145 protein-coding genes, 1 tRNA gene, 2 pseudogenes and 1 riboswitch (1 of these 149 only partly in view) are annotated in these 164,081 nt (G+C 62.9%); of the genes and pseudogenes, 69 read left to right on the top strand and 79 right to left on the bottom strand.

Translation table 11 applies throughout. The annotated features are described in order from the left end of the window. The coding region (locus S4A8_RS12870; RefSeq protein ID WP_353220452.1) for a transposase at positions 1–555 on the top strand (555 nt) is incomplete at its 5' end. Between the two features lie 444 nt (positions 556–999). On the opposite strand, the gene S4A8_RS12865 is transcribed toward S4A8_RS12870, so the two are convergent. Then, positions 1,000–1,212: a hypothetical protein gene (locus S4A8_RS12865; protein ID WP_353180989.1), complete on the bottom strand. Its 213-nt coding sequence runs from the start codon at positions 1,210–1,212 to the stop codon at positions 1,000–1,002. 163 nt (positions 1,213–1,375) lie between these two features. On the opposite strand from S4A8_RS12865, the gene S4A8_RS12860 reads away from it, so the two are divergent. Then, positions 1,376–2,695, top strand: coding sequence for a lipase family protein (locus S4A8_RS12860; RefSeq protein WP_353220451.1), 1,320 nt, complete (start codon positions 1,376–1,378; stop codon positions 2,693–2,695). A gap of 18 nt (positions 2,696–2,713) precedes the next feature. Here S4A8_RS12860 and S4A8_RS12855 read toward each other — a convergent pair whose 3' ends face one another. After that, positions 2,714–3,571: an arylamine N-acetyltransferase family protein gene (locus S4A8_RS12855; protein WP_353220450.1), complete on the bottom strand. Its 858-nt coding sequence runs from the start codon at positions 3,569–3,571 to the stop codon at positions 2,714–2,716. A 320-nt stretch (positions 3,572–3,891) separates the two neighbouring features. Between S4A8_RS12855 and soxR the strand changes: the two genes are divergently transcribed. Continuing rightward, a complete protein-coding gene (soxR, locus tag S4A8_RS12850; RefSeq protein WP_353220449.1) occupies positions 3,892–4,380 on the top strand; it encodes a redox-sensitive transcriptional activator SoxR in 489 nt (162 codons plus the stop codon). Between the two features lie 19 nt (positions 4,381–4,399). Here the strand turns inward: soxR and S4A8_RS12845 are convergent, their stop codons facing one another. Further along, positions 4,400–5,164, bottom strand: coding sequence for a metallophosphoesterase (locus tag S4A8_RS12845; RefSeq protein WP_353220448.1), 765 nt, complete (start codon positions 5,162–5,164; stop codon positions 4,400–4,402). A 459-nt stretch (positions 5,165–5,623) separates the two neighbouring features. Here S4A8_RS12845 and S4A8_RS12840 point away from each other — a divergent pair, with 459 nt between their 5' ends. Continuing rightward, positions 5,624–5,884: a DUF7218 family protein gene (locus S4A8_RS12840; RefSeq protein ID WP_353220447.1), complete on the top strand. Its 261-nt coding sequence runs from the start codon at positions 5,624–5,626 to the stop codon at positions 5,882–5,884. Positions 5,885–6,445: 561 nt separating this feature from the next. Here S4A8_RS12840 and S4A8_RS12835 read toward each other — a convergent pair. The 5 genes from S4A8_RS12835 to S4A8_RS12815 form a co-directional block, all read right to left on the bottom strand. Then, positions 6,446–7,339 carry an IS110 family RNA-guided transposase gene (locus S4A8_RS12835; protein ID WP_353220446.1) on the bottom strand — a complete coding sequence of 298 codons (894 nt, stop codon included), beginning with the start codon at positions 7,337–7,339 and terminating at the stop codon, positions 6,446–6,448. A gap of 486 nt (positions 7,340–7,825) precedes the next feature. Then, complete coding sequence (locus S4A8_RS12830) at positions 7,826–8,239, bottom strand: DoxX family protein (RefSeq protein WP_353220445.1); 414 nt, start codon at positions 8,237–8,239, stop codon at positions 7,826–7,828. A 107-nt stretch (positions 8,240–8,346) separates the two neighbouring features. After that, on the bottom strand, positions 8,347–9,774 hold the full coding sequence (locus S4A8_RS12825; RefSeq protein ID WP_353220444.1) for an MATE family efflux transporter: 1,428 nt from the start codon (positions 9,772–9,774) through the stop codon (positions 8,347–8,349). 55 nt (positions 9,775–9,829) lie between these two features. Next, positions 9,830–10,372, bottom strand: coding sequence for an asparaginase domain-containing protein (locus tag S4A8_RS12820; RefSeq protein WP_353176627.1), 543 nt, complete (start codon positions 10,370–10,372; stop codon positions 9,830–9,832). 25 nt (positions 10,373–10,397) lie between these two features. After that, positions 10,398–11,402: a zinc-dependent alcohol dehydrogenase family protein gene (locus tag S4A8_RS12815; RefSeq protein WP_353220443.1), complete on the bottom strand. Its 1,005-nt coding sequence runs from the start codon at positions 11,400–11,402 to the stop codon at positions 10,398–10,400. 275 nt (positions 11,403–11,677) lie between these two features. Between S4A8_RS12815 and S4A8_RS12810 the strand changes: the two genes are divergently transcribed. After that, positions 11,678–12,799: a hypothetical protein gene (locus tag S4A8_RS12810; RefSeq protein WP_353220442.1), complete on the top strand. Its 1,122-nt coding sequence runs from the start codon at positions 11,678–11,680 to the stop codon at positions 12,797–12,799. A 45-nt stretch (positions 12,800–12,844) separates the two neighbouring features. Further along, on the top strand, positions 12,845–13,318 hold the full coding sequence (locus tag S4A8_RS12805) for a MarR family winged helix-turn-helix transcriptional regulator (RefSeq protein ID WP_353176622.1): 474 nt from the start codon (positions 12,845–12,847) through the stop codon (positions 13,316–13,318). Here S4A8_RS12805 and S4A8_RS12800 read toward each other — a convergent pair. Further along, positions 13,315–14,172, bottom strand: coding sequence for an EamA family transporter (locus S4A8_RS12800; RefSeq protein WP_353220441.1), 858 nt, complete (start codon positions 14,170–14,172; stop codon positions 13,315–13,317). The genes S4A8_RS12805 and S4A8_RS12800 overlap by 4 nt on opposite strands. Between S4A8_RS12800 and S4A8_RS12795 the strand changes: the two genes are divergently transcribed. The 5 genes from S4A8_RS12795 to S4A8_RS12775 all read left to right on the top strand — a co-directional run bounded on the left by S4A8_RS12795 (position 14,171) and on the right by S4A8_RS12775 (position 18,646). Then, the gene (locus S4A8_RS12795) at positions 14,171–14,656 is read left to right on the top strand and encodes a DUF6314 family protein (protein ID WP_353220440.1); all 486 of its coding nucleotides are present in this window, start codon (positions 14,171–14,173) and stop codon (positions 14,654–14,656) included. The genes S4A8_RS12800 and S4A8_RS12795 overlap by 2 nt on opposite strands. Before the next feature lie 96 nt (positions 14,657–14,752). Then, entirely contained in the window at positions 14,753–15,280 is a 528-nt protein-coding gene (locus S4A8_RS12790; protein WP_353176617.1) for a PaaI family thioesterase, read from the top strand. Then, positions 15,277–16,008 (top strand): SDR family oxidoreductase, encoded by a 732-nt coding sequence (locus S4A8_RS12785; RefSeq protein WP_353220439.1) that lies wholly within the window; start codon positions 15,277–15,279, stop codon positions 16,006–16,008. Before S4A8_RS12790 ends, S4A8_RS12785 begins: the two co-directional genes overlap by 4 nt. A gap of 15 nt (positions 16,009–16,023) precedes the next feature. Next, the gene (locus S4A8_RS12780; protein ID WP_353176613.1) at positions 16,024–16,635 is read left to right on the top strand and encodes a 2-hydroxychromene-2-carboxylate isomerase; all 612 of its coding nucleotides are present in this window, start codon (positions 16,024–16,026) and stop codon (positions 16,633–16,635) included. Positions 16,636–16,720: 85 nt separating this feature from the next. Beyond that, complete coding sequence (locus S4A8_RS12775; RefSeq protein ID WP_353220438.1) at positions 16,721–18,646, top strand: sigma-54-dependent Fis family transcriptional regulator; 1,926 nt, start codon at positions 16,721–16,723, stop codon at positions 18,644–18,646. Between the two features lie 84 nt (positions 18,647–18,730). On the opposite strand, the gene S4A8_RS12770 is transcribed toward S4A8_RS12775, so the two are convergent. From S4A8_RS12770 to S4A8_RS12760, 3 genes are all read right to left on the bottom strand, one after another. Continuing rightward, positions 18,731–20,887 carry a PQQ-dependent dehydrogenase, methanol/ethanol family gene (locus S4A8_RS12770; RefSeq protein WP_502950737.1) on the bottom strand — a complete coding sequence of 719 codons (2,157 nt, stop codon included), beginning with the start codon at positions 20,885–20,887 and terminating at the stop codon, positions 18,731–18,733. Positions 20,888–20,909: 22 nt separating this feature from the next. Then, on the bottom strand, positions 20,910–22,355 hold the full coding sequence (aldA, locus tag S4A8_RS12765; RefSeq protein ID WP_353220437.1) for an aldehyde dehydrogenase: 1,446 nt from the start codon (positions 22,353–22,355) through the stop codon (positions 20,910–20,912). A 399-nt stretch (positions 22,356–22,754) separates the two neighbouring features. Beyond that, entirely contained in the window at positions 22,755–24,386 is a 1,632-nt protein-coding gene (locus S4A8_RS12760; RefSeq protein ID WP_353220436.1) for a dihydroxyacetone kinase subunit DhaK, read from the bottom strand. Positions 24,387–24,557: 171 nt separating this feature from the next. Here S4A8_RS12760 and S4A8_RS12755 point away from each other — a divergent pair, with 171 nt between their 5' ends. From S4A8_RS12755 to S4A8_RS12720, 8 genes are all read left to right on the top strand, one after another. Beyond that, complete coding sequence (locus S4A8_RS12755; protein WP_353220435.1) at positions 24,558–24,977, top strand: DUF427 domain-containing protein; 420 nt, start codon at positions 24,558–24,560, stop codon at positions 24,975–24,977. 96 nt (positions 24,978–25,073) lie between these two features. Beyond that, the gene (locus S4A8_RS12750; protein ID WP_353220434.1) at positions 25,074–26,402 is read left to right on the top strand and encodes an MFS transporter; all 1,329 of its coding nucleotides are present in this window, start codon (positions 25,074–25,076) and stop codon (positions 26,400–26,402) included. Between the two features lie 220 nt (positions 26,403–26,622). Next, on the top strand, positions 26,623–28,332 hold the full coding sequence (locus S4A8_RS12745; RefSeq protein WP_353220433.1) for a PilZ domain-containing protein: 1,710 nt from the start codon (positions 26,623–26,625) through the stop codon (positions 28,330–28,332). Positions 28,333–28,604: 272 nt separating this feature from the next. After that, positions 28,605–29,207 (top strand): rhomboid family intramembrane serine protease, encoded by a 603-nt coding sequence (locus tag S4A8_RS12740; protein ID WP_353176602.1) that lies wholly within the window; start codon positions 28,605–28,607, stop codon positions 29,205–29,207. Continuing rightward, positions 29,204–29,416: a hypothetical protein gene (locus S4A8_RS12735; RefSeq protein ID WP_353176600.1), complete on the top strand. Its 213-nt coding sequence runs from the start codon at positions 29,204–29,206 to the stop codon at positions 29,414–29,416. Before S4A8_RS12740 ends, S4A8_RS12735 begins: the two co-directional genes overlap by 4 nt. Before the next feature lie 109 nt (positions 29,417–29,525). Further along, a tRNA-Glu gene (locus S4A8_RS12730) sits at positions 29,526–29,601 on the top strand. A gap of 218 nt (positions 29,602–29,819) precedes the next feature. Further along, on the top strand, positions 29,820–31,277 hold the full coding sequence (locus S4A8_RS12725; RefSeq protein WP_353220432.1) for an NAD-dependent succinate-semialdehyde dehydrogenase: 1,458 nt from the start codon (positions 29,820–29,822) through the stop codon (positions 31,275–31,277). Positions 31,278–31,473: 196 nt separating this feature from the next. Then, complete coding sequence (locus tag S4A8_RS12720; protein WP_353176596.1) at positions 31,474–31,740, top strand: YrhK family protein; 267 nt, start codon at positions 31,474–31,476, stop codon at positions 31,738–31,740. 378 nt (positions 31,741–32,118) lie between these two features. Here the strand turns inward: S4A8_RS12720 and yccS are convergent, their stop codons facing one another. Beyond that, on the bottom strand, positions 32,119–34,260 hold the full coding sequence (gene yccS / locus S4A8_RS12715) for a YccS family putative transporter (RefSeq protein ID WP_353220431.1): 2,142 nt from the start codon (positions 34,258–34,260) through the stop codon (positions 32,119–32,121). On the opposite strand from yccS, the gene S4A8_RS12710 reads away from it, so the two are divergent. The 14 genes from S4A8_RS12710 (at position 34,260) to S4A8_RS12645 (ending at position 50,881) form a co-directional block, all read left to right on the top strand. Next, a complete protein-coding gene (locus S4A8_RS12710; RefSeq protein ID WP_353220430.1) occupies positions 34,260–34,463 on the top strand; it encodes a hypothetical protein in 204 nt (67 codons plus the stop codon). The two genes, yccS and S4A8_RS12710, sit on opposite strands and share 1 nt — an antisense overlap. Positions 34,464–34,733: 270 nt before the next feature. Beyond that, positions 34,734–35,462 carry a sulfite exporter TauE/SafE family protein gene (locus S4A8_RS12705; protein WP_353220429.1) on the top strand — a complete coding sequence of 243 codons (729 nt, stop codon included), beginning with the start codon at positions 34,734–34,736 and terminating at the stop codon, positions 35,460–35,462. A gap of 357 nt (positions 35,463–35,819) precedes the next feature. Beyond that, entirely contained in the window at positions 35,820–37,919 is a 2,100-nt protein-coding gene (locus S4A8_RS12700) for a carboxy terminal-processing peptidase (protein WP_353220428.1), read from the top strand. Positions 37,920–38,197: 278 nt separating this feature from the next. Beyond that, positions 38,198–38,488, top strand: coding sequence for a DUF6384 family protein (locus S4A8_RS12695; RefSeq protein ID WP_353220427.1), 291 nt, complete (start codon positions 38,198–38,200; stop codon positions 38,486–38,488). 10 nt (positions 38,489–38,498) lie between these two features. Continuing rightward, on the top strand, positions 38,499–39,395 hold the full coding sequence (locus tag S4A8_RS12690; protein WP_353220426.1) for a hypothetical protein: 897 nt from the start codon (positions 38,499–38,501) through the stop codon (positions 39,393–39,395). 67 nt (positions 39,396–39,462) lie between these two features. Further along, complete coding sequence (locus S4A8_RS12685) at positions 39,463–40,293, top strand: HAD family hydrolase (protein ID WP_353220425.1); 831 nt, start codon at positions 39,463–39,465, stop codon at positions 40,291–40,293. Between the two features lie 178 nt (positions 40,294–40,471). Further along, positions 40,472–40,597, top strand: a riboswitch (guanidine-I (ykkC/yxkD leader). Between the two features lie 60 nt (positions 40,598–40,657). Beyond that, positions 40,658–41,707: a putative urea ABC transporter substrate-binding protein gene (locus S4A8_RS12680; protein WP_353220424.1), complete on the top strand. Its 1,050-nt coding sequence runs from the start codon at positions 40,658–40,660 to the stop codon at positions 41,705–41,707. Between the two features lie 69 nt (positions 41,708–41,776). Beyond that, complete coding sequence (locus tag S4A8_RS12675; protein WP_353220423.1) at positions 41,777–42,601, top strand: ABC transporter permease; 825 nt, start codon at positions 41,777–41,779, stop codon at positions 42,599–42,601. Beyond that, positions 42,601–43,374: an ABC transporter ATP-binding protein gene (locus S4A8_RS12670; protein WP_353220422.1), complete on the top strand. Its 774-nt coding sequence runs from the start codon at positions 42,601–42,603 to the stop codon at positions 43,372–43,374. Before S4A8_RS12675 ends, S4A8_RS12670 begins: the two co-directional genes overlap by 1 nt. Next, a complete protein-coding gene (locus tag S4A8_RS12665) occupies positions 43,371–44,093 on the top strand; it encodes an urea amidolyase associated protein UAAP1 (RefSeq protein WP_353220421.1) in 723 nt (240 codons plus the stop codon). The genes S4A8_RS12670 and S4A8_RS12665 overlap by 4 nt, the downstream gene beginning before the upstream one ends. 231 nt (positions 44,094–44,324) lie before the next feature. Beyond that, positions 44,325–44,963, top strand: coding sequence for an urea amidolyase associated protein UAAP2 (locus S4A8_RS12660; RefSeq protein ID WP_353220420.1), 639 nt, complete (start codon positions 44,325–44,327; stop codon positions 44,961–44,963). A 322-nt stretch (positions 44,964–45,285) separates the two neighbouring features. Then, positions 45,286–48,894, top strand: coding sequence for an urea carboxylase (gene uca, locus S4A8_RS12655; protein ID WP_353220419.1), 3,609 nt, complete (start codon positions 45,286–45,288; stop codon positions 48,892–48,894). 269 nt (positions 48,895–49,163) lie between these two features. Continuing rightward, the gene (locus tag S4A8_RS12650; RefSeq protein ID WP_353220418.1) at positions 49,164–50,219 is read left to right on the top strand and encodes an isopenicillin N synthase family dioxygenase; all 1,056 of its coding nucleotides are present in this window, start codon (positions 49,164–49,166) and stop codon (positions 50,217–50,219) included. Next, the gene (locus S4A8_RS12645; protein WP_353220417.1) at positions 50,216–50,881 is read left to right on the top strand and encodes a hypothetical protein; all 666 of its coding nucleotides are present in this window, start codon (positions 50,216–50,218) and stop codon (positions 50,879–50,881) included. Before S4A8_RS12650 ends, S4A8_RS12645 begins: the two co-directional genes overlap by 4 nt. Before the next feature lie 52 nt (positions 50,882–50,933). Here the strand turns inward: S4A8_RS12645 and S4A8_RS12640 are convergent, their stop codons facing one another. From S4A8_RS12640 to S4A8_RS12630, 3 genes are all read right to left on the bottom strand, one after another. Then, positions 50,934–51,830 (bottom strand): glycine betaine ABC transporter substrate-binding protein, encoded by an 897-nt coding sequence (locus S4A8_RS12640; RefSeq protein ID WP_353220416.1) that lies wholly within the window; start codon positions 51,828–51,830, stop codon positions 50,934–50,936. Between the two features lie 125 nt (positions 51,831–51,955). Next, positions 51,956–53,341, bottom strand: coding sequence for an oxygen-independent coproporphyrinogen III oxidase (gene hemN / locus S4A8_RS12635; RefSeq protein WP_353220415.1), 1,386 nt, complete (start codon positions 53,339–53,341; stop codon positions 51,956–51,958). A gap of 110 nt (positions 53,342–53,451) precedes the next feature. Continuing rightward, positions 53,452–54,711: a diguanylate cyclase gene (locus tag S4A8_RS12630; protein ID WP_353220414.1), complete on the bottom strand. Its 1,260-nt coding sequence runs from the start codon at positions 54,709–54,711 to the stop codon at positions 53,452–53,454. Positions 54,712–54,923: 212 nt separating this feature from the next. On the opposite strand from S4A8_RS12630, the gene S4A8_RS12625 reads away from it, so the two are divergent. Continuing rightward, entirely contained in the window at positions 54,924–55,679 is a 756-nt protein-coding gene (locus tag S4A8_RS12625; RefSeq protein WP_353220413.1) for a DUF3750 domain-containing protein, read from the top strand. A gap of 68 nt (positions 55,680–55,747) precedes the next feature. On the opposite strand, the gene S4A8_RS12620 is transcribed toward S4A8_RS12625, so the two are convergent. Then, entirely contained in the window at positions 55,748–56,359 is a 612-nt protein-coding gene (locus S4A8_RS12620) for a TetR/AcrR family transcriptional regulator (protein ID WP_353220412.1), read from the bottom strand. A 74-nt stretch (positions 56,360–56,433) separates the two neighbouring features. On the opposite strand from S4A8_RS12620, the gene S4A8_RS12615 reads away from it, so the two are divergent. After that, positions 56,434–57,672 (top strand): oxygenase MpaB family protein, encoded by a 1,239-nt coding sequence (locus S4A8_RS12615; protein WP_353220411.1) that lies wholly within the window; start codon positions 56,434–56,436, stop codon positions 57,670–57,672. Positions 57,673–58,057: 385 nt separating this feature from the next. Here the strand turns inward: S4A8_RS12615 and S4A8_RS12610 are convergent, their stop codons facing one another. The 12 genes from S4A8_RS12610 to S4A8_RS12555 all read right to left on the bottom strand — a co-directional run bounded on the left by S4A8_RS12610 (position 58,058) and on the right by S4A8_RS12555 (position 69,158). Further along, positions 58,058–59,833, bottom strand: a complete 1,776-nt coding sequence (locus S4A8_RS12610) for a DUF7380 domain-containing protein (RefSeq protein ID WP_353220410.1) — start codon at positions 59,831–59,833, stop codon at positions 58,058–58,060. Positions 59,834–59,913: 80 nt separating this feature from the next. Beyond that, positions 59,914–60,579 (bottom strand): hypothetical protein, encoded by a 666-nt coding sequence (locus S4A8_RS12605; protein ID WP_353220409.1) that lies wholly within the window; start codon positions 60,577–60,579, stop codon positions 59,914–59,916. Between the two features lie 140 nt (positions 60,580–60,719). Then, a complete protein-coding gene (locus tag S4A8_RS12600) occupies positions 60,720–61,142 on the bottom strand; it encodes a hypothetical protein (RefSeq protein WP_353220408.1) in 423 nt (140 codons plus the stop codon). Positions 61,143–61,223: 81 nt separating this feature from the next. Beyond that, positions 61,224–62,048 (bottom strand): abortive infection family protein, encoded by an 825-nt coding sequence (locus S4A8_RS12595; RefSeq protein WP_353220407.1) that lies wholly within the window; start codon positions 62,046–62,048, stop codon positions 61,224–61,226. A gap of 540 nt (positions 62,049–62,588) precedes the next feature. Further along, positions 62,589–63,371 carry an N-acyl homoserine lactonase family protein gene (locus S4A8_RS12590; RefSeq protein WP_353220406.1) on the bottom strand — a complete coding sequence of 261 codons (783 nt, stop codon included), beginning with the start codon at positions 63,369–63,371 and terminating at the stop codon, positions 62,589–62,591. An 81-nt stretch (positions 63,372–63,452) separates the two neighbouring features. Further along, positions 63,453–64,754, bottom strand: coding sequence for an MSMEG_0569 family flavin-dependent oxidoreductase (locus S4A8_RS12585; RefSeq protein ID WP_353220405.1), 1,302 nt, complete (start codon positions 64,752–64,754; stop codon positions 63,453–63,455). Then, complete coding sequence (locus tag S4A8_RS12580; RefSeq protein WP_353176539.1) at positions 64,751–65,032, bottom strand: MSMEG_0570 family nitrogen starvation response protein; 282 nt, start codon at positions 65,030–65,032, stop codon at positions 64,751–64,753. Before S4A8_RS12580 ends, S4A8_RS12585 begins: the two co-directional genes overlap by 4 nt. Continuing rightward, positions 65,025–66,026, bottom strand: coding sequence for a sll0787 family AIR synthase-like protein (locus tag S4A8_RS12575; protein ID WP_353220404.1), 1,002 nt, complete (start codon positions 66,024–66,026; stop codon positions 65,025–65,027). Before S4A8_RS12575 ends, S4A8_RS12580 begins: the two co-directional genes overlap by 8 nt. After that, the gene (locus tag S4A8_RS12570; protein WP_353220453.1) at positions 66,023–66,577 is read right to left on the bottom strand and encodes an MSMEG_0567/Sll0786 family nitrogen starvation N-acetyltransferase; all 555 of its coding nucleotides are present in this window, start codon (positions 66,575–66,577) and stop codon (positions 66,023–66,025) included. The genes S4A8_RS12575 and S4A8_RS12570 overlap by 4 nt, the downstream gene beginning before the upstream one ends. Then, on the bottom strand, positions 66,577–67,683 hold the full coding sequence (locus tag S4A8_RS12565) for an MSMEG_0568 family radical SAM protein (protein WP_353220403.1): 1,107 nt from the start codon (positions 67,681–67,683) through the stop codon (positions 66,577–66,579). The genes S4A8_RS12570 and S4A8_RS12565 overlap by 1 nt, the downstream gene beginning before the upstream one ends. After that, positions 67,622–68,662, bottom strand: coding sequence for a Nit6803 family nitrilase (locus S4A8_RS12560; protein ID WP_353220402.1), 1,041 nt, complete (start codon positions 68,660–68,662; stop codon positions 67,622–67,624). The genes S4A8_RS12565 and S4A8_RS12560 overlap by 62 nt, the downstream gene beginning before the upstream one ends. A gap of 13 nt (positions 68,663–68,675) precedes the next feature. Beyond that, positions 68,676–69,158, bottom strand: coding sequence for an MSMEG_0572/Sll0783 family nitrogen starvation response protein (locus tag S4A8_RS12555; RefSeq protein ID WP_353176532.1), 483 nt, complete (start codon positions 69,156–69,158; stop codon positions 68,676–68,678). 256 nt (positions 69,159–69,414) lie between these two features. Here S4A8_RS12555 and S4A8_RS12550 point away from each other — a divergent pair, with 256 nt between their 5' ends. After that, positions 69,415–70,839, top strand: a complete 1,425-nt coding sequence (locus tag S4A8_RS12550; protein WP_353220401.1) for an aminotransferase-like domain-containing protein — start codon at positions 69,415–69,417, stop codon at positions 70,837–70,839. 43 nt (positions 70,840–70,882) lie between these two features. On the opposite strand, the gene S4A8_RS12545 is transcribed toward S4A8_RS12550, so the two are convergent. The 3 genes from S4A8_RS12545 to cynS form a co-directional block, all read right to left on the bottom strand. Next, positions 70,883–72,616 (bottom strand): bifunctional protein-serine/threonine kinase/phosphatase, encoded by a 1,734-nt coding sequence (locus S4A8_RS12545; protein ID WP_353220400.1) that lies wholly within the window; start codon positions 72,614–72,616, stop codon positions 70,883–70,885. Between the two features lie 112 nt (positions 72,617–72,728). Beyond that, positions 72,729–73,541, bottom strand: coding sequence for a formate/nitrite transporter family protein (locus tag S4A8_RS12540; RefSeq protein WP_353176527.1), 813 nt, complete (start codon positions 73,539–73,541; stop codon positions 72,729–72,731). A gap of 57 nt (positions 73,542–73,598) precedes the next feature. Further along, positions 73,599–74,045: a cyanase gene (cynS, locus tag S4A8_RS12535; RefSeq protein ID WP_353176525.1), complete on the bottom strand. Its 447-nt coding sequence runs from the start codon at positions 74,043–74,045 to the stop codon at positions 73,599–73,601. A 501-nt stretch (positions 74,046–74,546) separates the two neighbouring features. Between cynS and S4A8_RS12530 the strand changes: the two genes are divergently transcribed. Then, complete coding sequence (locus S4A8_RS12530; RefSeq protein ID WP_353220399.1) at positions 74,547–75,818, top strand: mechanosensitive ion channel family protein; 1,272 nt, start codon at positions 74,547–74,549, stop codon at positions 75,816–75,818. Between the two features lie 25 nt (positions 75,819–75,843). Here S4A8_RS12530 and S4A8_RS12525 read toward each other — a convergent pair whose 3' ends face one another. Together S4A8_RS12525 and S4A8_RS12520 are read right to left on the bottom strand one after the other, a co-directional pair. Next, positions 75,844–76,122 (bottom strand): DUF3253 domain-containing protein, encoded by a 279-nt coding sequence (locus S4A8_RS12525; RefSeq protein ID WP_353176521.1) that lies wholly within the window; start codon positions 76,120–76,122, stop codon positions 75,844–75,846. Positions 76,123–76,785: 663 nt separating this feature from the next. Next, a complete protein-coding gene (locus tag S4A8_RS12520; RefSeq protein WP_353220398.1) occupies positions 76,786–77,811 on the bottom strand; it encodes an alkaline phosphatase family protein in 1,026 nt (341 codons plus the stop codon). 271 nt (positions 77,812–78,082) lie between these two features. Here S4A8_RS12520 and S4A8_RS12515 point away from each other — a divergent pair, with 271 nt between their 5' ends. Next, a complete protein-coding gene (locus tag S4A8_RS12515) occupies positions 78,083–79,174 on the top strand; it encodes a mechanosensitive ion channel family protein (RefSeq protein ID WP_353220397.1) in 1,092 nt (363 codons plus the stop codon). Between the two features lies 1 nt (position 79,175). Here the strand turns inward: S4A8_RS12515 and S4A8_RS12510 are convergent, their stop codons facing one another. From S4A8_RS12510 to S4A8_RS12485, 6 genes are all read right to left on the bottom strand, one after another. Further along, positions 79,176–79,832: a DsbA family oxidoreductase gene (locus tag S4A8_RS12510; protein ID WP_353220396.1), complete on the bottom strand. Its 657-nt coding sequence runs from the start codon at positions 79,830–79,832 to the stop codon at positions 79,176–79,178. 52 nt (positions 79,833–79,884) lie between these two features. Beyond that, complete coding sequence (locus S4A8_RS12505) at positions 79,885–80,532, bottom strand: helix-turn-helix domain-containing protein (protein ID WP_353176513.1); 648 nt, start codon at positions 80,530–80,532, stop codon at positions 79,885–79,887. A gap of 790 nt (positions 80,533–81,322) precedes the next feature. Continuing rightward, on the bottom strand, positions 81,323–82,792 hold the full coding sequence (locus S4A8_RS12500; RefSeq protein WP_353220395.1) for a UdgX family uracil-DNA binding protein: 1,470 nt from the start codon (positions 82,790–82,792) through the stop codon (positions 81,323–81,325). Positions 82,793–82,802: 10 nt separating this feature from the next. Next, positions 82,803–84,080 carry a putative DNA modification/repair radical SAM protein gene (locus S4A8_RS12495; RefSeq protein ID WP_353220394.1) on the bottom strand — a complete coding sequence of 426 codons (1,278 nt, stop codon included), beginning with the start codon at positions 84,078–84,080 and terminating at the stop codon, positions 82,803–82,805. Positions 84,081–84,172: 92 nt separating this feature from the next. Then, the gene (locus S4A8_RS12490; RefSeq protein ID WP_353220393.1) at positions 84,173–85,687 is read right to left on the bottom strand and encodes a chemotaxis protein CheW; all 1,515 of its coding nucleotides are present in this window, start codon (positions 85,685–85,687) and stop codon (positions 84,173–84,175) included. After that, the gene (locus tag S4A8_RS12485; RefSeq protein WP_353220392.1) at positions 85,687–87,819 is read right to left on the bottom strand and encodes a methyl-accepting chemotaxis protein; all 2,133 of its coding nucleotides are present in this window, start codon (positions 87,817–87,819) and stop codon (positions 85,687–85,689) included. The genes S4A8_RS12490 and S4A8_RS12485 overlap by 1 nt, the downstream gene beginning before the upstream one ends. Before the next feature lie 424 nt (positions 87,820–88,243). Here S4A8_RS12485 and S4A8_RS12480 point away from each other — a divergent pair, with 424 nt between their 5' ends. Next, the gene (locus S4A8_RS12480; RefSeq protein ID WP_353220391.1) at positions 88,244–89,152 is read left to right on the top strand and encodes a mechanosensitive ion channel family protein; all 909 of its coding nucleotides are present in this window, start codon (positions 88,244–88,246) and stop codon (positions 89,150–89,152) included. On the opposite strand, the gene S4A8_RS12475 is transcribed toward S4A8_RS12480, so the two are convergent. Together S4A8_RS12475 and S4A8_RS12470 are read right to left on the bottom strand one after the other, a co-directional pair. Continuing rightward, positions 89,149–89,757 (bottom strand): nitroreductase family protein, encoded by a 609-nt coding sequence (locus tag S4A8_RS12475; RefSeq protein ID WP_353220390.1) that lies wholly within the window; start codon positions 89,755–89,757, stop codon positions 89,149–89,151. The genes S4A8_RS12480 and S4A8_RS12475 overlap by 4 nt on opposite strands. Positions 89,758–89,807: 50 nt before the next feature. Continuing rightward, positions 89,808–90,641 carry an alpha/beta fold hydrolase gene (locus S4A8_RS12470; RefSeq protein ID WP_353176501.1) on the bottom strand — a complete coding sequence of 278 codons (834 nt, stop codon included), beginning with the start codon at positions 90,639–90,641 and terminating at the stop codon, positions 89,808–89,810. 150 nt (positions 90,642–90,791) lie between these two features. Here S4A8_RS12470 and S4A8_RS12465 point away from each other — a divergent pair, with 150 nt between their 5' ends. The 4 genes from S4A8_RS12465 to S4A8_RS12450 all read left to right on the top strand — a co-directional run bounded on the left by S4A8_RS12465 (position 90,792) and on the right by S4A8_RS12450 (position 95,035). Beyond that, positions 90,792–91,586, top strand: coding sequence for a formate/nitrite transporter family protein (locus tag S4A8_RS12465; protein WP_353220389.1), 795 nt, complete (start codon positions 90,792–90,794; stop codon positions 91,584–91,586). 9 nt (positions 91,587–91,595) lie between these two features. After that, positions 91,596–92,018 (top strand): alternative ribosome rescue aminoacyl-tRNA hydrolase ArfB, encoded by a 423-nt coding sequence (gene arfB / locus S4A8_RS12460; protein WP_353176497.1) that lies wholly within the window; start codon positions 91,596–91,598, stop codon positions 92,016–92,018. Between the two features lie 164 nt (positions 92,019–92,182). Continuing rightward, on the top strand, positions 92,183–93,727 hold the full coding sequence (locus tag S4A8_RS12455; protein WP_353220388.1) for a BCCT family transporter: 1,545 nt from the start codon (positions 92,183–92,185) through the stop codon (positions 93,725–93,727). Positions 93,728–93,802: 75 nt separating this feature from the next. Continuing rightward, on the top strand, positions 93,803–95,035 hold the full coding sequence (locus S4A8_RS12450) for a GGDEF domain-containing protein (protein WP_353220387.1): 1,233 nt from the start codon (positions 93,803–93,805) through the stop codon (positions 95,033–95,035). A 98-nt stretch (positions 95,036–95,133) separates the two neighbouring features. Here S4A8_RS12450 and S4A8_RS12445 read toward each other — a convergent pair whose 3' ends face one another. Beyond that, complete coding sequence (locus S4A8_RS12445) at positions 95,134–97,707, bottom strand: sensor domain-containing protein (protein ID WP_353220386.1); 2,574 nt, start codon at positions 97,705–97,707, stop codon at positions 95,134–95,136. Between the two features lie 376 nt (positions 97,708–98,083). On the opposite strand from S4A8_RS12445, the gene S4A8_RS12440 reads away from it, so the two are divergent. Both S4A8_RS12440 and S4A8_RS12435 read left to right on the top strand, forming a co-directional pair. After that, positions 98,084–98,434 (top strand): DUF4186 domain-containing protein, encoded by a 351-nt coding sequence (locus S4A8_RS12440; RefSeq protein ID WP_353220385.1) that lies wholly within the window; start codon positions 98,084–98,086, stop codon positions 98,432–98,434. 117 nt (positions 98,435–98,551) lie between these two features. Next, entirely contained in the window at positions 98,552–99,079 is a 528-nt protein-coding gene (locus S4A8_RS12435) for a hypothetical protein (protein ID WP_353220384.1), read from the top strand. Positions 99,080–99,179: 100 nt separating this feature from the next. Here the strand turns inward: S4A8_RS12435 and S4A8_RS12430 are convergent, their stop codons facing one another. Then, entirely contained in the window at positions 99,180–100,778 is a 1,599-nt protein-coding gene (locus S4A8_RS12430; protein ID WP_353220383.1) for an isocitrate lyase, read from the bottom strand. Positions 100,779–101,197: 419 nt separating this feature from the next. Here S4A8_RS12430 and S4A8_RS12425 point away from each other — a divergent pair, with 419 nt between their 5' ends. Next, complete coding sequence (locus S4A8_RS12425) at positions 101,198–103,093, top strand: putative bifunctional diguanylate cyclase/phosphodiesterase (RefSeq protein ID WP_353176484.1); 1,896 nt, start codon at positions 101,198–101,200, stop codon at positions 103,091–103,093. Here the strand turns inward: S4A8_RS12425 and S4A8_RS12420 are convergent. Both S4A8_RS12420 and S4A8_RS12415 read right to left on the bottom strand, forming a co-directional pair. Next, positions 103,056–103,532 (bottom strand): DUF6918 family protein, encoded by a 477-nt coding sequence (locus tag S4A8_RS12420; protein WP_353176482.1) that lies wholly within the window; start codon positions 103,530–103,532, stop codon positions 103,056–103,058. The two genes, S4A8_RS12425 and S4A8_RS12420, sit on opposite strands and share 38 nt — an antisense overlap. A gap of 382 nt (positions 103,533–103,914) precedes the next feature. After that, on the bottom strand, positions 103,915–104,853 hold the full coding sequence (locus tag S4A8_RS12415; protein WP_353220382.1) for a ring-cleaving dioxygenase: 939 nt from the start codon (positions 104,851–104,853) through the stop codon (positions 103,915–103,917). Positions 104,854–104,914: 61 nt separating this feature from the next. Between S4A8_RS12415 and S4A8_RS12410 the strand changes: the two genes are divergently transcribed. Further along, complete coding sequence (locus S4A8_RS12410; RefSeq protein WP_353220381.1) at positions 104,915–105,082, top strand: hypothetical protein; 168 nt, start codon at positions 104,915–104,917, stop codon at positions 105,080–105,082. Between the two features lie 194 nt (positions 105,083–105,276). Beyond that, complete coding sequence (locus S4A8_RS12405) at positions 105,277–105,879, top strand: DUF2452 domain-containing protein (RefSeq protein ID WP_353220380.1); 603 nt, start codon at positions 105,277–105,279, stop codon at positions 105,877–105,879. 26 nt (positions 105,880–105,905) lie between these two features. On the opposite strand, the gene S4A8_RS12400 is transcribed toward S4A8_RS12405, so the two are convergent. Next, positions 105,906–106,922, bottom strand: a complete 1,017-nt coding sequence (locus S4A8_RS12400; RefSeq protein ID WP_353220379.1) for a GGDEF domain-containing protein — start codon at positions 106,920–106,922, stop codon at positions 105,906–105,908. Between the two features lie 336 nt (positions 106,923–107,258). On the opposite strand from S4A8_RS12400, the gene S4A8_RS12395 reads away from it, so the two are divergent. Continuing rightward, positions 107,259–107,567, top strand: a complete 309-nt coding sequence (locus S4A8_RS12395; protein WP_353220378.1) for a YMGG-like glycine zipper-containing protein — start codon at positions 107,259–107,261, stop codon at positions 107,565–107,567. A 107-nt stretch (positions 107,568–107,674) separates the two neighbouring features. Here the strand turns inward: S4A8_RS12395 and S4A8_RS12390 are convergent, their stop codons facing one another. The 3 genes from S4A8_RS12390 to S4A8_RS12380 form a co-directional block, all read right to left on the bottom strand. Continuing rightward, positions 107,675–109,630, bottom strand: a complete 1,956-nt coding sequence (locus tag S4A8_RS12390; protein ID WP_353220377.1) for a sensor domain-containing diguanylate cyclase — start codon at positions 109,628–109,630, stop codon at positions 107,675–107,677. Continuing rightward, the gene (locus S4A8_RS12385) at positions 109,627–110,244 is read right to left on the bottom strand and encodes a biliverdin-producing heme oxygenase (protein ID WP_353220376.1); all 618 of its coding nucleotides are present in this window, start codon (positions 110,242–110,244) and stop codon (positions 109,627–109,629) included. The genes S4A8_RS12390 and S4A8_RS12385 overlap by 4 nt, the downstream gene beginning before the upstream one ends. Positions 110,245–110,563: 319 nt before the next feature. After that, positions 110,564–110,887 (bottom strand): hypothetical protein, encoded by a 324-nt coding sequence (locus tag S4A8_RS12380; RefSeq protein ID WP_353220375.1) that lies wholly within the window; start codon positions 110,885–110,887, stop codon positions 110,564–110,566. Positions 110,888–111,031: 144 nt separating this feature from the next. On the opposite strand from S4A8_RS12380, the gene S4A8_RS12375 reads away from it, so the two are divergent. Next, complete coding sequence (locus S4A8_RS12375) at positions 111,032–111,304, top strand: DUF4235 domain-containing protein (protein ID WP_353176466.1); 273 nt, start codon at positions 111,032–111,034, stop codon at positions 111,302–111,304. Between the two features lie 6 nt (positions 111,305–111,310). Here S4A8_RS12375 and S4A8_RS12370 read toward each other — a convergent pair whose 3' ends face one another. From S4A8_RS12370 to S4A8_RS12355, 4 genes are all read right to left on the bottom strand, one after another. After that, positions 111,311–112,003, bottom strand: coding sequence for a uracil-DNA glycosylase family protein (locus S4A8_RS12370; RefSeq protein ID WP_353176464.1), 693 nt, complete (start codon positions 112,001–112,003; stop codon positions 111,311–111,313). 77 nt (positions 112,004–112,080) lie between these two features. After that, complete coding sequence (locus tag S4A8_RS12365; protein ID WP_353176462.1) at positions 112,081–112,800, bottom strand: SURF1 family protein; 720 nt, start codon at positions 112,798–112,800, stop codon at positions 112,081–112,083. Positions 112,801–113,200: 400 nt separating this feature from the next. Beyond that, a complete protein-coding gene (locus tag S4A8_RS12360) occupies positions 113,201–114,256 on the bottom strand; it encodes a 3-deoxy-7-phosphoheptulonate synthase (RefSeq protein ID WP_353220374.1) in 1,056 nt (351 codons plus the stop codon). Next, complete coding sequence (locus S4A8_RS12355) at positions 114,231–114,365, bottom strand: hypothetical protein (RefSeq protein WP_353176458.1); 135 nt, start codon at positions 114,363–114,365, stop codon at positions 114,231–114,233. Before S4A8_RS12355 ends, S4A8_RS12360 begins: the two co-directional genes overlap by 26 nt. Positions 114,366–114,784: 419 nt before the next feature. On the opposite strand from S4A8_RS12355, the gene S4A8_RS12350 reads away from it, so the two are divergent. Further along, positions 114,785–115,126, top strand: a complete 342-nt coding sequence (locus tag S4A8_RS12350; RefSeq protein ID WP_353220373.1) for an MliC family protein — start codon at positions 114,785–114,787, stop codon at positions 115,124–115,126. Between the two features lie 126 nt (positions 115,127–115,252). Beyond that, a complete protein-coding gene (locus S4A8_RS12345) occupies positions 115,253–116,530 on the top strand; it encodes an O-acetylhomoserine aminocarboxypropyltransferase/cysteine synthase family protein (protein ID WP_353176454.1) in 1,278 nt (425 codons plus the stop codon). Between the two features lie 409 nt (positions 116,531–116,939). Here the strand turns inward: S4A8_RS12345 and S4A8_RS12340 are convergent. Next, a pseudogene (locus S4A8_RS12340) lies at positions 116,940–118,364 on the bottom strand (GGDEF domain-containing protein); the annotation flags it as partial. A 396-nt stretch (positions 118,365–118,760) separates the two neighbouring features. Here S4A8_RS12340 and S4A8_RS12335 point away from each other — a divergent pair. The 3 genes from S4A8_RS12335 to S4A8_RS12325 all read left to right on the top strand — a co-directional run bounded on the left by S4A8_RS12335 (position 118,761) and on the right by S4A8_RS12325 (position 121,804). Continuing rightward, positions 118,761–119,513 (top strand): Bax inhibitor-1/YccA family protein, encoded by a 753-nt coding sequence (locus S4A8_RS12335; protein WP_353176450.1) that lies wholly within the window; start codon positions 118,761–118,763, stop codon positions 119,511–119,513. Between the two features lie 49 nt (positions 119,514–119,562). Beyond that, positions 119,563–120,033 (top strand): hypothetical protein, encoded by a 471-nt coding sequence (locus S4A8_RS12330; protein ID WP_353220372.1) that lies wholly within the window; start codon positions 119,563–119,565, stop codon positions 120,031–120,033. Positions 120,034–120,148: 115 nt separating this feature from the next. Further along, positions 120,149–121,804 (top strand): rhomboid family intramembrane serine protease, encoded by a 1,656-nt coding sequence (locus S4A8_RS12325; protein ID WP_353220371.1) that lies wholly within the window; start codon positions 120,149–120,151, stop codon positions 121,802–121,804. 40 nt (positions 121,805–121,844) lie between these two features. On the opposite strand, the gene S4A8_RS12320 is transcribed toward S4A8_RS12325, so the two are convergent. The 8 genes from S4A8_RS12320 to S4A8_RS12285 form a co-directional block, all read right to left on the bottom strand. After that, the gene (locus S4A8_RS12320; RefSeq protein ID WP_353220370.1) at positions 121,845–122,978 is read right to left on the bottom strand and encodes a glutathione S-transferase N-terminal domain-containing protein; all 1,134 of its coding nucleotides are present in this window, start codon (positions 122,976–122,978) and stop codon (positions 121,845–121,847) included. Positions 122,979–123,078: 100 nt separating this feature from the next. Continuing rightward, positions 123,079–123,507 (bottom strand): DUF2267 domain-containing protein, encoded by a 429-nt coding sequence (locus tag S4A8_RS12315; protein WP_353220369.1) that lies wholly within the window; start codon positions 123,505–123,507, stop codon positions 123,079–123,081. Positions 123,508–123,663: 156 nt separating this feature from the next. Beyond that, on the bottom strand, positions 123,664–123,966 hold the full coding sequence (locus tag S4A8_RS12310; RefSeq protein WP_353220368.1) for an ACT domain-containing protein: 303 nt from the start codon (positions 123,964–123,966) through the stop codon (positions 123,664–123,666). Positions 123,967–123,970: 4 nt separating this feature from the next. Further along, the gene (ilvG, locus tag S4A8_RS12305) at positions 123,971–125,695 is read right to left on the bottom strand and encodes an acetolactate synthase 2 catalytic subunit (RefSeq protein ID WP_353220367.1); all 1,725 of its coding nucleotides are present in this window, start codon (positions 125,693–125,695) and stop codon (positions 123,971–123,973) included. 264 nt (positions 125,696–125,959) lie between these two features. Next, complete coding sequence (locus S4A8_RS12300) at positions 125,960–126,763, bottom strand: restriction endonuclease (RefSeq protein ID WP_353220366.1); 804 nt, start codon at positions 126,761–126,763, stop codon at positions 125,960–125,962. A gap of 146 nt (positions 126,764–126,909) precedes the next feature. Next, entirely contained in the window at positions 126,910–127,416 is a 507-nt protein-coding gene (locus S4A8_RS12295; protein ID WP_353220365.1) for a lipocalin family protein, read from the bottom strand. A gap of 173 nt (positions 127,417–127,589) precedes the next feature. Beyond that, complete coding sequence (locus S4A8_RS12290) at positions 127,590–128,762, bottom strand: hypothetical protein (RefSeq protein WP_353220364.1); 1,173 nt, start codon at positions 128,760–128,762, stop codon at positions 127,590–127,592. 143 nt (positions 128,763–128,905) lie between these two features. Next, positions 128,906–129,502, bottom strand: coding sequence for a DUF2585 family protein (locus S4A8_RS12285; protein ID WP_353176431.1), 597 nt, complete (start codon positions 129,500–129,502; stop codon positions 128,906–128,908). A 358-nt stretch (positions 129,503–129,860) separates the two neighbouring features. Between S4A8_RS12285 and S4A8_RS12280 the strand changes: the two genes are divergently transcribed. Then, entirely contained in the window at positions 129,861–130,055 is a 195-nt protein-coding gene (locus S4A8_RS12280; protein ID WP_353176429.1) for a DUF2795 domain-containing protein, read from the top strand. A gap of 76 nt (positions 130,056–130,131) precedes the next feature. Next, entirely contained in the window at positions 130,132–130,887 is a 756-nt protein-coding gene (locus S4A8_RS12275) for a glutathione S-transferase family protein (RefSeq protein WP_353220363.1), read from the top strand. 32 nt (positions 130,888–130,919) lie between these two features. On the opposite strand, the gene S4A8_RS12270 is transcribed toward S4A8_RS12275, so the two are convergent. Further along, positions 130,920–131,939, bottom strand: coding sequence for a cyclase family protein (locus S4A8_RS12270; RefSeq protein ID WP_353220362.1), 1,020 nt, complete (start codon positions 131,937–131,939; stop codon positions 130,920–130,922). Between the two features lie 191 nt (positions 131,940–132,130). Here S4A8_RS12270 and S4A8_RS12265 point away from each other — a divergent pair, with 191 nt between their 5' ends. The 3 genes from S4A8_RS12265 to catC are packed head-to-tail and all read left to right on the top strand — an operon-like array spanning position 132,131 to position 134,126. Continuing rightward, positions 132,131–133,468, top strand: a complete 1,338-nt coding sequence (locus tag S4A8_RS12265; protein ID WP_353220361.1) for a short-chain fatty acid transporter — start codon at positions 132,131–132,133, stop codon at positions 133,466–133,468. A 13-nt stretch (positions 133,469–133,481) separates the two neighbouring features. Then, positions 133,482–133,778 (top strand): YciI family protein, encoded by a 297-nt coding sequence (locus S4A8_RS12260; protein WP_353176421.1) that lies wholly within the window; start codon positions 133,482–133,484, stop codon positions 133,776–133,778. Positions 133,779–133,835: 57 nt separating this feature from the next. After that, positions 133,836–134,126 (top strand): muconolactone Delta-isomerase, encoded by a 291-nt coding sequence (catC, locus tag S4A8_RS12255; RefSeq protein WP_353220360.1) that lies wholly within the window; start codon positions 133,836–133,838, stop codon positions 134,124–134,126. 24 nt (positions 134,127–134,150) lie between these two features. On the opposite strand, the gene S4A8_RS12250 is transcribed toward catC, so the two are convergent. Beyond that, complete coding sequence (locus S4A8_RS12250) at positions 134,151–134,471, bottom strand: hypothetical protein (protein ID WP_353220359.1); 321 nt, start codon at positions 134,469–134,471, stop codon at positions 134,151–134,153. Between the two features lie 281 nt (positions 134,472–134,752). Between S4A8_RS12250 and dbpA the strand changes: the two genes are divergently transcribed. Then, on the top strand, positions 134,753–136,141 hold the full coding sequence (gene dbpA, locus S4A8_RS12245) for an ATP-dependent RNA helicase DbpA (protein WP_353220358.1): 1,389 nt from the start codon (positions 134,753–134,755) through the stop codon (positions 136,139–136,141). Positions 136,142–136,688: 547 nt separating this feature from the next. Next, on the top strand, positions 136,689–137,627 hold the full coding sequence (locus tag S4A8_RS12240) for an exopolyphosphatase (protein ID WP_353220357.1): 939 nt from the start codon (positions 136,689–136,691) through the stop codon (positions 137,625–137,627). Positions 137,628–138,314: 687 nt separating this feature from the next. On the opposite strand, the gene S4A8_RS12235 is transcribed toward S4A8_RS12240, so the two are convergent. The 8 genes and pseudogenes from S4A8_RS12235 to S4A8_RS12200 form a co-directional block, all read right to left on the bottom strand. Then, positions 138,315–140,396, bottom strand: coding sequence for a bifunctional 2',3'-cyclic-nucleotide 2'-phosphodiesterase/3'-nucleotidase (locus S4A8_RS12235; protein ID WP_353220356.1), 2,082 nt, complete (start codon positions 140,394–140,396; stop codon positions 138,315–138,317). 40 nt (positions 140,397–140,436) lie between these two features. Further along, on the bottom strand, positions 140,437–142,353 hold the full coding sequence (locus S4A8_RS12230; protein WP_353220355.1) for a hypothetical protein: 1,917 nt from the start codon (positions 142,351–142,353) through the stop codon (positions 140,437–140,439). A 105-nt stretch (positions 142,354–142,458) separates the two neighbouring features. Next, on the bottom strand, positions 142,459–143,820 hold the full coding sequence (locus S4A8_RS12225; protein ID WP_353220354.1) for a flavin monoamine oxidase family protein: 1,362 nt from the start codon (positions 143,818–143,820) through the stop codon (positions 142,459–142,461). 118 nt (positions 143,821–143,938) lie between these two features. Continuing rightward, complete coding sequence (locus S4A8_RS12220) at positions 143,939–145,531, bottom strand: PGAP1-like alpha/beta domain-containing protein (protein ID WP_353220353.1); 1,593 nt, start codon at positions 145,529–145,531, stop codon at positions 143,939–143,941. A gap of 483 nt (positions 145,532–146,014) precedes the next feature. Continuing rightward, positions 146,015–146,173: pseudogene (locus S4A8_RS12215) on the bottom strand (aldehyde dehydrogenase family protein); the annotation flags it as partial. Positions 146,174–146,358: 185 nt separating this feature from the next. Next, the gene (locus tag S4A8_RS12210) at positions 146,359–146,898 is read right to left on the bottom strand and encodes a DUF421 domain-containing protein (protein WP_353176403.1); all 540 of its coding nucleotides are present in this window, start codon (positions 146,896–146,898) and stop codon (positions 146,359–146,361) included. Positions 146,899–147,024: 126 nt separating this feature from the next. Continuing rightward, complete coding sequence (locus S4A8_RS12205) at positions 147,025–148,446, bottom strand: NAD-dependent succinate-semialdehyde dehydrogenase (RefSeq protein ID WP_353220352.1); 1,422 nt, start codon at positions 148,444–148,446, stop codon at positions 147,025–147,027. Positions 148,447–148,527: 81 nt separating this feature from the next. Further along, positions 148,528–150,153, bottom strand: coding sequence for an aspartate:alanine exchanger family transporter (locus S4A8_RS12200; protein WP_353220351.1), 1,626 nt, complete (start codon positions 150,151–150,153; stop codon positions 148,528–148,530). Between the two features lie 318 nt (positions 150,154–150,471). Here S4A8_RS12200 and S4A8_RS12195 point away from each other — a divergent pair, with 318 nt between their 5' ends. Both S4A8_RS12195 and S4A8_RS12190 read left to right on the top strand, forming a co-directional pair. Next, positions 150,472–150,717 (top strand): hypothetical protein, encoded by a 246-nt coding sequence (locus S4A8_RS12195; RefSeq protein WP_353220350.1) that lies wholly within the window; start codon positions 150,472–150,474, stop codon positions 150,715–150,717. 1 nt (position 150,718) lies between these two features. Further along, positions 150,719–151,249, top strand: a complete 531-nt coding sequence (locus S4A8_RS12190; RefSeq protein WP_353220349.1) for a hypothetical protein — start codon at positions 150,719–150,721, stop codon at positions 151,247–151,249. Positions 151,250–151,393: 144 nt separating this feature from the next. Here S4A8_RS12190 and S4A8_RS12185 read toward each other — a convergent pair whose 3' ends face one another. Continuing rightward, positions 151,394–152,947 (bottom strand): MmgE/PrpD family protein, encoded by a 1,554-nt coding sequence (locus S4A8_RS12185; protein ID WP_353220348.1) that lies wholly within the window; start codon positions 152,945–152,947, stop codon positions 151,394–151,396. Between the two features lie 391 nt (positions 152,948–153,338). Between S4A8_RS12185 and S4A8_RS12180 the strand changes: the two genes are divergently transcribed. Continuing rightward, complete coding sequence (locus S4A8_RS12180) at positions 153,339–155,777, top strand: membrane-bound PQQ-dependent dehydrogenase, glucose/quinate/shikimate family (RefSeq protein ID WP_353220347.1); 2,439 nt, start codon at positions 153,339–153,341, stop codon at positions 155,775–155,777. Positions 155,778–155,898: 121 nt separating this feature from the next. On the opposite strand, the gene S4A8_RS12175 is transcribed toward S4A8_RS12180, so the two are convergent. Genes S4A8_RS12175 through S4A8_RS12160 form a run of 4 tightly spaced genes read right to left on the bottom strand, consistent with a single transcriptional unit; the run spans position 155,899 to position 158,486 of the window. Further along, positions 155,899–156,792, bottom strand: coding sequence for a LysR family transcriptional regulator (locus tag S4A8_RS12175; RefSeq protein ID WP_353176394.1), 894 nt, complete (start codon positions 156,790–156,792; stop codon positions 155,899–155,901). Between the two features lie 38 nt (positions 156,793–156,830). Beyond that, positions 156,831–157,667 carry an alpha/beta fold hydrolase gene (locus tag S4A8_RS12170; RefSeq protein ID WP_353220346.1) on the bottom strand — a complete coding sequence of 279 codons (837 nt, stop codon included), beginning with the start codon at positions 157,665–157,667 and terminating at the stop codon, positions 156,831–156,833. Beyond that, on the bottom strand, positions 157,664–158,050 hold the full coding sequence (locus S4A8_RS12165; protein ID WP_353176392.1) for a hypothetical protein: 387 nt from the start codon (positions 158,048–158,050) through the stop codon (positions 157,664–157,666). Before S4A8_RS12165 ends, S4A8_RS12170 begins: the two co-directional genes overlap by 4 nt. A gap of 1 nt (position 158,051) precedes the next feature. Next, entirely contained in the window at positions 158,052–158,486 is a 435-nt protein-coding gene (locus tag S4A8_RS12160; protein WP_353220345.1) for an enolase C-terminal domain-like protein, read from the bottom strand. A 77-nt stretch (positions 158,487–158,563) separates the two neighbouring features. Here S4A8_RS12160 and S4A8_RS12155 point away from each other — a divergent pair, with 77 nt between their 5' ends. From S4A8_RS12155 to S4A8_RS12140, 4 genes are all read left to right on the top strand, one after another. Then, positions 158,564–158,875 (top strand): EthD family reductase, encoded by a 312-nt coding sequence (locus tag S4A8_RS12155; protein ID WP_353220344.1) that lies wholly within the window; start codon positions 158,564–158,566, stop codon positions 158,873–158,875. Beyond that, positions 158,872–159,387, top strand: a complete 516-nt coding sequence (locus S4A8_RS12150; RefSeq protein ID WP_353220343.1) for a flavin reductase family protein — start codon at positions 158,872–158,874, stop codon at positions 159,385–159,387. Before S4A8_RS12155 ends, S4A8_RS12150 begins: the two co-directional genes overlap by 4 nt. A gap of 183 nt (positions 159,388–159,570) precedes the next feature. Further along, the gene (locus S4A8_RS12145; protein WP_353220342.1) at positions 159,571–161,256 is read left to right on the top strand and encodes an alpha-keto acid decarboxylase family protein; all 1,686 of its coding nucleotides are present in this window, start codon (positions 159,571–159,573) and stop codon (positions 161,254–161,256) included. A gap of 292 nt (positions 161,257–161,548) precedes the next feature. Then, complete coding sequence (locus S4A8_RS12140) at positions 161,549–162,370, top strand: sulfurtransferase (protein WP_353220341.1); 822 nt, start codon at positions 161,549–161,551, stop codon at positions 162,368–162,370. 236 nt (positions 162,371–162,606) lie between these two features. On the opposite strand, the gene ahpF is transcribed toward S4A8_RS12140, so the two are convergent. Beyond that, positions 162,607–164,081 carry the 3' portion of an alkyl hydroperoxide reductase subunit F gene (gene ahpF / locus S4A8_RS12135; protein WP_353220340.1) on the bottom strand. The gene runs 118 nt beyond the window's last position, so the window shows 1,475 of its 1,593 coding nt (coding positions 119–1,593); its start codon lies beyond the right edge, outside the window; the stop codon is at positions 162,607–162,609.

Raw genomic sequence — 164,081 nt, 5'->3', positions numbered from 1 at the left:
CTCCTGCAGGAATTCGCTCGGCTCGAATTATCAGGCAAATTGGCGGGGTTTTTCAGCAGCCCCTTAGGGGCGGCCTATGAAGCGAAAGAGACGTTTCATTGCCTATACGAGCATGATTCTCGCCGGGAAGCTGAAAGAGCGGCCCAGGCGTGGTTAAACGGTATACCTGGGTTGGTGGCGCCTCAGTTCAAAGAGACTGCTACCGCCCTTCGCAATTGGTGGGAACCGGTATTCAATTACTACGAGCATCCCATCTCGAATGGCTATACTGAGTCCATCAACCGCCTCGCGAAGGATATGAATCGAATGGGCCGAGGGTATAGCTTCGATGTGATACGGGCGCGGTTGGTGTACGACGATAAGGCACGCCGGCCGAATCGTAAGACCCTACGACAACGCATCCGGTCGACTTCTGCGCCATCGGATGCCGCTGCGACCGATTACCTGACATTCACCCGGGCTGCTGCTTCGACGACGACTGAAAGCCGGACAATCAACTATGGTCCCCATATTCCTAGGCTCTGTGGGCTTCTGGAAGCGGGTCACTTCGAATAGGCGTTCTGAGAACCCACATCCTGTGAATCTGCCGTGACTTGGCATAAACCACGAAAATCCACATGCGTGAGAAGGAACGAGTTCCAGCGCTGCTTACCCCGTCCACAGTAGATTCCGGATACCCGTTTTTATTTACTTTTCGCCAGACGGATCTTGTACGCGCCGACCCAGACTATTGGCTTGTACAGCATCCGGCAACTCCCCCGCACCGCTTTCGCGTCCGCCTGCTGAAAAACGGGAGTTCTTCCCGGCCACCCCGCTCAAGCGCGCGTGCGGGACCATGATGGGTAATCCCAAAAAGAAGAAAAACCCCGGTAGCGATTAGGTTACGCACAGGGTATTGATGTCGCAATGCAGCAGCCGCGGCGGGAGAAACCGCGCGGGCACCGGCGGCAACGACAATACCTGGCAGTTACGCCCGGGCGCAGGCAGCCCCACCGGATACTATTTTTCAAACAACTGAACTGAAACGATTTTTCTCTCATCCTTACGACCACCCGGCGTCCCAGGATGTTCATGCGGATCCGCTACGCTGCGCCCGACGCCGCCCAATGCGCCGGTTATGCGAAAGCACAACGCTGTCATACTGCGTCGGTGCGGACGCGCCTGATTGAGACTTTTTCCATCGAAATCCGGGCGATTGGCTTTAAAACGCATTTTTTAAAATCGCATTTCGTTCCCCTGGCTCGATGCGTCACGCATTCAGCGGCCCAGCTGCACGTCGGGGCCGCGCTTTTTGTGGGCTGCAGGTATCGGCGCGGAGAGCGCGGTCGCTGTACGGCATAACGCGCCGTCACGACTGACCGGTTATCGTTACCGCATGATCCGTACACGCAACGTCTACTCGCGCGCCGCAACCTGCCTGGCGATCGTGATGCTGGCCAGCGCCTGCGCCTGGCAGCCGCCGACAAGCGATCTCGCCGTACCGTCCCGCCCAGCAGCAGACAGCGCTGCCCGTTTTGCGAGCCCGCGTGCACCATTCGCCGCGCCCGACGACGACCCCTTTCATGCGCAGGCCACGCCAGCCGAGCTGGCCGCCACCGCGCCCGGCACGGTGTTGCGGTATCGGCGCATCGCCGCGCAGGCGTATTACTTTTTCGATGTCAACGCACGGGCCTGGCAAATTGCCTATCGAACGGCCGACGGCGACGGCACGCCGCAGGTGAACGTGGCGACCATTCTGGTACCAGACCATCCCCGGCCACGGCTGCTGTCGTACCAGGTCGCCTACGATGCACTCACCCGTCGCTGTGCGCCGTCCTACGAAGTGCTGAGCGGTTCGATGGTCGAGCACATGCTCATGAACAAGGCACTGCAGCGCGGATGGATCGTGGTGGTCCCCGACTATGAAGGCCCGGAAACGCAGTTTCTGGCCGGACGCAATTCTGCCCACGGCGTGCTCGACGCGATTCGTGCAACCCGGGCGTTCCTGCCGGATGCGTGGGTGAATACGGATACGCCGGTCGCGCTGTGGGGTTATTCCGGCGGGGCCTTCGCCAGTCTCTGGGCCGCTGAAATCGCGGCCAATTATGCGCCCGAGATCCCGCTGGTGGGGGTAGCTGCCGGTGGCCCGCCGGCCGATCTGGCCGGCTCGGCCGAGGCGGTCGATGGCGGTTTGTTTGCGGGTATGTATTTCGCCGCGGTGGTCGGGTTGTCGCGTGCCTACGACGCCATCGACACCGATCGCCTGCTCAATGAGGCCGGTCGTAAAATGTTCGCCGACGTGGGCGACAGCTGTATCGGTCAGGAACTGGCCTGGGTGAAAGATCCGGTGCTTTCGGGCTATGCCTTCGACGATATGCAGGACTACACCACCGTCGATAATCTACTCGCGGTGCCAGCGGTCAAGAAAGTGATTGCCGACAATCAGCTCGGCCAGCAAGGCTTCGCCGCACCGCTGTTTTACTATCATGCGTTCTTCGATCAGGTCACGCCGCGCGACGACGCCAAAACGCTGGCCGGCACCTACTGTGCGGCCGGGGTACCGGCGGTACGTTTTGATTATGCGTTGGGCGAACATATCAGCGCCGCCCTCACCCAGGCCTCGAGCGCGGTCGATTATCTGGCTGACCGATTTGATGGCCAACCGCCGCCCAACGACTGCGAGGCGCTTTTGCCGTACGCGGACCCGGCGCCTTAGTTCGGAAAGCCCGGGCGATTAGTCGCCTGCGGCGAGACGCTCGATCATCGGGTGCCAGTCGGGCGTAACCGCCAGTCCGAAGGTATCTTCGAGTGTACGGGCCAGGGCCTGGGCATCCAGGTCGCACGCTTGTTCGCGACCGTCGACAAAACGGGTCTTGAAGCGGTTGTCGGCCAGGGTGTGGCGGGCGTGGTTGTGGGTACGCGCAATCATGAGCTGTTGCTTGAACAACGATTGCGGGTGCGTGGCGACATAGTGATTGGCAATATCGAAATCGACCGGTTGCCAGTGGAAATCCAGGATTTCGTACATCGGCGCCCAGGCGTCGTCATGCCAGGATTCGAGCATATAGCCGTCGCGGGTTTCGGTCAGCCGGAACGTGCCGTAGGGCTTGTGCTGCGCTTCGTCGGGTTTCCATGCCAAGGGCTCATTGGGCATAAAACCGCCGAAACCGACATCCACCAGCCATAACCGGCCATCGGCTTCGACCTTGAGCGAGGCATGATTGGCTGGCGGTGCGGGCCCGTCCAGCGGGTCGAAAATCCATACCCGCGCCAGATGCTGTTCCAGCGAAAAGCCGATGGCGTGCAGCGCGCGGCGCAGCAGACTGGCGTGCTCGAAGCAATAACCGCCACGCCGATTGTCGAGCATCTTGCGATCGATGATCGCCGGGTCGAGATCGACGCCATGGCCCAGCATGACATCGATGGCCTCGAACGGAATCGAGGCCATATGACAACGCACCAGCGCGTGCAGAACATCGGCCGTGGGTTCGAGCCTGCCGGTGTAGCCGATACGCGCCAGATAGGCCGGCAAGTCGATCGCCTCGGTGGCCGAGCCGGCCTGTTCCGTATCGGCGTATGAAGTCACTAGCATCGCAAATCTCCACTAATTGGAGTCGGCGCTGTATCGAAAGCGCCAGACCGCTGCCCACGGCCATGGCAATCACCGTAGGTAGCATCGAACCGTAGCGCCAGCTTGCAACCTAAAGTAAGGTTAAGGTCAATAACCCAGTCGTGTTTTTTAATAACGACATGGGTCTGCCCAGCTTGAGCAACAGGCCATAGGCCCGGCACAACACACCCGGAATGGGCGGGTTCTACCTCTGATGGGCGTATGCAAAACGTCTTCACGCCACGGCCAACGGCCATGATCGCGACCGTTTCGGCGGTCGCAATTTTCGGACCATCGCTTACATGAAACCATCCACGAGCCCGAGCCTGCGCAAGGAACTATCCGTCGGCGAGGTCGCTCGGCGTAGCGGCGTGGCCGTTTCGGCGCTGCATTTCTACGAAACGAAAGGGCTGATCAGCAGCCGCCGCAATGCCGGTAACCAGCGCCGTTACAGGCGTGAGGTGCTGCGCGTGGTCGCGCTGATCAAGGTGGCCCAGCGTATCGGTATTCCGCTCGCAGAAATCGCTGACGCCCTGGCCACCCTGCCGCAACGCCGTGCGCCCACGGCCGAGGACTGGCGCCGGTTGTCCGATGGCTGGAAACAGCGGCTGGAAGAACGCATCGACCATCTCACCAAGCTGCGCGACCAGCTCGATGGTTGTATTGGTTGCGGCTGCCTGTCGCTGGAGGCCTGCCCGCTACGCAATCCCGACGATATTGCCGCCACGGCGGGTCCGGGACCGCGCCTGTTCGACCCGGGCGCGGCCGCGCAGGACCAAGCGCGGGGCTGAGTCGCGCTTGCTACGCGCCTCAGACCTGTCGCCAGCCCTGACGGTAATCATCGAGATCGGCCGGCAACGACCAGACGTCGCCGTGCACACCCAGTTCGGCCACCGACAATCGCCAGCCCATGAAAGCGCCGGTATCCAGCCACCGTGTGTTCGCACGGGCGATCGCATCGCGCATCGGCGTATGGCCGAAGTAGACGACGTCGATTTCATCGACTGCGACGCTACTCGTAGGCTGCGTGGCAGACACGTCTTCTACTGCACTGGCTCGGTCGCGGTTCCAGAGCAGCTGCGAAAACTCACGGGTATCGGCCACGTCGTGTTCGAGCAACGCGCGGGTTTTCGCCCAGCTATCGTCTATTACATTGGCATGAACCAGCCCTGCACGCTGGCCGTCGCCCAGCGCGATCTCGGCGGCCAGTGGCAGACCACGAACACGCCGGGTCAGCGCCTCGGCCGCCGGTACGTCGAGCGCGTCGAACCAATCGCCACCGTTGACATACCACAACGCACGCGCCTGCCCGCCCTCATCCACGGCATCGAGCAGCATCTGCTCGTGATTACCGCGAATGGCATGAAACCATGGTGCATCGATGAATTCGCCCGCGCGCTCGCTGTTCGGGCCGCGGTCGATCAGATCCCCCACCGAAAACAACCGATCGCGTGCCGTATCGAAGCCCAGACGTTCGAGCAGGACATCGAGCATGTAGAAACAGCCATGGATATCGCCCACGACGAAATCCCGTCCGGCGGTATTGGCGTCGAAATATTGAATCCGTGGGCCCATGGTCATCGCTCTTGCGCCTGCGCTTAATTATTCCAGGTGTTTGCCAAAGACCGCACCATGCCAGACGCCCGGCCCTACCTCCCAGCCCACCCTCGGCCGTTGGGGGATTCGCAAAGCCTAATCCAACATCGGACACGGACTACGGGCGTCGAACGGCCACAGCGCTTCACGCCGGTCACAAGGCCCTTGCGTGTTGGCTTACGGCCTGCGGCCTAAGCCAACCTACGCGGCCCCGGTGAAGCCTCGAGGCCCGTAGGTGGATTGGCCAAGCGTAATCCGGCATGGAACGCGGCCCAGCGCGCCAACCCGGCCAGGCGCTTCGCACCGCCCACGGCGCAGGTTCGGACTCGGTGATTCACGACGGATCGTGCCACAGCCAAGCGGATGGGTCGTTCTACGGATTGGCCTGATTCGCCGCCCTGCCAGAATTGCAGGCGTCATTCATGAGCGGATATCACCATGGCCGAAAACGACAGTGATCGCAGCAGCATCAAGGACCCGGAACAATACGAAGCGCTACGCGATGAAGGCATGAGCAAGGAAAAGGCCGCGCGTATCGCCAATACCTCGCGCAAAAAGGCGGCCAAGAAAGGCGGCAATCATCCGCAATACGAAGACTGGACGCGCGAACAGCTCTATGAAAAGGCCCAGCAGATCGGTATTGAAGGCCGCTCCGATATGGACAAGGACGACCTGATCCAGGCGTTGCGTTCGCACTGAGCTGCCTCGACCGGCGCAACACTCTGCTTGCGCCCCCGCCTCAAGACGGTTCCTGTCGGCTTACGGCCTTCGGCTTTAGCCAGCCTACGCGGCTTTGGCGAAACCGCGAGGCCCGTCAGTCGGATTAGCGCAGCGTAATCCGACAGGGAACGTGGCGCTCGCGTCGATTCAGGCCCCATCGCGTTCGGAACGGCCACGGTGCACGTTCTTGTTGGCTTACGGCCTGCGGCCTAAGCCATATATGGATCCGCTCCGGTAAGCAACCACGATCATCAACAGAGCAGGCGGCGTCCGTATATTCGGCCTCGGTGTGGGCACATCCTTGGGTGCCGGGCCTTGATGAGTATTCGTACGCCCGAGCGCACAATCGACCTAGCGGCCTCACAGGCCTGTGGCTTAGTCGGCGTGTCAAGGGCGTCGGTTTGCCCTGTTGTTCATCAGTCGCGATTGCCGACACGTGGCGGTGACCGATTCAGAGCACCGCGTGATCGGTTGTCAGTGCATACCCAGACCTTGGCTATTGCTGTGTGTGGCTTTGATGTTCGTCTGCACACGCATGGCTCAGGCCGCGCGATAGCGGTCGCCGCTGTACATCAGCGCCCAGAGAATGCGGGCGTTCTTGTTCGCCAGCGCCACGGCCGCCTTGTTGCGCCCGTTGCGGGCCACGCGTTGACGTAACCAGTCGCCACGTCGACCTGGCAAATGCTCAACCCGGGTCAACAGCGCACGGGCGCCGTGAACCAGCAGCGTGCGCAGATAGCGCGACCCTCGTTTGGTAATCGAGCCCAGCCATTGGCGATCGCCGCTGGCATGCTGTTTGGGCACCAGCCCCACCCACGCCGAGACCTGCCGGCCGTTGTCGAACAACGCCGCATCGCCGACCGTAGCGTAAAAGGCGGTCGCAGTCTGGGCTCCGATACCGCCGACTGCCATCGCCCGGCGACAGAAGTCGATCTGATTCGCCAGCGCCTTGATGTCCCGATCGTATTGCTGCATGCGCGCTTCGAGCGCATGAAAATGATCGTACAGATCGGCCACCAGCGCGCGCAGGCGATCGGTCAGGCCGTTGTCGGACTCTTCCAGCAGTTCCGGCACGCCGCGGCGGAAACCGGAGACGCCCACGGGCAGCACCTGGGCATACTCGGCCAGCAGGCCGCGGGCCTGGTTGATGACTTCGGTGCGCTGTTTCTTGACCTGCTCGCGCACCCGATGCAGCGCTTGAATATCCTGTTGCTCGAAGCTTTTGATCGCCACCGGGCGAATCTTGGCCTGGGTGCCGGCCACGGCGATGGCCAATGCGTCGTTGGCATCGTTCTTGTTGCCGGTGTTGAACGGCTTGACCTGATGCGGGGCCAGCAACGTCACCGACCGGTTCTCGCGCTGCAGCTGGCGCGCCCAGTGGTGGCTGCTGCCGCAGGCTTCGATATAGATGCGCTTGGCGTCGAGATTAAGCACCGTGGCTAGAAACTAACGGCGGCGCACCCGTTTGCGGTATACGACCTCATGCGCGGCGTTGAGACCGCACAGCTCGAAGACGTTCTTTGCGATGTCGATACCCAGTTCCGTAATCTGTTGCATGGATCCGCTCCTTTTCGACTGTTTTCTGAATCATCAGTCTGGCGCATTGACGCCGATTAGGAGGAGCGGATCCATCTCATCCACCTACGCGGCTGAGCTGCCTCGACCGGCGCAACACTCTGCTTGCGCCCCCGCCTCGAGACGGTTCTTGTCGGCTTACGGCTTTTAGCCGGCGTACGCGGCTTTGACGAAACCGCGAGGCCCGTAGGTCGGATTAGCGCAGCGTAATCCGACAGGAACGTGACGCTCGCGTCGATTCGGCCATCGCGTCCGGGACGGCCACGGGGCACGTTTTTGTTGGCTTACGGCCTTCGGCCTAAGCCAACCTACGCGGTCGAGCACCCTCGGCGCGCGGCTTTACGGTCAGTAGAAATCGCCGTAGCCGCTACGCGCGCGGCGCATCGCATAGGCGATCCACAGCAGGATGAGCAGCTGGAGCGGCAGGCGTGCATAAAGCAGCCACGGGGCGAAATCGCTGAACTGTTCCGGGTTCTGGGCCATGTAGATATTGGCCGGGAACACGGCCAGCGTGAGCAGCAGCAGGCCGAAACCGGCCAGCCGGCGCGTACGCCGCATGAGAATGCCGATCGCGCCCAGCAGTTCGCCCAGGCCGCTGATGGCGACCATGAGTGCCGGCATGGGGATATAGTCCGGCACGATGGCGAGAAAGAAATCGGGAAAGAGGAAATGCCCGATCCCGCTGGCGAGAAAGAACGCGGCGATCCCCAGCAGCGCCAGCAGGTGGGTTCTGGAATGCGTCGACAGGGCGTGACTCATGAAGGCTCTCGTGGGATCGCGAAAAACTCGGCTTGTTGACTGCATAGCCTACGCGCTGTGGGGCGCTTTGCCATGCCGATATGTACGGTGATCGCCTCGCGCCGGGGCTAGCGCAGGGTGGTGTTGGTCACGCTGCCCGGCCGATAGCGCGATACGTCGTCGGGCGCGCCGGGCTCGTCGACGACATTGCGATGTTTCCAGCTGCCACGCGCAAACCAGATCACCACGATTACGGCCGTCAGAACATTCTGAATAGGGTAGGCAATCCAGATGCCGGTCGCGCCCAGCCCGCTGCGCTCGGCCAGAAGCCAGGCCAGCGGAAACTGCAGCATCCATTGCGATACCAGCGCGATCGCCATGGCGATGAGGGTATTGCCCGAGCCGCGAAACGCACCGGTCAGCACGATCTGGGCGCCCACCACGCCATAGGCCAGCGCCGTGATCCGGACGAACAGGCTGCCGGTTTCGATCACCGCGGGCGATTCGGGCACGAACAACGTGACGATCGAACGCGCGAACACGAAAACCACCACGCCCACCAGCGACAACAGCACAAAGCCGATGCCCGCGCTCAGCCAGGCCGTGTGCTCGGCCCGGTCGATACGCCGGGCACCGATATTCTGGCCGATCAGCGCCGAGCTGGCCTGCGACAGCCCCAGCGCGGGGATGATCACGAAACTGAGCATGCGCGTACCGATGCCGTAGGCCGCTAGTGTGACGGTGCCAAAGCCGGCCACCAGCACGGTCATGAGCATCAGCCCGAGCGCGCGCGTGGATTGCTCCACGGCCGCGGGCAGGCCGAGCTTGAGCAAACGCCAGATCAGGGCGAAATCGGGCACCAGATGCGCGCGTACCAGACGAATCCCATACAACCCGGAAAACAGCATGGCCAGGCCCACCACCGCGGCCAGGCCCTGGGTGATGACGGTGGCCAGGGCTGCACCGCTCACGCCCATGGCAGGCACCGGCCCCCAGCCCAGAATGAACAACGGGTCGAGCACGAAATTCAGCGCCACCGTGCCGGTGACGATGGCCAGCGGCGTACGCGCATCGCCCACACCGCGCATGAGCGACTGGAAGATGACATAGGCAAACAGAAACGGCAGGCCCACGAACGACACCCGCAGATAGCGGGTGGCCAGGGGCAGGACATCGTCGGCCGCGCCGAGAAACGCCACCACCGCATGCGCGCCGAGCACACCGAGCACCGCCAACACCAGCGAGATGGCCACCACCCCGATCAGTGCCTGGGCCGACACATGGTTGACCATCGCGGTATCACCACGCCCCTGGTACTGGGCCACCAGAATGGTGCCGGCAACAGCCAGCCCGAGGCCGAGCGAGAGCAGAAAGAAAATTACCGGAAAACTCAGCGATACCGCGGCCACCGCACTCGCGCCGAGCCGGCCGACCCAGAAGGTATCGATAAGCTGATAGGCCGTCTGCAACAGGTTGGCGAACACGATCGGCACCGCCAACGAAAACAGCGCACGGACGATCGAGCCCTCGGTGAGCGCCGGTGCTACGCGGGGCATGACAGCGGAACCGGTTCCGGTTGGCGGGCCGGGCGGTTGCGAAACAACGCGCGCACTAGCTGCGAGTGGTCAGCGTCAGGCGTTCGTAGTCCTTGACCACGCGCTCGCCCGCGATCACGCGCCCGTGCATGACGGCATGCACACCGGGAGCGAGCAGCCGCGCCGCCATCAAGGCCTGGGCAACATTCTGGGCACCGTCGCTGTCGGCCACACGGTAGGGCCGCATGGCGCCGGTCAGTACCACCGGTAACGTAGGCGTTGCGAGTGCGGCGTGCAGGGCCGCGGCCGTTTCCGCGAGTGTGTCCGTGCCGTGGGTGATGACCAGCGCATCGGCCGTGCCGCGTTCGCTGATCGCCGTCACCGCCGCAACGATCGCCTCGCGGTCGGCATCGGTCATGTCCAGCGAATCCTTGGCCATCAGGCGTTCGACCACCACCGAGACATCCGGCATGTCCAGGCGTTCGAGCAGGCTTTCGATGACCGGCTGATCGAGCGACAGCTGCCCGGAGCGCGCATCGTAGGTTTTTTCAATGGTGCCGCCGGTTGCCAGCAAAACCACATTGAATGGCGAGCGGTCGGTTGATGACGTTGGGTTCATTCGGATGTGCTCGTTGGGCGACGGCTCAGATCGTAACGCCGATCTTGCCGAAATGCTGGCCGCTTTCCTGATAACGGAAGGCATCCGCGAGTTCGTCCAGTGCAAAGCAGCGGTCGATGACCGGCTCGATACCGCTTGCCTCGATCGCCCGCACCATATCCTGTTGCTGGGCACGGCTGCCGACCGTGATGCCGGTCATGTTGAGGTTGGAATAGAAAAACGCGGCCGTGGGCACTTCGCCGGCCAGCCCGGTGAGCACACCGATGAGGCTGATATGCCCGCCCATGCGACAGGCGGCGATCGACTGCGCGAGCGTGCCGGGGCCGCCGATTTCCACGACGGCATCGACGCCGCGGCCGTCGGTGAGACGTTTGACCGTCTTGCCCCAGTCCGCATCCTCGGTGTAGTTGATGGTGGCATCGGCGCCCAGCGCGCGCAGGCGCTCGAGCTTGGCATCAGAGCTGGACGTGGCAATCACGCGGGCACCGGCCGCGCGCGCGAATTGCAGCGCAAAGATCGACACCCCGCCCGTGCCGAGCGTGAGTACGGTATCGCCGGGCTTGATACGCGCTTCGACCATCAACGCACGCCAGGCGGTCAGCGCCGCACAGGGCAAGGTCGCCGCCTGCTGGGCGCTGTAGCCGGCCGGGGCACGGGTAAACGCGCGCGCCGGCGCGGTGACATATTCCGCAGCCACGCCTTCGCCGCGATCGCCCGGCGTGCCATCGCGTTTGTCCGGGGTGATCGGCCCATCTTCCCAGTTGGGGAAGAAGGTCGATACCACGTGATCGCCTGTAGCGAATTCATTCACACCGGCGCCGGTTTCGACCACCTCGCCCGCGCCGTCGGACATCAACACGCGCCCGTCGGGCACGGAAATACTGCCGTTGGCCACGGCATAGTCGTGAAAATTCAGCGAACTGGCCGTGATGCGTACACATACTTCGCCCGTTTCGGGCGCGCGCGGCGCGCGCTCGGCGATTTCGATACGATCCAAGCCGCCGGGCGCACGTAATACGGCTGCTTTCATGCCGGGCCTCCTTGTTTGATCAGCGGGCGGCGACACACGAACGGCGCCGTATCGCCGCGCGTTGCGACCATAGCAGTTCACTGGCGTTGCCGGGGCACACTCACGGTGTGGCCCGAGATGTCGGGTTGAGGCCTGGACATTACGTATATCTCGCAACAACGCACGACAGCGCCTATATTGGTGCAGCGATTCGATACGAGGGGCGGATCGACTGCCATGTTTTCGCGCACTGCGAAAGTCACGATTTCAGCGTATTGCTCGTTTCGAGGTTCGGAATGTCGCCGCCCATCCTGTCTGCGCCTAATGCCTATCACGCCACGCCGCTCGAACGCTGTGCGTGGTGGCTGGCCAGCCTGTTTCTCGCCCTGTTTCTAAGCTGTCTGCGCCTGACCACCACACGGCCGTTCGAACTCGCGACCTTCGAAAAGCTGGTCCATTTCCAGGCGGTGGAACCGTTTCAGCACCGCCTCCTGCTCCCCGCGATCGCTGCAGGCATTCAGCAGATCGCACCGGTGGGCGAAACACTGCTGTTCGCACTCATGGAGGTCGCCGGCTGGATGCTGCTCATCGCCCTGGCCTATCGCGCGCTGGTGGTGTTCGAGGTAGGACGCAGCGAACCGGTACGCCGCCTGCTCGCCTTTACCGTGCTGGTGCCCATGCTGCTGCATCTGATCGCGCCCGATCTGCAGATGGCTGCAGCCCTGTCGCTGGATCGACCGCTGCTGGATATCGGCGGCTGGACACCACGCGCAATCTTTTACTACGTCTACGATCTGCCAGCGGCCATGTTCACACTGGCACTGGTGTTGCTGATGGTGCGCCTGACCCGTGAGCCCAGCATGCGCGGCCTTGCCTGGTATCTGCTCGTCTTCGCATTGGCGACGCTCAATCGCGAAACCACGGTCTTTCTGGTGCCCGCGTTCGCGCTCGTACTCTGGCCGGTCGCGGGCCTCAAGCGAACCGCATTGATGGTGGCCGCGCAAACGCTCGTCTTTGTGGCCATTCAGATACCGCTGTCTGCGCTATTTGCCGGCAATACCAATCCGAACGCGCACCTGGGTAATACCGCCTACGAGTTTCATCTGTTCTACAACCTCGAGGCGTTGTCGAACCCGCTCTATCTGGTCACCTATCTGGCCCGCTTCACCGCCGCGCTGTATCTGCCGGTGTTGTTATGGCATCGCTATCTCGACCGCCGGCTGGCCGTGCTGCTGATCTTTTTCGCCGTGCCACTGGCGCTGGTGGCCATCGTGGTCGGGCGCATGGTCGAACAACGCATCTTCATCGAGATCGTGCCGCTGGTGTGGCTCGCGGCATTGCAGGTGATCGCCCGGCGCAGCGCCGCGCTGGACGGTCCGCAGGGCAACGCCTTTGCAGCCCATACCAAGCCAGGCTAGCCGCCGGGCGCTTGCACTGCGTTGTGGCTGGCGCACAATACGCCAATGAGCATCGTTGCCGATCGTCCCCAGGGCTGTACCAATTTCAAGCTGCACCAGCTCGGGCGTGTCGTGGCCCGGCATTACGACGATTATCTCGGCGAGGCCGGTCTCAAGGGCACCCAGTATTCTCTGCTGTCGCATATCATCGCCTTCGGCCCGCTGCGGGCCGGTGAACTGGCTCGGCGCATGCGCCTGGACAATTCAACGCTGACACGCACGCTGGCCACGCTGGAACGCCAGGGCTGGATTCGTCGTCGTGCGGGTGAGGATGCCCGCAGCCGACTGATCGAGGCCACGCCGGCCGGGCGCGCGCGCCGCGAACAGGCAAAGCAGCATTGGAAACACGCTCAGCAGGCGCTCAACGAACGCCTCGGCACCGCCGAAATCAACCAACTGCACGCGCTGCTCGATACGCTGACCGCAGCTTTGGAAGACTCGAGCGACACCGAATCGGGCCGTACCGAGCCGACCGGTTAAGTACGCGCCGGCGTTCGACGCCGGCTCAGCCACAGCGCGGCGACGATCACCAGCGCGCCGATAATCAAACGCAGCACATCGGCGTCGTGATTCCAGAAGATCAGATTCACCGCCAGCCCGGCCGGGATCAACGCGTTGTTCATAACCGCCAGGGTGCCGGCATCGACCTGAGTCGCGCCCTGATTCCAGGCATAGAAACCCAGCCCCGAGGCCATCAGACCGAGCCACAACAGCACGGCCCATTGCACCGGCGTCGACGCCAGGCGATCGGTCTGGCCCAGAGTCAGAAACAGCAGGAAGGCCAACGGCCAGGCCCCGGCAAAAAACCAGCCAAACAACGCACGTCGTGGCATGTCCGTCGGCAGTACGCGCGCCAGACGGCGGTAGGCAACCTGGCCGGCCGCGAAACACAGGTTCGCACCCTGCACGATGAGAAAGCCGCGCCAGTAATCGGCACTGATCGGCTGGTAGCGAATCACTGCTGCACCCGCGACCGCGCCGAGCGCTGCGAGCAGGCAGCGGGCATCGAAGCGCCGCTCGAGGGCGTCGTCGAGCAACGTGACGTAGATCGGCGTGAGGATCGTGAACAGCAAGACCTCGGGCACCGACAGCCACAGAAACGACTGATAGAAAAACACATACATCAGCCCGAGCTCGACCGCGCCCACCGCCATCAAGGCCAGGGCAAGTCGCCAGCCCAGCCCGCGAAGGCGCATCATGGGCGCAAACACCAGCAGCGCCAGCGTAATGCGCGTGAGTACCGCAAAGGTGGCATCCACCTGGCCGGACAGATAGACGCCGATCAAGCTGAAAGAAAACGCCCATAGCAGCGTCACGCCTACCAGTATCGCCATGTCCCGACTCGCCTTATCCCGTACCAATCAGCCCGCGATTATAGAGCTGCGCGAACGCCTGGCCGCCATTCGCCGGTTGCGCTTTACGGCGCGGCCGGGGCCACATTCACGCACCGGTTGGGCTGGCCAGGGCGAGGCCGAGGTCCGCATCGGCGACGACGAAGACGGCCTGCGCTTTCACGAAAGCGGCACGTTCACGCCCGAAGCGAGCGGCGCGCCGGTGGCGTTTCGCAATGTCTATCGATGGCAGTGCCATGACGACCGCATCGCCCTCTGGCACGAGCGCTTCGGCCGTGAGGCGGCCGTCTGGCTGTTCGATCTCGTTGCCATACGCGCCGATATGTTTGTCGCGGCCGACAGCCATCTGTGCGGCGCCGACCGCTATGACGCGCGGCTGACGCTCGTGGATGCCGGTTTCGATCTGTGCTGGACGATCGCCGGGCCGCACAAGGACGAAACGCTGACTTACCGCTACCGCCGTTGACTCGATCGAAGCCGTTCGTCGCAGCCGCAGCGATGCAAGATTGACCGCACCGTTAGCGCCTGATACTTGTATATACAAATATCAACTGGACGCATCATGCAAACCGACCGAATCGATGACTGGCTGGCTACGGAATCCCGTCTGGACCAGGCCGCACCCACCCAGGTCGCGCCGACCGACCCCACACGCTGCAGCGGCCTGGCGCTGTTGTCCTCGGCACTCGAAGGCAGCGGCCTGAATGCGCCGATTGGCCATACGCTGGATTTCCGACTGGTCGAGGTGAGCTATGGCCGCGCGGTATTCCAGGGCAAGCCGTCGCGTGCCCACTACAACCCGTTGGGCACGGTGCACGGCGGCTGGTTCGCCGCTGTGCTCGACTCTGCCGTGGGCTGTGCGGTGCACAGCACGCTGGACGCCGGGCGCGCCTATACGACCCTCGAACTGAAAGTGAACTACGTACGCGCGCTCACTGACCAGGTTACGCGGGTACGGGCGATCGGCGAGATTGTCCATGTCGGGCGTCGTGTCGCCACCGCCGAGGCCCGGCTGGTCGGGCCCGACGACACCCTCTACGCCCACGCCACGACAACCTGTCTGGTATTCGATACACAGGCCGCAGCATGAGCACGCCTCGGCGAGCGATGCTGGTGGTGGGCGCGGGCGATGCGACCGGCGGCGCCATTGCTCGACGTTTCGCGGCCGAAGGCTATGTGGCCTGCGTGGCCCGGCGCAGCGCGGCCCGTCTCGAACCGCTGGTGGCCCAGATCGAGGCCGACGGCGGCCAGGCTCGTGCCTTCGGCTGCGACGCGCGCGAAGAAGACCAGGTCGTGGCGATGGTCGACACCATCGAAAACGAGGTCGGCCCGCTCGAAGTCGCAGTCTTCAATATCGGCGGCAACGTACATTTCGGCATTACCGAAACCACCGCACGGGTCTATCACAAGGTGTGGCTGATGTCGGCCTTTGCCGGATTTCTCACCGGCCGCGAGGCCGCACGCGTGATGCGCGAGCGCGAACGCGGCACCATCATCTTCACCGGTGCCACCGCCTCGATTCGCGGCGGCGCGGGCTTTTCGGCGTTTTCGGGCGCGAAGTTCGCCCTGCGCTCGCTGGCCCAGAGCATGGCGCGTGAACTCGGCCCCCAGGGCATTCACGTGGCGCATACGATCATTGACGGCGCAATCGATACGGATTTCATTCGCGAGAATTTCCCGCAACGCTATGCGCTCAAGAACAAAGCCGGCATTCTGGATCCGCGTCACATCGCCGACGCCTACTGGCAGCTGCACTGCCAACCGCGCGATGCCTGGACCCACGAACTCGATTTGAGGCCGTGGATGGAAACCTTCTAGAGAGAGAGACCGACCATGGCCGATATCCGCAGTGACAAGACCCTCGAATTCTTTTTCGACTTCGGCAGCCCGAATGCCTACCTGGCCTACGCCCAGCTGCCCGGCCTGCTCAAACGCACCGGCGCGCGCCTGGTCTGGCGCCCGATCCTGCTGGGCGCGGTGTTCAAGGCGACCAACAATCAGTCGCCCGCGATGATCGACTGCGCCTCCAAACGCGACTATCTATGGCGCGACATGCACCGCGTCGCGGAACGCCACAACATCGATTTTCACGTAAACGACGCCTTCCCGCTCAACACGATCACGCTCATGCGCGGAGCCATCGCCTATCTGGGCACGCCCCACTTCGAGCCCTACGTGCGCGCCATCTTCCGGGCAATGTGGGTGGATAACCGCGACCTCGGCGATAGCCACCAACTCAAGGCCACACTCACCGAAGCAGGCCTGGATATCGCCAACTTCGAAACCCAGGTCGAGGCCGAGGCGACCAAGCAGGCGCTGCGCGATGCCACCGACGCCGCAGTCGGTATGGGGATCTTCGGTGCACCGAGCTTCCTCGTCGACGGCGAACTGTTCTTCGGCCAGGACCGGCTGGATTTTGTGGAACAGGCACTTACCGACGCTTGAGCCACAGCCACGTGCCGGTTGCAGCCAACGCGCGTACCGGCAATAGTGGCGTGATGGATCATAAGCCGGCCGTCGGGATGCCGAAATGACACAGCCGCACAGTGAAACCGTCCGCCGGGTCATCGACTCCGGCCAGGTCGCCGCCCGCGAAAACAGCGAGCGGCTCATCCGTGAATCGTGGCTGCGCTGTGCACGCGAGTACGGCCTTCAGCCCGAGCACAACCCCGGCATTCGGAACGTAAGCGCCGCCGATCTGCGCGAGCGCCGCCAGCGAGTCGGCGAATACCTCGATATCGCCCGTACCGGCATGGACCAGCTCTATGGCCATATCGCAGGCCAGGGTTATATCACCATGCTTGCGGATAGCGACGGCATTGCCCTGGAATGCCGTGGCGGCGAGCGCGCCGACCCGGCCCTGCAGGCAGCCGGTCTGCGTGCCGGCACGATCTGGGGTGAAACCGTGGTCGGCACCAATGGCATCGGCACCTGTATTGCCGAACGAAGAACACTGACCTGCCATCGGGCCGATCATTTCTATGCAGGCAATCTCGATCTGAGCTGTACTGCCGCACCGCTACACGACCCCTACGGTCGCGTGGCCGCGGTGCTCGATATCTCGGCGTTATCGGTCCCGGGCGCGCGTGAGGGCCAGCAACTAGCCTGGCATCTGACATCGCTATATGCGCGTCTCATCGAGGACAGTTATTTCAACCATCATTTTCGCGATCACTGGCTGTTGCGCCTGGGCCGGAGTGCCGCATTCGTCGACAACCATGCCGACCTGATCCTGGCCCTCGATGATGACGGCATGATCGTGGGCGCGAATACCGGCGCGCGCCAGACGCTCCAGCCACCCAACGGCCAAAGCCCGGTAGGGCATGGCATCGGCGCTTTCTTTCGCGACGGCAACGCGCGCGTTCATGCACTCAAACAGAATCACGACGGCGTACGCCTGCGCAGCTGGTCCGACGACACATTCCATGCGGCGATATCCCAACCACGCCGCGCAAGCAAAAGCATCACACGCCCACTGCCCGCGCCCGCGCGCCTGGGCAGGCTGCAGGCCATGGCGGGTGACGACGCCCCCATGCAGCGCCTGATTGCCCAGGCAGCACGCCTGGCCGACAAGCCGATCGATCTGCTCATTCAGGGCGAAACCGGCAGCGGCAAGGAAGTGCTCGCACGCGCATTACACGACGCCAGCAGCCGCTCGAGCGCGGCCTTCGTGGCGATCAACTGCGCTGCCCTGCCCGAGTCGCTGATCGAAAGCGAGCTGTTCGGCTATGCGCCCGGCACATTTACCGGCGCACGCCAACACGGCATGAAGGGCCTACTGCAACAGGCACATGGCGGCACCCTGTTCCTGGACGAGATAGGCGACATGCCGGTGGCGCTACAGACACGCCTGCTCCGCGTGCTGGCGGAACGCGAGGTATTGCCGCTGGGCAGCGATACGCCCGTCGCGCTGGACGTGCGCGTGATCACCGCGACCCATCGTGATCTCACCACGCTGGTCGCGGCAGGGACCTTTCGCGAGGATCTCTACTACCGCCTGGCCGGCGGCACCTTATCGCTGCCTGCACTGCGCCAACGCAGCGATCTCGACTGGCTTATCGACCGCCTGCTTGCACACGAAGCCGAGGCGCTGGGTTGCCGCGCCCGCCTCAAGCCGGGCGTACGCGAGCGTCTGCTTGCCCATGACTGGCCAGGCAACATACGCGAGCTGCGTAATGTATTGCGCTTCGCGCTTGCGCTGGCCGACGACGACGGCATCGATATGGCAGACCTGCCGGCCGCGCTATCGACGGCCGATACGGCCGTTGTGCCCGACGAACGAGCCACGCTGCCCGCCGACGAACAGCCCGGCACACCGCGTGAACATCTACTCGCCCATCTGCGCGAGCACAACTGGAATATCGCCCGGGTGGCGCGTGACCTGTCCGTCGCCCGTTCGACCATCTATCGGCGCATGGCCCGCCTGCAAATCGTCGATCCCAAATACCGGCACTAGAAGCAGCGGTTCCAGCCATGCTGTACGCATGAAAAAGGCCGCGTCGGATGACGCGGCCTGTGTTGCTACGACAGCAACGCGCCTTTACTGGTCGTCGCCGTATTCCTCGTCGAGCAGATCATTGGCCCGCTTGATGAGATAGGCATGGATCTTGTCGATTTCGTCCGGCTCGAGCACCTCGGCATAGGACGGCATGCCCTTGCTCAAACGTGCACCCATCACGATCGCCTTGAAATGATCGTGGGTATCGGCCGACAGACGCCGCAGATCGGGCGTCACGCCGCCGCTGGCGGCATTCATGCCGTGACACTGGCTGCAGTGGCCGTTCATCAGATCCTTGCCTTCGGCAATGTCTGCCGCGCTTGCCGTCTGCTTCGGCGGCTCAGGCTTGGCCAGCGGCGGAAAGTTCGGCTCCGCCAGTTTTTCGTCGCCGCCGATCTTGAAGGTCAGTACCTCAGCGTAGGGGCGCACGCCGGCATTCTTGGACTGACCGCCCGCGAAGGTGGAGAACGCGCCGCCCCAGCCCACCATGAAGGTGACGTACTGTTCGCCGCCGGCCTTGTAGGTGACCGGCGCGGCCATCACGCCGCTGTTGGCGGGTGATTCCCACAGCTTTTTGCCGTCGGTGGCGCGATAGGCAACCACACGCCCGTCGGCCGTGCCTTCGAACACGAGGTTGCCTGCAGTCGAAAGCGTGCCGCCGTTGAAGATGGTCTTGTGCGGTACTTCCCAGACCTTTTCCTGCTTGACCGGGTCCCAGGCCAGCAGGCCGCCGGTCCAGCGATCGGCCCAGGACTGCATTTCCTCGGCATCGTCGGACATGGCCGCGGCCTTGGTGCCGAGCTGGTAGAACCCCTTCTGCGGCGTCCATTCGGGATCGCGCACGTCTTCGTAGGTCACCTCGAAGTAGTGCTTGGGAATATAGACCAGGCCTGTGTTGGGGTTGTAGGACATGGGCTGCCAGTCGTGGCCGCCCCAGAAGCCGGGCTGGACCACCACCGGGCCGTCCTGCTTCCAGTACTTGGCATGCTCGGTGAACACCGGCCGCCCGGTTTCCAGATCCACCTTCTCGGCCCAGTTGACCGGCGCATATTTCTCGGCCGAGATCACCTTGCCGGTCTTGCGGTCGAGCACGTAGAAGAAACCGTTCTTGGGCGCCTGCATGATCACTTCACGTTTCTTGCCGTCGATTTCGAGATCGGCAAGGATCATGTGCTGGGTCGCGGTGTAGTCCCAGGCATCGCCCGGCGTGGTCTGGTAGTGCCAGACATACTCGCCGTTGTCGGGATTGATGGCCAGAATCGACGACAGGAACAGATTGTCGCCCTTGGCATCGGAGCGTGCCTTGTAGTTCCACATCGAGCCGTTTCCCACGCCGACGTACAGCAGGTTCAGGTCGGGGTCGTAGGCCATGGAATCCCAGGCCGTGCCGCCACCGCCCTGCTCGATCCAGGCGTCGCCGTGCCAGGTCTTGGCGGCCATTTCGAGGGCTTCGTTTTCCTGCGGTTCGGCCGGGTCGCCGGGCACCGTGAAAAAGCGCCAGGCCTTGTCGCCCGTTTCCGTATCGTAGGCGGTGATATAGCCGCGTACGCCAAATTCGGCGCCGCTGTTGCCGATGATAACCTTGTCCTTGACGATACGCGGCGCGCCGGTGATGCCGTAGCTGCGATCGTGGTCGATAATGGTATCCACCGACCAGACTTCCTTGCCGCTGGCGGCATCAATGGCCACCATGCGCCCGTCCAGCGTGCCGAGAAAGACCTTGCCTTTCCATACCGCCACGCCGCGATTGACCACACCGCAGCAAAAGCTTGCCGCCTTGGTCCGATCGACCTTCGGGTCGTGTTTCCATAACAGTTCACCGGAGCCCGCATCGAAGGCATAGACGATGCTGTAGGCGCCGGTGGTGTACATCACCCCGTCGACCACGATCGGGGTCGCTTCGACGCCGCGATCGACATCCAGCTTGTATTGCCAGGTCAGACCCAGCTCATCGACGTTCTCGTCGTTGATTTCGTCCAGCGGGCTGTAGCGCTGTTCGTCATAGGTCCGGCCGGTGCTCATCCAGTTGCCGGGTTCCTTGTCGGCATTAATGATGCGCTCGCCGTCCACATCGGCCGGCCCGCGTGCGTCGCTGCCGGTTTCGGCAAACGCCACGGGCTGACAGAACGCGAACAACGCCAGGGCGAGCCCGGTATGACGTCGCCAGTCAGGCAATGGGTAAGATCTTTGCGTTTTCATATTATTGTTTCTCCTCGGTACGTTAGCCGTGCTGCATGTAGACGACATGCGTCTCCATGAACTCGTAGAGGCCGTGCTTGCCGTCGGCACCGCCGATGCCGGACTTGCGCCGGCCGGCATGAAAGCCCTGCATGGCCTCGAAATTCTCGCGGTTGATATAGGTTTCGCCGTACTGCAGCCCGCGTACCGCCTGCATCGCGGCGTTGATGTTCGTCGTGTAGATCGACGAGGTCAGGCCGTAGTCGGAATCGTTGGCGAGCGCGATGGCTTCATCCAGCGAATCGACGGTCTGCATGGGCAGAACGGGGCCGAAGATCTCGTCGCGCATGATTGCCATGTCGGCCCGGCAATCGGTCAGCAGCGTGGGCAGGTAGTGATAACCCTGGCCGAGATCGGCCGTGCTGCCGCCAGTCACCACGGTGGCGCCATCGGCCTTGGCCTGCTCGACCATGGCAGCGACCTTGTCTAGGCCGGCCTTGTTGATGAGCGGCCCCATGTCGAGCTCGGCCTCGGCTGACGGGTCGCCGTAGCGGGTGGCGTTCAGATGGGCCGCGATCTTCTCGGCCAGCGGCTCGGCCACGCTTTTCTCGACATAGATTCGCTCGGCGCAGTTGCAGACCTGGCCGGTATTGATGGTGCGCGAATCGCAGATCGCTTTCGCCGCCAGGTCAAGATCGGCATCGGCGAGCACGATCGCCGGCGCCTTGCCGCCGAGTTCCAGATTCACCCGGGTGAGATTCTTCGCTGCCGTGGCCATGATGCGCGAGCCGGTCGCCACGCTGCCGGTGAACGTAATCAGGCGCACGTCCGGGTGGGCACACAGTGCGTTACCGGTAATCTCGCCACGGCCACCCACGAGATTGAATACGCCGGCCGGCAAGTCGGTTTCGGCGACCAGCCGTGCGAACGCATATGCGTTGAGCGGCGTTTCTTCGCTGGGCTTGATGACCACGGTATTGCCCGTGACCAGCGCCGGCGCCATCTTGCGTGCGATCAGAAAGAACGGAAAATTCCAGGGCAGGATGCCGGCCACCACGCCCACGGGCTTGCGCAGCAAAAAGATGCTTTCACCGGCACGATCGCTTTCAATGACCTCGCCCTCGATACGACGCGCCCACTCGGCCATGTAGTCGATATAGTCGGCGGTGAAGTTGACTTCCACCTCGGCCAGCGCGCGCACCTTGCCCTGTTCGCGCACGATGATGTCGGCGAACTCGGCCACCCGCTCACGCAGCTTTGCGCTGATCTGGCGCAGATAACCGGCGCGCTCGATCGCCGGGCGCTTTTCCCAGGCAGGCTGGGCACGACGCGCGGCGGCCACGACCGTATTCACCACGTCTGAATCGCTGTCGGGGATATGGCCGATGGTGGCCTGGGTGGCCGGATTCTCCACCGCGATCGATTCGCCGCGCGCGGCCACGAAATGACCGTCGATGAAATTCTGTTCGGGTTCTGCCGGCTTGCTCATGGATAGCGCTCCTTGTCGTAAGAAGACGCTCGAGGCCGGGCATCGACGCCACGCCGACACACGATGCACCGATGGCTATCGCAGCCGAATCGACATCGCGCAGGCACGCCGTTTTAGGGATCTCCTCGAACGCCATTTTTATGCGGCTGTCATGCAGACCGCGTTTTATTGACGAGGGCAGGAGCAAGCGGCGTGCCAGCGTATTCACGCACGAATGGCGCGCCCGGCAGCCGCGACGAAAATCGTCTTAGCTTTCTGTTTTAATAAGAGTTTTACAGGAACCGTGTATCAGCAGGCGAGCTCCACCGCAGGCATATCAGCACGCGACAACTGTTGCATCGCGACAACCGGCCCGCTTCATCTGTTGCGCCTCATGCAACAGATGAAGCACCGGCCGAGCTAGCCTTCGGCCAGTCGCTCCCAGACGCGGGCGATCGCCTCCGCGCCGGGGTCGGTGAGATCGCGCAGGGCGTTTTCGGGCACATAGGCCGAGCGCCCCGCGCCGGCGTGGGTCATGGCGCGGGTGGCATCGGCGCCGTCGCGGGCGGCCTGGGCGGCAGCCGTCAGATCGTGACCTTCGGCCAGCGCCTCGACGGCGGGAATCAGCGCATCGAGCAAGGTGCGATCGCCCTGGGTGGCACCGCCGTAATGCTGCATGCGTTCGATACCGCGCGCGAGGGCGGCGGGCCAGTCGCTGCCCTCGGCCAGCGCCGCGCCCGTGGCGGTACACAGAATCGACAGCAGCACGCCGCTGGAGCCGCCCATATCGCGGGCGAGTATTTCGCCGAGTTCGTAGGCCAGACGGGCCTCGTCGCCACTGGAAAGCGCCCCTGCGCTCAGGGCCTCGCCGATCGCCCGGGCACCGGCGGCGAACGTGGTGCCGGTATCGCCGTCGCCGGCCTTGGCATCGAGCGCGTCGAGTTCGTCCCTCGATTCGATCAGGTGTTGCACGATCTGTTCAATACGCTGTTCGCGTGCCGAATCGCGTTCGCCCACGGGTTCGTCCGCGCGCACGCTCAACTCGACGTCGAAGGTTTCGATTTCGCGCGGTTGATACAGCCCCGGCCAGGCAGTGGCCGCCACCGGCGATTTCAGTGCTTCGACGAAATCGTCTTCCGCGGCCAGCAGCGTGACCGAAAAGCCATGCATGTCCAGCGAGGTCATCACGGGCGCGGGGGCAACCACATGGGCGACGCGCTCGGCCGGCAGTCGGGCCAGCAGCTCATTGAGCAATACGCCCATTTCCTGCGTGGCACAGCTGCCCAGATTGTTGAGCATGACAATCAGCGGCGACGTATCGTCGCTGCGTTCGGCAAGCGCGGCGAGCAAGGGGTCGAGCACGAGTTGCATGGCGTCGCCGGCATCGTCGGGGTCGACTTCGCGCACGCCCGGCTCGTTATGAATACCCAGACCCAGCTCGGCGGTACGCCGGTCGATGGCATGGCCCGGCAGCGTGCAGCTGGATAGCGACAGTCCGATCGAACAAAGCCCATCGCAGACGCGCTGGGCGATATCGGCAACGGTATCCAGATCGGCACCGGCCGCGGCGTAATGACCGGCGATCTTGTGCACGAGCACGGTGCCGGCCAGGCCACGTTTCTGCTGGGCATCGGGCAGCGCGATATCGTCGGCGACGATCACACTGCGTACGCGATAGCCTTCGCGCGCGGCGCGTTCCGCGGCCAGCCCGAAATTGAGCCGATCGCCGGTGTAGTTCTTGATGACCAGCAGACAGCCGGCCTCGCCGCAGGTGGCGCGAATGGCGGCCAGTACAGCTTCGACACTGGGCGAGGTGAATACATCACCGGCGATCGCGCCGGCGAGCATGCCGGCGCCGACAAAGCCCGCATGGGCAGGTTCGTGCCCTGCACCGCCGCCCGACAGAACCGCGACCCGCGATTTGTCCCAGTCGCGATCGACCACGACACGGACCCCGTGGGCCGGCGCGCTGCGTTTGATCGGCGCGATACGCGCCAGGCCGTCGATCACTTCGTCGACTACGCGTTCGGGGGCGTTATAAAAGAAATCCATTGCTCATTCCTTGCCAGATTCAAAGACCATCGGCGCACCGACACAGCACGCGCCGCGGTCGCCGCCAGGCCGGTTATCGGGCCGCACCACGCGGTTGTATTGTGCCCATCTTTGCCCCGTCATCGAAATTTCATCTGTCTTGCTTGATTTGTGCTGCCAAGGCACCAGATCATGCGCTCCCGACGGGGTGCGCCTTTACGCCAGATCAACCACCCGCGCCAGGCAATGGGAGCCACCATGGCCGCCTATTTCGACGACCGCATCGAACTGGATCCATACGAACAGCCACTGTGCGTTCGTGTGGGTACACGCGTGATCGGCCGCACCGATACGGCCCTGCGGCTGCGCGAGCGCGGCTATGCCGATCGCTTCTATCTACCCTGGCAGGCGATCGAAGCCGGATTTTTGCAGCGGTCGCACAAACAGACCTATTGTCCGTACAAGGGCGATACCTGCTACTACCATGTGGTGGTCGATGGCGCGTGCTACGCGGATGCCGGCTGGGTCTATCCGCAGCCGCGCCGGGAAATGGCGGCCATCGCCGGGCGTATCGCCTTCGATCATCCGCAGCTGGTGATCGAACCCGCCTGACGGGCCAGCGTGCTCGCCCGTGGCGACCCATAGTCCTCGGCGCTTGCCCGAGGCGTTGAGCCTTAAATCTTTTTCGTTCGTTGTTTCGGTGTTTCGATGACGCGTTTGGCCACTTCTCTGATCGCTCTGATCGCCAGCATCGCGCTGCTGGTCAGCGGTAACGCATTCCTGATGACCCTGCTGGGCCTGCGCCTGAGCATGGAAGACTTTTCCACCAGCCTGATCGGCTGGATTCTGGTGTGTTATTCGGTGGGGTTCACGCTGGGTACCGTGTTCGCCGAACGGGTGGTCGAACGGGTCGGCCATATCCGCGCCTTTGCAGTGTTCGCGGCCGCGCTGGCGGTGACCATCCAGATCTATCCGTTGGCCGTGAACGCACCACTCTGGGCGGCGCTGCGTGCCTTTGCCGGCTTCGCCATGGCCGGGCTGATGATCGTGATGGAAAGCTGGTTTTCGAGCCGGGCGACCAACGACAACCGGGCGCGACTGTTCGCGATTTACCAGATCGTGTTCTTCCTCTCGACCGCCTCGGGCCAGCTGCTGATCAATGTCAGTTCGCCGGAAAACGTGTTTCCGTTCACGCTCGCGGCCATGCTGGTAACCGTGGCGGTGATCCCGTTGTCGCTTACCCGCATGCATGCGCCGGCGGTCGAAGACGCCGAACGCCTGTCGCTGATCTCGCTCTATCGCATTTCGCCGGTGGGGGTGAGCGGCGCGCTGGTGGCCGGGCTGCTGGTCAACGCCTTCTATGCCATGGCACCGGTCTACGCCGACCGTATCGGCCTGGATACCGACCGGCTGTCGTTGTTCATGGCCAGCGCAATCGTGGGCGCGATGCTGCTGGCGTGGCCGATCGGGCGGCTGTGTGATCGCTTCAACCGGCGGCGTGTACTCATGGCGGTGCTCGCGGTCGCCGCGCTTACGAGTGCCGTGATTCCGTTTCTCGGCGATACCCATGCCGTGGTGCTGATCGCGGTGGTCGGGCTGTATATGGGCCTGTCGGCAGCGCTGTATCCGGTATCGGTGGCAATCACCAACGACCAGATGCCCAGTCACCGTATTACCGCCGCCAGTACCACGCTGCTGCTGGCCTATGGCATCGGCAGCTGTATCGGCCCGGTGGTGGCCGCGACGGCCATGGACGAATTCGGCCCGAACGGGCTGTTTTACAGTAATACCGGCTTTCTGATCGTGCTCGGCGTTTATCTGCTCTATCGGTTGCAGCACCGTGCCGATGTGCCTGCCGAGGAGCGCGTGGATTACTACACCACCTCCCCCCAGGGCGGGCATCATCTGTATGCGCTGGACCCGCGCAATACCGATTTCAAACCCCGGGGCAAAAGCGCACGCGCGGCCGGTATGCGTATCGGGCGTACCGTGTTCGGTGCCGCCGGGCGTGCCCATGCCGCTACACGGGGGCGGTGAGTGCGGCCTCGGCCGGAGCCGGCAGACCGATGGGCTTCGCGTTCATTGGCGAAATGCGTTTGAAAAACGATGCGGCGGCGGTTGGCATACGCTGCATCGATGCGATCGATGCGTTAGCGTATTGATAATAATAAATGTGTTCTGGCGCTCAACCATCGGCGTGGGTTGCCGATAAGGCGCATACGGCGCAACGTATCGACCCACCTCAATCAGGCCCCGCATGGAAGTGACGGACGCTCCCCGCATTGAAATCAACGATGGCGACCGTGTTGCCAACGCCTTCGAAACCCTGCAGCAGCGTCACTACAGTGACCTGCGCCTGGAATGCGTGGCCACCGGCGAGCGTTTCGATATCGACGACTTCCGTGTCGAAGCCGGCTGCGAACGTATTCGGCTGACGATCGATGTGCTCGGCCTGGCCCGGGATCGGTTCGCGGCCGGCGTACGCCTGCACGCCAGTCTGGGCGTGGAAGCGCTGCTGTTTACGGGCATCGAGGTCCAGCAATTCAGTATCGAGGCCGATCCGCCGGAACTGATCATTGCCAAACCCGAACGGGTGTATGTCTCGAACAAGCGCGAATCCACCCGCATTCGACTGGTTCGCGGCATGCGCGCACTGGTGCAGCTGCAGGTGTATGAAGACCGCAACCCGATCGATGCGCGGCTGATGGACCTGTCGCTGGGCGGCTGCGGTATCGAGATCGCACTGCGCACGGGCATGCTGCTCGAATGCGGCCAGCAGATCGCGGCGTTGTTCATCGAATTCCCCAACGGCACGCGCTCGTCGCTGGCGGCCGTGGTGCGCCACGTGCAGATGGCCGAGCGCAATGCGCATGCCTATGTCGGTTTTTCCTTCGTTCAGCGCGACGGCAATCGCTTGAGCGAGGTGCCGGTCTGGCTACGCGAAATGGAACGCGAGATCGCGTTCCGGGCCGGCCAGGGTCGCAACCACATGATCCAGCCATCGCGGCTGTTCATTGGCGGCACCGAGTCGCCCGTGGCCATCCGTCTGGATCAACAGGAAAAAACGCCCTACGCCCGTACCACCGCGATGGTCGGTCCGCTACGCGATATCGCCCACAAGCTGGGCGTCACGGCGATCGCATTGCGCCACGGCCGTGCGTTGCCGATCGACGCACTCTATGAGTGTGCCGATACGCTCTGCCAACTGCTCGAACAGGATCGCCCGACCTTTCTCTATGCGCTGTGCTGTCTGAGCGAACAACCGGCATTGTTGCACCACTGTATCGTCGTGGCGGGCCGGCTGGCGGATCTCGTTCAGGGCGAGGAGACGCTGGCCCGCAACCTGCGCGATATCGTGGTGGCCGCGCTCGTGCACGATCTGGGCAATATTCGTCAGGCCGGGCCACAGACCGCATCGGCCGATACGTTGATCACCGATCCGAGCGCGCCCACCAACAGCCATCACGAACTCATCGAAGCACTCGGCTCGGCTGGCTCCTGGGCCGCCAGCGGCGCCCGGCGCGCGATCATCGAATGTCTGAATTCGACCGATGTCGATATCAGCGGGCTGCCGGTTGCGCTGGCGTCGCTGGCCCGGGCCGCGCGTATTGTCGATCTCATCGAGGTCAAGAGCCGGGGCGGTATCGGCAACCATGAAGCCGCCGCGCCGCTGCAGGTCTTTCGCTCGCTCTATCACAGCTGCAACGACGACGAACGCGAGTGGCTGAAACGCTATATGAAGCGTCAGGGCATCTATCCGATCGGCAGCCTGGTGCATTGTTCGAGCGGTTTTCTGGCCTGGGTGCTGCAGTTGGGCGAAGACGGCCAGCCCTCGCGCATACGCGTGGTACGCAGCCTGCAAAACCCACGCCGGCTCAACCAGATTCTCGGGCGCGCGGATTTTTCGCAGATCGGCAAGATCGACGAACCGGCGCTACCCCAGCGCTTCGGGCTGTCGCCCTTCTAGAGAATCTCTGCACAACCTGTCGTGATCGCGCCGGCGTGCTTAGCGCGTGGCTTGCAAACACCGGTTGGCATAGCGTGCTGGTTGCACAGTGAGCTAAGCCGTCACGCCAACCAGGCGCGCGCAAAGCCGGCGGCCCGTCCATGGTTCGGCCTCGACCGCGATCGGTCATACGGACATTCCCTAAGCAACCTGGACGGCGCGGTCACGCGCCTGAATGAAAGCACGGGCTATCATGTCGGGCTCGGCTTGACCTGGTTCGTCAAAGGATTTCGATGATCGTTACTATTTTGCTGATCGCGGTGACCTGTGCGGTTTCTTTCACCGCCTTCCAGAATCGCGACATGATGGAGCGGCTGATCTTCTGGCCGCCGGCGGTCAATCGCGGCGAATACCAGCGCCTGCTCACCCACGGCTTCATCCATGCCGACGGTCAGCATCTGCTGTTCAACATGATCACGCTGTTCTTTTTCGGACGTGCGATCGAAGGCTTTTTCGAACGCTATATCGGTAGCGTCGGCTTCGCGCTGTTCTATCTGGTCGGTGTGGTAGTCGCCATCATTCCCAGCTACCTGCAGCATCGCAACGACAGCCGCTACCGCAGCCTGGGCGCCTCCGGGGCAGTTTCGGCGGTGTTGTTCGCCTTCATTCTGATCGACCCCTGGTCGACGATCTGGGTGTTGTTCTTTCCGATGCCGGCGATCGTCTATGCCGTGCTGTTCACCGCCTACGGGCTGTATGCCGGACGGCTCGGCCACGATCACATCAACCACAGCGCGCATCTGTGGGGCGCGGGCTACGGGCTGCTGTTCTCGCTGTGCATGGAGCCGCGGCTGGCCGGCGTGTTCATGCAGAACATCATGCAACCGTTTTCATGAAACTGCTGCTCGGGCTGCTGTTGTGTGCGTTTCTGGGTTGGGTCGTCGTCAGCCTGCTGATCGCGCGGCTGCGGCGTATGCGCGGCGATCCGGTCCCCGAACCCCGCGGCCCGCGTACGATCACCATCGTGTGTATCGCGCTGGTCGCAATCTATGCGCTGCTTGTGCTCTGGCGTGTCTATAACGACGGATTCTCGGCCTTCAGCTGAAGGCAATCACTTGAGAAATCTCTGCACAACCTGTCGGGGTTATACAGAAATCCCGCAAAAATCGCTTGAGCCATGCGCGGTTGTGGCTATACTGTGCGCCGCGATCGCAGCTCCCTTCGTCTAGCGGTCTAGGACGTCGCCCTCTCACGGCGAAAACACGAGTTCGAGTCTCGTAGGGAGCGCCATCTTCGATCGCCCCCGGCCGTGCCGCGACGACCATTGCCCAGCGTCGCCATCCCAATACGCCAACGTCGCGTTGCCCAGGCCTATCAACCCAGACCGCTATACCCGGCACGTGATGTCGCTGGCGGGCGTTGTCTGCGTATCTGTCGCCCGATCGGGTTTGACACTCGCGCCTTGCATCCCCAGTTCGTGTATATCGCACGAACACCAAGGCAACGTCATGACCGCAACCTACGACGCTATTTTTCGCGAACAGGCCTATGTGGGCGGACGCTGGATCGATGCCGCCGAGCAGGCCACCCGCGCTGTCGACGACCCGGCCACGGGCGAGATCATCGGCCATATTCCGGATCTGGAAAGCGCGCGCCTGCAGGGCGCGATCGATGCCGCCCATGCCGCCTTCGGGCGCTGGCGCGACACCGCGGTGAGCACCCGGGCCGACCGGCTTCTGGCCTGGTACGAAGGTATGCAGGACAACCGCGAAGCGCTGGCCCGGCTGATGACACGCGAACAGGGCAAACCGTTGAAAGAAGCGCGCGGCGAAGTCGATTACGCGGCCAGTTTCATTCGCTGGTTTGCCGAGGAAGGCCGGCGTAGTGACGGCCAGAACATCCCGGCCGAAGACCCGCAGATGGCGCTGGGCACGGTCGAAGAACCGGTCGGCGTCGTGGGCGTGATCACGCCCTGGAACTTCCCGCTGGCGATGATCACCCGCAAGGCCGCGGCCGCGCTGGCAGCCGGCTGCACGGTGGTGGTCAAGCCGGCCAGCGAAACGCCGTTTTCGGCACTTGCGCTTGCCGCGCTGGCTGAGCAGGCCGGACTCGACGACGGCGAATTCAACGTCGTTACCGGCGATGCCAAGCGCGTATCCAAGGTTCTGTGCGACGACACCCGGGTGCGGGCCCTGTCGTTCACCGGCTCGACCCCGATCGGCCGCCAGCTACTGCGCGACGGCGCCGACACGGTCAAGCGCATGTCGATGGAACTGGGCGGCAATGCGCCGTTCATTGTCTGCGAAGACGCCGACCTGGATACGGCCGTGGATTCGGCCATCGCCGCCAGGTTTCAGACCAGTGGCCAGGATTGCGTAGCGGCCAACCGCATATTCGTGCACCGCGACCTCTACGAGGCCTTCGTCGAGCGCTTTGGCGAGCGCATGAACGCGCTGGTCGTGGGCAACGGCTTCGAAGACGATACCGATATCGGCCCGCTCATCCACGAGCGCGCGGTGGAAAAAGCCCAGGCCCTGGCCGACGACGCCGAACAGCGTGGCGCCCGTGTCATCGGACGCGCCCAGTCCGAAGCGCCCGGTGCACGTTTTTTCATGCCCACGTTGCTGGCCGACATCACCGCCGACATGCGTATCTTTTCCGACGAGGCCTTCGCCCCACTGGCTGCGGTCTGCGCCTTCGATAACGACGACGAAGTGATCGCACGCGCCAACGATACCGAGTACGGCCTGGCCGCCTATGTGCATACCCATCAGGATGCGCGTATCCGCAAGTTCATGCGCGGGCTCGACTACGGCATGGTCGGCGTGAACACCATGGATATTACCGGCGCACACGTGCCCTTCGGCGGCATGAAGCAATCCGGGCTGGGCCGCGAAGGCGCGCATGCCGGCATGCAGGAATATCTGGAGACCAAGTATTACTGCCTGGGCGGCGTGCCGGCCTGACACGCCGTCGTTGCGCGCGCCGGCCGCGCTTTTGCGCCGCGTGGCTATTCCTGCCCGGGCGCAAGCGCGCCCGGCGAGCCCCGTTCTATCAAGACGTTACCGACGAACGACTCGCACGGGGCCGGGCCCTGGCCATTTCGCGACGCCGGCAATTCGCTATGTTGTGTCGCCCGCTTCGCCGTTACAGGACATATTCATGGCTGCCATGTTCGAACCCAAGCACGCCACCGACCACCATCAGCGCAAGGTCTACGGGCGCTACGAAAAGCTCTATACGCTCAACGATTTTTTCGCGGCCCTGTATTTTCTGGTCGGCTCGGTGATGTTCTTCTATGAAAGCCTGATGATCCCGGCGACCTGGTGTTTCACTCTCGGCTCGGTGCATTTTCTGCTGCGCCCGACGATCAAGGTCGTGCGTGAATTCCATATCGCCCAGCTGCCCTTGCCGGGCGACGACGACTAGGGCCTGTTGCCACGGGCCAGGCCATCGCCCTGCCCGTGCCGTCAGGCCAGGCCCGTAACGCCCTACCTGATGATGTACACAGTTCAGCAGGCGGCATGAATATCAGACCGGCCGGCCTTCAGGCGCGCTGCCGTTCGTCGTATTCGCCTGTCTTCGCGTTCATTTGCGGACACCACGCCTGCCTGGCGAAAAGGTCCGCAGATCACACAGACCCAGGACAGGAAATCGCGCTCGTTCGCTGTCGTCAGCCGCATGGGCGGCGCGCTTATTCATCTGCGTAATCTGCGCAATCTGCGGTTCCTCTTCAGGAACGAAGCCATCACATCGCTAGGCCTGGAATACCCGCCTTGAGCCGAACGATATCGTAGCGATCACGCGCTAACGCACCAGCGCCTGCCCGATACGGCGCAGCCGCGGCAGCTCGTCGAGCAACTGGGCGAGCTGGCTCGCAATCAGCCGCTGGGGCTCCATATTTCCCAACGGGGCCGCAGTCAGGGCATCGCGCAGGCTGTGTTCGTATTCGCTGTCGACCGGCATCGGCTCGCCGCGCACGAGCGCATGGCTGGCCTCTTCGAGCGTATCCGCGATATAGGCGCCGACCTGCTCGAGCAAGGTATTGCCGGCATGCGCGGCCAGTACCTGGCGGTGGGCGCCCAGCGTGGACAGATGCGCGATCAACGTCTGCGCGCTGGCCAGTACGGCCAGCGCCTGGCGGCTGTCCGCGCGTGCACCGTGCGGGTCCTTGAGCGCCGAGGAGACATGCGTACTCACCGCGGCATCGGCGTTGTGGGCATCGCGGCGGGCGATCCGGTAGGCCAGATCGTCGCGTTTGCCACTGCGATACTGGGCCAGGATCGCACGCAGATACCGGCCGTTGGCCGCCAGCGCATCGGCCAGGCGCTGATGCAGTTCGCGCGAACGCCAATCCGGCAATACCAACCGCATGGCAGCAAACGCGAGTACCGCCCCGATGACCGTATCCAGCAGCCGCGGCACGATCAGATCGAAACCGTTGCCGACCTGGTTGAAGGCCAGCAGTACGAGCACGCTGATCGCCGCGGCGGCCACCACATAGCGGCGAAAACGCGCCGCAAAGAACGTCACTCCGGCCGCGATCGTGAGCAGCAGCTGGATTTCGGTCGCGGGAAAGAGCTTGAGTAAGGCCCAACCCAGAACCAGGCCAAGCACGGTGCCGCCGATACGCTGCACCACCCGCTGACGGGTCGCGCCGTAGTCGGGCTGGCAGACCAGCATCACGGTCAGCAGGATCCAGTAGCCCTGTTCCGGATGCACGAGCTTGAGCACGATATAGCCGGCCAGCATCGCCAGGCCCAGCCGCAGACCATGGCGAAAACGCGCCGAGGCCGGTGTGAGCTCGACCACGATACGACGCCATCCTTCGCCGAAGGAGGCCGGCGCCGGGTCCTGCAGGCGTTGCTCGTCACTCTGTTCGGCGGGCGCTTCGGCGCTGGCGACCCGGTCGGTGAGCGTATCGAGATTGTCGGCCAGTTCTTCGACCGCGGCGAGCAGACCACGCTCCGGTGCCGGGTTGCCTTCGCGCTGATAAGTCAGCGCGGCATCGAACTCCGAACGCGCGGTCTGCAGGTAGCCAAACCGTGTCGGTGCCTCGTAGCGCAGGGCCGCGCCACGTTCACGACAGGCGCGGCCCACGGCCGCGACCAGACGCTGCGCGCGAAACATCAGATCGCTATGGAAAAACGCCTGAACCAGACGTGAGTACGGATAATGCGAGGATGCCGCGCGTTCGTGAATATCCTGGGCGGCCAGATACAGGCGCAGATTCTCTTCCATCGCCGAGCGCGAACGCCGGCCGTCGAGGCGGTCGATCAATGCCAGTCGCGTATCGTTGAGTGCGGCCACGACCCGCGCATTGGCGTGCGCGAGCGCATTGCGACAGGCGGCGATATCCAGGCCGCGACTGGGTTCGAACAGGCGGGCCTTGCAGTCGAGATAATCGCCCAGCGCATCGTAGAGCCGTGCGAGCGCTTGGCGCACGGGCCGGTGCACGAACAGCGCATTCCACAGCAACGACAACAACCCATACCAGCCGGCCCCGGCCACCAGGAGCGCCGGCTGGTGCCAGAAGGCATCGGTCAGACTGTGCTGGTCGCGCCCGATCATGCCGTAGACCGCCAGCAACAGCGTGGCATTGCTGATGGTTGCATAGCGCGCGCTCACCGCGCCCATCATCACCAGCAAAAACGAGCCCAGCGTCAGCGCCAGCCCGAATAGCCACGTGCGCTCGAACAGCCATTGCACGATCAATGCGGCCAGGCCGAAACACAGCAGTGTTACCGCCAGCGCACTGGCGCGTCGGCGCCAGCTGTCGTCGGTTTCGGCGATCGCCGCGGCGATCACGCCCAGCATGAGCGGAATCAGCTCGTGGGCGTTGTTGCCCAGCCCGGCATAGAGCATGACGCCGGTGAGCGCGACGAATACACGCAACGCATCGGCGAAGCGCTCGAAAGCGAGCAGATACTGCAGACGATGCCAGCGCAATGACCCAACCCGAATCGCAAACCCAGGCGCATATTCTAGGGCCTGTCGTCGCGGGATATGCCATCGCATTGCCTGTGCCGGACGTGTCAGCCAAGGCGCGGCCCGCCGAGCGTGGCAAGCCCACGCTCAACGAACTTAACGACGCATGGCGTACCCAACCCATAACGATCGGTCGGCGGCCAAGCCACGGCAATCCGGCGTGATGGTTCATTGTCTGGCTCGCTGAGGTGGAATAACCACGCGGCACGCACGATGCTTTGTCTTGCCGCGGCCTGGTCGCCGATGCGACGGCTTATCTCGCGACGAACGGCCCTGGACAGTTCGCCCGTATTGCCTAAAGGCACGGCCCGACGTGGGAGATTACGCCGCAAGACACGACGCGGCCACGGCAAACGTTTACCCTTGCGCGTCGCGCCGAGCGCATCACTCGTTACCGCCGGCCCGCGCCGGTGTCATCTCAAATCGGGACGACCGTGCAGATTCTGTTGTTCAATCTCGCCGCATTCGCCGGGGCCTGTGCACAGGGCATGACCGGCTTTGGCTCGGGCACGCTGACCCTGTCGCTGCTGGTGATGCTGTTTCCGTTTCGCGATGTGGTCGCGACCGTGGCGATGGTCGTGCTCGTGCCCAATCTGATGCTCAGTTGGCTGACCCGCCATGAAATGGACTGGCGGCGCGGGCCGGCCGCCGCACTCGGGCTGTCGCTGGGCATCGTCGTGGGCGGCCAGCTGCTGGCGATCCTGCCGGCAGAGATACTGCGCCGCGGGCTGGGCATGGCAATACTGGTGTATGTCGCGCTCATGCTCTGGCGCACGCCCACCCCGGATCAGCCGCCGCCACGCACACGCCGGGAAAGCGCCTGTCTGTTCGGCTGCGGCGGCGCGGCCGGGATCATCGTGGGCGCAGTGGGCGTATCGCCCATTCCGCTGCTGATCTATGTGAGCCTGCGCTACCCGAAACAGACGGCGCGCTCGGTGCTCACACTGGCGTTTCTCTGCGGCACGATCACCCAGAACATCGTCTATTTTCAGCTCGGCCTGCTCACCGGCGAACTGGCCCTGATGGCGCTGTTGACCGTACCCGGCATCGCCCTCGGCCTGCTGGTCGGCAACCGACTGCACTACCGAATCAATCAAAAGACATTCTCGCGCGCCCTGGCGCTGATTCTGCTGCTACCGGCGCTGCGCCTGGTGTTCGGCTGAACCGCCTCCGTGTCTGCCCGCATTGCACGTAAGCGCCCGGCCCGGGCATGATTTCAGACGTGGAATATCGGCTATTCGTACGCGCTTGCGTCGACAACCGGGCATTCACTGCGGTTATTGGCAGCCGATAGACCCAATAAGGCTTGCGATCATCGACACAGCGCGCGGCCTACACCGATAGACACGATGTGACCGTGCATCGTCCGCGTGCTGCCGGAGATCGCAAATAATTCGTGTATCGTGAAAGCGATACGCCATAATGGCAACAATGGCAATAACCGTATAAGCCCGCGGCGGCCTCGGGCCCCGCGCCGCTGTCGCCGTACAGCCGATTCCGGCCAATCAACGAGTTTCTTCATGCGCAAGCTTGCCCTGCTGTTTCTGATTGTCCTGTTCGCCTTCGCGCAGACCGGCTGCGCGGCGGACGCGCCGGCCGACCCGGAACCGGTACCGGATGCCGGCGCCGGCACCGCCGAGGGCTATACACCGCTGGTACCCGATGCCAACCAGGGCGAAATCGACCGCGAAGTCGTCAAGCAGCTACAAAAGAACCACTACAACAAGGTCGATCTCAACGACGCGTTTTCGGAGAAATTCTTCAACGCCTATCTCGACGAGCTCGACGGCACCCGCGGCGTATTTCTGCAATCGGATATCGAACGCCTGCGCGACAAGTACGAGCACTCGCTCGACGACGAACTCAAGCAGGGCCAGACACGGGCGGCCTTCGATATCTACAACACCTACCAGAAACGTCGTATCCAGATCGACCAGTGGGCGCTCAACCGCGTCGAACAGGGCATCGACAGCCTGGATATCGACGACGACGAAAGCTTCGACGTGGATCGCGAAAACGCGCCCTGGCCGGCCGATGCCAGCGAGCGCGAGGCCCTGTGGACCAAGCAGCTGGAAAACCAGCTGATCAATCTCAAGCTCAACGATCTCGATGACGACGAGATCGAAAAGCGCCTCACCCAGCGCTATTCCAACGAGCTCAAGCAACTGCGCCAGGCCGAGCCGATGGACGCGTTCTCGGCCTATATGGATGCCTACACCCACAGCTACGACCCGCACACCGATTATTTCTCGCCGCGGCGTTCGGAAGATTTCAATATCGACATGAACCTGCAGCTGCAGGGCATCGGCGCCGAGCTGCGCTCGAAGAACGGCTATGCGGAACTGGTGCGCCTGATTCCGGGCGGCCCGGCTGCCAAGTCGGGCAAGCTCAAGCCCACCGATCGCATTATTGCCGTGGGCCAGGGCGAAGACGGCGAATTCACCGATGTCGTGGGCATGCGTCTGGATGAAACCGTGCAACTCATCCGCGGCGAGAAAGGCTCGACCGTGCGCCTGCAGATCTCGCCGGCCGACAACAGCCAGACCAAGACGATCACCCTCGTACGCGACAAGATCGAACTCAAGGATCAGGCCGCGCGCAAGCAGATCATCAAACTCGAACGCGACGGCCAGACCGTCGACGTGGGCCTGATCAGTCTGCCGTCGTTCTATAACGGCACCGCAAAGGACGTCGAAAAGCTGCTGGTCGAACTCAAGAAGAACAAGGATCTGGCCGGTATCGTGCTCGATCTGCGCAACAATGGCGGCGGCGCGCTCGGCGAGGCCATGAAGCTCACCGGCCTGTTCATGAATTCGGTGCCCGTGGTGCAGATTCGCGATGCCGACGGCAATGTCCAGGTTCTGGGCGATCGCAACGACGGCCCGGTCTACGACGGCCCGCTGGCGGTCATGGTCAATCGGCTGTCGGCCTCGGCCTCGGAAATCGTGGCCGGCGCCCTCCAGGATTACGGGCGTGCCATCGTGTTGGGCGGCCAGACCTTCGGCAAGGGCACGGTTCAGACGCTGATGCCGCTCTCCGAAGGCCAGATCAAGCTGACCCAGGCCAAGTTCTATCGCGTCACCGGCGATTCCACCCAGGATCGCGGCGTGAGCCCGGATATCACCTTCCCGGCCGCGATCGACCCGAGCAAGATCGGCGAAAGCGCGCTGCCCAATGCCCTGCCCTGGGATCGGATCAAGCCCACGACCTTTCCCTACTCGGACGAAATCGATCAGCTGCTGGATACGCTCAAACGCGGCCACGACATGCGTATCGAAAACGACCCGGACTATCGTTACCGCGTCGAGCGGATTCGCCTGGCCCGCCAGCAGAGCGAAAAGACGCGGGTATCGCTCAATCTCGACGAGCGCCGCGCCGAGCAGAAAGCACTCAAGCAGCAGAGCCTGAAACTCGCCAACACCCATCGCAAGGCCACCGGTGAGCCGCCGTTCGAAGACTACGAAGCCTTCGAAAAGAGCGAGGAAGACGAAGACCCGCAGGAAGAGGAACTCAGCACCCACGCACTGGATGACGACGAAATCGACGCCTACCAGACCGAAAGCGCGCGTATCCTGCTCGACCTGGTCGAAGTCTTCATTCGCGAAAAACAGGCCGCATAGACGGGCCAGGCTCGCCTATGCGGCCGCGCTTGCCGGCCGTTCCAGGGCATAGGTCGGATTCGCGAAGCGTAATCCAACACAGAACGCAGCCCGGAAAGCCAAACGGCCACGCCCTTCGCGCCGCCCGCGAGGCCAGCCCGTGTTGGCTTACGGCCTAGCGGCCTAAGCCAACCTACGCGGCTTTGTGTCGCTTTATTCGCGTGTCTTCGCGTTCATTTGCGGACAATACGCCTGCGCGAGCGCAGCGGTTGAGACCCGGGCAACGTGGCTGACCGCTCATGCCTACGCGTGATCCAGCCGGCCTGGAAGAAAGTCTGGTGGTCATGGATATTGCCGATCGCATGCGCCGGCGCGCCGATACGCTCGACCAGGCCAGCGATTACGCTGCCCGCCGCCAGGCCCTGCACGAGCGTTTGTCCCGGCTCTATGCGGCCCAGGGTATCGAGATCGATAGCCAGACCCTCGATCGCGGCCAACGAGGCCCGCCAGGACGAACTCTGGCAGCACTTCGCCGAACTGCGTGCGCGCAGTCTCGCCGCCGGCGAAATCCGGGGCGATCTCACCCGTAGCGACCGCCGCATGCAGGAACTCGCCGAACGGCGGCGCGTCTTCGGCGAGGATATCGAACGCGCCGTGCAGGAATTCGACAGCCGGCAGGCGACGCGCGCGCAACGCCTGACCACGGCGCGCACCCAGGCGGCCGAGGCCGAAGCGGCCTATGCAGACCTGCGCGCGCAACTGGAAGACGAACTCCAGGCCGAGCCGGCGTACCGGGCCGAAGCCGAGCGCTACGAGCACACGCGCCAGACGCTGGAAGCGCTCACCACCCGTCTGAACGATGCCCGTGCCGAGTGCGAGGCGAAACGTCCAGCCTACGAAAACGATATGCTGTTCATGCACCTGCTCAACCGCGGCTATGCCCGCCACGACTATACCTATCGGGGCTGGGCGCGGCGTGTCGACGACTGGATTGCGGAGCTCGTCGATTTCGATACCGCCTATGCCGATTACAGCCTGCTCGTCGACATGCCGGCCTGGCTGACAGAGAACATCGAACGGCTCGAAATACGCCTGCGAGATCACGAACGCGCGCTGGCCGATTACTGGCAACAGCTCGCGCGGGCGGGCGAACTCAAGCAACGCCGCGACACGGCCCGCGAGCCCCATGAGCAAGCCGAGCGCCTGGCCGAAAGCAACGCCCGCGAGGCAGCCCAGGACCAGGCACTGATCGCGGCCCGCCCGGCATTCGACGCACACGACGACCAATACGCCCGCGAAATGCGCCAGCTCTACCGGCGCAGTTTCGCGAATCAGCCACTGGCCGCGCTGCGCACGCTCGCCGCCCAGACCGCCACCGAGCTCGATGCCCGCGCGATCGACGATCTCGCCCGCCTGCAAGCCGAGCACGAAGATCTCAGCCAGCGCCTGGCATCGCTCGTGCCCGACGAGTCCGACAGCGAAGCCGTCGACGATTGACCCGACGATCAGCCCGGCTCGTGCACAATGACGGCCCGGCCCGCACATTTTTGGATACGACCGCTTCATGAGCATTCTGCAAATGCCCCACGGCGAACCCTGCGTGATACTCATCGACTGGCACGCCACGCTTGTCGATACCCACGACGCCATGTACCACGCCGTCGACGATGTGCTGCCGCACCTGGAGGAACTGGGCCTGCTCGAACATCTGCTGGCCCCCGATCAGTCCAAGACGATCGAGGACGCCAAACTGGTGAAATACGTACGCGACAATCGCGCGTTGCATCCGCGCATCGTCGCCGAGCGCAAGATCTCGCGTACCGATATCTTCGAAGTGCTGTTCGGCGACAATCCCGATGCCAAGCAGCGTGCCCATGCCGCCTTCGATACCTCCTATCGCAAGTACGTGGGCGAGGTCACGCCGCTGGAGCCGGATACCCGCGCCAATCTGCAGGCGCTGCGCGATCTGGATATCACCCTGGGGCTGATCTCCAACCGCAACCGCGAATTCATGAACCACGAACTGGCCATCGTGGATAACACCGGCTGGCAGGATCTGTTCGATGCCATGACCTGTGGCAACGACGTGCCCCACCGCAAACCACACCCCGATCTGTTGCTGACGGCCCTCGATCAACTCGGGCGCACTGCCAGCGAACATGTCTGGTATGTGGGCGACTCCACGACCGACGTCATCGCCGCCAAGCGCGCAGGGGTGGCGGCCGTGTTCTACAACGGGGCGGGCTGGGATGCGGCCTGGATCGACAAGATCTTTCCGGGCACGGTGCGGCATCCGCACCGGCCCGATGCCGTCGTCGACAACCTCGGCGAACTGGTCGACCTGGCCCGCCATATGCGGGCCCAGCATCTGCGGGTGGAACGCGCACGGGAATAATGCGCGCTCGCTGCGCCCCGTTTTAGTGCAAACGCCGCGCCCAACCGGCTCCAACCAGGGCGCGCTTGCAGGAAGGTAATCCAAGCCACTGATTGTGCAAGCCTGGCAAGGTTCCTGCATTGAACCCGGCAACGAGTTAATCGGGTATCGGCAGCTTCGTCTGCCCCACAATCAGTTTCCAATGGATGGCTAGGGTTCCGGCCGACGCGACAAACAAGCGGCGGTGACTGGTCCGAGAGCCATCGACCTGAAAACGATCGCCAGATCGGGCCAGGTTACACGGCGGGATAAAAGCCCGGGAGGTCACCATGCAGCGCAGCTGCGCCGGTACCCCCTGTGTCATTCGCCGAAGTTGGAGACCGCCATGCCCCGCACTTCCCGCCTATTCGCACTTCTTGCCGTGCTCGCCGTATCGCTGGTGCCGTTGGGCGCTGCACAGGCGAAGGATAACTTCCGTGTCTGCTGGTCGATCTACGCCGGCTGGATGCCCTGGAGCTATGCCGAAAGCTCCGGGATCATGAAGAAATGGGCCGATAAATACGATATCTCGGTCGATCTGGTCCAGATCAACGATTACATCGAGTCGGTCAACCAGTACACCTCCGGCAATATGGATGGCTGCGCAATCACCAATATGGATACGCTCACCATTCCGGCGGCCTCCGGTGTGGACTCCACCGCGTTGATCGTCAACGACTATTCCGACGGCAACGACGGCATCATCCTGAAAAACGCCGATTCGCTGGCCGATATCAAGGGCCGTCAGGTGAATCTGGTGCAGTTCAGCGTGTCGCACTACTTCCTGGCCCGCGCACTCGAATCGGTCGGCCTGTCCGAGCGCGACATCAATACCGTGAACACCTCCGATGCCGACATGGTGGGCATCTATGCCAACGACGATGTCGACGCGGTGGTGACCTGGAACCCGCAGCTGCAGGCCATCGATGCCATGCCCAACAGCAATCTGGTCTATACCTCGCACGAGATTCCGCGCGAAATCCTCGACATGCTGGTGGTGAACACCCAGACGCTCAAGGACAATCCGGACTTCGGCAAGGCCATGGTCGGCGCCTGGTATGAAGTCATGCAGCATATCGCCGAGGGCGACGAAGACGCGCTCGCGGCAATGGCCGAGGCCGCCGGCACCGATGTGGCCGGCTACAAGCAACAGCTCGAAGCCACCCATCTGTATACCGACCCGGCCGAAGCCGCCAAGCTGATGAACAGCCAGGAATTGCTGGACACGATGCAGCGCATCGCCGAATTCAGCTTCAAGCACGGCCTGCTCGGCCCGGCCGCGCCGGGTCCGGATTTCGTCGGTATCGAATCGCCGGCGGGTGTTTATGGCAACGCGTCGAACGTGATGATGCGGTTCGATCCGAGCTTCACCGAAAACTACGCCGAGTCGCAGTAACGACATCGCCCGGACCGCGCCCGTGACCCCGGGCGCGGCCGATCGGCCCGTACCCCAAGGACCGTATTCATGAAGCGCTTGATCAATCTCAAGCCGGCCCGCCCTGCGCGCGTCGCCCTGGCGCTGTTGCCGTTTTTGCTGATCGCCTTCGTCTATCTGAGCGCCTCCAGCGCCCGGCTGGCCGAAAACCCCAACGACCGCCTGCTGCCCTCGCCGGCCAAGATGGCCGACACCATGCATGGGCTGGCGACCGAAGCGAACGTACGTACCGGCAGCATTCCGCTATGGGCGGATACCGCCGCGAGTCTCAAACGGCTGGGTATCGGCGTGGGTATCAGCGCATTCGCGGCACTGGTATTCGGCCTGTTCAGTGGCGGGCTGCCGTTGTTTCGGGCGCCCTTCTCGCCGTTGATTACGGTGGTGTCGCTAATCCCGCCGCTGGCCGTACTGCCGATTCTGTTCATCGTCTTCGGCACCGGCGAACTGGCCAAGATCGTGCTGATCATCGTCGGCATCACGCCGTTTCTGATTCGCGATCTCACCGGCGAGGCGCTACGCCTGCCCGAAGAGCAACGCATCAAGGCCCAGACGCTGGGTGCCAATTCCTGGCAGGTGATGCTGCGCGTGCTGCTGCCCCAGCTCACGCCCCGGCTGATCTCGGCCACACGGCTGGCGCTGGGCAGTGCCTGGCTGTTTCTGATCGCGGCCGAAGCCATCGCCGCCCAGGACGGGCTGGGCTATCGCATCTTTCTGGTGCGCCGCTATCTGTCGATGGACGTGATCCTGCCCTATGTGGCCTGGATCACCCTGCTGGCATTCGTCATCGACCAGGCGCTGCTGTGGATCTCGCGTCTGTCGTTTCCCTGGTATCACGTCGACGAGGGCAAGTCCTGATGAGTCTCGTAGAAGCCAAAGGGCTGGAAAAACATTACGGCGACGATGTGGTGCTCGAACGGCTGAACTTCAGCGTGGAGCCGGGCGAGTTCGTGACCATTGTCGGCGCTTCCGGCTGTGGCAAGACCACCTTCCTGAAGATGATGCTCGGCACCGAGTCGATCACCAAGGGGCAGCTGCTGGTCGACGACAAGCCGATCCCCGGCGAGCCGGGCCCGGACCGTGGCGTGGTGTTTCAGCGCTATTCGGTGTTTCCCCATCTGACCGTGCTGGGCAACACCATCATCGCCGAGGAGCTCTCGCGCTCGCGGGTGTTCGGCAAGCTGTTCGGCCCCGGCCGGCGCAAGGCCCGCGAGGCGGCACTCGAACGCCTGACCCAGGTGGGCCTGCAGCATGCGCTGGACAAGTATCCGCACGAACTCTCCGGCGGCATGCAGCAACGCCTGGCGATCGCCCAGGCCTTGATGATGCGCCCGCGCATTCTCTTGCTCGACGAGCCGTTCGGCGCGCTCGACCCCGGCATTCGTCAGGACATGCACGAACTGGTCGGCAAGCTCTGGCGCGAACAAAAACTGACCATCTTCATGATCACCCACGACATCGAGGAAGCCTTCGCGCTGGGTACGCGCGTGTGGGTATTCGACAAGTGGCGTGACGACCCGCAGGCGCCGCAGGCCTATGGCGCCACCATCACCTACGACCTGGACGTGGACCGCAACCGCGAGGATGCGCCTTCCCAGGCCAAGCAAATCGAGGAGGACATGCACGCATGAGCGACTACGCCTACACCACCCATCTACCCGGCGGCCAACACTGGTCGTTGCGCCTGCGTCGTGGCACCACCATGACGCTCACCGCGAGCGAGCCAGATACCAATGTCGGAATGCTCATGTACAACCCGGAAAACCTGCTCGAGCGCTTGAATTTGCCCGACACCCTCAAATGTCAGCACAGCTTCAAGCTGACCCGCGGCAACTGCCTGTATTCGGACATGGGGCGGATCTTCGCCTCTATCGTCGAGGACGATCTGGGCTGGCACGACGCCGTGGGCGGCAACCTGCACGAACGCCATCTCATCGAAAAGGGCTGGCAGCCGGTGAGCTTTCAGGCCGCGCTCAACGACCGTACCCAGACCGGCCACGACAGCTTTCTGATCGAGCTGGCCAAATACGGCCTGGGCAAGCGTGATCTCGCCGCCAACCTGAATCTGTTTTCCAAAGTCGAAGCCGACGACGACGGCAAGCTGTCGTTCGTATCCGGGCACTGCAAGGCCGGCGACGCGGTCACGCTGCGTTTCGAAATGGACACGCTGGTGGCCCTGCACACCTGCCCGCACCCGCTCGACCCCGCTGCCGAATACCCCAAGCGCGGCGTGGATATTGCCCTGGGCGAAGCCGCACCCGTGGCTGACGACGACGTTTGCCTGAACCACTGCGCCGAAAACGCTCGCGGGTTCGAAAACAACCGTTTGTATTACTTAGGCGCTGCCTGAAGCAAAGGCTTTGATCCGCAGATTGCGCAGATTACACAAATTCAAGGCAGGAAATATCCGTGTATGACGCTCTGTCAATTACGAAGAAGAATATTTGTCCGCAAATAAACGCGAATACACGCGAATGTAAAACCACAGGTTGATCTCGACCCTGTTTTTAAATCTGCGTAATCACCGAAATCTGTGGATACGTCTTAAAGAACAAAGACGAAAAGTTTCAAAGGAGCACTCATGACCATCGCAAGCCAGCAACGTGAAGAAAACGCGTGCTTCCGGCATTTCATTGATGCCGGCGACCATTACATCGGGACGATCAAGGCCGGCCAGACGATTCGTATCGTCGACGTCGAAGGCAACGAAGCCGCCGATACCCTGTTCTTCAACGCAAACGACCCGTCCGAGCGCTACAGCGCGGTGGATACCGTACGCGAACAGGGCAAGGTCTATTTGAGCACCGGCAGCGAGCTCAGATCGAACCTGAACAACGTCATGCTCACGATCACCGCGGATACCTGCGGCCGCCACGACACCCTCGGCGGTGCCTGTGCCAGCGAGTCCAACACGGTGCGCTACGACCTGGAAAAGCGGCATATGCATTCCTGTCGCGACAACTGGATGCTGGCGATCGCCAACCATCCCGAGTACGGCATTACCAAGCGCGATATCGCCCACAACATCAACTTTTTCATGAACGTGCCGGTCACCGCCAACGGCGAGCTGTACTTCGACGACGGCATCTCCGGGCCGGGCAAGTATGTAGAAATGATCGCGGAAATGGACGTGGTCGTCCTCATCTCCAACTGCCCGCAGCTCAACAACCCCTGCAGCGGCTTCAACCCGACGCCGTTGGAAGTGCTGGTCTGGGATTGATGCCTGGTTCCAAGGTTTTCGTCCGCGAATGAACGCAAAAACGCGCAAATGAAAGAACGCTGCTGAACGGATCGGCGCACGCCTCGCCGCCGACGGCTTCGTTCCTTCACGACTATCCACAGATGACGCAGATTTCACAGATGGTTAAGGAATACTTTATTTCTCTTCCTGAATCTGTGCGATCTGTGAAATCTGTGGACAGAGGCCTTCCTTTTATTTGCGCTCGTTAGCGTTCATTTGCGGATAACCGTCTTCGGCCACGAGACGACTCGTGGCCTTGCGAACTTCAGCGGGACGACCCGCGCCTGAGCGAAATCGAGCCATGTTCAAGAAAGTTCTGATCGCCAACCGGGGCGCCATCGCCCGTCGTATTCAGCGCAGCCTCAAGGCGCTGGGCGTGGCATCCATCGCGGTCTATGCCGAAGCCGACCGCGACGCGCTGTTCGTACAGGAAGCCGACGAAGCCTATTCGCTGGGCAGCGGCGGCGCGAGCGACACCTATCTCGACCGCGACCGACTGCTGGCGATCGCGGCCGAAACCGGCGCCGAGGCGATCCATCCCGGCTATGGCTTTCTTTCGGAAAACGAAGACTTCATTGCGGCCTGCGAAAAGGCCGGGGTTGTCTTTCTCGGCCCCACCGCGCAGCAGGTGCATGCCTTTGGCCTGAAGCACGAGGCCCGCAAGCTCGCCGAAGACGCGAACGTACCGCTGGTGCCCGGCTCGGCGCTTCTCGACGACGTCGAAGAAGCCAAAGCTGAGGCCGACCGGATCGGCTATCCGGTGATGCTCAAGTCCACCGCGGGCGGTGGCGGCATCGGCATGCAGGTCTGCGAAACCGAGGCCGAACTCGCCCGAGCCTTCGACTCGGTACGCGGGCTCGGCGAGCGTAACTTCGGCGATGCCGGCGTGTTCGTGGAGGCGTATATCGCCCGTGCCCGCCATCTGGAAGTTCAGATCTTCGGCGACGGCCAAGGCCGCGTGGCCGCCATTGGCGAGCGCGATTGTTCCACCCAGCGCCGCAATCAGAAAGTGCTGGAAGAATGCCCGGCGCCGGCGCTGCCCGAAGCCGTGCGCCAATCCCTGCTCGATACCGCCGTGCGCCTGGGCGAAGCGGTGAACTACCGCAGTGCGGGCACGGTTGAATTCATCTACGATGCGAAGCGCGAGGATTTCTTCTTTCTGGAGATGAACACGCGCCTGCAGGTCGAGCACGGCGTGACTGAAGAAGTCTATGGCGTGGATATCGTCGACTGGATGGTGCGACTCGGCGCGGGCGAGCTGGGCGATTTCGACGCGCTCACCGCCGATCTCGCGCCGCGTGGCCATGCGATTCAGGCCCGCCTGTATGCCGAAGACCCGCACCAGGATTTTCGCCCCAGTGCCGGTCTGCTCACCCAGGTCGACTTTCCCGCCGGTGACGATCTGCGTATCGATCATTCCATCGAGGCCGGGCTGGAAATCTCGCCGTTGTTCGACCCGATGCTGGCCAAGGTGATCGTGCATGCCCCCGATCGCGATACGGCGCGCGCCCGCCTGGCCGAAACGCTGGAACAAAGCGCGGTCTACGGCATAGAAACCAACCGTACGTGGCTGGCCCACGTACTGCGCGATGACCACTTTGCCAACGCCGATATCCATACCCGCTGGCTGGCCGATCTGGCCTGGGCGCCGCCGACCATCGAAGTGCTCGATGCCGGCACCATGACCACCATCCAGGACGTGCCCGGGCGTACTGGCCACTGGGACGTGGGCGTGCCGCCGTCCGGGCCCTTCGACGACTGGTCGTTCAAGCTCGGTAACCGGCTGCTGGACAACCCGCCCGACGCGGCCGGGCTGGAAATCACCCTCACCGGCCCGCAGCTGCGCTTCAACCGCGCCACCCAGATCGTGCTCGCCGGCCCGCCGATTGACGCCGCCCTGGACGGCGAGGCGGTCGAAAACTGGCAGGTGCTGGATGTCGCCGAAGGTGCCGAACTCAAACTCGGCAAGATCGAGGGCGGCGCGCGCTGCTATCTGCTCATCCGGGGTGGCATCGATTGCCCCGCCTATCTGGGCTCGCGTTCGACCTTCACCCTCGGCCAGTTCGGCGGCCATGCGGGCCGTGCCCTGCGCAGCGGCGACGTGCTGCCGCTGGCCCCGTTAGAAGCGATCAAACCCGCAGCGCTCGCAAAAGAACTACAGCCCGAATACGGCACGCCGAAAGAGAGCGGCCGGCACTGGGAGATCGTCGTGCTCTATGGCCCACACGGCGCGCCGGATTTCTTCACCGAAGACGATATCGACACAATATTCGCCACCGATTGGGAAGTGCATTTCAATTCCAATCGCACCGGCGTACGCCTGAAAGGTCCGCGCCCGGAATGGGCGCGCGAGGACGGCGGCGAGGCCGGCCTGCACCCGTCGAATATTCACGACAACGCCTATGCCTTCGGCACCATCGATTTCACCGGCGATATGCCGGTGATCCTCGGTCCCGACGGCCCGTCGCTGGGCGGTTTCGTCTGCCCGGCCACCACCGTACGCGCCGAACGCTGGAAGCTCGGCCAGCTCGCCGCCGGCGACAGCGTGCGCTTCGTGCCGGTCACGCTCGCCACTGCAAGGGCGATCGACGAGCGCCAGCAAACCCTGCTGGAAACGCTCGCCGAAACGCCCAAACCGGCCTTCGCCGAGGATCGAAACAGCCCGATTCTGCGCGAACTGGATGCAGCAACGGCCGGCGAACGGCTGGTGTATCGGCGCGCCGGCGACGAATTCCTGCTGATCGAATTCGGCGAAATGCAGCTGGATATCGCCCTGCGTTTTCGTGCCCATGCCTGGATGCTCTGGCTGCGCGAGCATCCGCTCGACGGCATGGCCGAACTCACGCCCGGCATTCGTTCGCTGCAGATCCATTACGACCCCAACGTGCTCGCCCTCGATACGCTGCTTGCGCATCTGGAAGGCGCCGAACGCGAACTACGCGATGTGGAGGACCTCACCGTCGAATCGCGGGTCGTGCACCTGCCGCTGTCCTGGGACGATCCGGCCTGTCAGGAAGCCATCGACAAATATCAGCGCAGCGTACGCCCGGATGCGCCCTGGTGCCCCAGCAATCTGGATTTCATCGAACGCATCAACGGTCTGAATAGCCACGAGGACATCCGTAACATCCTGTTCAACGCCCGCTATCTGGTCATGGGCCTGGGCGATGTCTATCTCGGTGCGCCGGTGGCCACGCCGCTCGACCCGCGCCAGCGTCTGGTCACCACCAAGTACAACCCGGCCCGTACCTGGACAGCCGAAAACTCGGTGGGCATCGGCGGCGCCTATCTGTGCGTCTACGGCATGGAAGGCCCCGGCGGCTATCAGTTCGTGGGCCGTACGTTGCAGATGTGGAACCGTTACCGCGAAACCCGCCACTTCGAAAACCCGTGGCTGCTGCGCTTTTTCGACCAGCTGCGCTTCTACGAAGTCAGCCATGACGAACTCACCGAGATTCGGCGCGAGTTCATCCATGGGCGTTTCGACCTCAAGACCGAAACGGTTCAGTTTTCGTTGGCCGAGCACGAAGCCGCACTCGAACCCGTACGCGACGAAATCGACGCGTTTCGTGCGCAGCGCGAGCAGGCGTTCCAGGAGGAAATGGCGCGCTGGCGGGCGAACGGCCAGTTCACCTTCGAGGATCACACCCCCGAAGTGAGCGAAACCGCGGAGCTGGCCGCCCACGAGGCCGGTGTGGACAGCCCCGTCTCCGGCAGCCTCTGGAAGCTGCAGGTCGCCGAGGGCGATACGGTTGAGGACGGCCAGGTCGTAGCCCTGGTCGAATCCATGAAGATGGAGGTCGAGATCGTCGCCCGCCAGGCCGGGGTTGTCGCGCGTTTGCCGATTGCCGAAGGCGGCGCCGTGGCTGCGGGACAGCCGGTGGTGATTGTTGATATGGGCGATGCTTGATCGTTTAAGCCATGTGTCCGCAACTAAACGCCAACAGAACGGGCATAGATAGCGTCGCGGTTTTTATCCGGGAATCGCCGACTCTGATGCGCTGGGCCGTTGCGATTCACGAGTTTGTCGCCCCTTTGGTGTCGCACTGCTGTGCGAAACCCCAATCCGAAGCGTCCCCAAAACTGGAGGCGACTCTCCCCTCTGCCATACCCGTTTTGAAAAAGCCCAAATAGCCAGCCGCTTACGCCTGAAAACGCAAACGTCTCAAGAGGTTTGATATGACCACCCGCCAACCCACCGCCTTCGAGTCCGTCCCCGCCATCGATATCGCGCCGTTATTCGGCGACGACGTAGCGGCACAGCAAGCCACGGCCGAGGAGCTCGGCCGTGCGGCGCGCGATGTGGGCTTTTTCTATGTCGTGAACCACGGCATTTCCGAGGCGCGCCAACAGGCGCTGTTCGATCAGACCCGGCGTTTCTTCGAACTGCCCATCGACTACAAGATGGATTACTACATCGGCAAGTCCGATAACCATCGCGGTTATGTACCGGCCGGCGAGGAAGCGCCAGACCCAACCAAGGCCGATGCCAAGGAAGCCTTCGACCTGTCGTTCGAACTATCAGCCGATCATCCGGACGTACGCGCTGGCACGGCTATGCTGGGGGCCAACGTCTGGCCCGATCTGGCCGGCTTCGCCGACGATGTCTATGCCTATTATCAGGATGTGTTCAACGTCGGCCGGGCATTGATGGGCGGCTTCGAACAGGCGCTCGGACTCGAACAAAACACGCTGCTCGGCCAGGTCACCGAACCGCCGAGCCAGCTGCGTCTGATTCACTATCCCTATGACCCGAACGCCACCGACGCCCAGGGCATCGGCGCGCATACCGACTACGAGTGCTTCACCCTGCTGCGCCCGACCGCCCCCGGCCTGGAGGTCATGAACGGTGCCGGTGAATGGATTGACGTGCCCTATCGCGCCGATGCGCTGGTGGTGAACATTGGCGACATGCTCGAAATCTGGACCAACGGCGCGTTTGTCGCCACCTCGCATCGGGTACGCAAGGTCGCCGAAGAACGCTACAGCTTTCCGCTGTTCTTCGCCGCCGACTACCACACCCGGGTCGCGCCGCTGCCGCAACTGCTCAAAGAAGGCGAAACACCGAATTACGAACCGCTGGCCGCCGGCGATCATCTGTGGGCGCAGACGATCCAGACCTTCAACTACCTCAAGAAACGCCTCGCCGCCGGTGAAATCGAGCTGCCCGAAGGCGCGCGCGGCGCGGGCACGCTCGGCCAGCATGCCCGCCACAAGGAGGACGCTGCGTCGTGAGCCTCGTGCCGCCTATCTATCACGGCCTGTGGCAACGCACGCTCTACGCCGAACCGGCCCAGGGTGAACCCGAGCATATCGACGACGACAGCCAGGTTTTCTGGCTCCAGGCCGGCGACTGGCATGCCGATCTGCGGGTACCGGCAAACCGGCCCGACTTCGCCGGCATCGATTCGCTCGACGAATGCAGTCGCGATCAACTCCAGTGGCTCGCCGGGCAGACGGCGTTTGCCGGCATCACCCGCGTGCAGAGTCCATTCTGCACGTGGCATCGGCTGGTGGACCTGTCACCCAGTCTGGATAAGGACATTGGCGTGATGCGCTTCATCGACGACGACACCCTGGAAGAATGCCACCCGAGCGGAATCTATCGTGAAGTCTGGCGACGTATCAGCGTTGGTGAGCGCCCGGAGCCGATCGTCGAACGCGATGCGTCCGGGCTGCCCCGATGGCTGCAGTATGGCGATCATGCCATGGCAATCGACGCGGGCTCGGCGGTTGAACACGAACCCGATCTGCTGGCCAAGCCGTCCGAGCTGACCACGGCCGCGCTCAAGGCGCGCATGGCGGTCAATATCCGCTATGTACGGCGTCGCGGCGCGACCTGGGAGGTTCGGCTATCCACCCGGCCCTGGCAGGAAAAACGGCCGCTCGTCGCGTGAGCGATCGCCCCGGCTGAATATCTTTTCATGCCGAGGCGCTCATCAGCAGCGCTTACTGCGTACTCGCCTGGCTTTCGTCCTGGCCCGTCCATTGGGCGACGACATCCGGGTGCTCGTCGATGAACGTCTGTGCGGCCTGTTCGTAGGACGTCTGCTCGGCATTCAACAGCATGGTGTCGATCTGCTCGAGGCTGTAGTGCATGCGTTTGAGCATGGCGTGCACTTCGGGTTCGCTTTCAGCCAGACCCTGGCTCGCGATCGCATCGACATGCTCGCGCGCGCCCAGTTCGCCCTTCGGATCATCGAGATAACGCAGGTCGAAGCGTTTCCACATCCAGTGCGGACTCCAGGCCGTGACCACGATCCATTCCTTGTTATCGATCGCACGCTTGAGCGCAGCGGTCATGGCCGCGCTGCTGGCGGTGATCAGGCGATAGTCGTCGTCCAGATCGTAGGCGTCGATGGTTTCCTTGGAGACCTGCATCAAGCCTGCGCCGGCCGAAATACCCTGAATCCGGCCGTCGAGCTTGTCGACGACCTCGGGCTTTTTCATATCATCAATACTGGCCAGCTTGTCCTTCGGCACATAGGCCGGCACGGCCCAGCCCAGGCGCGCGCCATCGAACAACTCGCCGAGGTTATCCACCTGGTCACCCACACGATCCATGTAATCGCCGTGGGTACGCGGCAGCCAGGCGACCAGGAACAGCGAACGTTCGTCGCTGGCCACGCCCAGAAAGGCGGGCCCGACAGCCACGGTCTTGAGCTCGACCGGTACATCGTATTCCGACTCGATCACCGTTTTGGCCACATGGCTCATCACCTGGCCTTCGGCATATTCGTCGACGTAGATACGGATTGGCTCGGGCTGGGCGGCCTGGGCCATACCGGCAGCACAAATGACGACCACGGCAAGGACTGCCGCAGCGAATTGAGACACAGTTTTCATGCGTAGCGCGGACTCGCGATTATCGTGAAGTGACCCCGAGTGTTCGGGATATGGCGACATAGCGCAACAATCGCCGGTAGGCGATGACCGCCCACGCCGGCCCGCGGCCCCGACTGGGGCCCGACCTAGATCACGCGCGAAAACCGTGCCGGCGTATTGGCCTGTTTGAGATAGGCATCGAAGACCATCGCGATCGGGCGCAGCAACAGACGGCCCCGATCGAGAATATCGATACCGTCGCCATCGACCTGGATCAGCGCATCGTCGGCCAGCGCCCGTAGCGATTCGAGTTCGCGCGCGAAATAGTCGTTGAACACGATGCCGTGGCGTGCCTCGATCGGCGCGAATTCGAGCCGGTCGTGGCACATCAGGCCCTGAATGACATCACGGCGCAGGCGGTCGTCGTCGGTCAGAACCACGCCGCGCTGAACCGGCAGCCGGCCCTCGGCGACCGCCTGCTGGTAATCCGGAATGCTTTTACCGTGCTGGCTGTAACTATCGGCCACACTGGAGATCGCGCTCATGCCCATACCCACGAGATCACAGCCGCGGTGGGTCGAGTAGCCCTGAAAATTGCGATACAACCGCCCTTCGCGCTGGGCGACGGCGAGCTCGTCGTCGGGCAGCGCGAAATGATCCATGCCGATATACACATACCCGGCCGCGGTCAGGCGTTCGATGGCCAGCGCCATGAGCGCGAGCTTGGTTTCCGCACTCGGCATATCGGCGTCACTGATCTGGCGCTGGGCCGAGAACAGCTGCGGCATATGGGCATAGCTGTAAAGCGCGATACGCTCGGGGCGCCGCAGGATCACTTCGCTGAGCGTGGCGTTGAAGCCCATGACCGACTGGCGCGGCAAGCCGTAGATCAGATCGAAATTCACCGACTGAAAGCCCACCCGGCGCAGCTCGTCGAGCACGCGGGCGACCTGATCCTTGGACTGGATGCGGTTGACCGCCTGCTGCACGTTGATATCGAAATCCTGCACACCGAGGCTGGCCCGGTTGAACCCGAGCGCGGCCATGAGGCCGATGGAATCCGTATCCACCGTGCGCGGGTCGATCTCCATGGTGAATTCGCGCGTGGCTGCCGTATCGAGATCGAAGTGCGTATTCAGATCGGTCATCAACGCCGTCATCTGGGCGGCGCTGAGATAGGTGGGCGTGCCGCCGCCCCAGGCCATCTGCGACACCGTACGCTGCGAGTCGTAGAGTTCACCCTGCAGAGCGATTTCGCGGCGCAATGCGCTCACGTAGGCTTCGATGACCTGCGGCTGGCGCGTGATCACCCGCGTACAGGCGCAATAGAAACAGGGGCTGGAACAAAACGGCAGGTGCAGGTACAGCGACAAGGGCCCGCCGGCAGCGTTGCTCGCGGCCACACGTTCGCGATAGGCCGCTTCGCCGAATTCCGGCGAGAAATGCGGTGCCGTGGGGTAGGACGTATAGCGCGGGCCGCTACCGCTATAGCGACGCACCAGATCCATATCGAAAGACAGCACTGAATTCATGACGCAGGTCCGCAGCAACTACACGAGCCGCGCAGGTTAGCGCCGCTGGCGCCGGCATAATTTGATCTCGATCAATTCTGGTGATCGCCTATGCCGTATCCAGCCGGGTTTTATGCCACCTGTACTCGATCGCGGCCGGCGTCCTTGCCTTCGTAGAGCATGGCGTCGGCACGGCGCAGCACCGCGTCGAGATCCTCATCACCCTCTCGCAAGGCCGTCACGGCCAGCGTGGCCGTAATCGAAAAATGCTGGCCATCATTGACGAAATCGCGCTCCGCGATGCCCCGGCGCAGGGTCTGGGCGATTCGCTCGGCCTCGTCGATATCGGTATTGGGCAGAATGAACAGAAATTCCTCGCCGCCGAGGCGGCCGAAGACATCACCCTCGCGCAGTACCTGCCGACAGCGATCTGCGGTGATCACCAGCGCTGCATCACCGGCCGCGTGGCCATACGTGTCGTTAACCTGCTTGAAGTGATCGAGATCGAGCATGACGAACGACAGCGCCTGGCCGGCCAGGCGCGCGGTCCGAATTTCGCGTTCGGCCGCCCCCGCATAGGCGCGACGATTGCTGGCCCCGGTCAACGGATCGGTACGCGCCTGAACACGCAAGCGGCTTTCCAGTGCCTTGCGATGCTCGATTTCCTTGCGCGCGTGCTCGAGCGCCACGAACTCGCGACGCCGCGTGGTTTCGAAACGCACCGCGGCCATCCAGCCCGTCGCGGCCGGCACCGTTAACAGTTCGGCCAGGATAACCAGACGCATGGGTGTGGTTTCGCTGATGTTGAGCGCCACGCAGACCATCGTGCCGAGCACGGTATAGCTCACCACGCCGATCGAACACACGACCCGGTTGGGTAAAAGCACGAACAACTCGACGATGACCACCATGCTGATCGCCGCCAGCCAGCGAATATGCTCGTCCGGACTGACGAAATACAGGCCGAAGTACGCGGTCATCGTCAGCAGTGTGACCGGCGTCATCACCACCCCCGAGGTGGCCAGCGCCGGCCGGCGTGCTACCAGCGCTGCACAGCCCAGCAATATGAAAAACAGCAGCAGCCTGGCCGCCCAGATGGCATAGAGCGTGGCCGACAAACCGAACTGATAATAATCGGTCAGCGCGAAAAGCAGCCACATGACCGCCCAGACCTTGAAAACACGGCCCGCATAGCGGGCGACAGAGCGCTCGACATGGCGTCGATAACGCTGTTCGATATCGCGATCGAGAAATTCGGCCCGCCGGCGCGAAATGCGATAGCGAAGGCGCGGATCGGCCGTGGCGTCGTGGCGGTCGGCGTCAGCCTGCGAACGCTTGCGGGCAGTCGGAGAGCGCGTCTTCTGCGGGCCCGGCGGGCTCGGGCGATTCATGGGTGCAAAACACTCGGGGTAATACCCTTTTATCGGCCCCACCGATGGGGCGCTTGAGCCACAGGCGAAGCACGCGCGCCCGCCCATCGAATACTACGCTGGCATCGGCTGGGCGGGCATGGCATACAGATCACGATGGCTGATTTATCGATACCCCCGCGATACCGGCGTGCGATAGCGCCCGCTGTACGCATGCCGCCAACGCGCCCACGATGAAACGTGCCCTGCTGATCGGCCTGACGCTGGTCATCCTGCTGGCCAGCGGCCCGGACGCGATGCTGGGTAGCGATTCGGTGCGGTTGAACCAGCGCTGGCACGATACCGATCGCAGCTCGGCCGGCCTGGCACCACGCCCGGCAGACGAGCCAGGCGCGGTCGTCCAGGTCTATGCGGCGCGTACGTTCAGCTGGCGTGGCCTGTTTGCCGTACATACCTGGGTTGCCACGAAACCGGCCAATGCCGCGCACTACACCGTGCACCAGGTCGCCTTCTGGAACCAGCCGCCGCTGGCCTCGCGTACCGGCATTCCCGACCGCCACTGGGCCGGCGCGATGCCCCGGTTATTGCTCGATTTGCGCGGGCCACCGGCGGCCCGTGCCATCGGTCAGATCGAAGCCGCCGTGGGCGACTATCCCTATCGCGCCTATCGCATCTGGCCCGGGCCCAACAGCAATACCTTTGTCGCCTGGCTGATTCGCAGCGTGCCGGCGTTGCAGGTGGAACTACCCGCCAACGCGATCGGCAAGGACTATCTGGGGCGCGCCCTGCTGGCGCGTGCGCCCAGCGATACCGGCTATCAGCTGTCGCTGTTCGGCGTGCTCGGCGTGCTGATTGCCCGCGACGAAGGCATCGAGATCAATCTGTTCGGTCTGGTCTTCGGTATCGATGCGAACGATTGGGCCCTCAAGTGGCCCGGCGTCGGGCGTATTGGCTGGCCACAGTCGCCGTCCGACAATCCCAATCAATGACGTGGCAATCGCTCTGGCATCGCGCAGCCCCAGCGCCCTGCGTCGCTGCTATGCAGCCCATGCCCGGCTCATTGGCGGCTCCCGAAAGCCGTTTCCACATAGCCGGCCACCATGTCGCTCAGCGTCGCGATCAGCGTTTCACGGTCGAAGCCGGGGTCGTCCAGGCTTAGATAGCGCATGAGCGGAAACAGCGTGGCGTTAACGATCACGAACAGCACCGGCTGTAGGTCGTCGATCTGCAAACGCTGGTGGTGGCGCAGCACATAGCGCCGACACACCTCCATCGTGTGGTCTTCCAGTGCTTCGATAACGGTCAGCACGCCGGTGGTCTGCCAGTGGCGCATGAGCTCCAGGTACAACGCGGGCCGGCGATCGACCACCGCCAGCGTGGCTTCCAGCAGCTGTTGAACGGCCGTACGGGTATCCGCAGCCAGCACATCGGCGAGCGCCTCGTCGACAGCGTCGAGAATCTCGTTGCTCAAGCGTTCGATCAGCGCAATCACCAGATCGGACTTGTCTTCGAAATACTGGTAGAGCGAGCCGACGCTCACACCGGCCCGCTCAGCGATGTGGTTGGTGGTGGTCGCGTCCAGCCCGCGGGCCACGATTTCCAGCGCGCTCGCTTCGATCAGTTCGTCGACACGGCGCTGGGCGCGTGCCTGACGCGGTTTCTTGCGCATCACAAACACGAGTTGAATATGAGTAATTACTCACATTAGCGTCGATTCGTGATTTCGCCAATGCCGATCAACGCATGCCACACCGCCACGCACCGCCCACCGATATCCCGCGCCGTCACGGCATCGACCGCGAACGCAGCCGCGCCATCGCCGCGCCGATCAGACGCACCATCCAGGGCGATCCCGAACCCACGCCCGAATGCTGGCAGGCGATCGGGCACGCGCTCATGCAGGGCGACACGCGCATGGACGACGTCGTGGCCTGGCTCTATGACGACGCCACGGCGCAAAACCGGCGACAAAAGCGCGCGCTGTTTCAGGCCGCGCTGGACAACGGGCTCGACACGCTCGAACAGCCGCCGCCGTGCCTGCGAACGCTGTTCGCCCACGTCGACCACCGCCCGGCCTGGGTCGACGACGCACTGCTCGAACGCGGGGCGCGCGTATCGCAGCGCAGCAGCATGACCGGGCTGCATATCCTGCGCGATGTGGCCCTCATGGGCGGCTATCAGGCATCGGCGATCAACAAAACGCTGGTCGCCACAGGCAGCCTCAAGCGCGGCGCCCAGCGCCGGCTCGCCGAAACCACGGCCTGGTGGCTGGACTGTACCGGCATCGGCGCGCTCGATCGCTTTGGTGTCGGCTTTCGCAACACGTTGCAGGTGCGCTTTATCCATGCGCTGATTCGCCGCAGCGTGCAGCAGGATTCGGCCTGGTCCAACCGCGACTGGGGCCTGCCGGTGAACCAGGCCGACATGGCCAGCACCCAGCTCGGCTTCAGCGTGATCTTTCTGCTCGGCACGCGGGTATTGGGCGTGCCCATTTCCGGCGCCGATGGCCATGCGGTCATGCACCTGTGGCGATTCATCGGCTGGCTGATGGGCGTGGACGAACGCTGGCTGGCGAAAAGCGAACAGGATGGCCGGCGCCTGCTCTATGCCCTGCTGCTCAGCCAGGCACCGCCGGACGAATCCAGCCGTCAGCTTGGTCGCGCGCTAATGAACGAACCGCTCGCCCGCCCCTACCCGAACCTTGCCAAGCTACGCGCCCGCTATATCCAGGCCCGTGCAAACAGCCTCACACGCCTGTTCGTCGGCCGCCGCGGCATGCACGACCTCGGCCTGCCCGCGTGGATGCCGCCCTGGTATCCGGTGCTCGCCGCGCCCCGCAATTTCATGTGTCACACGGCAACACGTCTGCTACCCGGCGGGCTGCGCCGGGCCGAACGCGCCGGCCGTCATGCCCAGCTCAATCAGCTGCAGGCGCTGTTTCCAGATCGCACTCCGAGGATTCACCGGCCGGTGCTCAGTTAGTACTTACCGCCGGGCCAAGCCGCCCGTTTGAAAGTCGGGCCCTCCCAAGCATTAATCCGCACGGCGCAGGCTGGCCAGCACCTGCGCCCGATGAAGCGCAAAACGGGGCACCGCCGGCCCGCGCGTCGCTATGGGCAACCATTTCCGCCGACGCACTTTCGCGACCGACCGCCGATTTATAAAGCGGATGCTTTGCGGCCTATGGGCGTTTCCGGCATCGATCGGCGCAGAGTGGGCGTTGTTGATCCGCCGTTCACGATCTAGCCCCGGCCTTGTTAGAGCGTCCGGCAGACGCGAAGCGTTACGTATACTGAGGTGCCCCCCCTATCTCCTTCCCGCCTGATCCCGCTGATCCCGTTTGCGGCAGGCGTCAATATACGATTTTTTAGATTTCCGACTCGCCATCGCTTTGCTTTTGAGCGGCCCAATTTTCGCAGTACGGCATCAGGACGAACCGTAGAACGAGCCACCACAGGTAGATACAGAACGGCTGATGGAACGTATTCCATGTAACCAATCCATGTGACACTTCGTTTCGCAGATTTCCGTAGGTTCTCTCGATCAAGATCCCCTTAAGATCTGCGATGCTGTCTTTTCCGAATATTTCTTCAGTCTTTGGGTGATCCAACAAGGCTCCTATTCTCAGCGCTTCCTGAATCCCAGATGGGTTCAGTGTCGAAACGCGTTCCCCCGCTCCTTTGAGCACGTGTCGAAGTGAATTCTCCAGCAAGGGGACCAGGAGAGAGGTTGCGACGATGAAATCCCGACTGAGGCCCGCCCACAACGCTTTCGCGTATAGCTTTTCTTGCCCGGGTTCCACAAAAGGATTGCCGACGACGACGGACAAGATATCCTGCTCAGATATGGCGTGATCGGTTATCAGGACATCAATCGCGGGAGCTAGTTGACCAATCACTATGAACTGGTGCTCATGCGCCGCGAGGCGATAGACCTCTCGGCTCGATACGCCGTCTCCACTACCGAAACCACCCTCAGACTTCGCAACCACCTTGCCTTCTCGATCAAGGTGCACGGCACCAAACAATGATGAAAGCGGGTATTTTTGCGCCAACTCTCGCGCTTGTGCCCTAAGTTTTTCGTAGTTCGGTTGTCTCGCAACTCCGAAAGCAAGCTTGAAGAGTGCGTCAGTGGCTTCGAGCCCCTCCATCGCTTCAACGGTCGCTTTCACAATTTCAGTGATATCGACAGAATGCTCACATTTCCTCATTTCTGAGAGAGATTGCTTCTGGAAGTTGAGCAGTTCCTGATAGAGTTCTTCGCGCATCTCCTTCGAGCTAGGGACGGCCTTATAGGCTTCCACCGCCTTCTGCATCCAGTGTGACGCTATCATTCCCGATTTGCCGTGCATCCGTGCACATGCAGCGTACGACTCCGCTAGCTGGACTTGAGCCCCGTTCGCCGCTTCGTTGTCACCCGCTACCCGGGCTGCTTCAACGGCCAGGCGCCAGTATTCTTCCGCCCGATGATAGTCGGAGTCTTCTTGAGCGATCTTCGCAATGGCCTTGACGCGCTGATGCAAATCGGAAGGATCGCCGTAGCCAAATTGCAACAACAGAGATATTGATCTTGCGGTCAGAAACCGCTGGTCCGTTGCAGAGTGCTCCTCTATCCAGGCCAACAGAACATTGGCGACCGATTGGCACAAATCCGGCTGTTTTCGGCGGAATAAGCTGGCAAGCCTTAGCGCGCGCTCGACCGCTTCCGCTGCAAAAGTCCAATGCTCCAGATCGAAGCCATCATGAGCTGCTTCGATGTAGCTCGCTACCGCAGCCTTTGCATTTTCTGGTCGTCGTTGACGCAACCACAAGACATCAGAAATCCTAGCTCGAATCTCGGCGCTGCGGATGTGAGGAAGAATCGCTCGCACCCGTTCTAGAGCATCCTCACCCAAATCTGACGGAATTGCAGAACGCCTATCCGAGCTCTGGAACAGTGCGTCGAATGGTTCCGTTGGATTTGACTGTCTGAACTGATACGACGCGATTTCACCAACCGACGTGAGGTACGGCTTGAGCTGATCGGGTGTCGCGCCATCTCGTGCTTTCGAAAGGATCTCGCCGTGGCAATAGATACACTCACCCTTTCGCGCTCGTGCGACGATCGCATTAACGATCTCCGCCGCTGCTTTAGCTTCGCTCATACGTTACCCCGGAAATCTAACGCCGCGCTCTGCGGAAAATTTGGAGCGCAGCGTAAAATTTGTCCGACAGCAGCGCTTTGTTATGCCCTGACTGCATTCCAGTATTCTTCCTCTAGCCACTTACATAATTTTTCGACTTCAGACACGACTGTGCTTAATTTGGCTTCATCAACGAATACTTTAGGTGATAGCCACCAAGATAATTCTCCATTATCTAGTTCGATAACCCGTTGATCTGTTTCAGACACGAAGTATGGATTAGGGTATTTCTCTAAATCACTTTTTGAGTGGGTTGTCTGAAGCATAGTTAGCGTTTCTGGATGCTGCCCCCTATTTCTCGCAAGAACAGCCTGTTCAACGAGTTCTAGGTTGGCAGGACATGCGGTCAGATCGACGCCCACTTCCTCTAGAATTTTACGATAGGCATAAAACCAACCTTTCTTGTGCTTTCTTTTGTACGGCGGTTTGTCTCGGCGCTCAAGCCTATAGCGTACCCAATCATTCAAAAATAGCTGTAATGAAGATGCCACCATAGAAAGCGCAGTCAAACCAACTGACTCAAAGCCCGTTCTTGCATCTTGCCATTCTTGCAAATATTGAGGCTCTCCTGACTCATCATAAACAGGAACGAAAGGTGGCTCTTCTTTTTCAATAGCGGAGATTATGCCCACAAATGGCTTAGTGGCATTCTCGAAAAAATAAGTCGCAAACTTTAAGCGATCTTTAATGAAGAATACGAGATCCAATCAATTCTCCTAAAGGCATAATGCCAATAAAGGCACAACGCCAAGCTCGGTTGCCGCCTCCGCGGCCTAAGGCCGCGGAGGGAACCCGAAGCGCTGCAGCGTACTGTTGGGCCAGAACACTGGGTAACGATTTGAGTACATTACCGAGTTTTCCAATGACTAGGATTCGATGAGTAACGCTGTGCATGGGCGCCCCTCGCTAAAACTGGAACAACTTGCTCGATAACGTCGGGTGAGCCTTGGCCGGGATAACTGAATAGCCGATATTCAATACGCAGAATTCCTGCCGAGTCCTTCATGCGTTCTAGCTGAGTGGTGCCCGCTGCCCAAAGCTCGTGGATCATGTGGTCGAGCTTGTGTAACGAGTTATACGTGTAGACATAATCGTCTAGCTGTACTCGCTGGCCGGATTCGAGCTCGAGGCTGCAATCAAATTGATTTAAATAAGCGGAAAGCAAAAAGCCATCGCCTTTAACGTGGATCATAATGTAGCTATGCAACCTTACTGACACTGCGCCATCTTTCTTTCGATAAAGTCTTATGGATGTGTCGGCAAGTCTCATAGCTCTTCATTAGGCCCAAAGCCTAAGCTCAGTTGCCGGCCGAAGCGCGGCAGCGCTTGGGCGGTCAAATACAGCGTTTTGTTAGCGATTATCCAGTTTATCCAGCATATAGCCAGCGATGACCCCGGCAAGCTCAATTGCCGCTTCGGCTTCGACTACTCCCAAGCTAGCTACCCAAGGCCTGCCGTGACCACTTCCTTCCTTATTCCTTAGTCGGTTCACGCCAACCGCCGACTGGTACATCCCACGTTCCATAACGCGATAAGGGGATTCAGTCGATGAAGGAGGATCTTCTGGGGTAGCCATCTCAAGAGCGATAAAGGCTTGCCCCAATAAGGCAGGAAAGTTAGCTTGCTGCGGATAAGATCCGTACTTGGTACGAATCACATGAGCCGCAGTAGCTTCAAGTAGGTCTTTACTTGTGCCAGAGAGTAGCGCGGCGTCTTCAGAGCCTTTCTGTGCTCTACGCGCATAGTCGCGTAGAGCAACTGTTAGCTCCCGGCCCATAAGCGACTCGAGGTTCTTTGGGCGCAAGGCACCATCGCTTGACAGAATATAGCCTTCAGAATCGAAGGCCTCTACGGCTCGAGCTATTACATCCGCGCCGATGAAATTGGCGGATGAATCCCGAAATCCTCCTGACGCCCTGACCTTTGCGATAAGCGACTCGACCAATTTTCCGCCCGCTGTTTGGTCATTATCGATAGCCCAAGAAAGGATTGCTCGAACTCGCTTAGCCTTCCCTACTGTTTGTCCTTGTGCCTTTGGGTCAGCATCCGTCAAGCCCGCTCTGCTTACATAGAACTCTATGTCGGAGTGACTGGGCTCACGATAGCCCTCAACTTGAGAGTCATCCACCATTTTGCTAACTGCGGCAACAATATGATCGGTTATCGGCAACGCCATTAGATTTTCTCGTTCCTCGTATCGCTAACGCCAATTCGACGACATTTGTCTACCTAACATGCAGCCGCTTTGTTACCTAACGCCATGCTGCACCGATTAATATCAATAGCTTGCGAAATAACTGCATAATAGGTTGACATATTAGGCTGCACAGATTATCGATAGATCCTCCGTCACACGCCTAGGTCGGCAATACCGCCCTGCACCGAATATCGCACGGACCGCGGCCGTGAGAAAGCACTCGATAGTCGAAGCTAAAAGCGAATGATACCGGCGCTTTTGGCCGACGCCCCACCGCTGTAAGCGGTCTTGGATAGGGTCGCTGAATCGGTCGATTCGGCTGGCATTAATTGGGACTTGCCGACTTACCCGCAGCAGCGGCCGTCACCGACAGCAAACGGTATGACGATGCCATGCAGCGCTTCGGCGCAAGGCACGCTCTTATGACTGAGCTGCGCTTATTGGGCGTGGCGGAAGTTGTAGCGCGAGGCGATGGGCGGTGACGATTGTAGTAGTGCCCCTAGCGCGCTTGACGAAGATTCAGTCGCGATATGCCGGAAAAGCTGGCAAGCCCCGAAAGAAGTCGAGATCGTGGTTGGGCCAGAGCTCGGCGTTTTCGGTTGCACCCATCTGCTTGATACGACGGATGCTGGCCAGCGCCTCGGCTTCGCGATCCTGCCAGCAGTAGCCGGGAGCGATTTCGTCGGTCAGGTTTTCGGTGAGATCGGCCGCATCGCCGCACAGAATCACGGGCGCGCCGCGGGGCAGTTCGATGAACAGGGACATATGGCCGGCGGTGTGGCCCGGGGTTTCGAAGGCGTGCACGCCGGGGGCAACATCGTAATCGCCCTGCTGAATTTTCCAGCGTTGGCGATCGGCGATTTCGTCTTCGAAGATGCCGCTCACGTCGCCGGTATCGGCGGCCTCGACTTCGGCGGCATGCAGATGCACATCGCAGCCGGGCACATCGCACAGCCCGCCCGCATGGTCGAAATGCAGATGGCTCAGGAATACCAGATCGATATCGGCCACGCTCAGGCCCAGCCGCTCGAGATAAGCCGGAATGCGCTGCGTCTGCGACATCTCGGGAACGTCGAACGTCGGCCGCATGGGCTCGAGGTATTTCTTGCGCAGTTCGGGCGTGGCGATCTTGTGATAATCGCAGCCCACGTCGAAGAGAATGCGCCCGTTCAGGGTTTCGATCAGGTACGCCAGAATCGGGGCGTCGATATACACGCCGTGGCCGCGGCCCCGTGTCGAAACGGTCTTTTCGTAGCGGTGGGTGGCGGTGAGCAGAGGCCGGATGGAAAGCGCGCGGGTCATGGCGATCGGGTTGCAGCGTAACGATGGCATACCCGATGCAGCGACCGTGCCGTTTCGCCCGGTCAAAACGCCGCGACCGGCTCACCCCGTATCGGCGAGCGCGGGTGCAGCCTGAATCGCGGCGATCTGATCGACCAGATATTGGGCATCCGCACCGACCGCGGCGAACCGTCCCGAGCCCCAGGTATTGAGCCAGGGCAGCCCGAGAAAATACAGCCCGTCGACCGGCGTCACGCCGCGCCGATGTACCGGCTCGCCCCGGCCATCGAACACCGGTGCTTCCACCCAGGAGAAATCGCCGGCGAAACCGGTCGCCCAGATGATCGTGCGGATGCCGCTGTCATCGAGCGCCAGTGCTTCGGGCTCGAATGGCGGCTGCCAGACCGGTCGATACGGCTCGGCAGCGGGCGCGTCGATGCCCTGTTCGGCGATATAGGCATCGATGCTGTCGCGTATCTTGCAGTAGGTGGCGTCCGCGCTATCGAGGTTGTCGGCCAGATTGGCCTCGAACCGCATGCGCCCGCCGGCTTCGATCGTCGCCAGGCGACCATAGAGCTGCATACCATCGAGCGCGAACGCGCGCAGATCGATTTCGTGGCCACCGTCGCGCCCGCTCATATAGTGGTTGGCCTTGTGGCGCAACGTGTATTCCGATTCGGGATGATGGGCGACCGTGACATCGTAGGTGCCCATGCGTTCGAGCCAGTCCACCGAATCGCGGCCGCGATAGACCCGCGGTGCGCGCGGGGCGCTGCCCACGCACAAATGCACACGCCGGCCGGCCCGGTGCAGGTCTTCGGCAATCTGGCAACCGGACTGGCCCGTGCCTACGACCATGACCTCGCCTGCGGCGAGCTGCTCGGGGTTGCGATAGTCGACCGAATGCAGCTGGTCGATCGTGGTCGGCACACGCTCGGCGATACGCGGCACGCGCGGCACGTGGTAACCGGCCACCGCGAGCACCACCTGATCGGCGGTGGCCGTACCGGCGCTGGTTTCGACGCGGAACGTAGCGCGTTCGTCGCGGCCCAGACGGGTAACGGTGACGCCTTCGCGCAGGGGCGGATCGACGAAATCCGCATAGCGCTCGAGATAGGCCACGATCTCGTCTTTTTCCATGAAGCCGTTAGGGTCGTCGCCGTCGTAGCCGAAACCGGGCAGCCGGCATTGCCAGTTGGGCGTGACCAGACAGAAGGTATCCCAGCGCTTGTCGCGCCAGGCGTGACCGACCCGATGCTTTTCCAGCACGATATGGTCGATATCGGCCTGCTGGAGCCAGTAGCTTGCCGACAGCCCCGCCTGGCCGCCGCCGATCACGACCACCGGCCAGTGACGGCCGATATCCGGGCCGTCGATCATGGCACGACGCATGAAACGGCTCATCGTTCGAACCCCTCGACGGTGACCGTGGCATCGCTTGCAAACGCCTGCGCGGCGCGCTCGATGGCCACCAGCTGTTCGGCCGAGGCGCTGCATGCATAGCCGTACTTCGCGCGTACCCGTTCGCCGGCGTGCGTGAGTGCCGTGCGCGCGATACGCACGAACTCCGGCACCGCGTAACGCGTGCCGGGCTCGAAGAATTGGGTGATCGTGCTCGACGGCGAATAACAGCGCATACGGCGATCGTCCGGCCAGCGCACGTTGAACCAGGTTTCAGGCATGAAAGGACTCCGACTCGGCAACAGCCTGTGTCCGTGCACAGGCGATATAGGGTTGGGTTCGAAAATCGCGGATCTCGCGTTCGGCGCGGCCCGCGCGTAGACGCAGCCGCAGGCTGTCGTCGCAATGGCCGATCGCGGCACAGGCGATATCGCGGGCACAAAAGCGCGCGATTACGGCGTCGACATCCGCCGCCGCCACGGCCAGCAGAAAACCGAAGCTGGGAAAGGTTTCGCACAGCCAGCGGGCGGGCTCGGCGGTATCCGGACGCGGCACGCGGTCGATATCGATGACAGCCCCCACCTGCGACGACTCGGCCAGCATCATGGCCGTGCCCACCAAACCGCCCATGCTGATGTCCTTGGCCGCGCGGCACAGACCGTCCTCGGCCAGGCCCGGCAACAACGCGAGATCGGCCCGCAGACGCGGTGCCGGCGCATCGGTACTCGCATCCCAGTTCGGCAACGGGTGGCGATAACGCCCGCGCAGATCGATGGCGGCCACCAGGACATCGCCGGGCTGTGCATCGAAGCTGGTCAGCAGCTGTCGCGCCCGGCCGATGATGGCCACCGACAGCTGTTCGTCGTCACTATGGGCATTGCTGTGGCCACCTACGATGGGCACGCCGTACGCCTGCGCTGCAGCGGCCATGCCTTCGACGATCGGGCGCGCATGGGCTACATCGCGGCTCCACACGGCATCGACAACGGCGCTGGCACGCCCGCCCATGGCCGCGATATCGCTGATGTTCACCATCACGCCGCAGTAGCCGGCAAACCACGGCATACGCGCCACGAAGCTTTTGACGAAACCTTCGATCGCGAACAGCAGCCAGCCGTCGCCATCGGCAATCGCTGCGCAATCGTCGCCGATACGAATCGCGCCTGGATCGGCCCCGTGGGCACGTAGCGTGTCCATGACCGCGGCGATATCGGTCTTGCCGGTAATGCCCTTGGCCGAGCGCGCGGCCTGGGCTACGGCATCGAGGCTGTTCATGCGGCCGCCCGGCGCGGCGCGACGACCGCGCATGTGTCCGGTGCACAGGGCGGATACCAGGCCAGATCGGCCTGCATGAGCGCATGCGGTGCACCGCACACGCGAACCTGTTCCAAGGTCTGCCAGTGCAGGGATTCGAAAAACGCCACGTTGGCCATCTGCACGGTGGCGGTGAATCGACGACAGCCACGGGCATGGGCACTACCCACGGCGACCCGAATGAGTTCACGGCCGAGCCCTGCCATGCGTCGAAAGCCGCGGGCCACGGCCAGCCGCGAGCCGTGCCAGAGACCATCGTCGTCGGCATGAATACGGACCGTACCCACGACCTGCTCGGCCATGCCGCCATTCCATGACAGGGCCACGATGGGTGTCGCGATCGCATCGATGGCGTCGCGATCGGTGTGCGCGAACAGCCGTTGTTCGTCGCAGAACACCTGCTTGCGCAGCCGCTGGGCGGCACGGATCTCCCAGGCGCGATCGGCGCGCTTGACGCTGTACGCCGCAGGTACGAAGGCTGCCACCTTGTAGTCGTCGCCGTCGAGCAGCATCACGCGATCTCGGCGCTGCGCTCGTAAGCCGATAGCGACGAACAGGCACCGCAACGCCCGCAGCCGGCCTTGATATCGGCCGAGCGCATGCCGGCGGCCCCGAGCATTTCGCCGATCGGCTCGAGTAGCGACTGCATGAAGGCCGCACTCGGGGCGGCGTGATTTTCCAGCGGCGTACCGGTGATCGGTACGAACGGCACCACGAACGGATAGACCCCGCGCGCGATAAGCGCACGGCTCATGTCGATAATCGCTTCGCGCGTGTCGCCCAGTCCGGCCAGAATATAGGTCGAGACCTGACCACGGCCGAATACCGCGACCGCCTGCTCGAAGGCGCGCAGATACGCATCGGGCGTGACTTCGGCCTTGCCCGGCATGATGCGCTCGCGCACCGCGGGCGTGACCGCTTCCAGATGCATACCCAGCGAATCCACGCCGGCGGCCTTGAGCCGCTCGAACCAGATTGGATCGTCCGGCGGTTCGCATTGCGCCTGAATCGGCAGATCCACCGCCGCGCGCACGGCGGCCGCGCTTTCACACAGAATCGCGGCCCCGCGATCGGTGAAATTGGGCGTGCCGGTGGTCATCACCATATGCGTCACGCCGTCGAGCTCGACCGCGGCGCGGGCCACTTCGGCGAGCTGTTCCGGCGTCTTGCGATTGATGGTGCGCCCTTCGGCCAGCGATTGGCCAATCGCACAGAACTGGCATGAGGTCGACCGGCGGCCATAGCGCACACAGGTCTGAAAGACGGTCGTGGCCAGCACGTCACGCGAATGCAGCTGGGCGATCTTCCAGTAGGGAATGCCGTCGGCGGTTTCGCGACCATAGAACCGCGGCTGCGGAGCAAAACCGATGGTGGTCACCGGCTCGCCATTGCGGGTAAGCCGCCCCTGGCTGTCGGTGGCGAACGGCGAGCGCTGCGAATGGCCGGTATGCACTGGCACCATCACGGTCTGGCCGTCGACGGTCACCGCCTTGTGATCCGACGGCCCGGCCCCGCCGCGCCGGCTGGGTGCGCCCTGGTACTGTGCTTGGCTCGGGTCAGCCAGTCGAAGCCCGAGTGATTGCATCTCGGTAAGCAGCGTTCGGCTCGGATTCGCCATGGTCGGATTCCTCGGATTCAGCTAAGGACGGGGTCGCAACCCGCACGGGATCGGCGTGCCGTGTCGCGTGGGAGCGCGGGTCGATACGCAACGACAACAATTCCGGGCGGGCGTAATGGCCGACCGAATCCATCATGCGCTTGCGCTTGGTGATCAGATCCAGATCGATGTCGGCGATCAGTCGGCCCGGCCCATCGCGTAGCGGCTCGACCACATGCGAGCCGTCCGGGGCGATGATGGCGGTATAGCAACCGCCGGACAGGCCTTTCTGGAGCGCCGGGTCGGGGGTCACGCTTTCGATCTGATCGGCATCGAGCCAGGCCGTGGCATTGACCACGAAACAGCCAGCTTCCAATGCATGGTGGCGCAGCGTGACTTCCTGTTGTTCGGCAAAGATCGGGCCCACCAGCGAGCCCGGGAACTGGCTGCAATGGATCTGTTCGTGGTCGGCCATCAGTGCATAGCGCGCCAACGGGTTGTAATGCTCCCAGCAGGCCAGCGCGCCGACACGCCCGACCGCGGTATCGACAGCATGCAGCCCGGAACCGTCGCCTTGGCCCCAGACCATGCGTTCGTGGTAGGTGGGCGTGATCTTGCGACGTTTGAGTACGATCTCGCCGTCGCTGTCGAACACCAGCTGGCAGTTGTAGAGCGTGCCGTGGTCGCGCTCGTTGATGCCAAGCACCACCACGATCTCGTGGGCACGCGCGGCCGCGGCCACCGCATCGGTGACCAGGCCGGGCACGCTCGGCGCATGCGCATAGAGGGCACGATGGCGGTCGCCCATGGCCATGGGCGCCATGACGAACGACCAGTACGGGTAATAGGGCACGGCGGTCTCTGGAAAGACCACCAGCTGTGCGCCCTCGGCGGCGGCCGCGGCAATTTCGTCGAGCACCCGCGCGACCGTGCCGTCGGCACTATCGAGCACCGGCTGCAATTGCACGGCTGCGACCTTCACGGTTCGGGATTCACGCATCGCGACGTGGGCGCTACATGGTCCAGGTGGACACGACATAGGCATTGTCGCGGCGTGCGATCAGCTGGATATCGAGCACATCGAGCGGGCTGATCGGCTGAATGCCTTCCACAAGTGCTGGTTCGCCGTGGCCGTAGAGCGCCTGCAGGGCAAACCGACAGGCATAGACCTTGCCGCCCTCGTCCATGAATGCCTTGAGCTGGTTTTCGTAGTTCTGATGGCCGGGAAAGGCTTCGTCGCCAATGGTGGGAAAACCGCGTTGCACCCCCAGTGTCACGCCGGGCCCGTAGAGCAGAATGGTGGTTTCGAAACCCTTGCGCAGCAGCCGCTTGGCCTGAAGCATATTCACCAGGCCGATCGAGCCCTCGAAGGCGACGGTATGAAACGTCACCAGCGCTTTCTCGCCCGGTTCGGCCTGTACGTCCTCGAAGACCTTGTCTTCGTAGTCGACGAAATAATCGCCTTTCTGCACTTTCGCTGTGGTGACTTCAGGCATCGGGTTGTCTCCTGTTGAGTGGCCATATGTCAGGCCGACGCACCGGCGTCGGTCAGCAAGGATGTTGCAACGCCTGTGCCAAATGATCGGCCATACAATGCGATCATTTGTCGATCATTTACGCGAAAACTGTGCTAGCGTTTAGCTGCGCGGCGGGCGATTATTTTTCGCGTGACCGGTAACGGCGGGAAAGCGTGATGAAGAGCGCGCACCACACTGGTGAATTCCGCGTGCCGCGCACGATTCGAGGGCAGTCATGAACAACCATCTGAGCCGCTGGTGTGCAGCGATCACCGCCTGCGATCGGCCGACCTATCATGCGATCGCCGATGCGATCGCTGAAGATATTCAGGCCGGCCGTCTGCGCGCCGAGCAGAAACTGCCGCCGCTGCGCGCGCTCTCGCGCACGCTGGGGGTGAATTTCAGCACCGCCGCACGCGGCTATGCCGAAGCCGCCGAACGTGGGCTCATTGCCGGGCGCCCCGGCAGCGGCAGCTATGTACGCGGCGAGATCAGAAGCGATCCGGTACGCCATGCCAGCACAGTCGGGCCTATCGACATGCGCATGAATATGCCGCCGGAACCGCGCTCGCCTGCGTTGCGCGCCCGGCTGCGCGAAGGCTTTGCCAGCCTCGGCTCGGGTCACGATGTCTACGACTTGCTGCGCTACCAGGAATTCGGCGGCGCGCAACGCGACCGCGAAGCCGGCGCTGCCTGGATGGCCCAGCGCCTGCCCCGGGCCGACTGCGCCAATATCCTGGTATGCCCGGGCGCGCATAGTGCGCTGCTGGGCCTGTGCGCCTCGCTGCTACGCGCCGGGGATAGCCTGGCCTGTGAAGCGATCAGTTATCCCGGCATCAAGGGCATTGCGGCCCATTTGGGTATTCGCCCGGCCGCCTTGCCTGCCGACCGCGACGGACTCGATCCGGACGCCTTTGCTGCGTTGTGCGCGGCCGACCCGCCCAAGGCGCTGTATATCAACCCCACACTCAACAACCCGACCACCACCACCCTGCCCGCCGAACGCCGCGCGGCCATCGCCGAAATCGCGCTGCGTTATGGCGTGCCGATCATCGAGGACGACCCCTACGGCTGCCTGCCCAAACAGCGGCTTGCGCCGATCGCCACCTATGCGCCCGAATTGACGTTCTATGTGGCTGGCCTGTCCAAGGTGCTGGGGGCGGGTCTGCGCATCGGTTATCTGGTGACCCCGAATGCGCGCTACACCGCCCGCGTGTCGTCCACCATGGCGACGCTATCGGTGATGGCCAACCCGGCGATGATTCGCCTGGCCACGCGCTGGATCGAGGATGGCACGGTACGCGCTGCGACCCGCGCGATTCGCGAGGAATCGATGGCACGGCAGGCATTGTCGACACGCGTGCTGCGCGGAATCGAATACCAGAGCCAGCCGGAGGCCTTTCATCTGTGGCTACCGGTACCGGCTCCGTGGAACCGTATCGAACTGGCCACACGACTGCAGCAACATGGCATCGCCGCGGTCGTATCCGATGCCTTTGCCATGCGCGCGCCGGCGCCGGAGGCCGTGCGCATATGCCTGGGCGGCACCGCCAGCCGCGAGGAATGCCATCGCCATCTGGAAATCATGCACGATGTGATCGAGCACCTGCCGGCGATGGCCGCGGGCGGCTATGGCGAGCCCTTGGCAGGCGCTTATTAGTCGCGCACCCAAACAGCTGCCTTGATCCGCTGTTTTCAACGCCTCAGCCGAGGGCGATATAGCTCACAAGGCCGATCACGATCAGACCGAGCACTGCCGACAGCCCTTTCCAGAAGCGATTGGGGTCGCGCTCGATCAGCGGCAGGCGATGATCGGCCACGAGTTCGCCGCGCGGATGGCGCAGGTCGTAGACGAATTCGGCCACCTCAGCGTAGCGCTTGTCGGGATTCGGGTGCAGGGCCTTGCGTAATGCGTTGTCGACCCAGACCGGCACGTCGTCGTTGTAGACGATCGCGCTGGTATAACGCAGCCGGTTCAGATCGGTGGCATTTCGCGCCCGCGATACGTCCGGCCCGTACGGCAGATGCCCGGTGAGCATCTGATAGGCAATCACGCCCAGCGAATACACATCCGAACGCGTGGAACCACCCGCGCCGACGAAATACTCGGGGGCGGCATACTGGCTGGTACCGAGCACGTCGTCGCTGCCCAGACGCCCCGCGCTTTCCCGAATACCGGCGACCGCCACCGCGCCGAAATCGATGATCTTCACCGTGCCCAGCGTATCGATGAGGATATTGTCGGGCCGCAGATCCTGGTGAATCATCTCCTGGCGATGAAAGGCGAGCACGCCCTTGCCGATCTGCTCGACGATGGGCCGCACACTGGCCATATCGGGCCTGGGATGATCGACCATCCACTGCGACAGGCTCTGGCCCTCGATATATTCCATCGCAACGAACAGATGCGTCGGGTTCTGACGCGGCGCCGAGGCCTTGAGCACGTACGGGCTATCGATACGGCGTGCGATCCATTCTTCGAGCAGAAAGCGTTCGAGCAGCACCGGATCGGCTTTCAGATCGCTGGCCGGTATCTTGAGTGCGACCGGCGCGCCGTCGACTTCGTCACGGGCCAGAAACACGTGGCTGCGCCCGCTGACATGCAAGGCGCGCACGATTTCATAGCCTTCGAAATGCATGCGCGCTTCCAGCACGGGGGCAAAGGCGCGTTGTGCCACACCTTCGCTGATATCGTCGGCGCTGGCTTCGCCGACACGATCGATACGCACCAGCTGTACGGTGAGATTGTCGTGGCTGCCGTGCTCGTAGGACATATCGACCAGATGGGCCGCGGCGGCTTCCAGGTCGTCGCCATGCACGGCGACCGTATCAATCAGGGTCGGATCGTCGGTGTATTCATAGACGCCGTCCGTGGCCAGCACGAACACATCGCCCGACGCGATGGCAAGGCGCTGGTAGTCGATCTCGACCCGATCGTTGACACCCAACGCCCGCGAGAGATAGCTCTCGTAACGGGAAATACGCAGCCGATGACTTTCCGTCAACCGCTCCAACGCGCCGTCGCGGATGCGATAGATACAGGTATCGCCGACATGAAACAGATAGGCGCTGGCCGCCTTGAGCACCAGCGCGCTGAAGGTACACACATAGCCACGATCGGCATCGTCGCGATACTGGCTCTGGCGCGTCTGGGCATAAAGCCAGGAATTGAGCGCGGCAATCACCCGTTCGCCGGCGCGGCGGACCGACCAGGCCTGCGAGGTGCAGTAATAATCTTCCAGAAAACTCGAAACCGCGGTTTCACTGGCGATCTGGCTGACATCGCTGCTACTGATGCCATCGGCGATAGCCACCGCGATCCCCTTGGTATGCAGCGGCGTGCCCTGGGGCACGTACAGGCCGTGAAAATCCTGGTTCTGCTTCTTGCGTCCGGCCGAACTCGCCTGGCCGGTCGTGACCGTTAGTAAAGAGGGCATGACGATGTGCGCGGCTCGCGCCGACAGCCGCTAGCGACAGACAAAGCGCAGGTAAAACGACACGCGCCGAAACCGGCGCGTGTCGCTACCGAGCGTACAAGCGCTCGACCGATCAAACGATCTCCCGGCGCGGCTGGGTCCGCACATGGGTGGAGTAGAGCGTCAGACCGGTGAGCGAAATACCGCCCACGATATTGCCCAGCACGGTGGGGATTTCGTTCCAGAAGATGTAGTCCCCGAGGGTGAAACCGCCGCCCAGAATCAGGCCCAGCGGAAACAGGAACATGTTCACCACCGAGTGCTCGAAGCCGAGATAGAAGAACACCATGATCGGCATCCACATGGCCGCGATCTTGCCGGTGGCCGAGGTCGATACCATCGCGCCGACCACGCCCATCGACACCATCCAGTTGCACAGGCAACCCCGAATGAACAGTGTCAGCCAGCCACCGAAGCCATGTTCCTTGTAGCCGAGCGTACGGCCCTCGCCGACATGGGCGATGGTCTGGCCGACCTCGTTGACCGGCGTATCGAACCCGTAGGTGAAGTTGATCGACATGATCACCGCCACCGTCAACGCACCGGCGAGATTGCCGATGAACACCAGCCCCCAGTTCTCGAGCACCCGACCGATCGTGACCCCCGGGCGCTTGTCCAGCCAGGCCAGCGGCGTGAGCATGAACACGCCGGTGAGCAGGTCGAACTTCATCAGATAGAGCATGCAAAAGCCCACCGGAAACAGCACCGCGCCGAGCAGCGGGTTACCGGTGTTCACGGTGATGGTGACCGCAAAGACCACCGCCAGCGCCAGGATGGCGCCGGCCATATAGGCACGCACGATGGTGTCGCGCCGGCCCATATAGATTTTGGATTCGCCGGAGTCGACCATCTTCTGGACGAACTCGGCGGGTTCTAGATACGACATGAATAATCCCCCAATGAAATCGGAACCATGTGATCGCAGCCGCGATCTTGCGGCGTACTACCAGCGCACATAGGGCAGGAACTTACCGTTCATCACGATCTTCACGCGGTCGCCCTTGGGGTGTTCCTCGCGTTCGACATCGATCATGAAATCGATGGCCGACATGATGCCGTCACCGAATTCCTCGTGAATGCACTGCTTCACGCCGGGGCCGAACACCGACAGAATTTCGTAGAAGCGATAGAGCAGCGGATCGCTCGGGATGGTCTTGTCCATCCACTGGCCCTTGAGCGGGCACTCCTGCAGCGCTTCGGCGACGTCGTCGCCCAGGTCGAGCACCGCGGTAATCTTCTGTGCAATCTCCTCGGTCGCCGAGGCCTCACCCAGACAGGCGGTCGCCGTCCATACCGGCGCCATGCCGATCTCGCCGGCGATATCGTCCCAGCGCAACCCCTTGGCTTTCTTGGCATCCAGAATCGCGCGGGTCATGGCCTTCTTTTCCATCTCGATCTCCCTTCAAACGAGGCAATACGGGCGTCATGGGCCCAGGTAAAAATGATGTGCCTGCGACCCTGCCCCAGCGGCATCGCCGCCTGCAGACGCCGGCTCGCCCCGGGCTATCGCGAAATTCGTGCCACTTGCCGCAAACACACCATTGCGACTTGGCATGTCGCCACTTGGAGTCGCTGACTTGCGCCGCAGCAAAACAATTATTATTACCCTGTTGCACCGCAACATTGCATATGCACCATTTTTGACCAGCGCTGCGCCCACGGGTGACGCTTGCCCCGCCCGCAACGAATCAGCGCCGTCGAAACGCCTCGCCAGGGGCCTGTTGCCGGCTCACGGCTGTTGGCGGCGGTACACGGGCATGCGCATACGCGTGTTGTGGCCCCGCCCGGCATACGGGTATGTTCATATTCGGGCAGAACAGGTTTCGTCGTACGCGTGCATCACGCAGGCAAACACCGATCACCCATCGTGCAACCGGGGGCCGTAAACTGAATGCGTAATCGTCTGGGCGCGGGTATTACCGCGCTGTTGTGTGTGGCCACCCTGGCCACGGCCGGTGCCGCACTCTACGGCTGGTGGCGTGCCGATCACTGGAACGGACTGCCGATTCCCCAGGCCGCCCTGACCCTGGCCACGATCCTGCTCGCCTGGCTTGCCAGCCGTGCGACCGACCGGCTGGCCAACGGCCTGAATGAAGGCCATCGCGCCTGGCAGCAACGTTTGCGACGCGTACTCAATGTCGAGGACGGCGAGCGCTTTCGCGAGGCCGATCTGATCGCGGCCTTGCTGCATCTGGCGATCTGGCTGGCCGTGCCGCTGGTGTTGCTGCGTATCTGGGGCCTGTCGCGAACGAGCTTCGACATGCTCCGCCATCTGGCCTGGACCGGGTTCAATCTCGGCCAGATCCAGATCGTGCCGGCACAGCTGATCATGGGCGCGCTGCTGCTGGTGGTACTGGCCACCGTCATTCGCTGGATTACCGGGCGCATGGAAAACCAGTGGCTTGCCCGCACACCCATGGAGACGCATACGCGTGAGGCCGTGGCCACGATCACCGGCTATGTGCTGTTCGTGATCGCGGCCCTCGTGGTGCTCAGCTATGTCGGCCTGGATCTGACCAAACTGGCATTCATCGCCGGTGCGCTGTCGGTGGGTATCGGTTTCGGCCTGCAGACAATCGTGAACAACTTCGTCTCCGGGCTGATTCTGCTGTTCGAACAGCCCGTACGCCGCGGTAACTACATCACCGTGGGCGAAACCGAAGGCTTCGTACGCCGTATTCGTATCCGGGCCACCGAGATCGAAACACTACAGCGCACCACCGTGGTCGTACCCAATTCCGAACTGCTGACCCTGCATCTGAAGAACTGGAATCTGCGCGATCGCTACGGGCGCATCAGCGCGCCGGTGGGCGTGGCCTACGGCAGCGATGTGCGACTGGTAGAAAAGCTGTTGTTACAGGTCGCAAGCGAGAACAAGGATGTCATCAGCGACGGCCGCGCCGGCGTACCCGCCCCGGCTGCCCTGTTTCGCGGTTTTGGCGATTCGGCGCTGGATTTCGAGCTGCGCTGTTTCATTCGCGATGTGACCCGGCGCTTTTTCGTGGTCTCGGATCTGAATTTCGCTATCGATGCCGCCTTTCGCGAACACGATGTCACGATCGCCTTTCCGCAGCTGGATGTGTGGCATCGCAGCGCCCCGCCACCGCAGGATGGGGCCGGCGACAGCTCGCCGGCGCTACCGAACGGGCCCGATACGGCGTGATCCGCCACCGGGCCCGCGAACCGGATCAGCCGTTGCTGGATACGGTATCGACCGGGCGTCCCAGGCGAATGGGCCCGCGTGCGCTGCGCACATCCACAACCGTGCCCTGCTGGGTGGCCACGATCTCACCGGCCTCGGCCAGACGCGCGGCGGCCGCGCGCACCGCGCCCATGTGATCGCGCCATTCCGTGGCTGCCCACAGATTGCGCGCCACATCCGACGGGCAGATCGTGGCCCCGGGCTCGCCGGCATCGACCTGGCTGAGAATCGTGGCTTCGATGGTTTGTGTATTCGGCTCGGTCATGGTCACTGACTCGCGGAAGATTTAGCACGTTCGGGCGCGCCCTGGCGCAGGCGCATGAGTACATCGGCAATCCGGCGCTGATCGTGGCCGCCGGCCAGCGCCGAACGCACGATACGCCCAATCGCGGCGCGATTGTCACCGTGCCGGGCCACGATCAGTGGCAGATCGGAATCGCGCGCCGACGGACTGCCATGCCAGGAGTGATAAAGCGGGGCGAAATAATAACGCTGGGCCGGGTCGTCGCGGTCGCCGTTGTGGGCCACCAGAATCAGATCGCCCGCACGATCGCCGTGGCGGCCCACGGTGAGGTCGTGCAAGCGCTGCGGCATATCGACATAGCTCGGATGCGGATGAGCCGCCAGATAGGCCGCGATCGGCTGGGTCTTGCCGTGACCGATATACACTTCGAAGACCTGTTCGGCATCGCTGTCCGAAGCCGCGGTACGCACCAGAATCATATCCAGCGTGCCCCGCAATTCCGGCACGAGCAGGCCGTCTTCGTTGTTTCGATAGAACGCTTCGGCCGCGGTTTCGATATCTTCGGCGCGCGCCGGGCGGGTCCAGTCGCAGGGGGCGTCGCGCGTTGCACAGGTGGTGCGATCGGCCACGTAGACATAGGCCAGCGCGCCCTGATAGGCAATCACCGCATCGAAAAATACGTCGTCATCGACGGCCAGTTCGTAGGGCCGCAGGGTAAAGCCGGCGGCTTCGAGCAGATTGGGCGGCTCGCCTTCGCCGTCGGTCGACAACGAATGGGCATCGTCGTGCAATACGCCGGTATGGCCGTGATCGGAGGTGATCACGATATAGCGATCGTCGAGCTCGCCGGCCTCGGCAAGCGATTCGCGCAGATCGGCCCTTCTTGAGATAGTCGCGACGCGAGACATCCGGATCGGCGTCGTGGATATGCGCGTAGTGATCCAGGCCGGGCAGATAGATCGTGATCACGTCCGCGGCGGGTTCGTCCTCGATGAGATCGTCCATGTTCTCGATGACTTCTTCATCGAGCTCCTCGAACAGCGACAACGACTGCTCGCCGGTGAGCTGGCCGGCCACATGCTCGGCAAACAGACTCTGGAAGGCATCCAGCATCGCGGTACGATCGGTGAGAATGAGCCGGTCGGCCCCGGCATAGAACTGGTGCATGCCCACCCAGATGCGTACGCCGGGATCGGTTTCGCGCAGGCGCTGGTAGATCGTGGGCACTTCCAGCAAGTCGTTGGCATAGCCGTCGGTATAGATTTCGAATACCGGTGTGGCGTCATGGATGGTCACCGGCACCGGCGCCGCATATTCGCCGGTCGCACGAATGAAGTATTCGTTGCCGGCGACGCCATGTTCGGCCGGCGTGGCGCCGGTCACCGTGGTCGCCCACGACACCGCCGTGGACGAGGGCAATACACTGACGATTGAATCCTGGAACCAGGCATGGGCGAATTGCTGTCTGCCGTCATCGCCGAGCAGACGTGCCATTTCCGGCAGTTCGCCGGCACGCAGCATGTCGTAGAGCAGATGCCGGTCGATACCGTCGATCGCGACCACGAGCAGTTTCGGCGCCGCGTTCGCGGGCGGGCGCTCGTCGGCATCGGTTTCGCGCAGCGCCACCTGTTCGCCAGCCACCCAGAACTGGGCGGCCTGCCAGGCACAGCCGTTGCTCGCCAGGGCCAGGCACCACACCAGAATGCGCACGCTAATCCGCCTGCGCCAAAAACCTGCTAACGCCAAGCCCCACTCCTTTTTTTGCTTCAATCTGCTCGCTGGCGCGACATGGATTCGCCCGTCGCGGCACATCGGCCTCTATCCCTGCGCGTCAAAATAACCGAAATTACGGGGCAGCGTCTCGATCGAACCCGCCAGCGCGAAGTAGAGAACGCAGCGCGGTGGCGGCGTGGCAGGAAAACTGCATGCCTGTGCAGTTGAGGCGGCCAATGGCGCGCCTGGTGTTCTGGAAACGTCTGCAATGCTCGAAACACTCGATAGTCCGATCGGCCGCTGGGCCGTAACCCTGGCCACCGGCGCGCTCACCGCCGCCGCGGTGACCTTCGCCTACATCCTGTTAATCAAGCTCGGTTATCGTCTGATCCAGCGGCGCGCGATCGCCCGTGAATTCCTGCAGCAATGCGACAACGCCGGCGGCGTGGTGGTGTTCTTTGTCGCCCTGCAGGCGGTCTGGCATGCCAGCGACGACAGCGTGCCGTGGATTGCGGCCATTCGCCATCTCAACAGCCTGTGTCTGATCCTGGCCCTGACCTGGGCAGCGCTGAAAGCGATTACCGCGATCGGCGATGTCATCGTCAGCCTCAATCCGGCCGTCGAAGGTCGCCACCACGCGGCCCGCCGGGTCGAAACCCAGGCGCGTTTTCTCACCCGCGGGCTGACGGTGCTGGTGGCGATCATCGGTATTTCCACCGCGCTCATGACCTTCCCGTCGATTCGCCAGCTGGGCACCAGCCTGCTGGCCTCGGCCGGTATCGGTGGCCTGATCATCGGTTTCGCGGCCCGGCCGGTGCTGTCGAATCTGCTGGCCGGCCTGCAGATCGCGCTGTCTCAACCCTTTCGTATCGAGGACGTGCTCAAGTTCAAGGACGAATGGTGCTGGGTGGAGGAAGTCACCACCACCTATGTGGTGCTGCGCACCTGGGATCTGCGCCGGCTGGTCGTGCCCCTGCAGTGGTTCATCGAAAACCCGTTCGAGAACTGGACCCGTCGCCCGACGAGCCTGATGGGGACCGTATTCATGTGGCTGGATTACCGGATGCCGGTACCGCCGCTACGCGCCGAGTTCGAGCGGCTGCTCAAGGCCGACGGTGCCTGGGACGAACTCATCGGCACCACCCAGGTCGTGGATGCCGGCGAGCACGCCATGCAGATTCGTTTTCTGATGAGTTCCACCGACTCGATCACGCTCTGGCATTTGCGTTGTCGCATGCGCGAAGCACTGCTGGATTTCGTACAGCGCGAATACCCGGACTACCTGCCGAACGTGCGCGCCCGCGTCGACGACAACGAAGTGCCCGAGGCCTCGCGCCCGCCGGCCGCGCCCGAGATCTGATTCAGGCGCTTTCGCTGCGCTCGGCCGCGATCTGGCGCAGGGCATCGGCCAATGTCGCGGGCGGCTGGGCGCCGGCGAGCAGATATTGGTTGTCGACAATGAACGACGGCACCGACGACACCCCCAACGACTGCCAGTGGGCGACTTGGCGCTCGACCTGTTCGGCATAGGCATCACCGGCCACGATCTCGCGGATACGTTCCCCATCCAGGCCCAGCGATGCGCCGATCGTCGCAAGCACGTCGGCATCGGTCGGGTTTTCGGCACGGCCGAAATACGCCGCGAACAATGCGCGATTGAACGCCCCGTCGCAGCCCTGTTCTTTCGCATAGGCCAGCACGCGATGCGTGTCGAAGGTATTCCAGGAGCGCCGTGCCAGGGCCCGGTCGAAGTTCAGCCCGAGTTCGTCCGCGGCGGCCATGATCTCGTGCTGCGCGGCTTTCATCTCGTCTTCGCTGCGCCCGTATTTCGCGCTCATATGTTCGAGAATATCCCGCCCGTCGTCCGGCACATCGGGGTTGAGCAGAAACGGATGCCACTCGAGTTGCACATCGATTTCGTCATCCAGTTGGGTAATCGCTTGTTGCAGGCGCGCGTCGCCGATGGCGCACCAGGGGCAGACCACATCGGAAACCAGGTCGATCTTGAGTGTTTGCATCGTGCGTATTGCCTTGGGTAATCCGCCGACGATGCCGCTGTTCGCCTGGCTTTCAAGCCCGGTCGGTCTGATCGTCCGCGCCAGAGGTATTTCCCGCGGCCGAACTTTGCTGGAACTGTACGGCCATGGTGAGCGCACTTTCACAAAACGCCATGACCCGCTCGAAATCCGCCTGCGGCAGCTGGCGGGCAGCTTCATTGCCGCGGTAGATGTTCATCCATTGCCGATCGCGCTCGACCATGCCGGGCAGCCGGCCCACGCCCCAATCCTCGGCGAGCGCCCACAACCGCGGGTTGAAGCCACGAACGAGTTGAATCAGGAACGGGATCGGGTCGTTGCGCGCCAAAAGTGAGGTCAGTCGCAGAATCAGATCGAAGGATACGGTGGCCGAACCCTGTTCCATGGCCTGCAACACGGTCTTGTCTTCCAGATCGAGCGCGCTGGCCAGCTCATCGCGCGACAGCCCGGCCGTCTGGCGTGCATCCTGAATCGCCTCGCCGGCGCGCTTCATCCAGGCGCGCTGCTCGTCGGACAACAGACGACGCTGGGCGCGGTCGAGGATGATCGTACGTCCGATATCCAGGGTCAGCCCGCCGACGCGCCTTGTCAGCGCGCCCAGCGCCTTTTTCGACAGGCTGCCGCTCAGGCTCGCGAACTGACCCAACAGATTGCTGCGTGCGCTTTCGCCTTTGTCTGCCATGCGATTCGACCATTGGAGGCGGAATGTCAGTGCCGATCATGCACGCCCGGCGTGTCGTGCGCGAGTCGGCGCGTTGCTTTTCGACACTGGGGCCGGGCCCGGCCAAGCGTGGACGCTGCGGACGCACCGTTTCATCCGGCTGCATTGAGCGGCCGACGCCGAGACGAACCACATGGGCCGAATCGGTACCGCAGGCTATGTTCGATGTGAGATTACGCTGCCTTAATCCACCTACGACTTACGCGCTGGCCGCACCGGCGCTGTACTTTCCATTCGCTTCACACCGGGGCCGAAGAAAGCACGTGACCCGTAGCGGTGAGTCGTTACAGCGACCAACCGGCATCGAACTCGGTGGCTACGTTCCTGTCGGATTACGCCTTCGGCTAATCCGACCTACGACTGGCCGTATCGGCGCTGTACTTCTCATTCGCTTCACACCAGGCCCGAAGAAAGCACGTGAGTCGTAGCGGTCAGTCGTTACGGCGACCAACCGGCATCAAACTCGGTGGCTACGTTCCTGTCGGATTACGCCTTCGGCTAATCCGACCTACGACTGGCCGTATCGGCGCTGTACTTCTCATTGGGTTCACACCGGGCTCGAAGAAAGCACGTGAGTCGTAGCGGTCAGTCGTTACGGCGACCAACCGGCATCGAACTCGGGGGCTACGTTCCTGTCGGATTACGCCTTCGGCTAATCCGACCTCCGACTGCAACTGCGTTCGCTGCGTATCGCGACGCCGAATCGAGGTCCTTTATTTGCGACCTTCGCGTTCATTGGCGAACTATTGATTCAAACCCAGTCCACCGCCTGCGCCAGATCCTGGACGAAACGCTGGTATTCGCTGGCGTTCGCGGCCGCCGTCCCGCGCCGAAGCAGATACGACGGGTGCACGGTCAGCAGATAACGCCGATCGTCGTGCGTGATGATGCGGCCGCGATCACGGTTTATACGCACGTCGGTGCCCAGCAATGCGCGCCCGGCGGTCGCGCCCAGGCCGATCACCAGCTCTGGTGCCACCAGACCGATCTCGGCATCCAACCAGGGCCGACAGGCCATGACCTCGGTTTCGCTGGGCGTGGCATGCAGGCGGGTCTTGCCGCGTGGGCTGAACTTGAAGTGCTTGACCGTGTTGGTCAGATACAAACGCTCGCGCGACAGCCCCGCGGCCACGAGCGCGCGATCGAGCAGCTGGCCGGCCGGCCCGACGAACGGCAGGCCGGCCAGGTCTTCGTGATCGCCGGGTTGTTCGCCAACAAGCATGACGCGGGCGTCGGCCGGGCCCTGGCCGAACACGGTCTGGGTCGCCGGTTGCCAGAGCGGGCAGTTACGGCAGGTGGTGGCCTGCAACGCCAGGCGTTCGAGCGATGCCGGCGTGCTCGCGGCGACGGCCGCAGCGTTGTCGGCCTCGGGGCTGGCCGGGCGTGGCCCGCAGCGCAGTGCGTCACTGTGCTTGCGGTTGGCCTCCATCGCCTGCACGCGCCGGTCTGCGTCGCGCAGCAAGGTGGGGATGAGATGCGCCTCGGGCATGTTCTTCCAGTACTTCTGCGGCATTTCGGATTGCATCGCCCGAACCTTGACCCGTGCCGGGTTGAAGATACTGCGGTAATAGATCTGCCAGGCCTGCTCGAGGGCATCGCCTTCGGGGGCGGCGGATCTGTCGGTGGCCGGCGAGAACCAGAGCTGGCCTTGACCTTCCCAATGCACACAGCCGACCGGCGTGAGAATCGACCAGCGCATGTTGGCAAAGCGACGTTGGAAAAAGCCGCTGACGTAGGCAACGATGAAGTGCTCCGGTTCGAACCAGGCTACGTACCGTGGCGCGCCGTCGTCGGTATCCGGCACCTCGCGAAACCGCACAAACGCTTTCATCTTGTGCACATCCCGCCGCACGGCCTTGGCATAGCGGTTAAAGCGCGCCGTATCGGCATCGCCGGCGAGTTGCAGCACATGCCGTTCGCCGTGGGTGAGCCGCCAGAGCAAGCGATACAGCAGCGCCCAGCGATCGTCGTCGCGATGACAGCTGACCGTGCGTGCCTGGGCAACGAATGCTTTGGGCACCCGCGCGCCCGAAGCCGGCGCATCGGCGTCTGCCTGTTCATGATCGGGCGTGGGCTGCCACCAGACACGCGCCGGGGCGATACCGGCGGCCAGCAATCGCCGTGCGGCGTTCTGCCAACCGGCGAAATCCGGCGCAAAACGCGCAACGACCTGATCGCCGGCCGTGCTCTGCGAATCGAATAACGACGCTTGAAAGCTCATGGCAAAGCGCCTAGAAATCGAAGGCCTGCTGGGCAGCGCGTGCGGGCAAAAATCGGGCTCTAAGCGCGGCGCTCGGTGCTTCGGCCAGCGCCGGTCGGTGATTGGCACAGATTACGAATGGCATGGCTTTCTTGACGCCAGCCCTGAGCGCAACCAGATCTTCGAGCCGGACTTTCTGCCAGCGCCGAATGGCCAGTAACCGGTCGACCGATTTCACCCCCAGCCCGGGCACGCGCAGCAGCCGTTCGCGCGCGTCGCGGTTGAGATCCACCGGGAAATAATCGCGGTTGCGCAATGCCCAGCCCAGCTTCGGGTCCACATCGAGATCGAGCATGCCGTGGCTCGCGCTGTCATCGACGCCGGCGGTGATTTCGTCATGGCCGTAGCCGTAGAAACGCATCAGCCAGTCGGATTGGTACAACCGATGCTCGCGTATGAGCGGTGTACGCCGGGCCGGCAGCTTGGCCGAGGCGTCGGCGATCGGCGAAAAGGCCGAGAAATACACCCGCTTGAGGCGGTAGGCCGAATACAGATTCGCCGTGGTGGACAGAATCTGGGCATCGGTCGACGGCTCGGCGCCGACGATCATCTGGGTGGACTGGCCGGCCGGGGCGAAGCGCGGCGTGGCGATACGCCGCGGCGACAGACTGGATGTGCGGCGCGCCTCGCGTCGACGTTCGGCGTATTCGTCCTGGCGCGCCCGAATACGCGCCATCGACAGCTTGATGGTGCGATGATCCTTTTCAGGCGCGAGATCGGCGAGCGCGATCCGCGTGGGTAGTTCCACGTTAATCGACAGCCGGTCGGCATAGGTGCCGGCATCGGCCAGCAATTGGCCGTCGGCATCCGGAATCGTCTTGAGATGGATATAGCCGCGAAAATCGTGATCGACACGCAGGCGCCTGGCCACTTCCACGAGCTGGCCCATCGTATAGTCCGGGCTCTGAATCACCCCGGAACTCAGAAACAGGCCTTCGATATAGTTGCGCTTGTAGAAATCCAGGGTCAGGCGCACCACTTCATCGACCGTAAAACGCGCCCGGGCCACGTTCGATGAATTGCGATTGATGCAGTAGCTGCATTCGTAAATACAGAAATTGGTCAGCAGGATCTTGAGCAGCGAGATGCAGCGGCCATCCGGCGCATAGGCATGGCAAATGCCCGAGCCCTCGCTCGAGCCGATGCCCTTGCCGCCGAGCGAGTGGCGCCTGCGCGTGCCACTCGACGAGCAGGACGCATCGTATTTGGCCGCATCGGCGAGAATCTCGAGTTTCTTGATCAGCTCCATAGCTGTAACTATATACAGCCGAGCGCGATCTGGATTCACCCGAATCGAAGTTTTCCTGCGGCGGCGGCGAATGCCGCCTTACCGGATACAGACTAGGCGCTGGCCAGCGCCGGCGGCGCACAGAGGCTTGCAGGCAGCGCGGCTTCGTCGCCCAGCAACTCGGCAGCCAGGGCCTGTAGGCACAACAGCGACAGATACTGTTTACGTTCGCCCACACCCACCGACGTCAGACAATGATGCCGTTGCGCCAGCGTCGGCCTGGCCGCGTCGCTGCCGCGCCGATACACATGCAGGCTATCGGCCGGCGCTTCGATATATTCGATATCGTCGGCGGCGTCCACAATGAAGCCGATACGCCCGGCCGGCACCGGCACCACCAGCACACGGCAATCCCCGCCGGCGGCCTGCTCACGACCCAGCAGGCGACGCAGATCCACCAGGTTGACCAGGGCCCCCAGATGCCGGAATACGCCTTCGAACACACTGGCGTGGCCAAGCGGTGCATAGTGCTCGGGCATGGGCAGTACGGCCTCGAGTTGATCGAGCCACACCACGAACTCGCCCGCGACCTGAAAATGCAGAAAGGCAAAACGCCGCCAGGCGAGTCCGCTTGACTGACGTTGCTGCAGCATGTCCTGATTGAGTTCTGCGTGTACGCGCGCGATGTTGGCGAGCTCCTCGCGTGCGAAAAGCGCGCTGTGCGAAAGCATCAGCGCATCGGCCTGGCCCGGCCGCGACAACAACCCGGCTACCACGCTATCGCGCAATTGATCGGCCGCCCCGCTCAGCGGCAGGCAATCCTGCGACTGATATGTAGCCATGCTCTGAATATGCTCGACCGCCAACGCCAGCTTGCCCTGGCCGGTATCGATCACCAGCAACTGGGCCGGCGGCTGGGTCGCCGGGGCCTCGCCGAGCAGCGAGCGCGCATCGAAGACCGGCACCAGATCGTCGCGCAGGCGATGATTGCCCAGATAACCGGCAATCGCGACCGCGGGCTTGCTCAGATCCTGGCAGGCCGCGATTTCGCGTACGACATCGGCATCCACGGCAAACGTCAGGGGCCCGGCACAGGCAATCACGGCGCGCTTGCGAGCGGTTTCGCGCGCGTAGTTGCCGGTACGCGCTGCGCGTGCCTTGCGCCCTGCTTCGTCGCTGACATGGACCATGCCCTCGATTGCCAGCAAGGCCTCGATATCGAGTACGTAAATCGGCGTATCGCTTTGTATACGGCAGAATACATGGGCCGCCAGCAAACGTTCGTCGCTGTCGGCGCGATCCAGGGTATTGAGTTGTTCGCCATCGATACTGATGACATCGCCCACCCGGTCGACGAGTACACCGAAGCGCCGCCCGCCGCTGGCAAGCACGGCGACGACATACCGCTGTTCGTCGGTCGACGATGGCTGGCCATTGCCCATCAGCGCTGCCAGGTCGACCGTCGGGATCTGGGCGCCGCGCAGGGTAAAGCTGCCGCTGACCCATGCCGGCGTTCGCGGCAGCCGGGCCAACGGCTGTTGGAGCGCAACCACCTCGCGTAGCGAGTCCAGTTCGAAGGCGACCTCGCCGTCGCCGACGCCGAGAATACCGAAACTGTGCGTACTCATCAGCCGGCGTTGACGGCCTTGAGCCGGGCCGGCGGCGCGTGCTGCTCGCGCGATTCGCGATGCACGTTTTCGTGGGCCGAATCGGTCAGCTCGCGAATAAGGCTGTCGACACGCGTGGCCGTACCCAGTTGCTCCTGTGTGGTGGTCGCGATTTCTTCGACCGACGATGTGGTCTGCTCGACGCCCTCGGCGATGCGACCGAAGGCATCGTGGGCCACCCGGATGACCTCGTTGCCGCTGTCGATCCGCTTGAGCGATTGGCCGATGAGACGATTGATCTGGCGGGTGGCGTCGGCCGATTTTTCGGCCAGCTTGCGCACCTCGTCGGCCACGACGGAAAAGCCAAGCCCGTGTTCACCGGCACGCGCGGCCTCGATCGCGGCGTTGAAGGCCAGCAGATTGGTTTGCGAGGCGATCTCGCCAATGACTTTCACGATTTCCTCGATGTCTTCGGCGGATTTCTGGATCGCGCCCATGGCCTCGGTGGAATTGTCCAGCGCCTTGACGCCCTGGCTGGCTTCGCGCTGGGTCGTACGTGCCATTTCCTGCGTCAGCCGCGTATTTTCGGCGATCGAGGCGATCGAGCCATTGAGCTGTTCGACCGCATCGCGCATGGCGTCGCACTGGCGCTGGATATGTTCTTCGCGCTCGACCTGTTCGCTGATATCGGTGGCGAACTTGACCACCTTGTACGGCTGGCCATCGGCATCGAAGATCGGATTGTAGGTCGCCTGGATCCAGATCCGCTGGCCGAACCGGCCGATGCGCATGAAACGTCCGCCAAAGAATTCACCGCGCGCCAGCGCCAGCCAGAAATCGCGATAGGCGGCACTGGCTACATAGCTGGGTTCGCAAAGCAGGCGATGATGCTGACCGACCAGCTCGTCGCGCTGATAGCCCAGGGTATTCAGGAAGTTATCGTTCGCTGCCAGGATATAACCCTTGAGATCGAACTCGATCACGGCCTGCGAACGCGCGATCGCGTTGACCTTGCCTTCGAATTCCGTATTGCGGTGCTTGTCGGCGGTGATGTCGGTGGCGAACTTCACCACCTTATAGGGCCGACCGTGCAGATCGAAGATGGGGTTGTAGCTGGCCTGCAGCCAGATCTCGCGGCCGTCGCGCGCCAGACGCTTGAACTGATCGGCGATATACTCGCCGGCCGCCAGTTTCTGCCACAGCCGCTTGTAGTCTTCGCTGGCCGCGTATTCGGGCTCACAGAACATGCGGTGGTGCTGGCCGACCAGTTCGTCGAGCCGATAGCCCAGCGTATCGCGAAAATTCTTGTTGGCCGTGATGATGGTGCCATCGAGATTGAACTCGATGATGGCCTGCGCACGATCCATGGCCGTGAATTTGCCGTCGGCCTCGGCCTGGCTGCGTCGCTGCTCGGTAATGTCGCTGGCGAACTTGACGATCTTGGTCGGGCGTCCGCGCGCATCGAGCACCGGATTGTAGACCGCCTGCACCCACACTTCGCGGCCATCCCGGGTATAGCGCTGAAACTCGCCGGAGATGAATTCACCGCGCGCCAGACGCGCCCAGAAGTTGCGGTAGTCCTGGCTTTGCACATACTCCAGATCGCAAAGACGGCGATGATGCTCACCGACCAGTTCATCTTCGCTATAGCCCATCAGGTTCAGGAAGTTGGCGTTCGCTTTGAGGATATGGCCATCGAGATCGAACTCGACGACCGCGCGCGAGCGATCCAGGGCATCGAGCTTGCTGGCGTGTTCGGCGCTAATGCCTTTTTCACGCGTGATATCGCTGGCGAGCTTGATGATGCGCACGACCTCGCCAGCCTCGTTGTAAATCGGGTTGTAGGTGGCCTGCAGCCACACTTCGCTGCCGTCGCGTGCGATACGCCGATATTCGCCGCTGTCGAAATGCCCTTCGGCCAGGCGCTGCCAGAACTCGGCATAGGCCGGCTTCTCGACTTCTTCGGTCGCGCAGAACATGCGGTGATGTTCACCGATGATCGTTTGGCGTTCGTACCCCATGGTGCGACAGAAATTGTCGTTCGCATCGAGGACGTAGCCTTGGGCATCGAACTCGATCACGGCTTGCGCGCGATCAATCGCGGTGCGCAGCGCCTTGAACTGGGCAGCGGTGGCGGCAGCGGAATCGGTCATGGCTTGGCCTGCATAAGATGAAAGAAACACGCCGGGATACAGAAGCGCTACGCGCTTGGGTCACAACGCTTGCATGCGCACCCACCCGGCCTCGCTACAGATCGGCGAAATGTCGCCAAACTTTATTCGCCGACCCTTGGGAGGGCGCGCGGTATCAGCGCGTCATAAAAACAGCGGGCGTGTCGGGTTGGTAACGCGCGTACGCGCCGTGGCAAAGGCCCTTTAGAACATTGAAAAACAACGTCGAAAAGGTGCTTTCGCTTATTACTAGATAATGTTGAACATAGCGGCCACACCGTGCTGTTCGGGCGTCGGATCAAGTGCGCCAATCGGTCACGTACGCGATGGCAATAGCTTGCAGTCGTGTGTCCGCGGGCGAACAATGGGCCGAACTGCCGCGCGAACGACCGGGGAGCATTCGAGCATGGCATCCAGTGCACAGGCCGCCGCGGCGCCCGATACGATCGACGAAGTCATGGCGTCGGTGCAGGACACCGTGCTCGTAAGCTGGGGTGATTTCGTCGATCATCTGCCGTTTATCGGCATCGGGCTGATGATTCTCGTGCTGAGCTGGCTGCTGGCCTGGCTGAGCCGGTTTATTGCCGCCCGCGTGGTCCGCTCGAAAACGCGCCCGTCGTTACGCCGTCTCATCGAACGCCTGCTGTCGCTGGGCATCTGGGCGCTGGGGCTTACGCTCGCGGCGATCGTGGTGTTTCCGGGCCTGTCACCCGCCAAGGCCCTCGGCGGGTTGGGCCTGCTGTCGGTCGCCGTCGGCTTCGCTTTCAAGGACACCTTCGAGAATTTCTTTGCCGGCATGCTCATGCTCTGGAAATACCCCTTCGAAAGCGGGGATTTCATCGAAAGCGGCGAGGTCATGGGCCGGGTCGAGCAGATCAATATCCGGGTCACCAATATTCGCCAGGTCACCGGCGAGCTGCTGGTCGTACCCAATGCCAGCCTGTTCAAGAACTCGGTTCTGGTACTCACCAACCAACGGGTACGGCGTATTCATATCACCACGGGCGTGGCCTACGACGAGGATCTGGCCAGCGCACTCGAGGTCATCGAAACCGCGGTCCGCGCCTGCGAAAGCCGCGTGCCCGACTATCCGGTGCAGGTCTTTGCCACCGGCTTTGGCAGCAGCAGCATGGATATCGACGTGAGCTGGTGGTGCGATTCGACACCGCTGGGCACGCGCAAATCTCGCAACGAGATCGTGGTTGCGATCAAGGCGGCGCTCGACGCCGCGGGTATCGAGATCCCCTACCCCTATCGCACCCTGCACTTTCGAACGCCGGTTGCGCTCGAAAACGTCGGCACCCGGGCCGACTAGGGCGGCGCGCCGATACAGAACAAGGCAACGCTGCGCAGGCCATCCGGCAGCGCCAGCGTGCCCGCCAGTCGGCGATCGTCGAAGCCGGCAACGATCACCCCGCCCAGACCTTGTGCCTGTGTGGCCAGATGCAGATTCTGCAATACCGCCCCGGTCTCGATATGCACATACCGCTCGCCGCGCAGGCCATCGGGCTGCTGGTCGGCAAAATGGCCCCGGGCGGCCGGGTAATCGGCAGCCACCACGAGCACGACTGCCGCGTGTTCGAGCCAGTGATCGTCGGCCAGGGAGGTCGCGCGCAACGCCTGCGGCGAGGTCGTGCCGAGTCGCGGCCCCAGGCGCCGATGCGCCCCGTCGAACGCATACAGCCCTGGCGGACAGCTCGAATCGTCCAGGCGGTTGATGATGGCAAACAGGCGCAATGGATAGAGCGCATGCGCCGAGGGCGCGTTGCGCTGGCCGGCACCGGATGGCCCCTGGCCACAGGCCACGATCCATTCGAGCGCGGCGCGGCTGACCGGCGCACCACTGTACTCGCGCAGACTGCGACGGCTTTCGATCAGATCGGCAAGTATCGAGCGTGTATCTTCGCCGTATTGAGACATGGTGGGTACGCCGGGGCCGCACACGGCCCCGGCATTTGCCTTAACAGGCCCTAGCCGAGGAAATCGAGCAGGGCCTTGTTGAACTCGTCCGCATGGGTGGCGTTGATGCCATGCGGGCCGCCTTCGATGAGCGTGAGCGAGGCGTCGTCAATCGCATCCACCGAGCGCTTGCCGCTGACTTCGAACGGCACGATGCCATCCGAATCGCCATGAATGACCAGCGTCGGCACATCGAATTTCGCCAGATCGTCGCGGAAGTCGGTCCGCCCGAACGCAGCGATGCAATCCAACGTGCCCTTGGGCGAAGCAAACCAGGCGATATCGCGGTGGTACTGGCGATTGGCCTCGCTGACCAAAAGCCCGCCCTGTTCGGTGGAAAAGAAGTTGCCGGAAAAGTCTTCGAAGAAGGCAGGCCGATCGGCCTTCACGCCATTTTCGAAATCGGCGATGGTGGCATCGTCGAGACCGCCGTCGGGGTTGTCGTCGGCCTTGTAGAGATACGGCGGCACGGCGGCGGCGAGCACAGCCTTGGCCACGCGGTCAGTGCCGTAGGTGCCGATATAGCGCGCGACTTCGCCGCCGCCCATGGAAAAGCCGACCAGGGTCATGTCGGTCAGGTCCAGATGCTCGACCAGCGTGTTCAGATCGCGGGCCAGCGTGTCGTAGTCGTAGCCGGTAAACGGCTGCGAGGATTTGCCGAAGCCGCGGCGATCGTAGGTGATCACACGATAGCCGGCCTGCACCAGTGCCGGTACCTGGTTTTCCCAGGAACGCCCGGACAAGGGCCAGCCATGGATGAGCACGACCGGCTTGCCGCTGCCGACATCCTCGTAATACAACTCGACCGGTGCGTCGTTTTCGCGATCGACTTCAACAAATGCCATAACGCTGTTCCTTATCGAATGCTTCATCTTCGAACATGGGTCGGGCCCGGCGTGAGACAAGCCGTACCCCGGGCATCCCTGCATAGCGCTGGACGGCAGGAGAAATTCGGGTAGGCTTGCGCGCTGCAAAATCCAGTTGCGCACAATTCAATGCCCGATAGCCCGCCCCGCCCCATCCCGAACGCGCGTGTCTCCGCGCGTGCGATCTATCAGACCATTCGCCGCGATGGCGAAGAGGAAATGGCGCGGCCGATGGGCTCGCTGTGGTGGTCGGGCGTGGCCGCCGGTATCGCCATCTCGACCTCGGTGATTGCCGAAGGCCTGCTACACACCCATCTGCCCGACAGCCCCTGGCGCGAGCCGTTACAAGCATTCGGCTATTGCGTGGGGTTCGTGCTGGTCGTGCTCGGGCGTATGCAGCTGTTTACCGAAAACACCATCACCGCGGTATTGCCGCTCATGGCACAGACCAACCGCCAGGCGCTGATGTGCATCGCGCGGCTGTGGAGCGTGGTGCTGATTGCCAATCTGCTGGGCACCCTGGTGGCCGCGACCTTTACCGACATCATCGGCTTCGCCACGGCCGACCAGCTGGCCGCTTTCCACGAGGTGTCCCGACCGTTGCTGGAAAAAGGCTGGCTGGAAACGCTGCTGCACGGCATCCCGGCCGGCTTTTTCGTGGCTGCCATGGTGTGGATGCTGCCCAACGCCCGCGGCTCGGAGATCTGGGTGATCGTGATCACGACCTACATGATCGCCATCGGCGGTTTCGCCCACGTCGTGGTGGGTTCCATGGAGGCCTTCCTGCTCGTGCTCGCCGACGAGGTCGCACTGGGCGATGCGCTCTGGAACTGCCTGGTGCCCGCTTTCATCGGCAATGTGCTCGGCGGCACGGTGTTGTTTTCGCTGCTCGCCTACGGCCAAGTGCGCCAGGAAATCGATTAACCTGGAATCATGGCGCTATCGATTTCCAATCGGGTATCTATCGACGAATCGGAACTCGAATGGCATGCCGTGCGCGCTTCCGGCGCGGGCGGGCAGAACGTCAACAAACTGGCCACGGCGGTTCATCTGCGCTTCGATATCCAGGCGTCGTCGTTGCCGGACAGCTACAAGACGCGGCTGCTCGAACGCCGTGATCGACGTATCAGCCGCGACGGCGTGCTCGTGATCAAGGCGCAGCGATTTCGCAGTCAGGAGAAAAACCGCGCGGATGCGCTCGCGCGCCTGGAGGCGATCGTACGCAGTGCCGGCACGGCACCCCGTCGGCGCAAGGCCACGAAACCGTCACGCGCGGCCAAGCGCAAACGCCTGAACGACAAATCCCGCCGCGCGCGAACCAAGGCGCTGCGCACGCCGCCCAAGCGCCACGACTAGCCACTTCACGATTTGCATCACTGCTGTATGCTGGCGCGCTTTATTTTGCACCGCAACAATGCGGCAACGGGGACCGAACCACACGTTAAAGCGGCCGAACTGGCAGGTTCCGGCGCGCGATCATGCGCGGGTGGCGTCTTCGTTGTAGACGAACCGGCTTGTTAATGAATCAATCTGCTACCGGCCCCCGCTCGCGCTGGGGCGATCCCATCACGCTTGCCTTGAGCGTGGGTTTCGTGGTCCTGTTCCTGGGTGCGTCGCTTTACGATCTCGACGGGGTCGCCGACGCGATCGCCGGCGGATTCGCCTGGACGGCAGCGACCCTCGGCAGCTACTTCGAATGGTTGTTGCTGGCCACGTTCTTCATCGGCCTGGGCGTGGCCTGCGCGCCGGCCGCAAGGGCGCGTATCGGCGGGATCGATACACCGGAACTGAGCACGTTCAAGTGGCTGTCGATCATCATGTGTACGCTGCTGGCCGGCGGCGGCGTGTTCTTTGCCGCGGGCGAGCCGGTCTATCATTTTCTGACCACGCCGCCGGCGTTCGATAGCCAGGCCGGCAGTGCAGCCGCGGTTTCCGATGCGCTGGCGCAATCGTTCATACACTGGGGGTTTCTCGCCTGGGCCGTGCTGGGATCGCTGACCGCGATCGTGCTCGCCCATGCCCATTACGACAACGGTGAGGCGCTGCGCCCGCGCAGCCTGTTGTTGCCGGTGCTGGGCCGGCGCCTGATCCACGGGCCGATCGGCAGCGTGATCGACGCCGTGTGCATTATCGCGGTGGTTGCCGGCACGGTCGGGCCGATCGGTTTTCTGGCAACCCAGGTCAGTTACGGGCTGCACGAAATCTTCGGCCTGACCGAAGGTTTGACCAGCCAGCTATCGATTCTCGCGGTACTCGGGGTGGTCTATGTCACCTCGGCGGTGACCGGTATCAACCGCGGCATTCAGCTGATGAGCCGCTTCAACGTGTTTCTGGCTCTGGGCATCGCCGCGGTGATCTTCGTATTCGGCCCGACCCTGTTTCTGGTGAATGCCTATAGCCAGGCCCTGGGCGACTACATCAGTTCGTTCATGACCATGGCCACGATGAACGCCCAGACCGCGCCGGCGTGGTGGATGAAGTGGTGGACGATCTTCTTCTTTGCCTGGTTCATCGGCTACGGGCCGTTGATGGCAATCTTCGTGGCCCGTATTTCGCGTGGCCGCACGATCCGCCAGATGATCATTTCGGTGGCCGTGCTGGCGCCGATCGCCACCACGATCTGGTTCACCCTGCTGGGCGGCTCGGGCATTCACTATCAGATGGCCGGCGTGTTCGATCTCACCGATGCCCTGGCCGACTTCAAGTTCGATGTGGCTACGCTCACCGTGGCCCAGGCGCTGCCGGGCGGGGCCGCCATGGCGCTGGCAATCATGGTACTGACCTCGATCTTCGTGGCCACCACCGGCGATTCCATGAGCTATGCGATCGCCGTGGTCGCGGCCGGCCATGACGAACCCGCGCCGCTGATGCGTGCGCTATGCGGCATTCTCATGGCGATCATGGCCGGCGTGTTGCTGACCATGGGCAGCGGCCAGATCGGCGCGCTGCAGCAGTTGATCGTGATTACCGCGATCCCGGTATCGCTGGTGTTGCTGCCCTCGCTTTGGACTGGCCCGAAAGCGGCCTATGCCATGGCTCGTGCCCAGGGCATTGTCGCCAGCTAAGCCGAATGCCCAAATGATTGCACCGTGCTGTCGTGGTACAAGACAACATCGTATGCACCATGGGCTGTGTCCGCCTTGGCCGAAACACAAGCGACAGACCGCGAACATGCGCTCGATCGCCTGACGATCGAGCGCTGCATGAACGATCGCCAGCGTCGCTTGCGCTTTCCGGCACCCGTCGAACGGGCCTACGAGACCTATCGACGCGAATATCGCGCCCGGGTCATGGCCAGCACCATCGTGCCGTCGCTGCTCATCTACAACCTCTACCTGATCGTCGACTACCTGCTGCTGCCGGCCACCTTCGACATCGCGCTGTTGTGTCACCTGCTGGTGGTCACGCCGTGGTTGCTCGTCGCGGGGCTGGTGGTGCGACAGCGCCCCGGGCTGTGGCTGCGCGAATGCCTGTCCGCCAGCATGCCGCTGGCCATGGCGGCCCAGTCGCTGTTCATCTTCTATCTCAATCGCGAGGTCGGGACGGCCGAGCACTATCAGTACGCCGTTTCCGGCATCCTGACCTACGCCAACGTCAACCAAAGGCCGCCGTTTCGATTCGCGCTGGCCAGCACGCTCATTCTGATCGCCGGTTACTGCGGCGTGCTGCTGGCGGCACAGATCGCCTTTCCCGCGTTTTTTATCGGCATGGCGCTCATGAGCGGCGTGGGCTATGTGAGCCTCGTGGCCAACTATCGAATGGAGCGCGATACCCGCTACGCCTTCCTGCGCCGTATCCATGACCGGCTGGAAAACGAAATCAGCGCGCATGCAGCGACCCACGATGCGCTCACCGGGCTGGCCAATCGCCACGAATTCGATCGACAGAGCGCGCTGCTCTACGCGGACCGACGCCATGCGCGTACGAGTCTTGGCGTACTCATGCTCGATGTGGATGATTTCAAGGCCTATAACGACTACTACGGGCATCCGGCCGGCGATGCCTGTCTGCGATGTGTCGCCGGGGAAATATCGGCCCAGTTACGCAGCGACCGGGATCTGGCGATCCGCTACGGCGGCGAAGAGTTTCTCATTCTGCTATTCGATGCAACGCTTGCCGAAACGACGGTCATGGCCGACCGACTGCGCCGGGCCATCGAGACGTTCGGGATACCCCATGCGCCGACCGGCAGTCATGTGAGCGTCAGCATCGGCGCCGCTGCCGGCGTCATCGCCGAGCATCCACTCGATACTCTCGTCGCGCAGGCCGATGCGGCGCTCTACGACGCCAAACATGGCGGCAAGAACCGCGTATCACCCAGCGTGATGGTCGACGCGGCAAGCACACCGCGCCCGGCGGTTGCGCGTTATTAGGGCCCGGTGCCGGCATTTGTTTTTAATGGCGGTGAGAAACGCGGACCGCGTAATCCGTTTTCCATGGCCTGCGAGGGTCGATCCGGGCAAACGCGGACTCAGCCGGTACAGCGCTGTCTCTGGCCACCGAGCAACTCGGCGAATACATCCGCCGCGCCGGGGCGGCTGTAATAAAAACCCTGCATGCCATCGCAGGCCTGATTGCGCAGGAAGGCTTCCTGCTCGGCGTTTTCCACGCCTTCGGCGATGACGTTCAGGCTCAAGCTCTTGCCCATGGTAATGATGGCGCTGGCGATGGACTGATCGGTGCTGTTGGTCGCCAACTCGTGCACGAAGGAACGGTCGATCTTGAGGGTATCCACGGGCAACGAGCGCAACTGGGTGAGCGAAGAATAGCCGGTGCCGAAATCGTCGATCGCGATCATCACACCCAGGCGCTTGATTTCGGCCAGCAATGCGAGCGCGCTGGCGATGTCCTGCATGACCGCGGTTTCGGTGATTTCGAGTTCCAGCAGATGCGGCGGCATACCCGTGCGTTCGAGTACCGAACGCAGGTGCGAAACCAGGGTCTGGTCGCCGAGCTGGACCGCGGAAATATTCACGGCCATACGCACCGCAGGCAGTCCGGCACGCTGCCAGGCCATATTCTGTTCGCAGGCGGTTTCCAGTACCCAGCGGCCGATGGGCACGATCAGGCCAAGCTCTTCGGCCAGCGGCAGGAACTGACCGGGCATCATCGGACCCAGTTCGTCGCAATGCCAACGCAACAGCGCTTCGACGCCGGCGATCGCACCGTCGGCGAGATTGATCTTGGCCTGATAGGCCAGCTCGAACTGCTGTTTTTCGAGCGCGCAACGCAGATTGTTTTCCAGACACATGCGTACGCGCATACGATCCTGGAGTTCGGCGGCATAGAACTGAAAGTTGTTCTTGCCATCCTCCTTGGCGCCATACATTGCCATATCGGCCTGCTTGAGCAGGCCCGAGGCATCGCGCGCGTCCTGCGGATGCAGTGACACGCCGATACTCGCGGTGACGCGGTATTCCTGACCATTAAGTGCCACCGGCTGCAACACGGTATCGAGAATGCGCCCGGCGACCGGTTCGACATCGCCGGCCATGTCGACATTGTCGATCAGTACCACGAATTCATCGCCACCCAGGCGTGCCACCCGATCGCTGGCGCCGACACAGGCACGCAGACGCTTGGCGATGGCCTGCAGCAACTGATCGCCTGCTTCGTGGCCGAGCGAATCGTTAATGAACTTGAATCGATCCAGATCGATGAACAGCACCGCGAAGTGATCACCCGCGGCGATCGCCATCGACAACCACTGATTGAACAACGTGCGGTTAGGCAGGTGCGTCAGGGCATCGTGCGTGGCCAGGTATTCGATATGTTTTTCGCTTTGGCGACGAAATGCCTCGTGTTCGAGATTGTCCAGGGCGAACACCAGATTCTCGACCATACGCTCGATCAGGCGCACGCCCTCGCCGCCGAAGCCGCCGCGCTGTCCGGCAATCAACAACATCACGCCGACGGTCTCGCCATTCTTGACGATAGGCACCGCAGCGGCGGATTTCATGCCCGCCCGGCTTGCGATCCGGCGCCAGGGCAGCACGCGGTCATCGTTGAGATAATCGTCGGCAACCTGGGTACGACTTTGAAAAAAACAGCGACCAACCAGGCCGTTGCTGCGTTCGTCCTGTTTATCCAGCGGCACGACCAGATCGCGCACCTTCCGCGCGATCACACCGGCCACACCCGCTACCCGCAACGCCGGCCCGGTCTCATCGACACGCAGCGTGGCAGCAACGAGCACGTCGTCATTGGCGACCGCCGCTTCGCAGACTTGCTGATAGAGCGCTTCGGGGGTGGTGGCACGCAGCAGCGCTTCGTTGGAGGCACTGAGCGTGGCATACATGCGACTCAGCCGATCCCGCGCCTGTTCGGCGAGTTTGCGGTCGGTAATATCGTGCACGATGCTGACGATCACCCAACGCCCGCCCACGAACAGCGCGCAGCGGCGGCGCTCGACCAACATGAACCCCCCACGCCCGAGACGGCTGCGATCTTCGACCGTGAGCCGGCCCTCGGCGATCACGCGATCGTACTGGGCTTCGAGTTTGGCCCGTTCGATGCCCAGCATTCGGTCCGGAGAGGACGATAAGAACGTTTCGCGGTCGTGGCCGGTGAGCTCGCAGGCAATATCGTTGACATAGAGAAAACGCATCGACTCGCGATCGATCACGAAGATCATGTCGTGCGACGCATCGATGGCCATACGCAGCTGTTTGAGCTCGCGGTAACGGCTGCGATGGCAGGTGATATCGCGCGCCAGGCCATGCCAGCCGACGCAGCCGCCCTGCGCTTGCTTCAGGCATTCGGCCGCGATGGTCAGATAGCGTATCGCGCCGTTAGCGCCGACCCAGCTGACCACGCACTCGGAAACTGCTTGCTCGGGGAACGGCCAGCCCTCGCTGTCGAGCGTGCCCAGGCCAACGTCCGCTGGCATTCGGCCAATCCAATCGGCCGGGTCGATATCGCCGCGCTCGAGCGCCGCGCCCTCCAGGTGTACGAAGCGCCCCTGCGAATCGCAGCGGTAGTAGAAGTCCGAAACGAGGGTCAGAAGGCTTCCGGAATCCCCCGGTTGGCTTTGGTTGCCGTTCATGAGCGCCGCGTCCCACCCCGCGCATCACGCCAGCATCGCCACGGCCGGCATGATCAAGTGTTTTCAATCCGGCCACTGCCTGCGGCACGGGTATCTGCACCGACGCCTGGTCACCAGCGCGTTTGCGTATGTCGCAACGCCAACAACACGGCCCGTCCTTCGAACAGACCGTTGCCGGCTCGGTTTCGTATTTTCGTGATACGGATATCGGCCGTCGGCGAACAAACTTGAACAGCGTTCGCTGTCAGCGACGAACGCATGCATAGCTGCGCTGCCCCTGACCGTATCGGGATGCCGCTAGCACGGGCGTTCATCGCCGCCGGTCGATTCGTGCCTGGCTATCGCGTTCGCTGGCTTGGCGCTTTAGCCTTGGCGTATGCGTGATACCGACGATCTATTCGCCCACCTCCAGCGCTCGCGCTTTCGTAGCCGTTTCAGGCTGGGCGCGCGTGAAACCGCCTATCTCGAGCAGCGCGGGCTCGATACGGTCATCGAACATGCAGATCGTTTCATCGCCGAGCGCCTGGCACCGGCCCAGCCGAAAAACGACGGACGCCAGACGCCGATGCGCAATCATCCGGTCTTCATCGCCCAGCATGCCACCGCCACCTGCTGTCGCAGTTGTCTGGAGAAATGGCACCGCATACCCCAGGGCGTCGAACTCGACGACACCGAGCAATCCTATGTGGTGGGCGTGATTCGGCGCTGGCTGGAAAGCCAGCAATGAGCGCCACCGCTGGTGCGCGTACAGGCCGGACACGCGCGCGTGTAACGCGCAATCAGGGCGGGCATGCGAAAGTAGATGACATGTCGCCCGCAAACATTCATCAACCCGGAGGACGCAATGCGGCTAGACGATGACCTACAGGCACTGATCGAAAAAGTCGAACTCGAAAACGATGCCGCCGCCCCGCCGCGCTTCGACGATAGTGAACGTCGTCTCATGCGCGAAGCGATTCAGGCATCGCAGACCCGTCGTGACCACGGCGAACAACCCGCGACGAGCCATTTTCGGCGCGAACTGGATTTCTTCGTGGTCTGTCTGGGCTACGGCCTGGTCGCATTCGCCGTGCTGGTCATGATGCGCTGGTCGGCCGCCGAGCCGCTGGGCGCACCCGGCGTTTTCGGCCTGGCGTTTCTGGCCGGCGTGGCCGGCGCGCTGTTTCGTCATGTCTACCTGCGCCCGGACGCGGCCAATCGGAGCGTGATTCTGGTGGCCTCGGCGATCGTGCTGCTGGTGTGTCTGATCGCGCTGGTCGCGGCGCAGGCGATTGGCGGCCCGCTGGGGATCGTGCTGGGCGCCATCTTCTTTCGCGCGCTCATGCGTCGGCGGCATAAGACGTCGCCCATGGCGAATACCGCCAGCGACTGAACCAGCGCCGACACAGCGCAAAAAAAAAGCGGGGCCGAAGCCCCGCTTTTTTTAGTGGACGGTCGCGGGCGAACCCGCGATGTCACGATGGAACCGGCATTTAGCCGAACTGGTTCATCGTGTTGTCCTTGCCACCGGCCTTCAGCGCGCTTTCACGCGAGAAGAATTCCTTGTGGTCATCGCCGATGTTGGAACCGGCCATGTCCTGATGCTTGACGGTGGCGATACCTTCGCGAATTTCCTTGCGCTGCACGCCTTCCACATAGGCCAGCATGCCCAGATCGCCGAAGTAGCCCTTGGCCAGCTGATCGGTGGACAGCGCGGCCGTATGGTAGGTCGGCAGCGTGATCAGGTGATGGAAGATGCCCGCCTTGGCCGAGCCTTCCTTCTGGAAGTCACGGGTCCATTCGTCGGCAACCTTGCCCAGCTCGGTGTCGTCGTACTTGACGTCCATGAGGTTGTCACGATCGTACGCCGACAGATCCTTGCCTTCCTCGGCCCAGGCGTCGTACACCTGCTGACGGAAGTTGAGCGTCCAGTTGAACGACGGGCTGTTGTTGTAGACCAGCTTGGCGTCCGGCACTTCCTTACGGATGCGATCGACCATGCCACCGATCTGTTTGACGTGCGGCTTCTCGGTTTCGATCCACAGCAGGTCGGCGCCGTTCTTGAGGCTGGCGATACAGTCCATGACCACGCGATCTTCGCCGGTGCCCTTGCGGAACTCGAACAGGCCCGAAGCCAGACGCTGCAGACGCACCAGCTTGCCGCCCTGCTTGATCACCACGTCGTTCGGGTTGATTTCCGAGGCGTCCTTGATCTCTTCGCCGGCAATGAAGCTGTTGTACTGGTCGCCCAGGTCACCCGGCTCGTTGGAGACGGCGATCTGCTGGGTCAGGCCCGCGCCCAGGCTGTCGGTACGGGCGACGATGATGCCGTCGTCCACACCCAGCTCGAGGAACGCATAACGCACGGCGTTGATCTTGGCCAGGAACTGCGCATGCGGCACGGTGACCTTGCCGTCCTGATGGCCGCACTGCTTGACGTCGGAGACCTGGTTTTCGATCTGGATGGCGCAGGCGCCCGCCTCGATCATCTTCTTGGCCAGCAGATAGGTGGCCTCTTCGTTACCGAAACCGGCATCGATATCGGCGATGATCGGAATGACGTGGGTTTCGAAATTGTCGATCTTTTCCTGGGCCTTCTTGACCGCGACATCGTCGCCGGCTTCCTTGGCCGCTTCCAGATCACGGAAATAGTGGTTGAGCTCCCAGGCGTCGGCCTGCTTCAAAAAGGTGTAGAGCTCTTCGATGAGCATCGGCACGGTGGTCTTTTCGTGCATCGACTGATCCGGCAGCGGGCCGAATTCGCTACGCAGCGCCGCGACCATCCAGCCCGACAGGTACAGATAGTTGCGCTTCAGGCTGCCGAAATGCTTCTTGATCGAAATCGCCTTCTGCTGACCGATGAAGCCGTGCCAGCAACCCAGCGACTGGGTGTACTTGGAGCTGTCCTTGTCGTAGGCCGCCATGTCTTCGCGCATGATCTTGGCGGTGTACTTGGCGATATCCAGGCCCGTATGGAAACGGTTCTGGGCGCGCATGCGCGCGGCATGTTCGGGGTTGATGGCCGACCAGGCACTGCCCTGGGCATCGCGCAGCGACGCGATCGCATCAACGTCCTTCGAATACTGTGACATGTTCAATCCTCAACAATTGGCGAGTAGACACGGGCGCAGTCGATCGTCGCGAAGCCGAACCCCGCAGCGATCAACCGCTGACCCGGCGTATTCTAAGGGCGACCAGCCGATACGAACAGTAAATGCGCTCAATATTCGCCATTCACGCGCTGAATAAAGGGGGACTAATCACCCGGCGCTGGCCCCGGAACGCGCCAGGCCACGAATCTGGTGGCGTTCGTTTGTGCGTAATACGTACACCGGCATAGCGACAACCGCACTTAGGAATATTGCCCGATCGGGCGCGTGACGCTTCAGTCGAGCCTCAAGCCGCCGATCACTAGTCATTGAGGCCACAAAATGGGCAGCGCCCCAGCCGCGGGCCATTTTGTTGTCGGATTTCACCCGCGTGGGCCGCGCCCGCCCTACGTAAGGCTTGCATGACGAACCCGCGCACTCCACTGGAACAAGAAAACGATCGTCTTGCCGCCCTGCGCCGCACCACCTTGCTGCAGGAAATGCCGGACCCGGTTTTCGACCGTATCGTCGAGCTGGCCTCGCGCTTGCTGGGTACGTCCATCGGCTGTGTGACGATCGTCGATGCACGCCATCTGTGGTTCAAGGCATCCACCCGCGGCAGCCAGTACCGTGTCGAGCGCGAACACGCATTCTGTGCCCACACCATCGCCGGCAATGACGTGCTGGTCGTCCCCGATCTCAAGCGCGATGCGCGGTTCGCGGACAATCCGTTCGTCACCGACGAACCGTTTGTGCGTTTTTATGCGGGCGCGCCGCTGGCATCGGAAGGTTATAACGTGGGCGCGCTGTGTGTGCTGGATACCGTGGCGCGCAGCGACTTCGGCGAGCGCGAACGCACCATTCTCCGACAGCTGGCCGATTTTCTCGAGAACTGGCTGCAGGCCGCGAACCACCCGCTGTTTCGCGACCCCACCACGGGCATCTACACACGCCAGCGCATGCTCAGCGTACTCAAGCACGAACTCGCCCAGTCGAGCGTATGCCCGAACATGCATGTACGTCTGATCGGCATCGTGGATATCAGCGTGCCCAAGCAGATGCACGAACTCACGCAGGTGATGGGCCACGAGCAAACCGAACGCTTCATCGTCGAATGTATCGATCGTTTGTCCGACAAGATTGGCGCGAACCGCGAGCTGTATCGAATCGGCCTGTATCGGTTCGGTTTTTTCATGACCGAACAGGTCGGCATCGGCATCCAGCGCAAACTCGATGCGCTGGTGCAGTCCTTGCACGAACCCTTCGACTCGCAGGTCGGTCTGTTGCTTCAACCCAGCGCCAAGCTGGGCGTGACCATTTTGCGCGAGCACGATAACGACAACGCCGAAGAAATCCTGCGCCAGGCCTCGGTGGCGGCCGACGACGCCTGGGATCACAGCCGCCGCTGGACGTTTTACAAGCCGCAAAGCGATGCATCGCGTCAGCGCAAGCTTCAGCTGCTGACCGAACTGCCCGCCGCGCTGACGTCCAACGATCAGCTGTATCTGCTGTTTCAGCCCCAGATCGACCTCGCCACGCAGGCCTGTGTGGGCGTCGAAGCGCTATTACGCTGGCAGCATCCCACGCTCGGCTTCGTTTCACCGATCGAGCTGATCGACGCCGCCGAAAAGACCGCCCTCATTCAACCCCTGACCAACTGGGTCCTCGATGCGGCCATCGCGCAGGGCGTGCGCTGGCGCGCCGAAGGGCTGAACCTGCGCGTGGCGGTCAACCTGTCGGCCCATGATCTGGCCGACGACCGCATCGTTGAGCGTGTATCGCAACGATTGCGCGACCACGATCTGCCCGGCGAAAACCTGGAACTCGAGTTCACCGAAAGCACCTTGATCAGCGATCTCGACGCCAGCCTGCCGAAACTGCGGCAACTGCACATGCTCGGCGTGTCCACCGCGATCGACGATTTCGGCACCGGCTATTGCAACCTGTCGTATCTGCAAAAACTCAGTGCCAGCAAGATCAAGATCGACCGGCGATTCGTACAGGATATCGAGCGCAATCCGCGCGGCCAGACACTCACCCGCGCGATCATCAATCTGGCGCACGATCTGGGTTACGAACTCATCGCCGAAGGCATCGAGAACGAAAGCACCCTGGCACTGATGGCCGACTGGGGCTGCGAGCAGGCCCAGGGCTATCTGTTCAGTCGTCCGCTCACGCCTGAACATTTGAACCGCTGGATTGCCAACGGCGGCGCGGCCCGCGTGCTCGCCCGGCGGGTCGCCGAGCGCGACGATGCGCAGGCGCTATACGCCAAGCGGGTCAGCCAGCCAGGGCACGATGTCGATGACGAGCGATAATGCGGGCCAGCGCCGGCACCACGCTACGGATTTCGCCGGCCGCACGCCCACGAACCCGGGCATAGGCTGAACGGATCGGCCGGCTGCCCACGCGCTCGGCGCGGTGATCGGCGACCTCGAGCACGGCATCGACCACCCGCGTATCACGGGCCGCCAGATAGTCGCCAAAGTCGGCATCGGGCCCGGCGCTTGCCTTGAAGTCGGCATGGCAGGGTTCGAGCGCGACCAGAAAATCGGGCATGAGCTCGCGTACCGTGCGTTCGACGATCGATGGCTTGAGTTTTTTGACCATACTCACCGCGGTACGCACAGTCATGCCCCGGCCCTGGAGTTCGTTGGCGACGAGCCGGTCGCAGTCGGCCACCAGGGCATCGAAATACGGCGAAGCCCCGAGCAAACCCGCCAGGGTTTCGTCGTTGTCGCACACGGCGTCATTCATACGGACAGTCCAGATAGATAAAATCGCCTTTGTAGGCGCCACTGTAGTTAAAGCACGGCCGTGCGACCAGGGAATCTCTGCACAACCTCTTGCGGATCGCGTTCGAGTCCTCACAGACGGTGCGGCAAGGCGTCCAAGCGCAACGCCTGCCTTTTGGGCAGGTCAAGCTTGGCAACGCAGCCGCGGCGTCTGTGAGGCCGAACCCCTTGCGGGCCGCCGGCTTTGCGCGCTCCTGGTCTTCGTCAAGACACGCTGGCGTGCAACAAACACGCTACGTGCACCTTTGCTCGCCCGCCACGCGCAAAGCACGCCGGCGCGACCGTGACAGGTTTTGCAGAGATTCCCTAGTTATCGGCCCGTATGGCGATGCCTTCATGCCGGCTCAAGAACCGATCTCACCCAACGCCCGTTCGATCAGCCCGCGCTGGTTTTCGTACTGCGGGGGCAACATGAGCCCACTACCCAGCTGCGCGACCGGTTCGTCGACGACAAACCCGGGGCCATCGGTGGCGATCTCGAACAGTACGCCGCCGGGTTCGCGAAAATAAATCGACATGAAATACTCACGATCGATCGCCTCGGTAACCTGCAGGCCCCGGTCGACCAGGCGCTTGCGCAGCGCACTTTGCTCGGCCTCATCACTGGCTCGAAACGCAACGTGATGAACGCTGCCCACGCCCTGGCGCTGGGCTGTCATTTCCGGCACGACACATACGTCCAATACCGCACCCGGCCCCGGGTTGTCGTGGGCCACGAAACGCACCCGATCGCCCGCTTGCGCGCTGCGCTCGAAACCCAACACCTGCTCGATGACCCCCGCGCTTAGGGCAAGCTCGGCGATGTTGATGCTCACGCCGTACAAACCACGAATGGCGTACTCGCCGGCCACCGGCGCGTCGTGCCAGGCGTCAATACGCCCGGCCGCCTCGCTGGCGACAAGTGCGAACCGGTTGCCGTGCGGGCCGGTAAAACAAAGCACCTCGTCGTCGAAACGGCGCTGACGGCGGGATTCGATGTCGTATGCGGCCAGACGCGTCTGCCAGAAATCGAGCGAGGCACGGGGCACCGCGAACGCGATTTCGCTCGCCCCGCCCAGGCCATGCTGGCCCGCCGGTGCATCGGCAAAGGCAAAGAAGGTGAGCACGGTACCGGGGGTGCCGACTTCATCACCGTAATAGAGATGGTAAGTGCCCGGATCGTCGAAATTGACGGTCTTCTTGACCAGACGCAAGCCCAGAACCTCGGCGAAAAACCGCCGATTCTGTACCGGATCACCACAGATCGCGGTGATATGGTGCAAACCCGCTATGGATGATGTCATCGCCAACCTCTTGCCGCGTGACGGCTCGGCTACATGATGACAGCCGATGTGTGGCCAACCCATGACGTTTGCAAACCGCGCCTCGATGATTGACCAGACTCAGGCGGCTGCGTTCGAGCAGGCATCGGGGCTGCAAATGAACGCAAATGACCGCGAACAAGGCGAACGACAGGTCGACTGCAGCAGGCGTTATGAGCGCATCACGCCGGCTGTCGATCCCGACCCATAATCAGTGGCGCAAACCGTCTTCCATTCGCATTTTCTGGCGTGCACTCGCGGCCCGCTTGCTGCTTTAAGACAGAGTGTTCGAGCGCGCGTGCTCAACGTTTCACGCGATCTGCCGAGCTTTGTACTGGATCAATAACGCTGTCGTCGTACAGGGTCTAGAATGACGGCATAACGCCCGCCGAGGGGTTTGCACTCATGGCCGACAATCGAAATCCACGCAGCAAGGGCAACCCCCAGGGCAAGGGCAACTCGCTGGTGCTCGACACGCTTGATGCCCGGCGTCGACTACCCGCAGCCCTGCCGCCCAAGCCCGTCGAGCAGATCAGTGCCGAGCTGTTCACATCGCTGTTCGTGCTGGAAAGCCGGTTTCGCTTCAAGCCGGTTCCTGGCCAGACCTACTTTCTGTATCGGCGCGGCACGTCGGCGTACTGGCTGGGGCTGACCCCGCCAAGCATGCTCGGCGAGACCGTGGCCGGACGCTTTATCGGCCATTGTGTGATGCAGACCGACATGACCTGGACACTCGCGCTCAGCGAAAGCGCGGCAAACGATCACGCCTTCCTCGACGAACTCGAACACAAGAAACACGAATTCGAGCAGCGCTTGCAGGCCGCCGAACGTATCGACGACTTGCTGCCCGTCTACGAACGCGGTTTCGACTTCTATCGCCGTGCGGCCGGATTCGCCCTGGCCTATTCGCTGTCGCGTTCGATGGTGCGCGCGGGGATTAGCGGTCTGTCCTACGACAGCGCCCGCGCCCTGCTGCCGGCTCGCCCGCAAACCGACCCGCAGGCGTAGCCGGTTCGTAGCCGGCGGCCGGTCGATCAGGCCACAACGCGGTCGCGCCCACCGGTTTTGGCCTGATACAGGCGCCGATCGGCTACCCGCAACAGGCTATCCAGATCGCTGCCGTCGCGGCCGAATTCGGCGATACCGATGCTCGTGCTCAGGCTGATTTGCTGGCCGGCATAGACGCACGGCTGGGCGCGCACGCGTCGGCATAGGTCTTCGGCCAGGGTAATCGCCGCATCGCGGTGCGTATCGCGCAGCAGCACGCAGAATTCCTCGCCGCCGATACGACAGGCCAGATCCTGTGCACGCAGACGTTCGCGCATGACCCGCGCGGCCATACACAGCACGGCATCGCCTGCTTCATGCCCATAGCAGTCGTTGATGTGCTTGAAGTGATCGAGATCGAGCATCAGCAGGGTCAACGGCATGGCCTGCGCCGCGTCATCACGCGCAAGCGCTGCCATAAAGACCTCGCGCAAATGCATGCGATTGCTCAGGCCGGTCAATGGATCGGTCTGGGCCATACGGCGCAGGCGTGACTCGGCATGCTCGCGACTGGCCTCGTAGAGATGCGAAAAACCGAAGATACAGATCGCCACGAGCACGACGTTGGCCAGCGAGCGCAGTTCCGAATAGCCGTGCTCGAAACCAAACTGGGCAAAGAAAATCACGCCGGATACCGCCAGATAAAAGCCGGCGACCGCCGCCCCCAGCCACCGGCCCAACAGCAGATAGGACAGAATCGGGATCAACAGCACCCAGGCGAATACGCTCGGCACCACCGCCGCCGTGGTCAGGGCAAACATCATCACGGTGAAGAACGGCAGCAGAAAGACCATGATCCAGAGCTGCAGCCGTCGGGTGCGCGCGATCGTGCGTATCAGACTCGCCGCGAATCCCGCCATGAGCAGTTCCAGCGCCATGAGCGCGTAATCGCCCGCGTGATAGTTGAGCAGCGCGAACAGCACGCCGAAAACGGCGGTGAACAACAGCAGTGCCTGGGTAATCGGCCGGCGATACGGCGCCGCTGCCGTTGATTCGTCCCTCATAGAGGCCGGCCAGTCTGCCTGCGCCGGCAACGATGCATGGTCACCGCGGATCGTATTCTGCCTGGCTTTCATTCACTGACCTGTCATGCCGAGCGGCGACGTCCGTTATGCCTGGCCGCCGCAACCACCGGCCGAGGAATGTTTAACCTGGGCGGCTGCAACAGCGTGTGGGCGTACCGTTTTTATCGGCCGACAGCGTGATTTCGCAAGGCCTCGCCCGTGGCCCGGTTCGGCCGGCGTACTCGTACGCTTACGGCAACGCGATTCATACACCATTCAGCGATTCATCGTTAAATACATACTGAACGATTAAAACGACGAACCTGGAGAGCGCACATGAACATGTCCCTACGCAAATCGCTAACTGCGGCGACCCTCGTGACCGCCTTATCGGGCGCGCCGGCCATGGCCTGGGATGACAACACCCTCTCGGCCGCACTGGGCGGCGGCGTCGGCGGCGCGCTGGGCGCGGCTATCGGCAATGAAATCGGCGGCAATACCGGTGCGATGATCGGCGGCGCCGTGGGCGCTGCAGGCGGCACCATGATTACCAACCGCAACCACCGCGACGACGATCGTTATTACGATCGCGATTATCGTCGGCGTGGATACGATTACGGGCGCTACAGCCGCTATCGCTACTGATTCGCTCGCCCACGACCCGCGCGCAGCCCGTAGCGGATAAGCGCTTGCGCTTACGTTCGGACCTTATCGCCCCGGCATGACGCGATAGTCAGGCCGGGGCGATTGTGTCATGCACGACGGCGTTGCTCGTCCTTGGCCAGATACAGCACCTTGTCGGCATATTCGCTGAGCGCGCTGGCGTGCTGAGCATGGGTCGGGAAAATCGCGGTCCCCATACTCGCCGATACCTGCAGGCGATACTCGCCGAACAGCACCGGCTGTTCGATTGCCGCCACCATGCGTTGTGCCTGCGCGGAGGCATCGTCGTCGCCAGCGACATGCCATTCGATGATCGCGAATTCGTCGCCCCCGAGCCGTGCGACGAGATCCTCGCGGCGCGCCAGCCGCTTCATGCGCTCAGCGATGGTCTTGAGCAACTCATCGCCTGCCCCGTGACCATAGGTGTCGTTGATGGGCTTGAACTCGTCGAGATCGAGCATATGCAGGGCAAAACGCTCACCGGTGCGCCGACAATGGTCGATCCGGTCGGCCATGGCCTGTTCGAAGGCATACCGGTTGGCCAGCCCGGTCAACGGGTCGAGATAGGCCAGCTCCTTGTGCCGGGCGGCCTGGCGATATTCCGCCAGCGCCTCGCGTAGTTCCTGGGCGATTTCCAGCGTGGCCTCACCCCAGGGTTTGGCGCGGTAGCGCACACTCTGCGACCAGGCCTCGAACGAACTGCGCGGCGTAAGCGTCTGTGCGGTATCGCCCGGTTCGGGCTGCTTGCCGGCCCAGGTGATCTTTTGTACCTGTTCCTTGCGCACGGCCAGCAATTCGCACTGCGGGCTGATCGACATACTGACCACACCCGCGCCATGCCGGCACAGGCCCGGATGACCGCGCAGCGCCACCGGCAATACATCGAAATGCAGAAAATCGCCATCCTGATGGTCGCGCGTCCAGTCGTCGAGTGCAGCCAGCGCAGCGGCATCGGGCAACTCGCCCTGCGTATGTTCGTCGTTGCCCCAGCGCAGACGCAACCCATCGGCTTCGAGCATGGACTGCAGCCCCGCGAGCTGACCGACGAGCAATTGCTTGGGTTGATCCGCGGTGGGGTCCAGCGCCCGGCTCATCACGGCCAGGCGCTCGCGCAGCACCGACCGCAACGATTCCATCGCGAGTCGACAGATGTTGGTCAGATGCAGACAGGCCAGACGCGCCATTTCCTCGAACGCCAGCCGCTCGATCGAGTTCAGCACCTTGCCTGCATAGTCGTGGCAGGTAACCAGCCCCCAGAGTTCGCCCTCGACCAGCAGCGACACGCTGAACGAGCCGCGAATGCCCATGTTGCGCAGATACTGGATATGCACCGGATGCACCGCCCGCAGCATCGAAAAGGTCAGATCCAGTGGTTCGTCTATATCGGGCGCGGCATAGAGCTCGACATTGTCGGTTTCGGTGTCCGCGATGATGCGCTGCCAGTTCAGCGTATAAAGTCGACGTGCATTCTCGGGAATATCGTGGGCAGGGAAACGCAGCCCCAGAAAACCTTCCACCCCCGGCTTGCAGCACTGGTCGATGACCTCGCCGTCCCAGTCTTCGAGAAACCGATAGACCATGACACGGTCGTAACCGGTACAGGCCGCGATCGTCGACGTGAGTACGCCCGCGATCTCCTTGGGCGTATGCACGCGCGACAATCGGGTGATGAAATCGATCCGCGCGGCCTCGTCCCACCAATCCGGCTCCGCGATGGCCGCCGGCTCGAATTCCAGCACGTAATGCCGGCCGCGCTGGTGGCCGACGGCGGTGACCGGCACGATCAGTTCGACCTGACCGATCCGGTTGGCACCCACGCCCTGGGCCAGGCGTTCGAGTTGCGGCCAGGCCGCGCCAAGCACTTCGGCGGCCGGGCGACCGAGCAGTTGCTGCGGCGTACGGCCGAGCCATTCGCCGATGTTGGCTGAGCAATATTCCACGCGGGCGCTATCGATACATACCGCAACGAGCGCACCCAGCGGCTGCAAGGCACCAATAAGCTGCAGATCGCCCTTTTTGCAATCGGCGACGACCTCCGGGTTCATACCGGTCCCCGGCCGGGGTCATCCAGCGCCTGATAAAAATGTTCGAAGGTACGACGCGCCGAACGGGCAGCGCGGGCGACTTCGTCGCGGCTGTGCAGACCCGACAACCCCACCCGAAGACGACGCCAGTCATTGCGGCTGACAAACGCTGCCGACCAGAATTCGGCGCGGGCGGCCAACGGCGCTGCCGGCGAGCCCGCCAGCGCCGTGGCGATGACGCGGTGCCCGAACTGGGCGCCATCGACCACATAGCGCGCGCCGAGATAGGCGGGCGTGCTGTCGATCGGCCGGCCGCTGGCGGCAAGCCCGGCGCCGGACTCGCCAGCACGATGCAGGTCGGCCAGCAACGCCGGCGAACGCAGCCGATAAGCGCCGACAGCGCGCGGGCGCCAGTGCTCGGCGGCCACGAACTGCCGGTCGAGTGTGGCGTAGATTGCCGCCGACAAACGCAGCGCCCGACGATATTCTTCGACCGTACAATCATGCGCAGCCAGACGCGCCAGCGGCGTATCGCGCTCGATAGCGGTATGCAAACGCGCGGTGCTTCGCCGTATCAGCGCAAGCGGATCCGGCGTCGACACGGCGCAGCGCTGGGCAAGACTACGAACCTGCATGGTTGGGGCACTCTCTGGTCCGGCGTGCCCGCGCGCCGTCTTGTGCAGACGCTGCGAAGGGCAGAAGACACCGGTCGCGATCGTTTAGGGTAGCCCGACCGCGTGACGGAAAAACTAACGTGTCCGAATACTATACGCCGGGAACAACAGCGCACAATTAAATTGCGCCGCAGTGTTTACCTTGCAACCCGCCGCCGCCAGCCGTGCCATGGGCGACTCGTTGTCCCGTTCACACCGACCTGGCACGACATCAATCCGTCTTATTACGCGATAGCCTCCCGGTGTGCCCGCCCGGAGTGCCTGGCTTTTGCCCTGGCGCCTAACCCCGCCCGCCAGCCGTGACGCCGGGCGCCGTACCGATGACCGTTGCCGCCGGTACGCCGGTCGCGGCCTGGCTGCTCGAATAGGACCAGGTGCCGGCCACGACGATGGCACAGGCCACGCCCAGACAGGCCAGCGATGCATTGCGCCCGAACCGGGTATAGCTGTTTCGCTCGTTGATCCCGCGCCAGGCAAAGACAGCACCCGCGACGATACACACGGCCAGCGGCAGCCACACCAACGGCGACGAACAGGCGCCGTAAACCAGTGCTCGCAGATAGTCGAGGTCGCCCGCGAGACGCGCCCACTGTGTTTCAGTCATAGCGTTGTCACCGGAAATTCACTTTACAGTTTCGCTATCGGCGGACCGGGCCGTGGCTTGAGCCGGTCCAGCGCGTACGCACCGTTGTGCGATACGATCGCGGCTGGGTTTTGAACACGCGGCGCACGCGCCGACGCAACGGGCATGAATCGAGAACGAACGTTATGGCTGGCGCTGGGCGCCGGTGCGGCGATTGGCGCGGGCATCCTCGCACGGCGTAGCGCGGCGTCAGCATGGCGCTATACGCTGGCCGAAGAGCCGCCCATCAATATCGAGGATCAGGACCCGGGCTGGCCGCGGATTCTTGCCTGGGCCGCCGTGAGCGGCTTTTGCGTGGCCTTTGCCCGGGTGGTCGGGCGCGGCGTGGCCAGCCGCGCCTGGCAGCGCAGCCTCGGACGCCGGCCACCCGGTTACTGAGCGCGACTACCCGCGCAGATTGCCCAAGCGCGCGTCGAGCTGGGTCAGGCGCTGGCGCAGCAAGTCCGGAAAACGCTTGTACCACGTGGCATTCAACGGTGAGGGATGCGGCAAGGGCCGGATATCGAATACGGCCCGCTCGCCCTCGTCGGTCGTCAGCTCGATATCGATCGCGGATTCGAAACGATCCTCGCGTGCCCAGAACGCCTCGATACGCGCGCGTTCGTCTTTCGGCTGATCGATACCGAACCATAAAAACGCCTCGCGGCCGAGAGTAATCAACGAACGGCCCTGCCAGGCATTGATCAACAACGCGCGCATGGTCGGCGCAAAGCTACGCTTGACCTTCATCGACCAGGCTTTGTTGCCGATGGGCTTGTAGGGCACGGTGTTGATCCAGAAAAAATCCTCGCCAAGCGCGCGCGACGTTTCGAAATCCGGCAACTCGTCGCCATGCAGATGCCGATAAATCGTCTTGCGCACGAGCTGCCCACCGGCGCCGATGAACGGCTCGCCGTACTTGATTTCGTCGGTGCCGGGATCGCGGCCGAAAAAACCGATCCGCGTATCGGGTGCGCCGAGGCCGATCACCGGTTCGAGCGGATCTTTTTCGAAACGCGCATACACCGCGCGATCGATGCCGTCGACCTGGCTGGCCAGATCGCGCAGCGTGCGGTGTTGTTCTCGGCTCAAGGGCATGCCCGGACCTCGCTAGCAAAAAGGCCGACGCAGCCTATAGCGCTGCCCGGTTCGCGGCAACACGCAGTGGGCGTGCGTCAACGCCGGCGCAGATTCACCACCACCAGGATCACGCCCGCCACCAGGGCCATGAGAAACCACTGCGAAGCATAGGCATAGTGGCCGAACGGGCGTAGACCCACGGTATCGGTTTCTTCCGACCAGTCGCGCACAAAGCCGCCGGGCGCGCTGGCATCGAGCAGCAGCACCCCGTCCAGCAGGGCCGGGTCGTACTGACAACGCAGCGCCTCGATCGTGGGATAGCTCAGCACCCGCGGCCAGCCCTGGCCTTCACAAGCCGATGTCCTACCCCAATCGAGCGCTGGCGCAGGCAGCGGTTGCCAGATGCCGCGGATCTGCACGCGCGCCGCAGGCACGGCCGGATCGGGCAGGCCCGAATCGCTGCGCGCAATCCAGCCGCGATCGACCAGCACCCGCTTGCCGTCGTTCAGACGCAGCGCTGTCCATACGTGATACCCCACCTGCGAAGCATGGGTCTGATCGGCCAGCAGGATCTGTCGATCGGCATCGTAAACGCCGGCCGCGTCATAGGTGCGCCCGTAGACAAGCGCCTGATCCTGACCGGTGATCGCCACCGGTGCTGCTGCCTGCGCGGCCTGCTGGGCTTCGAGCAGGCGCTGCTTGTAATGCGCCCGCTCGATCTGCCAGACACCCAGCGCACAGAATATCGTCGCGCCCAGCGCGAACAACAACACGCCCCACCAGGGCGGCGAAAACCGATACGGGCCGATATCCATAGCAGCACAGTCTTTGATTGCAGCGGGCATCGCCAAGCCGGCGCTTTAGGCACCGCCGATACGCGCATCGAATCACACCGAGTATAAAGGCCCGAGACTTGGGCCACGCCAACGGCTAAAGCCGTGCGTGATAGCGGCCGTTAATCACGGCAAGGCCCGCACGACGCGTCGCCTTATCCACACGCCTCAGCCGAGGCAGGAAGGCCATCATGGCGTCTGGTAAGAAATCTGCTCCATCTCGCCCGGTACGCGGGCCTCAAGGTTCGCGCCGTGCAGCGCCGACCAGTGCAGCGCCCAAAGCCGAACCGCGTAACTGGTCGGTCCGGCTGCTCGATCTCGACTATTCCTGAACGGCGCGCCCGAGGCGGCTTGTACGCCGCCAGCCCCGGGCCGCTGGCGCTCACCCCGCGGCGAGTCGGCGCAGCAACGCTTCGGTTGGTACCCAGCCCAGACAGGCATCGGTAACCGACACGCCATAGGCCAGCTCGGAGCCAAGCGCCTGTTTGCCGGTTTCCAGATGGCTTTCCAGCATGATCCCGGCGATGGCGCGCGTATCCACGCGCCGCTGGGCGAGCACCTGCTCGGCGACCTCGGGCTGGCGTAGCGCATCCTTGCCGCTATTGGCATGGCTGCAATCGACGATCAGACGCCGGTCGATACCGGCCCGTGCCAGCGCGTCCGCAGCCGCGGCTACGCTGTCGGCGTCGTAGTTGGGGCCACGCCGGCCACCACGCAGGATCAGGTGCGTATCCGGATTGCCGGCGGTCGCGACCAGCGCGGATTCGCCGGCGTCGCTCATGCCGAAATGGCTGTGCGCACGCGCGGCGGCCTGGATGGCATCCAGCGCGGCGCCGAGTTCGCCATCGGTACCGTTCTTGAAGCCCACCGGCATGTCCAGACCGCTGACCAGTTCCCGATGGGTCTGGGATTCGGTGGTACGCGCACCAATTGCAGCCCAGCTGAGCGTGTCTTCGAGATAAGCCGCCGCCGCCGGGCTGAGCACTTCCGTGGCAATCGGCAGACCCAGTTCGGCCAGCTCGATGAGCAGACGGCGCGAGATTCGCAGACCGGCTTCCAGATCGTTGCTTTCGTCGAGATGCGGGTCGTGCAGCAGCCCTTTCCAGCCGACGGTGGTGCGCGGCTTTTCGACATAGGCGCGCATGACGATGAGCAATCGGTCGCCCAGTTCATCGGCCAGCGCGGCCAGACGCCGGCCGTAGTCGAGCGCGGCCTGCGGATCGTGCAGTGAACAGGGGCCGGTAATCACCAGCAGGCGGTCGTCTTCGCCGCGCAGCACGGCGCGGATAGCCGCGCGCTGGCGCTCGATTTGCGCGGCCAGTTGGGCCGATACCGGCACGGCCTTGCGCAACGCAGCCGGTGTGCTCAGACGAAAGGCCCGGCGCGCGGGCGAGACGGTGTCGAGATCGTGATTAACGCTGGCGAGACGGGCGGTCATGGGTCGTTCCTTGCAGTTCATGCGCGTTTGTGGCGCGCGAAGACATCAATACGTGGTCGGCGGTGTCGCCGTCGATAAACCAGTGGCGGTCGCGGTCGTCGTAATACATGGCGTGTTCCTGTGTGCTGCTGAATTCGTGGCGGTATGCCAGAACGAAAAAACCCCCGGTTGGGAGGCCAACCGGGGGTTTGAAAACTCTTCGGCAGGCGTCCCGTATGCCGGGCGCCTGTCCGGGTGGATCAGACGCCGTGGCGGCTAAACCAATACCCGTAGAAATAAATCGAGGCCACGCGCGCCTGTGCGCCGTGTCGCATCGTTATGCTGTTGTCGTGTGTTAACGGCATGGATGGAACGCCTCGTAGATTTCGCCAAGAAGCCTACGCCCTTGCGCGATCAAGCTCAAGCACCTGTTGCACAGGCCGATACGCTATAAAGGACCCGCGCTCGTAAAGCACGGCACCGCTGGCGTGGCGGTCGGATTGTTCCTGGCGCACGCCAATACGTTATGTCCTGGATTCGGAGTCATGTATGGGCCGTCGTTCGATTGTGTTGTCGCTCGCTGCGAGCATCCTGCTCGCCGCCGGCTGTGCCCACGGCCCGGAGGAACACACCGCCCGTTATCAATGCGATAGCGACCGGCCGCTGACCATCACGTATCGGGGCCCGGATATCGCCGTTGTGCAAATGGGCCCGCGCCTGATCGAAATGCAAAGCGCACCGAGCCCGATCGGCCAACGTTATACAGGCACCGAGCTGCAACTGCTTTTGCGCATCGAAGACGAACAACGCCTGGCCACCGTATTCACCCGGGGCAATGACGGCGGGCCAGGCAATATCGTCGAACAATGCCGCGAGACCGAGCGCGACTGACTGACGCCCGGGCGGTGGGCGCGCCCTGCCTCGCCCAATCGGTCGTCCACAATACAAGCGCACAGACGCGGGGCGTATCTCTATACTCGGGGGCCGTATTCAGCCATGCCTGTCCGAGACGCGATCATGAAACCGGAAACTATTGCCCTGCATACCGGCTATACGCCGGATGAACAGCACGCGGTGGCCGTGCCGATTCACCAGACCACCTCCTTTGCCTTCGACAACGCCCAACACGCGGCGGATCTGTTCGATCTCAAGGAAGTCGGCAATATCTACAGCCGTATTACCAACCCGACCTGCGGCGTGCTCGAACAACGCGTCGCCGCCCTGGAAGGCGGTATCGGCGCGCTGGCGATGGCCTCCGGCATGGCCGCGATTACCGCGGCGATTCAGACCATTGCCGAGGCCGGTGACAACATCGTGTCGATCAGCGAACTGTATGGCGGCACCTACAACCTGTTCGCGCATACGCTGCCGCGCCAGGGCATTTCGGTACGCTTTGCCGACAAGGACGATCTCGATGCGATGGCCGAGCTCATCGACGAGCGCACCAAGGCCGTCTATTGCGAATCCATCGGCAACCCCTCGGGCAATATCGCCGATATCGCCCGGCTGGCCGAGATCGCCCATGCCCACGGCGTGCCGCTGATGGTCGACAACACCGTGTGCTCGCCCATGCTGCTGCGCCCGATCGAGCACGGCGCGGATATCGTGGTGCATTCGGCGACGAAGTATATCGGCGGCCATGGCACCACCCTCGGCGGGCTGATCGTTGATTCCGGGCGTTTCCCCTGGCTCGATCACGCCCAGCGTTTTTCGCTGCTCACCGAGCCGGACGTGTCGTATCACGGCATCAATTACGCCAAGGACGCAGGCGAGGCCGCCTTCATCACACGTGCACGCGTAGTGCCGCTGCGCAACATGGGCGGCGCGATGAGCGCCTTCAATGCCTGGCTGTTCCTGCAGGGGCTGGAAACGCTCGCCCTGCGCATGGAACGCGTGTGTTTCAACACGCAACGCATCGCCGAATACCTGGAAGCCCACGAACGCGTGGCCTGGGTCAGCTATGCAGGGCTTGCCAGCCACCGCGACCATCATCTGGCCGAGCGCTATATGAACGGCCAGGCGTCGGGCATTCTCAGCTTCGGTATCGACGGCGGTTTCGAGGCCGGGGTCGCGTTCTACGATGCGCTCAAGCTATTCATCCGACTGGTCAATATCGGCGACGCGAAAAGCTGTGCCGCCATGCCGGCTGCCACCACCCACAGCCAACTCAACGAAGCCGAGTTGGAAAGCGCGGGCGTGACCGCCGATATGGTGCGGCTTTCGGTCGGCATCGAACACATCGACGACCTGATTGCCGATCTGGAACAGGCCCTGGCCGCAGCCCCTGCGGGCTAGCTAATAGCGCAGCCCGGTGACGATGCCCCGGGCTGCGCAGTCTGCTTACAGCAGGCTCGCAGCACTGACCGTGTTGCCACTGCGCTTGGCCTCTTCCTTGAGCCGCGTGATCAGCCCCATGAGCGCACACTCGTGGCGTTGGCCGCTTTGCCCGGCCAGCTGCACCAGCGCACAGCTGGCCGAAAGCAGAGCAAAACGCGCGCGCTGGCCGCGCCGGTCGTGACCGACGATATAACCCGCCTGGCGGTGTTTTTCGTCGTATAAGGACTCGGCATCGCGTCGAAACGAGGCCACCACCGATAGCGCCGCCTCGAAGCCGGCCGCAAACGATACGTTCTGCAGGCCGACGAAGAAATCGTCGCCGCCAATATGTGCGACCAGCCCCCCCGAAGCCGCCAAAGACCTTGGATAGCCGCTCGGCAAACATGCGCAGGGCGCGGTCGCCCATGCGAAAGCCGTAGGCATCGTTGAAGGTCTTGAAATTGTCGAGATCGAAATACATCAGCGTGAGCGCGTTGGCACCCGGCAGATGTGTGCCGATGAAGCGTTCGATCGAGGGGTTGCCCGGCAGGCCCGTGAGCGGGTTCTGATCGCGCGCGAGCTCCAGATTGCGTTCCTGGACCGCCAGCACCAACGCCTCGGCACTGAGCATACCGCGATAGCGTCCGTCTTCGGTGATGATCACCCCGTCGCGGCTCGGACTGACTGCATACTGTTCCAGTATCGTGTCGATCGGCGTGTTGATATCGGCCACCGGACAACGGCGCACGAACAGATCCAGATGGTCGTCGATCTTCTTGCGTGACAGCAGATCCCGGCCATAGGGCGAATAGATATATTCCTTGAGTTCGGTCTCCCGGATCACGCCAATGGGATGCCGATTGTCGTCCAGAAACGGGAAGAACGAGCGCTGCGGGTTGACCCGGAACGATTCGAAGATGTCTTCCATGCGCATATCGACATCGATCGCCGGCGCGCCGTCTAGCTGATTACCGACGAACCGGGATTCGAGTTGCTCGCGACGGCGATCATTGCCGCGTATCCGGCCAACGACTTCATACACCGGCACCAACTGGTCGATACGGGTCGTGGGGCGTTGAATCAGATAGCCCTGCACCAGATCGCAGCCGATCTCGCGACAGGTATAGAACTCGGCCTCGGTTTCCACGCCTTCGGCGACCACCCGTATGCCCAGCGTCCGCGCCAGGCTCACCACATGCGACAGAAACACTTTCTTCTTGTGGTTGCTGCCGATGTCGGCGACGAAGTAGCGATCGATCTTCACGTATTCCGGATGGGTGTCGTACAACAACGCCAGCCCGGAAAAACCGGTACCGAAATCGTCGAGCGCCACCTGGACCGTCGAGTCTCGAAAGAACTGCAATATGTCGCGGGATGCACGACCACGATCCAGATGCTTGCGCTCCGAAACTTCCAGCACCATCGAAGACGCACGCAGGCCGTATTGCTCGAGCAGTTGCATGGTTGATACGGCACGAAAGCCCGGCAGGCCGAACAACCGGTTATCGAGATTGAAGAACAAACGCAACGTTCGGTGATGCGGTAGGCGGCAGAATTTCTCTACCGCGAGCTGCTTTAGCAGGGCATCGGTTTCGACCAGCAAATCATTTGCATGGGCGTAATCGAACACACGGTCGATGGTGCTGAACCCGGCATCGCCGCAGCCACGCATGAGCGCTTCCACACCGTAGCAGCGGCCACTGTTGAGACTGACGATCGGCTGAAACGCATAGTCGATATGGCGCGCGATCACACCCAGAAAATCAGCCTTGTCGTCGTGCACGCGCACGGTGTGGTGTACTGCCTGTTGCATGTCTGCTCCCGCTCATCGCCAGATCGGGTGCCGCCCGGCAACACCCGTACAGCCGCTGTCTGATCTATCGACAACGACCGGCGACCGTTGACAGCAAAAACGCAGGTGTCACGAAAATTTCACGCGCCCGCGTCAGAGCATCAAGCCGCCGAAAAACATGCCGCGCCAACGATTTGCACGCCACTCTAATCGTGGGCAACCGATCGCGGACGCGCGCACGTCGAACGATTATCATTTTCGCTGGCAAACCGCTGCCTGTCTGGCTGTGTTCAACGCCATGCCCGATCGTGGCGGCATCGTGCTTCGCGCTCATGCTGGCCCGTTTTGTTTTTCTCGTTCAAACCCGGGCGCACATGAAAAGGCCATGTCTGCGCCTGGCCACCGATGGAATCACCTATGGCTTCCGGCAATCCGGCACTGACTAGCAAAACCTTCGAGCGCCTGCCCGCGACCGACGGCGCGCGCATGACCCTCAACGGCACGGTGCACAAAACCGCGCTGTTGTTGCTGTTGACCGTGGCCAGCGCCTTCATGAGCTGGCGCGCCGGCTACGGCATGCTCCCGCCCGATTACGACGCCGCGGCCAGCTTCGGACCGTGGATTATCGGCGCGTCCATCGCCGGTCTGGTGATCGCACTGGCGATCGTATTCAGAAAACAGTGGGCGCCTTTTCTGGCGCCGGTCTATGCCATCGTCGAAGGCGTGGCCATTGGCTTCATATCGATGCTGCTGGAAATGCAGTTCCCGGGCATCGCACTGCAGGCGGCCACGCTCACATTCGGCACGCTCGCCGCCCTGCTCATGGCCTATCGCAGCGGCTTAATCCGGGCGACGGAGAATTTCAAACTGGGCGTGACCGCGGCGACCGGCGGCATTCTGGTGGTCTACCTGCTCGATCTGGGCATGCGCTTTTTCGGCATGTCGATCGGCTTCATTCACGAAAACGGCTGGATGGGCATCGGCTTCAGCCTGTTCGTGGTGGCCATCGCCGCGCTCAATCTGGTACTCGATTTCGATTTCATCGAAACCGGCGTCGAACGCGGCGCGCCGGCCTATATGGAATGGTATGGCGCCTTTGGTTTGCTGGTGACCCTGATCTGGCTGTACCTGGAAATCCTGCGCCTGCTGGCCAAGGCGCGCAGCCGTTAGCACACGGCCCGACGACGACGATTCATTCATGAGCCCCGGGAAAGACGCCATGAACACAGAGGATGCTGAACAACACCGGCCCGCCACTCTGAGCGAAGCACAGCGCCAGCGTTTTCCGCTGGTCACCGACAAACCGGAGACGGATGACGCCCAGACCTATACCGTATTCAGTTATCTCGTGAGCGCGATCGGCCTGCTCACCTTGCTGGTCGGCGGGTATTTCCTGCTGTTCGGGCCCGAATACGTACGCTACAACGTCGTTACCGGCATGACGTTCAAACAAATACTCCAGGCCTACCCGGGCCCGATCGCCTCGCTCGGGGCGGTAGCCGTGGCGATCGGTCAGGCGATCGGTAACGCCGGCGAAAAACACCGCGTGGCCGCTGTCGAAGCGGTTGTGACCACAGCGCTCGAACGCGAACAGATCACGCCGGACGACTTCGGCGACGAATACCGGCTGAGCATGCGCAAACGCCAGGACGATCGCCTCGAGCTGGACCTGGTGGACGTTACGCAATAGCGTTTTGAAAGCACGCCATTCAAGTCCGGCGTGCGCGCTGCCGATGGCCCCAGAGCAACTCGGAGCCTGACACCGGCTCGCGGCAGGACACATTCAAAACAGAACCGGCCTATCGATGACGATCGACGTCCACGACGAAACACGGGCCGCCGATGCGCCGTTCGCCGATTATCTGGCCGCCCAGTTCATGGCCCGCAAGAGTTTTTCGGCCCAACTGAGCGCGCCCGAGCTCGAGCCGGCACGTGCGGCCTGCGACTATCTGCTGATCCGCCACGACGGCCTGCAATTCAGCGCGGTATGCATTGTCGACTGTGAACGCGACCCCGCGCGCACCTTCGGTTTGTCGGCCGAGCGCACGCGCGAGATCATCGGCGCCTGTCGCCATTACGCGGGCCGTATCGGCATGGCGAAAATGCCGGTGCACCTGCATGTGATCGAGGTGCGCGGCCAGCCGATCGATACGCAGACGCGCAAGCGGCTGAAACCCTACAAACGACGCTCTCCGTTGTCCAAAAGTATCGTCACCGCCTGGGCGCTGGATAGCAGCAACGCCACGGTCTGGACCAATGCGCCGATCGCCATGCGCTGGGGCCAGGGCCGCTGGTTCGAACGCCTGCTCGCCGGCCCGCGTACGCCGGTCAGCGCCGATGACAACGGCCGGCGTCTGGTGCGGGTCGCGCCGGGCCGGCCCTGGGCGAGCTTTGCCATCGCGCTCGTACTGATCGCCATGTACGGCGTCCAGATCGCGTTTGCCGTGAGCCCCCAGGCCAGTTTCATCGGCTTCGATACCCAGAGCCTGTTCGCGCTCGGCGGGCTCAACCCGGCTGCCGTGTTCGAACAGGGGCAATGGTATCGCCTGATCAGCGCCGTGCTGTTGCACGGCGGCGTGTTGCATCTGCTGTTCAATCTGGTCGCACTGTTGCTGGCGGGCTTTGCGGCCGAACGATTAATGGGTTCGGCCTGGTTCGCGGCCACCTTCGTGCTCGGCGGCGCGGCCGGTGCGGCACTGTCGCTGTGGCTGGGGCCGCCCGGCATGGTGGCCGTCGGCGCTTCCGGGGCGATCATGGCGTTACTCGCGGCCGGCTTGATCTGCAGTTTCCGTCTGGTGGATAACGCCCAGCGCCTGCAGATTCAGATGCAGCTGATGTTCATGCTCATCCCGTCGCTGATCCCCGGCGCCAACCAGCATGATATCGGCGGCGCGACCGACTATGCGGCGCACTTCGGTGGCGCGATTGCCGGCGTCGTGATCGGGTTGGCCCTGCGCCAGAACTGGCGTCGCCATGCGTCGACACCGGCCGGGCAACCCGTCGCCGTGGCAGTAGCGGGGCTGGGCATCGTGCTGGCGGGCTGGTCGCTGACCGCGGTCGCCCACAACTACCCGCGTTATGCCGACGTGCCCGAGTATATTCCCCGCGATCAGGTGACCGGCCCGTGGTCGGCGCTTTCCCAGTCTGAAGCAGCCGAGCTGGCCCGCGCCTATCCTGACGATCCGCGCGGCCATTACGCACTCGGGCGTATTCTGTTTGCCGATAAGCGTTATGGTGCGGCCGAACCGGCCTTTCGTGATGCCCTGGCGGCCTATCAGGCCCATCCGGACGATTTCGTGGACAGCTTCGCCGACCAGACGCGCCTTTTGCTCGCACTGAGTCTGCTGCTGCAAGGCCAGTCCGTCCCGGCCCGCCATGAGGCCGCGCCGCTATGCGATCGCGTCGATAGCGGCAAGATGCACGACGCACTGATGTCCGCTGAGTTGTGCACGCCGGATTGAACCGTCACTGACCTGTCTGACGGGCCGTGCGACGCCCAGGCTAGTCGAAGCGCCAGACCTCGATGTTGTTTTCGCGGGCCACCCGATAATCACGCCCGCTGGGCACGGCACGCGCCAGGCCCAGGCGTTCGAGCTGGGTGCCGACCCGCGCTGCGGCTTCGTCGTTGACGATGGCCATCGTATCGGCCGCGCGCTGTAGCACATACAACAGATACGGCTCGGCGCCGACTTCGATCGGCACGCCGCGATACTGGGTATTCACGGTGTCCAGTTGACGGCGGTGGGGCTTGTCGGCCACCGGCATGCCATCGCCCGGGCGTTGTTCCGCGATCCAGCGATCGAAGAAGGCCAGCTTGTCGTCGAGTTCGGGAAATATCTCTTCAGCGATATAGCGCAGAAACGGCTCCAGCGAAGGCGGGATCGTATCGTCGGCCACGAAAGCCGACGCCTGCTCGGGGTATTCGACGGTATCCAGGCCGGGCGCATTCATGCGCTCCACCCAGCGAAACACCCGCGGTGCGCGTTGCTTCATGATCGCCGCCGGTACCGGATCACGGCCGAGATGGGCGAACAACGGCGCGATCAAGCCGTAATCGGCGATCGACGGCCGGCCTCCCAGCAGATACGGCATGACCGCGAAATGCGCTTCGAGCGTATCCAGCAGGGTTTCGTAGGAGCGCTCGATCAAGGGCGCGGTTTGCTCGGTCACACCGAGCGCGGGCAGATAGGAATGCATCCGCCCCATGACCTTCTCGGCCACGGCCTCACCCGAACCGGTGACGAACGCATGCCAGAGAAAATCGCGCTGTTCGGGCAGATACGACCAGCGGTAATGCATGGCGTGCTTGCGCATCGCCTGGCAACCGAAATACTCGATAATCACCGCTACCACATGCTGCAGCGGTGTGCTCGGATAGACTTGGCGAACGTCACCACGACGCTCGAAGTAATCGATGATATCGATCGTATCCTGAATGATTTCGCCGTCGGGCGTTTCCAATACCGGAATGATCGCCCGCCCGAGCGCCGGCGCAATACGCGCGACGAAATCCGGGTGCGAGGTCGGGCGTTCGACATAGGCGATGCCCTGATTGCGCAAATAACAGCGCGCCTTGCCCGTATAGAGCGAATGCGGCGCGCCGTAGAGCACGTACGGTGTGGCTTGGCTGAACATCGACCCCTCGCTTGTCAACGAACCGACGCTACTTTGCCACAGTCGAACGCGCTTTTATCCGGCCAGCGTTCGACGCTGCCCCTGTGCAGCCGTTTCGCGGCTAGATCGACACCGCCGAGCGCACGTCATCCGGCAGGGAATCGGCCACCTTGGCGACAATGCCGGCATCGAGCTCGTCTTCGAGCACGCCCAGCACCGCACGCGATGCGCGTTCGAGCTGTGCGCCGTCGAGATTGTCGCCTGCGACAGCCACGGCCGCATGCCAGTCCTCGGCGCGGCGATACGTGGTCGGCGTGTCGGCCGGCACATAGCCGTCGTAATAGACGCCGCGCACGAGCAGCGGCAGCTGGGCACCGAGATTCGCGGCGACATCGATCGGCAGGCGATCACGCAGCGTGGTCAGCACCGATCTGAGCGCCTGAAACGCGAACTGTTTATCGTCGGTGTCCATATCGGCCATGATCGCGCCCAACCAGCGGTTGGTCTGCTGTACCGACGTGTCGATCACTGCCAGTCCCAATTCCGGCATACATCCTCCATTATCGAAGCGAAAACGCCACGCAGGCTGTCGCCCACGCGCCTCGAAACCCTGAAAGCGCAGCCGCTATAAATCAATCCGCATTCCAACGTAGTTCAGATCATCTCGGTCGACGGCATGGCCCAGGCCGGGTGGCGTCGCCCGCTGTCACACCGCAGATTGCGCCGGCATCACCGCCGACAATCGATCATTGGAGGCCGTCGATGCCCCGGGCAACAGACACACCGACTGCACGCCGTGGAGCTTGTCCAGCTGCGCACGCAACATGTCCGGACAGCTACTGCCGGAACACGACAGCCGGAGGCGCAGCCGCCCCTTGTCGTGTTCGGCCGCGAAGCGTTCGACCCTGAAACCCCGTTTGCGCACGACCTGAAGCATGCGCTCCAGGGCCACCGGTTCCGGCTGCATCCAGCAGTTGATGGTATGGAAAGACGTGTCGTTGCTAGACATGGCACTAGGCTCCTGCAGTAAACGTGGTCATCAAGGCCGCATCCCGGGCCACGGGCTCGGCGTCGATCATGTCGATATTGGCGCTACCGGCACGTACCATCGGCCAGACGTTGCCTGCCCGAGCCACCGCGACATGCAGCAAACAGGGCCCGGTATGGGCAAACAGGCGATCGATGGCTGCCGGCATATCCGCGGCACGACAGATCGACTCGGCCGCGATACCGAAAGCCCGGGCCAGCGTCACGAAATCCGGGTTGTCGTCGAGGTCGATCTGACTTTCGCGGTTATCGTAAAACAGTTCCTGCTGCTGGCGCACCATGCCCAGACAGGCGTTGTCGAGCACCACGATCTTCACCGGCAGACCATAGCGACCGACGGTGGCCAGCTCCTGCAGATTCATCAAAAACGAGCCATCACCGGCGACGTTGACCACCGGGCGTTGCGGATGGGCGAACTGGGCGCCGATCGCAGCCGGCAAGCCGTAGCCCATGGTGCCGAGACCGCCACTGCTCAAATGACAGCGCGGTGCGCAAAAGTCGAAATACTGCGCCACCCACATCTGATGCTGGCCCACATCGCAGGCCACGGTCGTACCCGGCGGCGCCTGATCCGATAGCGCACGAACAAAGGCCGGGCCGCTGATTGCATGACCCGCCTGTGGGGGCACGGCAAAGCCATGCAGCGCCCGCCATTGCCGGCACTGCCTGCGCCAGGCATCGATGGCCAGCGGCGCCGTACGCAGCGCCTGCGTGAGTGCGGGCAGAACGGCGTTCAGATCGCCCGGCACGACCGCGCTGGCACACCGCAGCTTATTGAACTCGGCCGCATCGATATCGATATGCAACAGCCGTGCGTTCGGGGCGAAGCCGTCCAGACGCCCGGTGGCACGATCATCAAGCCGGGCACCGACGACCACCAGCAGATCGCAGTCATGCACGGCGAGATTGGCCGCCCGCGAACCGTGCATGCCCAACATGCCCAGATGATCAGGACAATCGCGGCCCGGATTGCCGATGCCGTTGAGCGTATTCACATGCGGCATGGCTGCAACGGCGGCGAACTCGCGAAAGGCGGCTTCTGCATTGGCCTTGCTCACGCCGCCGCCGCTGTACAGCAGGGGTCGTTGCGCCGAGCGCAGCAGTGTGAGCGCGCTGTCGATCGCGGGCTCCGCCGTTGCCCATGACCGGTGTTCGGCGGCGCTGATCGAGGCCGCACAAGAGTCGGCGTCGACTTCGGCTAGTTGCACGTCCTTGGGGATATCGATCCAGACGGGCCCGGGCCGGCCCGACGCGGCCAATGCAAAGGCCTCGTCGAGCGTTGCTGCCAGCGTGCTGGCGTCGGTCACCAGATAACTGTGCTTGACGATATCCAGCGTCATGCCCAACACATCGACTTCCTGGAAGGCATCGGTACCCATCAGTGCCGAGGGCGTCTGGCCGGTGATCACCACCAGCGGCACCGAGTCACGATGGGCATTGGCGACACCGGTAATCAGATTGGTGGCACCCGGCCCGGAGGTGGCAATACACACGCCAACCCGACCGCTGGCCCGTGCATAGCCGTCGGCCGCCAGCGCACAGGCCTGCTCGTGACGACACAGCACATGCCGAATCCGGTCGTCATCGACCAGCGCATCGTAGAGCGGCATGATGCACCCGCCCGGGTAGCCGAACACCGTATCGACCCCGTGGCCCGTGAGTATCTGCAAAATCTGTTGTGCTGCGTTCACCTGAAAATCGCCCTGGTCAAAGACAAAAAAAAGCCCCCGGAACCTTGCGGTGCCGGGGGCCTGCGTCGCGATCGGAATGTGCTGTCTAGATCATCCTGTCGCCCACGCCAGCGCCCCCGGCGGTTACGAGTACCACCAGGGTGAGCGCGACGAGTACGTGGGCGAATGCGAATGTCATCGAATGACTACGGCACAATCCGAATAATCAGAAGGCGCAAAAAGTAGCCGCGCGTTTTTCTGCTGTCAATGTGCGCATGCAAAGGCTCAGCCCGTGAAAGCCGTGGGATCGCCCCCGTCAACGCCGGTATCCACCGGGTCGTCCCGGCGTTTTTCCAAGGGCGGCATGGCCGCCGGGTCGGCGAACAGCAGCAGCCGGTCGATATCCAGCGCATGGATCGAATGCGCCCGGCAGAAGGCGTGTACAGCCGGGCTTAGGCGACTGGCCGTTGCCAGAATGGCCTTCTGGCCCTTGCGGGTATCCACGAGGTCGACCAGTTCACGCACGATGGCGACATCCACAGACGCGTCGCTACCGTGTCGACATTGAACCAGCAGCACCTTGTTGCGCTCGCGCAGCACCAGATCGATGCCTGCGCGTTCGTGCTCGGGCGTGAATTCGACCTCGAAGCCCTTGCGCCGAAAAGACGCCGCGATGAGTTGTTCGAACTCGCGCGCCCCAAGTTGGGCAATGTTCGGCTCGGTGACTGCGGCGGGCGTGGCCGTGTCGATGTCGGGCGATTTCGGCGTCTGGACCTTCGAGCGCGGCGCGGATACATAGGGCGTTGGACGCTGGCGGCGCGATCGATGCCGTCGCCGGCGCCGTCTTCGGTGTCGCCACCGCCGTCTAAGGGGCACCACGACCGCCGTTATCCAGCACCCGATCAGCCATAGCCAGGCCAGTGCAACGAACAGCTCGCCATGCGCGGGGCGCCCCAGCGCATCCGGATACGCTTCGTACAAGCCCGCCAGGCCGCCCAGGCCATAGCCAATGAAAACGAAGCCGGCCAGCCCGGCAAGTAGCCAGGCCAACCAGGGCCGAGCCGCGAGTGCGGCCAGCGCGCGGCGCACGCGCCGCCTCATTCTGGACCTGCGTCGACGCGCCATATCGCCCCCCAGCTCGCGCATCCTCCCCCTGTCGCGACTCTAGACCGGGGTACAGCCACGCCGCAACAGGTAAAAAACGCGCGCTTACGCCATCAGGCGTCGGCGTCGCGCTAGCGCTTTTGCTGGGGTACGACGCGCAGATGGGACGGGTTGTAGCCGATGCGTGCGACGCGTTCGACCAGGCGATTGTAGTCGTCGGCTTCGATCGTCGGCTCACTGGACATGATCCACACGAAATCCAGGCGTTCGCGGGCGACAATGGTATGCCGATAATCGGCCGACACGTAGGCGATGACGAACTGCATCTTGATCGGCCAGATGAACTGCATGGCCCACACCGCATTGCCGGTACCGGGCACGACATAGCCGGTCGGGCGCATGCGTTTTTGCCGGGCGTTGAAGCCGCCTTTTCGAAAGGTGAAGGTTACATCGACCCGGTCGTCACCCGCACGCCGATAGCGCTCGACGGCATTGTGTGCGGTCCGGGTGATCGACGGCGGTTTATGCGCGATCACATACCAGTCGCGCATATAGCGGTCGAGATCGACCTGCTTCGCGCGGGCAAAATCCGTACGCGGCAGGATGCTGTTAACGCCCAGCCCAAACGATCGATTCATGAACGAGATCACGGGTGGCTCCCGGTGGTGCCGTCGACGGCGTGATCGCCCGCGGGACGACCACGGGCGTCGCACCGCGGTTGCGCAGCGCGCTGGCGGCCTGGATGAAGGCTGCCTACTGTCGGGCGTCGGCCGTGCCACCGCAATCCGTTGAATTGCCCAGGCGCGTGGCGTTAGCGCTTGTCGGACGACTGCGCTTTATCCTGTTCGGCGGGCGTTGGCTGGGCTTTCACGCAGTCGGCGATGGCCTCGAAATCGAAGCTGCGATCGAAGCGATTGGCACAGAACTGCCAGCGCGCGCTGGCCAGGTCGCCACTCTGGCGGGCGAAGTCTTCCAGCGCAGCATATTGTTCGGCCATCTGGCGCTCGAATTTTTCCAGCGTCCAGTTGCTGTGCTGGCCGGGCTTGGCGTCGCCGCTGTGGTCGTTATCGCTGTCGTCATGGGTAAAACGCTCGGCGTAGCCATCGAAGGTGGCGCGCAGCGAGTCGCTGAGTTGCTGGGCCTTGAGCTTCAGGCGCGTGAGCGTATCGCCATTGTGATCGGCCGCGTAGCGCGTGCTCAACGGGCAATCGGCGCGCAATTGCGGCACTTCGCCCTGCTTGAGCAGGGCCATGCGGTCTTCAATGAGTTGCGATTTTTGTGCATCGCCTGCGCGGGTGCTGGCAGGAAACGGATCGCCGGCCAGAAAATCGATCCGTTCGCGGGTCTTGGCCGCCCAGACCGCGTCTTCGTAGCCACAGCCGAAATGGGTCAGATAACCGCGCACATAACCAGCATCGATCCCGTCGTTGAGCGCGGCAAAGGCCAGATCGCGATAGGCAGCCTCGTAACTTTTGCCCTGCTGGATCTGGGCCATCGCCACGGCGGCGGCCAGCCCGGCGTTGTCGGTCACCGCGTCCGGGTCCTCGCGATAGGCCTGCAGAATGACTTTCTGGGCCGCCGGCGTCTGGTGCAAGGCCAGCGCGGGCGACATGCGCGCGTCGCCGTTGTAGAGCAGCGTTACATAGCGTTCGGTCTGAGCGTCGTCCAGGGTCTTGAAACTGGCACAGCCCGAACGCTCGGGCCCGGCCAGCACATCCGCGACCCAGCGCCGTGTCGCTTGCGGATCGGACTTGGCCTGCAAGGCGCGTACCCGTGCGATCAGCGCATCGCCGCCCGGGCAACGCAGTTGGCTGTCATCGGCCGCGATGGCCGTATCGGTTTCACTCGCCTCGGGGGCCGCGGCCGCCGAGCCTTCGTCATCGTCGCTACCGCAGGCTGAGAGCAGGCCGACACAGGCCACGACAAGGGCGACACGGGCCAGGAAAATCGGGGATGTGAAAAGACGCGGGGTGGCATTCGTCATGGCAGCAAACTCGCGCGGTCTGGCGGCATATGAGCGCTCATCATCGCATGCTCAGGACGGGCTGCCAGCACACTGGCCTCTGGGCAGGCATCTGCGCCTTTATGCGCGCCCGGCGTTGGCGTGACGCACTATCAGGAACGCGCCTAGCCGCCCGCCTGCCACTGGTTGATCGCCTCGATGGGGTAGATCAACTGAATGATATTCAGGGTGAGATTGTCGCGAATCGCATACAGCAGTACGCATTCCATGATCACCACCAGCGCCAGCGATAGGCGCAACGGCGCGAACCGGGCAATGACCAGTCCGAGCGCCATCGACAACGTATCGCCCACGGAGTTGACGACGCTGTCGCCGAAATAGCCGGCCGCGAGCGCGGTCTGGCGATAGCGATCCATGATGAACGGCGTGTTCTCGACGACTTCCCAGACGGCTTCGATGCCGAAGGCGATCAGCACGATGCCCCGAAACGGCGTGCCGGCCAACAGCAGCATGAGCAATGCGTAGAACAACAACCCGTGTTCCACGTGGGTGAAGCTGTACCAGTCGGTCAGATGCTGCGATGTCTGCGAACCCGAGACCGCGCCGTGCCAGAGCGCGACATGGCCGCATTCGCAGATCAACGGATGGCCCATGGCGAGCAGTGTGACCGCCTGAGCGGCCACGATCGCCACCAGGAGCGCCGAACATAGCCGCACACCCGGCCAGTGCATGGTTTCACCTCGAACAAAGATCGCGCGCATGCTACTTCCTGCAGCCGTGATGAATCGTAGCCCCCGAACAGCTGATTTTGCCGGGGCGTTTCAAGCGCCATCAAAAGCAATACGGGCAACCGTTCGTTGTGCTTTTCGATGGCTTGTCGCCCGCCGGGCGAGGCTCGCTTATTGAACGCCGGTCATTGTGCGCGAATACGCGATGCGGCGCCGCGCTTATACGCCCCGGGGAGCCTCCCCTGCGCACTATTACGGACTGACCCTGCGGCCCAAGTCTGTTTGGCTAACGGCCGTGGCCGCGTTGTGCATCCGCACTGGGGTGCTCAGACCACAAGCAATTCGTCCCGGATAACGGGCGCACGCTCCGTCCCGCAATAAGGAAATGGTCATGAGCAACGACCCGATCGATCTCGCTAGCTATCTCGAAGACGCCAACTTTCCGGCCACCGGCGGCGAACTGGCCGGCGTGGCTGCCGGTAACGGCGCACCGGCCGATCTGCTCGAACAGTTGCGCGCTTTCGAAGGCGATCATTTCGATAACGCCAACGCGGTCGTCGAAGCGTTGGGCCAGCAAAAATCCTGATGGGTACGACGGTCCGGGCCGGTTTCAACGCGCGCCTGAACACGCGCGGCACTCATGTCATAACGCGGGGCCGACCATGAAGATCGACCTGTACGCACACCGGCTGTCGCAACCCAGCCGCGCGGTGGAAATCCTGCTGCGCGAACTGGCGATTCCGTATACCTGGCATGCGGTGGATTTCGCCAACGGCGAAACACGGCAAGCCTGGTTCGCTCGGCACATCAACGCCTTCGAAACCATCCCCGCGCTGGTAGTCGAGGCCGATGACGCGGCGCCCGAGACCGCGCCCTCGCGGCTGGCTGAAAGCCAGGCGATCATGCGCTATCTCTGTCGTATCGCCCCCGATCGCGAAGCCAGCGCGCACTGGTATGCCACCGATGATGCCCTGCGCTGCGCGCGCACCGATACCTGGCTGGCCTGGCACCACAACAACGTGCGTGCCTTCGACATGTTCCACGACATCATGAACCTGCATTTGACTCTGCCCATGCTCAAGTACGAGCTGCAGGCGAACAAGCTCAAACCCTTGCAGGACGGCCTGCGCGGCGGCCTGGCCCAGCTCGAACGCCAGCTCGCCGGCCAGACCGGACCCACGCCTACGCTATGCGGGCATGATCACCCGGATCTGGCCGATCTCGCCATCGCCTGCGAGCTCTACCAGATCGCCGCCGTGGGCTATCGGTTCACCGGTTTCGCGCATGTTGCACGCTGGCTCGACACCGTGGCCGAACGCCCGCATTTTCGCGATGTGTCGCGTGAGATTCTCGATCAGGGCCGCACCATTCGCGAGCACAGCGGCGACTATCTGGATCTCACCAGCGCATTCGCCTAGCCCGCCGGCCGGATCGGTTCTGCGCTGATCGATCAGACCGTGGCAATCGGGGTCACGGGCGAACCGATCGCGCCGGGCAAACGCAGCGGCGGCGCGGTCAACAGAAACCGAGAGCGATCGTTGGCGTGCAGCCAGTCCGCCAGCGCCTGCAGATACCAGAGCTCAGCCAGGGGCAGGCCGAGCTTGAAAAGGCAATGATGATGCAGCGGCATCTTTGCATGCACATGCGGGTCCAGCGGATCGTCGAGGTTCTCGACCGCATAGTTATCCGCGGCCAGGGTGGCGATCTGGCTGTCGGTGATCCACTGGCATAGACGCGTGTCATGGCCATCGAGCACGGCGCCCGTATTTCGCAGCACGTCGATATCGGGCTCGCCCTGCATGGCCACGATCGCTTCGGCGAACCCGGTACGCAGCACGAGCATGTCGCCGGCCTCGATCGTAACCTTCTGGGCCTCGATCGCCTGCATGAGTTCGTCGTAGCCGATCACGCAGCGCTCGCGCCCGAACACGCGAACCAGGTCGATCAGCACACCGCGCCCCTGCATGCCGTGCGCGGCGAAGTTGTCGATACCCAGGCGCCGGGCATAGCTGCCGTGCCAGGCATCATCGGCCGTGTCGGAACACACATCGGTGTCAGCGCGATGCGCGTTGTAATAGCGCATCTCGGCCTCGCCGTCGTCGTCGGCATCGAACAGCGCGCCCACATGGGCCAGCGAATCCCATTGCGAGGAATACTGCAGCGATAGCCGGACTTCGTCGTCGCTGACCACGTCGCACAAACGCGGATCGTTATTGGCCAGGGCGAAATTGATATAGCGGTCATCACCCAGGCAGGTCGGCGCCAGGCGCGGCGGGAATCGTCGCGGGTTGAGGGCATTCGAGCCGGGTAGATCGAGCGGCAACGACAGGCAGAAGGTACGCCCGGCGCGTACTTCGGCCACGCCTTTCAATACCTGCTTTTCATTCAAAAGGTTGACCCGGCCAAGCTGGTCATCGGCGCCGTAGTCGCCCCAGTTGGCCCCAACCGGGCGTTTTTTGAACTCGGGCATATCCGGCTCCTGCAAGCGACAAACGAGGCCGGCGATTGAAACACGCGAAACCGACCGCTTCTCTACGACCAAAGTCGTATTCCAAGGCATGACCACATCTGGAAGGTTAGCCAACCGTCTCGGATGCGAACGATCGTTCGCCCAGCGAACAAATACGCGTCCCGTGTCCCGCTCGACCTTGAGTGATGTGAATGAACCAGATAGCCAATTTCTTCACCCGGCTGGTCAACCGCTACCTGCCCGACCCGCTCGTGATCGCCATCCTGCTGACCGCGCTGACGCTCGTACTCGCGGTCGCCATCGAGGGCGCCAATCCGGTTCAGGCGCTCAACGACTGGGGCGACGGCTTCTGGGATCTGCTGGCCTTCAGCATGCAGATGACGGTGATCCTGCTCGCCGGCTATATCCTGGCCAAGACACCGCTCGTCGACAGCCTGCTCGGGCGTATTGCCGCCAGCGTGTCGACACCATTCATGGCCATTGTCGTGGCCACCCTGGTCGGCGGTATCGGAAGCTGGCTGAACTGGGGGTTCGGCCTGGTCATCGGCAGTCTGGTCGCCCAGAAACTGGCAATGAACGTGCGCGGGCTGCATTACCCGCTGGTTATTTCTGCGGCCTACTCGGGTTTCGCCCTGTACGGCATCGGCCTGTCGGGCACGGTGCCGTTGCTACTGGCCACGCCGGGTCATTTTCTCGAGGACCAGATCGGCATCGTCTCGCTGGGCGACACCATCTTCTCGCCGTTCGTACTGGGGGCGACGATCGCCGTGCTCGTGACCCTGCCGTTCTTCAACGCCTGGATGCACCCCAAGCGCGATGAAGACATCATCGAGATCAAGATGGATGACGGCGCGGCCGGCGACACCCCCGACCAGGGCCTGCCCACGCCGAGGAACACGGTCGCCGAACGGCTCAACGACAGCCCGGCGATCGGTATCGGCATCGGCCTGCTGGGGCTGATCTATGTCCTGCTGCATTTCTACGACGGCGGCTCGCTGAACCTGAACATCCTCAATTTCGCCTTCGTCTTTTTAGGCATTCTGCTGTTCGCCTCGCCCCAGAAATACCTGGGCGCGCTCAATGACGGCGTGCGCATCGTCGCCGGGATCATCGTTCAGTACCCGTTCTATGCCGGTATCATGGCCATCCTGACCGGGTCGGGTCTGGTCACCTCATTCGCCCAGGCATTCGTGGGTATTTCGACCGCCGAAACGCTGCCGATCTGGTCGTTCATCAGTGGCGGCATCGTCAACCTGCTGGCCCCGTCCGGCGGCGGCCAGTGGGCGGTGCAGGGCCCGGTGATGGTCGAGGCCGCCAAATCGCTGGGCGCCTCCCAACCGGCGACCGCGCTGGCGGTGCAGATCGGCGACCAGTGGACGAACATGGTCCAGCCGTTCTGGCTGTTGCCGGTACTCGCGATCTCGGGGCTCAAGCTACGCGACGTCATGGGCTATATGGTGCTCGTGCTGTTCTATCTGGGTTTCATCTTCGGCACCACCGTGTTGTTGTGGGGCTTTATCTCTGCCTGAGGAGCGATGACCCATGCCTTATATGATCGAAACCTTCGATAAACCGAACCACCACGATCTGCGTCTGGCCGTACGCGACGAGCATCTGGTTTATCTGGACGCCAACATGCATCTGCTGATTGCCTGCGGCGCCAAGCTCGACGACGCTGGCGACCACGCCAGCGGTGGGCTGTATCTGGTGGCACTGGAAACACGCGATGAAGCCCGCGCCTTCATCGAAGCCGACCCGTTCTACAAGGCCGAGCTGTTCGAACGCGTCGAGATCACCCGCTGGCGCCAGGCCTATCTCGACGGACGAAACACGCTTTAGGGCCTGTCGTCGCGAGATAGGCCCTAACCACTCACCTCATGTCGACAAAGAGACAACATGCTTTTTCATGTCCATATGCGCGTCGCCCTGCCGGGCGATATGCCCGCCGAGACCGCGGCCGAACTCAAGGCCCGGGAAAAGGCCCTGGCCCAGGCGTTGCAGCAAAGCGGCCACTGGCGTCATCTGTGGCGTATTGCCGGCGCCTACGAAAACATCAGCGTCTTCGATGTGGCCGACAACAGCGAGCTGCACGAACTGCTTACCCAGCTGCCGCTGTTTCCCTATATGCAGATCGATATACGGCCATTGTGCCGCCATCCCTCCTCGATCCACGACGGCGATCGTTAATCCCGCCCGAAGGCGCGCGCGTGCTCAGATCACGCCGTGCCAGGCCAGGCTGACCAACACCCCGAGCCCCATGACCGCCAGTACGGTATTGGCGATATACAGCGCGCGTGCCCGGCCGTGAAAGGCCGAATAGGCACAGAGAATGACCAGCAGTGTGAAACCATAGGCCGTGAGCATGGACATGAACACGTCCACGCCGCCCGAGCCTTCGAACCGGTTTTGGGGCCCGCCCGATTGCGCAATACCAAGCAGCAGGGCCGGCGCAGCCGCGGCCGGCAAGGCCAGCAAAAAATAGCCAAGAATGGCCATCGGGCCGGGGCGCTTGCTGGCAGCTGTGTCGTTCATTGGGGCGTTGTCGAAAAAAACGGCGCAAAAAAGTTACCACAGCCCGGCATGTATCGAGGTTACGTATAAGTGCCTTCTTGGTGATGTAAAAAATTCGGCATGCTGCGCGAACCCCAGGCCGAGTGGCGTCCCGGTGTCGTATCTTTCGCCTTGTTTGCCTGTCTTAGCGTTCATGGGCGGCCAGCATGCTCGCTTGTGCGCAGCCCGCCGCGTTTCATACATCATCAATAGCGCCTTCGCCTGGCACAGCGCGCGCCGCTGTTCGCATGCGATCATGGCGCATGAACGACTTTTCTACCCTGGCGCTGCGGCGCGAACTGATTGAAAGCGCGGCCGCACGCGGTTTCACCGACATGACGCCGATTCAGGCCCAGAGTCTGCCGGCCATACTTGCCGGCGCGGACGTGCTCGGTCAGGCCGAAACCGGCAGCGGAAAGACCGCGGCCTTCGGTTTTGGTCTGCTCAACAAGCTGGTCGTGGAGCGCGCCGAAACGCAGGCGCTGGTGCTCTGCCCCACCCGCGAGCTGGCCGATCAGGTCGGCCAGGCGCTGCGCCAGTTCGCAGCGACGATCGCAAACGTGAAGCTCATGACGCTGTGCGGCGGCACGCCGATGCGTGCCCAGGTGACGTCGCTGGCTCAGCCGCCGCATATCGTGGTCGGCACACCGGGGCGCGTGCTCGCACATCTGCGCCGCGACAGCCTGCACACCCATGCGCTGCAAACGCTGGTGCTCGACGAGGCCGATCGCATGCTGGATATGGGCTTCATCGACGATATCGAGGCCATCGTTGCGGGCTTGCCGCACGATCGCCAGACGCTGTTGTTCTCGGCGACCTGGCCGGACGCGATTCGCAGCATATCGGCACAACTGCAACGCGAGCCGCGACAGATCACCGCAACGGCGGCCGAGCAGCCACTGCGCATCACCCAGATATTTCATCAGGTAGACGATGCCGACAAACTCAGTGCCCTCGATCGGGTGCTGGCCGATACCCAGCAACGCCGACAAGCCTTTACCCAGGCCCTGGTGTTTTGCAATCGACGCGACGAAGTCGACCGCGTATGCGCGCATCTGAATCAGCGTGGTGTATCGGCGCTGGCGCTACACGGCGATCGTGAGCAACGCGAACGCGATGAAGTATTGCTGCGCTTTGCCAATGGCAGCTGTGCCGTGCTGGTCGCCACCGACGTGGCCGCACGCGGGCTGGATATCGCATCACTACCGCTGGTGGTCAGCCTGGATCTGGCACGCGATATCGATACCCACACGCATCGCATCGGGCGCACCGGCCGTGCCGGCGAAGCCGGACGGGCCGTGTCGTTGTGTACGCCACGCGAACGCGACCGGGCCGAGCGTATCGCCGCCGCCGGCGGCTTTCGCCTGAACTGGACGCGCTGGCCCCAAACGCAGGCATCTGCCCGGGCCCAGCCGCCCATGGCGACGCTGGTCATTCAAGGCGGCCGACGCGACAAGTTGCGACCGGGCGATATTCTCGGCGCGCTGACCGGCGAAGGCGCGCTCAATGGCGATGACGTTGGCAAGATCGAAATCACACCGGTGCGCAGCTATGTAGCCGTCGCGCGCGCTCAGGCCGTCGCGGCCCGCGATCGGCTGCGCCAGGCCGGCATCAAGAAACGGCGTTTTCGGGTCGCCGTCCTGGGCGACTGAACGGCGCACTCGGACCCAAAGTATAAACAGGCCCGTCGCTGTGTTCGCCACGGGCTAACCGTTCGGGCCTGTCGTCGCGAGGGGCCGTACGGTTTACCCGTACAGCGGCCCGCCGATACAGGTTCAAACGTCGATGCATGCATCCACGCTCAAGAGATCGTCCCCGCGGCCGTTGACATCTAGGGAAGCTCTGCACAACCTGTCACGGTCGCGCCGGCGTGCTTTGCGCGCGATTGACAAGGAAGTGAGAGCGTAGCGTGCTCGTTGCACGGTAGCGAACACTGACGCCGATCAAGCGCGCACAAAGCCCCGGCCCCGAAGGGGTTCGGCCTCAAATGCGCTGCGACTGCGTTGCCGAGCTTGACCTGCCAATGAGGCAGGCGCTGCGCTCGGACGCCTTGTCGCAACGCATTTGAGGACTCGAACGCGAACCGCGAGAGGTTATGCAGAGCTTCCTTAATAAAGCCGCGACCCAGGCCGCTGCGCGTCCCGAGACGCCGCAGCCACGCCTGCCGTTTGACCGACCTGCTCCGCTGGAATTCCAAATATGACTACCACCGCCGATCACCCCTACCGTCTTGTCACCCGTAGCGACTTCGACGGTCTCGTATGCGCCATGCTTCTGAAGGAACTGGCGCTGATCGACGAGATCAAGTTCGTCCACCCCAAGGACATGCAGGACGGCAAGATCGAGATCAGCGATCGCGATATCACCACCAACCTGCCGTATGTCGAAGGCGTGCATCTGGCCTTCGATCACCACTCGTCGGAAACCCTGCGCGTGGGCGCACGTGATAACCACATTATCGATCCGAAAGCGCCCTCGGCGGCACGCGTCGTCTACGACTATTACGGCGGTCAGGAACGCTTTCCGCGTATCTCGGAAGAGATGATGGAAGCAGTCGACCGTGGCGACTCGGCCAACTTCACCAAGGACCAGGTTCTGGACCCACAGGGCTGGGATCTCATGAACTTCATCATGGACGCGCGTACCGGTCTGGGCCGGTTTCGCGAATTCCGTATCAGCAACTATCAGCTGATGATGGAGCTGATCGACTACTGTCTCGATCACCCGGTCGAAGACGTACTCGCTCTGCCGGACGTCAAGGAACGCACGGAGCTCTATTTCGAGCAACAGGAAAAATTCCAGGCACAGGTCGAACGCTGCGCAAGCGTGCACGACAATCTCGTCGTACTCGATCTACGCGACGAAGACACCATCTGGGCCGGCAATCGCTTCATTATCTATGCCCTGTTCCCCGAAACCAACATCTCCATGCATGTCATGTGGGGTTTCCGCCAGCAGAACACCGTGTTTGCCGTGGGCAAGAGCATCTTCGACAAATCCTCGCGTACCGATGTCGGCAAGCTGATGCTGGAGTACGGCGGCGGTGGCCATGCCGCAGCCGGCACCTGTCAGGTCGACAACGCCCGTGCCGACCAGGTCTGCCAGGAACTCATCGAGCGAATTACCGCCGACGGCTGATACGGCGCCCGGCCCGGGGCGTGGTTTCCGCCTCGGGCCGTCGCGTACGCATGTCCCGCGCCCAGTCCTCGCGACGGCACGAAAACCGATCTTGACTATGCCTCAAGCTCGGTTGGCTGCGCTCAAGCAGGCAGGTTGTCCACCAATGAACGCGAAGACACGCGAATAGGGCGAAAGACAGATTGCGCGGCGGCCTTTACCCTACTGGCCACGCACGCGTTAGCCAGCGGGCGCTAGCCGCCGGCGCGCAACAGTGGCGTCGGTCAAAACGCTCGAACACGCGCCGTTGATGGCCGTGTCCGAGCGTCGCTTCAGGCTAGACCGTTTTTCTGGCCTCGGCTTTGGCGGCTTTTTCCGCGCGCTTTTCCTTGAGGGTACGCGTGGGCGCTTTCTTGCCCTGTTTCTTGCGATCCATTCCCTTACTCATGTCCGTTGCTCCTGGCTGTTCATGCGATGGCAATGGCGGCTGGCGTGGCGATCGTATCGCAGGCCGCGCGGGGCGCGGTCACGCCAGCCGGCGGTTGCCCGCGCCCTGGCGCCGACTGCAACCGCACGAATGAGTATATGCCTGTTTGCACACCATGCGGCACACACGATCGCAGCAGGAACCGGGCAGCAGCCGAACGCCGCCTCAACGAAAAAACCCGCTACCCGAACACGTCGGGCAGCGGGCTCGGGCGGGCTGGCCTATTGCAGGTTCAGCTCGTAAACCCGCTCATCGTCGTCGTTCACACGCAGAAAACGGGCATCGAAACTGTCGCTGGCCATGGATTGTTCGGCCACGAAGTTACGGGCCCGATCGGTATTCGGCACGCGGAAGGTTAGCGTCAGGTCCACGCCGCTCTGAATCGGGGCAAACCGCCAGTTGCCATCCGCGGTCGGCGTCACCGGCGTATTGTCGCGGATGTAGTCGGCCAGAATCGTACGGTTGGCATCCGGTGAATTGATCACGATGTGATCGGGGCCGGTGCCGGGGAATTGGCCGCCATTGGCGCGATAGTTGTTGGTCGCCACGATGAATTCCTGGTCGTCGGCGACCGGCTGGCCGTTATAGGTGAGGTCGCGAATACGGCTGGCGTCTTCGTTGATCACCTGGCAGCTGCGGTCGAAACGCGGCGGCTGAGTGACGTCGATCTGGTAGGTCACGCCGTCGATCACGTCGAAGTTATAGGTGGGAAAGCCGGTGTAGTTGACCAGCGGCTGAGCTTCGCTCGAGTCGGGGTCGACCTGGTAGAACTGCGAGGCCGAACATTCCAACCAGCCCTTGAGTTCACTGCCGTCGACCTTCACCGCGACGAGCGTATTCGGGTAGAGATACAGGTCGGCGGCGTTTCGCAGCGTCAGGTCACCGGCGGGCACGGTGGTGAAATCGCTTTCGTTGGCACAGATGCCGTTCCGGTCGCAGGCCTTGAAGGGCGCCGCGGCCGAGAGCACGGGCAGATCCTGCAGATTGACATCGCCCTTGATCAGATTTTCGACATAGGCCTTCTGGGCGTCGGCCACGATCTGTACCGACGGATCGTCCTTGACCAGCGCCAGGAAGCTGAAGATATCGTCGGTGGATTCGCCCAGTGGCTGGCTCATGTAGTCGCGGGTGGCCTGGTCGTCGCTGGCGATGAGCGCCTTGATGGTGCCGTCGGCCTCGACCAGCGATTTGCCGTCAGCGAAAATCGGCCGTGCGATGGCTTTGGCATCGGCCACGCGCCAGGTCTCGGTATCGGGCTCGTAGTTGAGCGTGAAGTCCACGATGCCCAGATGATCGCCCCAGAAACCGGGCATGACCGCGGGTACGCCCTTGATGGTGCCACGCTCCAGATCGACGCCCGGCGTATCGGCAAATGCCGAACCGGGAAACACCAGATGCGCGTGGCCCATCAGGATGGCGTCGATACCTTTCACATCGGCGAGATACCAGCTGCTGTTCTCGGCACGCTTGGCCGGGTCGTAGTCTTCGGTATTCACGCCGGAATGGGCGATGGCTACTACCAGATCGGCGCCTTTCTCTTTCATTTCGGGCACATAGCGCTCGGCCATGGCCTTGATGTCCTTGGTGATGACCGTGCCTTCCAGATTGGAACGATCCCACTGCATGATCTGCGGCGGCACGAAGCCGATAAAGCCGACGGTGATCTCGTGCTGGTGGCCCTCGCGGTCGGTCAACGACTGCGTGACCAGCTTGTAGGGCGAAAAGTACGGCACGTCGTTGTCGGGATTGTTGTCGCCGTCGTCCTTGAAGATGTTGGCGCTGATATAGCCGAAATTGGCATCGTCGACGGCGTTGGCCAGATAGTCCAGCCCGTAATTGAACTCATGATTGCCGTAGTTCGCGACGACATAGTCGAGCGTATTCATCGCCGTATAGACCGGGTGCACCTCGCCCTTGGCCAAGCCTTCAGCGGCACGCCAGTCGCCCATCGGGCTGCCCTGGATGAGATCGCCGTTGTCGACGAGCATGGTGTTGCCGGTGACGTCCATTTCCTCGCGGGCCTGATGCACGAGGGTGGCGGTACGCACCAGGCCGATGCCGGGGTCCGGCGTATCGTTGTAGTAGTTGTAGTCGTTGACGTTGGCGTGGATATCGGTGGTTTCCATCACGCGGAAATCCACGGTCGCCGTCTGTGCGGCCGGCGAATCCGAGTCGCTGTTATCGTTGGCACTCGTGTCGTCGTTGTTGTCGTCGCTACAGCCGCTCAGGGCGGCCCCCAGGGCGAGCGCACTGAAAACCAGCATGCTTTTCGACAGCAGGGGCATACGTTGCATAAAAGTCATGATGAAAACCGCGGGATATGAGTTGTAGATAAAAGGCGGATCAGTTGCCGCACTGAACGATCGCCAGCGAGTCCACCGACTCGATGCTGGCCTCGCCGGCATATTCGTCGCGCTGGCCGCCACGCACGGAGACGGTTTCGTCGACGATGCCGGGGTTGTTGGCCGGGCTGTACATGCCGCGCTGGTCGGATTCGAGCTTGACCACAATGGTGGCGCTACCGGCGAGATCGCCCAGGCGCATCGCGTACGGGTCGTTCACGCCTTCGATGACCCGGCCGACGACATCCAGCGAGGTGCCGTTCGAGGCGGCCCGAGCCGTGGCCACCGACACGCCGTTGTCGTCGCCGCATTCGCCGGCGTCATTGCCGGCCGAGGCATCGACGATTTCCAGATCGCGGGTGGATTCCAGGCTCGGCCCATCGATATAGACGTCGCGGGTGCCGGTCACGCGCAGCGTCTTGCCGACGAGCGACGGATCGTTCTGGGGGCTGAAGCGCTCGCGATCGCCGGCCTCGAGCTTGACGTAGATCCGCTCGGAGTCGTCGTCGAGATCGGCCATTTCCAGCGCGTACTGATCGTTGACCGCTCGGGTGATACGCCCGATCGCCGTCAGCGTGGTGCCTTCGCTGGAGGCCAGCGCCTCGCGCACCGATACCGCGTCGCCGCTATCCGGGTCGGGCGAGGACGTACCGCCACCCACCGGCTGCGGCGCACCGTAGGCACCGTCGGCAAAGGTGGCCGGGTCGAACGGATCGTAGCCGCTATCGGGCTGGCGCCAGGGCGAACCATTGTCGGGGGCGGATTTCTCCACGTCGGCCATGGGCGTAGGCGTGGCCTCGCCGGCCGGATGCTCGGCGCTGGCGAACTGCGTATAGCTTTCCGGCGTGGCCAGCCAGTCGACGATCTGTGTCGACAGCCGGGCGGCGTTGCCGCTGTCGGTCCAGCCTGGGTAGGTGCTCTTGTCGTTGCCGTTCTCTTCACGGCGATAGCGTGGCGTGTCGTCCTCGATGGGGCTGGAATCGCCGATGAAGGCGGCCTTGCCCTGCCCGGCCTTGGCGATGGCGACGTAGGGGCCTTCCTCGCGGCCGCCGAAATACACGCCCCGATCGACCGCCGGGCCCCACTTCTCGGGGCTGTCGCTGGGCGAGAAGTACACCAGCCCCTTGGCGCGGCTCGCATCCACGATCGCCAGTGTGGCCCCGCCGGCCATGAGGACCGGCTCCACGCCTTCGGTCAGTCCCTCGACGGCTGCCGGATCTTCGATGCCGCTGACACCGGATTTCCAGTCGATGCCGTTGAAGCGATAGCGTACGCCGAAGATTTCGGCCAGCCAGCCGGCATCCGCCGCACCCGGGTTGCGCAGATCGCCGTAGGCGCCGCCCTTGTTATAGCGGGTGAGGTCCGAGCGGTTGTAGCCGTTGAACACCTCGGTGGCATCCCAGGTGTTCAGATTGCGATCGGCGTTGTAGCGATCGGCAATGAAATAGATGCCGCCGCCCTCGGACACGAAGCGCTCGAGTGCGTCCTGTTCTGCCTGGGTGAAGGGGCGGTTGCTTTCGGCCAGTACCAGCACGCTGGCCTGACGAATGCCGGCATAGGTGATGACAGCCTCGTTGGCGTCGGTCGCCGACTGGCTCGGGCTGCTGTAGTCGTCGACGAAATCGATGATGCCGTTGTCGTTCTTGTCGACGCCGCGGTATTCGCCCACGGTATAGCCACGTGCCACCAGCGCATCGGCAAAGTCTGAAAAGCCGCCGTCGAGCACCCAGTCGGCATTGCCCTGGGTGGCCCCGTGGGAGACATCGAACAGCACCGTCTTGCCGTTGTCGGCAGCCGCGCTCGGTGTCTTGATCGGTGCCGGGTAGTTCCAGCCATAGGGCGCGGCATTGGCGCTACTGACATAGGCCAGCGAACACGCGGCTATGGCCAGCGCGCTACGAATCCATCGGCTTTTCATGGCGTTCCCCCTGCGTGTCGAGCCTGGGACGCTAGCAGCCGAATATGAATTTTTTATGTGTAGCCGATCGCGGTTTCGGGCGGCGGCTTGGACAAACGCACTGGATCAGTGGGCGGTACGCAACGCGGCGTCGACCTCGGCGGCCGCACGTTCGCCGGATTCCAGCGCACCTTCGATATACCCGGTCCATTCGGTCGCGGTTTCGGTGCCGGCCCAATGGATACGCCCGGTCGGCCGCCGGAAGGCAGGCCCGAGCCGGCTGAGCGTGCCGGGCGTAGGTACGCCTACATAGCAGCCGTGACTGTAGGGGGCCGTCGTCCAGTCATAGTCGACATAGTCCAGCGGCTTTGCCGCCGCCGGGCCGAACGCGTTCGCCAGCCCTGCAAGTACGGCATCGCGGCGCGCGGTATCATCGCCGCTGTACTGCGTGGCGAGACGCCCGGCCACGAAACCGGCGAGCACGCCCATGCTTTCATCGGCCGGGCTGGCATCGAACACGGGCGACAACGGCGATCGATTGCTCACCAGTTCGCCCGACAGCCCGGCCTCGCGCCAGAACGCACGCGGATAGGCAATTACACACTTGATGACCGAGCCCATCGGCAAGCCCTGCGCCAACTGGATACGTTCAGCGCAGGCTGGCGTGATGGTCATCGCCGCCGTTGCCGAGGGCGCCAGCGCCATGATCAGCCGACGGGCGTGATAGCCGCGGCCGTCTGACAGACGAACCGAGACGCGATCGTCCTGCTGGGTGATGGCGACGACTTCGGCGCCGGTCTGCACGACTTCGCCGAGCGTATCGGCCAGCCAGCGCGCCAGTTGCTGCATGCCGCCATCGACGATGAACGCCTGCGCGCCGCCGGTGGTGCCCACCAGATAATCGAGACTACGATTGGCACGCAGGTATTGCAGAAAACCCAACATGGAAATCTGTGCCGGCTCCACACAGAAGATCGCCCGCGCGGCGGCATCGAACAGCGCCCGCGCGCCGGCCGAGCGCACCCAGCGCCGACGCCACTGATCCAGCGTCAATGCATCCAGGCGTTCGGCACGGGCGTGCTGCCAGGGTGCGTCGGCACGAACGCCGCGTTTGAGCCATTCGATACGCTGCATCGCCAGCGCCGTTTCCGCCAGGGCCAGTGGCGAGGCCGGCGGAATCACACCGGAAAAACGCCGCAGCCGGTCGCCGATCTGCAGCAGATGCTTGCCCTGATCGTATTGGGCCACGAGCGTCGCCCCCGCCTCGCCCGCCAGGGCCACGAGCCGTTCGTGGCCGGCGCCCACCCACTGGCCGCCCACGTCGACCGTGCGTGCAGCCAATCGTGCAGCGCGTACGCGGCCCCCCACGACATCGCGCGCCTCGAGCACGCGCACGCTCTGACCGGCCGCGGCCAGCCGGCGAGCGGCCGTCAGCCCGGAAAAGCCGGCGCCCACCACCAGCGCATCGAGCAGTTCACCGTCACGCAACAGGCATTTCCAGCGTCATATCTGGGTACAGCCTACGCGCTTGTCCGGGCGAACCGAAAAGCGCCACCCTCGCGTTCCGCCTCTTTCTCGCCTGCCCTGCCACCTCATCTACACGCGGCTAGCGCCAGCGACGGGCTTCGATACGCAGACGCCCCTGAATACCCGGCTGGGCACTCTGCTCGATCGGGATCTCGAAACGCAGGCCGTCGGGGTTGTTTTCGGCCTGGTTGATATCGCGTCCGGTCGCGCTGATACCGGGCTTGCCGGGATTGGTGCTCTGGAAACCGTATTTCGCCCGCCAGCCGCTGGGCGCGTCCTTATCGGGTATCGCTTCCACGAGAATGAGATCGCGATAGATGAAGCCACCTTCGTAGTGGCGATTCAGAAAAGCAATGCCATCGACTTCATAATCCGGTACCAGCACTTTCAGATCGAAGCCGAAGCTGATCGATTTCGAGGCTTTCACGCTCTTGTCGGGATCGAGAAACGCAGAGAACAGATGCGGGCTCTGGCGCCGGTCGGGCGTGCGCCGGCCATTCGCGTCGGCCGGAAACAGCGCATCGTAGGTACGAAAAATCGCCGACTGTTCACGTGCCATACGGCGGGTCATCTCCCACTGGCAGCCCCGCAGCGTCACCACGATCTCGAACTGGTAGGACGCCCGGACCTTGTGCCCGGCCTCGAATTCTTTCTGCACCTCGGCGGGCAGCGTGATCGCATCGATATCGAGATGGCCATCCACGCGCATGCCGCCGAACAGAAACCGGGTAAGGTTCTGGTAGCCCTCTTCGGAATTGACGATGCCGTAGTAGCCGGAATGGCTGCGATTGACGAACGCCCGTGGCGAGCCGACCTCGTTGCCGTCGGCATCGGCGCCATGCGTGGTCGCGTTATCGATACGCACCAGCCCGTCACTGGCCTCACCGGCAGCCCAGGCCGACAGCCCACGCACCGCCGTATAGTCGCGGGCGTTCGTGCCCACGAGGTTGAACACGCGATCGGCCGGAAAATTCACCACCCGCGACACATCCGGGCCTTCGGGCAGGGCCAGATAGTCGGCCATGCGCTTGCGGTTGAAGTTGTTCACGTCGCCAAAGGAAAACCAGCCGGGCACATTGCGCACGATGCGCAGATCGATCCCGTTATGCGGCGTGGCATAGGTAAAGAACTTGTCGACAGCTTGTCGCGCGGGCGCCGAGCCCAGTTGCGGGTTTTGCAGAAACGCACGACAGACCAGCCCGCCCATGGAATGCGCGACCAGATACACCCGAAAATCATCCGGGGCCACACCGTTGTCGGGATTCGCACAGACCTTGTCACGCAGACGCAGAATCAGCCGGTCCAGACCGCGAGCGAAATGCTCGATCGGCGGCGTAACGCTGGCATCGCCGAAATCCTGCGAGGCTTCGTCGTAATAGCGATAGATGACGATGCACTGATAGGGAATCGGCAGCCGGCTGTGTTCGGCGGCCACCAGATCGTCGCCTTCGACGAATACGTCCTGATACTTGTGATCGCTCATCAGCCGCACGAGCGGCGATTCGAAATAAAAGCGTTTGACGTCGCCGGTCCAGGCCACGCGGGCCTTGGTGGAGCCGATATTGAAACCCATATACGGGTCGGCCACGGTATCTTCGATTTCGCCCTGGGTAGCGGCAAAACCGCGCACATAGATAATCGGATGATACGGATGCTTCGAATTCGACGACATAGCCCACCCCTGACACGCTGTCCAATCACGCCCTGCCCACCCGGCCGGCGCGACGCCCCGGCACTTTGGAAATAAAGCTACGCCGATCGCCAATCGCCGTAGCGGGCTGATTGAATCGACTTCCCGGTGCTCATTGAAAAAGCCGCTGCGAAACAGCGGCTTTTTCACGCACTGGTAATTGGTCGAATAGACAGAATTAGGCGCTTCGATATAGCCACGCGCCATTACTGCACGCTGACCAGCCAGTGCGCGCACCGCTGACTAGCCGATGGCGCCAGCCGCGATCCAAATCGGCGTGCGGGATCAACGCCTTAGTACGGTGGCCCAGGCCGTGCACCATGCGCTTGGCTGGGCCGCCGACCGCGCACACGCTCTCGCCCATGACGTCGGGCCGGCCCTAACGCCTGCACCCACGCATGTAAGGCGTTGCGCGAGCGCGCGGGTCAGACGTTCCACACGCGGCGCCCGAGCACGTGCCGGCCAGACGACGATGCCGGCCGTCTTGGTTTCGAGATATTCGGCGATGCCTTCCTGGGCGCCCTCGCGGCCCATACCGCTATCTTTCATGCCGCCGAAAGGCGCGGCCGCGCTGGTGGGGTTGATATCGTTAATGCCGAAGTCGAGGCCTTCGAAGGCACGCATTTCCAACCGGGCCGCAGCGCAGGAGGACGGCCAGCGCTTCGAACGCAGCCCGGACCCAACCGAACCCGGTATCGAAGCACACGCCAGGCCGCGATCGGCCATTCCCGAAGAACAGCCGCCGGGTTCTATCTCTCAGGCTTTGGCAACGTTCTAGGCTCTGACGATTCTTCTAGACCGTGCCCGCGCTACGCCGAGTAGTCACGCACGTTATCGAGCACCCAGGCATCCTCGGCGAGGGCTTCGCCATGGCCATGCAGCACGTTTACGCTGCCGGTACCTTCCATGATCACCGCCTGGATCGTGGTGTAGTCGACGATGTTGGCGCTGCGCACGATACGGCGCAGATCGTCTTCGGTGACCCGCGCCACGCGCATGTTTTCAGCAAGCATGCGACCGCCCTCGCCCATGAGCCGTATCGGCCGGTTGTCGACGGCGCTTTCGACCGCCGTCATGCGCGTGCGCCAGCGCGATACCACGAGCTGAAAGCCGTAGAGCAGCAGCAGCGCGAACGCGCCTGCCATCAGCGAGGGGGTCTTGGCCACGATCGTGGTCGCAATGGTCGAGCCGATCGCCACCATGATCGCCACGTCGAACGTCGACATTTCGGCAAAACTGCGTACACCGGCCACGCGTACGAAAACCAGGACCGCCGCATACATCGCGAGGGTGCTGCAAAACACCCACAGCAGCGCCTGCGGTGAGGCCACAAACCATTCATACGCCATATCTTCTACCCGTATAACCATTGGGAGGGCGGCGCAGCGTACGCCACCTTCCCCGAGGTAGAAAGCACAAGCCGATTACCCGTCTAAGCGATTCGGTTGGCGACGTCCGGGCTACGGCTCCGACGCTCAGACCACCAGGCCGGCGGTCTTGGTTTCGAGATATTCGGCAATGCCTTCCTGGGCACCCTCGCGACCCATGCCGCTGTCTTTCATGCCGCCGAAAGGCGCGGCCGCGCTGGTGGGGTTGATATCGTTAATGCCGATAATGCCGAAGTCCAGGCCTTCGAACGCACGCATGGCAGTGGAGAGGTTTTCGCTGTAGACATAGGCCGCGAGGCCATAGGCCGTATCGTTGGCCAGCGCGATCAGATCATCGGTGTCGCGATAGGTGATAACCGGTGCGATCGGGCCGAAGGTTTCTTCGCGATAGATCTGCATCTCGGGGGTCACACCGGCCAGAATCGTCGGCGCATAGAAATGCCCGGACGCCAGCGCGCCCTCACGCATGCGCGTGCCGCCGTGCACGACCGTCGCGCCCTGGTCCACGGCGTCCTGTACCTGGGCATCGATCTTGTCGACCGCGGCCTCATTGATCAGCGGGCCGATGCCAATGCCCTCTTCCATGCCATTGCCCACCCGCAGGCGCGCAACACGGCGAGTGAGTTCGCCCAGAAACGCCTCGCCATGATCTTCGTGCACATAGATACGGTTCGGGCTGATACAGGCCTGACCCATGTTGAGAAACTTCACCAGCGACAGGCCCTTGGCGGCGTGTACCGGATCGGCATCGGGGAACACCAGTGCGGGCGCATGGCCGCCCAGCTCCATGGACACACGCTTCAAGTGCAAGGCGGCCTCGGCGTTGAGCTTTCGCCCCACTGCAGTCGAACCGGTGAAGGTGAGCTTGCGCACCCGGGCATCGCTACAAAACGCCTGGCCGGTCGCGGTGGGATCCGACACAGTCAGCAGATTGACCACACCTTTGGGAAAGCCCGCCGCTTCGAAGATCTCGAACATGGCCTTGGCACACAGCGGCGTGCTCTCGGCCGGCTTGAGCACCACGGTACAACCCGCCGCCAGCGCGGGGCCCAGCTTGCGTGTGATCATGGAGATGGGATAGTTCCAGGGCGTGATTGCGCCGACCACACCGACCGGATCGCGCCGCACCATGAAGCGCTGGTTCTCGCGCGCCGAGGGCACGAGTTGACCATAGACCCGCTTGGCTTCTTCGGCGAACCAGAGCAGAAAATCCGCTCCGTAGCCCACTTCGGCCAGCGATGCCTTGAGCGGCTTGCCCTGCTCGCGGGTCATCAGTTCGGCCAGCTCTCGCTTGCGCTCGTTCATCAACTGCCAGGCGCGATACAGCAGCTCGGAACGGTGATAGGCCGTGGTCGCCCGCCAGCTGGCAAACGCCGTGTGGGCGGCCTCGATCGCGGCCTCGATATCCGCTTGGTTGCAGTCCGGCACCGTATCGATCGTCTCGCCGGTGGCCGGGTTGGTGACCGCAAACGTCGGCCGGCCATCGAGCCATTCGCCGTTGATGAACATCGCTTACTCCAAGGAAATGGGACCGCCCGCGCTTGCGGACATATGAATTATGTTTTTTCGTTCATGTGCTTGCACGACACTCTAGAGCGCCACGCCGAGACTGACCAGCAGCAGATGCATGCCCTGCACGAGCGCTATGACAAGAATCAGCGCTACCGGATAGACCGAGGAATACGCCACGATCGGCCGCTCCGATTTATCCACCTGGTGGATGATGTCGAGGCCCGGGGTGAAGGTCATGCCGCCGCAGATCACGCCAAAGCATTCGCTGACCGGGATCTTGAGCAGATAGTGGCCCACCAGAAAGCTGCCCGCCATCGGCACGACCGCGAACAGCAAAGCATAGAAGGCGTAGTAGATCGCCTGAATATCCAGTGACTCGACAAAGCTCTGGCCGGTTTCCAGCCCGACCTGGACGAAGAACAGCGCCAGGCCCAGCTCCTTGAGGACCAGCGTGGCGTTACGCGGGAAACGGCCGATGAAATTGCCGATTCGCCCGAAGTGGCCAAAAATCAGTCCGGCCACCAGCGCCCCGCCGGCAATCCCGAGCGAAAACGGCCCCAACCCCGGTAGCGGCACCACGATCCCGCCGATCGCAAAGGCCAGAAACAGCACCGCCGCCAGCGAGCCGATATCCACCCGCCGCTGCACCGTGTGGTGTTCGTGGCCTAGAAACTGTTCGACCTGATCCAGCTGATACGGCGAGCCCACCGCGACCACGACATCGCCATCGGCCAGCGCCTGATCCTCCGACGGCACGAATTCGACATCGGCACGGATGATCCGGGTCAACGTCGCATTGAATCGCAGTTGCAGGCCCAGATCGCGCAGCGAGCGATTGATCACCGACGTGTTCTCGACCACGATCGAGCGGGTATCAAGCTCGGCCTGACCATCGAAAGATTCGTGCACTTCCTCGCCGATGTCCACGCCGGCCGCCGCGACGTTCTCGGGCAGGCCTTCCAGGCGCAGCAGATCGCCGGTTTGCAACACCGTACTGCCGCTCGCCGGCTGCACGGACAAATCACGCAACAAGCCCGATACCACCACATCGTGGGTCCGAAACTGGGCCACATCGCGAATCAGCCGACCGTGCAAGGCTTCGTTTTCGAGCTTGAATACTGCCGTGTGCAGCCGGCTGTGGCCCTGAATCTCGGCCTCCATCTTGCCGCGTAACAAACGCACCGCGATCGATATGAACAGAATCACCCCGATCAGGCCGAACGGATAGGCCACGCCGTAGCCGAAGATCACCTGCTCGTCCGGGCTGAACTGCAAGGCGCTGATCAAGGCCGGGCTGGAGGTGAAAGCACCCGCGAACAGACCGAGCCCCAGCCCGATCGGAATACCGCTCAGGAAAATGATCGCGACCGTATTCACCCAGGAGATGAGCAACAACACGAGCACATTGGAGATGAAGCGCCGGCCGTACTGCTTGAAGGCACGAAAGAAACTCGGCCCGGCCTCCAGACCGACACACAGCAGAAACAGCACGATGCCCAGGTTCTGCAGGATGGGCACCGGCTCGAACTGAAAGAAATAACCGGCCACCATCGCGGCAATGAGTACGCCACTGGAGCCGAAACCAACCCCCTTGATAGTGAGGTTCCCGAAGGCGATGCCCACGAGAATGATGAGGAAAGTGACCACCAGCTCCGATTGACGAAAAAAGATCTCAATCGGAATCAAAGTGTCGACTTCGCCCATCCGCCGCTCCCAAGGCCCATGTAGAGCCGTAGATATTTACAGCGTCGGGGATATTTCGCAATGCTTGCGCGCAGTTAGCGGGCAGTACGCCGAGGGATCGGATCTGCCCCGCGCTCACCGACTCGCGCCGGCGCATCTTATCGTTGCGATCACGACGGACAGGCTATGTGCTATTTGGCCAGCGCCTGCCATGCCGGCGCAGGCCTGGCTTAGACGAAACACGGCCGCAGGCGTGCAACGGCGCGGGTGAGCGTGCCGATAAAACGCCTAGCCGCAGTCTTTGTGCACAGAGCTCCTGCGAATACAGGGCGCTAGCCCATGGAATCGCTGATTACATTCCGTGAAAAAAAGTTGGCATCGAAACGTCTCAACGGTCTTGGCCGCGTAGATAATAGGCCATTAAAACAGGTCACACGGCTCGGGCAGCACAAGCCCAAATACGCCACAGGAAATATCCGCGCCGTAATATATAAAAAGCCTAAGCGCGCCTACTCCCGCAAACTGCGACGCGGCGTCTTTTACGCAAGCTGGTTGATCATTCCCTCGTCACCGCCTACTAAATGATATGAACAAACTCGCGGGACTCGCGCTCGCTATTCTGGCCCTGTTGCTTGTGCCTTCTATCGCGGTTTCTCGCGACTACGACGAAGCCGAACTACATCGTATTGGCGAAGATCTGAAATTCGCGCTCACCTGCGGTGGAGACTTCGACTTGACCTTCGGCCCAGACGAGATATGCATATCCTCGGTCTGGATACAGGATGACGCCAACGCGATATTTATCGGCTTCGAGCTAAAAAGCGAATCGGAGTTCGAGCGTATTGCCGACACGATGGATCACGAAGTCGCGCTGGGGCTGATATATCGGTCTCTACTCAAGCAAGAAAGAAACTTGCTCAGAAGCAATGCGATCAGTGGAGACACGAAGGCGTGGATTCGACAAGCAGGCGGTCTTAAGCGAACGACTATCAGCCTCACGTATCCACGCGGGGACGAAATCGTCTGGATAATTCGGACTGATCAGGGTCAGTGTGGGTACATCGTGCGTCCCGCGAGTGATTTCTATAATCCGAAATCTCATCAATCTGGACAGTAAGACAGCGCCATGCCGACGAGCCCGATTCAATTGCGAAACGGCGCAGTAAACGCTTCCGATCCCGCACTTCAGACATAAAAAGGCCCCGACGCCAAAGGCGCCGGGGCCGTGGTACTTCGCGGCAAAGCCGCGATAAAACCAGCGCTAGTAAATACCCTGCGTATCCGGCGTTTCCAGCGTGCCGGCATCCACCACGAGGTTGATCGTGGCCAGTTCGTCGCCGCTGATCGAGTCCATGCCGTTCACGGCCTCGATGAAGCGGGCACGCTCGCCATCCGATACCAGATCCTTGGTGTAGTCGGCCAGCTTGGCTTCGTAGTCCGGGCGCTGCCAGGGCGTGTCGCCGCCGGGGTGGGCGTTGGCACGGGTCTTTTCGTCGGCCACTTCGCTGCCGTCGGCCAGGGTGATGATCATGCGCCCGCCGTAGGCCTGCACGTTCGGATCCTGGTCGTGGTAGAGGTCTTCCCAGCGCTGGTCGAACTGGGTTTCGATACGGGCCATCAGCGCACGCAGTTCGTCTTTTTCAGCCTGCGTCATCTGGTAAGCGCGGTCCTTGTGGAACTCGCCGGCCTGAATACAACGGGCGATGGCGAACATGATGCTGTGATCCAGCGTGCCGCGCGGCGAATCCGGGTCGATCTTCTGCGGGTCCTGGGCATCGGTGCCAATCACGTGATGGGTGTGATGGCTGGTTTCCAGCACGATCTTCTCGATCTGATCGAGATCGATGTCGTCGCCTTTCTTGGGCAGCTGAGCGCGCAGTTCCAGCGCCAGGTCGATGATGGCCTGGCCCTGATATTCGAAGGCGTACTGCTTCGGATAGGTCTTCATGATGTTGCGCAGGCCGTCCACGCCCGGCTCGGCCAGCTCCACCTTGTAGACGGCGTTTTCGTCATCGCGCCCGTTCAGGAACCGACGGATGATGGAATCCACGCCTTCGTAGACCGGGTTCGGGCCCTTGAGCCCGTGCATGGCGTGGTGGACGGCCTTGATGGAAATCTCGGCCGAAAAGCCCGGCACGAATTCCTTCTGGGCGCCGATATCGCCCTTGCGGGACTGGCGCGAGGAAATGGCGTTATGCACCGCGAAGTTGATCGCGTGATACGTCTGCTCGGTGGTCAGCCCGAGCATGGACGACAGACCGGCCGCGGTGCCCGCGGCGATATGGGTCATGTGGTCGACCTTGTGCTTGTGCAGGCAAATGCCCGTGCCGTCGCCGGTGCCCACCAGCGCCACATGCACTTCATAGGCCACCACGATACCGCGCAGGATATCCGCGCCGGACACACCCATATGCTGGCCCACGGCAATAATCGGCGAGATGTTGTCGTCCGGATGCGAATACTCGGCCGCCAGATAGCAGTCGTCGTTATCCAGAAAACGCACGGCCACCGCATTGGCAAAGGCGGCCGGCACCGGCGCGAAGGTGTCGGTCAAGCCCCAGACGGTGGCCTTGCCGGTGCCCTTCGAGCCCTGCGCATCGCTGCGGGCGACCTTCACGGCACGCTCGTTGGCGGCGCCGAGCGCGATCGCAGCGTTATCGATGATGCGGTTCTTGGCCATCGCCACGGCCTCGTCGTCCTGCGGCGCGTCCTTCGCACGCGTGGCCAGCTCGGCCAGCTTCCAGGCCAGCTGCTGCTCGCGGGCCAGATCGCCGCTGGTTTTCTCGACGGCAACGGTGTGGATCGTAGCGGTCATACAACACATTCCTTCTGATTGAACGGGCTCGCCGGCACAGCGCGGCTTTTTCGTGGGCCCGATGTTAAACGATTTGGCGATGGGCCACGCCCACAAGCGCGGCGAGAACGAGCGGACGGGCACAATCCATCGATTCCGGGCTGAGCGTCTGGCTTGCCATACGTAGGCACGGTGAGGTGATCGAGTACGACCACCAAGGCGCAGAGGCTATTGATCGTAAAGACAAACCTGGCGCGTTAACCGTCGCGCGCCTGGCCGCTACTCGTCGGTCATCCGATAACACGCACGCTCGCTGTGCGAGTCGTGGCGCCGCGCAAACGAGCAGACGCTGGTACGCCCTGTTACCCTTTTAATTGTATATGACAATTATTGGCACGAGGGGTGTCACACGATGAAGCGAACGAATCGTCTGGCTGTCGTCATGGGTGTGGCGACGGTCATTTTTGGCCTGCTGCTACTCACCGAGGGCATCTGGCTTACCCGTGTCGGTGGCACCCCGGCCTATCTGATCGGCGGCCTTGGGTATCTGCTCGTCGGCGGCCTGCTGATTGCGCGGCGCGGCATTGCCTTCTGGCTGCACCTGCTTTTGTTCGGGGCGGTCATCGTCTGGTCGTTCGCTGAAACCGGCTTCAATCAGTGGACGGTATTCACCGCGATTCCGCGTCTCGACATGACGCTGCTGATCGCCTTGCTGTTGATGCTGCCCTGGGCATGGCGGGGCATCGCGTCGGCGAAGACCCCGGCGCTGACGAGCGGTCTGGCATCGCTTGCGCTGATCGTCGTCGGTATCGGCGTAATGCTCAGCATGCCGTGGATAAGCCATCCCGATGGCCCTGTGGCAGATAATGACAACGGCGAGCACGTCACATTGCCGGCGACATCGGTCGATCCGGGCGACTGGCCGAGCTGGGGCCGTACCAAGGGCCAGAGCCGATTCTCGCCGCTCGATCAGATCAACACCGACAACGTCGCGCAGCTGCAAAAAGCCTGGACGTATCGCAGCGGCGACATGAATCACGCCTACGACGAATCGCCGCACTGGGGCTCGGAGGCCACGCCGATCAAGATCGGCAATACGGCCTATACCTGTACGCCCAATGCCTGGGTGGTGGCACTCGATGCCACCACCGGCAAGCAAAAGTGGAAGTTCAAACCCACGGGCATCGACGATTCGGTCAACAACTTCGTCAACTGCCGCGGCGTGGCCTACTACAAGGCACCGGCCGATTATCAAGCGCCCGACGGCAGCCAGATGTGCGCCACGCGCATCATCGCGCCGACCATGGGCCGATACGTCGTCGCGCTCGACGCGAAGACCGGCAAGAAATGCCCCGGCTTCGGCACGAACGGCATGATCGATCTATCCCAGAACATCGGTCCGATGAAGCCCGGTACGTTGGTACAAACCTCGGCACCGTTGGTCATGAACGGCCGGGTCTATACCGGCGGCAATGTATTCGACAACTGGTATTGGGGCGAGCCCTCCGGCGTCGTGCGCGCCTGGGATGCCGTCACCGGTCAACTCGTCTGGCACTGGGATCTGGGCAAGGCCAACCCCACCGCGCCGTTGGCCGAGGGCGAAATCTATACGCCATCCACCCCCAATGTGTGGGGGCGCATCAGTGGCGATGAAGACAACGACATCGTCTATCTGCCCACGGGCAACGCCACGCCCGACTACTTCGGCGACAAGCGCCGGCCGTTCGACGATGCATACTCCGGCTCGATCGTCGCGCTCAACGCCAAGACCGGCGAGGAACTCTGGCACTTCCAGGAAGCGCACACCGACCTGTGGGATTTCGATATCCCGATTGGCCCGAGTCTGGTGCAGTGGCCCGACCGGCATGGCGGCCACACGCCCGCGCTGGTGTCGACCAACAAGCGCGGCCAGGTGTTCGTACTCAACCGCCTGACCGGCGAGCCGATCAAGCGCGTGGTGGAACAGCCCGTACCCGGCGGCCCGGAAGACGGCGTCTACGACAAGGGCTGGCTGTCCAAGACCCAACCCTACTCCCCCGACGAACCGCAATTTCCCAAACGCGACCTGCGCGCCACCGATATGTGGGGCGCCACACCGTTCGATCAGATGTGGTGTCGCGTGCGTTTCCAGCAGTCGTATTACAAGGGGGATTTCACGCCGCCCACCCGCCAGGGTTCGATCATGTTCCCGACCTTCGACGGCACCAGTGACTGGTACGGCGCGTCGTTCTCGCCTGACGGCGAGATGAATATCGTCGCCAACTATCTGCCGTTTATCGGCACCCTGATCCCGCGCGACGAAGCCGACCACCCACCCGCAATCCAGCGCTGGGACGGCAAGGGCATGCCGCCGGACGGGTATGGCGGCGGCACGTGGAAACCGCAGTACGGCCTGGCCTATGCCATCCACCTGCATCCGTTTCTCAGCCCGATCAAGATGCCCTGTAACGCCCCGCCCTGGGCGACGATCAACCAGATCGATCTGGCCAGCGGCAAAACGAAGTGGCGTGCGCCCCTGGGCAACAGTCGCCATACCGGCCCGTTCAACTTCAAGCAGAATCTGCCCCTGCCCAGCAGCGTGCCGGATCTCGGCGGCGGCGTGATGACCGCCGGCGGGCTGACCTTCATCGCCGGCACCGCCGACAACATGCTGCGTGCCTACGACACCCAAACGGGCAAGGTGTTGTGGTCGACCTACCTGCCGGCCGGCGGCCAGGCGAATCCGTCGATCTATCGGGGCGCGGACGGGCGCGAATACGTGGTGATTACCGCCGGCGGCCATCAACCGTTGGGCACGTACCGCGGCGATTACACCATCGCCTTCGCGCTGCCCGACAAGCCGTCGACCTAGGCAAGCTCGCTAGACAAAAACAACGCCGGCCATACGCCGGCGTTGTTTTTTCAATCGTGTTGTAAAAACGCTGCGGGCTAACCTCGACGACGACATCGCGCGGGTATGCGCGGTCACGCGCTCAACCCGTACGACCCGCAAACTCACGCACGGCATCGAAGAAGTTGAGCACCTGGGGCAGGCGATTGTCGTTGCGCGCCTGAATCGTGAGCTGGGTGCCCGGATTCTCACCGAGCATGGGCCTAAAGCACACACCGGGGCGCTGCACCCGACTCACGCTTTCGGGCACGAGCGACAGGCCCACGCCGACGGATACCAGCGATATGGCGGTCTGGTAGTCCTGGGCGAAAATCTGGTCGCGTGGCGTGAATCCGTTCATTTCGCAGCAGCGCACAGCATGGTCGGCGAAACTTGGGCGCGGCCGGCGCGGGTAGAACACCCAGGTTTCGCGGGCCAAACCGGACAGGGCCACCGGCGCGGCCTGTTGGGCCAGCGCTGAGGTATCCGGCAAGGCCAGCACCAGCGGTTCGTCGACAAAGAGCATGGAGCGCAGATTGTCGCCACGCAGCCGCGGACGGGCCACGGCGATATCGATATCGCGTTGGATCAGCGCCCGCTCCAGTTCGGCGTTATTCATCGCCGAGGGCGACAGGTCCACATGCGGAAAACGCGAGCGATAGAACTTGATCAGCGCGGGCAGCGGGCCGTGCGTGGCCGAGCCGACGAAGGCGATCCGCAGACGCCCCGCGCCACCCTGGCCGATCAGTTGCACCTCCCGACAGGTGCTTTCCAGACGCTCGATCAGATCGCGGGCACGTTCGAGCAACGCCTCGCCGGCCTGGGTTAGACGAATCTGGCTACGCGAGCGGTCGAACAGGCGGGCTTGCAGCGTACGTTCCAGCGCGGCGATCTGGCGGCTGAGCGGTGGTTGCGCGATACCCAGGCGCGCCGCCGCGCGGCCGAAATGAAGCTCTTCGGCCACCGCGATGAAGTATCGAAATTTCTTCAGTTCCAAACCGCCCGGGCCTCCGCTGCCCGCGAAACCCGACCGGTTCAGGCCATCTTGTCCAGCGCTTCCAGAAAGAAGGGACGAAACGCCGCAGGGTTTTCGCTCATCGGAAAATGGCCGATACCCGGCATGATCGCAAGTGTGGCCCCATCAATGGCCTCGGCCGTGCGGCGCGCATCATCGGGCGTGCAGGTCATATCGTATTCGCCCACCATGATATGCACCGGGGTTTGGGCGGTATCGATCTCACCCAGCCGGCCCACGAGGCTGTCGTCCTGGGTATAGAAACTCAGGTCGCCACGAAACACGCCGGGGCCGGACTGCATGGACATCCACTGCGTATTCCAGCGTTCCACCGCCGGACCCTGCGGCGCTATGTTGGCGCTGACAAGCGCCGCGCCCATTTCGCCGCCGTGCGCATCGGGCCGATGGAACCAGTCGATGTCGTACCAGGCCGGTTGAAAATCGCTGGCCTCGATCGCGATAAAGCCCTTGAACGAGGCCGCATGATGCAACGCCAGTTGCAAGGCGATACGGCCACCCATCGAGCAGCCGGCAAAGATCGGTTGCGACAGATTCAGCGCCGCACACAGCGCCTGCACGACCTCGATATAGAACTCGGTGGTCAGCAGGTATTCCTGGGTCTCCCAGCCTTCGGGCGGCAGCGACTTGCCATGCCAGGGCATGTCCACAGCGATGAGCCGGTGATTCGCCGTGACCTGCGCATCGTTCATCAAATGGCGCCATTGGCGCGAATCCGCGCCGGCGGTATGAAAACACAGCACCGGCTGGCCCTCGCCGGCTTCTTCGAAGTAGACGCGATAGGTTTGACCTTGAACGTCCACACTGACGTAGCGGCCCACGATCGGTTCGATGTTCATACCTGCTCCTGCCTTCCCAGCGCCATGAATTCCTTGAAGAAACGCAGGTTCTTGACCAGAGCGAGAATGTCGCCGTCGATGCGCCCGCGCCCGGTTTTCACAAAACCGAAGATGTCGTGAAAAAACGGGGCCGGCTCCGGCGACCAGAATTCGTCCAGCGCTTCGCCGTCCACGCGCAAGGCAAAGCGCCACGGAATCTTCATCGACGGCCCTGGCTCGACGTGCTCCAGCGCTCCGCGATGAAAGCGCAGAAATACCTGCTCGCCGTCCACCTCGACGAGCACCGTTTCGCTGAACAGGGCGCCCAGCCGGGCCAGATGCGGCCGTTCCGCCAGGGCCTGGCCCATCGCCGCAAAGCGGGATACGAGATCGCGCGTGGTCATGTCAGTCCTTTTTCGCGAGTTTGTCGATAATGTCCGGATCGGGGGTGACACCAATACCCGGCGCGTCCGGCAGATGCACCTTAAAATCCCGATAGACGAGGCTGTCGGTCACCAGATCCTCGACGAGTATCTTCGGGCCGAACTGCTCAGTGCCCCACTCGAGCCGTGGCAGGGTCGCAAACACCTGCAGATGGCCCGCCGCGCCGATCGAGCTTTCCAGCAGACAGCCGCCATAGAGTTCGACTCCCGCCGCCGCCGCGATACCCGCCACGCGCTTGAGGTTATGCGCACTGCCGTGCTTGCACAGCTTGAGCGAAAGTTTCTGAGCTTGCTCGCTGCCATGGAGCAAAACCAGGACATCCGCGACGAATTTACCGAGAACTTCAGTTTTCCGGAACGCCAGTGGGATCGTCTTGCCTCGGACGAGCGAATCCACGCGTGGCTGGCGGAGGCTGGCGCCTTCTCGCAGGAAAGCGTCCCGCAGTCGCAAATGGCCTAGCTAAGGAGATACGTATGCACGCTCTAATCGTGACCTACCCAAAGCCGGCCGACGCCCAAGCGTTCAAGACCTACTACCGAGACACACATATCCCGTTAGCCATCAAACTGCCAGGCCTGCTGCGCTATGAGTATGCCTATCCCGATGCGCTGGGCGCGGAACAACCACCGTTCTTTTGTATCTGGAAAGGGTATTTCGAGAACGAGCAGGCGATGCAGGCCGCACTGGCCTCGGCCGAAGGCAAGGCCTTAGCCGAGGACGTGCCCAACTATTCACCCAGCGGCGCCAAGCTCTCGCATGCCGAAATCGGCGGAGGCCAACCGTGAGACAAGAAAACCTAGCCTATGCATCCAGCCTGGCACAGCCACGTGTGGACGGCGATCTCTTCCGGCGCTGCGTATCCCGCTTTGCCACCGGTGTCACCGTCGTCACCGTCGGCGATACACAGCACGGCTTCCACGGTACGACCGCAAACAGCTTCGTGTCCGTCAGCCTGGCGCCGCCAACCGTGCTCATTTCGCTTAAGCCCGGCCGCATGCACGACCTCATCCGCCGGGAGGGTCGCTACGGCATCAGCATCCTCAACGACAACCAGAAAGATCTGTCCAGCCACTTCGCTGGCCAGCGCGACCCGGGCCGATCCTGCGGTATCGACCACCACATAGACGTGCCGATCCTGAAAGACTCGATGGCGCATCTGATCTGCGAACTCACATCCACGGTGAATGTTCACGATCACACCTTGTTCATCGGCGAAGTCATCGGCTGCGATCATCAGGAGGCATCGCCGCTGATTTTCTACGGCAGCGAGTATGCAAATCTGAACGCGGCGGGTTAATCGCTCGCAGAAGGCCGAAGGCGGGGCATTCATGCGCTATTCGCCTGAGCCCGTCACGCCGGCTTACGCACGTGCATACGCCCCGCGTTCGGCCGCTCGAACGGCGCGCCATCGTCGCTCTACAATGGTGCATCCCTGCAGATTCGAGCAGGGTGTTAACCGATAACAACAAGGGAGCGCGCGATGCAGACCACGGTGGGAGAGTTTCTGTTCACACGGCTGCGCCAGGCGGGGGTAAGCGACGTCATCGGCGTGCCGGGCGACTTCAACCTGAACCTGCTGGAACAGATCGAAGCCATGGACGGCATCCGGTTTGTCGGCGCCTGCAATGAACTCAACGCCGCCTATGCGGCAGATGGCTATGCCCGGCGTCGCGGCATCGGCGCATTGCTGACCACCTACGGCGTGGGCGAGCTCAGCGCCCTCTGCGGTATCGCCGGTGCAAACTCCGAACACCTGCCGGTGTTTTCAATCGGCGGCGCCCCGCCGCTGTTTGCCACCCAAAACCGATTTCAGCTCCACCACTCGCTCGCCGACGGCGACTTCGACAACATGCTCTTGAGCATGGCGCCGTTCACGGCAACTGCGGTACATATCGACTCCACCAACGCCGTCGAGGAGATCGATCGCGCCCTACACCTGTGCCTGCGCAAGCAACGACCGGTGCATGTGCAGGTGCCCTCTGATGTGTCGCATCTGCGTATCGAGGCGCCGGACACACCGTTCGACATCTACATGCCGCCCAGCGACGCCGAACGCCTCGACGCCGCACTCGCCCACGTGCAGCAAAAACTCGCATCCGCCAGCCGGCCCGCGATCCTTATCGACATGGACGCCGACCGCCACGGTTTGATCGACGGCCTGCGCGCACTCGCCCACCGCGGCGGTATTCCCTATGCACAGCTGCCCACCGCAAAGGCCCTGCTCGACGAAAACGACCCGTTGTTTCTGGGCACCTATGCCGGCGCCGCGTCGAGCGCCGACGTACGCGAGCGCATCGAATCGGCCGACTTTCTCGTCATCACGTCGCCGCGCTTCATCGAAAGCAATTCCGGCAACTTCACCGCCCAGCTGCCATTCGAGTCGATCGTGGACGTACGCAACCACCGCGTGACGGTCGGGCCGGACTACTACGAAGGCGTGGTCGGCGCCGAACTGCTGGACCGCCTCGCGGACGCCCTGCCAGAACGCCGGGTCGTAGACACCACTTCCGATGCGGCCCAGCCTGCGCCGGCAGCGCCCGACACGGCCAAACCAGGCGACGCGTTGACGCACGAAAAACTATGGCCACGCATGGCCCGGTTCGTGCGTTCCGGCGACGTGGTAATCGCCGAAGCCGGCACATCGAATATCGGCCTGTCCGCCCAGCCTCTGCCGGCGAACACCGCCTACGTAGCCTCCAACATCTGGGGCGCGATCGGCTACACGCTACCCGCCCTGTTCGGCAGCCTGCTCGCCGCACCCGAGCGCCGGCACCTACTGTTCATCGGCGACGGTTCGTTCCAGCTCACTGCACAGGAGCTGTCGTCGATTCTGCGCTACGACCAGCGCCCGATCATCGTGCTGATCGACAACGACGGCTACACCATCGAACGCTACATCCTCGGCATGGACCGCGCCTACAACGACATCGCCGCCTGGGACTACGCTCGCCTGCCGCAGGTGTTCAACGCCAGCACGACAATGGCGTCGTACCATGCCGCCACCCACGGCGAACTCGAAGACGCACTCGCCCGTATCGAGTCGTCCGATCACGGGGCTTTCCTGATCCTCAAGCTCGACCCGAAAGACGCACCCGCAGGCTTGAAAAGCTTTGGCCCGGCCGTCGCGGACTTCGACTACGGGCCCACGGGCCCGCGCAATCCGTGACGGCTCAACCGCCCGGTCGGGTTTTCGGAAAGCCCTATCGGGCCCAGCGCGGTTGACTATCGGTGCTCGCAACAAGCGTGTTGCGCGTGAAAACCGAATCCGGCGCGCCGTTCGGCAGCTTTAAACGGCGCGATGGGCGGGTGGTGGGCGCCGCAGGACCGGCTCCAACCACGGCTCGGCAATCCCTGGTTTGTCTTGATCGCGAGGCGATCTGCCAGAGACCCGCTGGTACGCCGCACGAACGACTGGCACGCTTTAGCCATACCCATTTCGAGCATTGCCGGAACGAACGATGAACGACCTATTGATTGATGCCGAAACGCTGGCCAGCTGGCTGGCCAAGGGCCGCGATGTCGTGGTGCTCGATGCACGGGCGCGCTTGCAGGATGCCGAAGCCGGGCGCGCGCTCTGGCAGGAGAGCCACGTGCCGGGCGCGGTGCACGCTGATATGGACCGCGCGCTTTCGGCACCACCGTCGGCCGAAGGCGGCCGCCATCCGTTGCCGAGTCACGAACAGTTCGCCGCTCAACTGCGCGCCTGGGGCATCACACCGCAATGCGATGTCGTGGTCTACGACGACATGGGCGGTGCGCTCGCGGCCGCGCGTGCATGGTGGATGCTGGTCTGGGCCGGGCATCCATCGGTGCATGTGCTCAATGGCGGTTGGCAGGCCTGGCGCCACGGCGACCATCCCATCGAAAGCGTAGCGCCCGAACCGAGCCCCAGCGACTGGCAACCGACGTTCGACGACGACCTGATCGCCACCACCGAAGACGTCGCCCGCGGCGATGCGGTACTGCTGGACGCACGACCGGGCGAGCGCTTCCGCGGCGAAAAAGAGCCGATCGACCCGGCCGCCGGCCATATCCCCGGCGCCCGAAGCCTACCGGCCGGATCGCTGGTGGATCAGCAGGCTCGTTTCCTTTCTCCAGATGAACTGGCCCAAGCGCTACCGCAAGGCGACAACACCATCAGCTACTGCGGCTCCGGCATCAGCGCCTGCCAGATCATTCTGGCCTGTGCGGTGCTGGGCCGGCCGTTGCCGCGTCTGTACCCAGGCTCGTGGAGCGCCTGGAGCAGCGACCCATCGCGGCCGGTCGCCACCGGGGCATAAGCGACAACCTTCGGTCGTGGGCGTTTTCTTGCCCACGGAAGTCCGCTCGTCCTCTACCGATCGTAAAGTCCCAGGCGTGGTGACTGTTTCGGACAGCCAGACCCGGCGTTACGCACGGCCGCGCAGGATGCGGATGTTACCCGACGCGGCTGCTGGATAAAAAAAGAGCGGCCCGCCACGATCGCGGGCCGCTGCATTTACGGCGTGTGAGCCCGAAGCCAGGTCAGGAAGCCAGGTCAGGCCGTCGCGGCGGCCGGAGCCTCGTTTTCTTCGCTCGTCGGCGCCGACGCGCGAATGAGATAATCGAAGGCACCGAGCGAGGCGGTCGCCCCTTCGCCCATCGCGATCACGATCTGCTTGTACGGCACGGTGGTCACGTCGCCGGCGGCAAACAAGCCGGGCAGCGATGTCTGGCCGCGTTCGTCGGTGATGATCTCGCCGCGCGGCGTAAGGTCAACCACGCCCTTGAGCCAGTCGGTATTCGGGATCAGCCCGATCTGAACGAATATGCCTTCCAGGGCGATGTCGTGCATCTCGTCGCTCGCGCGGTCGACATATTTCAGCCCAGTGACCTTCTTGCCATCGCCGACCACTTCGGTGGTCTGGGCGTTGGTGATGATCGTGACGTTGCCCAGACTCCGCAGTTTGCTCTGCAGCACTGCGTCCGCGCGCAGCTGGCCGTCGAATTCGATCAGCGTGACATGCGACACAATGCCCGCCAGATCGATCGCCGCTTCGACGCCGGAGTTACCGCCGCCAATCACGGCCACATGCTTGCCCTTGTACAACGGGCCGTCGCAATGCGGACAATAAGCCACGCCGCGATTACGATATTCGGCCTCGCCCGGCACGTTCATCTGGCGCCAGCGCGCGCCGGTCGACAGAACCACGGAACGCGACTGCAGCGTAGCGCCCGATTCCAGCTTGATCTCGAACAGGTCGCCCGGGATCAGCTCGGCCGCAGTCTGCGGCTTCATGATGTCCACGTCGTAGGACAGCACATGCTGCTCAAGCTGCATGGACAGCTTCGGGCCTTCGGTTTCGGGTACGGAGATGAAGTTCTCGATGCCGGCGGTGTCCAGCACCTGGCCGCCGAAACGGTCCGCCACCACGCCGGTGCGAATGCCCTTGCGCGCGGCATAGATCGCCGCCGACGCGCCGGCCGGCCCGCCGCCAATCACCAGCATGTCGAACGGGTCCTTGGCGTTGATGTCGGCAGCGTCACGTTCGGCAGCGCTGTCGTCAATCCGGTTGACGATTTCTTCCAGGCTGATGCGACCGGAGTGAAACGCCTCGCCGTTGAGAAAGATCGTCGGCACCGCCATCACCTCGCGGGACTCGACCTCGTCCTGGAAATGCGCGCCGTCGATCATCGTCGCGTGCACGTTCGGGTTGAGCACGGCCATCACGTTGATCGCCTGCACCACGTCCGGGCAGATCTGGCAGGACAACGAGATGTAGGTCTCGAAATGGAACTCGCCGTCGAGATTCTCGATCTGCGAGATCACCGACTCGCTGGCCTTCACCGGATGGCCACCGGCGTGCAGCAACGCCAGTACCAGCGAAGTGAATTCGTGCCCGCTCGGGATGCCGGCAAAGCGCAAATGCATGTCGCCGCCAGCACGGCTGATGTTGAACGAGGGCTTGCGCTCATTGTCGTCGCGCGACTCATGCAGCGAGATCTTCGGCGACAGCGCGGCCAGTTCTTCGA

The sequence above is a fragment of the Salinisphaera sp. S4-8 genome (assembly GCF_040361235.1).
Lineage (GTDB): Bacteria > Pseudomonadota > Gammaproteobacteria > Nevskiales > Salinisphaeraceae > Salinisphaera.
The sequence above is the reverse complement of the archived record's forward strand: the minus strand, read 5'-3'. Positions and strand labels throughout refer to the sequence as shown.

Bases quoted from the DNA above. Each gene is read 5' to 3' on its own strand.
- S4A8_RS12865 (WP_353180989.1), bottom strand. From the start codon at position 1,212: ATGCGTTTTAAAGCCAATCGCCCGGATTTCGATGGAAAAAGTCTCAAT.
- S4A8_RS12860 (WP_353220451.1), top strand. From the start codon at position 1,376: ATGATCCGTACACGCAACGTCTACTCGCGCGCCGCAACCTGCCTGGCG.
- S4A8_RS12855 (WP_353220450.1), bottom strand. From the start codon at position 3,571: ATGCTAGTGACTTCATACGCCGATACGGAACAGGCCGGCTCGGCCACC.
- soxR (WP_353220449.1), top strand. From the start codon at position 3,892: ATGAAACCATCCACGAGCCCGAGCCTGCGCAAGGAACTATCCGTCGGC.
- S4A8_RS12845 (WP_353220448.1), bottom strand. From the start codon at position 5,164: ATGGGCCCACGGATTCAATATTTCGACGCCAATACCGCCGGACGGGAT.
- S4A8_RS12840 (WP_353220447.1), top strand. From the start codon at position 5,624: ATGGCCGAAAACGACAGTGATCGCAGCAGCATCAAGGACCCGGAACAA.
- S4A8_RS12830 (WP_353220445.1), bottom strand. From the start codon at position 8,239: ATGAGTCACGCCCTGTCGACGCATTCCAGAACCCACCTGCTGGCGCTG.
- S4A8_RS12825 (WP_353220444.1), bottom strand. From the start codon at position 9,774: ATGCCCCGCGTAGCACCGGCGCTCACCGAGGGCTCGATCGTCCGTGCG.
- S4A8_RS12820 (WP_353176627.1), bottom strand. From the start codon at position 10,372: ATGAACCCAACGTCATCAACCGACCGCTCGCCATTCAATGTGGTTTTG.
- S4A8_RS12815 (WP_353220443.1), bottom strand. From the start codon at position 11,402: ATGAAAGCAGCCGTATTACGTGCGCCCGGCGGCTTGGATCGTATCGAA.
- S4A8_RS12810 (WP_353220442.1), top strand. From the start codon at position 11,678: ATGTCGCCGCCCATCCTGTCTGCGCCTAATGCCTATCACGCCACGCCG.
- S4A8_RS12805 (WP_353176622.1), top strand. From the start codon at position 12,845: ATGAGCATCGTTGCCGATCGTCCCCAGGGCTGTACCAATTTCAAGCTG.
- S4A8_RS12795 (WP_353220440.1), top strand. From the start codon at position 14,171: ATGTCCCGACTCGCCTTATCCCGTACCAATCAGCCCGCGATTATAGAG.
- S4A8_RS12800 (WP_353220441.1), bottom strand. From the start codon at position 14,172: ATGGCGATACTGGTAGGCGTGACGCTGCTATGGGCGTTTTCTTTCAGC.
- S4A8_RS12790 (WP_353176617.1), top strand. From the start codon at position 14,753: ATGCAAACCGACCGAATCGATGACTGGCTGGCTACGGAATCCCGTCTG.
- S4A8_RS12785 (WP_353220439.1), top strand. From the start codon at position 15,277: ATGAGCACGCCTCGGCGAGCGATGCTGGTGGTGGGCGCGGGCGATGCG.
- S4A8_RS12780 (WP_353176613.1), top strand. From the start codon at position 16,024: ATGGCCGATATCCGCAGTGACAAGACCCTCGAATTCTTTTTCGACTTC.
- S4A8_RS12775 (WP_353220438.1), top strand. From the start codon at position 16,721: ATGACACAGCCGCACAGTGAAACCGTCCGCCGGGTCATCGACTCCGGC.
- S4A8_RS12770 (WP_502950737.1), bottom strand. From the start codon at position 20,887: ATGAAAACGCAAAGATCTTACCCATTGCCTGACTGGCGACGTCATACC.
- aldA (WP_353220437.1), bottom strand. From the start codon at position 22,355: ATGAGCAAGCCGGCAGAACCCGAACAGAATTTCATCGACGGTCATTTC.
- S4A8_RS12760 (WP_353220436.1), bottom strand. From the start codon at position 24,386: ATGGATTTCTTTTATAACGCCCCCGAACGCGTAGTCGACGAAGTGATC.
- S4A8_RS12755 (WP_353220435.1), top strand. From the start codon at position 24,558: ATGCGCTCCCGACGGGGTGCGCCTTTACGCCAGATCAACCACCCGCGC.
- S4A8_RS12750 (WP_353220434.1), top strand. From the start codon at position 25,074: ATGACGCGTTTGGCCACTTCTCTGATCGCTCTGATCGCCAGCATCGCG.
- S4A8_RS12745 (WP_353220433.1), top strand. From the start codon at position 26,623: ATGGAAGTGACGGACGCTCCCCGCATTGAAATCAACGATGGCGACCGT.
- S4A8_RS12740 (WP_353176602.1), top strand. From the start codon at position 28,605: ATGATCGTTACTATTTTGCTGATCGCGGTGACCTGTGCGGTTTCTTTC.
- S4A8_RS12735 (WP_353176600.1), top strand. From the start codon at position 29,204: ATGAAACTGCTGCTCGGGCTGCTGTTGTGTGCGTTTCTGGGTTGGGTC.
- S4A8_RS12725 (WP_353220432.1), top strand. From the start codon at position 29,820: ATGACCGCAACCTACGACGCTATTTTTCGCGAACAGGCCTATGTGGGC.
- S4A8_RS12720 (WP_353176596.1), top strand. From the start codon at position 31,474: ATGGCTGCCATGTTCGAACCCAAGCACGCCACCGACCACCATCAGCGC.
- S4A8_RS12710 (WP_353220430.1), top strand. From the start codon at position 34,260: ATGACCCAACCCGAATCGCAAACCCAGGCGCATATTCTAGGGCCTGTC.
- S4A8_RS12700 (WP_353220428.1), top strand. From the start codon at position 35,820: ATGCGCAAGCTTGCCCTGCTGTTTCTGATTGTCCTGTTCGCCTTCGCG.
- S4A8_RS12695 (WP_353220427.1), top strand. From the start codon at position 38,198: ATGCCTACGCGTGATCCAGCCGGCCTGGAAGAAAGTCTGGTGGTCATG.
- S4A8_RS12690 (WP_353220426.1), top strand. From the start codon at position 38,499: ATGCAGGAACTCGCCGAACGGCGGCGCGTCTTCGGCGAGGATATCGAA.
- S4A8_RS12685 (WP_353220425.1), top strand. From the start codon at position 39,463: ATGAGCATTCTGCAAATGCCCCACGGCGAACCCTGCGTGATACTCATC.
- S4A8_RS12680 (WP_353220424.1), top strand. From the start codon at position 40,658: ATGCCCCGCACTTCCCGCCTATTCGCACTTCTTGCCGTGCTCGCCGTA.
- S4A8_RS12675 (WP_353220423.1), top strand. From the start codon at position 41,777: ATGAAGCGCTTGATCAATCTCAAGCCGGCCCGCCCTGCGCGCGTCGCC.
- S4A8_RS12670 (WP_353220422.1), top strand. From the start codon at position 42,601: ATGAGTCTCGTAGAAGCCAAAGGGCTGGAAAAACATTACGGCGACGAT.
- S4A8_RS12665 (WP_353220421.1), top strand. From the start codon at position 43,371: ATGAGCGACTACGCCTACACCACCCATCTACCCGGCGGCCAACACTGG.
- S4A8_RS12660 (WP_353220420.1), top strand. From the start codon at position 44,325: ATGACCATCGCAAGCCAGCAACGTGAAGAAAACGCGTGCTTCCGGCAT.
- uca (WP_353220419.1), top strand. From the start codon at position 45,286: ATGTTCAAGAAAGTTCTGATCGCCAACCGGGGCGCCATCGCCCGTCGT.
- S4A8_RS12650 (WP_353220418.1), top strand. From the start codon at position 49,164: ATGACCACCCGCCAACCCACCGCCTTCGAGTCCGTCCCCGCCATCGAT.
- S4A8_RS12640 (WP_353220416.1), bottom strand. From the start codon at position 51,830: ATGAAAACTGTGTCTCAATTCGCTGCGGCAGTCCTTGCCGTGGTCGTC.
- hemN (WP_353220415.1), bottom strand. From the start codon at position 53,341: ATGAATTCAGTGCTGTCTTTCGATATGGATCTGGTGCGTCGCTATAGC.
- S4A8_RS12630 (WP_353220414.1), bottom strand. From the start codon at position 54,711: ATGAATCGCCCGAGCCCGCCGGGCCCGCAGAAGACGCGCTCTCCGACT.
- S4A8_RS12625 (WP_353220413.1), top strand. From the start codon at position 54,924: ATGAAACGTGCCCTGCTGATCGGCCTGACGCTGGTCATCCTGCTGGCC.
- S4A8_RS12620 (WP_353220412.1), bottom strand. From the start codon at position 56,359: ATGCGCAAGAAACCGCGTCAGGCACGCGCCCAGCGCCGTGTCGACGAA.
- S4A8_RS12615 (WP_353220411.1), top strand. From the start codon at position 56,434: ATGCCACACCGCCACGCACCGCCCACCGATATCCCGCGCCGTCACGGC.
- S4A8_RS12610 (WP_353220410.1), bottom strand. From the start codon at position 59,833: ATGAGCGAAGCTAAAGCAGCGGCGGAGATCGTTAATGCGATCGTCGCA.
- S4A8_RS12600 (WP_353220408.1), bottom strand. From the start codon at position 61,142: ATGAGACTTGCCGACACATCCATAAGACTTTATCGAAAGAAAGATGGC.
- S4A8_RS12595 (WP_353220407.1), bottom strand. From the start codon at position 62,048: ATGGCGTTGCCGATAACCGATCATATTGTTGCCGCAGTTAGCAAAATG.
- S4A8_RS12590 (WP_353220406.1), bottom strand. From the start codon at position 63,371: ATGACCCGCGCGCTTTCCATCCGGCCTCTGCTCACCGCCACCCACCGC.
- S4A8_RS12585 (WP_353220405.1), bottom strand. From the start codon at position 64,754: ATGAGCCGTTTCATGCGTCGTGCCATGATCGACGGCCCGGATATCGGC.
- S4A8_RS12580 (WP_353176539.1), bottom strand. From the start codon at position 65,032: ATGCCTGAAACCTGGTTCAACGTGCGCTGGCCGGACGATCGCCGTATG.
- S4A8_RS12575 (WP_353220404.1), bottom strand. From the start codon at position 66,026: ATGAACAGCCTCGATGCCGTAGCCCAGGCCGCGCGCTCGGCCAAGGGC.
- S4A8_RS12570 (WP_353220453.1), bottom strand. From the start codon at position 66,577: ATGCTGCTCGACGGCGACGACTACAAGGTGGCAGCCTTCGTACCTGCG.
- S4A8_RS12565 (WP_353220403.1), bottom strand. From the start codon at position 67,683: ATGGCGAATCCGAGCCGAACGCTGCTTACCGAGATGCAATCACTCGGG.
- S4A8_RS12560 (WP_353220402.1), bottom strand. From the start codon at position 68,662: ATGCGTGAATCCCGAACCGTGAAGGTCGCAGCCGTGCAATTGCAGCCG.
- S4A8_RS12555 (WP_353176532.1), bottom strand. From the start codon at position 69,158: ATGCCTGAAGTCACCACAGCGAAAGTGCAGAAAGGCGATTATTTCGTC.
- S4A8_RS12550 (WP_353220401.1), top strand. From the start codon at position 69,415: ATGAACAACCATCTGAGCCGCTGGTGTGCAGCGATCACCGCCTGCGAT.
- S4A8_RS12545 (WP_353220400.1), bottom strand. From the start codon at position 72,616: ATGCCCTCTTTACTAACGGTCACGACCGGCCAGGCGAGTTCGGCCGGA.
- S4A8_RS12540 (WP_353176527.1), bottom strand. From the start codon at position 73,541: ATGTCGTATCTAGAACCCGCCGAGTTCGTCCAGAAGATGGTCGACTCC.
- cynS (WP_353176525.1), bottom strand. From the start codon at position 74,045: ATGGAAAAGAAGGCCATGACCCGCGCGATTCTGGATGCCAAGAAAGCC.
- S4A8_RS12530 (WP_353220399.1), top strand. From the start codon at position 74,547: ATGCGTAATCGTCTGGGCGCGGGTATTACCGCGCTGTTGTGTGTGGCC.
- S4A8_RS12525 (WP_353176521.1), bottom strand. From the start codon at position 76,122: ATGACCGAGCCGAATACACAAACCATCGAAGCCACGATTCTCAGCCAG.
- S4A8_RS12515 (WP_353220397.1), top strand. From the start codon at position 78,083: ATGCTCGAAACACTCGATAGTCCGATCGGCCGCTGGGCCGTAACCCTG.
- S4A8_RS12510 (WP_353220396.1), bottom strand. From the start codon at position 79,832: ATGCAAACACTCAAGATCGACCTGGTTTCCGATGTGGTCTGCCCCTGG.
- S4A8_RS12505 (WP_353176513.1), bottom strand. From the start codon at position 80,532: ATGGCAGACAAAGGCGAAAGCGCACGCAGCAATCTGTTGGGTCAGTTC.
- S4A8_RS12500 (WP_353220395.1), bottom strand. From the start codon at position 82,792: ATGAGCTTTCAAGCGTCGTTATTCGATTCGCAGAGCACGGCCGGCGAT.
- S4A8_RS12495 (WP_353220394.1), bottom strand. From the start codon at position 84,080: ATGGAGCTGATCAAGAAACTCGAGATTCTCGCCGATGCGGCCAAATAC.
- S4A8_RS12490 (WP_353220393.1), bottom strand. From the start codon at position 85,687: ATGAGTACGCACAGTTTCGGTATTCTCGGCGTCGGCGACGGCGAGGTC.
- S4A8_RS12485 (WP_353220392.1), bottom strand. From the start codon at position 87,819: ATGACCGATTCCGCTGCCGCCACCGCTGCCCAGTTCAAGGCGCTGCGC.
- S4A8_RS12480 (WP_353220391.1), top strand. From the start codon at position 88,244: ATGGCATCCAGTGCACAGGCCGCCGCGGCGCCCGATACGATCGACGAA.
- S4A8_RS12475 (WP_353220390.1), bottom strand. From the start codon at position 89,757: ATGTCTCAATACGGCGAAGATACACGCTCGATACTTGCCGATCTGATC.
- S4A8_RS12470 (WP_353176501.1), bottom strand. From the start codon at position 90,641: ATGGCATTTGTTGAAGTCGATCGCGAAAACGACGCACCGGTCGAGTTG.
- S4A8_RS12465 (WP_353220389.1), top strand. From the start codon at position 90,792: ATGCCCGATAGCCCGCCCCGCCCCATCCCGAACGCGCGTGTCTCCGCG.
- arfB (WP_353176497.1), top strand. From the start codon at position 91,596: ATGGCGCTATCGATTTCCAATCGGGTATCTATCGACGAATCGGAACTC.
- S4A8_RS12455 (WP_353220388.1), top strand. From the start codon at position 92,183: ATGAATCAATCTGCTACCGGCCCCCGCTCGCGCTGGGGCGATCCCATC.
- S4A8_RS12445 (WP_353220386.1), bottom strand. From the start codon at position 97,707: ATGAACGGCAACCAAAGCCAACCGGGGGATTCCGGAAGCCTTCTGACC.
- S4A8_RS12440 (WP_353220385.1), top strand. From the start codon at position 98,084: ATGCGTGATACCGACGATCTATTCGCCCACCTCCAGCGCTCGCGCTTT.
- S4A8_RS12435 (WP_353220384.1), top strand. From the start codon at position 98,552: ATGCGGCTAGACGATGACCTACAGGCACTGATCGAAAAAGTCGAACTC.
- S4A8_RS12430 (WP_353220383.1), bottom strand. From the start codon at position 100,778: ATGTCACAGTATTCGAAGGACGTTGATGCGATCGCGTCGCTGCGCGAT.
- S4A8_RS12425 (WP_353176484.1), top strand. From the start codon at position 101,198: ATGACGAACCCGCGCACTCCACTGGAACAAGAAAACGATCGTCTTGCC.
- S4A8_RS12420 (WP_353176482.1), bottom strand. From the start codon at position 103,532: ATGAATGACGCCGTGTGCGACAACGACGAAACCCTGGCGGGTTTGCTC.
- S4A8_RS12415 (WP_353220382.1), bottom strand. From the start codon at position 104,853: ATGACATCATCCATAGCGGGTTTGCACCATATCACCGCGATCTGTGGT.
- S4A8_RS12410 (WP_353220381.1), top strand. From the start codon at position 104,915: ATGACGTTTGCAAACCGCGCCTCGATGATTGACCAGACTCAGGCGGCT.
- S4A8_RS12405 (WP_353220380.1), top strand. From the start codon at position 105,277: ATGGCCGACAATCGAAATCCACGCAGCAAGGGCAACCCCCAGGGCAAG.
- S4A8_RS12400 (WP_353220379.1), bottom strand. From the start codon at position 106,922: ATGAGGGACGAATCAACGGCAGCGGCGCCGTATCGCCGGCCGATTACC.
- S4A8_RS12395 (WP_353220378.1), top strand. From the start codon at position 107,259: ATGAACATGTCCCTACGCAAATCGCTAACTGCGGCGACCCTCGTGACC.
- S4A8_RS12390 (WP_353220377.1), bottom strand. From the start codon at position 109,630: ATGAACCCGGAGGTCGTCGCCGATTGCAAAAAGGGCGATCTGCAGCTT.
- S4A8_RS12385 (WP_353220376.1), bottom strand. From the start codon at position 110,244: ATGCAGGTTCGTAGTCTTGCCCAGCGCTGCGCCGTGTCGACGCCGGAT.
- S4A8_RS12380 (WP_353220375.1), bottom strand. From the start codon at position 110,887: ATGACTGAAACACAGTGGGCGCGTCTCGCGGGCGACCTCGACTATCTG.
- S4A8_RS12375 (WP_353176466.1), top strand. From the start codon at position 111,032: ATGAATCGAGAACGAACGTTATGGCTGGCGCTGGGCGCCGGTGCGGCG.
- S4A8_RS12370 (WP_353176464.1), bottom strand. From the start codon at position 112,003: ATGCCCTTGAGCCGAGAACAACACCGCACGCTGCGCGATCTGGCCAGC.
- S4A8_RS12365 (WP_353176462.1), bottom strand. From the start codon at position 112,800: ATGGATATCGGCCCGTATCGGTTTTCGCCGCCCTGGTGGGGCGTGTTG.
- S4A8_RS12360 (WP_353220374.1), bottom strand. From the start codon at position 114,256: ATGACCGCCCGTCTCGCCAGCGTTAATCACGATCTCGACACCGTCTCG.
- S4A8_RS12355 (WP_353176458.1), bottom strand. From the start codon at position 114,365: ATGTATTACGACGACCGCGACCGCCACTGGTTTATCGACGGCGACACC.
- S4A8_RS12350 (WP_353220373.1), top strand. From the start codon at position 114,785: ATGGGCCGTCGTTCGATTGTGTTGTCGCTCGCTGCGAGCATCCTGCTC.
- S4A8_RS12345 (WP_353176454.1), top strand. From the start codon at position 115,253: ATGAAACCGGAAACTATTGCCCTGCATACCGGCTATACGCCGGATGAA.
- S4A8_RS12335 (WP_353176450.1), top strand. From the start codon at position 118,761: ATGGCTTCCGGCAATCCGGCACTGACTAGCAAAACCTTCGAGCGCCTG.
- S4A8_RS12330 (WP_353220372.1), top strand. From the start codon at position 119,563: ATGAACACAGAGGATGCTGAACAACACCGGCCCGCCACTCTGAGCGAA.
- S4A8_RS12325 (WP_353220371.1), top strand. From the start codon at position 120,149: ATGACGATCGACGTCCACGACGAAACACGGGCCGCCGATGCGCCGTTC.
- S4A8_RS12320 (WP_353220370.1), bottom strand. From the start codon at position 122,978: ATGTTCAGCCAAGCCACACCGTACGTGCTCTACGGCGCGCCGCATTCG.
- S4A8_RS12315 (WP_353220369.1), bottom strand. From the start codon at position 123,507: ATGCCGGAATTGGGACTGGCAGTGATCGACACGTCGGTACAGCAGACC.
- S4A8_RS12310 (WP_353220368.1), bottom strand. From the start codon at position 123,966: ATGTCTAGCAACGACACGTCTTTCCATACCATCAACTGCTGGATGCAG.
- S4A8_RS12295 (WP_353220365.1), bottom strand. From the start codon at position 127,416: ATGAATCGATCGTTTGGGCTGGGCGTTAACAGCATCCTGCCGCGTACG.
- S4A8_RS12290 (WP_353220364.1), bottom strand. From the start codon at position 128,762: ATGACGAATGCCACCCCGCGTCTTTTCACATCCCCGATTTTCCTGGCC.
- S4A8_RS12285 (WP_353176431.1), bottom strand. From the start codon at position 129,502: ATGCGCGCGATCTTTGTTCGAGGTGAAACCATGCACTGGCCGGGTGTG.
- S4A8_RS12280 (WP_353176429.1), top strand. From the start codon at position 129,861: ATGAGCAACGACCCGATCGATCTCGCTAGCTATCTCGAAGACGCCAAC.
- S4A8_RS12275 (WP_353220363.1), top strand. From the start codon at position 130,132: ATGAAGATCGACCTGTACGCACACCGGCTGTCGCAACCCAGCCGCGCG.
- S4A8_RS12270 (WP_353220362.1), bottom strand. From the start codon at position 131,939: ATGCCCGAGTTCAAAAAACGCCCGGTTGGGGCCAACTGGGGCGACTAC.
- S4A8_RS12265 (WP_353220361.1), top strand. From the start codon at position 132,131: ATGAACCAGATAGCCAATTTCTTCACCCGGCTGGTCAACCGCTACCTG.
- S4A8_RS12260 (WP_353176421.1), top strand. From the start codon at position 133,482: ATGCCTTATATGATCGAAACCTTCGATAAACCGAACCACCACGATCTG.
- catC (WP_353220360.1), top strand. From the start codon at position 133,836: ATGCTTTTTCATGTCCATATGCGCGTCGCCCTGCCGGGCGATATGCCC.
- S4A8_RS12250 (WP_353220359.1), bottom strand. From the start codon at position 134,471: ATGAACGACACAGCTGCCAGCAAGCGCCCCGGCCCGATGGCCATTCTT.
- dbpA (WP_353220358.1), top strand. From the start codon at position 134,753: ATGAACGACTTTTCTACCCTGGCGCTGCGGCGCGAACTGATTGAAAGC.
- S4A8_RS12240 (WP_353220357.1), top strand. From the start codon at position 136,689: ATGACTACCACCGCCGATCACCCCTACCGTCTTGTCACCCGTAGCGAC.
- S4A8_RS12235 (WP_353220356.1), bottom strand. From the start codon at position 140,396: ATGACTTTTATGCAACGTATGCCCCTGCTGTCGAAAAGCATGCTGGTT.
- S4A8_RS12230 (WP_353220355.1), bottom strand. From the start codon at position 142,353: ATGAAAAGCCGATGGATTCGTAGCGCGCTGGCCATAGCCGCGTGTTCG.
- S4A8_RS12220 (WP_353220353.1), bottom strand. From the start codon at position 145,531: ATGTCGTCGAATTCGAAGCATCCGTATCATCCGATTATCTATGTGCGC.
- S4A8_RS12210 (WP_353176403.1), bottom strand. From the start codon at position 146,898: ATGGCGTATGAATGGTTTGTGGCCTCACCGCAGGCGCTGCTGTGGGTG.
- S4A8_RS12205 (WP_353220352.1), bottom strand. From the start codon at position 148,446: ATGTTCATCAACGGCGAATGGCTCGATGGCCGGCCGACGTTTGCGGTC.
- S4A8_RS12200 (WP_353220351.1), bottom strand. From the start codon at position 150,153: ATGGGCGAAGTCGACACTTTGATTCCGATTGAGATCTTTTTTCGTCAA.
- S4A8_RS12195 (WP_353220350.1), top strand. From the start codon at position 150,472: ATGGAATCGCTGATTACATTCCGTGAAAAAAAGTTGGCATCGAAACGT.
- S4A8_RS12190 (WP_353220349.1), top strand. From the start codon at position 150,719: ATGAACAAACTCGCGGGACTCGCGCTCGCTATTCTGGCCCTGTTGCTT.
- S4A8_RS12185 (WP_353220348.1), bottom strand. From the start codon at position 152,947: ATGACCGCTACGATCCACACCGTTGCCGTCGAGAAAACCAGCGGCGAT.
- S4A8_RS12180 (WP_353220347.1), top strand. From the start codon at position 153,339: ATGAAGCGAACGAATCGTCTGGCTGTCGTCATGGGTGTGGCGACGGTC.
- S4A8_RS12170 (WP_353220346.1), bottom strand. From the start codon at position 157,667: ATGAACATCGAACCGATCGTGGGCCGCTACGTCAGTGTGGACGTTCAA.
- S4A8_RS12165 (WP_353176392.1), bottom strand. From the start codon at position 158,050: ATGACCACGCGCGATCTCGTATCCCGCTTTGCGGCGATGGGCCAGGCC.
- S4A8_RS12155 (WP_353220344.1), top strand. From the start codon at position 158,564: ATGCACGCTCTAATCGTGACCTACCCAAAGCCGGCCGACGCCCAAGCG.
- S4A8_RS12145 (WP_353220342.1), top strand. From the start codon at position 159,571: ATGCAGACCACGGTGGGAGAGTTTCTGTTCACACGGCTGCGCCAGGCG.
- S4A8_RS12140 (WP_353220341.1), top strand. From the start codon at position 161,549: ATGAACGACCTATTGATTGATGCCGAAACGCTGGCCAGCTGGCTGGCC.